This window comes from Patiriisocius sp. 208BN25-11, assembly GCF_058147145.1.
Window position 1 is genome coordinate 1 of sequence record NZ_JBYVJY010000002.1, and the last position, 230,686, is coordinate 230,686.

The following is a 230,686-nucleotide window of genomic DNA, read 5'->3' on the forward strand; positions in this document are numbered from 1 at the left end:
TAATTTTAATACAAATTTTAGCGCTTTGATGTTTTAATATTTTTTGAGTGCCTCCTTATATGTGTACTCCTTCGTTGAAGCTTCAGAGCACGAGAAAAAAATAAGTTTTATTTTGTCCATATTCTATCTTCCATGCTCCATTTAGTTAAAGTGCCTATTTTTTAGAATCAAAGTGTAAAGCAAAAGAGTCTTCTACTCCCGAAACTTCGGGAGTAGAAGGGTATATGCATGACGTATTCTAAAATCTTATAAGATAATAACTGTAAAATGGATTTATAGATCAGTAGTATGAATCTGCCAAAACCGCAATAGGGATAGCAGCGGCATCCTCTCCTTCGCCAAAGGCAAGGGGAGATATAGCGGATAGCCCGGCTATTTGCCATAAAAAAAGGGATGCACAGCATATGCATCCCAAATATTTTGATAGTATGGTTGTATTATAGTACTGTTAGGGTACCTGATCTTCCATTCCATGACCAAGTTCCAGATGTAGTTGCATTACAATCGTTTGTAACATAAGATTCGGGAATATCATCGCCTAATGGATTTGTAATCTGAGTAGTATAATTTAAGCTCCAACTCGCTTCATTACCAATGACCATAGATGTTTGACCTCCAGCACTAATAGCGTCTGCTACATCTCCTAAGGGAACAGGAGCTGTAATAATAATATCAAGTAGAACGGGTTCTGTAGTAGGTATAGTAACTCCTACTGGAGCACATGCAATAGCAGTATTTGGGTCGAAATCATCCATGCCATTCACTACAACTTGACTAGTAGCTCCTGTATGGCTTAGTACCAATGTGTTAATTTCTTGAGTGACAGCGTTACCACTAACAGGAAATGGAACCCCAGGCAATGTTGATGAAAAGGGAGAACCTTGTGTTGTTAGTGGATCTCCTATTAAATCCCAGTTACCAAAAAATGCAGGGTCTGTTGAATCTACATAGGTACCTAAACGAACAAATGCATTTGCTCCATTTTGACTTTTAACTAGGGAAATATAGGCCTCTTCATTTTCACCATTCATGTATACATTGGAGACTAATGGAGTAAAATAATTGGCAAAATTTATTTGAAAACTTCCAGATTTTCCTGTAAAAATGACAGTGTGCTTTGAGTTTTTTATTTTCTGGCCTTTAAATTTCAATTCTTGACCATTTACAAGCTGAATAAGAGCAGAGTATCTTGTATCAAGCCCTGCGTTAATGTATATTTTTCCATGAAGATCTGCATTGAGATAATGCCCAAAAACACCTGTATATTTACCTATGGGAGAATTGTCATACTGAGTATCGGCTACCAAGTTTACAAGATCTGTAATTTCTGGAATGTATTCATTTTCTTGAATTGAATCGCTATCTGTGCTACATCCTAAAGCTACAAATAGCGATGCGCCTAGTAACATTGCTTTTAATTTCATAATCATTTAATTTTTAGTTAGATTACAAAAATAATTAAAAATTAAGGCAATAGATACATTCTTTTCTTTTATAAATCAATGTTTAAAGAAAAACAAAGACACAAAAACTTTATAGTATCTCAAAAAATGAAATTTGTGCTCGATTGTTTGCTACCATGAGATGCTTTCTACCTTTTATAGTAATGAGTTGTACATCTCTAGCATCTTTATCGTTAAATAATCCCGTATTTGTTGTTGCTGAAATTTTATTTTCAGCTGTTGTTAAAACGGTGCCTGTATGCGCGTCATAGCGACCTGTTTCTACCTCTACTGGGTATAAATTTCCTACCGTAATGATTTTGTTTTCACCGTTCATTACTATCGTAATGCTACTATTGGTGGGAGCTACCTGATTTTCGTTAGGTAGTGCTTTTATTGTAAAGGATGTCTTGTTATTATAAAAAATGGCCGATTGGAAATACGTTGCTTCAAGAGAAATCGCATCCGATAAATCGTATTTACTATACACTTCATTGAAGGTTAGATTTGCAAATTCTGAGTAGGAGTGAATGCTTTGTTTTAGATCTGGATTTTGCTCTGCAGAACATTGTAAACCGCGCACTGGATACAAGTTATTATTATTGTAATATCCTAATGCAATATCGTTCGTTCCATTGTTGTCGAAATCTTTTGCTAAAATTTTAAAGGGTTGCCCTAAATTAGCTTTATGTTTTGAATTTAATCCAAGGTTTCCAACGATTAAATCTTTGCTGCCATTGTTATCAAGGTCTACTACTTCGATGCTATTCCACCATCCTTTTTTATCACTTATACCATAGCTGTTTGTTGTGTTTTTATAAGTGGTTCCATCTGTTTCAAAAATGGAAACTGGCATCCAATGGCCTACTACTATTAGATCCTTTTTGCCATCATTATTAATGTCTTCTATGGCGGCATCTTTTACCATACCTATGTATTCTAAATCTGGAGCTAGGGTTGCTATTTCGTTAGTAAAAACACCGTTATTATTAATTAACAAAAGGCTTTTTCCTGCTTTAGGATATTCTTGTGGCGTTTGATAACCACCAACAAAGAGATCTAAATCACCATCATTATCGATATCATTTGCTATTACACAAGAACCACTGGCTTTATCGTTTGGAATGCGATTTTTTGTTTTACTGAAATTTCCTGACCCATCATTTTCATAGAGTCTGTCTTGCATTTGTGGAGCGTCTAAACTATGCTCATTGCTTCCACTTACCACATATAGATCTTGATCTCCATCAGCATCATAATCAAAAAAGACAACGCCTAGGTCTTCCGAAGCTTTGTCTGCTATAAATGCTGTTTGATTTCCCTTTGTAAAACTTCCATTTTTTGTTTGTAAGTATAAGGTACCAGCATAACCAGCACCGTTTCCTTGAAAGAAATCGTCTAGACCATCACCATTAACATCGGCAACCGCTACAAAAGGACCTTCTTGGGATTGTTTTTGGGGTAGTAAAATTTCAATTTTATAATCATCAAATTCTTTTTCTTGATGCTTTGCTATGTTTTTGAAACTAGGACTCACATCTTTAAATAGGGGAGTACTCTGTTTTTTTGAATAGTCTATAAAGGTTGCGTCTTCGTAGTTGATCGTATGGTTTGTATTTGCAGCAAGACCTAGATGCATACTTTTTTTGTTATTGGGCCACGTAATCATTATGGAGTCTGCTTTGGTAGCAGTATCAAGACCAAAATGGATTCTATGGTCTGACACCGACTGAAATCCTCTTGTGTTTGTTATTTGAGATACATTTACTTTGTTGTCTTTTAAAAGGCTTGCTTTTGCTCCATATGGTATTTTACCATTTTTGGTCAAGGTAAGTGTAATTGCGTTGGTTGTTTTTTCACTATTATTTCTATAAAGTGCAGCTGGTTCTTCTATATTATTTACAACAAGATCAAGGTCTCCATCATTGTCGAAATCTGCATAAGCAGCTCCGTTGGAGTTAAAGGCTTGTGTTTTTAAACCCCAATCCATAGCGCTATCTGTGAAGGTTAAATCACCATTGTTTTTAAACATGGCATTATACGCTTTTTGGGCAGGAAGAAAACTGATGGTGCTCTCAAATAATTTTGGATTATCTGTTAATCCTTTGCCTTGTTTATTCATAAAATCTTTGTTAAAGACTTCTCGCTTGATACCATTAGTTACAAATATGTCTTTATGTCCATCGTTATCAAAATCAGCAATAAGCGGACACCAAGACCAGTCTGTTTCAGCTACGTTTGCCATCCAAGCTATTTCACTATAGGTGTTGTTACCATTATTTATCTGCAAGCTATTATGCATATCTTGGTAGTGGTATCCAGAGTTTACAAATCCCCAATAAAGTTTTGGATTCATAGAGGCCATATTTACCTTTTTGGAATAGTTGTCTTGCCCTAACATTTCAGAATTAAAAATATCCAACAAACCATCGTTGTTAATGTCTGCAATATCTACTCCCATAGAGAATTTTGACATATGCTTAAGCGAAGAATTTGTTGTATTATTAAACCCACCTTTTTTGTTGTTGATGAGCACAGCATCTGGTTTGGAGTAGTCGTTAGCAATATAAAGGTCTTGATAGCCATCGTTATTGAGATCTGCGGCAACAATTCCTAGTCCGTAATCTGCATTTACGAGCCCAGCTTTTTTGGTGATATCTTTAAATTTTCCATTGGTATTAAGATATAATTTATCACTGTCTTGGTAGGTGCTCCCAACATCAACAAGTCGAATGCTTCCATCTTTGTATTCTCTTGTTTTGGTGTGTTCTTTTGGGTTATTAATAAGGTACATATCCAAATCCCCGTCATTGTCTACATCAAAAAAGCATGCTTGGTTAGATCTAGACAAATCTGTAAAGCCATATTCGGCACTTTTTTCAGTAAATGTGAGGTCTTTATTGTTTACAAATAATAAGTTGCTTAACTTTTCTTCTTGGTCGTTTTCAAACCAACCTGATCTTGAAATAAATATATCTTGATATCCGTCATTGTTAATGTCTACCACGGTTACACCCGTGCACCAATCTTGCGTATTAGAGTTGATACCTGCTGTTTGCGTTACATCTTCAAAGGTAAGATTACCTTTATTAATGTATAATTTATTGGGAGCCATATTGGCAGTGAACACAATATCTAACAAGCCGTCGTTATTAAAATCTGCTGTGGCTACACCGCCTCCATTATAAAAGTATTCGTAAGCATAATAATTATACTCGTTATTTTCTTTGTTGTAGTTTATAAAATTGATTCCAGATTCTTGGTTCGCTACAAGTGAAAAAACTGGGGTTTTCTTTTCTTCGGAAATTTTAGTGGATTGTTTTTCTTGCTTTGTTTCTTTTTTGGTGTCGTTACATGCAAACAAAAATGTAAGAATTAAAATTGAGTTTAGTATGTTTTGTAGTTTCATCTTAGTACTAAAATTTTGGTTTAAATATGGTAATAATTTTTGAAATATCGAAACGATTGTTGTAGAGTATTTTAAGCATTCAATTTGTCGATGATTTGTGTTTTTAAACTTTAAAATATGATTTTAAACGAATAATTATAAAAAAAAAAAAATGAGCGTTTGATTTTATTATATTGCTTTTTATTAATGTCCTAATTGGAAGCTCCAAAGAACGAGTTTTAGGCATTTTAACTCACAATAACTTATTAATATTTCAACTTTATTATGAAAAAAATTACAAATTTTTTAATGATTGCTTGTCTTGCACTGTTTTCGTGGCAAGGTTTTGCGCAAAATGGGGGGGATGATTGTGCTAGTGCAGTTATAGTAACTCCTGGAACCATTACTGGTGCCCAAATTACCAATACCGCAGGCTCAGCAACTAATTCTGGTGCAACAGGAGCAACAAATGCTATTTGGTATTCCTACACTCCTGCAGGAGATGGTACCATTACTCTTTCATCAGATGATGATCCTACAAGCCCAGATACAAGATTAACTGTGCATTCTGGTACTTGTGCTGCTTTAGTTCAAGAAGGTTTCAATGATGATATCTCAGGAACTAACTTTTCATCATTAATTACAGACCTTCCAGTTGTAGGTGGAACTGAATATTTTATTGAGTGGGATGATAGATGGTCTACAGCTCCATTTGAATGGACATTAACATTTACACCTCCGCCATCATGTATTGCGCCTTCTGATTTTGCGTTTACTGTAGATTCTCCTACAGACGCTACGGTAACTTTTACAGATGGAAATGCACCAACTGCAGATAACTATGAGTATGAATTAATTGATGTTACAGCTGGTGGTGCCGCTACAGGTACAACCATTAATGTAACTACTACTTCTATTTCATTAACTCCTTTAGTTGCTGGAAATGACTACCAACTATTGGTGTTTACACAATGTGGTAATCCTTTGGTGCCTAATCCAAGTGCAACAACAACATTCGATTTTAACTTTACTCAAGTTCCAGATTGTGTTACAGATCCTGTTCCTGCTTCTGGTGCTGTAGATGTTAGTACTGGAGCTACGTTTAGTTGGACTCCTGCTGCTACTGGAGAACCAGCTACTTCTTACGACTTTTATTTAACAGCTGCTAATGATGCCGCTGGTACTTTAAATAATATTGGTAATGTTGCCGCACCTCCTGTAAATATTACAGGTTTAGATTTAGAAGCTGAATACGGATGGGCTGTTGTACCAGTAAATGCTGGTGGAGCAAACGATGCTTGTTTAGCAACAGTTTACACATTTACAGTAAAAGGGCCTCCAACACCACCAGCTGGTGTTACTTGTACTTCTGGTGACCCATCAGTTGTTGTATATTCTGACGAATTGGATGCACAGGGGTCATGGACTGGAGATTTTAATGCAGGAAATGGAACATGGCTTTTTGGAGCTACAACTCCTTCAGGAGCCGCAGGACCTACAGGTGGACCTGCTAGTGGTTCAGCATTTATGTTCTATGAAGCATCACAACCTTTAACAATCCCAACAGCATCTGCTGTTTCTCCTGCAATAGATTTAACCTTCCTTACTGTTGGTGACCCTGTAGAATTATCTTTCTTCATGCATGCATTTGGTGCTGGTATTGGAAACTTCACCGTCGGTGTTGGTACTAGTGCTGCTGGACCATTTACAAACGAATTTACATGGGATGGTGCACTACAAGGAGCTCAAGGTGATGCGTTTATACAAGTAGGAGTAGATTTGTCTGCTTATAATGGACAAACTGTATTCTTAGAATTTTCTCATACTGGAAACACTAATTTCGTTGGGGATTTAGCTATTGATTTAATTGAAATTAATGCGTGTACAGATGCATGTTTAGCTCCTACGGGATTAACAGCATCTAATTTCCAAACTGGTGTTGTTGATTTAGGTTGGAATGATGTAGCAGGAGCTGTTTCTTACGATTATGAAATACAAGATGTTGGTGTTGCGCAAGGTGATGCTGGTGCAATTGTAGCTTCTACGAATGTTGCTGTATCTGAAGCCCTAGCAGTAGCTGGAGCTTTTGTTGACGGTAATGACTATACTGTTTATGTAAGAACAAATTGTGCAGCAGATGATTCACCATATACTTCGATAGATTTTACATTCACGCCACCACAACCAGGTGATAACTGTGATGTAGCAATCGTTCTTGCTGGTCCTGGTATCACCACAAGTACTGTAGGTGACGGTAATGGTTCTGCTACAAACTCTGGTGCTACTGGTGCTACCGACGCAATTTGGTATTCTTATACACCACCTGCAGATGGTACTATAACTATAACATCTGATGATGATCCAACAAATCCAGATACAAGACTTACGGTTCACTCTGGTACTTGTGCTGCTTTAGTGCAAGAAGGATTTAATGATGATATTAGTGGAACAAACTTCTCTTCTTTGATCACAGATCTTCCTGTTTTAGGTGGAACAGAATATTTTATTGAGTGGGATGATAGATGGTCTTCTGCTACGTTTGAGTGGGAATTAACTTTTGTTGATCCATTAGCGTGTAACGCTCCTGCAAATGGTGCTGCTTCAAACTTACAAACTGGACAAGTTGATTTAGATTGGGATGATGTTGCATCTGCTACTACATATACCTATGAAATACAAGATGTAGGTGTTGCTCAAGGTGATGCTGGTGCCATAGTTGGTAGTACTACTACTTTAGGTGCAGTATCTGAGGCATTAGCTGTTACAGGTGCCTTTGTTGAAGGAAACTCTTATACGGTGTATGTCGCAAGTAATTGTGCAGGACCTGTAACGTCTGACTACACTTCATTTGATTTTGATTTTGTTTTACCACCATCAAATGATGATTTTGCAAATGCAGAAGCTTTAACAGTTGGTACTTCTTGTTCAAATACAGGTGGTACATTAATCGCGGGAACAGAATCTCCTGAAACTCCAGCACCTTCATGTGCTAGTTTTGATGGCCCAGATGTATGGTATCAATTTACCGCACCAGCAAACGGTAATATCTTTGCTGATATTTCTGTAGGTGCTAGTGGATCTCCATTTGACACAGGAATGTCTTTATATAGCTTTAATCCATTATTAGGTACTCTAACTGAAGTACAATGTAACGATGATGGTGCAAATGGTACTTTCTCTTCTATTGTTGTAACAGATGGTTCTCTAGTTCCTGGTGATACGTATTACTTACGTGTTTGGGCATTTAATGCTGCAAACCTTGGTGACTTTAACATTTGTGCATTCTCTCCAGATTGTCCAGGTGCTGTTAAAACTTGGACAGGAACAGAATGGCAAGTAGCTGGTGTAACTGACACACCTCCTACAGCCATTGACACTGCAATTATCGATGGTGGATATGATACTGCTACAGACGGTAGTATTGATGCTTGTAGTTTGGTAATAGACTTTGGTGTAACTGTAACTGTTGACGCTTCAACTTATATGAACGTAGTGAATGATATTAATGTTAATGGTACATTAAATGTAGCACACACAGGTAGTGTTGTACAGACTGATGCAGCAGCAGTTACTGCTAATGGAGGTACTATAAACGTAAATGTTACAACACCAACGATAGGTGCTCGTCAATTTATGTTATTGGGTAGCCCAATGTCTACTGCAGATCGTGGAGAATTTGCAGGATTTAGAATGTTAGCACACGACACCAATGCTTTTGATATGTTTATTGATCCAGCTTTAAGTGATGCTACAAATTTTGTAGATTCTGACAATAATGACTGGTCTAATCACACAGGGACGCTTAATCCTGCTGAAGGATACGCATATTGGCCTGGTGCTGATATCAACGATGCTGGTTCTTTCGATTTAGTATTCAACAACGGTACATTAAATAGTGGTACGTATGCATACCCAACTGTTTTTGGTACAGACAAGAATGATAGTCCAAACATGATGTCTAATCCATATGCTAGTGCTATAGATTCGGATGCATTTATGACTGCTAATGCTGCTACTATTGATGAATTGTATTTCTGGGAGCATAATACTACACCTAGTCCTACATTCCCTGGAGCTAACTCAGCAAACTTTAACATGGAAGATATTTCTGTGAGAAACTTAGGAGCTGGTGTAGCTGCATCAACTGGAGGTACTGCACCTGGAGGCTTTATGGCTTCTGGACAAGGATTTGGGATCAAAGCAACTTCGGCTGCTGCTGTAGTATTTACTAACGGCATGCGTGTTACAGGTAATAATGATGATTTAAGAAACCCAATTGTTTCGGACCGTTTATGGTTAAATGTAACTAGTGACCAATACGGTCTAGCTAGTAACATGGCTGTAGTATTTACAGATCAAGCAACTGCTGGTTATGATGGAGCTTTTGATAGTCAGAGATTAGGTACTATTGTATCTCTGTACACTCAAATGGAAGGTTCAGATAATGGATATACTATCCAAGGTAGAGAAGCTTTCACAAGTGATGCTACTGTTACAACTGGATTCTCTTCATTAGTAGATGAGAGCACTTCGTATACTATTAGTATGACAGATCGTGATGGTGCTTCTATGGAAACCGCAACTGTTTTCTTAATCGATAATGAATTAAACACCATTACAGATTTAACAGCAGGATCGTATACTTTTGAAAGCGTTAAGGGTAACTACCCAGGACGTTTTACAATTGTATTCGAGGATGAATCATTAAGCACAGTAGATAATGCTTTAGCAACTGTTGCTATGTATCCTAACCCATCTAGCGATATTGTAAATATTGCTTCTCCTAATGCTCCAATTTCATTAATCGAAATTACAGACATTAGAGGTAGAGTTGTTTTATCTCAAACTGTAAACGCTCAAAACGTTGCAACAATTAATGTTGAAACTCTTGATAGTGCAGTTTATTTAGTAACAACAACTACAGATCGTGGTTCAATTACAAATAGATTAATTAAAGAATAATTTCTTTAATATCTATAGATATAAAGAGCACCCATACGGGTGCTCTTTTTTTATGCATACCTTTGTATTTTTATCTAGCAATTACTAATGAGAGGACAAACTCCAAAAGAAGAATTCTATAATTACAGTACCCATGCCATTGGTTTTATACTTTCGGTTATAGCACTTTTACTTCTTATTTTTGTTCCAGAATATCAAAGGCCAATACATTTGTTTTCTGTAGTTGTATATGGTATTTCTCTATGTATGCTATACTTTATTTCTTCAAAGTACCATTATGTAACTACGATAAATAAAAAAATACGCTATAGAAAATTAGATCATATTAGTATTTATATATTAATAGCTGGTACCTATTCACCAGTAACGCTCATATTTCTTTCCAATAGTAAGGGCGTTTTATTATTCTCTATTGTGTGGGTTATTGCTGCTATAGGTACGGTTTTAAAAGTTTTTTTTACTGGTAAGTTTGAAGTAATCTCTTTGCTGCTGTATGTTATTATGGGCTGGTTGATTGTGCTAGACTTTACAGCATTAAAAGAAGTAGTATCTACTGCTTCAATAAACCTATTAATTGCAGGAGGAGCTGCCTATACAGGTGGGATTATTTTTTATGTTTGGGATAAACTGAAGTACAACCATGTAATTTGGCACCTGTTTGTACTTGCAGGAAGTATTTGCCATTTTTTATGCATCTACTTGGCACTTATATAAAATAGGCTATTACAATTGCTACGATAATAGTACTTAATTTGGTAAGATTAAATTTGTGGTCTTTACTGCTTTCAAATAAAATAGTAGTAGATACATGAAGAAAAATACCAATCGATACAGCATTCAGTTGTTCTTTGTAAGCCATTACTTCGGGAATATTAGATGACAACCAACTTCCCAAAGGAGTCATACTTGCAAATAGTAGTAGAAATGAAAGAATCGTAGTACCTGGATATTTCGCCTTTATAAAAAAGAAAGAAAGTATCATTGCTATCGGGATTTTATGAACCAAAACTCCAACAAACATACTAGAATGCCCTGCTACTGGAACTCCTTCAAACAACGCATGAATGGATAAACTAATAAAGAGAAGCCACGGAAATACTTGTTTATTTGCATGTATGTGAACATGCCCGTGTTCTGCACCTTTACTTAAAAATTCCAAACATATTTGAAGTAAAATTCCTAGCATGATAAAAGGCCCTGTATACTTGTTAGAAGATTGATATACTTCTGGTAATAATTCAAATAGCGTTACAGCCAATAAAAAAGCACCACTAAATGCTAAGGGTAAAGACAAATACTGTGCTTTTTTATTTTTAAGCACTAAAGCAACTCCATAGCCTACAAATACAGCGAAAAATAAAGCTTGGTATATCATAAGCCAAAAATAAGAATTAATCGTTCAGAATCATTTGCATTGAATGGGGTAAGATGATAATCTCCAAATGTTTCCTTTAATTGTAATCCTGCACGCTCAAAATAAAATTTAAAATCTTCTAGGGTCAAGGCTTTTACTTTTTCTGTATAGGAATATGATTCATTCTTGTCGCTAAAAGAAATATTTTTATAAATAACCCCGTTTTCTAATTGTCTGCTAATATGAAATGTAATACCCTCTACTACTTTAGTTTCATTATCCACTAGATTTGACACTACCTGGTGTACATTTAAAAAATCTATAACAGCAAGTCCATTAGAAGTGAAATTTTGTTTGATTGCTTTGATAGTTCTTAAGTTATCTTCTTCTTTTTCAAAGTATCCAAAACTTGTAAAAAGATTAAAAACAGCATCAAAAGTATTTTCTTTATAGGGAAGACACATATCATGCACTGCAAAAGTGAGGTTCTCTTTGGTATGTTTTTGAGCAAATTTAATGCTCTCCACAGATAAATCTACTCCAGTAATATCATAGCCTAAGGTTGCTAAATATCTAGAGTGTCGTCCTTTACCACAGGCAAGGTCTAGTATTTTAGCATCACTTGATAGGTTTAAATGTAAGGTGAGCCTACGCATAAAATTGGCTGCTTCTGTATCATCTCTGTCCTTATAGAGCACATGATAATAAGGACTATTAAACCATGAGGCATACCAAGTTGTATCTTCTTTTTGCATTGTATGATTTTACAGCGCTAAAATACTGTATTTTTGCAGGAGAACGAATAAAAAAACATGGCAAAAAATTTCAAAATGGTGGCCAAGACACTTTATGGTCTTGAAGAGCTGTTAGCACAAGAACTTAGACAGCTTGGTGCTTCAAATATCGAAATAGGAGTGCGTAATGTTTCTTTTGAAGGCGATACCGGTTTTATGTACAAGGCAAATTTGTGCTGTAGAACCGCCATTAAAATTTTAAAGCCTATTACTGCCTTTAATGTCTTTAAGGAAGATGATCTGTATCAAAAGATATATAACATTAACTGGCAACAATATATGGATGCCAATGGGACTCTTGCGGTAGATGCTACTGTATTTTCAAAATACTTTACCCATTCTCAATACATCGCATTAAAAACAAAAGATGCTATTGTAGATCGTTTTAGAGATATGGAAGGTGAGCGCCCTAACGTGGATCTAGATCATCCAACACTTCGTATTAATATCCATATCGATAGAAATATTTGTACGGTTTCTCTGGATAGCTCCGGACAATCTTTACACAAACGTGGCTATAAAGTGGCAAATACATTAGCACCTATTAACGAAGTATTAGCCGCTGGAATGATATTAAAGACGGGCTGGACGGGACAATGCGACTTCATTGATCCTATGTGCGGGGGCGGTACTTTATTAACTGAAGCCGCAATGATTGCCTGTAACATACCTGCAAACCTAAATAAAGAAGAATTTGGTTTCGAAACATGGCCAGATTTTGATGTGGATTTGTACGAACTCATAGAAAATGCTGCGCTAAAAAAGATTAAAGAGTTCCATTTTAAAATTATTGGCTACGATAATGATATTGTAACGCTTAAAAAGGCCAAGGAGAATATTATGTCAGCTAATCTTTCAGAATTTATTACCGTAGAACATGCAGATTTCTTTGAAACAGAAAAAGGAAGAGACAGACAATTGTTTCTTGTTTTTAATCCGCCCTACGATGAGCGAATCTCTATTCGTGATGTAGAACATTTTTACGGAAATATTGGTAACACCCTAAAAAGAAACTACCCAGACACCCAGGCATGGATGATTACCTCAAACCTTGAAGCCCTTAAGTTTGTTGGCTTAAGACCTTCAAAAAAGATCAAACTTTTTAACGGAAAATTAGAAAGTAGATTGGTGCAATATGAAATGTATGCTGGGAGTAAAAAGGCTAAAAAACAATAATTAGTTTTTAAAAAGTGGTAACAAATAACTTATGGTATAACCATATCCAACACCCCATTCACTAAAATCGTAGGTTCTATTAAAGCCAGGGATGTATAGATTATCGAAGTTTTCTGGTGTGTCTTCTGCAAGTTTTCGTTTGAGTTGTAAATTTACTGAAAGGAATACATTGGTTAATATTTCGGTTTTAAATCCCACAACTAGCTCTGCCCAATGCGCTGTAAGACCAGAGAATTCTTGGGGATCGACTACAATAGTGGGAGGGAAGCTTTGATCTGTAGTATAGATGCTGTAGGCTAGTAATTCTTGACTAAAATTAGAAAATCCATACCGAAGTCCCGCAAAAATTTCATTTGTCATCCCTAACCAGTTTTCGTAGGCATTATAATTTGCTCCTATTTTAAAATAACTACCACTGGTACTGGCATTTAAATTTGACTCAAAATAGTCTTTTGTTTCATTTCCAAATTCTGCAGCGAGGTAGTAACGTTCTTGAATTCTAAAATCGGCTAGCACTTCAAATCCAGTATAGCCTTCTTCCAATAAAGAGCGCAAAGGTTTTGCTATGTCTAGACCAAGTCTAAGTCCGTATTTGGTCTTAACCGCAGTGGTATCCTGTAGTTTCTCTGTCTCACCTTGTCCAGAAGCAAAATGCGCAGCACCAAGTGTACTAATGAAAAATAGTAATATGCGTAACGTCTTCATTTTCTACTGTTGCGTTGTTAATAGTTGTACTTAGCATCCAATTTGCACTTCCTTCTGGCTGTACACTCAGGTTTACATCTGTAAATGTTGTTCTAAATGCACAGGCTCTGTTAATATAGACATCTTCACCTCTTTGGTAGCTTATCGTTACTGCATCTGTATTTGGAGTAGCACTGTCAAACTCTTTTGTGAAATTATAAGAAGCACTGGTTGCGGTTGGATTTAGTGGGATACGATATAATGTGTCGGTTCTAGAGGCTAACACTTCTGTTTGTTCAGCATTTGGAAGGGTTATCCTTAAATTTGTAACAGCTTTTACTTGTGTTGGATTGCTGATATCCATAAACTTAATAATCAACTGAGGTGTTGTTTCTGTATCTTCTGGACAAATATCGTCTCGTGTACAACCTGCAATGCAGAAGGCAATAATAAGTATGAGTAGTATTTTTTGTGTCATTTCTGAAATATTATACAGCGCTATTGAGTTATTTTTTTTCAAGTAAGACAACGTTTTCTACGTGGTGCGTTTGTGGAAACATATCTACAGGCTGCACTTTTGTTACTTTATAGTGCTCATCTAGTAACGCTAAATCTCTTGCTTGTGTTGCGCTGTTGCAACTTACGTATACTATTTTTTTTGCATGTAAAGAGATTAGTTGTGCTACAACATCTTTGTGCATACCGTCTCTTGGTGGATCTGTTATTACTACATCTGCTATGCCATGCTGGTTGATAAAATCTTGGTTAAATACTTGTTTCATATCACCTACATAGAATTCACAATTTGTAATTCCATTTCGTTCTGCATTTTCTTTTGCAGCAGCTATTGCATCTGGAACAGCTTCAACTCCAATCACTTTCTTTGCTTTACTAGCCACAAATTGTGCAATAGTTCCAGTTCCAGTGTATAAATCAAATACAAGCTCATTACCCGTTAATCCAGCAAAGTCTCTTGTTATCTTATATAACTCATAGGCTTGATGACTATTGGTTTGGTAAAATGATTTGGCATTTATCTTGAATTTTAAGCCTTCCATTTCTTCAAAAATATGGTCGCGCCCTTTATAACAAATTACCTCTTGATCGTATATGGTGTCATTTCCTTTTCCATTAATTACATATTGTAAAGAAGTAATCTCTGGAAATTCTGCGAATACCGCATCTAAAAGCTGTTCTCTCTTTTCTTTGTTTTCAGCAAAAAACTGTACTAGCACCATGAGTTCTCCATTACTAGAAGTTCTCAACATAAGTGTTCTTAAAATTCCAGTTTGATTTCTAGTGTTAAAAAATGGGATCTCTAATATTTCCGCAGTGTGCTTTATAAAATCACGAATGGCATTACTTGGATCTCGTTGTAAATGACATTTATTTAAATCCAGTATTTTGTCCCACATACCTGGAATATGAAAGCCTAAAGCATTTTTATTCTCAATAATAGCATCACTCTTTATTTGGTCTAAGGTTAACCACTTACTGTCGCTAAAGGAGAATTCCATTTTGTTTCTGTAGAAATACTGCTCTTTTGAACCAAGAATTGGGGTTATGTCAGGTAATTCTATCTTCCCAAGACGTCTTAAATTATTATCTACTTCTTTTTGTTTGTAGAATAATTGGTGCTCGTAGCCCATGTGCTGCCATTTGCAACCCCCACAAGTACCAAAATGTTCGCAAACAGGAGCGACTCTTTTGTCTGATTCTTTGTGGACTTCAATAGCTGTACCTTCGAAATATGCTTTTCTTTTTTTGGTTGTTTGTACCGTAACAATATCACCAGGAACAGCATTATTGATAAAAACGACACGGCCATCTGGAGCTTTTGCAACTGCTTTACCTTTTGCGCCTGCATCAATGACCTCTAAATGCTCTAATTGTATTCTGTTTCTGGATTGTTTTCTTGCCATGCTGTAAAAATACTATAAATGCACTATTAATATTGTTGATGCACTTTAAAATAATATAATATATTAGTAATTTTACAACGGGATGATTTCTCTCCTCCGCTGAATTTTCTCCCGAGTCTTCGGGATCTCGAAAAAATAAAGGTATAGTAGGAATTTCATATATTAATTTTTTAAATTTTAAATGTTATGTCTATAGCAGAAAAAACTTTATCGCAGCAAGCGATTGATGTGGAGAACAAGTATGGAGCTCACAATTATCACCCATTACCCGTAGTCTTAAATAGAGGAGAAGGAGTCTATGTTTGGGACGTAGAGGGAAAAAAGTATTATGACTTCCTATCAGCATATAGTGCTGTAAATCAAGGTCACTGTCATCCTAAAATTGTGGGTGCAATGACAAAGCAAGCAGAAACGTTGACGCTGACTTCTAGAGCATTTTATAATGACATGCTAGGAAAGTACGAGCAATTTGCTTCTGAATATTTCAATTTCGATAAAATGTTACCAATGAACACAGGAGCCGAAGCTGTGGAAACGGCTTTAAAGCTATGTCGTCGTTGGGCTTATGAAGTAAAAGGAATTGATGAAAATAAAGCAGAGATTATTGTTTGTAATAATAATTTCCATGGAAGAACTACTACTATCATTTCTTTTTCTAATGATCCTGTAGCTAGAGCTAATTTTGGTCCGTACACAAACGGATTTATTAAAGTTGAATACGACAACCTGAATGCTTTGAAAGAAGCACTTGAATCTAGTAAAAATATCGCTGGTTTTATGGTAGAACCTATACAAGGTGAAGCAGGAGTTTATGTGCCAAGTGAAAATTACTTAAGAGATGCGAAAGCACTTTGCGAGGAGCACAATGTTCTTTTTATTGCAGATGAAGTACAGACAGGTATCGCAAGAACTGGACGTTTACTAGCTACTTGTGGAAATTGTTCTTGTGAGCAAAAAGACTGTAGCGGCACTCCAGATGTAAAACCAGATATTTTAATTTTGGGTAAAGCAATGAGTGGTGGAGCGTATCCTGTATCTGCTGTTTTGGCAAACGATTCTATTATGAAAGTGATTACTCCTGGATCTCACGGGTCTACTTTTGGTGGGAATCCAATTGCTGCAGCTGTAGCAATGGCTGCATTGGAGGTTGTGACAGATGAGTCATTAGCAGACAATGCTTTTAAGCTCGGAAACATATTTAGAGCAGAACTTAATAAATACATAGAAACAAGTGCTATTTGTAAGTTAGTAAGAGGTAGAGGCCTTTTAAATGCCATTGTTATTAATGATGATGAAGAAAGTGATACTGCATGGAATATCTGTATGAAACTACGTGATAATGGATTGTTGGCAAAGCCTACCCACGGAAATATTATACGTTTTGCACCTCCGTTAGTAATGAATGAAGCGCAATTACGCGATTGTATTTCAATTATAATTTCAACATTAAAAGAGTTTGAGATATAAATTGAAATGTATACAAATTAAAAAGAGCGACGTATCACTAAGTCGCTCTTTTTGTTTGGAATATAATGAACGTTACGCTCCGTATTGTTCCATCATTTCTCTTTGCATTTCTTGAAGACCATCTAATCCATACATTGCAATTAAAACTACGTTTAGTATGATATAGAGCGCACCCAGTGTAATACCAATATATGCAAGTACTTTTCCAGTGCTTACATTTTTAATTCCTTTATACAATTCTGGATTTTCGTTGTGTAAAGCGGTTGCTTTTTTTGCTAAGACTAAGGCTATAATTCCTAAAGCAAGTCCAACAACACCGTAACAGCAACATAAAGGTATTGATAATATCCCTAAAATGAGTACGGCTTGCGAATTGGGTAGTGTTTGTTGTTCCATATTTTTCTTGTTGGTTATTATTTTTAAATGTAGTTGAAAATATTGAATTTTTAAAATAGGAAACTCATTTTATAAAAATAACTAACTATGATAATGACGCCGCTGAGAATTCCTAAACCAATCTTAATTTTGTGCGCATGTTTTATTTTGAAAAACATAGAGAGGACAATAAAAAACCCTAATAAGAGTAGGGTATACACAGCTGGGTACATTTTAAAGGCTGCAACAAACTCACCCCTAAAAAATAAGGCTGTGGCTCTTTGAAAGCCACAGCCAAAACATTCTAAACCGAATAATTTTTTATTAAGGCAGGGTAACATGAAATCTTCCATACCTTATACTACTTATGAGTATTAGTTTTTAACTACTATTTTGTAATCAATGTTTAAGTTTTCAGAGGTCGTTAATACAACAAGATACACACCATCACTGAAAGTTCCAGTAGGGAAGGTAAGCTTTGTGCTATCCCCTAAATTTGTTTTGTACATTACCATTCTTCCTCTCATATCAAATATTGTGGCTTTATCGATAACATATCCTTCAGGATTTGCTACTTCTAATTGAGATAATGGGTTGTTCTGGAACATTGTTACTAGTTCTGATGCTTCTATTGTAGCCTCTCTAGTAGCATTTGCATGTACAGTTGTTTCATCTCTAAAAACGATAAAGAATCTATCATCATATTTACCTTCATCTAGGACAAATGATGCGCTTTCACCAGAAACAATACTACTGTATGTGTTTTCTAAAGAATCAAAGACATACACTTGGTCTACTGGTAGATCTATTTCTTCGATACCAGTGATAACAACATTCATTTTTTCTTCTATTTCTAAAGTAAAAGGAATCTTCTTGAATTCATCTTCAAAAGGAACTGCATTAATAACAAATGGGAAAGGATTGAATTTATCCCATGCATCCACTTGTATAGGGAAATACATTTCAGAAGTAGCATCCATTGGGCTAACTGCATCCCAACCAAGATCAAAATTATCAGAACTATCGTCATTAAGAATCAATAGAGTCTGGCGCATGTGAGAATCGCCTAAGTACGTATTAATTCTAATCTGTGGTGAATAAAAGAAATCTTGAGGGTCGATTGGGTCTATTTCATTCTGTCCTAATCCTGAGGTTAAAACTCCATTACTTTCTAAATCTCTAAATTCAGATCCACCAGCGACTGATGAATATTCACCTTCTTTTACAAATCGTCTTTGTGAATTATTAAATTGTATTGTGGTAGCAGATGTAGTATTAATTGATTGAATAAAGAAACCTTGTCCTATTGGAGCCATTCTTCTATCTACGATAGGTCCGTAATGAGATAAGTTGGAAGTGTCTCCATCTGTGTCATCAGGGTCAACGTTACTTATTGGATCTCCAGAACTATTAAAATTTTGAAATTGAGGTACTACATAGTTTCCAGGGTTGTATGCACCAGATGTCGGATCTGGTTGGTATGGACCTGGTGTCCATGTTCCGAAACCAGCTTTATTATCTATGTATAAATGTGAGTTTATAGTTCTATCTTCATCATAGAATTGAATCATCGAGAATTTATTTCCAGATCCATCATTTGCATTGTTTGCAGCATCATAGAAGAATACGTTAAGATCTAGCGCAGAAGGATAAGGATTTCCGACAAGCATATTACCTCCTGAGAATACTCCAGGCGATTCAACAACTGATGCAGGAATATTTAAGGTGATATCACCACTATTTGGTCTTCCTCTAAAATCATAATTTTGATTTTGAGTTTCTGGAACTCCCGCTGCTGTAACATCAGTTCCTTTCATAATAAATCCTTTTCCCGCCGGAACGATTACACTTCCGTACATTGGCTCAAAGGTCTGGCTGCCATTAATCCATCTATACAACCATCTATGTGATATCTGTAATGGACTTGAAACACCATTTGCGTTACCAGTTATAGAAGCTGGCGCAGATTCAGTAAGACCAGTTGGCTCATGAAAGTTTATTAAACCGTAATTTCTGTTACCAGCAGTAGTAAGACCACCAGAAACTCCTTTGCTTACAGGAGATGACCAGAGGTTATAATCGTAAGCATCAGAATTACTATCTTGGTATACAGAAATACTTCCAGCACCTCTGTTTTGATTGTCACTTCCTCCCTGAATGAGCTGTGCTTGATTTCTTAGGTAAATACTAGCCTCTGTGGTAGCATCATTTGTATTTGGTTTTAGTGAAATGTAATCTTCAACATACAACTGGACATCACTTGCGTATATGTAGGTGTCAGTAGATGTAGCTACATTGGGGGCAACATATAGTTGTGCTAATGCTGCAGTAGCAGATGCAACACATATGGTTGCAGTAAGTAGTAGGTTTTTCATATTACTTGGTTTGATGAAATATTCGGACTTGGGAATTCAAATATTTCTGTTACGCGTTAAAATTAGGAAATATTTAGAAAAGAAAGTTGTATTTCCGCTTATTTTCGATGAATTACACACTTGTAATACTGATATTTGCAGCTATAATTTACTTTTCAATCAAAAATTTGTATGAAAATAGGGGACAAAGTCATGGTTATTGACGACAATTTAGAAGGAATTATTTTAAAAATTGATGGTACTAAAGTCTCCATTGAAACGCTGGATGGCTTCGAAATTTCTTTTGAAAAAGATGAACTTGTATTGTTACAAAACCCTATTGCAGCGAGTGCTTTTTCGGTCACTAATATTTCAGAAATACTTAAAGAAAAAACAACAAAACCAAAAAAGAACACTATACGCAAAAAGCCTAAAGAGCGTGTACAGCCAACAATGGAGGTTGATTTGCATATACATCAATTGGTGAAAAACCAAAGGGGGCTGTCAAATTATGAAATGTTAGAAATTCAATTAGATACAGCAAAAAGACAATTGCAATTTGCCATAAGCAAAAAGATCCAACGCGTTGTTTTTATACATGGAATTGGAGCGGGTGTCCTTCGTCAAGAATTAGAATATTTGTTCAACAAATATGAAGCGGTTAGTTTTGAAGATGCAAATTTTCAAAAATATGGTCGTGGGGCTACAGAAGTTTACATCCATCAGAGTAAACTATAGGTTTAAAAATCGGGTGTTTCTGTAATTGTTTCGTTTCTTACACTATTTATGGTCCCAAAGTTAAATGCCTCAATTACTATTTCTTCTTGGTCATTAATTAAAACGAGATTATCTATAACAATAGTCCCATCACTCATTCTTGTGAAGGTGTGTGGTCTAAATTCTTGTACAATAACGGCATCAGTTTTTGAGGCGTCAAGATAATTTGGCATAGCACCAGCCTCACTAATATCATCAGCAGGATTTAAATTTTGATTGATGTCTTCGTTGATGGTCAATACGCCATCATCGTCATCATCTATATCTAAATAATCAAACATCCCATCACCATCAAAATCACGAGGGTTTTCTGGGTCATCACCAATTTCGACAGCAGTGGGTACATTGTCGCCATCATCATCAAAATCATAAAAATTTGGAATTAGATCTTGATCAAAATCTCCAAATCCCTCTTCCGTTAAAATTTCAGAATCTACAAAATCAACACCATCATTATCATCTAATGTCGTTACTGAGATAAGTCTTGCAGTACCAGAGGTTCCTAGGTACTCTATAGTAGTAAGTGGTGTCGTGGGAGGAATAGGGTTACAAAAGTAATCTTCAGTTACGGTATCATCAAAACTTCGATAATTTACGGTTGTCCCTGAATTGTTTAGTGTGAACGTTTGTGTTCCAGTTGTAAAGAATAATTCTTCATTACTTGAAAGTACTAGCGAAATACTCTCATTTATGTTTGGATTAATTTTAAAAAAAACTTGATTCCCTAAGTCACCACATTGCATGAGCTGTGCATCTTCAAAATCGAAATTTGTTACAATAATGTCACCATCATTGCAACTTACTATCGATAAGGCAATGAAAAATAAAAGGATGCTCTTTTTCATAGATTACTTCTGAAATTTTAGTTCACTACAAAGTAACGCATTTCTTTAGGATGCTGGTATGAATGATGAAAAATTTATCTGTATTTTTGTAATAATAGTACACATAATCCATATAATATTTCCTCATTGAAAAAAGTATATTTTGATAGTGCAGCAACGACACAACTTCGCTCTGAAGTGATTGATGTTATGAAACATGTATTAGAGACAGAGTATGGAAACCCTTCATCTACGCATACCTACGGAAGATCCTCAAAGTCTTTAATTGAAACTGCGAGAAAAGAAGTAGCAACAATATTAAATGTAAGCGCATCAGAAATTATATTCACTTCTGGAGGTACCGAAGCCGATAATTTGGTGTTGCATAGCAGTGTAAAAGATTTGGGTGTTACTAGGATTATCTCTAGTAAAATTGAACATCATGCTGTCTTGTATGCCATAGAACAATTACGAATATCTCATAATATAACTGTTTCTTTTGTCGAGTTGGATGCTAATGGTCATATCAATTATGAGCAATTAGAAATGCTGTTAAAGGACACTTCTCATAAAACACTAGTGAGCTTAATGCATGTTAATAATGAGATAGGTAATATACTTGATATCAAACGCACAGCGCTTTTATGTAAAGAACACAATGCTTTGTTTCATAGTGATATGGTGCAATCTGTAGGTCATTTTAATGTGGATTTACAAGATATTTCGGTAGATTTTGCCGCTGTTGCTGCACATAAATTTCACGGACCAAAAGGAGCTGGATTTGCTTTTATTAGAAAGAATTCTGGTTTAAAGCCTATGATTCATGGAGGGGAACAAGAACGTGGCATGCGTGCCGGCACAGAGGCCGTGTATGCTATTGTGGGTATGGTAGAGGCTTTAAAAATTTCTTATAAAAATTTAACTGAAGAGAAAGCATACATAACAAGTCTAAAAGATTACTTCAAAGAAAAATTACAAGTAGAAATACCAGGCATCCATTTTAATGGTTCTTGTGGTACTAATGAAAAGAGCACTTATACTTTGTTAAATGTTTGTCTTCCTGTATCTGCAGAAAAGGGAATGATGTTATTGTTTCAGCTAGATTTAAAAGGAATTGCTTGTTCTAAGGGAAGTGCTTGTCAGAGTGGCTCTACTAAAGGGTCTCACGTTTTAGCTGAAATCTTAACAGACGAAGATATGGCGAAACCTTCTATTCGTTTTTCTTTTTCTAGTTTTAATACCAAAGAAGAAATAGATTATGTCGTGGAAACACTTAAAACCTTTGTTTTAGAAGAAAATGTACTAAAACATTAGTAGGTTTAAGTCACTATGTGGCATATCAAACCAATCACTTACTTGTTTACTTGTTAAAATCCCTCTATAGAAATACAATCCGTTTTTTAATCCAGCATCAAACCGAATGGCTTGTTCAAGCCCACCAGATTCTGCAATTTGGAGTAGGTAAGGAGTAAAAATATTACTAATAGAAATGGATGCCGTTCTTGGGTATCTTGCAGGAATGTTAGGGACTCCGTAATGTATAACACCATGTTTTGTATAGGTTGGATTGTCATGTGTGGTCATTTCAGTGGTTTCAAAACAACCTCCCATATCTACACTCACGTCAATAATGACGGCACCTTCTTTCATATTCTCTACCATGGCTTCTGTGACAATAACTGGTGATCTATTATTACCTCTAACAGCACCAATTGCAACATCACAGCGACGTAAAGATTTCATTAAGTTTTTGGGCTGTATCGTAGAGGTATACAAAGTACACCCTAAATTAGACTGTAATTTACGTAAACGTGTTATAGAACTATCAAATACTTTAACATTAGCTCCCAATCCTATGGCAGATCGAATTGCAAATTGTCCTACTGTACCAGCACCAATAACTACAACCTCTACAGGTGGTACACCACTAATATTTCCGAAGAGTAAACCTTTCCCTTTTTTTGCATTTACCATGAGTTCTGAAGCAATAAGTACTGATGCAGTTCCGGCAATTTCACTTAATGCTTTTACGGCAGGGTAGGAGTGGTCTTCATCTTTGATAAACTCAAACGCTAGGGCTGTAATTTTCTTTTTTGCAAGGGCCTCAAAATAACTTTTTTGTCTTGTTTTTAGTTGTAATGCAGAAATAATCACCGTTTTTGGGTTGATCATTTTAATTTCTTCTAGCGTGGGCGGTTCTACTTTTAAGATAATAGGGCAGCCAAATACTTTTTTAGTGTCTTTTGTAATAGTTGCACCCGCTTCACTGTAGGCTTTGTCTTTAAAACCAGCTTCTAGGCCTGCATGTTCTTCTACCAATACACGATGTCCATTTGCCACCACTGCAGCAACGGCGTCAGGCGTAAGACATATACGCTTTTCTTGAAAGTAGGTTTCTTTGGGTAAGCCTATGTATAATTCACCTTTTTGTTTGGCAATTTCCAGCATTTCTTCCTGCGGAAGTAATTGTGCTTTTGTAAAAGGGGAGGTTGGTTTTGACATGGTATTGTGTTATTAGTACCAATGTACGTTTTATTTTTTAAAACATAAAAAAAGCAAATCACCTTTTCATTCTTTATGAAAATAACTCCCCAGTTATAGCATGTTAGTAATGAGATGATTTGCTGGTTCAAATATGTTGGTAATTTCCGCTGTTTGCAAGTCATAACGGTCAGTATTCTTGAAAAAGCAGTGTATATTCATGAATTGAGAGTTGTTGTTTCTTGTTTAAAATATTGTAATTCAGTGTGTTGTTTTGTGCAACTTAAAAACAAGGGATTCTTATGACTTAGAAGAAGTAGTCATTGCATTTTTTTCTACATTTAACCTAAACCATCTCTCCTTATGAAATCATTTCTTTTTTTAAGCTGTCTTTTACTTAGCATCCTACTGCACGCACAAGAATACACCGATGTTGATTTACAGACTTTGGGGGATGAGGAGTTGTTGGAATATTTCTCTAAAGTAGAATATGATTCTTTAAAAGCCGAGAGGGTTGCACGAGTTTATTTAGATCGAGGTCGAGAGCGTAAGGATACCATTATGATGGCTCGAGGCTATGATCGATTGGCGCAATCTTTTAGCCCGAGAACAAATATTAAATATGCAGATAGTCTTATTGCATTGACAAAGGATTTGGAGCATGTTACGTATCCTGGGATTGGGTATTTATGTTTGGGGGTTGAATACTCCAACTTAAATGATATAAAAAAATCAAACTTATTTTTTGAAAAAGCAATTGAAATCTCTAAAAAAAATAAAAATATTTCTCATGAGCTTTTTTCTCTATCATTTTTAGCTCTAAGCCATTCTTATTGGGGAAATGTTGATAACAGCATAGATTTACAAAAAGAGGCAGATTCAATAATTAATTCAAAGGATTACAAAAATCTTTTGTTGAAGACAACAAGAAAAAAAGCTGTTAGTAAAATTGATGAGTTTCTATTATTTGAAAGAATTGACTCTCAAATTAATTTGATTATCATTTATGTCAATTCAGGAAATATAGAAAAAGCAAAATTCCATTTAGAAAAAGCTATAAAATATGAAAAGAAATATTTTGGGGATTCAAAACTTAAACTATCTCTAACTATAAAACAATGTCTTATTGAAATTAACTATTATCAAGAAGATTTTTCAACTGCAAAAAAATATTGCGACTCTATAATTTTTCATAAAGATAAATTAAAAGATGGGGCCTACTTTGATGCTCTTTATTTTAAAGCTCTCTCTAATAAAAAAATTGGTTTATTAAGTGAATATAGAAAAGGTTTGGAAGATGCATTTAATTTTTATGTGAATAAAAAAATTGAATTTCTTCCATACAGACAAAGTTTATTTGTTGAATTATATAATAAATCAAAAAAGGAAAAAAAATATCTAGAACAAATTGAATATTTAAATATAATTATTAGTAATGATAGCATCATTAGACAAAATTCGATGCATTTTGATCATTTTTTCAGGGTGAATATAGAGAAACCAAATTTTCAAGAAGAAAAGAAATTGTTAGAGCAAAAACTCCGATATGAAGCAAATCAAGCTAGGAATAAAACATTTGTTATTGTTATAATAGCTTTTCTTTTATTATGTATTTCCGTATTTTATTTTGTTAAGCAAAAAGTATACAAACAACGCTACATAAAATTGGTTGCTAGTTTTGAAAATAACGAAGGAGTTATCAAGTTAAACTCAAATAAAGAAACGTTTAATGTTTCTCAAGAAGTAGTTGCCACAATTTTAGAGCGCTTAGAGTTATTTGAGCAAAATAAAAAGTACCTGTATCCTAAACTGTCTTTAAATACCTTAGCTAAGCAATTGCAAACCAACCCCAATTATTTGTCGCGAGTCATTAATTTAAAGCGTGAAAAGAATTTTTCGCAATATATTAACGAACTGCGAATCGATTATGCGCTAAAAGAACTGAAATTAAATACAAAGTTTCGAAAGTATTCTATCAAGGCCATTGCTGCCGAGTGTGGTTATAAAAATGCCACATCTTTTTCCAAAGCCTTCTATAAGCATACCGGTTTGTATCCTTCCTTTTATATTAAGCAGTTAGAAAAGGAGGTAAGTTAGTTTTATCGAAACAACTCTTTTATTTGTTCCCAAATAGAGCGTTTGCGACTTAAATCAGCTTCAAAGGCCACCATGTCATCACCTCGCATTTTGTTAAACAATTTTGCACGGGTGAGATATACCAAAGGTGCTATGATTAGCATAATAGGGAAGACCCACCAAATTTCAATCTCATCCAAAAATCTTATATCATCATTGAAAAAGGAGAATATTTGAAAAATATATGTAACCATTGGAACAATGAGGGCGTGGTACCACCAATGTTTACAAGTAAAAAACCATAATACTAAAAACAATAAAGGCACTACCTTACCAAATAAAATCCAAACTGAACTTTGTATAGAGCCCCAATTTTGACTGTTGTATGTACCTAAAAAAGTTTCCCATGTTTGAGTAACAGGGAAACTTTTATAAACGTATAATAAATAGGGTGATACAATTAATATCGCCGCAATAATACTACCCGTTAGTAGGTGGTTTGATGTTTTTTTGTTTGTCAATTTGCTGTTCTGTTTGGTCATTGTCTAGGTTCTCTGGGGTACAAGAAGTGGTGAATAAAAGAGTTCCAAAGATTGCTACGATACATGCATTTTTTAAAGTTTTCATACTTGAGGATTTTTGTTTATTAATTTTGTTTTGTAAGATTTACACTACAAATTAATGCTTAAATTAATCAAGTATGTTAATTAAGATTGCTGTATTTTTATAGGTTTTTTTAATATTATGGTGATTAATAGATTGTCCTATTTTTTATCTAAATAAATCTTTTAATTGATTTAAAAAGGTTCTATTTTCACTAAGCTCTTTTTCAAAGGCTTCTAGATCATTTCCACGAATCTTATTAAAAAGTTTTGCTCTAATTAAATAAACAAAGGGTACTACTATCATCATTAAAGGAATTATGTAAATTAATTCTAATGAATCAAGATTGTTACTTTCATTAATTACTCCCCATAATTGGAATGAGTACATAGCAATAGGTACTAAGAGAATCCAATGCCACCAATGCTTGCAAGTAAAAAACCATATTAACAATAAGTATAATGGAATTGCTTTACCGGTAAAGTACCAAGCAAAGGCATACCAATTTGGAAAACTGGTCTTTATATTAAAAAAAGAAGTTTCCCAAACATCACTATCTGGAAAACTTTCATAGGAATAAAATAAAAAAGGGGTAATGGAAATAAGAAAAACTAAAAGCCCCCCTACAAATAAACCTTTATTATCCGTTTTGGAGTGGTTTGAGTTTTTTATCGACTTGTTGTTCTGTTTGGTCATTGTCTAGGTTCTCAGGAGTGCAAGAAGTTGCAAATAATCCTACTGATACTACTGCTACGATACATAAATTCTTTAGGGTTTTCATACGTTTGTTTTTAGTGAGGTTTAATAAAAATTTGTGAGGTTATTACCACAAATCTATCACGAAAAAACGCATGTTGCTAAATTATGTTCGCCGTATCTTTCCAAGTTATTTTAATCTTAACATTTTGTTTGCTAAGAATTATTCAAAAAATTAAGAAATTTACTTGAAAATAGGCTGTTCTATGTATGTTTTCTTAGTTGTTCAATAAAAGGTTTAGGGTTGCTGTTCTTGTTCCATTGGCATTTGCTATTAGTTCAATTTTGTTACTATCTGTCGGTAATAAATTTTTAATTTTATCTGGCCACTCTATAAACGTATAGTGTCCGGCATCTAAATAATCTTCAATCCCAATATCAAATGCTTCCTCTTCACTGGTTAGCCTATAACAATCAAAATGGTACAATAGGGCGTCTTTAGCTTCATACTCGTTAACTATCGAGAATGTTGGACTACTCAGTGTTTCAGAAACACCAAGTTCTTTTGCCATTTGTTTGATGAGTGTTGTTTTGCCTACTCCCATATCTCCATAAAACAAAACTGTCTTATGGTCAAGCTGTTCCATAAGCTTGGAAGCGACTGCGGGAATCTCTGAGAGTGAATAGGTTATTTTCATATTTGGGATAACAAATATATCATTTTTTATGATTTTCAGTATCTTTTCCTCGATAAAAAACACATATTAGGAATATTCCTACCTTAAATCTTACTTTGGAGACAATGTTACAAAAGGTATCACCATTTCTTCTAAAGACACACCACCATGTTGGTAGGTATTTCTATAATAGCTTACATAATGGTTGTAATTATTTGGATATGCAAAGAATAAATCTCCCTTAGCAAAGATAAAAGAGCTGCTCATATTTATTTTAGGTAGGTGCACTGTAGCAGGGTTTTTTGCTGCCAAAACATCTTTGTTTTCGTAGGTAAGACTTTTACCTGTTTTGTATCTTAGATTTAAGCTAGTATTCTTGTCTCCAATTACTTTACTTGGGTTCTTCACGTTAATAGTACCATGATCGGTAGTAATCATTAATTTAAACCCTAGCTGTGCTGCTTGTTGTATAATATCCATTAAAGGAGAGTTCTTAAACCAACTCTGGGTTAAAGATCTGTAAGATTTGTCTGTAGATGCCAACTCTTTAATTACTTCCATTTCAGTTTTGGAATGGGAGAGGATATCCACAAAATTGTAAACAAGTACCGTTAAATCTTCATTTTTATGACTCTTGAAGTTCTCAGCAAGTTTTTTTCCTTGCTTCAAACTTGATATTTTGTGATAACTCCAGTCTAAGTTCAATCCAAGACGTTTTAACTGTGCCGCTAAAAATTTGTCTTCATACATGTTTTTTCCGCCTTCATCTGTGTCATTTAACCAGAGGTCTGGATGTAATTTCTCCATATCACTTGGCATTAAACCACTAAAAATAGCATTACGCGCATACTGTGTTGCCGTGGGTAAAATACCATAGTACATTTCTTCTTTGTTCTTCTTGTAACTATTGGCTACAAAAGGTTCAAAGGCTTTCCATTGATCATATCGTAAATTGTCTACGACTACTAATAGCGTTGGTGTTCCTTTTTTTAGCTCTGGTGCTACTTTATCTCTAAATAAGGTATAAGACATTGTTGGGGCGTCGATGCTTCCGTCAAAGCACTTAGGGTAGTTTTTGTCTATAAAACGACAAAATTGGTTGTTTGCTTCTGTTTTTTGGGATTCTAAAATCTCGAACATTCCCGTGTCTTCAATGCCTTCTAGTTCTAGTTCCCAATACACCAACTTTTGGTACATGTCTGCCCATTCTTCAAAACTATTGACCATGGATAAGTCCATAGCAATCTTACGAAACTCTTGTTGGTAATTTGAAGTGGTTTTTTCTGAAACCAATCTAGAATGATCTAAATTCTTTTTTAAGCTAAGGAGAATCTGATTCGGATTTACAGGCTTTATTAAATAATCTGCAATCTTAGAGCCAATGGCTTCTTCCATAATATACTCTTCTTCACTTTTGGTAATCATAACCACAGGAAGCGAGGCATTTATTTCTTTAATTTCGGCAAGGGTTTCAAGTCCTGTAAGCCCTGGCATGTTTTCATCCAAGAAAACAATATCGAATACAGTATTTCTTATCTCTTCAAGCGCTTCAGTACCGCTTTGGGCTTTTGTTACCTGATAGTTCTTTTTTTCTAAGAACATAATGTGTGGTTTCAATAAATCTATTTCGTCGTCTACCCAAAGTACTTTTATGTCGCTCATGTGCTATATGGTTTGCTACAAACGTAGCTTTAATTGTTGATACTGTATGTTTCTGAAATGTTATTTTCTTCTGAAATATGAGAAGATACTACTGCTTTAGATAATGATTGCTTAGTTTTGAATCTTAATACAAGCATAAACTTCAACACTTCAATTTGAAACCCTTGAATAAGAGTAACAAGCTTAAAATAGTTAACGATCCAATCTATGGTTTTATTACCATACCTAGTACGCTAATTTTTGATTTAATTGAGCATCCGTATTTTCAACGCCTTCGAAGAATTACACAAATGGGGATGTCTTACCTTGTGTATCCTGGAGCACATCATACACGTTTTCATCATGCGCTTGGTGCCATGTTTTTGATGCAAAAAGCGGTACAAGTGCTACGTTTTAAAGGTGTTAACATTTCCGAAGAAGAAAAAGAAGCATTGCTTATTGCTATTTTATTACATGATATTGGACATGGTCCTTTCTCCCATGCCATGGAACATAGCATTGTAGAAAACATAGCTCATGAAGAGATTTCGCTCCTTTTCATGAAGGAACTAAACACAACATTTAACGATAGATTAACACTAGCCATCACAATTTTCAACAACGAATACAATAGAAAATTTTTGCATCAGTTAATTTCTAGTCAGTTAGACATGGATCGCTTAGACTATCTAAGACGCGATAGTTTTTATACAGGCGTAAGTGAAGGTTCTGTAAATAGCGAACGTCTTATTGCGATGCTTAACGTGAAAGATGACAAACTAGTTGTAGAAGAAAAAGGTATTTACTCTGTAGAAAAATTTATTGTAGCGCGTAGATTAATGTATTGGCAAGTATACCTTCACAAAACTGGACTTGTGGCAGAACAATTGTTGATGCGTTTGTTAAAACGTGCCAAGGTGTTGACACACAATGGGGAGGCACTCCCTGCAAGTAATGCATTATACTATTTTTTAACAAATACTATTGAAACCAAAGATTTTGACACTGCTGTCTTGGCTCAATTTGCAAAGTTGGATGACTACGATATTGTTGGCGCCATGAAATCATGGCAATACCATGATGACTTTGTACTTAGAACCTTATCTAACATGCTGCTTAATAGAGATTTGTTGAAAATAAAGATGCACCAAACCCCAGTTTCGGCTCAGAAAATTTCAGAAAAAATTAAGGATGTCATGTCGCAATATAAACTCAGTCAAGAGGAAGCATCCTATTTTGTTTTTAGTGATACCATTTCAAATCAGGCCTATAGTATGGAAAAGGACACTATTAATTTACTAATGAAAAATGGGGCTATTGTAGATGTAGCAAGGGCTAGTGATCAATTAAATTTGGAAGCACTTTCAAAAAAAGTCACCAAATACTATCTCTGTTATCCTAAGACAGATTAATTGTACTTTTTTTCTATTTTTGTAATCATGAACAACGACCAATCAATCTATGAAGCAAATGCTATTCCTTCTAAGAATATGCACCTGTTAGAAACCCCTTTTATTTCATGAAATTTACAGCAAGCCAAATAGCAGGTATTCTAGAAGGTGAAGTAGATGGCGATGCTACTGTAGAAGTCTCTAAACTTGCAAAAATTGAAGAAGGGCAACCAGGAAGTTTAACCTTTTTGGCAAATCCTAAATACACTCCCTTTATATATACCACGCAAGCTTCTATTACCATTGTTGATAAAACGTTTGTAGTAGAACAGGAAATCGAAACCACATTGATACGTGTTGACAATGCCTATGAATCTTTTTCTAAATTGTTGGAATATTACAATCAGGTAAAAATGAATAAAACGGGCATAGAAGAACCCGTTTTTCTTTCCAAAAGTGCTTCGATAGGCGAGAACATCTACATTGGAGCATTTACATATGTTGGTGAAAATGTTATTATTGGAGATAATGTAAAAATTTATCCCAATGTATATATAGGAGATAATGTAACAATTGGAGATAATTGCGTCTTATTCGCAGGATCAAAATTGTATTCTGAAACTGAAGTAGGTCAAAACTGTGTCATTAACAGTGGTGTCATTTTAGGGGCAGACGGATTTGGTTTCTCACCAAACGAAAAAGGAGAATTTGTAAAAGTACCCCAAACTGGAAATGTTGTTATTGAAGATAATGTAGACATTGGTGCGGGAACAACCATAGATAGAGCAACATTAGGATCTACCATCATCCGAAAAGGAGTGAAACTAGATAACCAAATACAAATTGCTCATAATGTAGAAATTGGTGAGAATACTGTTATTGCTGCACAGACAGGAATTGCAGGTTCTACAAAAATTGGAAAATATTGTTTGATTGGCGGCCAAGTTGGTTTTGCAGGTCATTTAACGATAGGAAATAATGTACGTATACAAGCGCAAAGCGGTGTAGGTAGAAACATAAAAGACAACGAAACCATACAGGGCTCTCCATCTTTTAATTATGGAGATTTTAGTAAAAGCTATGTTCATTTTAGAAATTTACCTAAAATAATGAATCGCTTTGATGCCCTAGAAAAAAAAGTAAACAATGAGTGATTGCCTTGTGAAACAATGCACCCTTAAAGAAGAAGTAACCCTTACTGGTGTTGGTCTTCATACTGGTAAAGATGTAACCCTGACGTTTAAACCTGCTCCTGAAAACACAGGCTATGTGTTTAAGCGTGTCGATATGGAGGGAACACCTACCATCAAAGCAGATGCTAATTTTGTTACCAATACACAACGTGGTACCAATCTAGAACATAATGGGGTTACCATACAAACTTCAGAGCATGTGCTAGCTGCTTTAGTCGGACTTGAAGTTGATAACTGTATTTTAGAACTCGATGCCTCAGAACCTCCTATTATGGATGGATCATCTAAGTTTTTTGTAGAAGCCATAGAAAAAGCGGGGATTGTTGCACAGGATGCTGCTCGTGAAGAATATGTGGTGACCGAAGTAATTAATTACCTAGATGAAGAAACGGGTAGTGAAATTACCATCATCCCAGCAGATACGTATCAAGTGACTACCATGGTCGATTTTGGCACCAAAGTATTAGGAACTCAAAATGCTTCGATCAAGCATATTTCAGATTTTAAAACTGAAATATCCGACTCCAGAACCTTTAGTTTTTTACATGAAATAGAAATGTTATTAGATCACGGCCTTATTAAAGGGGGTGATTTAAACAATGCCATTGTCTATGTAGACAAAGAGCTTTCTGAAAAAACCATGGGGAAATTACGCCACGCCTTTGGGAAAGATAATATTTCAGTAAAACCAAATGGAATTTTAGACAACCTAACATTACACCATCCAAACGAAGCTGCACGTCATAAGTTATTAGACGTAATTGGCGACTTGGCTTTGATAGGAACACGTATTCGTGGTAAAGTAATTGCTAACAAACCTGGGCATTTTGTAAATACTCAGTTTGCTAAAAAGCTTTCAAAAATTATTAAAAACGAAAAACGTAATAATATTCCAAAATTTAATATCACTGCAACGCCCGTAAAAGACGTAAATGCGATTATGGAAATGTTGCCGCACAGACCACCTTTTTTGTTGGTTGATAAGATCATGGAGTTAAGTAGCACACACGTTATTGGACTTAAAAATGTCACCATGAATGAGCCTTACTTTGTGGGTCACTTTCCGGGTGCTCCCGTAATGCCTGGGGTTCTTATTGTTGAAGCAATGGCACAAACGGGTGGTATTTTGGCATTGAGCACAGTACCAGATCCAGAAAATTATTTGACATTCTTCATGAAAATAAACAATGCTAAGTTTAAGAGACAGGTAAATCCTGGTGATACCTTAGTATTTAAATTAGAGCTTATTACACCTATACGTCGTGGTATTGTTCATATGAAAGGAAATGCCTACGCCAATGATAAATTGGTGACCGAAGCCGAATTAATGGCACAGATTGTTAAAACAAAAAACATCTAGATGAACTGTATTGCTTGAATAGCATCCAAGTTAGATAATAGCACTACATTTTTGAAAGACAACTAATATAGAAAACAAATGAACCAACCACTTGCTTACGTACATCCCGGTGCTAAAATCGCCAAAAATGTAGTTATTGAGCCATTTACAACCATTCATAACAATGTTGTGATTGGAGAAGGAACCTGGATTGGTTCTAATGTCACTATCATGGAAGGGGCTCGTATTGGTAAAAATTGTAATATTTTTCCTGGTGCCGTAATTTCTGCCATTCCTCAAGATTTAAAATTTCAGGATGAAGAAACTACCGTAGAAATTGGAAATAATGTAACCATTCGTGAGTACGTAACAGTAAACAGAGGTACCGTAGATAGAGGAAAAACAGTTATTGGTAATAATTGTTTGATTATGGCCTATTGCCACATTGCACACGATTGTATCGTAGGCGATAATTGTATCTTCTCTAATAACAGTACCCTTGCGGGACATTGTACCGTAGGAGATTATGTAATATTAGCAGGTATGACTGCCGTGCATCAATTTTGTATGATTGGTAATCATGCCTTTGTAACTGGGGGATCTTTGGTTCGTAAAGATGTACCACCATACGTAAAAGCAGCAAGAGAGCCTTTATCTTATGTAGGTATCAACTCTATCGGACTAAGAAGAAGAGGTTTTGACTCAGAAAAAATTAGAGAAATTCAAGGGATTTATAGACTCTTGTATCAGAAAAACTATAACACATCTCAAGCGGCATCGATTATAGAAGCAGAAATGGAAGCCACTCCAGAGCGTGATGAGATATTGCAATTTATCAAAAACGCGAAACGAGGTATCATGAAAGGATATTTCAGCAATAATTAATCTGAAATATTAAATAATAATAGTGTGGAGAAAATAAAACTCAACACTTAAAACTCAACATTCAACACTAGCTTATGGCAACAACATCAGATATTAGAAACGGATTATGTATCAAGTATAATCATGACATTTATAAAGTAGTAGAATTTTTACACGTAAAGCCAGGTAAAGGACCTGCCTTTGTAAGAACCAAGCTTAAAAGTGTGACCAACGGTAAAGTAGTAGATAATACCTTTTCTGCAGGTCATAAATTAGAAGACGTTCGTGTAGAAACTCATAAATTTCAATTCTTGTACAATGACGGGGATTTCTACCACTTCATGAACCAAGAAGACTATTCTCAAATTCAATTAACTGAAGCAGCTCTAGATAAACCAGAGTTAATGAAAGAAGGAGAAGTGGTGACTGTGATTATCAATACAGAAGACAATGCACCATTGTCGGTAGACCTACCAGCAAGTGTGATTCTTGAAGTAACTGCTACAGAACCTGGTGTAAAAGGAAATACAGCCACCAATGCTACAAAACCAGCAACAGTAGAGACAGGAGCAACGGTAAATGTACCTCTGTTTATTAACGAAGGAGACAAAATAAAAGTAGAGACCGAAAAGGGTACGTATAAAGAACGTATTAAGGAGTAATTTTTTTACTATCATAAATTCCATCCCAACCTATGTCACAATACGTTGGGATTTTTTATATTTGGTAGCCCAAAACACAGGACATGAAATTTTCAACGCCACAAACACTTCAAAATATTGCAACTTTATTAGATTGCGATTTTGTTGGCGATGCTCATTTTCCTGTTTTGGGAATGAACGAAATTCATGTGGTACAACCTGGCGATATTGTATTTGTAGATCATCCTAAGTACTATGATAAAGCATTGGCATCTGCAGCAACCATTGTGCTCATAAACAAGAAAGTAGAGTGCCCACCTGGCAAAGCATTATTGATAAGCGATGAGCCGTTTAATGATTTTAATAAATTAACAAATCATTTCAATCCATTTCAACACGCAAGAGCAGCTATTGCTATAGATACCAAAATAGGTAAGAATACAGTCATTCAACCCAATGTGTTTATTGGAAATAATGTCATCATTGGTGATGATTGTTTGATCCATAGCAATGTGGCTATTTACGACAATACTGTCATAGGTAATGGTGTTACCATTCATGCTGGAACTGTTTTAGGTGGAGATGCTTTTTATTACAAAAACAGACCCGAGAAATTCGATAAACTCATAAGTGGCGGTAATGTTGTTATAGAAGACAATGTAGATTTAGGTGCGCTGTGTACCATAGATAAAGGAGTAACCGCATCTACCACCATTGGTGAAGGAACCAAAATAGACAATCAAGTACACGTAGGACACGACACAGTGATCGGAAAACGTTGCTTAATAGCCTCACAAGTAGGAATAGCTGGATGTGTTCTTATAGAAGACTTTGTAACTATTTGGGGGCAAGTTGGTATTACAAGTGGCGTCACAATTGGTGAAAAAGCTGTAATTTCGGCGCAAAGTGGTGTGAGTAAATCCCTAGAAGGGCACAAATCTTATTTTGGGACACCTGCAGACGAATTCAGAAAAAAATACAAAGAACTGGCAGCCATAAGGCTTATACCAGATATTATTGAAAAATTAGACAACCTATAATGAATAAAAGTGCAAAGCATATTGTTAAAAGCTTTTACAATGCAGATTTTGTAAGAGATACTGAGGCAATTAAAAAGTTTCTACATGATGAAGTAGAACTTGTCTGGAATAGTACAGATGGACTTACCATCATGGACTACAATGCTATTATAGATACCTTCAAAGAAATTAGCAGAACCTATCAAGAACTGCGAATCGAAGTAAGTCATGTTTTAGAAGATGATGATTACGTTACAATTAGGTATAAATATTATATCAGGACGATAGAAAATCCAGACGAAGAGCTCGGTATTGCACATTTTATAGCTATTTGGCAAGTGAAAGACGGTAAACTTTACCGCGGCCATCAGGTGAGTCAGCCAGTAATGAGCATGGATGATTCTAATGGTACGTACGACAAAGTAAAAGTGTAAACTTTATTGTAGTTCCCAAAACAAAAATAGTACCTTTGCAGCGTAATTATTTTATGGGTTATTCTGAAATTTTAGATGCCCAAAAATAGCTTGCAATAACACATTTTAAAAGATTAACATAGACAAAATAGATTCATGAGTGTTTTAGTAAATAAAGATTCAAAAATTATTGTTCAAGGATTTACAGGAAGTGAAGGAACATTTCACGCTGGTCAAATGATTGAATACGGTACCAATGTAGTAGGTGGTGTTACTCCAGGAAAAGGAGGACAAACGCATCTTGAAAGACCTGTTTTTAATACAGTTGCAGAAGCTGTAGAAAAGGTGGGAGCAGATACAACCATCATCTTTGTACCACCTGCATTTGCTGCAGACGCTATCATGGAAGCGGCCGATGCCGGAATAAAAGTAATCATTACAATAACTGAAGGTATTCCTGTAGGGGATATGATTAAAGCTGCAAACTATATCAATGATAGAGATTGCAGACTTATCGGACCAAACTGTCCAGGGGTTATTACGCCAGGAGAAGCAAAAGTGGGTATCATGCCAGGATTTGTATTCAAAAAAGGGAATGTAGGTATTGTCTCTAAATCTGGAACACTTACCTATGAAGCTGCAGATCAGGTTGTAAAACAAGGTCTTGGTATTACCACAGCTATTGGTATTGGTGGAGATCCAATTATTGGAACTACTACCAAAGAAGCTGTAGAATTACTAATCAACGATCCAGATACAGAAGCCGTGGTAATGATTGGTGAAATTGGAGGACAACTAGAAGCAGATGCTGCTAACTGGTACAAAGCTAGTGGAAGTAAAAAGCCAGTTGTTGGATTTATCGCTGGTGAAACGGCTCCAGCAGGAAGAACAATGGGGCACGCAGGTGCTATTGTTGGAGGTAGTGATGATACTGCACAAGCAAAAAAGAAAATCATGAGAGCTTGTGGAATTCACGTTGTAGATTCTCCAGCTGAAATTGGAAAAAAAGTTGCTGAAGTATTAGGTTAATTAATACCAAACTAAATATACTAAAGAGGTGCAATACAATTGCACCTCTTTTTTTTGCAGCATACTTTTTTTACTATGTACTTCATTTGTTAAAATTTAAATAATAGAACCAACTAGTTTACGTTAGATATGTACTTTTAAAGCAAAGAACTATAATTAATCAATCAAAAAATGAAACACGTAAAATTTTTCCTATTTATAAGCTGTATTGCTTGCTTTGTTGCATGTAAAAATAACTCAGATATCGCGAAGACTGGTTTTGCTGTAAATGAAGTAACAGATGCGAATGGCTATAGCTACGAAACGGTAGATAACGATCCTACTGGTTTGCGTTTGTATACCCTAGATAACGGACTTAAAGTATATTTGAGTCAGAATACAGACGAGCCAAAAATCCAAACCTACATCGCAGTGAGAGCGGGGTCTAACTATGATCCTAAAGAATCTACTGGACTTGCACATTATTTAGAGCACATGGTCTTTAAGGGTACTTCAAAAATTGGAACCATCGATTGGGAAAAAGAAAAAGAGTATCTAGATCAAATTGCGACGCTATATGAAGAGCATAGAGCAGAGCAAGATCCAGACAAGCGTTTGGCTTTGTATCGTAAAATTGATGAAGTGTCTCTAGAGGCTTCCAACTATTCTGTTGCCAATGAATACGACAAAATGATGACCTCATTAGGGGCGACGGGAACCAACGCACATACTTGGTTCGAAGAGACCATTTATAAAAACAAAATTCCAGCAAACGAATTAGATAAATGGTTATCCCTAGAAGAAGAACGTTTTAGTGAATTAGTATTGCGTTTATTTCATACAGAATTAGAAGCTGTTTTCGAAGAGTTCAACAGAGGACAAGACAACGATTTCAGAAAACGCTACGCTGCTATGTTGGAAGGATTATTTCCTAATCACCCGTACGGTCAACAAAAAACTATTGGAACTGCGGCGCACCTAAAGGCGCCTTCATTAATCGACATCAATAATTATTTCGACAAGTACTATGTGCCTAACAACATGGCAATGGTATTGGTAGGTGACTTTGAGTTTGACGAAACGATTCAAAAAGTGGCGAATACCTTCGGAAATTTGAAGCGCAAAGAGGTAGTGCATCCAGAATTACCTAAGGAAGCTCCGTTAACAGGAATTGTAAGCAACGAAGTATTTGGCCCAACTGCCGAAAGTATCTCCATCGCTTATAGAACCAACGCGGTTAACACAAAAGAAGAAAAGCTAGTACAGATGTGCGATATGATTCTTGCCAATGGAAATGCCGGACTTATTGATTTAAATTTAAACCAGAAACAGTTGGTACAACGTGCAGGCTGTACTACTACATTTCTAAACGATTATGGATACCATTCTTTTACAGGCACTCCAAAAGAGGGACAATCGCTTGACGAGGTAAAAACTTTGATTTTAGATCAGATAGAATTATTAAAACAAGGTGCTTTTGACGATTGGATGCTAGATGCAGTAATCAACGACATGAAAAAATCACAGTTACAGCAATACGAATACAGTACAGCTGTTGCTTCTGCATACTATGATGCCTTTATTCACAGAGTAGATTGGAAAGATAAAGTAGCATATCTAGACGGACTAAAAAAGATAACAAAAGAAGATGTTGTAGCTTTCGCAAATAGCTTTTACAAAGACAACTATGTAGTAACCTACAAAAGAAAAGGGGAGGACAAGAGTATTGTAAAAGTATCTAATCCGGGCATTACCCCTGTAAACTTAAATCGTGATAAGGCTTCAGAGTATATCACAGCCTTCAATACATTAGAATCTAAGCCTCTTGCGCCAAAATTTGTGGATTATGACGCAGAAATTAAGAAGACAGCAACAGATAGCGGGTTGGAAGTTTCCTATATAGAAAACGAAGCAAACGATTTATTTGATATGAATATCATTTTTGATATGGGTAGAGACCACAATAAAAAATTAGGTCTTGCTGTAGGATATTTAGAGTACTTAGGTACCGATACTTATTCTAATGAGGAATTGAAAAAAGAGTTCTACAAATTAGGAATCAATTATTATGTGAGTGCTGGAGGAGATCAGACTTATGTGGGTATGAGCGGACTTAAAGAAAACTTTGCCAAAGGGTTAGAATTACTTGAACATCTATGGAATAACGCAACACCAGATGCAGAAGCCTACTCGAAGTATGTAGAATCTATTGTTAAGGCTAGACAAAACAACAAAACCAGTAAAGGGAGTATTTTACGCTCTGGCTTATTGAATTATGCAAAATACGGTGAGAATTCTAGACTGCGTAATATCTATACTGTTGCAGAAATGCAAGCGATGGATCCTATGGAATTGGTTACGATTACAAAAGAAATTAAAGATTTCAAACAACGTGTTTTTTATTATGGTAAAGATATAGATGCAGCAGTTACAGCACTAAATAAGAATCACACAATTAAAGAGAACTTAAACGAATACCCACAGCCAGCCAAATATGCAGAGCTTGAAACAGGAGGAAATGTATACTTTGTGGATTACGATATGGTACAAAGTGAAATGATGTTCTTGGCAAAAGGCGCTCCTTTTTCTCCAGAAAACATGGCCGTTTCAACCTTGTTTAACACCTATTTTGGTTCTGGACTTTCTTCAATTGTATTCCAAGAAATTAGAGAATCTAAGTCCTTAGCATATTCTGCTTGGTCAAATTACAGTACGGCACGTAACAAAGAAGATTCAAATTATGTAATGGCATATATTGGGACACAAGCTAACAAAATGCCTGAGGCAGTAGAGGCAATGATGTCACTTATGAACAACATGCCTGAAGCAGAGGAGCAGTTTGAAGCAGCAAAAACTGCGGCGCTTAAAAAGCTAGCGGCACAACGTATCACGAAGTCTAATGTTTTTTGGAGTTATGAAAGACTACAAAGACTAGGGATTAACGAAGACAACAGAGAAGCTATGTACAATGCCATTAAAAACATGAAAATGGAAGACCTAAGAAATTTCTTTAATGATAATATCAAAGGACAAAAGTACAATGTGATGGTTGTTGGAAACAAAAATGATGTAGATATGGATGCGCTTGGTCAGTTAGGTGAAGTGTCTGAAATGGACATCGATTATTTGTTTAATTATGGAAAAGTAGAAGATGTAAAAATGTAAGGATCAGCCAGCTATTTTTATACAAAGCATGGACCCCATAAATTCTTATAATTTGTGGGGTTTTTTATTTCGCTTTGGGTATTGTTATTATTATATTTATCTTTTATTTAAATCAATACTATTTAAGATCAAAAACGAGTAGATATGAAGCTTTTAGAAGGAAAGACAGCTATTATTACAGGTGGAAGCCGAGGCATTGGTAAAGGAATTGTTGAAGTATTCGCGCAACATGGCGCCAATGTAGCATTCACGTATAATTCTTCTGCAGAAGCTGCAGAGGCATTAGCTGCCGAAGTATCACAAACTGGTGTGAAAGCAAAAGCCTATAAAAGCAATGCTGCTAGTTACGAAGAATCGCAAGAGCTTGCCAAGCAAGTACTAGAAGATTTTGGGAGTATTGATATACTAATCAACAACGCTGGTATTACCAAAGATAATTTGTTGATGCGTATGAGCGAAGATGACTTTGATAAAGTTGTAGAAGTAAACTTGAAGTCTGTGTTCAACATGACCAAAGCGGTACAACGCACCATGCTTAAACAACGCAAAGGCTCTATCATTAACATGAGTTCTGTGGTAGGAGTGAAGGGAAATGCTGGACAGACCAACTATGCAGCTTCAAAAGCGGGTATCATCGGTTTTTCTAAATCTGTAGCATTGGAATTAGGCTCTAGAGACATTCGTAGTAATGTCATTGCGCCTGGTTTTATAGAAACAGAAATGACTGGAAAACTAGATGCAGACACCGTACAAATGTGGCGCGATGCCATTCCACTAAAGCGCGGTGGTTCTCCAGAAGATATTGCCAATGCTTGTGTTTTCTTAGCAAGCGACTTGTCGAGTTATGTAACAGGTCAAGTCATCAACGTTGATGGCGGAATGCTTACTTAATGGTTCTGTTCGGAAATATTAGAACGTCATCCATCGTTAATTTACATTATTAATTGCCTCAAATTTGAACGCAGAAACCATTCTTTACATAGTTGTTGCAGCCGTTATCTCAATGATAGTAGCAGCATTCATGTATGGATATAAAACCAAGTATACAGGTAAATTGCGCTGGTTGTTTGGGGTATTGCGCTTCGTGACACTGTTTAGTATCTTGTTGCTTTTAATTAATCCGAAATTTGAGAGCGAGACCTATTCGTTCGAAAAACCGAAGCTTCCGGTCTTGATCGATAATTCTTCTTCCATTACGGCGCTCAATCAAAAAGAAAACGCTTTAAATATAGTTACTCAATTAAAAGACAATGAGGCGCTTAATGAAAAATTTGAAGTTTCGTATTTTACTTTTGGAACAAATTTTAAGCAATTAGATTCGTTGTCATTTGACGAAAAAAACACCAATATCTCTAAGGCATTCAGATCAACACAAGAAGTGTTTGAAACAGCAATTGCTCCAACCCTTCTTATTTCAGATGGAAATCAAACTTTAGGCACAGACTATGAATATTCAGTTGCGAAACTGAAACATCCTGTGTATCCTATTATTTTAGGGGATTCAATTAGGTATAGAGACCTTAAAATTGAACAATTAAATAGCAATCGCTATGCTTTTTTAAAGAATAAATTTCCGGTCGAAGCTGTACTGGTCTACAACGGGAAAGAAGCTATTTCTTCTCAATTTTTAATACGTCAAGGAAGTGCTGTAGTGTATCGAGAAGCGGTCTCTTTTTCTGAGACAAACAATGTACAAACAATCTCATTAACCCTTCCAGCATCTAAAGTTGGTTTACAACGTTATACTGCCAACCTAGTACCTTTAGACGATGAAAAAAATAAGATAAATAACAACAAACGTTTTGCCGTAGAGGTTATAGATCAGGCTACAAATGTGCTTATCGTGAGTAGTATACTGCATCCAGATTTAGGAATGCTCAAAAAATCGATTACTACCAATGAGCAACGCACGGTTACCTTTAAAAAACCACAAGAAGCTGCTGCTGTGATTAACGATTATCAGTTAGTAATTTTATACCAACCAGATCGCCAGTTTGCACCTGTATATCAGGAACTTAAAAAGCTCAATAAAAACAGCTTTGTTATCACGGGTACAGCAACAGATTGGAGCTATATTAACTCGGCGCAAGACTATTACGAAAAGGAAGTAACCAATCAAACAGAAGCAGCTACAGCCAACTTAAACCTCAATTACGGAACTTTTGCAATTGATCCCCTTGGCTTTTCCGACTTTCCACCATTGCAAACTAAATTTGGTGCGCTATCGGTAACCATTCCACATCAAACAGTATTAGAGCAAACTATAGATGGTATCTCTAGCAATACGCCCATGTTGGCAACCATGGAAATTAATGGCATGCGTCACGCAATTTGGGACGGGCAAGATTTATGGAAATGGCGCGCGCAATCGTATCTCAATAAAGAAAGCTTCGAAGATTTCGATAATTTTATTGGGAAAATGGTACAATACTTAGCGTCAAACAAACGCAGAAGTAGGCTAGAGGTAGACAGTAAAACTTTTTATTACAACAACAATCCCATTAAAATTTCGGCACAATACTTCGATAAAAGTTTTGTTTTCGACACCAGAGCTTCATTGTCTATCTCTGTTATAAACCAAGAGAGTAAGAAACGAGATGTCTTTCCGTTATTACTTAAAAATAATTATTACGAGGTTGATTTAAATAGTTTGGATGCAGGGTCTTATAGCTATACCATCTCTGTACGAGACGAGGAAGTGGCAAGAAGTAGCAGTTTTACCATTCTGCAATTCGATATCGAACAACAATTTTTAAATGCAAACATCGCTAAACTAGAGCGTTTGGCTACAAAAACAAAAGGAGTTGCTTTTTTTAGTAACGAAATAGACCAGTTGATCGACCAATTAGTGAATAATCAAAACTATACATCCATTCAAAAAAGCGAACAAAAAGTAGTACCTTTAATTGATTGGAGGTGGCTATTAGGCCTTATTGCTTTAAGCCTTGCGCTAGAATGGTTTATTAGAAAATTTAACGGACTCATATAAAAACAAACTCATGGAAAAATTACCAAAAATTGGCGTGCCTATTATTATTGCAGTAGTATTGGCCATTATTTTATTAGCAAAATCTGCCGTAACCATCGGTTCTGGAGAAGCAGGCGTATTATACAAAACATTCGATAAGGGTGTTGTTGTAGATGAACCACCACTAAGTGAAGGATTTCATATCATTGCACCTTGGAATAAAGTATATGTTTACGAAGTAAGACAGCAAGAATTATTTGAAAAAATGAAAGTGTTATCTTCTAATGGTCTAGAGATTCAAATTGATGCTTCTGCCTGGTACGAGCCAGTGTATAGTCAGTTAGGGAACTTACACCAATCACTAGGAGAAAACTACTTGGGTAGAGTAATTCAGCCTGCTATTCGTTCAGCAGCGCGTAGTGTTGTAGGTCGTTACACACCTGAGCAATTATACTCTAGTAAGCGTGATGCGATTCAAGATGAAATTTTTGCTGAAACTAAGAAAATCTTAGACAAGCAATACGTACAACTAAATGAAGTGTTGGTACGCGATGTAACTCTGCCAAATACTATTAAAGAAGCTATTGAGCGTAAGTTACGTCAAGAGCAAGAGTCTTTAGAGTACGAATTTAGATTAGTAACCGCATCTAAAGAGGCAGAAAAAGTACGTATTGAAGCACAAGGTAAGGCGGATGCCAACCGTATTTTAAGTGCTTCGTTAACAGATAAGATTCTACAAGACAAAGGGATTGATGCTACTTTAGAGTTAAGTCAGTCTCCAAACAGTAAAGTAATTGTAGTAGGAGGAAGCGACGGATTGCCTTTAATTTTGGGGAATAACTAAGGCTAGAATTATAAAAAATGTAAGAGCCGCTTCTTTTAAAGAAGCGGCTTTTTTAATTTTATTTTCTTCGTTTATAGAAAAAGAGAATTTTTGCCCAAAATTTATATTCCCAAATAGTAAAATATATCCATTAATTAACAGTACTTTTGCACGCTGAAAGCTAGCACTCTTTGTGGGGACTAAAATTTCAGCAAAAAAGCTATTAATTAACACATTACGTGTTTAGTACTTAGATTATGAAAGTTAAAAATATTGCAATTATTGCACACGTAGATCACGGTAAAACTACCTTGGTAGATAAAATCATGTATCACTGTCAGTTATTTCGTGAAAACGAGAATACTGGAGATTTAATCTTAGATAACAATGATTTAGAGCGTGAGCGTGGTATTACTATTACGTCAAAAAACGTTTCTGTAATTTATAAAGACACTAAAATTAATATCATTGATACCCCTGGTCACGCCGATTTTGGTGGAGAAGTAGAGCGTGTATTAAATATGGCAGATGGTGTTTGTTTATTGGTAGATGCCTTTGAAGGCCCAATGCCGCAAACACGTTTTGTATTGCAAAAAGCATTGGATCTTGGATTAAAGCCATGTGTGGTTGTAAACAAAGTAGATAAAGAAAACTGTACTCCAGAAGAGGTACATGAGAAAGTATTCGACTTAATGTTTGAGTTAGGTGCAGAAGAATGGCAGTTAGATTTCCCAACCGTTTATGGTTCGGCAAAGAACAACTGGATGAGTGATGACTGGAAAAAAGAAACCGACAACATCGAGCCATTATTAGATATGGTATTAGAGCATGTGCCTACACCAGAATTTGAAGAAGGTACACCACAGATGTTAATTACATCTTTAGATTTCTCTTCATTTACAGGACGAATTGCTATTGGACGTCTTCAAAGAGGAACGTTGAAAGAAAACATGCAAGTTGCACTAGTAAAACGTGACGGTACCATAAAGAAAACGAAAATTAAGGAGCTACATACCTTTGAAGGATTGGGGCGTAAGAAAGTTTCAGAAGTACAAACAGGTGATATTTGCGCCCTAGTAGGTCTTGAAGGTTTTGAAATTGGAGATACTGTTGCCGATTTAGAGAATCCAGAAGGATTACAAACCATTGCTATCGATGAGCCAACAATGAGTATGTTGTTTACCATTAACGATTCTCCTTTCTTCGGGAAGGATGGAAAGTTTGTTACCTCTCGTCATATTAAAGACAGATTGACTAAAGAATTAGAGAAGAATCTTGCTTTACGAGTTGAAGAAACAGGTAGTGCAGATAAATTTTTGGTGTTTGGTCGTGGTGTATTACACTTATCGGTTTTAATTGAAACGATGCGTCGTGAAGGATACGAACTTCAAATTGGACAGCCACAGGTAATTATTAAAGAAATTGATGGTGTAAAATGTGAGCCAGTTGAGGAGTTAACCATTGACCTTCCAGAAACCGTAAGTGGGACTGCTGTAAACATGGTAACCATCCGTAAAGGTGAAATGGTATCAATGGAGGCAAAAGGCGATCGAATGATTTGTCAATTCATGATTCCTTCTCGTGGTATTATTGGTTTACGCAACCAGTTACTAACGGCTACGGCTGGTGAGGCAATTATGACACACCGTTTTGTGGAGTACCAACCTTTAAAAGGAGGTATTCCTGAACGTCAAAATGGATCCTTAGTATCTATGGAGAATGGAAATGCGATTCCTTATTCTATCGATAAATTACAAGATAGAGGTCGTTTCTTTGTAAATCCAGGTGAAGATATCTATGAAGGACAAGTAATTGGTGAGAACACACGCCAAGATGATATGGAAGTAAACATTACGAAGACAAAAAAGTTAAGTAATGTACGTTCTAGTGGGGCAGATGACAAAGCTAAGATTGTTCCTGCAATTAAATTCTCTTTAGAAGAAGCATTAGAATATATCCAAAAAGATGAGTACGTAGAAGTAACCCCAAATAACTTACGTTTACGTAAAGTCTTTTTAAAGGCGGTTGACAGAAAACGTAATAAGACCGTATAGTTTTTATTCGGAAATAGTATAAAACAAAAACGCTTTAGAGAAATCTAAAGCGTTTTTTATGATTGATGATACTATCTATAAGCGCAGCGGTCTTTTTTATAATCTTATTTCCATAGCTATATCTTCACTAGCTACTTCAAATTTTAAATCAGTCCACATTGGAGGTCCAAAATTCATGACATTATTAGAAGCACCGTAATTTTCTAGAGGCATTCCGTTTAATTGAAAATCCATTTTATTGTTATCATTCTTATCATGAAAGATTACAATACCGTATGTTCCAGGCTCGATATCTTTAAATGTTACAACTGCTTTTCCATCTTTAATCTCTCCATTTAATCCTTTAATAGGAATTGATTTTATAAAACTTTCTTCGTTGTGTAAACCTATTACTATTTTTCCTTGTGTAGAGTTAGTCGGCACTGTTACGGTTATTTCAGAACCATTTGTTGAAGTTGTTGCTACTGTGTCTACTTGAGCGTTCATTATAAACGTTACGATACTTAATGCGATGGTGATAATTGTTTTCATAATATAAAGTTTTAAAGTTGATTGATTTTATTTGATGAAACAAAGATGCACACAGTTGTTAGTTTTGAAAACTAAGAATGACTGAGTTGTAGCATTTGAAGGATGAAATGTAGAATAGGTTGTTGAAATCGAAACTGAAATCGATCCCGAAAGCTTTCGGGACGAAACATTTTAAACTTTTATTTTTCGCGTTTTACATTTTGACTTTACTATGGCTAGTAGTTTTATTTGCCATAAAAGTCCATCAGCGAAGCGGTCTAACCTCTAACAGCGCAGCGGTCTAACTTCTAAAGTAACCCTCTCGCTTTAATCTCCAAATACTTATTAATAGTATTCACAGTAAGATCTTGAGGTTTCGTCAATACGGCTTGGATACCTCGTTGTTGTAATTCACGAAGCATTCTTTTTTTATCGTTCGAAAATTGTTGTGCAATGGTTTGATCCATAATTTCTGAAATATCCTTGGCTTCACGTTCGATAAGGGTGTTAAGCTCTGTGTTTTCAAAAAAGATAACAACAAGCACATGTTTTTTTGCAATGGCCTGTAAATAGGGGAGTTGTCGCTCTAAAGAACTATGATGTTCAAAATTGGTGTAGAGCAATAACAAGCTACGTTGCGTGATTTTTCGTCGCACCAAACTTTGTAAAGTGCCATAATCTGCATCTAAGAATTTTGTATGCACATTGTACAAAGACTCCAATAAAGTACTTAGATAGGTTTTCTTTGCCTGTGCTGGCAAAAAAGTCCCTACTTTGTTGGAAAAATCTATGAGCCCAATCTTGTCTTTCTTTTTAAGTGCGATGTTAGAAAATGCTAGCGAACTATTTATCGCATAATCGACCAAGGTCAATCCTTCAAAAGGCATTTTCATGACACGTCCAGTATTTATAATACTATAAATAGGCTGCATTTTCTCATCTTGGTACTGATTTACCATTAACTGACCTTGCTTTGCCGTGGCTTTCCAATTCACGGTTCTTACATCATCACCAGGTACATACTCTTTAATTTGTTCAAACTCCATGGTATGCCCAATACGACGAATTTTTTTAAGCCCCAAGGTGTTTTTTCGGTTGTCAATCGCTAAGAAGTCATATTGCTTCATTTGTATAAACGAAGGATACACTTTCACCAATTGTTTGTTATCAAAGGTGTAGCGACGTCGGGTTAGTTGTGTGAACGCCGTAGCATAGCAATTTACATTTCCGAAGTGATACTCGCCACGTGTTACTGGACGCACTTCATATTGAAAAGTAGTAGCGTCTTTCCCCTTAATTTGTAATTGTTTGAAAAAATCTCTTTTCTGAAATTGTACAGGTAATTCATCTACCAATGCCACCTTAATAGGGAAGGAATAGGTGTTTTTAAGTTGAATAGCAACTGGATTTAGATCACTGTTTGAAAATTTTTCTGGTAGTATTCTGTTTCCTTGCAATCCATTTTTCGAAAACAGCATCACCAATTCTGTAAGTAGCAACACCAAAAGCGCATATACTAGTATCCAAACCCAACCATAAAGGGCGGGATACCAATAAGAGGCTAAAAATAGTGTTGAAATCGTAGCCAGCACGTAAAAGAAACGTGGCGTGAGATAAAAAGATTTGATAAATGCAATCACAAGCGTTGGTTTATCTAGGGATTTCTACAGACTGCGCAATCATTTCTATCACTGCTTCTGGTGTCATACCCTCCATTTCACGTTCTGGAGATAGTATGATGCGATGACGTAGCACAGGAGCTAAGGCTTTTTTTACATCGTCTGGAGTAACAAAATCTCTTCCACTTATAGCGGCAAAGGCTTTTGAAGCATTCATAATTGCCAACGAGGCTCTTGGAGATGCTCCCAAATATAAGTGTGGATGATTACGTGTATTATGTACAATTTGAGCTATGTATACAAACAGCTTTTCTTCTAATAATACTTCTTGAACCTGTCCTTGAAACTTCTTTAGCTCGATTGCTGTTAGCACTCCGTCAATACTATCAAGCGCATTGTTTTGTTTACGTTGGTGGTGGCTTTGTAAAATAACAACCTCTTCTTCTAGTTTCGGGTAGCCTACTTTTATCTTAAAAAGAAATCGATCTAATTGCGCTTCGGGTAGTGCGTATGTACCTTCTTGCTCTACTGGGTTTTGTGTGGCAAGTACCATAAATGGATATTCCATAATGTATTTGGTTCCATCCATCGTGATTTGGCGTTCTTCCATTACTTCAAACAAGGCTGCTTGCGTTTTTGCAGGAGCACGGTTAATTTCGTCTATAAGTACAAGGTTTGAAAAAATTGGACCCTTTTTAAATTCGAATTCAGAGGATTTCATATTAAGAATAGAGGTTCCTAATACATCACTAGGCATTAAATCTGGTGTAAATTGAATTCTGCTAAAATCTGTTTTAAGCGTTTTTGCAAATAACTTTGCGGTGATGGTCTTAGCAATTCCGGGGACTCCTTCAATAAGTACATGGCCATTTGCTAATAAACTAACAATAAGGAGTTCTATAAAGTCTTCTTGTCCAATGATAATCTTAGAAAGCTGTTCTTTAATCGCAGCTACAGATTTTTTTAACGCCTCCATAGGAATACGATTATTGAACTCTAAATCGTTATTTGGTGTTTCTGTGGGTTCCATGTGTAAATTGTTTAAAGCTTATTATTTTTTGATATAATTCTTTTAATTCGGTTTCTGTAACAAATCCTTTTTGCTCAATTTGATTCATGTAATTAAGGATGTTGTTCGTGTCTTCTACCGTATTTCCGCTTCTTGCAGCTACTTGGTGTACAAAATTTGTATTGCTGGTGTCTGTGTTAATTCGCAAACGAGTACGGATGTATTCTTTAAATAAAACAATTTGTTTTCTAGCAATTTTCTTGAAATCCTTTTTGTCATAGTACATCCCAGCAATGGTGCGGGTATATTCAAACGTCTTGTTTTTATGCGGAATTCGTATTGGGATACTTCGTTGTTTTCGTTTTCCTTCGATCAACACAAATAAAACCACCCCAATGATAAGAAAGTAGTAAGCCCATTTAAAATTTCGGTTGGCCAACAATAAATATAGCGGAGAAATATTAATAGGTTTACCAGTTTTATAATGTGCATCCCAGTGTACGGGTTTTGTAGTATCTATATAAGCTAGTAGGTTTTCTGTGTATGAAAGTTGCTCGTCATTATCTAGTAAAAAATAGTTAGCAAACACTTCTGGTTGTGTATGTAGTAAGATTTTGCCATCTCCAATGGTTTGCTGTATAAAATTAACATTAGGCTGAGTGATTTGTAAGGTGTCATTATAAAGTTGCGAAACACCCAATATGGTTTGCTGTAATGTGTCTAATTTATTAAAGTAATAGCTAGGCAGATTCCGTTCTAGATGTACGGGTTTTTCAAGTGCTAAGCTAGTATTACTAAGATTTAGCATGGGCTCTGTTGTAATTCTATCGGTAAGCCAAGCCGATTGTGTTTCGATGCCTAAGGTGTCTTTAATAACATAGTTGATGTAATTTGCTGAAACAAATAACGTGTTTCCTTTTGCTACCCATTCGTATAGTCTATCAAATTCTGCCGTGTCGAAGGAGACTTCGTCATTTATAAAAAGGTAGGTGCCTGTAAAAGTGCTGTCGGTTACTTTTGTGAAAGGGGGCTGCGTACTTATCAATAAACCATCCTCTAATTTATCGTCAAGCAATTCATGAAAAGCATATCCCCCTAACGGAATTTTATCGGTATGCACATAACTAGGAGACCAATTTATGGGCACAGGTTTACTAGCTTCAAGGTACACCAAGCCAGCAATAGCTAGGAGCAGACCAATAAATGTTATTTTATGGAACCTACTCATTTGTTTTTAATTTGAGTTGCTAATTGCGTAAAACGCTTTTGTGCCTTTCTGAAATTTTCTTGGGTCACATTAAAATTACCATACCATATATAGTCGTATACGTTGGTTACGTTTTTAAAACCATTATGGATATTCTCCTCGGAAATTTCCTCAAAATACTCTGTGTTCGTTTTATCAAATTGATAAGCGATTAATTCCTTCTCTGTGAGCTTTTGCAATATTAAAAGATAGTAATATCTAACTGCTAGTCTATAATCTCCCTCTTGAACGGCAGTATCTATAAGGGATTGTATGTTTTTGGTTTTGATGATTTCTTCCTCTTCGGTGAAGAATAGTTCTGGATCTTCTGGGGTTTTTAATATGCGTGCCCCAGGATTTAATTTATAGAATAACCAAATAAGAAAAATAACAACTCCCGCAATGATTAAATAGGGAAGGACACTTATAAAAAATGCCAATCCACCATCGGGATCATAGTCACCAACAAGCCAATCCCAGAAGGCATACCATTTTCTACTCAACCAATTTTTAAAATCGGTCCACCAATTGGTTTTTGCTTCTAGCTCCTCATAATTAAAGGCCTCATCATTTTTTAGGTCCTCTAAAATTTCCGAAGAAAGTGAAAGTGGTATTCTTTGTATGCTATCATATTGTAGTTCTTGTGGCACTTCTTCTACAGGTGCAACCAGACTGTCTTGCCCAAAAGCAAAGCAGGTCCATACTAACAAGATGTAGCAAAGGTATTTCAAGTATTAATTATAAGTAATTAAAGTGTTGTCATCTTTAGATTCCCCGAGTTTATCAATGCTTTCTAGGGTTCCTGTCTGATTTTTCTTTTCATTAAGGTTGTAGTAAATAAAAACCGTAGCAATAGCAATTAGGGTATATCCTAAATACTGTCCTATCATACCTATGGAGCTTAAAATGGTGTATCCCCAATCAAACATGGAAGAAATATCTCCTCCCGAAATGGTATCTGCATTGGTGAATGCTTTAAAGAAGAAATAAATATACTGTGGTATTTGAAAGATAATAGCCATGATATAATATAAAATACCAATGACAAATACAGTAGCAAAGGTGATAAACCATTCGCCTTTTATTAATTGAAATGCATGACTAATAGTATCACCCACAGATTTCTTTTCCATAATGAGGATAGAATAGGTGGCAATTAATGCAATCCCTAAATAAATCCCTGGGATTACACATAGCACTGTACCACCAGCAATCATAAGTCCGACCAAAACATTTAAACCTACCAAACTCCAGAAATCTGCTCGAATTCCGTTTGTGATTTCCTCTTTTACAACGACCCCGTTATTTTTAACGTAAGACTTTATGTAGTGATTTACAACTCCATATAAAAGAGCATAATACGTTAGTCCAGAAACTAATAATATGAGTCCAGCAACCACCACAGTAAGTGTAAAAGTTTCAAGACCATCAAATACGTTTGCGTTACCAAAATTTGAGGTAATTGATTGGTTGTACAACACAAAACCAAAGATCATAATGAGTAATGCTGGACCAGCAATTCTAAAAATATAACCAAAAAGGTCTTTCCCGTTTTGTCTTAAAAACTTGAAGGTATCGTTTAAAATCTCTCCAAGATCACGTTCTTTTTTAAATTGTATGTGTTCTTTCATAAAGTATCTATGTCTAATGTGGGCACTTCGTTTGTTGCTTTTCTTTTGAGTTGTATGGGGTAAAATATATAATACCAAAGAATGATAGCTAGTGAACCTCCAATAATACAAATAGCCAAAGCATCTGGCATTTCTGTGTGTCGTGTTACAAAACCTTCTAAAAAACCAGCAATAATGAAAAAGGGAACAGTACTTAGCATTATTTTTAAACCATCTTTAACGCCTCTTATAAATGATTGCAATCGCGTGTAGGTCTTTGGAAACAGGATGCTGTTTCCTAATACGAGTCCTGCACATCCTGCAATAATTATTACAGAAATCTCTATGGTACCATGAATCCAAATGGTTCTAATTGATTCCCAGCCCACGCCATATTCGAAAAAGAAATACTGAAAAGAGCCCAACATCACTGCATTTCGCATCAAGATGAACATGGTTCCTAGTCCTAAGAAAATCCCAAATAGAAAAGCATAGAGCGCTACTCTAATGTTATTTATAGTAATACCAATAAACATTTCTACTTCCCCCATTTTTTTGTAAACTCCCATAGGGTCGCCACTTTCTATATTGTCTATAGTCATGTTTACATAGCCATCACCCAAAATAAGACGTACAAAATCCCCATCCGTTGCCGCAGAATAGGCGCCCACAATACAAAACAATAAAAATGTTAAGAAGGTAATGAGCAATTGTTTATGGTATTGAACAAAGAATAATGGAAACTCTTTGGTGAAAAAAGTAAAAAACCGCGCTCGAGACTCACGCTGTGTTTTATAAATTTTTTGATGCGCTAGCACTGAGAGTCCGTTTAAGTATTTTAAGGTATTGCTATTTGGGTAAAATGTTTGCGCATAACTTAGGTGATCTGTGACCTCAACGTACAATCCGCTAAGTTCATCTGGGTCCATAGCAACATTATTACGCAAAACGCTTTCAAATTGTAACCATTTATCTTTATTTTGTTTCGCAAAAGCGGCCTCGCGCATGTAGTAGGATGTTTTCTTTCAAAGAAACAGATTTAATGGATAATTTTCAAATAGAAACAGCTCAAAATGTCAATATTTCTCAACAAACTGCTGGGATAGGACACAGAATCATTGCATTCATCATTGATGTATTAATAATTGTTGCTTATGTGCTTGCAACATCCTTTTTGTTTTCGCAATTAGATATGTTTGACGACTTTTCGATAGTAGTAAGTGCTACTGTAGGATTACCACCGTTTTTTTATCACTTGGTGTGGGAATCTGCCTGGAATGGTCGTTCACCAGGTAAGGCAGCATTGCAATTGCGTGTTGTAAAACTAGACGGCACCAAACCAGCCTTTAGTAATTTCCTGATTCGATGGGTATTACGTATTATTGATATAACAATTTGCAGCGGAGCTGTGGCGTTATTTTCTGTATTACTAAACGGAAAAGGGCAGCGACTAGGAGATATTGCAGCGCAGACAACTTTAATTAGTGAACGTGATCCCATACAATTGTCAAAAACAATTTTAGAAACGATTCCCGATACGTATATGCCAATGTATAGCCAAGTAACATTGTTTAGTGATACAGAAATGCAGACCATTAAAAATGTGTTTCAAGATGCAAAACGTTCTGGCAAACACAATATCATTTTAAGGCTTTCTGAAAAGGTAGCTACCGTCATGCAGATTAGCTTTGAAGAAACCCCTATAGAATTTTTAGATACCGTCATTAAAGACTACAACTATTACACCCAGCAATTATGAGTCTATTATTAATTATAGACATATTAGGAACCCTATCGTTTTCAGTTTCTGGTGCCTTAACTGCGATGAAGAAACGCCTGGATCCTTTTGGTATTCTAATCATTGCTTTTGTAACCGCTGTGGGTGGAGGAACCCTTCGTGACGTTCTTATTGACGCTCCTATTACTTGGATGCGCGATCTTACGTTTGTCTATGTAATTGCTGGAGCTACTTTATTAGCAGTGATTTTTAGAAAAAAATTACAGTATGTAAGAAAATCATTATTCTTATTTGACACCATCGGAATTGCGTTGTATACCGTAATTGGAGTAGAGAAGGGACTTGCTGCAGATTTCCCACCACTCATTTGTGTTGCTTTGGGGACTATGAGTGCTTGTTTTGGAGGCGTCATACGCGATATTTTATGTACTGAAATCCCTATCATTTTTAGAAAGAACATCTACGCAACGGCTTGTATTTTAGGAGGTGCTGCTTATTTTTTATTATTAAAAACAACCCTTTCGTCTGATGTCATTGTATTACTTTCAGGTTCGGTAGTGATTATAGTGCGCTTGTTGGCGGTTACATTTAATCTTTCACTTCCGGGGATACACTATGAGGCTAAAAAAGATGTTTAGGTGTTTAAGAGCTTAAATATTGATTTTATATAACAACTTAAAATACTGCCAACTGTTTACTGCTACTGGAGACTGAGCACTTATTCAATAACTTCTGCCTGTATGGTAACATTCTGAATGGGCCACTCTTTTTCATCTCTCTTTACATTGGCTATTTTTTGCACCACATCCATTCCTTTGCTTACTTTTCCAAATACCGTGTAGTTTCCGTCTAGATGTTTGGTAGACGATTTTGGACCTAAGAAGATAAAGAATTCAAAGGGTTCTGTTTTGTTATCGTCATTATCGCGATAGTACTTGGCTCCAGAAAGGGATCCGTAGGTATGTTTGCGTTTAATTTCATTTGGAATTCTGTATTTGTGACCAATATCGTATCTATCTTCCTGTGTCTTCCTATTATCACTAGTTCCCGCCTGAATAATAAAATTAGGAACTACCCTATAAAAATAAGTGCTATTGAAATAGCCTCGTTTTACTAAATGAACATAATTAGCTCGATGCAGAGGAGTATCTTTAAAAAGCTCCATTTCAATAATCCCTTGGGGTGTTGTAAATCGAATCTTTGTCTCCGGATTGTCTTTTCCGTATTGGGTTAAAAAGTCTATTACATTTTCTTCGGTAATTTTCACTGCTTTTTTAGGAACAGCAATGGTGTCGGCTTTTAAAATTTCCGAAGTACTTGTATTCTTTCCTTTTGAAATGTTAGCACTCTCAAAAACTTCCTTTGTACTATTTGATTTGTTCTTAGTATCTTCACATTGAATGAAGAGTGTTGTTACCAAACAACAAATCAAAAGCATGTTACCCAAATATGACATTTTCTAGCTTTAAAAAACATATTGTAAAAATAGCAAAACTAGACCTACCTGGCGAAGCTTCCCATCATAAAATGGCGCCCATAGAGCGTTTACAAGAACTCACCAACATGGCACGTCTAAAAAACACGGCTAAAAAGGCTGCTGTGATGGTGTTATTTTATCCAAATGATGCTGGAGAAACCCACCTTGTCTTAATCTTAAGAAAGACCTACAAAGGCGTGCACTCTGCCCAAATTGGTTTTCCTGGTGGTAAAGCAGAACCCGAAGATGGCTCTGCACAAGAGACCGCATTGCGTGAGACCGAAGAAGAAGTTGGAGTGCCACAACAGGACATTGAAGTACTAAAAAAACTTACAGAAATCTATATTCCGCCAAGTAATTTCTTTGTGCAACCTTTTTTAGGAATTTGTCATAACACACCACATTTTGTGGAACAAGAAGAAGAAGTGGAAGCGGTGATTGAGGTAGCGCTTTCACATTTTTTAGACGATAGTATTCGTATTAACAAAACACTAAGTACTTCGTATGCAACTGATATTGAAGTGCCTGCCTACCTTTTAAATGGTCTTGTAGTTTGGGGAGCTACGGCTATGATGTTAAGTGAGGTTCGTGAACTACTTCAAGAAGTCCTCAACCATTAGATTTTTGTATCTTTGCAATTCCGCATTTTTTAAATGCAAGATTAACCTGAACATTTTTTATGGGGCTTTTTAAGAAAAATCCATTCGGACATATATTATTTTTAAAACTATGGTTGATTCGTATCCTCGGATCTATGACACATCGTCGTTTTAAAGGTTTCAACAAATTAGAAATTGAAGGAAGTGATATTCTACGTAATCTTCCAGACAACAACGTACTTTTTGTATCAAATCACCAAACCTATTTTGCAGATGTAGTAGCCATGTTTCATGTGTTTAATGCAAGCTTGAGTGGGAGAGATGATAATATCAAGAACATTGGGTATTTGTGGAATCCTAAACTCAATTTGTATTTTGTGGCTGCTAAAGAAACTATGCAGTCTGGTTTATTACCTAAGATCTTAGCCTATGCAGGTTCGGTAAGTATAGAACGTACCTGGAGAGCCGAAGGTAAAGAAGTAAATCGCCAAGTAAAAATGAGCGATGTTAACAATATTGCTGTGGCTTTGCAAGATGGATGGGTAATCACATTTCCGCAGGGAACTACGCGACCATGGAAACCTATAAGACGCGGTACGGCACACCTTATCAAACAAAACAAACCTATTGTAGTTCCTATAGTCATAGACGGTTTTAGACGTTCTTTCGACCGTAAAGGAATTCGTGTGAAAAAGCGTGGTATCTTACAATCTATGGAGATTAAACAACCTTTAGAGATTGACTATGATAACATTTCGGTTGCAGATTTAGTTGAGAAATTAGAATTCGCTATCGAGCAACATCCTTCTTTCTTGAAAGTAATTCCTGAAGAAGAAATTAAAAGCGAAGAAGAACTTAACTTAGAACGTCAATGGCGTTATTAGTGAATGGTGAGTAGTGAGAAAAAAAAGTGCGAGAACCTCAAAAGATTTTCGCACTTTTTTTATTTTTTGTCATCGGTCATCGGTCATCGGTCATCCAACTCCAAGCGAAGCGTCCTACTAACTAAAAGCTATCCTACATCTCGATCTTCGCTAATTCGTTATAATTATTCTTAAGTCGTTTGAGCAATATTCCATAGATTATTCTATAAAATAAAAGAATGAAACCAATCATTAGTAATCCAACTACAAACTGCGCTATAAAAAAGACAGAGGTAAAGCTTTCTTGCGGTATCGCACCATAGCTCTCATTGCCTTGAGTGATAAGGGTGTATAACTGTTCTTTTTTAGTAAAGAAATACAAGTTGATATATAGCATTGCAAGGGCAGTGCTTATTACATTGTAGATCACAAAATATTTTACGGTTCTTCGCGTCTTAATAATGTTATGCATTAAGGTTTTTACCGTGTCTGTTACTTTGATATTCTTATAGTTTAAATAGAATAACACTAAGAAAACAGCTATAATAGCATAATGTATAATGTAGATAATGTTTAAGGTATTCTGTAAACCTATGTCAATAAGTAGTTCTTTGTTAGATTCCGGACTTAAATAGCCTAAGGCGACCCAAAATAAAATTTCAGCAATACTTATCATAAAGATCCATTTTACAATAGATGATGACTTCTTGAGTAACATCTTGTAAATGTCTTTATACGACAAGGTAGGGAGCTCTTGTTCCCGTTCTTGCCACTTGGCTTTTAATAATTCTAATTGATCCATCGGGATTACGGATTTAATATTTTTCTTAATTTTTCTTTAATTCTGTTCATTTTTACACGAGCATTTACTTCACTAATACCTAGTGTGGCAGATATTTCTTTATAGTTTTTGTCTTCTAAATACAAAAACACGAGGGCTTTGTCTATATCATTCAAGTTCTTTACAGCAGCATACATTAGTTTGAGCTGTTCTTCAATGCTATCATCATAATCTTCGGCCTTAATTTTAAAGCTTACACCTTCAAAATCTTGAGTCTTTACACGTCTTTTATTCTTTCTATACAGCGTAATAGCTGTATTTAATGCTACTCGGTACATCCAAGTACTAAACTTAGAATCCCCTCTAAACTTCGGGAAAGCCCTCCATAATTGGATGGTGATTTCCTGAAACAAATCATTGTGCGCATCACTATCGTTGGTATATAAACGACATATTTTATGCACTATGTTCTGGTTTTGCTCTAGTTGGGTTACAAAACTATGTTCAAGTTCTTTGTTCAATGGTTGCGATTGTTAGCTATTGCATTAGTACCTTTTTTTTTGGCTTTGTTACAGGACAAGTTTATTAATCTGTAATTTTCACATTAATAGCTTGTCCGTTAGTAAGATAACGTCCGCCAATTTCATCAATATTAATGTCTAACTCGTCTGAAGTCTCAATGTTTTTAATGTTTACATCAAACTCATCATAGGTGTCCACACTTTTAATATTTACATTAAGCTCGTCATAGGTATTGATATCTACAATGCGAACATCTAGTGTTTCAAACTCATTTAGTTTTACCAATCTATAGTTTGAAATATCTTCTTCTTCGGAAATGTTAGCCACCGAATTGCTTTCTGTTTCATTTCCAGCATAGGCCTTCGGAAAGAAATCAATAGATTGTATTGTATTAATTGTTAGGCAAACGGCAATAATGGTCAGTAGTGTTTTTGTGTACGTGTCTGTTTTCATATAATTTGTGTATCGTTGTTTATACTTCTAAAGTTATACATTCTTATTGTTTAATCTATAATCAAAAATGAAGCCTAAATATAGTGGATGGTTATTGGTGAATGTTTATTAGTAGGAAGTAGTTGGTGGGACGCTTAGTTGGTAGTGGGTAGTGGTTAGTTGATGATACCGAAGCTTCGGGAGAAATCGAAACTGAAATCGAAATCGAAAAACTTTAAACTTTTACATTTATAATTTTATATTTTAAATGATTGGTTTTTGTCTTCGGTAGGAGTGAAATGTTTTTTTTAATAGTAAGCTCCACCCTTTAGGGCTGGGAAAAAGCGCGAATTGATATTCTTTAAGACGCTTCGCTTGTAGGAGGTAGGAGATGTTTTCGAAATCGAAATCGAAATGTTTATAACGTTTACATGTATACTTTTACATTTTAATTTATTGTTCTTTGGTTATTTGTAGAAGTCTTAAAATCAGTAACTTAATAACCCAATAACTCAATTCTCCAGTAACTCTGCACCTTTGAGCCTCTGTACCTTTGCCTCTCTATAGATTTTACTAAAGCAACACTCTAACAGCTAGCCTGTCTTGCTCAGCAAGCTGGCAATGCGGTCTAACAAGGAGCAACGCGATTGGTCTATCTTCTATTAGCGACTTTGTATACCGAAGCTTTTATTTTCATAATCAATACTAAAAAAGATGTAAGTTAGCGAAGGTATAAGCGGTCTTAAAAAAAACAACCAAAAACTAACATTTCCGAAGTACTTTTAAAAAAATAATGTTTCGATGTAACAAAAAATAAAGTGGTTCGTCATCCTATTGTAAGACACTAACCGGTCATTATGAAACAAAAAGAGTTTTTACATATTGTATTGCCTATTAAAGATAGGCTGTATCGCATTGCGAAGCGCTTTTTAGTTTCTAACGATGAGGCAGAAGATGCCGTTCAAGAAGTGTTTTTGAAATTATGGAAAAAGAAAGAGGCGATTAAAAATTATAAGAGTCCAGAAGCTTTTGCAATTACAATGACTAAAAATTATTGCTTAGATAGACTCAAGTCTAAACAGGCATCAAATTTAAAAATTGTACATAATAATTTTGAAAACCGAAACAATTTAGAACGTGATATCGAAGCACAAGATGGGGTTGCTATGGTTTTTAAATTAATGGAAACCCTCCCAGAACAACAAAAACTTATTTTGCATTTAAGAGATGTAGAACAATTTGAGTTTTCTGAAATCGCAAAAATGACCAATAGCAATGAAACTGCCGTTCGTGTGGCGCTTTCTAGAGCACGTAAAAAAATTAAAGAATTGTTGTTAAAACAATACAATTATGGAATACAATAAAATAAAATCACTGCTAGACGCTTATTTTGAAGGAACGACAAGTTTACAAGAGGAAGCTCAATTGAAAAGGTATTTTAAAAGTGATGCCATAGATCCATCATTTACAAGATATCAACCACTTTTTGCGGCGCTCGACACTGCGGCTTCAGAAGTTTCAACGACTACCATTAACTTGCCTCCAGAGGCAAAAACTACCAATAGATGGTGGTTAGGTATCGCAGCTTCTATGCTTGTTGTCATTGGTGTGGCAGGGTTTATGTATTCAAGCAATAGTATGACAACAGAAGAAGCAGAAGCTTTGGCGGCATTAAAACAAAGTAAAAAAGCCATGCTCTTACTTTCTGAACAACTCAATAAAGGAACACAAACATTATCATTAGTGGATCAATTCCACGAATCTAAAAGCAAATATTTAAAATAACACTTAAAATTATATATTATGAAAAAGTTAGGAATTATAATAGCCTTATTTAGCATCTCATTTACAGTATCGGCACAAGGAACTTTCGATTCTTTTGAAAATGAAAAAGATGTTACGTCAGTAATTGTAACAAAAAACATGTTTAAGCTACTAAGTAAAATGGATCTAGATTCAGACGATCCTGAAGTAAAAGACTATTTAAATATGGTAGATAACTTAAATGACATTAAGATATTTACTACAGACAATCCAGAGGTTGCTAGTCGTATGTCTAGTAAAGTTAATAGCTACGTAAAAAGCAATGGCGCTTTATCTGAATTAATGCGTATTAAAGAAGATGTTAAAAACATTAAGTTCTACTCTAAAGAGGGAAGTAACGAGAACTTTGTGAGCGAACTATTAATGCATCTTGATGGAAACGTAGATGGCGAACCAATGACAGTAGTAATGAGCATTACTGGAAATATCGATTTAAAGCAAATTGGTAAGCTTGCCGAAGAACTTAATGTTCCTGGTAGCGAGGAGCTAAAGAATGTAAAGGGAAATTAAGCAAACAGTATTAACCTAAAACCAAAAATTATGATGACAATAGTAAAGTATATTGTTGGATTTGCATTGGGTATGATGACTTTACTAAGTTGTGATAACAGCAAATCGTTACAATCGTATATCGTAGAAAAGCAGGAGGATAACAGGTTTATGAAAGTAGACTTTGCCACTAGCTTGATGAGTGAAATGGATTCGTTACCTCAAGAACAAAAAGAAATACTGCAATCTATTAAGAAAATGAATGTAGTAGCCTACAAAAAAGATGAAGGTACCGAAGCCGAATACACGGTCGAAAAACAACGATTGGCTGGCATTTTTGATCAAGAGAAATATAAAATGTTAGGTAAATTTAAAGCCAATAATCAAGATATTAAGCTAATGTACCTTGGTGAGGAAGAGGCTATAGATGAAGTGATTGTTTATGGTAGAGATGATGACAAAGGATTAGCAGTATTTAGACTATTGGGAGATGATATGAACCCAAATGATGCTGTGAAAATTCTAAATATGTTAGAAAAGGGAGATTTAGATTTATCTCAATTAACTGGTTTAGAAGAAGTTTTTAATCAATAATAAATTTTTAAGAATATTTAAAAGCTCCTGGCTATTCAGGAGCTTTTTTTATGGCATTTATTTACCTAATTTTACGAAAACAACATATTCTTTTTATGATCTTATGAGTATTAAAGGTATAAGCCAGAGATCCCTCCTCAATTTATAATGCATGGGTTAGGCTTATTGAGTCTCAAGATGTATTTCTTGAGACTTTTTTTTGTATGTTGTCGAAAACAGAAAGGCTAAAGTGAAATTTATAATCGGTTGGTATAGCAGTTGTTATATGATATTTGAGCCAGAGATCCATTCCCCAAAACGCATGCTTAGGCTTAAAAAAGAAGCCCTAGATGTTGTCTAGGGCTTTATCTTTTTAGTAACACGTAGTTATTATATACCCGTATAGTTTGCTGGAGTAATCACTCGCATTTCTGCCTTGATTGTTTCTGAAACATCAAGTGTTTCAATAAAGTCTGTAATTGATTTTTGGGTAATTGCTTCATTGGTTCTGGTGAGTCCTTTTAAAGCCTCATAAGGATTAGAGTACGCCTCACGTCTTAAAATGGTTTGCAATGCTTCTGCAACTACTGCCCAGTTATTTTCTAGGTCTTCTTCAAACTTAGCCTCATTTAATAAGAGTTTATTTAATCCCTTTAAAGTCGATTGAAAAGCAATTAGCGTATGTCCCATTGGTACACCAATATTACGCAATACAGTACTGTCGGTAAGATCACGCTGTAATCTACTTACAGGTAGTTTTGCAGAAAGGTGTTCAAAAATAGCATTGGCAATGCCTAAGTTTCCTTCACTATTTTCAAAATCTATCGGATTTACTTTATGAGGCATAGCGCTAGAACCTATTTCACCTTTTTTAATTTTTTGCTTAAAATAATCCATAGATACATAGGTCCAAATATCTCTATCAAGGTCTAAAATAATCGTATTGATACGCTTTAAGCAATCAAATAACGCCGCCATATGATCGTAATGCTCAATTTGCGTGGTTGGAAACGAATGGTGTAAGCCTAATTTTTCTTGCACAAATTTTTGTCCAAAAAACCTCCAATCGATAGTAGGATACGCAACGTGGTGTGCATTAAAATTCCCTGTTGCACCACCAAATTTGGCAGCACTTTTAATATCGTTTAATAAATCGAACTGTTCTTTTAAACGCACTACATACACTTCAATCTCTTTCCCTAAACGGGTAGGAGAAGCTGGCTGTCCATGTGTTCTTGCTAACATAGAAATGTCTTTCCATTCTATGGCAAGCTCATTTAGTTTTTCTTGCAACTCAAAAAACAAGGGCACATACACCTCATTCATAGCCTCTTTAAGCGATAAAGGGATGGCTGTATTGTTAATATCTTGAGAGGTTAAGCCAAAGTGGATAAACTCTTTGTATTTGGCTAAACCTAAGGCGTCAAATTTTTCTTTGATAAAGTATTCCACCGCTTTTACATCATGATTGGTAACTTTTTCAGTATCCTTAATATGCTGCGCATCTGCAGTTGTAAATTCGGTATAGAGTTTTCGTAAGGCATCAAAATGCGAAGAGTCAAAACCAGCCAATTGAGGTAAAGGTTGCTCTACTAACGCAATAAAGTATTCAATTTCAACCTGAACTCGGTATTTTATTAAAGCTTCTTCAGAAAAGAAAGGAATTAAAGATGCTGTTTTGGAAGCATATCGTCCATCGATAGGTGATATTGCTTGTAGTGCTTGCGTTGCCATAAGGGTCAAATTTTAAGCCCTCAAAGATACGTTTTTAGCTTGTAATAAACTGCGATTCTTATGAGATACTTATAAACACTATGGCTGTTTTTTCTTATATCTCGCAATCGCCTTTAAGGTATGTTTTCCTCTTGCTTTGTAAGCAGGTTGCGCTACTGCAATGTTTTGATGAATAAGTACTTCCAATTCTGGGTGAATCCAATCGTATTCTGTGCCTAAATACAACAATGCAGTCATGCCATATACTTTGCATGCTACTTTTTGTTCTGTAATCTGCCAATCAAAGCAAACTTCAATCATTTGTTCTTTATGTGTGCTTCGGAAATATTCTTGGATAGACACATCTTGCTCTTTGTAATATTTTAAACAAATGAGTTCACAAATTTTCGCCATGGGTCTTGCAGCTTGATCTAGCTTCACATAGGGTAAATGCGCTAGAAACCTATCAAAATATGGATATAACAAAGAAAGGTCTTCTTTGCACACAAATTCTAAGATCCAAGTAGCTTTATACGAAAGCTCTTTTTCATCACTCTGGCAAAAGCGAAGCAAATCTTCAAAAGTTTCATGATGTGCGAGGACCCAATGGGCAACTTCTAGTCGTGTTGCCCTGTAGGCTCTCGGGAAGTCTAGCTTGTCTTTTAATATTTCAGAAAGCACCTTCATTGTTAAAATTTCAGCGAAGCTATAAGTTTAGGAACCCCTGTAGTCGCCTTTTCAGAAAGCACAGTAACGCTGTTGTTTGAGGCTATTGCAGGATTTGGATCAATATAATACGTATGCGCATGAGCTGGTGCATATTGAATAAGCCTAGCGGCGGGATAGACCTGAAGCGAAGTGCCCACCACCATGACAAGGTCTGTTTTTTCAATAATAGGAATGGCAGTTTCAATAAGTGGAACCGCCTCACCAAACCAAACAATATGCGGACGCATTTGAAACCCATGTTCACACAAATCTCCTAATAAAATATCTTCTCGACAGTCTATAACACTGTCTTCTTTGTACGTACTTCGGGCTTTTAATAACTCTCCATGCAAATGGATAACATTTGTACTCCCAGCACGTTCATGAAGATCATCTACGTTTTGCGTGATAATAGTTACTTCATGCTCTTTTTCAAGGGTGGCTAATGCAGTATGCGCGGCATTGGGATGTACTTCTAGTAATTGTCGCCTACGCTGATTGTAGAAATCCAATACCAAACTTGGATTGTTAGCAAACCCTTGTGGAGACGCCACTTCCATAACATCATGACCTTCCCATAATCCGTTGCTGTCTCGAAAAGTTTTGAGTCCGCTCTCTGCAGAAATCCCTGCACCTGTTAATACTGCTATCTTCATCTTGCTAAAGTACTAAATGGATTTGAAAGAGACCACTTCGTTGTTAGATGTTAGACCGCTGCGCTGTTAGAAGTTAGAACATTCGCTAGCGATCATTGATAGAAGAGAGATCTGAATATTAAGCTTTAGAGAAGTTCAAGGGTTTTTATAGATGTTTTGTAGTATTGTAGTGTCTTTCAATTTTATTTTTCATCGTCCAAAAAGTGAGCGAAAGCGAATGCCCTACCAAGGAACGAAGTGACTGGTCTAACATCCAACAATGAGCGCAAGCAAACGGTCCATAAGTGAACAAAGTGAACGGTCTAACAGCGCAGCGGTCTAATTTTTCTATTATATTTACAAAAACAACCTAGTACTCTTTTGGATTTAGATTTATTAGCCCATTTACAGACCTATCTTACAGACAGACGAAAAGAAACCTTCGAGCGTGTAATGTCGATGCGTACTGAGCATTTTACGGTGGTAACAGAAGATGTTTTTCAGTTACACAACACCAGCGCAGTTATGCGTAGTTGCGAGGTGTTTGGTGTACAAGGCTTGAGTATCGTTGAAGAAGAAAATACTAAAAGAATAGATAAAGAAATTGCCATGGGGGCTCAGAAATGGGTAGACCTGCATCGGTATAACTCGGTGCAAAACTGTATCGATTCTTTGCGAGAAGATGGCTATCAAATTGTAGCCACATCTCCACATAATGAAAGCGTGTATTTGCATGATTTTGATGTGACCAAAAAGAGCGCTTTTTTCTTCGGAAGAGAAAAAGATGGCTTGAGTGATACGGTATTAAAAGAAGCAGATGTAAGTTTAAAAATACCTATGTATGGTTTTACTGAAAGTTTAAATATATCGGTATCTGCAGCTATTGTTTTACAACACGTTGTTACTAAATTGAAGCAAAGTGATGTCGACTGGAAGTTAACAGAAAAAAAGAAAAACGAACTCCGATTGCTTTGGGCAAAAAACACCATAAGAAGCATCGATGATATTGTACAACGTTATTACGAAGAAAACCCCAACTAATATGAAACTTGTATTTATTATATTATTTATGTTCACGACTAATGGTTGTCAGAATACTGATGTAACTGAAATAACCTACACCGCTAGTACTAGAGGGTTTTATTACAAAGCGATAATTTCTCCAACAAAGGTTCTTATTTATAATAACTACAATCAATCTGATGTTAAGGAACGAGCGATCGCTTTAAAAGATTGGTTGGCACTAATGGAACACCTCGAGGTAATAGAAGTCAATAATATATCTGAGTTAGAGAGACCTTCTACAGAAAGCTATTCAGATGGCGCTGCATCGGCTCATATAACGATTGCTAATTCTAAGAACATATATACCTCAAGTCCGTTTGACCAAGGCAATCCCCCCAACGAAATTAAATCACTCGTGAAGGCTATTCATGCATTATGTGACGCCTTAGAATAAAAATGTAAAGCAATGGAAAATAATATTGTAGGCTGGTTCGAATTGCCAGTAAAAGACATAGAACGTGCTATAGCCTTTTATGAAACTGTATTTGGATATGAAATGAAGTTGCACGACTTAGGTGGTGTGAAAATGGGATGGTTTCCCAGCAAAGGAAATACCTATGGAACTACAGGAACACTTATTGAAAACGTCAATTATGAGCCTAGAGATAATGGCACGCTAGTGTATTTTAGTTGTGAACATATAGATGAAACTCTAGAAAAAGTAAAAAACGCAGGAGGGAAGGTCCTACAAGCTAAGAAACAAATTTCTCCAGACCACGGTTCTATGGGAGTATTTTTAGACAGTGAAGGAAACAGAGTGGCCTTGCATTCTATGGAGTAGTGCTCAGTGATCAGTATTCAGTGGCAGTGTGCAGTTTTAGTTAATTTCATCCGTCACCAAGCTTTGTTTGCCCCAGCCCTAAAGGGAGCAAAGCTTTTATTTTTATTTCATTTTCAAATTAGATCTCACCCGTCATCCGTCATCAAACATCAAACATCAATCTCATGAAACTTGTTTTTGCAACGCATAATCAAAATAAATTCAAAGAAGTAAAAGCTTTTTTACCAGACAGTATAGAATTGTTAAGTCTTACAGATATTGACTGCCACGAGGATATTCCAGAAACGGCTTCGACTATCGAGGGAAATGCTGCTTTAAAAGTGGCGCATGTCAAAGAGCACTATGGTTTAGACTGTTTTGCCGATGATACAGGGCTAGAAGTAACCGCACTTAACAATGAACCTGGAGTTTTTAGCGCGCGCTATGCGGGGCCAGACGCCAATGCCGAAAACAATATGGCTAAATTATTAGCTAACTTATCTGATAAAGAAGATCGTTCGGCACGATTTAAAACGGTTATTTCACTTTCTTTTCAAGGAAAAGAAACCGCTTTTGAAGGCATTTGCGAAGGGTCGATTACAAAATCCAAGCAAGGTGACAAAGGTTTTGGCTACGATCCAATATTTTTACCTAATGGCAAAACACAGACATTTGCACAAATGACATTAGAAGAAAAAAGCGAAATAGGCCATAGAGGTAAAGCGATGCGACAATTGTTTGATTATTTTAAATAAGTAGTTGAGTTCTAAAATTTCAGAATATAAACTTCATAATTACCTCAAAATAAATAAGGTATATTTTATAGTTGTATATCTCACAATTAGCAGTACTTTTGCACTTTCTAAAATCCTCAGGGTGAGGTAGTGCAAAATGAAGTCGTAGGTATTATGTGTCGATGCTTCTCAACGCACACACATAAATATATTATTAAGTAACTATGACAGCATTTAAGGCTTTAGGCCTAGACGAGCAATTACTTCAGGCGATTACCGATATGGGTTTTGAAACCCCTTCTGAAGTTCAAGAACAAGCCATTCCAATTTTATTAGAGAAAGACACCGATTTGGTGGCTTTAGCACAAACTGGAACAGGTAAAACCGCAGCATTTGGATTTCCAATGCTACAAAAAATCGACGTAAACAGTCGCACTACGCAGGGGCTTATCCTCTCGCCAACAAGAGAACTTTGTCTGCAAATCACCAATGAAATGACCAACTACGGGAAGCACAAAAAAGGCTTAAACGTTGTGGCTATTTATGGTGGAGCAAGCATACAAGATCAGGCTAGAAACATCAAAAAAGGGGCGCAAGTAATTGTAGCTACACCTGGAAGGATGAAAGATATGATTAGCCGTAGAATGATTGATATTTCAAAAATTGAGTACTGCGTACTTGATGAAGCAGATGAAATGTTAAATATGGGCTTCTATGAGGATATTACTGAAATTTTATCGCATTCACCTATTGATAAGAGTACCTGGCTTTTTAGCGCAACCATGCCTAGAGAAGTGGCAACTATTGCTAAAGAGTTCATGCATGAGCCAGAAGAAATTACGGTTGGATCTAAAAACGTAGGATCTAGCAATGTTTCTCACGAATATTACTTAGTAGGAGCTCGTGATAGATATCAAGCCTTAAAACGTTTGGCAGATGCAAATCCGGAGATTTTCTCTGTAGTCTTCTGTAGAACCAAAAGAGATACACAAAAAGTAGCCGAGCAATTAATTGCAGATGGATACAGCGCCGGAGCCATTCATGGTGATTTGAGTCAGAATCAGCGTGATATAGTGATGAAGCAGTTTAGAAGTCGCCAAATACAAATGTTGGTGGCTACAGATGTAGCAGCACGTGGTATAGATGTGGATAATATTACACACGTAATTAACTACCAATTACCAGACGAGATTGAAACGTATACTCACCGTAGCGGTAGAACAGGTCGTGCTGGAAATCAAGGTATTTCTATGGTAATTGTTACCAAGAGTGAAGTGCGTAAGATTAAAAGTATAGAAAAGAAAATTCAGAAATCTTTCGATAAAAAAGAAGTGCCTTCTGGAATGGAGATTTGCGAAAAGCAGTTGATGCACTTGGCAAATAATATCAAAGCAACCGAAATCAACCACGATATCGATGCGTATTTGCCACAAATTAACGAAGCGCTAGAAGACTTTAGTAAAGAAGAACTTATCAAGAAGTTTTTCTCGGTAGAATTCACACGTTTTTACAATTACTACAGCAAAGCAAAAGATATCAACGGTAAAGCAAGCGAAAGAGAGTATAGAGACGACACCGATAGTGTGCGTTATTTCTTGAATGTGGGTAATAAAGACGACTTTGACTGGATGAGCTTAAAAGATTTCTTGCGAGATCTATTAGGACTAGAAAAAGATGATGTCTACAAAGTAGATGTAAAAGACAGCTTCTCATTTTTTAACACAGACCCAAAACACAAAGACTTAGTATTACAAGCCTTTGAAGATTTTAAATTAGATGGTAGGCATGTAAATGTTGAAGTTTCTGAAAAATCTGAACGACGTGGTGGTGGAAGAGACCGTGGTCGTGGAAGAAGTGTTGGAAACCGCAGTTTCGGCAGCGGAAGAGATCGTAAACGAAGTGGTGGTGGAGATAGAGATCGCGGTCGCGGAAGAAGTGGCGGTGGTGGAGGCTACAAAGGAAAACGTAGCGGAGATGGAGAAGGAAGAAGAAGCAGTGGTGGAGATGATAGAAGAAGAGAGAGCGGTGGTAGAGATAGTGGAGGCGATTTTAGTCGTGACGGTAACAAACCGAAGTTTAGTGGAAAACGTCGTGGTAAATCAAGACCAGAAAGCGGCGGTACAGGTGGTAGAAGACGTAGAGGATAATTTCTCTTTATCATAAAAAAGAAAGGTTTGTTGGTGTATTACTAACAAGCCTTTTTTTGTTTCTGAAATGTTAGAAGATGGTGGTTTTTAGTAAATTCTGAACATTTTTTATGACCTCTTGAAACTTTGGCACGGAATTAACGTCTATAATCTGTACATTTGTAAACGTACCTATGAAACAATTAATTTCCTTATTCCTACTTACCTTTTTTATTGCAATTAGTAATGCGCAAGACATCGTTTCTATTAGAGGTACGGTTGAAAATGCGGCTACCGACAAAGCCTTAGAAAACGTAAACATTGTAAACCTAAACCAAGTCTGGGGAGCTACAACAGATACCAAAGGAGAATTTCAAATTAGGGCTGCCGTAAACGATACACTCTATTTTTCATATTTAGGATTTAAATCTATTCGCGTACGCGTTACCAACGATTGGTTGTCGTATGGAGATGTAAAGATTAAAATGACAGAACTAGGAATCGCCCTAGAAGAGGTAGTGGTAAAGCCTGTTACTCTTACAGGATATGTTGAAGTAGATGCCCGCACCATTCCAATATACGATAACTATCGGTATAGAATTGACGGTATTGGAGGCAGTGGTTATGAAGGCGGAAGCAGACAACCTGGTGCTGTAAATAAAGTGTTAAGCGCTGTCTTTAATCCGGCAGATTTCCTCTATAATGTATTTGGTAAACGACCCCGGCAAATGAAGAAGTTGCGCCAAATGAAAGAAAATGATGAAATAAGGAACCTCTTAGCGAGTAAGTTTGATAGGGAAACCCTCATGGCAATACTGCAATTAGAACGCTTAGACATAGATGAAATTTTAAATAATTGTAGTTATTCAAGTGACTTTATTAATTCTGCAAATGACCTTCAGATCCTAGATGCTGTGAGCGAATGTTATGAAGAATATCGCGTTTTAAATAGAGACAAATAAATTTTAGTTTTCTGATCTATAGTAGTTTAAATAAACTTATATAGAGTAGTAGTTCATACATGCTTTTCCATTCCATGAAAGAAATTGTTGCCCAACAACGTCGTTTTTTTAATACTCAGGCTACCAAGGATATTTCTTTTAGAATAAACGAACTAAAGCGTTTAGAAAAACTTTTAAAAGAAAATTTAGAAGTATTAGATGCTGCAATTTATGCCGACTTCAAAAAAAGCAGTTTCGAGAATTATGTTACTGAAATCGGACTCGTGTTGCACGATATAAAAGAAGCAAAACAAAAATTGCATCGTTGGAGTAAAAAGAAGAAAGTCGCTACCAACTTCGCAAATTTTCCAGCAAAAAGTTATATCATACCAGAGCCACTGGGAGTTACCTTAGTGATTGGCGCCTGGAATTATCCTTATCAATTAACATTAGCTCCTTTAGTTGCTGCTATAGCTGCTGGTAATACCGTTGTTTTAAAACCGAGCGAAATACCCTCGGAAACATCTAAAGTATTAGCTACACTATTAAATAAAGCCTTCCATCCTTCTTTTTTAAAAGTAATTGAAGGAGGAATACCAGAAACCACAGCTTTATTAGACCAAAAATTTGACAAGATATTTTTTACAGGAAGTACGGCAGTAGGCAAAATAGTATACAAAGCTGCTGCGAAACAGTTAACCCCAGTTACTCTTGAGTTAGGTGGGAAGAGCCCCGCTTTTATTACCAAAGATTGCAATGTTAAAATGGCAGCAAAACGCGTAGTGTGGGGTAAATTCTTGAACGCAGGACAAACGTGCATTGCGCCAGACTATTGCTATGTTGACAAACAAATAGAATCCAAATTTTTAGCTGCTTGTACTGCGGAAATTTTAAAAGCCAACTACGCATTAGAAAATGATAACTACGTACAAATCATAAACGACCGTAATTTTGAAAGGCTTTCTAACATGATAGATACTGCAAATGTGTATCATGGAGGGAATTTAGATAAGGAAATACGATATATCGAGCCAACCCTTTTAAAAGATGTTACATTTGAAGATAAGGTAATGCAAGAGGAAATTTTTGGACCCATTTTGCCAGTTATTTCTTATGACTCGCTTGATATGGCTATTGAGAAAGTCCAATCGATGCCAAAACCTCTCTCTTGCTATGTTTTTACTAGTAGTAGCAAAACAAAACGAAGCGTACTAGAGCGCATATCTTTTGGTGGTGGCGCAGTAAATGATACGGTGATGCACATTTCAAATCCGCACCTCCCTTTTGGCGGAGTAGGTACCAGTGGAATTGGTAAATATCATGGAGAGGCAGGCTTTCGTGTTTTTAGTCACTATAAAGGTATTTTGGATAAGCCTACCTGGTTCGAAGCACCATTTAAGTATCCACCCTATACAAAATTCAAATTTTCAATCATCAAACAATTATTTAAATTACAATAATGCTACAGGGCCTGGTACATTATGGTTTGCATTTTTTAGTTCCCATTGCTATTGCTTTTATTTTCTACAAGAAACAATGGGTTAAAATTTCAGCAATACTTATAGCGACCATGCTTGTAGATCTTGATCATCTATTAGCAACTCCCGTGTTTGACGCAACTCGTTGTAGTATAGGTTTTCATGTATTACACCAACCGCTCGCTATTATTTGTTATTGTATTTTATTGTTGTTTCCAAAAACAAGAATCGTTTCACTTGGATTGTTATTGCATATGGCAACAGATAAAATAGATTGTATTTGGATGGCTAGTATCTAGGTTTTTGGAATAGCACTACAAAACTAAGTGCAATAAAGGCTAATACGCTTCCAAGGCCAACACAATGGATAACAGAAGGTGTTACCAGTTCAAAATCCCCTTTTATTCTAGATACGTAGGTCATGATCATGATAAAGCCTATGTAATAAAAATAAATGAGGTGATATTTTATGTTTTTTATTCGTTCGATAAAAAATGGATAAAGGATAATGAGTAAATATCCAAGAATTCCACCAGCTAATTTAAATGGTATAAGTTCAATGTTGTTGATGTATACATTAGCAGCCAAGAAGCCAAAATGGATCACATGCATAATAGAGAAGGCCTGCATAAAGGATTTCATTTCTGAAATGTGCGTACCTGTACATTCACGATAATAACATAAGAAGTACCCAAATATTCCGAGATAAACAAGCAACGAAGCTCTACCAGAATAACGTGCTGCATAGCGAAAAACCTCAGGAATACTATAAAAATAGAGATAGCACCCAAGAAATATAAGCAATTCAATAGCCGCAGCTAGAATAAATAGCTGCATACGGGAATACACTAGGTTCATTAGAATTTTATACCATTACAAACTTGTATGGGAGGTATTGTTGTTTAAAATTATAAAAAAAAACTAAACACTTTAATTTTAATTGCTTTTTCTATTTATGGTGATAGGGTTCATTTTTTAAAATGGTAAAACCTCGATACAATTGTTCTATAAAAAAAGGTCGTACCATTTGGTGAGAAAAGGTCATAGGTGATAAAGAAATCTTACTATTGGCTCGAGCATACATAGCTTCACTGAAACCATATGGTCCGCCAATGACAAAGACAAGGTTCTTGAGACCACTATTCATTTTCTTTTGTAGCAATACCGAAAACCCCTCAGAAGTAAAGGTTTTTCCTTTTTCATCTAATAAGATTAAAAAATCACTGGGTTGTAATTTTTTAATAATTTCATTGCCTTCAGCAACTTTTTGTTGGGCTTCGCTTAAATTCTTTACGTTTTTGATATCAGGAATAATGTCAAAACTAAACTTCACATAATGTCCCAGCCGTTTGCAGTAGGTCTCTGTAAGCGCTATGATGTTGGGGTCGTCTGTTTTTCCAACCGCGATTAAAGTGATTTTCATAGCCTTAGTTTTTTGAAAAGTTTTTTTGCCTTGCTAATCTAGTGCGTCGTTTGACTTTGTAGTGTTCTTTTGTAGCTACATAGATTACCTTACGGACTTCGCAATAGGTAATTGTTTTTGCTTTGTTTGTGAGTTCAATCACTTTTGTAATGTCTGTTTCGTTTGAAGTTGCAATACGTTTTTTTATGTCTTCAACTTCTTCTGTTGTAAATATAAAATCGGCATACAAATTTTCTTTAGCGGGCCTTTTAAAGAAAATTTCAGCAGACTTATCCCAAACAATATAGTCGTCACCTAAGATGCTCATGAGTTGTATCATGGCAATAGGATCTGTAGCAGAAAACATACTGCCGCCAAAAATTGAGTTTACGTAGTTTCTGTTTTTGTAACTCAGGGGTAACTTGATGGTGATGTTCAGCATGTCATCAGACACCGTTTGTATTCTCGCAGTGCTTCTCCTGTACATGGGTGAAAAATTAAAACCATACTTAAATGCAGTAGGTCTCCCAAACAATTTGGTAGTAATAGCAGCAATCTTTTGATATACAGACATGAATTGTGATTTGTTAGTTTTTTGTTCTGAAATATTAGTTTCAATTCAAGAATTGCAAAATTACAAAGAAATGTAAGCCTAGCTAACGATTTACAAACGCGATTGAATTTCTAGTATTTCCGGAGAAAAAAAAGAGACGAGAGGAGCTCTACTGCCTGCTATTTTTTTAACTTAGCAAAAAAATGTCCTCTAATGATCTCAAAGAAGCAATTTAACAAAGAAATAGACATCATTATTGCCAATGCCATACGTGAAGATGTAGGTGATGGTGATCATAGTTCTCTAGCATGCATACCAGAAGATGCGCAAGGCACAGCAAAATTACTCGTAAAAGATGAAGGAATAATTGCAGGTATTGATTTTGCCAAGCAAGTATTTGATTATGTAGATCCGGGGCTAGAAATTGATGTAAAAATAGAAGATGGAACCCCTGTGAAATACGGAGACATCTGTTTTTATGTATCAGGAAACTCACAATCCATTTTAAAAGCAGAGCGTTTGGTCTTAAATGCCATGCAGCGTATGAGTGCTATTGCTACCAAAACCAATGCTTTTGTAACGCTTTTAGAAGGCACTGGCACCAAAATTTTAGATACTAGAAAAACAACTCCAGGAATTAGAGCGCTTGAAAAATGGGCGGTTAAGATTGGTGGTGGCGAAAACCACAGGTTTGCATTGTACGATATGATCATGTTAAAAGACAATCATATTGATTTTTGTGGTGGTGTTGTTAAGGCTATAGAAACTACAAATGCTTATTTGGAAGAAAAGAATTTAGATTTAAAAATTATTGTGGAGGCAAGAGACTTAGGAGAAATTGAGAAAATACTTTCTACTAAAGGTGTGTATAGAATTCTTATTGATAATTTTAATTATGAAGATACTCGAAGAGCAGTAGAAATGATTGGCGATACTTGTCTAACAGAATCGAGTGGGGGAATTACCCTAGACACTATTAGGCAATATGCAGAGTGTGGAGTGAACTTTATCTCTAGTGGTGCCTTAACACATTCTGTGTATAACATGGATTTAAGTTTAAAAGCAGTTTAATGCAAGAAAAACCATCCCCCATAAATGAGCAGGTGGTTGAAGACGAAATCACTACAACGGAGTCAAGATTGAATACTATTCCGATAGTGAAGCAGTTATTATGGCTTACTAATCAAATTAAATTACCAGGATTAGAGGGCTTAACCTTTTACGATTTTCATAAACTATATTTTCAAGGTATTATTTCAGGGACATTTTCGCCTCGAGCAACCTCGATTGCATATAGTTTTTTTGTGGCTATTTTTCCATTCCTGCTTTTTATCCTAAACTTGATTCCCTATATACCTATACATGGTTTTCAGACTAGATTCTTAACCTTTATTGAAGATATCCTACCACCACAAACGGCAGATTTATTTTATCCTGTCATTGAAGATATTGCTTTAAATCCAAGAGGAGGGCTACTTTCTTTTGTCTTTTTATTATCTATATTTTTAGCTGCCAATGGTGTAAATGCAATTTTTAGTGCTTTTGAGTATTCTTATCACGTCACTATTAACAGGGGGTTCTTTAAGCAGTATGCAGTTGCTTTAGGGGTTTCTATACTTTTGGCATTGTTATTGGTTGCTACCGTTGTGGTGATCCTTTACGGAGAATATATCATAAGCGACCTTCAAGGAAGATCGTATATAAGTAAGGATATATTTTGGGTATCGGCATTGCAACTCACGATCTTTGTATTCTTGTTGTATAGTATTATTGCTACTTTATATTATTTTGGTACCAAAGAAGGGAGAATTTCAAAATTCTTCTCATTAGGGGCAATTGTTACGACATTATTATTTTTGTTAACTACCTATTTATTTGGCGTTTACATTAATAATTTTTCAACATACAACGAGTTATATGGATCTCTTGGGGCACTTTTAATAATGTTATTATATATTTGGATAAATAGTAACTTATTATTGTTAGGCTTTGAGCTTAATATTACATTACAGCGTTTACGCGATAAACAAATCGAAACTAATTAATTTTAAACAAACAAAAATGAAAAAAATTATCCTACTTGCAATTTCAGTATTCACATTAAACATGGCTACGGCTCAAACTCAGGTTGGAGAGGTAACCTTACCAAATTCTTTAGAGTTTAATGGAGAAAGTCTTGTTCTTAACGGAGCGGGTATTCGTAAAAAAGCCATGATGCTTAAGTTATATTCTGGCGGATTGTACTTACCAAGTAAGTCGAAAGATGCTAAAACAATTGTAAATGCAGATCAAACACAGGCGATTCGTCTAGTTATTACTTCAAGTTTTGTTTCTAGTGAAGCAATGAGCGAAGCTGTTGAAGAAGGTTTTGATGCTTCTACAAATGGAAATACAAGCGCTATTGCAAACGACATTAAAACTTTTAAAGGCTTCTTTAGTGATGAGATTGTAGAAGGTGACACCTTCGATATTACCTACCAAACTGGAAAAGGTGCGGTATGTTACAAAAACGGAAAAGAGCTAGGAACCATCACAGGAATGGATTTCAAAAAAGCATTGTTCGGTATCTGGTTAGGAAACGACCCAGCAGACAGCAAGCTTAAAAGAGGAATGTTAGGTAAGTAATTTTAAAAAACATAACACATTTTATAAAATACTAAAAATCCAGATTGCGTTGTTATAAACACCCTTTCTGGATTTTTTAATCTGAAATTTTAAAACTATGAAAACGATATTCTTTACACTATCCTTGTTATTCCTATCTGCCTCATCGAATGCACAAGATGTTTTTGGGAAATGGAAATCTGTAGATGATGTTACTGGCGAAATAAAATCTATTGTAGAAATCTACAAAGAAGGTGATAAGGTATACGGTAAAATCTTAAAAGTTTTGGTGCCTGGTCAAGAAAATAGTATTTGTGATAAATGCGAAGGAGAGAATAATGGAAAGCCTGTTTCGGGTATGGTTATTATGAATGATCTAGAAAAAGATGGAGACGAATACAATGGTGGTACCATACTAGATCCCGAAAGTGGAAGCATCTATAAATGTTATATCAAACTAGTAGAAGATGATAAGTTAAAACTAAGAGGCTATATTGGTTTTGCTGCCTTGGGCAGAACACAGTACTGGTTTAGAACCAACTAATAACTTGTGTATAAAACAAGTCAAAGGCTGCTTAATTTTTAAGTAGCCTTTTTCTATTTTTACTCAACACTCAACACTCAACACTCAACACTCAACACTCAACACTTGTTCTACATAGATGTCATACTTCCCATTCCTTTAAAGCAAACCTTTACCTATAGTGTAAATAAGGATGAAGCTGGCTTTTTACAGCAAGGACATCGTGTGGCTGTTCCCTTCGGAAAATCTAAGGTCTATACCGCCATCGTGTATCAGGTGCATGATCAAGCTCCTCAAGGCTACGAAACCAAGAGTATTGATCAGATTTTAGATGAAACACCCATCATCACACCAACGCAAATTAAGCATTGGGAATGGATGGCAAATTACTACATGTGTACTTTGGGTGAGATTATTAAGGCCGCATTACCCAGTGCTTTTCTGCTTGAAAGTGAAACAGTAGTGTCCTTAAATACCTCAATACAATTTGACGATACACAGCTTTCAGACGAAGCATTTCTCGTGGTGGAAGCTCTGCAGCATAGATCGCCTATGCATATCAATGATGTACGTTCTGTGCTAGACCGCACCAATGTTGTAAAAGTGCTTAAAGGTTTATTAGAAAAAGGCATTATTGAAGTACAAGAAGAAGTCTATGAGCAGTATACCCCTAAATTAAAGCGGTACATTAAAATTTCCGAAGCCTACCAAGACGAAACGCAATTGGTTGCATTACTCGATACACTTTCTAGAGCTCCAAAACAAAAAGAAATTCTATTACAATTATTTACATTGCAAGCCAAAACCACAAAGGCCGTTGGAGTAGATGCTCTGCAAAAAGCCAGTGGTGCAGGAGCAAGTTCTATTAAGTCACTAGTGACTAAAGGAATTTTAGAAGAATTTTATCTTAAAAAAGACCGTATCAATTACGAAGGTGAAGCGGGTGAAGAAATAAAAAAACTAAGTGAGGCACAGGAAACCGCTTTTCAAGAAATAAAGGATTCTTTTGAATCACAAGAGGTGGTGCTTTTACATGGAGTAACCGCCAGCGGGAAGACCGAAATCTATGTAAAATTGATAGAAGAGATGCTAGCCACCGGAAAGCAAATTCTATACATGCTACCCGAGATTGCGCTTACTACGCAGCTTATTACAAGACTTCAATATTATTTTGGTGAGAAAATATCTGTGTACCATTCCAAATACAGTGTAAACGAGCGCGTAGAGGTTTGGAACAATGTACTCGAAAACAAACCCAAGGCGCAAATCATTATTGGCGCACGATCTTCATTATTTCTTCCGTTTCAAAAGCTTGGTTTATTGATTGTAGACGAATCTCATGAACCTTCTTTTAAGCAATACAATTCGGCACCTCGCTATCACGCTAGAGATAGCGCTGTGGTGTTATCTAATTTACATGGTGCCAAAACCCTCATGGGTTCTGCGACACCTTCTTTGGAGAGTTATTATAATGCTGCTGAAGGGAAGTATGGTTTGGTAGAGCTTTCTAAGCGCTTCGGAAATGTTAAAATGCCTACAATTGAGTTAGTTGATATTAAAGACAAGCACAAAAAGCGACTCATGACAGGTCATTTCAGTGATCGTTTGTTGGAGGAAATAAAAGCGTCGTTAGCTAATAATGAACAAATCATTTTATTTCAAAATAGGAGAGGGTATTCCCCCATTGTAGAATGCAAGACCTGTGGTACAGCGCCTCAATGTCCTAATTGTGATGTAAGTCTTACATACCATCAATATAAAAATCAGTTACGTTGTCACTACTGCGGACATCATACACCTATGCAAATAAGTTGTATGGCCTGTGGACTAGAAACCCTAGACAGCAAAGGCTTTGGTACTGAGCAAATAGAGACAGAATTGCTAGCGTTGTTTCCAGATCACACCATTGCTAGAATGGATCAAGACACCACCAAAGGGAAACATGCTTATAAAAAACTCATAGATCGATTAGAAAATCTAGAGATCGATATTTTGGTAGGCACTCAAATGCTTGCAAAAGGATTAGATTTTAGAAATGTAGGTTTAGTAGGCGTTATGAATGCCGACAATCTAGTGAATTTCCCAGATTTTAGAGCCCATGAACGAAGTTTTCAATTATTGCAACAAGTAGCGGGTAGGGCAGGGCGTACTCAAAAAAGAGGCAGGGTGTTGATACAGACCTATAATCCGTTTCATACCATTTTACAACAGGTGAGTGTGAATAATTATAAAGAGATGTATGCTGTTCAAAAAGAAGAACGTTATCAGTTTAAATATCCGCCCTATTTTAGAACCATAAAAATCACTTTTAAGGACAGAAATTTACAAAAAGTTGAAAAGGGAGCCTATTGGTATGCAAAAGCATTGCAACAACAACTACAAGATAATGTGTTAGGTCCCGAAGCACCACCAGTGTCTAGAATACGGAATCTGTATATCACATCGGTGTTGGTTAAAATTTCAAAAAAACAATCCTTGCACAAAACCAAAGCCTATATTGCCAAAGTACAACGAAGTTTTAATGCGGCTAAAGAGTTTTCGACGATTAGAGTTACTATTGATGTTGATAATTACTAACTTGGTAGTGTCTTTTAAAATTTCAGAAGGTACTAAGCAACTTTAAATATGGGGCATAAAAAAATCCAGATTTTCTCTCTGTTTCAAAAATATTGAAACTAAAAAACCTGGATTAATTATAAAAAGGTAGTATTATCTATTTGAAGAAGCTAATGCTTGCACCAAATCTGCTTTTCTATTTCTACTTAACGGGAGTTCTTCCTTATCAAGTTCAATGACTTTACTGTTATAACGTTCTACCTTGTCAAGGTTTACGATATATGATTTATGGATACGTAAAAAACGTTCTTTTGGGAGCAAAGCCTCAAAAGCTTTCATGGTAGAAAGTACAACCAATGCGTCATGCTCGGTTACTAATTTCACATAATCTCCTAAAGCCTCTATGTAGCGTAATTCGTTTAAGAATACTTTACGCTTCTTTAAATTACTCTTAACAAATATGAAATCTTCATCATCAAAACCATCATCGTTTTTCAACTTAAAGTTTGTAATGGCTTTATGAACGGCATTTAAGAAACGTTCTTTTGAAATAGGCTTTCGTAAATAATCAATAGCATCATAATCAAATGCCTTGAATGCATATTTCGTTTTACCAGTTACAAAAATAATTTGTGGTTTGTGTGTTAAATCGTCTAACAGATCGAACCCAGATAGGATAGGCATTTCAATATCCAAGAAGATTAAATCAATCTCGGTGGTTGCCAATCCCATTTTTGCCTCAATAGCATTATTGTATTCAGCTACCAAATTTAACGCGGGATGATTTTCTATTAATTTAACAATAGAAAGTCTCTGTAGGGTAGAATCATCTACAATAGCACACTTTAATAATGGTTTATCCATAATAGGTTAAGTTTAACATAGCAATAATACGTGTTTTATCGATGAACTGCAACTTTTTTTTATTTTAATCGTAAAAAAAACACACTTTATCTGTTTTGCTTCGGAAATATTATTTATTCCAAATGCTGTTTGATATTTCTAAATTATATAGTATTTTTGCACACTCTTAGCACGATGCTAGGAGACTTATATTAATTTTTAATAGATTTTTAAAATGAATCATTACGAAACTGTTTTCATCTTAAATCCCGTTTTATCTGAAGATCAGATAAAGGAAACAGTAAAGAAATTCGAAGATATTCTTGTTTCTAAAGGTGCTAAGATGATATGTAAAGAGAATTGGGGGCTAAAGAAATTAGCCTATGCCATTCAACACAAAAAAAGTGGTTTTTACCACATGTTTGAGTACACTGTAGCAGGTGAAGCTATCAACGAATTAGAATTAGCTTTTAGAAGAGATGAGCGTGTAATGCGTTACCTTACTGTATCTATGGACAAGCACGCTGTTGCTTGGGCAGAGAGAAGAAGAAAGCGTGATAACATTAAAACAGTATAAGCTATGGCATCAATACAAGAACAAGCAAAAGGAAAAAAAGACGGAGAAATTAGATATTTAACTCCGCTAAACATAGAGACGTCAAAAGCTAAGAAGTATTGTCGTTTCAAGAAATCAGGTATCAAGTATATCGATTATAAAGATCCAGATTTCTTATTGAAATTTGTAAACGAGCAAGGTAAATTGTTACCAAGAAGACTTACAGGAACTTCTTTGAAGTACCAACGTAAAGTTGCAGTTGCTGTAAAAAGAGCGCGTCATTTGGCCCTTATGCCTTATGTTGCCGATTTATTAAAATAAAAACAAGATAGGATTATGGAACTTATATTAAAAAAAGACGTTGAGAATCTTGGTTTTACAGACGACGTAGTTACTGTAAAGAACGGATACGGAAGAAATTTCTTGATTCCAAATGGTCACGCTGTATTAGCAACACCATCTCAAAAGAAAATGCTTGCAGAAACGTTGAAGCAACGTGCTCACAAAGAGCAAAAACTTATCGATAACGCAAAAGCAGAAGCTGATAAACTTGCTGCATTAACAGAATTCAAAATCACAGCTAAAACTGGCGAAGGTGATAAATTATTTGGATCTGTTGGTAACGCTGACCTTGCTGAGGCTTTCGCTAAAGAAGGCATCGAGTTAGAGAAAAAGTTTATCTCTATCGCTGGAGGAACTATCAAGCGTACAGGCCAATATGAGGCTAGCGTTCGTTTCCACAGAGATGTAGTTTCTACGTTTACTTTTGACGTAGTTGCAGAAGCAAAATAAGTACACTTTTTAAGTACATAAAACCTCTCTCAGCAATGTAGAGAGGTTTTTTTATGAATATCAGTATAGTTATATTACCATGAAATACGCAAGACTTACCAAAGAACAATTAGAAAGCCTTCACCAAGAATTTATCAATTTTCTAGCCACACAGTCTATTACAGGTGATGAATGGCAAAAAATAAAAGAAATGCAGCCCGAAGTAGCCGAACAAGAAGTTGATGTGTTTAGTGATTTGGTGTGGGAAGGCGCCTTAGGACAAGCGAAGTTCTTAGAAAACTTCTCGCCAAACCTATTGTTCTTATTTAAATTGGGAGCAGAAGAAATGTCGTTAATCTCTCTAAAAGTACTCATGGAGGGCATTGATATTACAACACAAGAAGGCTATGCCTGGCTACAAAAAAACTACAGTTCAGACGATGTAGAATTTTATACGGCCACTAAAAAATACTCTGAAGACAGAAACTTGGATGTCTTTACGCTCATTCAACAAGGAGCAGTCATCACAAAAGGGGAGTTATTTCAGTTTTTTGAAGGTATCCTCGGAGAATAATATTGATTAGATGATTTGAAAATACCTCAATTTGAATGTAATGCTTCGAATATCTTTTTTCTAACAGTGAACGATGTGAACGGTCTAACTTCCAACAATGAGCGAAGCGAATGGTCTAACAGCGAAGCGGTCTAAATCACTCGTATCTCAAACTCTCAATAGGATCTAATCGCGCTGCTTTTACTGCAGGATACGCTCCAGCCATAAGCGCAACAATAAGTGTGATAATAGTAGACCAGATCATTGCAACGACGGGTAGTGTGAATTCAATGTCGAAAAACCCAGCAATGGCGAGTCCAGTGAGGATTCCTAATATGATTCCCAGAAGACTTCCAAACTGACCAATTACGATCGTCTCAATCAAAAATTGTGTAGAGATAGTTCCGTTTTTGGCACCTAAAGCTTTACGTACACCAATCTCTCTAGTTCTTTCTGTAACAGAGACTAACATGATATTCATAAGTGCAATAGAAGAACCTAATATGGTAATAATACTAATGATCCAAGCAGCAGTTTCCAGAACGCTGCTTATTTCAGATGCACGCGCTAATAAATCATCGCTTCGTAAAATCCCAAAGTTGTTTTTCTCTACAGGGGTAAGGCCTCTAATATTTCGGAAGGTAACCAAAGCTTCATCTTGAGCACCTTCCATCATGGCTTTATCTTCTACCTTTACACTAATGGTGTAATTGATATTGGGTTGTGTATAGATTCCACGTGCAGCTTGAATTGGTAACAAGACCTTTAAATCTTGGTTATTCCCAAAAGTAGCTCCCTTGGATTCTAGAACACCAATAATTTTAAACTTTACTCCACGAATGCTAATGGTTTTGTTAATAGGATTTTCATTTTCAAAAAGGCTTTTTAGAAAATCTGATCCAATAAGACATACTTTGGTGTTGTTTTCAATATCGAAAACCGTGAAATTTCTTCCTTCATCAACCTTGGTACCTGTGTTTTCCAAATAGTTCTCATTCACTCCGTATACTTGTACTTCTGGATCTGTTTTTTTGCTTTCGTAGCGAACTTCAGCACTTCGCGTTCCAGCAAAGGAGACTGATGTGTTTGCATATGGATATTCGTATTTGTCTAAAAACTGACGCACATCTTCATACCCAATTATTGGATTTATCTTTTCACGTTCTCCACGTCCGCCACGATTTACAGAAAACTCATAGCGTTGTATGTTAAACGTATTACTACCCATAGAAGCAAAATTCCCCGATATATTAGTTTCTAAGGCGTTTACCGCACTTAAAATACCAACTAAGGCCCAAATGCCAATGGCCATAATAATAACGGTAAGGATGGTTCTTAGCAATTGCGTTCTAATAGAATCGAGTGCGATACGCACATTTTCGCGGAACAATGAAAACATAGGGTGATAAGTTTGTTGTTAGACTACAAGCACTTCGTAAAGTTACAGAATTGGTGCATATAATTTTGGGTTTTAACAATCACTTCGGAAATTTGAGGTGTCGACATGCATTAGTTGTTCTTACTTTTTTATTAGGTGGTAGCTAGTAGGTTGTAGGACTCTTTGCTTGTAGATTATGAATTCGAAATCGAAATCGAATTTAAGCTTGAATATTATGTCAGGCTTTCCCTAAGCTTCAGGAGAAAACCTGCAAGGTATGAGGACGCACGACGATCCTTCTAGGTTTACATCCAAGTTAAACTCGAATTCTAAAAGATATAAAGTTTGAAATGGATAATTCTCCCCTTGAGGGGAGTTAGAGGGGTGTTTAATGACTACTGGGAGAATTCGAAAACTTTTACATTTTACATTTTAACTTTATAATGAATTTTGAGAGTTAGTTGTTGTACTAAACCCCTACACTCATCGACGCATCGACTTTATAAGTAGGTAGTTGGTAGGACGCTGCGCTTGTTGCTGGTAGAAGATTTTATTAAATTGAAACTGAAGATGAAATTCTATTGTCAGGCTGAGCCTGTCGAAGCCCGAGGTTCAGAAACGACAGGGTGAAAAAATATAACAAAAAAACTCCCCTCTCAGCGGGAGAAGGGCTAGGAGTGAAGAATTTTGCATTTGAATACAATTGACCTTGTAGTATCGCTACGGAAATTTCAGAATAGATTAAAAAAAAATACCATTTCAATACTAGTAGAAAACCTATGGTTTGATGATATTTGTAACTTTTAAAGACTCAAGCCAAATGAAACCATCGATACCCAAAGGAACCCGAGATTTTTCACCTGCCGAAGTAGCAAAGCGCAACTATATTATGGATGCAGTGAAGCGTCATTTTTCAGCTTTTGGTTTTCAGCCTATTGAAACCCCAAGCTTTGAAAAAAGTGAAACGTTAATGGGGAAATATGGAGAAGAAGGGGATCGTTTGATTTTTAAAATCTTAAATAGTGGAGATTACTTGAAAAAAGCTCCTGAGGAGTTATTGGAAGCAAAAGATAGCACAAAGCTAACCAATAAAATTAGTGAAAAGGCCCTGCGTTATGACCTTACAGTTCCTTTTGCACGCTACGTAGTACAACACCAAAACGACATAACATTCCCTTTTAAAAGATACCAAATACAACCTGTTTGGCGTGCAGACAGACCTCAAAAAGGTCGTTTTAGAGAGTTTTATCAATGTGATGCCGATGTCGTTGGAAGTTCTTCCTTGTGGCAAGAAGTAGCATTAGTACAGTTGTATGATGCTGTGTTTACAGACCTACAATTAAAAGGAACCACCATTAAAATGAACAACCGCAAAATATTAAGCGGTATTGCCGAAGTAATTGGTGCAGAAGACAAACTCATTGATTTTACGGTTGCCTTAGACAAGCTAGATAAAATAGGGGAGGAAGGTGTTAAAAAAGAAATGCGTGAAAAAGGTATTTCTGAAGATGCCATCACCAAAATACAGCCTTTATTTGAGATGCAGGGTACTGCAAATGAGCAGTTGGAAAGCTTGCGAAATATGCTTACAACTTCTGAAATAGGAATGCAAGGAATTCAAGAACTCGACTTTATAGTTTCTAACATTTCAGAATTAAAACTCAAAACCGCAACCTTAGCCATAGATGTTACACTGGCTCGCGGACTTAATTACTATACAGGCGCTATTTTTGAAGTATCAGCACCAGAAGGTGTTGCTATGGGAAGCATTGGTGGTGGTGGCCGTTATGATGACCTTACTGGTATTTTTGGTTTAAAAAATGTAAGTGGTGTTGGTATTAGTTTTGGATTGGATAGAATTTATCTCGTTCTTGACGAATTAGGTTTATTTCCCGAAACTGCAACACAAAACACAAAAGTGTTGTTTCTTAATTTTGGAGAAAAAGAAGCCTTATACGCCATGAAAGCGATACAGCAATTAAGAGCGCAAGGGATTTCGGCAGAACTATACCCAGACATTGCAAACAATCAAAAGAAAGAACGCAAACAACTCACCTATGCTGAGCGCAAAGGAATTCCGTTTGTAGCAATGGCTCGAGAAGAGGATATTTCAAACAAAATGTTTACAATTAGAACGTTAAGCTCTGGAGAAAGAGAAACTATTGCTATAGAAAAGCTTGTTAACCACCTGAAGTAATTTCAGAATTTAAAAAACAAAAGCCCATACGTAAATGTATGGGCTTTTTTGTAGCTTCAGCGCAGTACCGATAACTATCGGTATGAACTGCCGTTCGCCTAAGGCGGATATATGAATCCATTATGCATAAAAAACTCCCTAGTTGTCAAAACTGGGGAGTCTTATAGTAGCTTCTGCGCAGTACCGATAGCTATCGGTATGAACTGCCGTCCGCCTAAGGCGGATATATGAATCCATTATGCATAAAAAACTCCCTAGTTGTCAAAACTGGGGAGTCTTATAGTAGCGAAGAGCAGACTTGAACTGCCGACCTCTGGGTTATGAATCCAGTGCTCTAACCAACTGAGCTACCTCGCCATGTTTACAATATAATTGTAAGCGGCTGCAAAGATAAAAACAAAATAATCTAGCACAAACAATCTGTCCTTTTTTATTATATTTTATTTCAATTAAAATTTCCGTACGCATTCCGCATAAAGCTTTAGCGGAGAAGCAAGAAAATAAAACGTACCTTTACCGCTCATAAAGAAGGAGTAATTACTCTTTCTTCTAATATTATTTATGTCATTTCAATCTCTCGGGCTTTCCAATGCCCTGCTAAAAGCTATTAGCAAAAAAGGATATACTACCCCAAGTCCAATTCAACAAAAAGCGATTCCTAAAATTCTAGACGGTAACGATGTATTAGCTTCTGCTCAAACAGGTACCGGTAAAACGGCTGGTTTTACGTTGCCTATGCTAGAACATATGTTAGCAACACCAACACAAGGGAAACCCAGAATAAAATCATTGATACTCACGCCCACACGCGAGCTTGCAGCACAAGTTTTGGAGGATGTAAAAACGTATTCTGAGTTCACGAACTTAAAAAGCACTGTGATTTTTGGCGGCGTAAATGCTAATCCGCAAATTAGAACTTTGCGTCAAGGCGTAGATGTTTTGGTGGCTACTCCAGGAAGACTATTAGATTTGCACAGTCAGGGTGTTATTAATTTTAATAGCATTCAGTTTTTGGTCTTAGATGAAGCCGACCGTATGCTTGATATGGGTTTTCTTAGAGATATAAAGAAAATCTTAGCGCTACTTCCTAAAAGAAGACAGAATTTGTTGTTTTCTGCTACATTTTCAAAAGAAATTAAGAAACTGGCAAACAGTTTTCTTCATAACCCTGTGATGGTTGAAGCTGCACCAGAGAATACTACTGCAGAGAAAGTAGATCAAATTATCTATAGAACAAATAAAAGTCTAAAGACTAATCTCGTTATCAAACTTATTAAAGAAGGTAGCTGGCAACAGGTTTTAATTTTTACTAGAACAAAACACGGTGCCAATAGGCTTGCTCAAAAATTGGATAAGGCTGGAATTAAATCTGCTGCTATCCATGGTAATAAAAGTCAGGGAGCACGAACCAAGGCGCTTGCAGGTTTTAAAAGTGGTAAGGTAGAAGTCTTAGTAGCAACAGATATTGCAGCTCGTGGTTTGGACATTCCTTTGTTACCTTATGTAATTAATTATGAGCTTCCAAATATCCCAGAGGATTACGTACATAGAATTGGTCGTACGGGTAGAGCAGGAGCCAGCGGACAAGCAATCTCTATTGTTAGCGTAGATGAGAATGCCTATGTTCGAGGCATTGAGAAGTTGTTAAAAATAAAACTTGAAAGTACTGTTATTGAAGGATTTGAAGTAACAGAAACGGCTCAAGAAATAGAAGAAAAAAAGGCTGCTAATAAGGTAGCACATCAAAGAGGGAATAGAAGTAAAAGACATGCTAGCCCAAATAAATCCAACCAAGGAAAATTAAAAAATAAAAGAAATTTCAAACGCTAGAGATATAAGTATCTGATTATAAATGGTTATTAAGTTAATAAGAGGATTCTTACAAACAAAAAACACCTAGCTTTCTTTTTCTTTTTGTATTTAATATCTATATTGAGCCAACTAACAAATGACAATGGAAGAAAAAATTAAATACGAGATGGAAATCCCCATCCATGTATCCCCCTCATTATTATACACATACATTTCTACGCCTTCTGGGCTTTCTGAATGGTATGCTGACAATGTAAACTCAAGAGGCGAGAACTTTGCATTTATATGGGATGGAGCCGAAGAAAAGGCAGTGCTTCTTACAAAGAAAACTGGCGAACGTGTTAAATTTAGATGGGACGTTGATGCCGATACTGATTACTATTTTGAATTACGAATTCAAGTAGATGAAATCACTAAAGATGTTTCTCTTATGATTACCGACTATGCAGATGAAGATGAAGTAGAAGAAGGAAAAATGCTTTGGGAAAATATGGTTTCTGAACTGAAACAAATATTAGGATCTAAATAAAAATATTACAAGATACCTGTATCTTTGTGCCGCTCCATTACAATTTGGAGCGGCATTTTTTATATGATAAACCTTAATGGGGAATTACTAGATAAAGCAGTGGCGTCCTTATCTTATAATAATAGAGGGCTAAACTATGGAGACGCAGTTTTTGAGACACTAAGAGTAGGAGCGGGTCGTATTTACTTTTGGGAAGACCACTATTTTAGACTCATGGCCTCTATGCGTATTTTGCGTATGGAAATTCCTATGAATTTCACACAAGAATATTTAGAAGAACAAATTTTAGCTACTGTTACTGCTAACAGTGCTAGTAATTTGGCTTGTAGAGTAAAAATATTGGTGTGGCGTCAAGAAGGAGGTTTTTATAACCCAACTACAAATGACGTAGCATTTTCTATTCAATGTGCTCCATTAGAGCATCCTTTTTATGTGTTAAATGAAGGAGCCTACGAAGTAGAATTGTTTAAAGATCATTACATTACATCTGGCTTGTTGTCTACGCTAAAAACGAACAACAAAATTATCAATGTATTAGGTAGTATCTATGCAAAAGAAAACAACTACGCCAATTGTTTGCTGCTCAATGAGAATAAGCAAATTGTAGAAGCCTTAAATGGAAATTTATTTTTAGTAAAAGGAGATAGCATTAAGACACCACCGATTTTAGATGGTTGTTTAAAGGGGATGTTACGCAAACAGCTCCTTAGTATTTTAGTTGAAATGCCCGATTATACTATTGAAGAAGCTTCTATCTCACCTTTTGAGCTTCAAAAAGCAGATGAATTGTTTGTTACTAATGTCATTACCGGAATACAGCCAATTTCTAAGTATCGCAAGAAAGAATATGCAACTACGATAGCTAAAGAATTAATAGGAAAATTGAATGTGAAAGCTAGGTTAGGATAGTGATTGTGAAATTTTAAAAACAATTTTTAAATCATCAAACTATCAAATTAATTTCATCCATCACCTTCAATTATAACTAGGATTCTCTGGTGCATTAGACCACAAAACATAATCTCCTCCAAATTCTAGCATTTTCTCTTTCCAGAAATCATCATTGTTTTTACCAATAATGTTGTTTTTGTATACATTAGGAACTACAACCCAACTATTCAGATTAAGTTCTTGATCTAATTGCTCGGTTGCCCAACCAGAATAGCCTAAGAAAAAACGGATTTGATCTTCACTAAGTAAATCGTCACGTAAGAGATCAGAAATAGCTGTGAAATCACCTCCCCAGTATATCCCATTTGAGATTTCGATGCTTCCTGGGATTAATTCAGGGATTTTATGGATAAAATATAAGTTGTCTTGTTCTACTGGTCCTCCATTATAAACAGGGAGTTTAGAATTGATTTCGGGAAGAAAATCTTGAAGTGTATATGCTAGAGGTTTATTTAAAATAAAGCCTACAGAACCATTTTCATTGTTATATTCAGCTAACAACACAACAGATCTATTGAATGAAACATCCCCAATAATGGAAGGTTCTGCAACGAGTAAATGGCCCTTATTGGGTTTAAGTGTTGTCATTTATGGTAGTTTAGTTAATTAAAGCTACCATATTTTTTTTAAACAGCCAAGAGAAAAGAACCATAGGCTAAAATTCCTACAAGCAAAAAACCCTCTCTGCTATTGCAAAGAGGGCTCTTATGTTTTGATATACAGTAGATTAGTTTACACTACTCTGTAAGTCTGAACCTGCTTTGAACTTTACAACGTTTTTAGCAGCGATTTTGATAGTTTTTCCAGTTTGAGGGTTTCTTCCTTCTCTTGCAGCTCTTTTGTTAACTGACCAAGATCCAAAACCTACTAGAGAAACTCTGTTTCCTTTTTTAAGTGATCCTTCTACATTTCCAAGGAAAGACTCTAATGCTTTTTTAGCTGCTGCTTTTGTTACTCCAGCATCTTCTGCCATTGCGTCGATTAAATCTGATTTGTTCATAGTGTTTGTTTAAATTAAAAAAATGGTTAAACTTTCGATTAATTGCTCTACAAATTTAAACGGATATTCAACACAGACAAGGTTTGGCGCGCTAAAACCCCATTTTTGTTAATAACTTGGGGTGATTGTTAATAAGCATACCGATAAACGGCATTTTTTTTATGGTTGCACTAGGCATAGGGGTTTACAATCATTTTACTATCGGTACCAAAATCATAACCATTTAATAAATCTTTTGTCAGCATTTTTCGTTTTCCTGGAAGTTGAATTTCTTTAATTTGAAGCACCTCCTTTTCTAGTTGGATATATAGGTCTCTTTTTGTTGCATAGATTTCACCAATAGTACTTTCTTCGGAAATGTTAACAATCCCATCTTTTGCTATAAAATCTAGTTGTGTTGCCTCTTCTATTGAAACAGATACTACTTCGTAAATTTTAACTTTCAATCTTTCTTCACCTTGTTGCATATACGTCCAAGCGCCAGGGTACGGATTTAGGCCTCTTACAAAATGATCTATCGTATCTGCTGTAGATGTCCAATCGATATACGTATTCTCTGGTTTTAATTTGGGCGCTTCATTTAATTGTAGTGCTTCAAAATCTGAACCTTTAGGCTGGGCTTGTGTTGTTATGGTACCCTCTTGTATGAGAGTGACAGTTTGAACAACTAATTCGCTTCCTACTTCCATTAAGGTATCATGCAAGCTTCCTACTGTTTCTTTATTGCTAATAGGTACTTCTCTTGAAAGTATAATTTCTCCAGTGTCAATTTTCTCGTCAATAAAGAAGGTAGTAACTCCTGTCACTTGTTCCTTATTAATGATAGCCCAATTAATAGGAGCAGCACCACGATATTTTGGTAATAATGACGCATGAAGATTAAAAGTACCTAGTTCAGGAAGTTGCCAAACAACTTTAGGCAGCATTCTAAACGCTACCACAATTTGCAAATTGGCTTGTAACCCCTTTAATGAATCTAAAAACGCTTCATTTTTAAGGTTGGTAGGTTGCAATACAGGAATGTCTTGAGAAACAGCATATTTCTTTACTGCAGAAGCTTGCAAAGAACGACCGCGACCTTTGGGTCTATCGGGAGCAGTGATTACTCCTACAATAGTGGATCCATGGTCAACCAAAGCACGCAAAATACCCACTGCAAAATCGGGTGTTCCCATAAAAACGATTCGTATATCTTTCTTCATATGTAGTATAAAATTTAAGCACTGCAAAGGTAGTAAAATGCTTGTGTTCATTTATAAATCACGAGATATATATGTTTCCATAACCCCAACGATTTTGTATATTGTTATAAATCTTAGTTCCTATCGATATGAAAATTTCAGAAACCTTCTCAGTAAAAAAAATATCCTTGCTTACTACCTTACTTTTTTCAAGCACCGCATTATTTTCTCAACAAACTACAAACGATCGTGCTGCGCTATTGGAAGTAGAAGATGACCCATATTTGGAAACTCCTAGAGCTTCCATGGCAACACAGCCTGCTTATAAAGTTGACGCTGCAGAATTTTTTACACGACAGGTCAATGTAAACAGTAATGGTGACGATATGATTGGGGATGCTGCTAATGAACCTTCAATAGCTGTGGATCCCACCGACTTAAATAGAATCATTATTGGATGGAGGCAGTTTGATAATATTTCTAGTAATTTTAGACAAGCTGGTATTGGGTTTTCTGATGATGCAGGAGAAAGTTGGACCTTTCCTGATGTCATTAATCCAGGTGTTTTTAGATCAGATCCTGTGCTAGATGCAGATGTAAATGGGGATATCTATTACAATAGTTTGCAAGGTACTTTTGAGTGTGATGTTTTTACAATTCCTTCTGGCGGTTTTACGATTGGACCTGCTGTTCCTGCCCAGGGAGGTGATAAACAATGGGTGCATGTAGACAAAACCGAAAGTGAAGGAAATGGACATTATTATTCGTATTGGAACACATCATTTACAACCTGTTCTCCTGGCGCCTTTACGCGATCTACAGATAATGCCCAGAGTTTTGAGTCGTGTGTAACCATCGATGATGAACCTTTTTGGGGAACACTCGCCACAGCAACAGATGGAACATTATACATTACTGGAAGAGATAATGTAGGAGATATTCTTTTGTTGACCTCTACAAATGCCAAAGATGCAGATGCCACTGTAAGTTGGGACGATATTACTGAGGTAGACTTGGATGGTGAACTATCATTTTTTGAACCTATTAATCCGCAAGGGCTATCAGGACAAGCTTGGGTGTCTGTAGATATTTCTAATGGGCCAGGAAGGGATAACATTTATGTGCTTGCAACTGTAGAGCGAAATTCTATTTTTGATCCTGCAGATGTTATGTTTGCTAGAAGTACAAATGACGGAGCTTCATTTGAAGCACCCATACGTATCAATACAGATACTGGAACCGATTCATTTCAGTGGTTTGGTACCATGTCTGTAGCACCAAATGGTAGAATTGATGTGGTGTGGTTAGATACTCGAGATGCTCCAGCGGGAACAAACGATTCTGTGTTGTATTATTCTTTTTCGGATGATCAAGGAAGTACTTGGTCTGAAAACACAGCTATTTCTGAATCTTTTGATCCAAATATTGGCTATCCACAACAAGACAAAATGGGAGATTATTTTCATATGGTGAGCGATAATACCAATGCACACCTAGCATGGGCAGCTACATTTAATGTTGGTCAGGATGTGTATTATTCTCAAATTACACCAGACAGTACCTTAGATACTGCCGAAAACTTTGTGAATGATTTTAGGGTTAGCATCTATCCTAATCCAGTCGATGTTACTAGTGTAGTAGCTATTGAACTAGGAAATTTTGCATCTGCAAGTATCGTATTACATGATGTTTTGGGTAGGGAAGTGGCATTGCCTTTTGAAAAAGAAGTAACCCAATCGCAAAAAATACAAATGAATTCAATCACACAAACATTGCCTATTGGAGTCTATTTCTTAACAGTTAGTGCAGTAAATGAGAAGCAAACGCTAAAAATTGTCATAGAATAAAGAAAGAGTACTAACAATTTGCTAGGACTCTTTCTTTATAATTTTAGTATTGGGAACACTATTCTTTTATAAAGTTTTCAAACACATCTTCGTAATTTAAAATTTCAGTATTCAAAATTCCTTTTACATTAAAAATGGGGGTTACAATAGTATCTAATCTAGTAATACCTCTTGCTACTTGTTTTCTTGTAATAGAATCTTGTGCTAAGTAGGTATTTTGATATTGATAAGGACTGCGTTCTAATTTTGCTACTAACGAATCGCAAGTGGTGCAGTTTTCTGTAACGTACATGATAATAGGTCTCGCTGTAGGGATTCTAATAGGGCTAGCTTGTTTTCTAAGCGTTCTTCTAGAAATACTATCACTTACGGTTTGTTTTACTTTGTAATTTGGAGTTTCTCCTTTATTCACCATAAGGTTTAACATGTGTACTTTAGATGCAGCAGGAATAAGTACACCTCTTGGCTTTCTTTTACTTTGTCTAAAACCAGTACCCTCAACTTCAAAGGTTACTTCAAGGTCTTCTAGGGTTTCATTAAGACCATATAACATGATTCTATTTCCTCGACGTTCTTCTTCTACTTTTATTTCTGTTGTTTGGGCTTGTGTCACAAGGGGACAAGCTGCAAGGAGCAGCAGTATTAGTTTCTTTACCATAGTTTTTTTTTTACAAAGATACCTATTATACTGGATAGCTTGGGTATAATCCATCTAAGATAAATCTCATGTATGTCTTATTATCTATTAATAAATTCATAAAAATGTATTGAAATCTTATGAAAGTAGTATTTTTGAATTGTATACTATACATGAATAAAAACAACTACATACTACGTTTTTTAGGAGGATTTGCACTCACATTGGTGTTACTCGCACCCAGTTTTGTGCAGTTTTCTCATGTGTTTGAATCTCATGAACATGAAATATGTAACGAGCAAACAATACATTTACACCAAGAAGAACCTGGTTGTGATTTATGTGATTTTTACGGACAAACGTTTCAATACACGCTTACTGAAGAACAAAATGCCTTACTCAAGATAATTTCTGGATTCCAGAAAACCGAGTATACGAGTATTGTATTAGCCACGAATACCTATAGTTCTAAACAACTTCGTGCACCCCCAGTTTTTCTTTCTTAAAACCCGACATTCGTTCACATTTTAAAAAAGAAAACCATGCGTTTATATGCATTAATACTGCTGTTTTGTAGCAGTATGCTTTCTTATTCACAAGATTGCACCTATACATTATATGGTTCTTTACTAGATATACATGATGGCTCAGTATTACCTGGTGCTACTATTATAGTAGCGCAAACAGGTGTTGCTGTTCAAACCAATCTAGATGGATCCTTTATTATTTCAAATTTATGCGCTAGTACCTACCAGTTGCAGATATCACATCCTGCCTGCACTACTAGAGCCTATCAAGTTTTGATCGATGGAGATACTACAAAAACGTTCAAGTTAGAACACCATCTTGAAGAACTCAATGAAATTTTGGTGAAAGGTGATGCCTTGGCTAAAGAAAGCGAGACCCTATTTGAAAATAAAATATCTCAAGAAACTATAGCTCAATACAGCAGTGGTTCTCTAGGAGATGCTTTAAATAGTTTGTCTGGCGTTTCTTCTTTAAATACAGGAAATACAGTGGTAAAGCCTATCATAAATGGGCTGCATAGTAGTCGTATTATCCTTATTAATAATGGGGTGCGAATGCAGGATCAAGAATGGGGCGCAGAACATGCTCCTAGTATTGATATTAATACATCAGGTTCTATTAAAGTCATTAAAGGTGCTGGTGCGTTGCAGTACGGCGGAAATGCTATTGGGGGTGTTATTGTGACCGAAGCACCAAAAATAGCCCTTTTAGACTCTCTTTATGGAAGCACAATGCTCACGGGGGTGAGTAATGGGCGTGGCGGCGCTATTACAACATCCCTAACAAAGAGTTACGAAAATGGTTGGTATGGTACATTACAAGGAACGTTAAAGCGTTTTGGAGATTTTGAAGCTCCAGACTATGTGCTTAGCAATACCGGTATTTTTGAGCGAAATCTATCTGCAAGAGTTGGTTTTAATAGAATCGATTATGGCGTGGATGGGTATTACTCTTATTTTAGAAATGAGATTGGAATTCTAAGAGCTTCGCATTTAGGTGGAGCAGAAGACCAAGTGAGAGCAATTGCAAGTATTGTTCCTCTTGTTATTAGAGATATTACTTATGACATAGGGAATCCTAGACAAGATGTAACACACCATTTGGCAAGAATAAAAGGGTTTAAGAAGCTTGAAGGAATAGGGCGTTTAACTGCGCAATACGATTTTCAACATAATAACCGATTAGAATTTGATATTCGAAGAGGTGATGATGATGACAAAGCTTCGGTTGATTTAGAACTTACAACACATACATTAGCCATAGATTTGGATGCTAATATTTCCGAAGATATTGCACTAAATACAGGTGTTAGTGGACAATACCAATCCAATTTTGCAAATCCAGAAACTGGCGTAAGACGTCTTATTCCTGATTATGATTCTTATGCATTTGGAGCCTACGCTACTGCAAATTATAAGGTAAATGAAAACCTTTTAGTAGAAGCAGGTGCTAGATTTGATTATACAACTTTAGACGTATTTAAGTTTTACCGCAGATCGTTTTGGGAAGAACGAGGATATGATACACAGTTTCCAGAGATTGTCATTGAAGAAACTGGAAATCAGATTCTTACAAATCCAACGTTATCGTTTTCTAATCCGTCGTTTACAGTAGGTGCTACGTATCGTTTTTGGGAGGATTATAGTTTATTTGCAAACTATTCATCGGCTTCAAGAGCGCCTAATGCGTCTGAGTTATTTAGTGAAGGTTTGCATCATAGTGCTTCTAGAATAGAATTAGGAGATCTACGGTTTGATGCAGAGCAGTCGCATAAAGTAGCACTGACACTGACTCGAGAACATGATGTTATTGGATTTGCAATTACCCCGTATAGCAATACCATCAATAATTTTATACTTATTGAGCCTACGGGAATACAGCAAACCATTCGCGGGAATTTTCAAGTATGGGAATACAGACAAACCCAAGCGCAATTGTATGGGGTGGATATTGATGCAAATGTTAAGATTTTAGAAAATCTACGTTTTACACATCAGTTTTCTTTGGTGAAAGGGTATGACAGAACCTTGGATACACCGCTTATCAATATGCCTGCAGCGAATACACAAAATGCGCTGACATATACATTACCAAAGCTAAAAGATCTAAGCATCCAATTGCAAAGTGATTATGTATTTGAGCAGAATGAATTTCCTGATAATAATTTTGAAGTGCAATTACCAGATGGTCCTGCGCTTGTAGATGTAAGCACTCCGCCAGATGCCTATCATCTCATGCATTTAAATGCTTCGGCAAGCCTTAATGAACATATTTATCTAGGGCTAAAAATCAATAATCTATTTAATACTTCGTACCGAAATTATTTAAACCGTTTGCGCTACTATGCAGATGATTTAGGGACAAGTATATCATTACAACTAAAAATTAATTACTAAAACATAAAACTAAATTATTATGAAAACAATAAAAATCGCAAGTATAGCATTAGTATGTGCCTTATTCTCTAACTGTAGTAATGACGATGACACACCACCGGTTATCATTAATGAAGAAGAGGTAATAACAACAGTTGCATTAACCCTTACAGCAGATAGTGGAAATCAAGTAGTGCTACAAACAAAAGATCTAGATGGTGATGGACCAAATCCTCCTGTGACCACTATTGTAGGATCTTTCTCAGCAAATACGACCTATTCAGGTGGTGTTGTGTTTTTAAATGAAACTGAAACACCTGCCGAGAACATCACAGATGAAGTACTTGAAGAAGCAGATGAACACCAAGTATTTTATACTGTAAGTTCTGGGTTAAATATGACCACTACCTATGAAGATATGGATGGAAATGGAAATCCCTTAGGACTTGCCATTACGCTTACTACAGGTGAAGTTAGCACTGGTATTTTGACGATTACCCTACGTCACGAGCCTACCAAGCCAAATACTGGTTTAGACAATGCAGGCGGTGAAACTGATGTAAGTGCAAGTTTTGATGTTGAAATTGAATAGTTATAGACTATCAAATTCAATAAATTCATACTCTGGAGAGTCTTCAAAGAATTTACGGAGTACGGCAGCATGACCAGACCCCATGAGCACCATAATACGATCTTGGGGGCTGGTTGTAATGCCTTGAATATTTCTAAAAATGCGAATGTTTCTATTGTACCACCACATAGACAAGAAATCTGCTCCCTGATTATTTTCTGTTTTAAAATACCCAGTAAGGTAAGCACCATAGCCATAGGCATGACTTTCTGGAGAATTTGAGTATTTAAAGTAGTTGAGTAAACTGGTCTTTTTAATAAGCGTATCTGTATATGCATACCATTCAAATTGCATGTCGCTTACAGGGTCTTTTCGCTCCCAGTCCACCTTTCCAATCCAATGATTTAAGGCTATAGAATCCCTTTCATACATATCATTTCTTAGCGATGATGCATTTACTGAATAAAGTGTGTCTAACGATAATTCTTTAGCGATGCGCATACCTATTTGGTAACGTTCGTCTCTTTCTTCTTGATGATTTCCTGCTTTGTATTCTTTTAATTTTTTTGTGGCATTCCAATTTGGATTGGCCTCAATGGCAATTTTTGTTGGCTTAAATTTCTTGATGTAGTTTACCAACTCGGTAATTTCAGATTTTTTAGGCTCTTTTAATACATCTATTTTGTTGGTTTCGGAAGTTTTGTGGGTATCCAATCCAGGATAATCCATATGAAAACTTCCTACCACAAGCACTTTTGCCTTTTCTTTTGGGAAAAAGCTACTAGCTGTTTTAAAAGTTTCTTGTGCTCCGGAAATGTTAGAAGGCAATGCTTCGTTAGTTGTATTTTTTTGGTTGCAAGCGATACTAGTTATTAGTAAAGAAATTAAAAAGAATGTTCTCATTGGGTTGGATTTATATAAAAGATAGGTGTTTTAAGTATTTGTTACACTTCTATAATTAAAGACTCCTTTTAAATAAATACGGTTGTCTACTTTTCTTTAATTTTAATTATAGCTGTAAACTCATCGCTTTTTCAATGGCAGCATCTCCATTTTTAGTGAGGTCTAACACCACCTTTTCTAAAAATTCTTGGGTAGGTCTAGGATACTCAATTGAAATAGTAGGAGGTATGCCCACACTTTCATAGTTATTTCCATTAAGATCTTGGTACACTTCATTAGACAAACTAAACTCCCAGCCATTAGGTAATTCTTTGTCTAACATGTCTGAAAAAACACCTTCGGTTCTGGCTCCTATGGATGTTATGTTTGATAGCGACATAGCACTCAACGCCATAATCTCTGTAGCACTTGCAGATTCTGGTCCGATTAATAAATATACAGGCTTTAGATATGGTCTATCAGTAGCTGGTTGCACGACATTGTTTATGGGTGTAAATCCATCATTATACTTTCCTTTTTTAGAAAAAGTAACCTTTTCTTTAAGATTTAGCCGTTGCAGTACTGCCATTCCTACTTCATCTTTTCCACCTCCGTTAAATCGAACATCAATAATAAGTGCTTTGGTATCTTTTAAATCATTCATGATACGATCCAATGCGGTTTGTATGCCTAGTAATTCATCTTTGTTATCATGGTCGCTTTCTTCTGCCATTGCAAAATAGGTCATCCAATACTCTCTATAGGACAGCGTATCGCTAATGGTGTAGTTTGCCATTCCCATCATTTGGTTTATTTGTAAATATCCAATCTTATTATCAAGTATTCCCCAACGTAATTGTCCGTTTTTAATAGATGTACCTTCTGGAATATACTGCTCAGCTACCATTTTAGCGACCGTATGATTTCGCAATTTCTTTTTTGGTGCATCTTCAGTTGTTTCTGTTTTAGGTTGTTTTTCGAGAAATAATTGCTCTGCTGCCTCTTCAATTTCATCGGGAGCTTCTATACCTATATGCCCATCATTGAAGGTTCCTAACATTTCAGAAAAAATTAAAAAGAGTTCTGCCTGACTAGTTTCCTTGCTAATTTGCGGTCTGTAGGTGGCATACATCTCTTTTGCATCTACATTTCTTAACTTAAAATAGGCATAGTGGTTTTTAAACGTATCCCATAATGCTTCAAAATTACGCACAGGATCATCTTTGTTTTCTTGAGCCTCTGCATATTCTTTAGTGCTTGTATCACAAATAGCAGGAAGGTTTGCAAGCTTTGTAAAGTAGTATACATTTATTTCTTGTTTGATCGCTATAGTATCATTTCGATAGGTGATAGCGTCTTCAAAATCATCAAGGCTTCCTGCCATTAATGGTAAACAAGAATATTCGGTAACATCATACAACATAAATTGGTTTTGTTCTATGGTTAATACACGTCCGTATCCTAGAGATTGGTAGTTTCCATCTATCTCATTTACCTTTTTTTCATTACACCCGTAAAAAGTTACTAGAAATAAACAAAATAGGATATGCAAAATTTTTGGTTTCATAGTAAGGATGAATTGTTTGAATGTACAATCTTACCAAAATTTAGATAATAACAATTTAAAAATCAGGTAGTATTACCTATTGTGTAAATAGCTGTTAATTAAGATATTGCACCTATAAACTAACTACCTATGATACCACAGAAAATTTCAGAAACACAAAGAAAAACCTATAAGCGTATAAATTCCTTATTTGAAGAAGCCTATGCAGAAAAAGTTCATACTTCCGAAGAAAAAAGCCTTGCTGATGGTTTTTGGATCTACTTGCAAGAATGTGAAAATATCTATTTGAGTGGAAGGCTAAAGACAACAGAGCAGCATCAGGATGCAGAAAATATACTTGCATTGTATTATCTAAATAAGATGATAGACCTTGGACATCTCACATCGTTACTTAGAGATGTGTTTGATTTACCAAAATCAAACGTTACCGACGAACTCGCAAATGAATGGAACTATGCGGGTTGGGTAGGAGGCGATGGGACTATTTTTGCAGCTTCAAAATATTGTCAGTTGGATTATGAATGGACCTTAGTAATTGCTTATTATTACTATTACAAAATTAGACCTAGTAAGAAACATCCTTTTGTTCCAGCAGCTATGCGTGTGCTAAATCAAACCATCCCTGCAACTGCTACGGTAGCTATTATTGGTGATTGGGGAACAGGTGCATGGGATGATGGGGCGAAAGAAAAATGCCCCGCACAACTAGTCATTGATGGCGTCTTGGCAAAGAATCCAGATTATATAGTTCATTTAGGAGATGTGTATTATGCCGGAACCAAAGAAGAAGAACGAAACAACTTTTTGAATATGATTCCAGATTCGTATACTGGAAAGGTATACACTATGAATAGTAATCATGAAATGTACGATGGTGCTAATGGTTTAATGGGCACTACCTTGAAAGAAAGTAGATTTACAGCACAGGGTGGAAGCACCTATTTTTCTTTTGAAATAGGAAATTGGGTCTTAGTAGGCTTAGATTCTGCTTACTATGATGATAGTTATTTGTATTTCAAGGGTTCGCTCACCAAAGATGGAAAGGGACAAGAACAGTTAGACTTTTTAAGTAATGCCTATAAAACTGGTAAAAAAGTAATGCTGATGACCCATCACAATGGAATTGAAGTTGAAAAAGGAGCACCGACAATAAACAAAGCCTTGTGGGATCAAGTAACAGGTGCCATGAAAAATACTGTACCAGATGCTTGGTATTGGGGACATGTTCACAATGGTATTGTCTACAATGATTCGCTATCCATCTATAATGGAAAGACGGCTAAAATGCGCTGCTGTGGTCATGCTTCAATTCCGTTTGGGAATGCGTCAGATCTAGCGCCTTTGACTACGGGATCAAATCCAGATGTGCTGTACTATGCACATACACCCATGCCAGATCCTTCCAAAGAAGTTCAAAAAATGAGAGTACTCAATGGATTTGCCTTGGTTACTATTAATGGGAGTTCTTTTGAAGAAGCATTTTATGAAGTCTCTAACGAGAATAAAACACCTGTGAAGGTATGGTCAAGTAATTAAATTTAAAATAAACCAAATTAATGGGGCTAGTGTTAATAAATAAGGTCATCTTTGCAGCTTATAAAATAATTTTTAATTAATAGTACCATGAATAAAGGAACAGTAAAATTTTTCAACGACACTAAAGGATTTGGATTTATCACTGAAGAAGGTGTTGAAAAAGATCACTTTGTACACATCTCAGGATTAATCGACGAGGTTAGAGAAGGAGACGAAGTAGAGTTTGAACTTAAAGAAGGAAACAGAGGTTTAAACGCAATCAACGTAAAAGTTATCTAATACACTATATAACTATCTTACTAAAGAGTCCATCACCCGATAGTTATCGGGTTCGATGGGCTCTTTTTATTTGGATAAAATTCAACTACTTTTAAATATTAGGTTTTACTAGTGAACTAATATTTCAGAAAACACGAATCATATTTATGGCTATTCAAAAAAAATCGCAACAAGCGTTATTGGCAAAATTGGGTATTTCTCAACTAAATGAGATGCAAGAAGAAGTAGTGCTAGCCATTCCTTCAACCCCCAATACCGTATTGCTATCGCCTACGGGTACAGGTAAAACTGTTGCTTTTTTACTTCCTACTATTGCAGCGCTAGATACTAATTGCAGCGAAGTACAACTTTTAATCTTAGTGCCTTCAAGAGAACTTGCTATACAAATCGAGCAAGTAATTCGTGAAATGGGTTCTGGGTACAAAGCCAATGCCATTTATGGAGGAAGGCCCATGTCTAAAGATAAAGTAGATCTTGCGCATACGCCCTCAATCATTATAGGAACGCCGGGACGTGTTGCAGATCATTTGCGTCGTGAGAGTTTTGCTACCCAAGACATTAAAACACTGGTGCTTGATGAATTTGACAAGTCCTTAGAGGTAGGTTTTGAAAAAGAGATGCGTGAGATTATAGAACACCTTCCAAACTTAGCGCAACGTATTCTAACCTCGGCTACGCAAGATATTGAAATCCCTTCTTTTGTCGGATTGCAAAATGAAGTCGTGATTGACTATTTAAATAGCAACACCAATGCCTTGGCGATTAAAATTGTACAGGCAGCAGAAAAAAACAAATTACAAGCCTTGGTAGATGTTCTGTATCATATCGGAAATGAGCCAGGCATTATCTTCTGCAACTTTAAGGACACCATTAATTACGTTAGCGATTTTTTAACCGAACAACATATTCCACATGGGCACTTTCATGGAGGCATGGAACAAAAAGATAGAGAACGTGCTTTAATTAAATTTAGAAATGGCACACATCAAATTATTGTGGCAACAGATTTGGCGGCACGTGGACTAGACATACCAGAACTCAACTTCATTATTCATTACCAACTCCCTTTAAAAGCAGAAGAGTTTACACATAGAAATGGTAGAACTGCCAGAATGCATGCAACTGGAACTGCCTATGTATTGCAATGGGTAGATGAGTACTTACCCGAATTTATTCCAGTGGGTGCTTCAGATAAAGGTTCAAAGCATCAGCGTGCTGAAATTTTAAAACTCGAAGACAAAGAAACTGCCATTTACTCGCAATGGGCTACCTTATTTATTTCTGGTGGAAGAAGAGATAAAATTTCTAAAGGTGATATTGCAGGACTCTTTTTTAAGCAAGGAAATCTAGAAAGAAACGAACTAGGAGTCATCGAATTAAAACAAGACTGTGCTTTTGTAGCGGTGCCAAAAGATAAGGTTGATCGTATTATAGCCAAAACAAACAATACACGCCTAAAAAAGAAAAAAGTACGCATATCAATCTTAGAATAATATGAAAAATATCAATAGCACTTATGCCTTTACTTTTATAGCACTTTTGTTTTCAAGCCTATTGTTCGCGCAAAACGAAAGTCCAACAGACCAGTTTTGGAATAGCTTACAATCTCATTGTGGCAAGGCATATGAAGGTGCTTTAGAACTCCCTGAAGAAGATGAAGACTTTGGTGGAAAACGATTGGTGATGCATGTTAGAACCTGTAGTGAAAGTCAAATTAAGATTCCTTTTTTCGTAGGTAAAGATCGCTCGAGAACTTGGATTTTAACCAGAAAAGACGGCCGTATTTCATTGCAACACGATCATAGACATGAAGATGGATCAGAAGATGACATAAACTTTTATGGAGGTATTACCACCAATGCTGGAAAAGCAGATCTCCAAGTATTTTCTGCAGATGCACATACGCAAGAAATCTTGCCAGCGGCAGCACCTAATGTCTGGTGGATTAGCATTGATGAAACTTCTTTTACCTATAACCTAAGAAGACTAGGAACAGATCGCGTTTTTAAAGTTGTCATGGATCTAAGCAAACCCATTGCTATTCCAGAAGCGCCATGGGGCTGGAAAGAGGACTAAGATACTATTGCTAATGACTTCGGAAATTTCCTAACCCTAGTACTGTTTTCTTTTAGATTCAAAGTGTCAAAAAAATGTAAAAGAAGTGTCAAGTACACTAAAATTTAAGAAAATAATAAGTTCTTTACAAGTGCTATGAGATTAAGAAAAAGTATACTATTTGTAATTCCTGTGATAACACTTATCATCACTGGGGCATTTGTGAATCCAAAAGTCACACCTCAGGATTTTTCAGAAACTACAAAAATTGCATTGCGTGAAGTTGGCCATCAATTATTACTCACACAACAAGATAGTATCTCTTTAATTTTGCCAGTAGTTGAAGAAGATCAGCATAGATATACACTCTCATTTGAAAGTGAACTTACTTTTAATCCGAATCATTTAGTAACCATTACCGAAAAGGCGCTAAAAAAAGCATCTTTACCAGATGTTTATAGGGTGTTAGTGCATCAATGTGACGATGGAGAAGTTGCCTATAGTTATGAAATGACTACCGAAGAAGCAACCACGCTTATACCTTGCGGGGGTAGATTACTTCCAAAAAAATGCTATACCATTACAGTGTTTTTTATAGAGAAAGCTCGAAGTAGTACTACCAAGGTGTTCTACATAATATTTGGAGCTATTAGTATGCTATTGGTAGGGTTCTGGTTGTATTTCAAAAAAGATAAAACTACCAAAGTTGTTGGAAAAGAAGAAGATTTAAATTTTACGTCTATTGGAAGTTTTAAGTTCTATCCAGACGAACATACCCTCATAAAAGAAGCAGAGGCTATTCCTTTGTCTAAAAAAGAATGTGAATTACTGACTTTATTTATTGCACAACCCAATCAAGTCATCACAAGGGAGGAACTCACCAAAAAGATATGGGAAGACAATGGTGTTATTGTAGGGAGAAGCTTAGATACCTATATTTCAAAATTGAGAAAGAAATTAAAGGCAGATGAACGCATTAAAATTTCAAACGTTCATGGAGTAGGGTATAAATTAGAAATATTAGATATAAATCAAGCGTAGTTAATCCCTTGAAATGGAATTCTAGCATTCCAAAGTATGGGCTTTTTTATGAAGCATTGGTTATTTCTAAATTAAGACGCTACTTTTAAATCGTATTCAGAAATATATTCCTACAAATAGTTATGTAACTGTCGATGAATCCCTTCAAAAAGGGATAATATTCTAAAAATACTAAGAAACCTTACTAATTACACCACATACGTTTTGTTGTCTTAAAATCAAGTGTAAATACTTGATTTTAAGGCAATTATTTATGATACCTTTAAACTTGTACACTAACGAGTCGATGCGTTGAGCTTTTGAAATTTCAAAGTAAAGAGTTCATTAGGTCTATTCACTAATACTAGAAACAATATGGGAGCTAATAAAGGAAGTCACGGGAAAATAAAATGGTTTTCGGTTACTCAAATTACAATTTTGAATAGAGTCACTAACAAACGAAGATGGGAAAACGCGAACTATAAAGAAAAGTTAGGGAAAATACCTAGCCATGGCGAGGAGCCAGCAGATAAAACCCAGGCAGATGCTCAGAGAGTTGCAGAGGAATATGTTATTTTACGAAATGATGAAGAAATAATTGATATTGTATGGAGCCATTTTTCAAAAAAATAAGCTACCAGATTTTTTAATGAGGAGCCCGTCTTAATCGATGGGCTTTTTTAATTTCTAATAACCAAAGCTTATCCATTAAAAAGAGGTAATTTCGCGCAAAATTAAGCATTAGGCTATGAGGCGTATTAATGAGTACAAGAAATTATTTGGTGTAGAAAAAGAAATAGATCTTAAACTACTTAAAAAAAGCTATCGAAATTTAGTAAAAGAATGGCATCCAGATAAATTTCAAGACGGCGATGCTTTACAGCAAGAAGCAGAAGTGCAAAGCCGAAGAATTATCGATGGGTATCATTTTCTAGTAAGCATGGCTCCAGAAACCAAAGAAAAAAACTTACCAGAATATACAGAAACTATTAAAAATTCGACCATCGCAGATTACCAACACAAAGGCTTGTTGTTAGAAGTAACATTCACAGACGGTACTACCTACGAGTATTTTGGTGTAACCAAGCCTATCTACCAAAAAATGATCAATGCTGGAAATTTAAACCGTTTTGCAAAACGAAATATCTATCCGAAGCATCTATATCGCAAATCAAAACGAATTCTCCAAGAGGCATAATAGTACTGCAATTCATAAAAAAATATAACGAGTAAAATATATGGCAACATTTGCAGATTTAGGTATAAGCACTTCAATTAATAAGAGCTTAACTGCGTTGGAGATTATACAACCAACAACCATTCAAGAGCAGGTTATTCCCGTACTACTACATCAAAAAGAAGATGTCGTTGCCTTGGCAAAAACAGGAACGGGTAAAACGGCAGCTTTCGGATTGCCTATCCTACAACATATGGATACCGCTATTAATGATATTCAAGCTGTTATTTTAGCGCCCACACGTGAACTCGGACAACAAATTTTCAAGAACCTAAGTGAGTTTGCTGCAAATACACCTGCCATTTCAATAGCATCTGTATGCGGCGGAATCCCTATTAAACCTCAAATAGAACGTTTAAAAGAGCCTACTCATATAGTTGTAGCTACGCCAGGGCGATTAATCGATTTACTAGAACGTAAAGCAATTCAAATTTCAAATACGGCATACCTAGTACTCGATGAAGCAGATGAAATGGTAACGGCTTTAAAAGATGGATTAGATACCATTGTAAGGGGACTACCCAAAAAGAGAAGAACCTTCCTTTTTACAGCCACCATGCCAGGAACGGTAAAACAATTGGTGCAAAACTATATGGCTAAACATGTAGTCCATATAGAAGTAGATATGGCTACAACAGGACATCAAGGCATAGATCACCAATATGTTGTGGTGGAACCTATAGAAAAGTTAAACGTCCTCATGCATTTCTTAAACACCAAGGAAGGACAGCGTGGTATCATATTTTGTAAAACTAAAGCGGCCGTTAATAAATTAGCAAAGAACCTAGCCATAAACAAATTCTCTTCGGGTGCCTTGCATGGTAGTTTAACGCAAAGTATTCGGGATCGTGTGATGGGACAATTTCGAGAAGGACACCTCAATATTTTAGTGGCTACAGATTTGGCAGCACGAGGGATTGATATTAAAGATTTAGCCTATGTGGTACAATACCATTTGCCAGACACCTATGATGCCTATGTACATCGAAGTGGCCGTACCGCAAGAGCAGGAGCAAAGGGACTTTCTTTAAGTATCATTCAAGAAGATGAAGTAGCAGATATTCCAGATTTAGAACTAGAATTAGCCATTACTTTTTCTGAAATGTTAAAGGCCGATGCTGCTTCAATTGAAGAAAACAACACGATCTTATGGGCGCGTAAAATATTTAAAACAAAACCGAGTAAGGAAATTTCCGAAGCATGTAAAACCAATGTTAAAACCATCTTTCATCATCTCACAAAAGATGAATTAATTGAAAAAATCATGGCGGATCATTGGAATCAAAACGGTGTTTTAACTCCAAAACCACCAATAATAAAGAAAAAAAGAAAATAAATTTAAAAAAATAGTATGGTATTTTTAAAAGAATGTTATATTATCCTAAAATTATAAAATTAGTTAATGGCAAAATCACAACAAACTTTTAATAAATCAGAAAAAGAGAAAAAGCGCTTAAAGAAGCGTGAAGATAAGCGTAAAAAAATGGAAGCTCGCAAACTTGAAAAAGAAGAGAATGGGAGCAAAGGCATTGAGTTTGCGTATGTAGATTACAATGGTAATTTGGTAGATACTCCGCCAGATCCTTCACAGAAAGTTGAAGTAGATGTAGAAGACATTGTACTTGGAATCCCTAAAAAAGAAGACTCTGACGAAGATAAATTTGATCCTGTTCGTATTGGAACGGTCAACTTCTTTGATACGTCAAAGGGTTTTGGGTTTATTATTGATAATGAAAACCAAGAAAAATACTTTTGTCACGTGAGTGGTCTTATCGATGAAATTACAGAAGGTAACAAAGTATCTTTTGAACTAGAAAAAGGACAACGCGGCATGAACGCCGTTAAAGTTACCCTAGTGAAATAATAGTTTTTATACAATTATATAAAAGCGTATTAATGGTGAATATTTGATTCATTGTTAATGCGCTTTTTCTTAGCACTACTAGTTCCTTTTATTCTGTATATTTGGTTAAAACTAACAACCATGAAGTACTATATTTTCCTAACAATTTTATTTTTATCCTTTAGTTGCTGTAAAAAAAATACAGAGAAAGCAATAGCAACAAAGGCTCCAGTAGTTTTTGATGGCATACAACCGGCAATAACTCCCGGAAACAATTTTTTTCATCATGTAAACAAAACCTGGGAAGACAATGCAGTTATTGCAGACGATCAAGTAGGAGTAGGAGCCTATCGTTTTTTAAACATTCCACAGCAAAAATTACTGCAAGGCATTTTAGAAGAAGTATCAAAAAATGATGCACATCCAAAAGGTAGTGTCGAGCAAATGGTGGGAGATTTCTATGCTTCTGGAATGGATACGCTACAATTAGAAAAAAGAGGAAGTGCCCCCATCACCTCCATACTTCAAGAAATTGATGCATTAGAAGATGTTCCGCAAATGATGCAGTTTGTGGCGAAGCAACTCATGGCTGGCGATTATTCTTTGCTAGTTCCAGGTATTAGCCCAGATCAGCAAAATAGTAGCATAAATATCGCTCATTTTTATCAAGCTGGCTTAGGCTTACCAGATCGAGATTATTATTTTAATGAGGCAGCACAAGTAAAAGAAATTCAAGATGCCTACAAGACCTACCTCACCTCTTTATTTACCTTAACTAGCATACCAAATGCTTCAGAAGCAGCAGGGATTGTATATGACATAGAAAAACAATTGGCTGAGGCTCACAAAACGCGAGTGCAGCGCAGGGTTATTAAAGAAAACTACCATAAATATAAAATTCCAGACCTAGAAAAAGAACAGCCAGCAATTGGGTGGACTCGTTTACTGGAAACATTGCAAATGGATGTGACAGAAGTAGATGTAAGTCAGCCAGCATATTATAACAAATTAAATACTCTGCTCACAACAATCCCTTTAGACCAGTGGAAATTATACCTAAAAGCAAATAGTATCGGGTCTCATGACGGACTTTTAAGCAAAGATTTTAGAGATGCTAGTTTTGCTTATGAAAAAGTACTCACGGGGCAAACCACCCAACAATCTAGAGCACAGCAAATGGTGCGCCGTGTAGATGGTCAAATTGGTTTTGCGCTAGGACAATTATACGTGAAAAGACATTTTAATGAAGAGGCAAAAAAGCGTGCTTTGGATTTGGTAAATAATTTTCAAAAAGCATTAGAAAAAAGAATCGAACAGTTAGATTGGATGAGCGATAGCACCAAACTAAAGGCAAAAGATAAGTTATACGCTATCAACAAAAAAATTGGCTACCCCGATGTTTGGCGTACCTACGATGTGGCCATCGACAGAACCATGTTTTTTGAAAATGTAGTAGCCCTGCGTAAAAATGACTATCAATATCGCCTAAACCAACTTAACAAGCCACCTAATAGAGATGCCTGGGGAACCACGCCCTCTACGGTGACGGCTTATTACAATCCTTCCCTAAATGAAATTGTATTCCCAGCAGGAATTTTACAAGCTCCGTATTTCGATTTATATGCAGACGACGCTGTAAATTATGGCGGTATTGGTATGGTGATTGGCCATGAGTTCACCCATGCCTTTGATGACCAAGGGGCTCAGTACGATAAAAATGGGAATGTCACCAATTGGTGGACCGATGAAGATTACACGAAGTTTAAAGCAAAGACGCAGCAAATTATAGATCAGTATAGCGCGTTTACGGTATTAGATAGTGTGCATCTCAATGGGGCCTTAACCGTAGGGGAGAATACAGCAGACAATGGCGGTATTGCTATTGCGTTCGATGCATTTCATATGACAGCACAATCAAAGGATACCACAAAAATTGGAGGCTACACGCCACAGCAACGTTTCTTTTTGTCTATTGCTAGAATTTGGCGCGTAAAAATGCGCGATGAATTTCTTAGAAATTATGTTGCAACAGATCCACATTCGCCACCTATTTGGCGTGTTAACGGACCCCTCATGAACTTTTCTCCATTCTATGAAGCGTTTGATCTTCAAGAAGGAGAAGCTAATTATAGAACACAAGAAGAGCGTATCAAAATTTGGTAGTCTTTTTTCTTCGGAAACTTTAAAACACAAACCCATTGCTCTTATAAGAAGTAATGGGTTTGTGTTTTTCTATACAACTGCAAGTCTTGGGTGCATTTAAAGCTGTAAGATAACTTCAAAACCAATGGCATCAGAGATGGCGCTATCACGTAAATCGCTATTATAGGTAATGCCCCAACGAGCTCTGTCAATTTTAAATTTGGTTTTCATTTCCTTTTTCTCATAGTCTACCGTTGCCTGAATCTTAATACGATTGATAATGCCTTTAATGGTGAGGTCTGCATATAGTTGCATGCTAGTAGTATCGTGATACTCCACAGAAGTTATTTCTAGACTAGCCGTTGGATGATTGGCAACATCAAAGAAGTCTGGATCTTTTAAATGATTTACAAGGCCTTCTTTGCCTTCTTCATTTTCTATATCTAAGCAGATAATAGATTTCATATCGATTACAAAAGATCCTCCTGTAATCACCTCGTTTTCTTTTTTAAAATATCCTTCTTTAAAATTGATGGTGCCATTATGTCCTCCAAAATAAAAGGTATACTCGCCAAACCATTGTATTTCACTTTGGTTTACATTAATGGGTAATACTTCTTGAGCGTTGAGCAGTTGGATACTAAAACTAACCATTATACACATCATAACTAATTTCTTCATGTTTCTTTTTTTAAAATTAATACTGCCGTAAAACTAGAAGAGAGTAGTTGGTTGAAGTGTCAATTAAGTGCAAAAAGAATGTGAAAAAATAGATAATCCATATCGTATAGTCCAAAAGCTCCCTTTACATATATAAAGAGAGCTTATATTTATTATATAAAATTATTGTTACTCCTCAATATAAGGAGCACCAGCCGCTTTTAGTTTGGTGTGTACAGCGTCCAATCGTCCTTGGATTCCTTGTAAAAGACTTAGTGAGCTTGACACTTGCTTTTCAACAATCGCCAATTGCTCTTTATGTGCTGTGGTAGGGCCGTAGGTAGAACGTTCGATACCTCTATAGATAGCAAACATTCTATCTCCCACAGTTGGCGGACCTTTTTCACCTACTTCGGCTTTTGCTTGGTTTCCGTAGTATGAAGAGCGCAAAGCCTCCATATCTGTTTTAATTTTTGCTAAGTCTGCATCTATGGTGCCTGGTACACTGGCACTTCTAGTGATGGCTACTGCCATGGCTTTTGTCCTTTTGCTTGCTTTCTCCATTTTTAAATCAAAGGCAGAAGCATCACGCATTGTATTTTCAAAAGAACGCCAAAAGGCTGAAGCTACCTCAGGACTCGCTGCTGGTATAGCAGATTCATACAAAGGCTTCACCGTAAATGAAACTGGCTGTGATAGTGAAGAAACTGTTCCATTATTAGACATAAACATCTCAACGCTATAGGTCCCTGGAGGCGCTAAAAAGCCCTTAGAAGTATAGTTGTTTCCTGAACGTTGCTCTAAAGAAATAGGGTTCATGTTTGGGTAGGTTAAATCCCAAGAAATTCTATTGATACCTGCTTTGGCTGGGCTTTGTAGTCTTCTTACAATGGTACCGTCACTATTAGAAATGACAAACATAAGCTGTGCCTCTGTTTCTAGTTTCTCTTCTTCTAGCGCAGTCCAACCCGGAAAAGGAATGTCGCTATTTGCCATGTTCTTTTCTGCTTCTTTTCTGGTTTTGTTTTTTGAAACAGGTGCCTCTTTTAAATAATAGGTAAACGTGGCTCCAAAATCGGGATTGGGAGCTACAAAATGAGAGTCTCCCTGACTTCCTTTACCGCTATCAAAACTTAAATGGGGGCGTTGTACATACCACCATGCATCTCTCACAGGAAATAAGGCAGCGGGTTGTGCAAGCATCGAGGGTGAAACCTCACGCAACGCTGTATAATCATCCAGAATATAAAATCCTCTACCAAAAGATGCGGCTATCAAGTCATTTTCTCTTCGTTGGATGGCCAAATCTCTAAATGAAATAGTAGGCACACCTCCTTTAAGTTGGGTCCATTGTTGTCCGCCATTGACAGTAAAATAGACACCAAACTCAGTTCCTGCAAAAAGAAGATTCTTATTCACATGATCTTGTACCACACGCCACACAATAGTGCGCTCTGGGATTCCATTAGAAATTACGGTCCAAGATTTTCCTGCATTGGTGCTCTTTACTAAGTAAGGATTAAAATCGCCATATTTATGATTGTCCAACGCCACATAGACCGTATTGGCATCAAATAAATCGGCTTTAATATCATTCACAAAAGCAGTAGCAGGAACTCCTGGAAGTTTGCTTACGTTAATAGTCGTCCAAGAAGCACCTCCGTTTTGGGTAACATTAATGCGTCCATCGTCTGTACCTGCATAGAGCAAGCCTTTTTGTACAGGAGATTCTGCCAACGATGTGATGGTATTGTAATTAGACATGGCGTACACGTCCCATGGTGCATCCCAAGATTGCTTTTTCCCCATAATAGGAAGTGCTAAGCGTTCTTCGTTCTTGGTAAGATCTCCGGAAATGGTCGTCCAATCGTCCCCGCGGTTATCCGATTTCCAAACACGCTGCGAAGCAAAGTAAATGGTTGTAGGATTGTGCGGACTCACCAAAATAGGGGCGTCCCAGTTAAAACGTTCATAATTTTCATTTTCTGAAGGTTGCGGCTGGATATCGATAACTTCACCAGTGTTCATATCAATACGCGATAAGGTTCCTTCTTGACGCTCTCCGTATACAATATTCGGGTTGCCAGGTTCTGTGGCAGGTTGATGTCCATCCCAATTGAGAATGACTTTCCAATCACTGTTCTGGATTCCGTGTACATTATCAGTGCGAGATGGTCCTCCTTGTGTGCTGTTATCTTGGGTTCCACCATAAATATTATAAAAAGGAGCGGTATCATCTACTGCCACTTTATAATACTGCGTAAGTGGAAGGTTCTCCACATATTTCCAAGATTTTGTTAAATCAAAAGATTCATACAGACCGCCATCAGAGCCAACAATTAAATAATTAGGGTCGTCCTTTTTAAAGGCTATGGCATGGTTATCACCGTGTTTGTTTTTTTCATTCATACGATAAAAGGTTTTCCCTCCATCTTCAGAAATTTGAAGGTTATTATCCATGAGGTACAAACGATCTTTTTGATGTGGCGATGCATAGAGCTCCTGATAATAATGAGGCCCCGTTCCTCCTGTAATCGCATTAGATTGTTTGGTCCAAGAACCACCACCGTCATCAGAGCGATATAAGCCACCAGTGCGTCTATCTAATTCGATAGCAGCATAGAGTACATTCGGGTCGAAGGGAGACATGGCCAAACCTGTTTTTCCCATCCACGATTTAGGGAGCCCATTGGTGAGCTTTTTCCAGGTATCACCACCATCAGTACTTTTGTAAAGTGCCGTTCCAGGTCCTCCGCCCATATAAGCAGCAACGGTTCTGTGACGTTGCCATGTAGCAGCATACATAATGTCTGGATTTTCAGGATTGAATACTAATTCGGTAACACCTGTCCATTCGGCATCGCCTAAAGTCTTATTCCATGTTTCACCGCCGTCAATCGATTTGTACAAACCACGATCACCCCCTTTACTCCAAAGCGGACCTTGGGCAGTTACCCAAACAACATTGCTGTTTTCTGGATGTATGACGACTCTTGAGATGTGCTCAGAGTTTTTGAGTCCCATGTTTTTCCATGTGGCTCCGCCGTCTTCACTTTTGTATACGCCATCACCATAGCCTACGTGGCGTCCACCAATATCTTCTCCGGTGCCTACCCAAATGGTTTCTGTGTTGTTAGGGTCTATGGTAACAGTGCCTATAGAATAAGAGCTTTCATTATCGAAAATGGGAGTCCAAGTAGTTCCTGCATTCACTGTTTTCCAGACACCTCCAGAGCCAACGGCTATATACCAAATGTTTTCGTTTTCGGGATGGATTTCAATATCGGCAATACGACCGCTCATAAAAGCAGGGCCAATACTTCTAAAGTGTAAACCTCCAAAAGGATCTTGTTCTTTAGCGGGGTTAGATTGTGCTAATATTTCCGAAGGAATACTGCATAGCAAAAGAAATGTAAACAGGAGGGATGTAATGGTTTTCATGAGATGTTGGTATAAAGGTTAGTTAATTGAATTTCAAAAAATGTGAGACCTAAAGTTACAGATAAATTTGATTCCTAAAGGGTTAATTAGTAACAACATATATTCGTGGCATCATAGTTGACTACTCATTAGTAATTATTAAAATTAAATACACTATTATGAGTAAAGGAACAGTTAAATTTTTCAACGAAACGAAAGGTTTTGGATTTATTACAGAAGAAGGCGTTGAAAAAGACCACTTTGTGCACATTTCAGGATTGATCGACGAGATTCGCGAAGGCGACACAGTTGAATTCGAGTTGAGAGAAGGTAACAAAGGATTAAATGCAGTAAACGTAAAAGTTATCTAGTATATATCACTTTCTTAAAAAGCCCCTCTTCCCGATAGTTATCGGGATTGGTGGGCTTTTTGTTTTTAGTATTTTCTTTCTCGTTTCTGAAATATTAGTTGTCGGATGTATTTTTTAAGTAACTTTATACTTTACTAACAAACTTCACATTTCATGAAACATTTTCTACGTATTTCATTCATATTATTACTTCTTATTTGTCAACCCTTTTATGCCCAAGAACAAGCGCAAGAGGGGGAAGACATTTTTGAAAAGCTTGCAGAAATAGCAGTCGTTGACCAAAAGGTCATGATGCCCATGCGAGACGGTGTTCGTTTGGCAACTGATATCTACAGACCAAAAGGCAATGAGAAAGTACCCATCATTTTTTCGCGTACGCCCTACAATTTTAATTCTTGGGGTGATGGAAAACAAAGAACACGAACTGCAGAGCGTGCTTATGAAGTTGTAAAACGGGGCTATGCCTATGTAGTACAAAATGAACGAGGTCGTTATTATTCAGAAGGAACTTGGGACATACTTGGTGTTCCCTTAACAGATGGCTACGATGCTTTTTCATGGATGAAAGATCAAGCCTGGTCTAACGGTAAGATTGGAACCTATGGTTGTTCTTCTACTGCAGAGTGGCAAATGGCAGTTGCTGCTTTAGATCACCCGTCACATGCCGCAATGGTTCCGCAAGGATTTGGTGCTGGTGTTGGTAAGATTGGAGATATTGTAGAACAAGGAAATTGGTACCGTGGCGGTGTAGAACAATTATTATTCTTTTCTTGGTTGTATGGTGTAGAACATGACAAATTTAAACCCAGAATTCCAGCAGGTGCTACGCAAGAAGATTTAATAAGAATTTCTCGTTTTTATGACCTTGCTCCAGAGAATCCGCCGTTGGATATGAAAGAAACGTTACAACATCTTCCCATTCAAGATATCTTAAAAAATGCAAATGGGAAGCATGAAATTTTTGATAAAATGGTGCGCCGTAAACCAAACGACCCAGCATGGTATGAAGGTGGCTTGTATCACGATACTATGGAAATAGGGGTGCCTAGCTTTTGGTTTGCCTCCTGGTATGATGTATCAATTACACCCAATCTCGCCATGTTTAATCACATAAGACAGAACACCAAAGATGCACAAATAAGAGACAATCAATACCTCGTTATTGCACCTACGCTACATTGTCGTTATACCCGTGCTACCGAGAATACCATGGTAGGTCAGCGAAATATAGGGGATGCCCGTTTGAATTATGACGAACAAATTTATAAATGGTGGGATTTGTGGTTAAAAGAGGAACAAAATGATTTTAAAGAAAAAACACCAAGAGTACAATACTATACCATGGGGAGCAACAAATGGCAAGCAGCAAGTCAGTGGCCTCCAGCCGATGCAAAAATGACTACGTACTATCTAAACAGCAAAGGAAATGCAAACAGCCTTGTGGGCTCAGGAAGCTTAAGTACAAAAAAAGCACAGAAGGATAATCCAGATGGTTTCTTTTATGACCCTATGAATCCTGTGACTTCTTTGGGTGGAAATGTTTGTTGTACAGGAAATGCCGTTGAAGGCGGTGCTTTTGATCAGAAAGAGATGGAAGAGCGCGCAGATATTTTGGTCTACACTACTGATGTTTTAGAAGAAGGGGTAGAGGTAAGCGGTTTTATTGAAACACTATTATATGTATCCTCTAATGCAAAAGACACCGATTTCACGATTAAATTAATCGATGTGTACCCAGACGGAACCGCATACAACCTAGATGAAACGATACAACGTGTGCGTTATAGAGAGGGTTATGACAAAGAAGTCTTTATGGAAGAAGGTGAAGTGTATGAATTAGCCTTAACTCCTATGTCGACCAGTAATTATTTTGAAAAAGGACATCGTATTAGAATTGAAATCTCCAGTAGTAATTTTCCGCGTTTTGCGAGAAATCTAAATACAGGAGGAAATAATTACGATGAATCTGAAGGGGTAGTGGCCCATAACAAAGTACATCATTCAAAAAAATATCCTTCGCAAATACGATTGCCAATTCGAAAGTAACTTGTAAATATTGTATCCTTCAATTTTAGTGATGTGTTTTTTTGGCTACTTTAGTGGAGCATGCATAATAAAGGATACGACAAAAAGCTGTGGTAATATTGCTGGAGCAAGAAAATTATATCAAACTTTATACGTATATCGTGTGACAATTAGCGGTTATTACTTTAAAGCGTTCAAAAAAGGGTTCTTTATTTTTTTTTAAAAGAAAACAAACTACTTTAGGGTTGCAACAATGAGCTACATGTTTTGAAAAATATAATATTGAATTTTATAAGTTTTAATATGCTAGTATTAGTCTTATGGTATTCTGTAAAAGCACAAGAATATAGTAAAGTTCTAAGAACAGATACTGTTGAGAATTATTTTTTAAATGGAGAGATCACGAAACAACTACACTCTGTATTTGCGAATGCAAACTTAAAAAAACACGTATATACCAATAATACCTTGACGGGACAGGAGGATGTAATTAAGCCTGGAAATATATTAAAACCGGAGCCTAAAGGGCGCTATAGTGCTACAATTGTCTCAAAGCACAATAAATTCAATGCAATAATAGCGCATACACCTGCTAAAATCAGCATATTTAAAACGTCAGTTTGGAGTTTAACTCTTCTATTTTTCCTTTCTATTTCAGTTGGCTACATGCTGGCGAAGTCCAACGTATTTCATAGCATGTACGCATACTCCAAACAACACATATCTAGAACTAATAGAAATAAAGACGGCCATCTAATATTTAAGGAGAATGGGGTGATGGTCAAGATTAAGTCAAGCGATATATTGTACGTTAAATCTGCTGGCAATTATATTGATGTGTTCACAAAAAGTAAAGCGCATACAATTCGAATGAACATTGGCAAATTTTTAGATAACGTGCCAAATAGATTCGAATTTATGCGCGTTCACAGATCGTATATTGTAAGAATAGAAAATATTACTTCAAAGGCCGCAAGATTTGTTTTATTAAATGATTCCGTAAAAATCCCTGTAAGTAACAGTTACCGTAAGAATATGAATAACATTCAATTGTGATTTCAAATTTTTTAGTAGTATAATTTTCTATTTTTCTTGACCTATAGTTTGGCTCATAATTTCTAACATAACCAAACATTTCCGCAGCCATCGCTGAACACAGATACTTGGTTAAAACCAGTACACCAATCATAAAACTCGAAAATGTATTCATGACAAGCTTGCATTGTATTAACAGTATTGGTATACTGTCCATAACTAAGATTATTTCCAGCATCGATTATGTTCATAGTAATTGCATCTCTTAATACGTAATCATACGAGTAGTAATCGGGAGTACCTAAACGTGTCATAAAAAAGCGAAATTTTTTGTCGCAAGGTGATAATGTTACTTCTGGTGCAGGACATTTGGGCCTACTGAAATTTTCAGTTTCATTATTAGATTCTAGGTTTACAATATTTTGATCTTGCACAACTATTTCTTCTTGTTGACAAGACAGTAGTATAAAAATACTACAACATAATAAAATGATTTTTGTTTTCATAAATTGTGATTTTAGTTAGAGGTACAAATTCTTTAAAAGAAACCAGCTATCAATACCAAAATTGTTATTTGGTATGAATACTAGCAAATTAGTGATGAGTATATCCTTAAGGTATTAATGCATCTCAAAAATGGAAAAAGATTGAAATCTTCATGATCGATTGTATTTGTACCACTTTTTATTCATTCGTACCAATTCAATTTAAAACAAACCTAATTGACTGCCATATATAACATAGTCAACAAAACCTTATAAAATTGATAATGAAAGCCATAGGTTTGATGCGTGTTCATTTTTTAAATAGCACGATTAGACTGGCGTAAACCGAAAAGCCACTATTAAATAGAGTAGGTAAAAATTATCTTTATTATGAAAAAAATTAAAGTTTTGACGGGTATTTTTTTAGTTGCAGGAGTGATGATCGTAAGTATTTTGACTCCAAGTGTAGCGAATGCCGAATCTGCTGTAACTACAGCTTCTTCTAATGAATTATTTTTAGAACTACGAAAAGTGACTTGTCCATCGGGTATGGCTGGTTATAGATGCGTTTGGACAGATCCCGCAGTCGGGGATATTTGTCCAGATAAATCAAGATGGCCAATTGGCGTTTGGAAATGTGCAGGGCGATTCTAAAAGCGTAATGTGCATGAAACGTTATGTAGGTTTAATTATGATCACATTGATGTCATGCTCACATAATAGTGAGCATGATTTTCAATGTAATAACAATCATAAGGAATTATCTTTTTCGTTGGTTGAAACGTTGCAAATGGAAACGACTTATCCCATTTCCTTTAACGATTTAGCATCTGTAAAAACAAGTCCAGACATGAATATAGTCTATGTTACAAATGAAAGCCAAAAATCGATATTTGGCTATGATATTGATGACGGAAATCAAGTTTATAGCTATAATTATGATGTTCTAAAATTTCCGATAGAAGATTTTTACGTTACTAAAAATGACACATATGTACTGACTACATATCCATACACATTGCTAAAAGGAGACATAGAAAACAAAGCGGTTGACACTATATTTTCTTCGTTATTTAAAGAGCATATTTTAGTTAATACATTCATGGGCGATAAGCTCACAATAAAGAATGACACCATTATTTCAAGGTTAATTATTGAGGGAGAAAAAGATTCAGATTCAAGAAAATACAAGAAGTATACACTTGACCGTCAAGTAATAAGTGGTTTTTCATCATTGCCGGAAGTTTATAAAGAAAAAACTTTTCCACTTATGGACTGGAGTGCAAAAGTTGATCACGACTCCATTACATATCTCGCTTATGGAAATCAGCATCACATTAAAGCTTACAATAATAACACTGGAGACTTTATAAAAGAAAGCTGTTGTAAGTCAAATCAAATTCAGGGAGAAATAATAGGAATAGACGGAATAAAAGATATAGCGTTTCAGAAAGTTGCAAACCACTGTATCGTGCAACCATTTTATTTGGGCTTATATCATGATAAGGTTAATAAACGAGTCTATCGAGTAGTGAAACATGCTCAGGAGTTAAAGAATCAAAACCGAAAGTTAAATACACGTTATGATGGCCCTTGGTCTATAATAGTAATGAGCGAAGACTTAACAATTATTGGGGAAGTACAAATGCCGAAAAATAAATTTCATTATTATTCCATCTTTTTAGGAAGAAAGGGGCTGTATGTGGCATTACAAAACGACGACGAAAAACTACAATTTGGATTAATTGAAATTAATGAATATGAAACGTAAAATTAGATCATTGCTGATCATCTTAATTTTTGTTTGTGGCTGTAAAAAACAAGCATCTGACGTTGAAACTACAAATCTGGTAAATAAATATAACTATACTGAAGATTTCATGTATTATTTTAAAAATACATTTAAAGAAGAATTATTAACGATGAAACCAAAACAAATATTCATTGTACCTATTTCCTCTTGTACACCCTGTGTGGACAAAACTTTATTCGAATTACAATCTATAGATAATAAAGAAACTATTCTAATTATTGTTGGACAAACAAATGATGAGGCACGTAAGGAAGAACTCAAAGCACTCAAATCAAAATTTAGAACATTCGAGGATACGAGTGCTGAATTATATTTATATGAAACGAATATTGGGAAACCAACGTTGTTTATGCTCCATGAAGATAACATAAGCAGTATCACATTAGATACAGATGTATGGGATAAGGGTTACTTATTTTTAAATAACCTTAAAATAAAAGAAGTACCATAACTTGTACAAAATAAAAGTTATGATACGTTTAAAGCGCATAAAGAACTGAAGGGAAAACTTTATTCTTTAACTTCCGGTTTCACTCTTTTTATGTCTGTAACATAGCCATTCTGGGAAAATTTCAAGGCATTTTTATTTCCATCAATAAGGGATAAATCTACACCTCTTGTTATTTCGTGCAGTGTTGTTTCGTTTTTAGGAATTAAGATGTCTTTGGAAAATTCTGTAATGATATACATCTTACCATCTTCTGCTTTTATTTCTAGAGTAAAGCTAGCCTCTTCTAATAAATACACACCTATAAAAGAATTGTAGGCTGACATATCTCCTTTTGGTTCCTCTTTTGCTTCTTCTTGTGCTATTGTTGTTGCATTTGAAGATACTGATAATGTTTGTTCGGTTTGACTAAAACTAAATGATTGAATACATAAAGATAGTGCGATTGATAATTGAATTAAATGTTTCATGATATATTGTTTTTATGATTATACCTCAAAACTCTTTTATTTCTAAACTATTTAAAAATAAGAATGACGAACGATACTATTAAAGTGATAACAGCAAGTATTACCCATCATCAAGAAAAAAGATACGTTTGCACAAGAAAAAGTACCTTTTATCATAAAAAAAGTGATCTAAACAAGGGATGTGCTACATTTGGAATAGAAAAAATTACAAAATATGTCAAAGTTAGATGCCCTAATAGATAATAAAATTCTCCAAAACATTGTGGTTTGGCTTTTTATTTTTTTAATAGGTTTGGTCTCCATTCAGGCAGATAATGTAGTGTTATCTTCTTTATTAGGTGTCTTATTTCTTGCAGCACCTGTATACATTCATAATTTAAAAATACTGCCGCTATACTTTACAAAACGTAAATGGTATGGTGTCCTCTTTTTGTTTCTAACTATTGCCATATTTACATGCATAGGTGTCTTTTTTTTGAGCAACGCATTAGAATATTTTGAATGGCGTATGGTGTACAATATGATTGGCATATTGATCTTAGTCCTATTTGTAGGTTCTGCCTTAAAGGTTGCTGGAGATAGCTTTACCAGAAGACAACAAGAAAAGGAAGCAGAATTAAAATTATTAAAAGCGCAACTCAATCCGCATTTTTTGTTTAATACATTGAACAACCTTTATGGCTTATCGGTACTAAAATCGGATCGTTTACCTGGATTAATGCTGAAACTTTCAGATTTGCTGCGGTATAGTTTGTATGATACTAAAGATAGCTTCGTTCCCCTAGAAAAAGAAATCACCTATCTAGAGAATTACATCTCCTTAGAGCATATTCGATTAGAAGATAAAACGACCATTAAATTTTCTAAAACAGGAAATCCTGCAACTAAGATGATTGCGCCTATGTTGCTTATTGTTTTTGTAGAAAATGCCTTTAAACATTTGGCAAGCAAGGATCATGAAAAGAGTAGCGTAGTAGTGAGTGTTCATATTTCCGAAGAGACCCTTACCTTTACTTGTAGTAATTCTGCCCAACATAAAACAGATTCATTGCCCATGGAAAAAGGGAAAAGTGGCATCGGACTTCAAAATGCAAAAAAACGACTGGCATTACTATACCCCGAGAAACACAAACTTACAATGACAAAAAATGAGCATCGTTATAATGTTTCGTTAACACTTGATTTATAGTATGGAGACACTACAATGTATTATAGCAGACGATGAACCTATAGCGCGTCAAATTCTTGAGAATTATATTGCAGATACGCCACATTTGCATTTGGTTGCTTCCTGTAAAAATGCATTTGAAGTCATGGATGTTCTTCAAGACAAACATGTTGACATATTATTTCTTGATATTAATATGCCAAAACTTTCGGGTTTAAGTTTATTAAAAACCCTGCAACAAAGACCTAATGTGATCATTACAACAGCCTATCCAGAATATGCTGTAGCAGGTTTTGATCTAGCAGTAACCGATTATTTACTGAAACCTTTTTCATTAGAGCGTTTTTTACAAGCGGTTGTTAAAGTACAGAAAACTAATGTGATACCACCCAATCCTATTTCAGTAGAAAGGGAAGAAACGAATACATCTTTATTTGTTAAGAGCGACAAGAAGCTTATTAGGCTTGAGTTTGATGCAATTAGCCATGTTGAAGCCTATGGAAATTATGTGAAAATATTTACAGACTCTATGATTCTGTCACCACAAACACTATCAGATTTTCTTGAAAAGTTACCCGACTCTTTTTTACGAATTCATAAATCGTTTATCATTAATTTTAATCATTTAAAATTAATTGATGGCAACCAAATAGTATTAGACTCGAATGTAAAACTACCTATAGGGAAATCGTATAAGAAGCTTGTTTTGAATAGATTGTGAGTTATATTTAAATTATTAATATCACAAGATATTTTATTCGAAATTCGATTTCAAAAAATGATGTTAGATTCTTTTTAATCTTCGGAAATGTTAGTACTCCGCAATGGTTTTGAATACAAAAATTTCCGAAGTAAAACAAATATGTAAGTATCCATTTAAATGCTTATTTGTGGCGTTCCATAAACTGAAGGAGTTTAAAAGCAAACAAATCAGGTTCAGATAACATAGGATTATGTCCAGAACGTTCAAAAAATATCAACTCTTTCTCTACAGCCCCTATGTTATCGAAAGCTTCTTGCCCAAAGGTAGCTGGTACCACCATATCATAAGCACCCCAAAGAAATAAACTAGGTATAGTGATCTCTTGAAGTCGTGGCGTAAAATCTTCACGTTCAAATAAATTTTCTTCTAAGTTTTGTATGGTCCCAACATTCCAAAGGGCCGTAAAAAGGTTATAATCAAAGAAGATATCGGCTTCACCTCGTAGTGGATTAATAACACCATCGGCTTTGAGCCTATCTTCTGCATTCACCGTTTCTTGATTAAGCCTTCTAAAATCATCTCGATTATAACTAGTTGTATCTACATCGCGGATAAGTTCTTTTACAGACTCCCAGTATTCTGGACTATTTCCTAGTGCTATTTGTTCATTAGCAAAACGCTCATAATTTATTATATTTGAAAAGTAAACTCCCAACGGATTATTAGCCCCAGCAACTTCAATCCACCCTAAAAATACATCTTGGTCTTTTAGCAAAGTAGCCGCACCCAATGTGCCACCCCAACTATGACCCAGTAAATAGAAACGTAGTTCATTTCCATATTTTGCTTTTAATACCTTTACCAAAGCCAAAACATCTTCTGCCATAATATCAATACTGATACCCTCTTCATTGTAGCTTCCTTGCGATATCCCAGAACCACGTTGATCAAAATACACAACTGCATAATCACTTTCAATTTGATTTTTAAACATATCATTTCGCATACCTAAACCTAAACCACCAGGACCTCCGTGAAGGTTTATCAAAAATATTTTCTCAGTCCCATTTCCAAACACATAGGCGGGCATATCAGCATTTTTATGTCGTACATAAATAGTATCACTTAAATTGTCAAGGTCTGAATCTTGTGAACAAGAAAATAAGCCGCCTAAAGTGATTATTAAAATAAGTATGCTTGTGAGTTTTATTGTAGTATTTTGCATTATCTTGATTTTGTAAAATTAAAACGGAAACCGTATTGAATGGAAATGGCAGGAAGTGTCCCTGCATTATAGGGAGTTCTCAATCGTAAATTAAGGTTGAGATAGTGTCCAGAGATTTTCTTGCTTTCCCGAAAGCGACTCAAACCAATCGATAGAGAAGGGGAATAATAAAGCCTACCCGGAAGAAAAACCTTATTCACTTCGTTACCATCTACTTCGTATGTCTCTGGTAAGAAAGAACGATAGACTCCCAATGGATTCACAGCGATGCTAATTTGCTTTCCTTTTGGATTTGTTCTGCGTACCATGAGTCCGAAATTTGCAAACATTCCCGTATCGGTTCTGGAGCTAAAATTGGTAGTAAACCCAAGGTTTCCATCCAGTAATAATTCATGTTTGATGGTTTTAGGTCCTTTTTTGCGTTGTTTGGTGATCTTTTTTTCTAGCAAAAGATATTCGGCGCCAACTTGTAAACCGTTGTTCCATAAAAAATTTCCGGTGTATCCTACTTTAAATTCTGTTTGGTCTAAAAACGTATTAAAAATAGAAGCTTTTTCTTGTGAATAACTAGTTAGGCAACTAAACAGTACCAGTGTTGTGAGAATTCTAAGTTTCATGTGATGGGTTAGATTCATGACTGCATTCATAACACAGTCATGAATAGCTTATTTCATGGTAGAGACTTAGAAAATAGAATACTGTTGCAAAAAAATAGGTGTAACTATTAAAATATAGCTACTTATTTGAAAGTTACTTATGGTTACTTCGGAAATTTTAGATGCCAAGTAAATTTATTCATCACAGTTAGTGGCTAGTTCATCTATCTCGTTTAATTCCTTCCATACGGTATGGCTAAATTCTTTAGTTGAAAATCTAAATGTAATCACCGATTTTCCAGTTGTCTCGCATAATTTTTGTTCTCCTAAAATATTTAATGTAATTGTTTTTCCCGTATGAAAACCATCAAAAACGGTCATTCTACCTTTAAATGTTGACCCTTGTTCGGTTTTTGAAGGACTGGAGAGCTCAAGGCTAGGTTTTGGAAATTCTTGAGCCCAATGATTAGGGATCATCAATCCGTCAAAATAGCCTTCGAGGTTATGCTGTAAGGTGTCAAGTGACAGTGGCTTAGTAGTCTTGATTTTCCAAGCCATGACAAGCGACCAAAATTGCTCATGATCTGGTTTAGACCATGCTGGAGCAAACCGTAAGTCTTCATATCCAGTAACATTCATTTTTGGAGCCCAATCGATAGGGAATACAATAATCTCTTTTCCCCAACCTTCTTTAGATGCTAAAAGATCTAAGCTATAGCTAACTCCTAACTTTTTAAGCATAGCAATAGCATTATTGTTTTTTGGGTTTATTGCCAAGGATTTTTTATAGTTAATAATGGCTTCTTCGTTCTTGCCTAAGGTCATTAATGCTTCGGCATAGCTGTCGTAAGGGTTATCTCTTTCTGGGAAAACTTCAGTGCTTAGTTTGAATATTTTGGCGGCATGGCTAGCATTTCCAGCATGTAAGTATCTATAACCTTCTATGATAATATCTTGTTCGCTTACATGATAGGCAGCATCATTTTGATGTGCTTTATAAAATTGAATCCCAGCATCAATACCATCTTTTTCTATGGCTCTTGCCATAAAGGTGGCTAAAGGAATATAGGGAAGATCATAAGACTGATCATATAAAATTCCTGTAATAGCAGTTGTGATAGAAGTTCGAAAGGAGTGAGTTGTATTATTCAAGATAATAATAGAAGCATTGCGAGAAGGAATACTTGTATACAAACTACGAAATCCACCAATAGCACCACTATGTCCGCTCGTTGCTACCGTTTCTGAGGTGTTTCCAATAGGCTTATCTCTTAGTTCCCAACCATAACCATAATGTGCATTTTCATCCACAATGTGTTTTTCAAAAAGCAACTCCATGTACTTTTTTGGCAATAATTTTTCGGTATTCATTGCCTGATCCCACAATAGTAAATCTTCAACGGTACTGTAAATAGCTCCGGCGGAATAGGCAGCAGCTCCATCAGTACTGTCGGGGTCATAATATTCGCCAAAGTTTCTGTAATAGCCCTGCGCCATGTTTTTAATAATGGCGCTATGTTTATATACACCAGAATTTTCCATGCCAACAGGATTAAATATTCTTTCATTTAAAAGCGTTTCATATGATGTCCCTGTAACAGTTTCCATAATGTATCCTAACAATGTATACCCACTATTGCTGTAACTAAAACGTGTTCCAGGTGAAAACTTGAGTTCAGCTTCTGAAAACTGACGTACCATATCTTTTGGTGTATTGTATTTTTTTTCATCAATACCATGATCTAAACCAGAAGCGTGGGTGAGGAGGTGATGAATGGTAATTAGATCTCCCTTTTCTTTTGGAAAATCACTTAAATAGTTTGAAATTGGCTCATGAAGCGCAAGTTTGTTTTCTGCAACTAATTGCATAATTAACATCGCTGTAAACGATTTGGTCATCGAAGCAATTTGAACCTTGGTAGCTACGGTATTAGGAATATCCCATTCCATATTAGCGAGTCCAAAGGCATTTTTATAGAGTACCTCTCCTTGATCTGCAACTAATATGCTACCGTGAAACATATCATAGTCAGCATATAAGGCTAGTAGTGCATCTATTTTGTCTGCTTTTGTGGTAGGGTCTTTCTTTTCTTGAGATGGCGAACATGACGCTAAAACAAATAGGATACTTAAAACAAGAGTATTACAAAGTGATTTTTTCATACTACAATAGTATGGATTGTTATCATGTATAATACTGCTAGAAATGTAAAAAGAATGTGAAATTAGTGTGAATGTTTTTTATACCATATAATATTGGTTATCGTTAATTATTTCTTATCCTAGATTTTTATAAAGTGCTATTATTTTGCTTTTTTTGCAGATATGTCCAAGGGTAAGGGATGAAACATATATTTCATGATATGAAAGTCATGTCACAATATAATTCATTATACGTCTTTTATTTTTACAATGCTCTTGGATACGAATATTTCAGCAGCACATTTTAATAGCATAAATAGTACATACATTGGATATATCAATACTTGACTTTATAATGATTATAAGTGTAATTATTGGATACTTTGTAGGTATCTCACTAATTACAACGCCCTTTTATAAAAGTCGCGCTAACAATTATCTCGCATTATCACTTTTCCTGCTATCTACCTTAACTTTTTTAGAATGGGTGAGGGTGAGTATGGATAATTATTTTTTTCAATTTTTAAGTAATATCCGCTTAGACTTTTTATTTGCAACTACTTTTTTTACGTATTTCTTACTACAAATCAAGCATAAACGCCTCAATAAGGGGTGGTTTAAAAGGATGTATATTCCTTTTATCATATCTGTTGTTTTTGAAATCTTCATTTCTTTTTTCGATTATGGTCTAAAAATTTACAATGCGACTTTCGATGTTTTTGTATACCTAACTATCGATCTAGCATCCACTATTTTGAATGTATATTTAATTTTTTTAGGAAGAAAATATATCAAGAATTCCAATACAATTTCAGAAGAAAAACGACGATGGTTGCTACGATTAAATCTTTTTATTATCTGTATCATTATCATCTGGATTTTAAGTAAAATAGAATATTTCGGACTTAATACCATGTATACTAGATATTTGTTATTAACGCTGCTTTCGTTGTTCTCATGGTGGATATTATATTATGGGGTGTTCAAGTTGCAGCTGATAGATCAAAAAGAGGAAATACATAGGTATCTAGTTTCAAATAAGGCTACGACTATGCAGCCTAAAAAGAAGATAAAAAGTACAACATCCTCTACCATTGTCACGCAATTGTATGCATTAATGGAAGAGGAGGAGTTGTTTAAAGACCCGCTTTTAAGTAGATTAGATTTAGCCACTAAATTAAACACAAGCGAAGGGTATTTATCTCAAATAATAAATCAGGAAATCAATAAAAGTGTGATTCAATTTGTAAATGAGTACCGTATTGATTTTGCTAAAAACCTACTTCATGATCCCGTATTTGACAAATATTCTGTCGAAGCCATAGGCATGGAAGCTGGATTTAAATCTAAAAGTGCCTTTTACAGAACGTTTAAAACAAGCCTACATGTCTCTCCAGGCGTATATAGAACCTCAAAAGTGTACTGATTTGTCTACTGCTAACGTTTTAGGACTTCTTCAGCACTAAAATCACCTTTTCATTTTTGTTACTATGCTAGTTTCGCTGGCATAAATCAAAAAAAACAAAAATGAAAATAGTGAACCTGTTATTTAAAACTTCCAGTCGATTAAAATATGTTACGTATGTACTTCTTGTAGTAAGTATATCAATCTTCATCCAATCCTGTTCTAATGACGATGATGATAGTCCGCCTGTGATAGCCGATGAAATATCGCAAGAAATAAAGGACTTAATCTACTTCAATGGAGATGAAAAAGCTCCCACAGTTCTTATCAATGTACAAGGTGGTCCTGGCACCGAATTAGGCGCAGAAGAAGTTGATTTTATTGTGGAAACTTTTGACACCACAAATATCTTAACGGTTACGGTACATCAAGCGCAAACATTACATCCAGAAATAGTAGAAGGAAATGATATTACATTAGATCAAGCCGTAACCTATAATGTACAAAGTATCGAATTGTTAGCTAAAGTAATCAATTATTTCAAAGCTGAAGGCCGTACTGTGTATGTGCTAGGAATCTCTTTTGGAGCCTTTTTAACACAAGATCTTATTGCAAGAGAAGGTATCGATATTGCCAATCGTTATTTAATCATGGTGGGGAGATTGGATATAAACGAAAGTATGTGGCAGGCACTTGCCGAAGGCCGTTATGGTTATTTTGAAAATGGTGTTGACCCAATAATAAATCCATTTCCTGAAGAAGATGTTCTAGAGAGAAACCTAGCAAGAATTGCCGCAGGATTGGGGATGAAACGATACACACAACAACTACAGCGTATAGACGATTTATCTGAAATCACCTACATCTACGGTGCATTAGATGAAGCCGTAGGTAGTCTTACCGCTGAAGAAGTTCAGTTTTTGAATGCTAAAAATGCTATCGTCATAGCAGGTCCTGGCTCTCATGATGAAACGATCGATGCCTTTTTTATACAAGGCTTTAGCGAAGCATTTGGAATTGAATACTAATCAAATATTACAACATTATACATACACATTATGAAAAAACTCATTCTTATTTTTTTACTTAGTTGTGCATTCCATGTACAAGCACAAAGTCAAGAAAATAGCACCTCTTTTTTAGATAAGACTTCTTTTACGCTAGGGTACACAGGTACTATTTTTTGGAGCAATGGAATTACTACTGGAGCAGAATATCTTTGGAAAAAAATTGAAAAAACCAAAGTAAGAAGAAATGCACAACGTATCAATACACATGAATTTCTTTTCAACGGAAATCTTAGTTTCACCACAAACTTCGCAACCAAAACGGATACTGGAATTCACACAAATTTTGGAATGACTTGGAGGCGTACCAATAAAAAAGGAAAACAGTTTAGTATTCAACTTAACCCACTTGGGTATTATCGCGCTTTACTCCCCGAAACCTATGAAGTGAATGGTGACCAAGTAGACAAAAGGGTTTTACCTAGCCGAGGATATTACAGTCCTACAATCTCAGTGGGTATCGGTAGACAACGCAAAGGAAAAGTACGCTCTGGGAGCTATTTTAATGTGGTGTACAGTCCGCGCTTTAATTACAATTCGGGTACACTGCCAACATTTGCTTTACAATATGGATTCAGATTTAATTTTAAAAACAAAAAACGATGAAACAATTCAATAGATCCTTCTTTAAAAATGCATTCCTAGTAATCATACTAGTTTTAGCAACCGCTTGCTCTAACGATTATGAACTTGGCGATTTAGACGAAACCCTTATTGTTCGACATAAAGATGCAGATATGCCTGCTTACATAAAAGGCAATGGCAGTGAAAAAGTATTTTTAATCACATTGCACGGTGGGCCTGGCGATACAGGTTTAAGCTTTACCGGACAGGCATTTAACCAAATAGAACAGCAGTATGGCGTTGTATATTTTGACCAACGCGGATCGGGTAATTCACAGGGACATTACAATAAAGATGATGTAAGTATAGAACTCATGGCAGAAGATGTACTTGCCCTTGTAAATGTCATTAAAAATAAATTTGGTAATGATTCACGCTTCTTTTTGTTGGGGCATAGTTGGGGTGGGACTTTGGGAACCGCTACCTTATTAAAAGATCAAAGTGACTTTAAAGGATGGATAGGTGTAGACGGAGCATACAGTCCGGGTATTATGTATAATCAATATATAGATACCTTTACAACTACCGCAAACTCACAAATTGCCTTAGGGAATAGTGTCGATTTTTGGGAGTCTGTTTTAGCATTGGTCTCTGAGGTAGCGCCGATAAAAAACTTTGATGATAACCGAAAACTTAATATGAAGGCTTTCGAAGCAGAGAGGACTTTATACGATGATGGTTTTATAGATTTTGATGATGACGGGTCTGAAGGCGTTAATACATTTTTCATTTATAATTTTTTGACCAAACCATGGAATACCTTTCAAATAGGAGGGATATTCGATGATCAAGGGCTATTTGAAACACTGGACTATACCCATCGACTTTCAGAAATAACCATCCCATCCTTATTTATTTCTGGGCAATTTGATATGATAGTGCCCATCGATTCTGCTCGAATTGCATTTGATAACATTGGGTCAGCATCTAAAGAACTCTCGATATATGATCGATCTGGTCATGCTCCCTTGTTTAGTGAACCCGATAGGTTTTCTACAGAGGTACTCATGTTTATGCAGCAGCATAAATAAGGAGCTCTTACTAAGGTCCTAATTCGTAAAACAGTTTTGTTTTAGGACATTTCCGAAGTAAAAAACAAAGTCCAGTTTTCTGTTGGAAGCTAGCTTTGCGTTTCAACATTAAACTAAATACATCATAAAAAATGAAACGTTATTATCTAATAGGAATATTTCTAATTGCATTATCACTAACTAGTTTCAGTTATATGGCGAACTATACGCGTAATCCCATATTAACAAGACACGATATTAATGAAGCTGAATTTTTTAAACTCGCCGAGCGTTTCGAAAACTATATGTGCCATTTAAATCTTCCAGATTGTGAAGGCACTATGATAGCAGATCAATGGGCCTTGACGGCAGGGCATTGTGCAGTTGGAGTTTTAGAAAAATTAGAGGCAGGAATAAAACATTTTGTCATTGTAAATGACACTGAAATCGAAGTGGACAAGGTCATTATGTATGCCTATGAAGAAGAGACACAAACTGCAGTCCAAAACGATATTGCCCTATTGCATTTAAAAACAATATCTAAAGGTGCAAAACATGCTGCATTATATATAGATGATGACGAAATAGACAAGCTAGTTTATATGATTGGAAGAGGAGATAAAGGTAATGGACTTGATGGTGTACGTATTACAGACTGGAAACAAAGAGGCGCTACCAATAGAATTGAAACAGCAACAGACAAATGGATTACCTGGACCTTTGATCATCCTGATACCCAAACAAAATACCTCACAGCATTGGAAGGTATTAGTGGTCCAGGCGATAGCGGAGGACCTGCTTTTATTGTAAAAGACGATACGGTGTATTTGGCCGGTATTAGTTCATGGCAAGATAGCAAGGGTGGAGATGAAGGACTGTATGGCGTAGTGGAAAACTACACTAGAGTGTCACAGTTTATACCATGGATTACCAATGAAATGTTAGGCATCTATAGTGATGCTGGAGATATACTACGAGTAACTTCAAAACCTGATGCTATTGACACTAGACCTAAAGCCATATATGTAAGCCCTGCTATACTAAAACAATATACTGGGGAATATGAAATACGAGGGCAACACATAAAAATTTATTTGAGTGAAGATGGTACCAAGCTGTATGCTTATGTATCTGGACAAATGCCCTATGAATTGATTCCAACAGGAGCACACCATTTTTCTTTAAAATCACTAGATGGGTATACCATAAAATTTCAGAAAATAGAAAATGGACTTGCTAAAGAATTTCTAGGAAAACAACCCGAAGGAACCTACACAGCGGTTCGAAAATAAATAACTAAAATACTTTAATAGGCATAAAAATGAAGATAACAAAAACTATTGCGTCCATACTAATAGCTACATTTCTAGCAGTATGTGTTAGCTGTGTAGCACAGAAACAAAAAACAGAAACGGAATATGTTGCAAGCAATTTAGAACAATATGCTGGGTATTATATCATAGAAGAAGCAGGACTCATGCTTAATGTGTACACTAAAGAAAATGACACAAAGCTTTTTTTATTTCTATCAGATCAGCCAGAATTTAAATTAATTCCGACTAGCGAACACCACTTTTTTATAGTGGAAGGGTTTTCTGTAACTTTTAAGAATCCAGAGCATGGTGTTTTTAAAGAATTGATTGTACATCAAGGAGAAGAAACTTTTAAAGCCATTCGTAAAGAGCAATCTGAAATAAAAATGTTTGATTTAAATGATATCGATAAGCAACTTGTTGATAATGGTTTTACTGGGGTTGTTTTAGTTGCTCAAAATGATAGCATCCTATTTAACAAGGCCTATGGCAAAAAAAATAATCAAGAAGATGGACGGAATACCATAAACACAGTGTTTGATATTTGTTCTATTACAAAACAGTTTACTGCTGCCGGAATTCTAACCTTGTCAATGCAACATAAGATTGCTCTCGAGGACAAACTATCAAAATACTTTGAGGATGTTCCTGACGATAAAAAAGACATCACGATTCATCAGTTGCTCACGCACACCTCAGGATTGGTAGATGGAATAGGAGGGGACTATGAAACTATTACAGAAGAAAAGTTTCTAAAAAAAGTGTTTAAGACCAAGCTTGTGAATCCGGTTGGAACAGCCTTTAATTATTCTAATATAGGCTATAGCTTATTGGGTTTAATAATATAAAAAGTTAGCGGAATGGGTTATGAGTCCTATTTAAATGAAACCATTTTTAAGCCTTTACATATGCACCATACGGGGTATGTACATCCAGATTGGGAACAAAACGAAGTAGCGAATGGTTATTTGGAAGGCAAAGAAGCAAAAAAACCAAATGAAGAGAATTGGAGTGAAGATGGTCCGTATCTCAATCTCAAAGCAAACGGAGGACTTTTAACAAGAGCAAGCGACTTGTTACTTTGGAGCCAAGCCATACAGAATCAAACCATATTAGATGAAGCGACTACCACCACCTATCTCGCTCCGCATTTTCAGTTCGATGGTATGTATACGCATTATGGGTATGGCTGGGGAATTGAAAATAATGGTTCAGAGAATAAGGTAGTGTTACATGGAGGCGCAAGTGATTTGTTTGCTTCAGACCTATGGATCTATCCGAAAAAGGGTATTACGATTATAGTGCTTAGTAATACGCAAGAAGATTTTGTGTACTCAATTTCAAGAAATTTTTCTAATTATTTAATGGCAAGGTAAAACAATGTTTACTGAAATTTTAGAACCTAAGTTTTGTTAGGTAATTCTTTGCTATCGCTTACCCCGATGTTTTATCGGGTTTTTTTGTTTTATATGATTACTTTTAATACGAACCTGATATATTACATCCAAACTATTTTCGTCTAGGAAAGTAGGAATTTAGTGTTGATTTTAAGATAAATGAAAAAAAACTTACATATACATTGTATAACTATGTATTATGTAATACATTTGTGATGTGAATAATGAATTTATACATAAATGGAAATCACAAGTAAAGAAAGGAACATTAGCCTTTGTAATTCTAAATGTACTTAAGGGTAAAGAATTCTATGGCTATGAGCTCATAGAAGAGGTTAAAAAATATACAGCTATAGAAATTGCCGAGGGAACTCTTTATCCATTGATGAATAGATTAAAAAAAGAAGAATTGGTTGTGTCAAAATGGGTAGAACAAACTTCAGGAATTCCTAGAAAATATTATTCGTTAACTATTACAGGTGAAAAGACCTTGAAAGAAATGAAAGACTATTGGAGTGATTTAGAAAATTCCATACATAAAATATCTAAATGAAAAGTATTACTTTTAAAAATACAACTTCAAAAAAAATATACGACAATTATATACGTCGTATAAAACGTACAACGTCTACTTTAAATAAAGTTGATAGGGAAGAAGTATTGTTAGAATTTAATAGTCATATTTTTGAAGGAATACAATCGACAAAAGATATTTCCGAAGAAGAATTACTTCTTGATATTTTAGATAAACTTGGAGACCCAGAAGAAGTATTAAAGCCGCTAATTGCAGATAAAAAACTAGCAGAAGCAACCAAGACATTAAACCCTATTCATATATGTAAAGCATTGGCTTTAAATATTGGCAATGGAATATCTTATATGATATTTTCGATATTATATCTCTCACTTTTTCTTTTTCTATATGCAATTATGCTTAAAATATTAAATCCAGACGATGTTGGGTTATATGTCGTTAATGGATCTTTTGAAACATTAGGCACCTATAAAGGATTAGAAACCGATACTATTGTAGAACTTCTTGGTAATTGGTTTATACCAGTGATGTTAGCATGTGCTATTATGCTCTATATACTAATAACATTCTTATTACGCTTAAAACAAAAACTAAATCCATAACTTTTTTTTATTCATAAACATAGTATAACTATGTATGATGCAATACTATTATTAAGACCAATGAAATATAAACATTACGTATTGATTATTCTATTAATGATTTGCAAAACAGTGCAGTCACAATCTTTAATGAATGATAAACTATTAGACGCTATCCAGAAAATAATTCAAGAGAAAGAAATACCTGGTGGTATCATAACTGTTGTCAGTAAAGATGCTGTTTTGTTTCAATCATCGTTTGGTTATGCGGATATTGAAAATAAAATTCAAGTGAAAGAAAATGACTTGTTTAAATTAGCGTCTATAACCAAAACGTTCACAGTTATGGCAATAATGAATTTGGTTAACAAAGGTGTGTTAAGTTTAGAAGATGAGTTAAAATTAATTGCACCAGAGATACCTTTCAAAAACAAGTGGGAAAATACACATCCAGTAAAAATTAAACATCTTATTGAACATAAAGCTGGATTTAGTGATTACAGTTATGCCAATTTAGCGAGTAGATACAATAAAATGAATGATGAGGATAGTTTAGAAAAAATCATGTCATATGAAATGGCTTTGAATTCTAATTGGAAACCAGGTTTAGTAACTTCTTATAGTAATCCTGGCTATGCAATTCTTGGATATATCATTGAGAAGAAGAGTGGAAAGCCATTTAATGTATACCTCAAAGATCATGTTTTAGAGCCACTTGGGATGACGAACAGTGGTTTTTTAGATGATGTAACTGTCACTAACAATACAATAGTTAATGGCTATCAAATTATTGATGGAGAAATTTTAGATGTAGGAGAAATTCCTAGAGGATCTGCAGAAGGAGGAATGATAAGCAACATAGAAGACATGTCTAAATTTCTTCAGTATTTTTTAAATAAAGAAAAGCAACAAAACAATCCAATAATGGGATTGAATGGTGTTTCTGAAATGGAACGACTCCATAGTGAATTCGATCTAAAGAACAATATTAAAACTGGCTACAATTTAGCATTAGAAGATCGAATTTTTGGTGAAAAAGAATTCGTTTTTAAAGGGAATAGTGGTTTGATAGATGGTTTTGTGTCAAATTTTATTTACAGTAGAGAATTGGATATAGGAGTATTTGTAAGTACTAACTTATTTATGAAAAGCAACCGAGCAATTATTGATCTAATTATTAATAGTTATTGTGAATCAAAAGGAAGTGACAACAACTATGAAGTGTCAACTACAGATATTTCTAAATTTAGTGATTGGGAAGGGGAGTATAGAGAGCTTAATGACTCTCAGGAAGTTTGGAATTTTATAAACTTTATAGGTAGTGCAAGGTCTGTTAAAATTGAAGAAAATGATCTATTAATAATTGACAGAGAGAATGGTGTAGATCGATATCAAAACGTAGGTGGGAATGCTTTTCTAAATAGCGAATATGGAGAAAAATTACCTACCATATATTTAACTGAATACGAAGGCCAAAAAACACTTCGATATTACGAAAGAACATTTATTCCAACAAGCAAGACATCATTTACATTATTAATAATAGGAATACTATTTAGCCTTTCTTTAGCAGCATTAACTACGCTCTTATTTCTAATTAAACTAATCATTTTTCCTTTTAAAAGATCAATAAAACCTTCATTAGTTAGAAGTTTAAAATTTGCATTGCCATTTATAGTATTAGTGCTATCAATATATCTGGGAATGAGTAATATGAGCTTTGAGAAGATTCCAAATTTAGGCAATTTAACAATCATATCAGCAACCATTTTTACGCTTACAACAGTACTTCCATTTATCTGTATTTGGGTAATCTATTCTTTTATGAAAGATAAAAAACAAATTCAGAATAAGTACCATAAAATGTTCTGGTCATTAGTTGCCTTCGCTAACATTTTTATTTGCATTTACTGTGTTTCTATGGATTGGTTTGCGGTTAGATTATGGATATAACACCTCTAAATGAATAGAAAAAATAAAATAATAATTTAATAATCAATAAAATAAAATCACTATGAAAACAATTCTAACACTAATTCTAACACTAACAATACTTTTATTCAATAGCCTGTGTGTAACAGCAAGCACTAAAAAAACAATTCTAAAAGAGGTAGTAGTAGCACCTTTTGAGAATCTAGAAATTGATGGTCCTTTTAAGGTGCTACTTTCGCAAGGTAACAAAGAAACCTTGCGTATTGAAAGTAAAAAAGAGATGTTCAAATATATTAGGACTCACGAGAAGAATAACACTTTAAAAATTAGCTTTGAGACAGGTTTAAATGTTTCAGTAGATTTAGAAGAAATTACACTACACATCACAGTAAAAGATTTAAATGAGCTTAGCTTAGATGGTTTTATACACATAGATGCCACAGAAACGATAAACACTAACACATTAAATTTCATATGTAAAGGAGCTGCAAAAGGAAGACTAGATATAAATACAACATCATTTACATGCGCAATTTCATCATTCAGTGATATAACATTGTCAGGTACTAGTGAAAATGTAGTCATTGAAAAATTAGATGCTAGTTCGATGAATGCTTTACAATTAGAAGCTACTAATCTAAGTGTTATTAGTTCTGGAATGGGGGAACTAAAAATTTATGCAACTAATTCTCTAGAGATAGCATCTAAAGGGGCAGTGGCTATTAGTTATAAAGGAAATCCAATAAAAAAGAAAATCCGCATAATTGAACTATCAACGCTTGAGAAAATATAATTTTTCACATGGTGAGAACACACACACACACAACTCCTTGATTTTCAAACTGAAAAGCATATCAGTATTTATTTTTTTATATAATGGGTCAGCAATTACCTAACTACTGACCCATTATACTATTTACTTATACGCTTATTTATTCTTGCTGCACATAACTTGGATGATTTTCTAACGCTTTTAAATAGTTAGAAGGTTGTACCCAATTTCCGTCAGATATTTTTAAATCTGGCTGTTCATTATTAGGAAATACCATAACGGTAACATCTCCAACAGGTGTAGCATTTTCATTTACCTTAAACCAAGAATAGGTTTCGCCTCTAAACTTGTACTTATAAGGGGCTTGATTAATCATAAATTTTCGGAATTCATAACGCGTACAACCCCCAGGGACTTTTTGTGAAATTTCGGTAGTTTCTGATTTAGATTCGACCACATTATTTCTTTGTGATGTTTCTTCTGTATTTGTAGTTTCACCACCACCGCCTGCAGAAACAGAAACTTCTGCCGATGCAATAAGATAACTCACCGAAACTTTAGACGTAGTAGATAATGACCAATGCTTTTTATCTTGATTGCTCACGGTTCTATTAAAATCCATTCCTTCAGAAATGTTTTCTGTAATAATAGATTTAATAGCTGCATCATTTGGACTCACATTTCTGAAAATACTAACCTGATACATGACATCGGTGTAGGCTTCGTCTTTTTCAAGTTCACCAACTTCAGTACCAAAGACTTCTACTTCTGCCATATGCAATAATCCATTGCCGTTGGTTTCAACTCGTACAAAACGTCCCACTTTTTTTGCAGTGTACGACCTAAAAGAATTCTCCGCTGTAAAGGTTTTTTCTTCTACAGCAAAAGGAATAATCCTTCTCGTAATTTGATCTTTAGGGGTATCTGTAACCCATATGCTAAATTTACCTAACCTATCTATACAACAATCAGTTCTATTATGTATAACAACATCATTTATTAAATATTTTTTTCCTAAATCAACTTCCCAATACGCTTTATTGGCAGTGTAGGTGTGTGATACAGATCCGTTATTATAATTTCCGTCTTTATCGCCATCATTGGCTGTATTAGAAAAAGCATAGGCATTGGTACTAGATTGCCTTGTTCTTTTACCCAACGCTAAATTATCATCTTTATTCGGTGTAATTGGTTTTACTAAAGTACCATTTATGAGTACTTCTGAAAGACTTAAAATACCAACACCATTAAGATGTATGCGAACATATTGCCCTTTTTTAGTTCCATTAAACGTTTTACTACCCGTAAATGTAGTTGCATCTGTATTGTATATTTCACCGCCATTATTTCCAACAAAGGGCTCCTTTGAAACCCTAATGGTAAAATTATGAAGTCGCTCAGGGCAACAATCAGCTCTATTCACAATAGTAATAGCTGAAATATCATATTCAGCCAATAAGTTTACTTCCCACCAAGGGCTATCGGTTTTGTGTGTATGTGTCATTGTAGTAGTACTAGAGCTACCCGGGTAGAAACCATCAACAGCTCTATTAGCGTGATGTCCTTGATAGGTACTGCTTTGTTTTGCTGGTTTTAATTGGGCAATATTAGTTGGGTCGAGGTTTGTCCATTGTTGTTGCCCAAACATCACTGTTGTAATGAGTATGGTAAAAAGCAACAAGGCATATTTATTTTTAAATATTTGAAATGTAATCGTAGGTACTTTTTGTGAGTTTTTCATGGTGTTAGTTTTAGTTGCCTCAAATATAAAGCACAACTACTTGCTACAATCATGATAACTTTTTAATATACAGGTATTTATACGTGATTTTGATGTGTTTTATAGTAGAAGTTTAGCATCGACTTGGGAATAAGACAAAGTGCGTCGAAACAAATAAATGAAAGAGCATAGAAGGGAAGCCTAATTGTATGTAAGAAGGATGGTATTGCTAATTTTTACTTTTTATCACTCTCAATGGCATAATTTGCCCAATCTACTATAGCATCTAATAATGGGATTAGGGTTTCACCAAAGTCAGTTAGAGAGTATTCTACTTTAAGAGGTGGTTTTGAGGTGTATACTTTTCGTTTTATGATGCCATCATGTTCTAAGGTCTTTAACTGCAAACTCAAGGTGCGCTCGGTAATCGTAGGCATTTGTTTTCTTAGCTCATTATAACGCAGCGTCTTAGCCTTTAGATTATATAGGATAGCCGTTTTCCATTTCCCACCAATAAGGCCCATCGCTAGGGTAGAGCGACAGGGATATTCTTTTCCATTGAATTTATGCATACTACTAGTTTTAGGATACTATCATTTTTGACCGTTATTGCAAAGGTATAATAATATACTTAGTATTGTAGCTATAAAAAGTATAGTATTATTTTTAATACGAATAGCTTCGGAAATTTCAGAACAAAAACACAGCATATGAACTCCATTTTAATAGACGGTATTGGCTACGCAGGTTTGATCATCAATTTATATTCAATGTCTACCAAAGGCGAGTATAAACTACGTTTCATCTCACTCATTGCGAATGCCATTTACATTCTATACGGTGCATTAATTGGCGCAAATCCAATCATTATTGGCTGTACTATTGCGGTGATACTGCATGGTTACCACATAAGACGATTACGAATTAACAAAAAGAGCAATGATTAATATAAAAAAAGCAAGCAAAGCAGACATAGAAGTCTTAGCACTTCTAGGAAGACAGACCTGGGCAGAGTCTCATGGGCCTTATATCGAAGACAAAAATCAACTGTCAAACTACCTTGAAGAAAATTTTTCAGTGGCTACAACGACACAGCATATAAACAATCCGAACAATCATTTTTATATATTGTATGTTGATGATTTTCCAGCGGGCTATGCAAAAATCATAGCTAACGAAACACAAGAGCATGTGACTTCTCAACATAGTTGTAGGTTAGAAAGAATCTTCATCTTACATGATTTTATTCCACTAAAAATTGGAAAGCAACTACTGACCTATGTAGAAGCGCAGGCCAAAGCATTACAACAAGATAGCCTATGGCTTTCTGTGTATATAAAAAATACCAGAGCGATTAGATTCTACGAAAAGAATGCATTTAAAAACGTAGGAGCGCTAAATTTCATCGTCAATGGAAAGGCCTACGATAATATTGTGTTTTCTAAACAACTATAAGGATGTAGGTGTACTCTAAATGAAACAGATTAAAGCGTGTTAAGAGTATAGAACTTCTGTAATTATATAATCAAATTGTAGCATTTGAATAAATGCTGAAATATTATAGGAACAATTATTTATTTAAATCACGGTCTAAAAAAAACAGCTAAATACCTCATTAAAAAGGGGTTAAAGCCCTATAAGTTTAATTTTGGAAACTTTTAGTTTTATGAAAATTTAAAAAGAAGATAAACTTAAACTTTTGTTGCATCTAAAATTAGACCTTATGGAAAAGCTAGCGTATACTACTATTGATATAGTTACCGAAAAAAAAATTCTCAATTTTTTAAACCATATAAAAAGTACCGATGTATTATCAAATTTAATTCTTGACGATCCAAAAAGTGGTGCTCCTGGAAAAGGCTACACGATTGGAAAAACGGTTGCAAAAAGAATTCTTGAAAAAAGAAAAAAACTAAAAGCAAAGAAGTTTAAATCTCTTTCAGAATTAGAGAGTATTAGTGGTTTTGGTCAAGATAAACGCAACGATTTGGTGTATACCTTCTTAAACAGAAGAAGTAAGCAACCTTTTGTATCCCAAGATAAATGGGATCTAATTTTAAAAGCTATAGATACTACTATCGAGGAAGATCATTGTACGAATATTAAATGCAAAATAGAAGCCTATAGAAACTTGGCCAATAGTTTAAATAACCTAACCAGCGATGCTTTTCATTTTAATAGAGGAAATTATAAAGCGGGTGATAGCATGTTATTGCAACTTAATACGATGCTTCAAAGTATTTCTTTTGGGTATTCCAGCGCTGGTAAAGATGTACAATTATTGTCGGGTAGTTTTTCTTCTTCATTCATTCCGCACCCAAATCTTAACCTAGGACCTAATTTTTGTTTCTTTTCAATTCCTCCATTTATAGATTTATTTTTTGGTATTGAGCGATTGCGAGTATATAACCCAAAGATTGATGCATCCATAACAGAAAATTATCTAAAAGCGGTAGAGACAGTAATTGCTGCATTTGCACCTATTGAGCTTCTTTATAAAGCAGCGATTCGATTTAAAAAAAATACAACTTCAACTACGAACTATTTTCGTCGCGCGGCACTAGGTTTACCTGCACTTAATATTTCAGCAGGAAATATGTCTGTAACAAACATTTTTAATCCAAATGCCCAAGGCCAGCCATTAGACAATCCATCAACACAAACTATTGCTTTAGGATCTTATTTGCCATTGAGACCTAGGCCAAGTTTTAATATTTGTCAAGCAGAACGTTGGTCACAAACATACAGATCTAGCATCTGTTTTAGGAAACTAGAAACACTACCACGCATTCGTATCGATGATATAGTAAATCTAACTAGGCCAGGAGTGAGCAGAAGAGGTTGTGCAGGTGATCAAATTGAAATTCAAGGAGAACATCTAGGAACCTTAGGAGAGCTCTCTATTAGATCGTTAGCAATTGACACTGAAGAATGGGACGATACGCATATAGTATTTACGCTTCCCGACGATGCCATTGGAGACGCAATTGAACTATGCGTAAATCCAATGATTTCAGAATGTGTAGGTTTTCCATTTTCGTGTAAATTAGATGAAGCGGGAACAGATTATTCTTTTGAAATTGTAGCAGCTCCAGAAATTGAATTATTTACGCCAGAGGGCAGTACCATGAGAGTTATTGAAGGCGGTCGTTATGAAATGGAAGCTTGCACGCAAATTCAACTCAATTATATCGCACATGAAGTAGGACGAGCGATCATTAAAAAATCTGACGGCACTATTGTATGGGATAGTGGTGATGGTGGGCCAAGAACGATTGATCGGTCATTAATATTTACAACCTTACAAGAAGACACCGTTTTTACCTTTGAAGTGACTAATCTTTGTGGTACCATTACTCGAGATATTGACTTATTGGTGTATAAGGCTATTCATTTAGAAAGTGAATCAAGGGTGAGAGCCAATACATCGCTAGCTATTCAACTACGTATTTCTTGTCCCGCTCCAGCAGGAGGTGTTCCCATTACTTTTATGACCAATGTAGAAGGTGCTTTCGAGCTTCCCGCTTCGCCTATTATAATCCCAGAAGGCGAGACACGACTCCTGCATACCATGAATGCATTGGATCTTTGCGCAGAAACAATACTTACCGCAACTGCACCAGATCATAGAGATGATGATCTTACGCTTATAGTCTTTGATGTTCCTGTTATTACTAATCTTGGAACACTTATTTCCAATTCATGTACTAGAACACCAATGGTCGTTACAGGAAATTGTTTTGACCCACTTTTAGAGGGCAATAGAATTATTGCTAAAAATGGCAGTCTCTTGCAAACTTTTACGAATCTTGCAATCACTTTTTTAGACCCTGCCAATAGGGGACACCATGCTCAAATTGAAGCAGAAATTAGCGATCTTACACCCGGTTTGTGGGATATTTCAGTCGTGAGTAATGGACTTGAAAGCGCAGCTTTTGAAACACCACTTAGAGTACAAGTAGTACCACCCATTATATATGACTTTGGCGCGTCTATAACACAAATAGTGCCTTGTGTGGATAATACGGTTACCCTTAGTTGGGAAGTAAGCAGGTATTCTAGGATAGAATTATTTAATAATGGAAGCTTACTAGATTCGTTTCCTTCTTCGTCGTATTCTTGCTCGCGACAAACTGACTCAACCACAATAACACTAAGAGAGCAAGCTAATTTAATAGTACGAGCATACGATTTTGATGGAGCAAATCCAGTGGAGCACCCATTACTCATACCAGAAATTAATATTTTACAGGCTTCTAAAGTACATATCACAAATTGGACAAGAGGTTCTGGACTATTTTACGAACATACCCTAACAATCTGTGTGTGGAGGCAAGGTGGATTACCCCGTTATTTAGATGACACCCTCTCTCATGGTGATGACGTAGAAATAGAACTTGATGACTGTAGCTTGTACAATATATATGCAATTAGTCATGAAGACATTGAAAATTATAATCGTAGATTCAGAACACGAATTGTTCCTACAAATCCCGCTATTCTGACATATGGACTGTTTCAACAATTTATTAAGTTACAAATTATTAATATCCTTGGTCGAGATCGTACAGAGATGCTATATCAAGTAATCAACCCTGGGGGTTAAAAGATACTATTTGATGAGCTATCTATAGCGGCAATTAGAAATCAAAAAATATGACAGAAAAATTAAAAAAAGCCATCGCATTACGAAGTCAAAAAAACTATGCTGATGCTGAAATTTTATTGAAAGAACTACTTTCTGAGGACCCAAATAATGGGCAAGTCTACTATCACTATGCCTGGCTTTGCGATGCTATGGAAAGAGAAGTGGAAGCGAGTTCTAAATATGAAAAAGCACTAGAATTAGGGGTAAACAGAGAAGATATAAAAGGCTGTTATCTGGGCTTAGGCAACACATACAGATGTATTGGCGAATATGAAAAATCCATAACCCTTTTAGACAAAGCACTCAAAGAATTTCCCTCCAATAACGAATACAAGGTATTTAAAGCCATGACTTTATACCACTTGAACCAGCATGCAGAAGCCATGCAGTTATTGTTAGATGTGATAGTAAAAACAAGTGCTGATAAGGGTATTCAAGAGTATTGGAGAGCGATTGAAGATTTTGCGGGTAGTTTGGATGAGAGGGTTGGATGATGGGGTTAGTTGTTTAATCAAGGCCATTTTGTTTTGAAACAAAGTGAATATCAGTTGTGGTTATCCTCAAAAGTTTTTATTACCAAAAGGCTATTTTTAAAATGTGAATAGAACACTCTTTACAGCATTGGATGGAACAGGGTGAAGGTAATGGGTGTTGAGTAGGATTAGTTTATAGATTTTAAATGTTTTGAATTGGAAGTATTATTTGATTTAAGTTTCGTGTAGAATTTCTTATAATTAGTTCTGTTTCAAGCTCAATAATTTTAGGAGTTATGTTTTTGTTTTTACTTTTATTCTTAAGTTCTTTAAACAATCTTTTAAAAGCTTTCACACCCATTTTATAACCAGGTTGGTTTATGGTAGTCAAAGAAGGCGTTATAGCTGAAGACATAAACCAATTACTAAAACCTACAACAGCAATATCATTGGGAATATGCAACCCTAGTTCTTTGAATTCAGTAATAGCACCAATAGCAACTAAATCTGTATTGATAAAAACACCATCAACATCGGTATGATCCTTTATTAATTGTTGTGCATATTTTTTGCCTTCTTCAAAAGTCATTTCTTCACATATATACACTAAAGATGGATCATACACTAAATTGTTATCTTCTATAGCCTTTTTATACCCAAGAAATCGATCAATAGAATTTTGAGGCAATAGAGGTCCTCTAAAATGTGCAATACGTTTACACCCTGTGTCAATTAAATGTTTAGTGGCCATATAAGCTGCTTTTCTATCATTAATAATTATTTTAGAACAGGGAACCACTTTAGCAATTTTATCGAACATAACTAAAGGAGTATTTTGTTCCAGAACTGCCTTTATGTGTTTAAAAGTAGCCGTGTCATTTGCAAGTGATATTAAAATACCATCTACTCGTTTCCTTAATAACAAATCTAATTGCCTTTTTTCAAGTTCATGAGACTCATTAGATTGTAAAATAATCACTAAATATCCCTTTTTTTCTGCTTCGTGAATAATTCCTTTGATAACACTAGAAAAAAAATGGTGTACAAGTTCAGGTATAATTAGGCCTATCGTCTTTGATTGTTTTGTTCTCAAATTTACTGCAAAAGAATTAGGCCTATAATTTAAAGTAGCAGCAAGTTCTTTTACTAAAGCTTTTGTTTTTGAACTAACATCTGGATAATCTTTTAAAGCTTTTGAAGCTGTAGAAACAGATATTCCTAGTGTCTCTGCAATTTCTTGCAATGTAACTTGTTTCATAATACTGTCGTTTTTCCAAAAATACAAAAATTAACGAAATCGTTTTCGGTGTTTACGAAAACGATTTCGTTAATTAAATCTTATTTTTTAATAATTCTTGAATTTACATTTGAATTATTATTAATTCGATAATTTGTAAAACCAATTCAAATGAAAAATTCAAAGAATAATATATTTTACCTCACAATCCTTATGTTTTTGGTTGTGAATTTGATGAATGCACAATCTACTATAACAGGTACGGTAACAGACCAATCTGGAATTCCAGTAAGTGGTGTTAACGTAATTATAGAACAATCAAATAAAGGTGCAATTACCGATTTTGATGGTAATTTTACTATTTCAAATGTAGAAGACGGCAGTTATGTTGTTTCAGCTTCATACATAGGCTTTACTAATGCTAAAGAGACAGTAACTATAAGTGGAAGCGATGTTAGTCTTACATTTACACTAAACGATGATGCAGAATCGTTGGATACTGTTATAATTACTGGAGTTACCAACCCTCAATCACGTATTGAGTCAAGTGTTTCAATCACATCACTAAAACCAAATGACATTGTAGAATCAGCACCAAGAACAACTGCTGAAATTTTCAGAACAATTCCTGGTATTAGATCTGAATCTTCAGGGGGAGAAGGAGAAGGTAACGCCAATATAGCAGTACGTGGAGTTCCAGTTTCTTCTGGTGGTTCTAAATATGTTCAACTACAAGAAGATGGATTACCCGTATTATTATTTGGTGATATTGCATTTGCTACAGCCGATATTTTTACAAGATACGATGCTAATATTTCAAGAATAGAAGCCATTCGTGGTGGTTCTGCCTCTACATTATCTTCAAACTCACCTGGTGCAATTATCAATTTAATTAGCAAAACTGGAAAAAGAGAAGGAGGATCTGTAGCTACCAATTTTGGTTTAGACTACGGAAATTTTAGAACAGATTTTGAATATGGTGCACCTATTGGAGATGATTTATATTTCCATATGGGTGGTTTTTACCGTATAGGGGAAGGCATTCGTGATGCAGGTTATACTGCAAATAATGGTGGACAGTTTAAATTTAATATAACCAAAGAATTTGAAAAAGGGTACGTTAGGGTATATACCAAATATTTAAATGATAGAGCAATTGCATACCTACCTAACCCAATACAGGTAACAGGAACAAACGCAGACCCAAACTTTGAGGATATCCCTAATTTTGACGCTAATAATCAAACATTACACACGCCTTTTTTAACTCAAAACGTAGGACTAGGAGAAAATGGTGAACGTAGAAGATCTAATATAACTGATGGAATGAACCCAGAAAATATATCTCTAGGTTTAGAAGCTTCTTTTGAATTAATAGATGGATGGAGAATAAAAAATAATGGTCGGTTTTCTATGAATAGAGGGGGATTTAACTCTCCTTTTCCGGCGAGTGTTCAAACTGCTGGAGATTTCTTGGCTGGTGACTTTGCAACAGGTAATGGTTTTTCTTCTCTTGCCTACCAAGGTGGTGGGGCAGTACCAAGTAGTTCTTTAGTAGTACCTGTTGTATTATTTGACACACAATTAAATAACTTTAATAATTTTATGAATGACTTACGTATCACTAAGAAGTTTGATAACGTAAATGTTACCCTTGGATACTTTAAAGCATTTCAAAATGTGTCAATGTCATGGTTATGGAACTCATATCTTTTAGAGGCTAATGGTGATAATGCTAGATTAATTAATGCAAATGATGCAGACGGAAATAGACTAACAAATAATGGATTATTTGGATACGGAGCTGCTTTCTTTGGTAATTGTTGTCAAAGAAGCTATGATACACAATACAATACATCTGCCCCTTTTCTGGCTGTAGGTTATCAAGCAACAGAAAAATTAAATTTCGATGGAAGTATTCGAGTTGATTTTGGTACTGTAGATGGCTCTTTTGCAGGTCCAGTTACCTCACAAGTAGATGTAAATAATGATGGCGAAATTTCATTGGCTGAACAAACGGTTCAATCTATAGATCATGCAAATCCAACTATCGTAAACTATGATTACGATTATGTTTCTTACTCTCTTGGTGCTAATTATTTGCTTAAAGATAATCAGGCCGTGTTTGCACGATATAGTAGAGGTGGATCTGCTAAGGCTGATCGTATACTTTTCTCAGATGTAAACTACTTAGATGGAGATCAAATAAATGCATTAGACTTTATAAATCAAGCAGAATTAGGATATAAAGGCGGATTTAAAAATGCTTCTGTTTATGCAACAGTATTCTATGCTAAAACCATTGAAGAAGGTGGTTTCGAAGCAACTACACAACAGCTAATTGAAAATGATTATAAGTCTATTGGTGTAGAATTAGAAGGTAGTTACCGTTATAATAATCTAGATGTTCGTGGTACATTGACGTATACAAATGCAGAAATAGATTCTGGAGATAATGAAGGAAATACACCAAGAAGACAACCAGATTTTATTTATAGCCTTGTTCCTTCGTATAGCTTTGGGGCTAATAATCAGCACAGTGTTGGACTTAGTGTAATTGGTCAAAGTAAAGCATTTGCACAAGATTCTAATGAATTAGTTTTACCAGGATTTGCCATTGTAAATAGTTTTATCAATTTTGAAGTAACAAACAATCTTTCTGCTAACCTTTCTGCAAACAACTTATTTGATAGTTTAGGGATTACAGAATCTGAAGAAGGAAGTATAACCGAAGGACAAGTAAATTATTTACGTGTTCGTCCAGTTCCAGGAAGATCTATTTCAATGGGCGTTGCTTATAAATTCTAATACAAGTATTAGCCATACTATTTAGTGTTAATGTTAAAAAGCCAATGCTAATATCAAATTACATTGGCTTTTTTTATTTAAATATTTTATATGCGTTATATAATTGTTCTATTTCTTTTTGTTACTAGTGTTTCTATAGGGCAGACCCTGGATGAAAAAGAACCAAAATTAAACGCTACTAGCCTTATTATTTATGGGAGTGATACCTGTCATTATTGTCTAGAAACTAAGGCATATTTACAAGAACATGATCTCAAATTTTTATACTTTGATATAGACCAAGATGAAACAAAATTGCAGGAAATGCTTTTTAAAATGAGGCAAAATGGCCTTCCAGTTGCAAATGTTTCGTTACCTGTTGTTGACAAGGCTGGTCAAGTTTTTATGAATAACAAAGAATTTGATGTTTTCTTAAGGCTATTAATCCAAAAAAACTAAATGATGCTGAAAAAACCTAAACTTAGCTTTTGGCAAATTTTAAATATGAATGTTGGATTCTTTGGAATTCAATATAGTTTTGGTTTACAACAAAGTGCAGTAACTCCTATTTATGATTTCTTAGGGGCAAGTGCAGATCAAATACCTTTGCTACATCTTGCTGGGCCCATTACTGGTCTTTTGGTGCAACCCATCGTTGGTGCTTTAAGTGATAAAACGTGGAGCCCAAAGTGGGGGAGAAGGAAACCCTATTTTCTAATAGGTGCTATCTTATGTAGTTTGGCACTTTTTGCATTTCCATTTAGTAGCTCTATTTGGATGGCAGCTGGATTATTATGGATTTTAGATGCTGGTAATAATACAGCAATGGAACCCTATCGTGCTTTTATAGCCGATAAATTAGATGATGAGCAACAACCCATGGGCTTTCAAATGCAAAGTTTTTTTACTGGATTTGGACAAACTCTTGCAAATGTATCTTTATTCATCTTTCCTTTAATTTTTATAGGTACTACAGGATCATTACCCACATGGATTTATGCTTCCTTTTTTCTAGGAGCTGTTTGTTCTATAGGTTCCATTTTGTGGAGTATGAAGACCACGAATGAAATTCCGCCAACAGAAGAAGAACTTGCTAAACTTAGAGCTGAAAAGAAAGGAGCCTTTGAGCCTTTAATTGAAATTTTTAAAGCCATTGGTGATATGCCAAAGGCAATGTGGCAATTGGCATTAGTGTATTTGTTTCAATGGTATGCATTGTTTTGCTATTGGCAATATTCTTCAAAAAGTGTTGCACTATCTGTATATAATGTAACTCCAGCTAGCAATCCTGAAGTATATGAGCAAGCAGTGAGCTGGACAGGTCTTGTAAATGGTTGGTACAATATTGTTACATTTTTAGTAGCATTTATTTTGGTAGGTTTTGCCAAAAAATATAGTGCTAAATCTGTTCATTTTGTGTGTTTGTTAATAGCAGCAATTGGATTTTTAACATTTCCGCAGATAGAAAGCAAAGGCTTGTTGTTTTTTGCAATTTCAGGTTTTGGTATTGGTTGGGCTAGTATGATGGGCATACCTTATTTAATGGTAGTGGCAGATATTCCAAAAGAACGCTATGGAGTGTATATGGGTATCATTAATATGATGATTGTTATTCCTATGATTTTTCAGAACCTAACTTTTGGTTTTGTACTCAGAACCTTTTTAGATAACGATCCAAGAAATGCCGTTACGTTTGCAGGAGCTTTGTTAGTAATTGCTGCTTTATGTACCCTGTTAATAAAAGTGAATAAAAAACACGTAGCACCCAACTAAATGAATTCTATCATCTACAGTAAAGCAATACAATTATTGCATACGGCAAGTACCGATAACGGGTTTTTGGCAAGCGCAGAAATGGTGTCAAATTACAAACGTATTTGGGCCCGAGATGGCGTTATTTGCGGGCTAGCAGCTTTGTTAGATGGTGACGAAGAATTAATAAGCGTTTTCAAAAATACGCTTACAACACTTGCAGATCATCAACACGAATTAGGACATATACCATCTAATGTATATTTTAAAGATACTGAAGACACAGAAGTTAGTTTTGGTGGCCTTGCCGGTAGGGTAGATACCATATCTTGGTTTATAATTGGCGCCTGTAATTACACATGGAGCACCAATGATACCACATTTTTTTCAACAATGAAAAGCAAGATTGAAAAAGGATTTCAACTCTTACAAGCATGGGAATTTAACAATAATCATCTTATCTATATACCAAGATCTGGAAATTGGGCAGATGAGTATATTACAGAAGGGCATATTTTTTATGATCAAGTGCTTCGTTTATGGGCCTTACGCTGTTATCAAAAGATAGCATCATCTACTGCTATTTCAGAAAAAATTGTAGCCGTTACAACTACTATAGAACAAAATTATACCACAGGATTTAATTTACATCCGTATCACCCAAAAGCATACAAAACACTACAAAACAAACCTTACTGGATGGCATCTATTAACCCATCTGGCTATCAAACTATGTTTGATGCTTTTGGTAATGCAATAGCCTTGCTTTTACAATTGGGTGATACAGCTTTTAAAGAAGAGCAAATACTGTATGCAGAAGAGCTAAGGAAATCTTTAAAATTACAATTAGTGCCCGCATTTTGGGACCCCATTTTTCCGAACGATGAAAATTGGAAATTATTAGAACACAATTGTAAATATGAATTCAGAAATGTTCCCTACGAATTTCATAATGGAGGAACATGGCAAATGGTAAACGGGTTTTATGGTATGGCTATTTCAGAAGAAAAACCAAAAGCCCTGGAAGAAATTATTGCAAACATAGAAATGTTGAATACAACAGAAGATTATGCCTTTTATGAAAATTTCAACACTAAAAACGGAACACCTACGGGTGTAAAGTACTGTGCTTGGAGTGCAGCGGGACAGATATTAGCAACCCAAACTAGTAAAGGCAAAAAGCTATTAATATAATACGCTATGACATACGAAATTATTTGTGTAGGGGAAGCATTGGTGGATTTTATTGGCCACGAAAAAAACACCTCAATTAGTAATACACGAGACTATCATAGATACATTGGTGGATCGGTGACCAATGTTGCCATGAATTTAGCACGTTTAGGTTTACACCCAAGACTCATTGCTACTATTGGCAACGATGGTTTTGGAGATTACATTCTACATAGGGTTAACGAAATTAATATAGATAGTACCTATGTGCGCAGAGAAGCGCAAGTACCTACAAGTACCATATTTGTTTCTAGAGCTACCAACACACCAGATTTTATACCTTATAGAGCTGCAGATAGTTATATTATTGCAGCACAATTTCCTTCGGAAATATTAAAGGGTGTAAAAATCTTGCATACCACTTGTTTTGCGCTGAGTAAAAATCCTGCTAGAACTACTATTTTAGAAAAAGCAAAAGAAGCTTTTGCCATGGGTTGTACCTTAAGTATTGACATAAATTATTCATCAAAAGTTTGGAGCAATAGGGAAGAGGCTAGACAGACTATTGAGACCTATTGCAGCTTTAATCCTTTAATAAAAATTAGTGAAGATGATATGGAACGGTATTTCGATAAAAAAATATCCCACACCGAAATTTTCAACTATTTCCATACACATGGAGCTCATATTGTATGCCTAACCTTGGGCGCTAATGGTGTAAAATTGTCTCAAAAAGGAGAAAGTACTCTTGAGTTACCCGCAGAAGAAATAAATGAAGTGATGGATACTACAGGTGCAGGAGATGCATTTTGGAGCGGTTTTTTGTTTTCATATATCAATAATAAATCACTTCAGTCTTGTCTAGAAATTGCATTAAAGCTTGCCGCATTAAAACTACAACACGTAGGGAGATTGCCAAATAATATCAACGTTATAAGTGAGCTTTTAAATTCAGAAAAATAAGGTGTCGCTGTTTTAGTAACATTCTGAAATTGGTGTGAATCTCGATCCTAGCGTAGGATAAGTATTTATATAATTGATCTTTTATTTCTCAAATTCTAGAGCCTTGGCAACCTTGATATTTACTTATAAAAATAGTAACCAAATCACTTTTTTGTATTTGCATTATGCTCCATGGCATAATTTGCCCAAGCTACAATAGCATCTAACAAGGGTATTAAGCTTTTACCAAATTTAGTTAAGGAGTATGCTACTTTAAGGGGTGGTTTTGAGGTGTATACTTTTCGTTTTATAATGCCATCTTGTTCTAAGGTCTTTAACTGCAAACTTAAGGTGCGCTCGGTTATGGTTGGCATTTGTTTTCTTAGCTCATTATAACGTAGCGTCTTAGCCTTTATATTATATAGAATAGCCGTTTTCCATTTCCCACCAATAATTCCCATTGCTAAAGTTGAGCGACAGGGATATTCTTTTCCATTGAATTTATGCATATTTCTAAATTTTTGATACTATCATTTATGACCGTTATTGCAAATATATAATAATATACTTAGTATTGTAACTATAAAATGTATAGTATATATTTAATACGAATAGCTTCGGAAATTTCAGAACAAAAAAACAGCATATGAATTCATTAGTAATAGACAGTATTGGGTACGCAGGTTTGATCATTAATTTATATTCCATGTCCACAAAAGGAGAATATAAATTAAGATTCATTTCACTCATTGCAAATGCCATTTATATTGTATACGGGGCGTTAATAGGCGCAAATCCAATCATTATAGGTTGTACTATTGCTGTAGTACTGCATGGCTACCACATAAGACGTTTACGAATTAAAAAAAAGAGCAATGATTAACATAAAAAAAGCAAACAAAGAAGATATAGAGGTGTTAGCGCTTTTAGGAAGACAAACCTGGGCAGAGTCTCATGGGCCTTATATTGAAGACAAAAATCAACTGTCAAACTACCTCGAAGAAAATTTTTCAGTAGCTACAACGACACAGCATATAAACAATCCTAACAATCATTTCTATATTTTATATGTAGATGATTTTCCGGCTGGCTATACAAAAATCATTACAAACGAAACACAAGCACATGTGGCTTCTCAACATAGTTGTAGGTTAGAAAGAATCTTCATCTTACAAGATTTCATACCGCTAAAAATTGGAAAGCAACTATTAACCTATGTTGAAACGCAGGCCAAAGCATTACAACAAGACGCCCTATGGCTTTCTGTGTATATAAAAAATATGAGGGCGATTAGATTCTACGAAAAGAATGAGTTTAAAAATGTTGGAAATCTAAATTTCATTGTCAATGGAAAAGCGTATGATAACATAGTGTTTTCTAAAAAACTAGTACCTATACCTGACAATGATACAGGATATTGAAATTTCGAGAATATCTAAAAGGCAATAAAATTCATGAAATAAAAGTGTTGTATAAGGTGCTGCGTGGCGCCTGCCCCGATTTTCTTCGGGGTCACTTTGCTTAGATTAAAAGCGAAAGTTGTTACTATAGTTTCTTTAAAAAATTTATTCTCAAAAGTTTGTTCTGCAATGTTAATGAAACCGCTTGCGGTTCACGAGCTCAATTTTCACAAATAGGAATGGCGAGTAAACACTTTTTATGCGACCACGTAGAAGGGAAGCATAATGTGTGTGGAATAGATTATTTTTTTTGATTTAATTTATTTATTGCTAATTGACTATTTATGTACAAATTAGATTTTAAACCAAATATTCTACCAAATGAAATGTGATTTTTATGTTGTTCTTCATTTGAACGGCTTCTTAAATATTCTAATTCTTTGAAGGAGTTATCCTTTAAAAGCTCTAATGTTCCTATAATTAATTCATTGGTGATATTATCTAAAAAATTAGATTTTGAAACGATAGCACATATCATTCTGTCTTTATCTTTTGCCAACTCACTACTTGAAAAATTAACATTATTTTTTCCAAATAAAAATTTAAATTCTTCTTTCCCTAAAAGAATAAAACCTTCATCATTTGGTAACTCTCCAACAGGCATCTTTGAATCCTCAATAAAAATTAATTGACCAGTTTTCAAAAGACATTTTTTTAAAGAGTTCAATGTGTTTTCCCATTCATCTATTGGTATTTCATGTAGCACATTAATTAGTACAATTAAATGATATTTATTTTTTGGAAGGTCTTTTATAGATGAGTAAAAATTATGAGCTCCTTTTTCTTTTAATTTTTGTTCAGCTTTTTTATCAATATCAAAAGTATCATACAACTTTATTCTATTCCAAGTATCAGTATCTTCTTTAAGCGATGTTAACAGACGACCTTCACCACAACCAAAATCTAAAATGTTAAGGTTTTTCTTATTTGAGGTATGGTTTTTAAAAAGCTGAATTTGTGGGTCTGAATTATTAGAAAACTCAATAACTTCAGGTTTAGTAAAACATTCAATCATAAAATTAGTCATGGACCATAAAGAAGGAGATTTTAAAAATTCAAGCATTCTATGGTAATATTCATCAATTCCCATTATAGCATTTAATGCTTTAAATGGAACATTTGATTTTGGAGAAAATAATTGATTATCATCTACAAGATATATTGATGTGTAATCCAAAGATGCTATAATAGGCATTGAATGAGTAGCAATAATTAACTGACCTTTTTCTTTAACAAACTCATTTAATTTTTCAATTAATCTTATTTGAGCCTTTGGATGGAGATTAAGTTCAGGTTCATCAATAATAATAATCCATTCTGAAAACTTAATTCCTGGATTTTGATTTATACTCTGAATAAAAAATAAAAGGGAATATGTAAAAAGTACTTTTTCTCCTTCGGAAAGTAATTCATAATTAAATTTTAATCCATTTAAAGTTAAAAATGAATCAAATACTTTAACATTTTGATTTTCTTTTATGGTTGAACCAGTAACTTTACTTTCCCAAGACAGTTCTTTTTCTAAAAAAAAGGACACTAAATCCTTTAGCTGTTTGAATCTTATATAATGTCCATTACCATCTATACTAGTTTTTTTTAACTCTGCATTAGTCTTTGCATCCTCAAGTAATTTAGGCATGCTTTCTATATAAGCTAGGGAGTTTTGATTTATTATGGATAAAGCGTCTGCTTTATGGTTTCTATTTGCAAATGCACCTTGAAAAAGATGATCTTTACCTTCAATCGCATTTTGGAGACCTCTCAACTGCACATGGTCAATAACTTTTAGATAATCTTTAAATGTATTAGAAATTGAACCATCAAATTGCCTGATTTTTTGTTGTTCACCAGTATGTATTTTATAACTTTTTTTTTCTTCAGTAATTGTTATCCTTTGTTGACGAATACTCTCATTTTTTGGATCTTTCTTTTGTTCAAAATTTATATTTTTCTCCTTTTCTAAAACTTCAAGATACTCGGCATATTTCATAAAACTTTCTGCAGCTCTATCGAAACCTTGAGGCAAATATTCGAAACAAGAATTTGTTACTTTAAATGTATTAGCGTTTCTAATCCAATTCTCAATTATTTTTAGATATCTGCTTTTACCAGACCCATTTTTACCTACCAATGCTATAACGGAGCTCATTCTGTTAGATTTAAATTTATTTACACCAAGGTCATAGGTGTCTTTTAGCGGTAGATTGATTTTCTTTATTCTCATTTTGAATATTTAAAAGCTTCAATATAGAATAATTTTTATCAAATATTTATTCTATATGTTTCTTTTGCAAAGTTTTAATGGAACACTATTTATACCTATGGTGATAAAGCGCTAATACAGATACTAGCTTCAAAAATTTCGTTTTAAGTAATTCCTGAGAATCGTGTATTTGGAATATTTATGTACTATGTACAGAATATTAAAAAATTACATATGGTTTTTATAAAGTCTAAGATGTCCACAAAAGGATTTTTACATAATTACAAACGATATAATCCTAAAGGCGTTATATCTGTAATTATGTAAAATGCACGCATACATCCTTTTGCTAGATAAATGTATTATAATGTTCTGTGTTATGTCACTTTGCTTAGGGACAAAGCACACGATACTAGGAATCTTCTTCAAAAAAGTTTTTCTACCTAAATCTATTTTAAAATGTGAATGGAACACTCTTTACAGCGTTGGATGGAGGAGGGTGGAGGTAATGGGTGTGGAGTGTAATTAGTGTTCAACTTTAGTAGTTTTAGCAAGAGTATTCTAATAAGCGCTTATAAGTAAATATACCCGATAATGGGTATGTTTCAATTAATTATAATTAACTAGTTTTAAAGTTTATAACTAACCAAAAAAATACAATATGCGTCAATTTATATATTTTGTTACGATTTGTTTTATAATATCCTCTTGTTCTGTAACTCACAATATCCCAAAAAATCAAACGCCAAATGAAAATTTAAGCGCAAACTCATATAAAGTTTTTGTAGATCAAAATGGTGATTTTTATCCAGATGATTGGCAAAATAAATACGGTAAACACCCTAAGAATGCTGCAGGAAGAAAAGGAGCTTATTCATTAAATACCTTAGCTCTTAGACAAAATTTAACTGATGATTTGAATATGTTCAGAAATGAAACTCTTGGAGAAATTACAGCGAAGTTTAATAAAATCGATAGAATTTTCATTCTCATACACGGTTATAACAATAGTGAAGATGAAGCGAATTTAGGTTTTGAAACGATAAAAGATAAAATAAATTTTCAATCAAACGATGGGGTGATTGAATTTTACTGGGATGGATTAGTTGCAGGTGGTCCAATAGAGAGTTTTGATATATGGTTTAATGCAACTGGCTACAGTCAGCTGGCAGGAGAAAGAGCTCTCAGACCAATACTGAATTTATTCTCGAACAAAAGTGTAATACTAATATCTCATAGTCGAGGTGCATCAGTTTTGTTAAGCGGATTATGTGATCCACCTTACAAAAAGAAATTTGCTGATGAAACATTAGAATTTCACAATGTAAAAGTTCATAATCAACCTGAGTTAGCTGACAATAATAATAGGATAGATGTAATAATGCTAGCACCAGCATTAGGCCAAGTAGACTTTAGAACACCTGAATATTATACATCAGATTTAACATCGTTTAGATCTTTTAGCCATCAAGTAAAAAACTTACACATATCTGTAAATGAGGACGATAAAATTTTAAAGAAATATGCAAAAGCGCTATCATCGAGATTTAATCCGACAGATTTGGGGTATAATGTAGAGGTCTTTAATTTATTAAAAGAGAGTTATCCCAAAATGTCAATGACAGACTTTAAAGGGCTTAACTCTCACAGTTTTATTGATTATGCCAACAATCCTAAATTTATCGAAATACTAGAAAAATTTGAAATAGAAGCAAACTAGTATGAAACATCTAATTTTATTTTTAATATTCTTCCATTCATTATACTGTATATCACAAAACGATTTTTATAGTACTGATTCTGATTTTCAATTTGGTATAGGCACTAAAGTAAATATAGAGTTTAGCCATAAATTTAGCCCAGCGTTCAAAGTTAGTCTAACAGGTGGAGTAGGATACAATACGGATAGAATAGGAATATTTCCTTCAATCCATACAGGAATTTTATTTTTTAACAAAGGTAGTGTCGGAGCAGATCAAAGTAAAAAATGGCACAAAATTCAATCTCACTTTTATACCAGCGCTCAACTCACGGGACAATTAGATAAAAGAGATTTTGACTTTACACTAAGAAGTGTTCCTCTATATCATTTCTCTGAATTTAATGCAAACCCATTACAAAACCCATACAAGTCATCTATAAGTTATGGGGCAAACTGGATTTTTGTGCAAAATAAAGAATCTCAACGTACTGGTTTCTTTAATCTTAATATAGCAGGACGTGCCCAAATTAGTTATTATAATGATGGCGGTCCTATTTTAAAAATAGTAGGAGATAAAAGAGATAGGTATTATACTGGAGGTGTAATAATTTCTTATCACGGTAATAATGATGATCCTATTAATTTAATTGAATTAAGCTATCATAAGTATACTGGTTATCAAGAATATGCTTTTGATGTAGCAGATAAGTTACAAATAGACTTCCTTAATTATAAAGATGAAAATCAATTTTCGTACAATCAGCAAAGATGGAAACTAAATATTTCTAATTTCAAAAACGGATTTGGTGGGAGCATCTCCCTTTACAACAGGAACAGCATAGATTTACAAGACTTTTTACATTTTAACACAAATGTGCCTTATCATCCTGATTACTACAGAGGTTATAGATGGATGTTTGGAGGAAGGTATGAGTACAATCAAATAATATTACCACAATGAAAAAAATCATAATATTCATCGTTATATTAATAATTATTTCGTCTTGCGGTTCAGGACTATATAAAACCACTCAACTTAACTTAGACAAAGATGGTGTTTTAATGAAAACTTATAATTTAGATGAATTTGACATTTATACTTACAATATATGCGAAGATGCAACCAAAGAAACGAACAATAAACGTTTTTCAAATTGCCAAGAAAACTTTTATGATATAGCAGAAAATGATACTATTGTAAAAGTAGAGGAAGTATATCTTTTAAGACATAGACAATCAGATGTCATAATATACCTCACTACTTTTTCAGATAAGCATTTAGAGTATAAAAAAGGATTTCTCAATGATCGATTAATTTATGAAAATAAAATTATTCTTAATAAGGTGGAGTACGCTTATATTGGTAAGATTGACAGTATTTTAAATTGGATTCACTTCCCTAGTCAAAATGATGGTCAGGATATTATTTTACACTACACTCAAAACAGCTTCCCTGAGTCTATAGAGATTATAGAAGCTAATATCGCTGCAGCTGAAAACAATTATACTATAGATGAAAAAATAAATTTAGATAAAGTGTTTAGACAATCTGTTATATACCAAAAGAGGGATTACGAAGTTAAATTTTTTGAAAATAAAATTGGTAGCTCACCATCTTATTTACCTAAATGCATAAATATTATATCTAGTCAAGGAAAAGTAGAAGTGGTTTTTGGATGTAGTAATTCTGATGAATTATTCTTTAAAATATCCAATAGGAAAATTAGATACAATACTAATTTCTTTATTATACCATAGTTAAAACGGTATAATAAAGAAAGCTATTTTATTTATGATTACGACTACTATAAAAAACAAATATTTTGCAGGAATATTGAAAGTGTGTGGAATGATTTTAAATTAATTAATATCCTTATTATTTACGGTTTTCCTCAAAACAATTCCTACAAAATTTACTATATTTAAACTCTCCCTATAATTAATTATTAACAATACTACCTTTGGTAATACCGAAGCTAATACTCATATAATAAATTGAAATAAATGTATTTATCAAAATTGAAAATTAGCAATTTTAGATCTATTAAGGAAATAGAATTAAACTTTCATAAAGGAGTTAACATATTGATTGGTGAAAATAATTCTGGAAAAACAGCTGTAATAGACGCTTTGAGAATTGGTTTAGGCTATGGAAAAAACAATAACAATAGTGTTTATTTGAAGGAGACAGATTTGCACTTAAATAGAAATAATCCAAATGAAATTAATAGTGAGATTCAGTTTGATTTTGTTTTTGAAATAGAAGATGAAGTAAGAGAAAAACGAAGTTTTTTTGATTTTTTATCACAAGACGATGAAAATCCTGATAGACAAACAATCCAACTTCATTTAAAATATAATTATGAAACTAGAGGTAATAGAAGTTTTTTTAAACGAAGTATTTGGGGAGGAGATAAAGAAGGACAAAATATTCCTTATGAAGCATTAGAAGAATTATTCTTTATTTATTTAGACCCATTAAGAGATGCAGTGCAAAGTCTTAAGCCGTATTCATATTCAAATAAAGTGGGTAATTTATTCAATGAGTTGACAAAATATCAAAAAAATGATTTAGATGTCGAGTTGAACGAAGACAAGAAAAAGGAGTTGGCTTTAGAATTATATAGTGTTTTTGAAGGTGAAGACAGTGATTGGGAGTCTATTTTGCAAACAGGAAATGAAAAGGTAAATGATCATTTAGAAGGGACAGGAATATCCTCTAAATATCCCAATATAAAGATGAATTATGTAGGGCGTAAATATTCCGATGTTGTTAGAGGAATTGAATTAAAAAGACCAATTTATAACCTAGAATTAGAAGTAGAACAAAAATACTTTGAAATATTTCAGAATGGATTAGGAGAGAATAATTTGATTTACGCTTCTGTAGTTTTAGGTGATTTAATTAACAGATGTGAGGATAAAAATTTACAAATTTATAATGCATTACTTGTAGAAGAACCAGAGGCTCATTTACATCCACAATATCAAAATACATTCTTTAAGTATTTAAATAGTTTACAAAATACTGGTGTTCAAATATTTATAACATCACATTCTCCAACAATAACTGCTAAATCACATTTTGAAAATATAACCGTATTACAAGTTCAAAATGATAGTATTTCTCCATTTTGTTTTTCAAGTCTAACAGATGAAGACTTCTCAATTAGAAATAGAAATCACCTTAAAAAGTTCCTTGACACTAGTAAATCTCAATTGTTTTTTGCCAATGGAGTTATTCTAGTTGAAGGAATTGCAGAGTCAATATTAATACCAACAATTGCGAAAAAATTTCTAAATATAGATTTAGATAAAAATGGAATTGAAATTGTAAATATTAGTGGCGTAGCATTTGAACATTTCGCAAAGCTTTTTAACAATCATGATGAAAATAAAAGAATGTCTGCAAGATGTGCTATAATAACTGATAGTGATCCAGTTGAAGGTAAACCTATATCTGATAGAGCAATAAAAGCTCAGGCTCTTGAAAATGGAAACTTAAGGGTGTGTCTAGCACCAAATACACTGGAATATGATTTATTTAATGAATCAGAAGTTAATAAAGCAGTAATGCGTTTTGTTTATAGAGGATTGCATTTAAGTACTCCAGATTTGTTGTCTCAATTCGATGTAGATGTGTTAATGACAAAACTTAAATCTAATAAAGATAAAGGTGATTTCGCACTTGATTTACAAAGTACTTTAGATGATGATGTAATTGGTTTTCAAGTTCCAAATTATATAAGAGATGCTGTTAATTGGGTTCTAAAAATTGTGGAAAATGTTTGATAGTTTATCTATAAAGCAAAAAGAGATAGTTGATAGCCCAAATAATCGAATAGTGGTTAAGGCATGTCCTGGAAGTGGTAAAACCTATTCAGTTTCTGCAAGACTTGCCAACTTAATCCATAATATTGAATTCCAACATAATGGAGTAGCGGTTATATCATTTACTAGAGTGGCTGCGGATGAGATACAAAATAGCTTAAATGATAATTTTGATATAGACAAATTGAATTATCCTCATTTTATTGGAACTATTGATAGTTTTATTAATAAGCATATTTTTTTGCCATTTGGACACTTAATTATGAAATGTTCAACAAGACCTGAAATAATAGGAACGGAATTTAATAAATGGTATGATTATGATAGTTCATTAACCAGGAGATTTAAAGGGCGAGTAGTAGCCAGAGACTCTAATTATTATTTTGATAAAGTATCATTTCATTTAGATGGAGAGTTAAGGCAGTTAATGCCTGCAAGTAGTTATCATTTTAGTTGGAAAGAACAAAGGAAAAAAAATGATGATTATAAAAAGGTTTTTCAAGATATTAAAGATTCCAAATGGCATCATTTTGCAGAAGGTAAAGCGAGTCAGGCTGATGCAAATTATTTTTCACTTAAACTATTACAAGAATATCCGCTAATTCTTAAAAGTCTATCAGAAAAGTATAGTCATTTAATAGTAGATGAAGCACAAGATACTACTGACATTCAAATGGAAATAATAAACATGCTTGATAGTTCTGGAATTAATAATATCATTCTTGTTGGTGATCCAAACCAAGCTATTTTCGAATGGAATACTGCTGATGCAGATTTATTTGTGAATAAATTTGAAGATGAGAACTTTTTTAATATTGAAATAAAGGAAAATAGGAGGTGTTCTGAAAATATCTGTAATTTATTAAATAAAATGACTGATGAAGATTCTACTTCAGTTGCTGACGATAAAGATAATCCTAACGAACCTGAAATTCTTGGATATTCAACAAACGATGATATTAAAACCATTAAAGACAATTTTATTCAAAAATGCAACGATTTAGAAATAGCTCTTGACAAATCTTCAATTGTCTATAGAGGTAATAAATTTGGTGAAGAGCATTTTGATTTAGCCGAAGATAGTTCTTTTAATCATCCATGGCTTCCAAACCATTTTTATGTTAGAGATATAGTACAAGGTATGTTTTTAATGGAAAAAGGGCTTTTTAATGAGTCACTAAAAATATTGGAAAAAGGATATTTTAAATTTATTAATCATGATTTAAAATATGTTTCTAAAAGATTTATAAAGAGTAGAGTAGAAGAGAGAGGTTTTAGAGTTTACAGAAAGGAACTTTTTGATTTTATTAATTTGCTACCGAAACTAGCTGATAAAACTCTAGCAGTATGGATTGATGAAGCCAATGCTAATTTAGGAGCAAAAAATTATAACAATCTATATATTAATGCTGCCAAAGCAAGTCTAATAGCAAAAAACATATTTCATAAAAATGAAGTTTCTCAATTACCATATAATTTAGGAACTATTCATTCGGTCAAAGGTCAGACCTTTGAAGCTTTGCTATTATTTTTGAAAAAGGATTCTGCAACGAAACATTATGCAAATATATTAGCAGCGAACTATCAAGAACCTGATTTATCAAAAAGAAGAAAAGATAAGGAGGAATTAAGGCTAGTATATGTTGCTTGTTCTAGACCAAAAAAGCTTCTTTGGATTGCAGTCCCAGAAGATGATGTTGAAATATGGAGTAATCATTTAGGAGTTAATCAAATTGAAGATTAGTTGCAATAAACATTATGTAAAATAGAATCTTGATGCTAAACTCGGCCTCATATAATTTTGGCAAAACAATAGGAGAAACGAGCGTCCATATTTTAGGGGTTTAGTAATACAATTTCTTAAGAGTTTCAATTATGCAAGGGATTTCAAGGCTATTTTAACAAGTTACAATGTTTCCTAAAATATAGCGAATGAGCCGTTAATTGTTTCCAAAATTATATGCAGCAGCCTTGAATTTTTGTTTCTTTTGTTTCAAGACAAAAGATAATGAAACACGAAAAAGAAGATTAATTGAAGTTCTAGATATAACAAGTGCATAGAATTTTATTTTTCTTAAAATTTATGCTCTTGTGGCAAGCTTACGAGAATCGTCTAAATTTTTTTATAACATACATTTTATCGAATACGCGATTTTTAATAAGTGTAAAAAGGTTAGCTTTTATTTTGGCGTTGGCAAGCGTTGGATAATTGTGTTTAAAATAAATTGCCAGAGCAATTTGATTTTATAAAACAATCGAGCGTTTGGTAGCGGCTATTTTACATAACGGCTAATTATAGATACATAATGTTTTAAAAAACTCTGCGAAGCAAACCGCTTATTAGTTTAATGACCCAAGTTCCAATTATTCTAATGAAATAGAATGCCTCTGGGATATTTTACATAATAGTACATTATAGCTTACAAATGGATAAACCACTCTTATTAACGAAACAATACATTTGTACTATAATTTATATTATGTAAAATAGAGTTAATTGGAATCAACAGAATCCCCTTTTGTATTTAATATAGAGTAAATTGTAATCAGAAGAACCCCCTTTTGTATTTGAAATAGAATATTTAAGCAGTAGCACTACAACTTCCCTGTATAAAGAAAATTCGTACTTAAAAGGATATACTCGAATCTCAGAGAATATTATCTTTATAGCATTAAGAGATATCCTATGTGTAAAACCATTTCAAGTATTGTATTCCTTTTGTTAGTTTGTATAAGTTGTCAGCAAAACAAAACTGAAAATATCACACATACTGGCTACACTATTTCTGGAACGATTGTAAAGCCTAGTATAGATATGCTGTATTTGCTAGATCGTGATAATCAACGTATAGATTCTGCAGCCATAGTAAATAAAGCATTTACATTTCAAGGCACGATTTCACAGCCAGATGTATATCATATTGTATACGATACATTGGCTACACCACTCCCATTGGTGTTAGAAAATGAAAACTATAACGTACTCATTAGTCAGACAGAAGCCCTAGTTGCTGGTGGCACCTTACAGACACAGCTTACTAATTTCCATAAAACTAACGAAACCATTAATGATAAACGTTTGGAGGTGTTAGCCAACTATTCGGCGAAGGATATTTCAGAAAAAGAATTTAGAATGACTTTAGATTCTATTGCACATGTTGCTACACAGTCTAGCATCAATTTTATGTCAGCACACAGTGATAATCTGTTGTCAACGATTGCTTTAGAAACATTCGATGCTCCTTTAGAACGCTTACTATTACTTGCCAAAAACACAGAAAACAACTCCAACAAAGACTTTAACAATGCCCTGACTAAGAAAATCAATGCTTTAGAAAAAGCTGAAGCTGCACGCATTGCCGCTGCACAAAAAGCGGCCGAAGAAAGAATTGCTTACCGCCCACCTGCGCCGTCATTTTCGGGTACTTCCCTTTCTGGATCTCAATTGTCACTAGCGTCTGTACTCCCAGGAAAAAAAGCAGTACTCATAGACTTTTGGGCTAGTTGGTGTAAGCCTTGCCGTATAGTGACTCCAGAGGTGCGCTATCTCTATCAAAAATACAACAAACTAGGCTTCGATATTATTACCATTTCCGAAGATAGAAATCAAAGTGCTTGGCGTCAAGGTGTTCAAGAAGATCAAATGACAGCCTGGAACCACATATACGATAACCAAATGGGCATTGCTGCTAGTTTTGGCGTTCGTGCACTTCCGCATATGGTCTTATTAGATGCTAACGGAAATATTATTAAAGACAAAATATCTATCACACAGTTAAAAAGAGAATTGGCGAGGATATTTAGGTAATGTCTAGTGTTTAATGACTAATGTTTTTTTTTAAAGTTAAAATGTAACAGATTAAAGCAAATAAATTTAGTTTTTACATCCCCCTAACCCCCTTCAAAGGGGAATCATATTTTAATTTCGTTTCCAAAGTTTTCGAAGTGAGCTTAAAAACCCTACACAACTACCTTCTAAAAGTCAAAATGTAAAAGTGAAAACTTAAAAATATTACTCCTATCCGCTAAAAGCCAAAGGCGTACTACCAACTACCACCAAAACCCACGCTCTTCCCCAACCCTAAAGGGTGGCGCTTCAATTTCGTCCCGAAAGCTTTCTGAATCATCACCTACTAGCTCCAAGCAAAGCGTCCCACCAACTACCTTACTACCAATTAAAAAAGCTACCTTTGCTCCACATGCAACAACCTACCAAAACTACCTCACAATTCGAGTTTATTGCCCTTATGGCAGCCCTTATGGCGGCTGTTGCTTTGGCCATAGATGCAGTACTCCCCGCTTTGAGTGTTATTGGTACGGCGATTCATACTGCAACAATTGCAGACAATCAGTTTATCATCTTGTCTATTTTTATGGGCTTGGGTGTGGGACCGCTTATTTTTGGTCCTTTAGCAGATGCTTTGGGCAGAAGACCCCTAGTTTTTGTTGGTTTTGTCATTTTTATTGCGGCATCTTTTATTTGTGTGTTTGCACAAAGTCTTGAAATGATGGTGTTAGGTCGCGTCTTACAAGGTATTGGCTTATCGGCTCCCAGAACCATGGCCATTGCTATTATTAGAGATAAATACAGTGGCGATTATATGGCGCGCATCATGAGTTTTGTTACGGTTGTGTTTTTACTCGTTCCAATCATTGCGCCTGCTTTCGGAAAGTTTATTTTAGACGCCTACAACTGGCAAAGTATCTTTTACACGCAACTTGCACTTGCTTTAATCGTTTCTATTTGGTTTTATGTACGTCAGCCCGAAACCTTGGCAGACAAGCATCGGAAAAAGTTCTCCTTTAAAGAAATTGCCAAAGGATTTCCAGAAGTACTTCAAACCAAAAGTAGTATGGCGTATACTTTAATTTGGGGGTTTATTACAGGCTCTTTTATGGTGTATTTAAGTGCCTCACAGCAAATTTTTAAAGACCATTACAATCTGGAAGATCAGTTTCCCTACATTTTTGCTGGACTTGCCATTACCATTGGTATATCCACATTTTTAAACGGTACTTTGGTGGTAAAACTTGGCATGCGCAGACTTGTTACAATTGCCCTGTGTACCTTTTTTGGTGTTTCAACCTTGTATATTATACTATTTCCATCTGGTGAAAATCCATCTGTCGAAATTTTGGTGGGTTTCTTTGCTATTCAATTTTTTTCTATCGGTTTTCTCTTCGGAAATTTGAGATCCCTTGCCATGCAGCCCTTGGGTCATATTGCAGGTGTGGGAGCAGCGATTACTGGGTTTATTGCAACTTTTATGGCGATTCCTATGAGTGCATTTATTGGTCGTTTTTTGGCTACTTCTTCCCTCCCACTATTTATAGGTTTTGCAGTGTGTTCAGGCATTTCACTTTGCATTTTATTTGGTATGAAACAAATACTTAAAGACACCTAGTAGGGTAAGTGGTATTCTTCCCACTCATCGGCATTCTTATCGGTATGACGAATATTCTTACAAATCTACCCTTATCTACTTTCTTTTGATTAGCTTTAAGTGATTTACAATTAAAATCGCCCCTTACATCTTCCTATATCAATACCGTGCTTTGGTTTTTATAAACCTCATAAACATACGCGTATGAAAAAATTATTACATTCAATGAAGCTAAAATTTCAGCAAACAGATTTCAAATTATTACTCGAAGAATATGCACGGGCAAGCAGCTATGCAATTCATCGATAATTACGTTTGTATAAAAAAGGTTTTTAAAATTTATTTAAAAGCCTTTTTTATTTAATTATTGGGGATTATATTTTCTATTCTTTTGATACTTTCGTTTGCATAATCCCTATATCTATCTATAAAAGTTAAAAGATTCCCTATGACCAAAGTACTATGAATGGCTAATCTTCCTTTGTACTTTTTGCTTAGATAATAAGCCTGTATGTCTGGGTTATTTGTTTTGCCTTGCAACAAATCTCCTATCCAGGGTTCGTTATTTTTTAAATAATACATATTATCAGAAACATCATCACTAATTCGTTTTTGGGTATCTTCAATAATATCATTTAAGGCATTGTGGCTAGCTATAAAAGAAGTTACCAAACTATCTGCATCATTCGTTTTAGCATAATTTTCTAGAAGTTTTATTCCTTTTTGTTGTAGCTTAAAAGGAACGAGAGAAATTGCCAAACCATAACTTCCAGGGTTTTGTTTATAGTCATCTACACTAGCGGTATCACTTAAAAATAGAGAGAAAAGTCGTTTCTTTTCATCTAGTATAATTTTTATTTGTCCAGAGACCAGCGTATCTGTTTCAAGATCTTTTTTATAAATCTTTAATATATTGGTTAAGCCTTCTTTTGTTTTCTTATTTTCATTAAAATTATTGATATTCACAGCAATGAGAATACCAATCACAACTAAAATGATCTCACCTATGGCGTATAAAATATATTTTTGAACTCTATTTCCTTTCATGAGTTTTCTACGTTGTTGGTTAAAAAGTTTCAAGGGTTTTCTTTGTTAAGAGTAGTTTGCAATATTTTCTGATGCTCTTCAATACTAGAATAAAATTCGTTTAACTCCTTATTATAAGCTTTCATACTTAATAGTTCAACATAGGCAATCATATTTCTAAAACGAGGGTCGTTTTCAAAAAAATCTTTACATGGGCCATTACATGTATTTGTTGCTAAGTAAGAAGCAAACCAATCAAAATTTTGTTCAAGAAAATCCATGTTCTTTTTTAATTTTTCTACAATGGATAGCTCAAGAATTTCCAAAATGGCCAAATTATTTACATACGTAGCTTCTATTTGGCGTAATACTAAAGATAAAGAATCGTTTCCTAGTTCTGAGCGTTCTATTAATAATTTGTTTTTGGGATCTACGTTAGCAATGTTAATATTTCCAAGAATTAATAACGGACAGTCCTTACAATCTTCAATAGGCATATTTGATGGCGTTCCTCTAAGGATTTTATGAAATACTGGTTCCAGACTTTTATTATAATCTAAAACTTGTTTTAGATTATAAATATCTACACTAAGTTGCGTATTCACATTTTGTGCAAGTATTTTATTCTGTTCTTGTTTTTTGTTTTCAGAATTCCAATTATTTATAGCAAGGGCAATAAGTATCCCAATCACAACCAAAATAATTTCACCAATTGCATACAAAAGATATTTTCTAACCCTAGTACCTTTCATGAGTTGTCGTCTTTGTTGGTTAAATAATTTCATATTTTGAAGATACTTAAATTATCAAACATTGCAAATTTGTTATTTTAATCTTATTGTAACTACTATAAAAAAAAAGCAGTAACACAAATGTATTACTGCTTTTTCTGATTAGGTTAGTTAGTTGTGTTTATGAAGTAGTTTTTGATTTATCTATGGATATTTCACCATTTTCTTTAAGTTCTAATTTCTCTCTTTTAAGTACACTTCTGAAATTTGAACTCCTTCTATATGCGTCCTGAAAATCTGCATGACGTCTTACATTTCGTTTTTCCATGAGCTAACATTTTTAATATCAGTCATATAAATATACTACAAGAAGTTTAAATTTTGTAAAAATGAGCGTGTTTATTTACAAAAAAATGAAAGCCTTATTAAAAAAGATATTTTAAAAAGTATAAGGTTTGTAAAATTTAAGCAATTAAAAACTACAGCTGTAGGAAAATATGACCTAACATTAAATAAATCACAAACCCTTCTAAAAATTTGCTTTTCTTGTTCTTCTCTCCTATCTTTAAGTATAATTTTAAAACCCAGTCTATGAATATCAACTTTGAATACAAAGACGTCTCTGCAAGTAAGCGATTAGAAAACATGGTTGCTGAAAAACTCAACAAACTAGAAGATAAATACGATTTTATGGTGAATAGCGATGTTTACTTTAAAAAAGAAAATACAAGTTCTCCAGAAACTGGTATGATTTGCGAAGTCCGAATTAATGTCCCAGGATCTACCCTTTTTGCAGGTGCTAATTCTTCATCTTTTGAAGCATCTATCGCAAAAGCCACTGGAGATGTAAAAACACAACTGCAAAAGAAAAAAGACAAAATGCAAATGCATTAAAAAATTAATTGTTACCAATAAAGGACCCTGATGATTGCATCGGGGTCTTTTTTTGCCCTGTTAGAAAATGTATAAAGTAGTGATATATATATTTACTAAAGGTGAAACATCCCCCTAACCCCCTTCAAAGGGGGAATTCAAGTATACATATGTATTTTAAGAACCACTAACGTCCAAAGACCAATAACTACAAGCGAAGCTTACTAACACCTACTAACTAAAAACTATTAGCTACTAAACCGATAATAACCACACTTTAAATAGGCTCCTTCGGGAAAACCAACTGGATGATCTATGTCATGATAGGTTTTGCTTTCTAGGTGATAGGTTCTTTTTTGATTGGCTAAGGCTGATGCATTTATTTCAAAAAATATATCGGCTGTTACTCTTGAACTACAAGAAGCCAATACCAACATGCCTTTTTTGGCGGTAAGCTGTTCTCCTAGCTGCGCAAGTTGTTTGTACTTTTTCATGGCAACTTGAATCTCCTTTTTGCTTTTGGCAAAACTTGGAGGATCTATAACCACTACATCAAATCGTTTTCCTGTGTCAATGAGCGTTTGCATTTCTTTAAAGGCATCGCCTGCAATGGTCTTGTGGGTTCCTGTATGTGAGTTTAATTTTCCGTTTGCCTTAGCAAGTTCCAAAGCTTGTGCACTAATATCTAAACTCGTAACTTCTTTTGCGCCATTGGCTAGTGCATGTACCGAAAAGCCACCAGCATAACTAAAGACGTCTAAAACCGTTTTATGAGCGCTAAGTGCTCCTACTCTTCTTCGGTTTTCTCTATGGTCTAAAAAATAGCCTGTTTTATGGCCTTTGATTACATTTGCGGAAAATTTTATACCGTGTTCTTTAAACACAATGGTTTCGTTGTTCAAATTTCCGAAGAGCACCATACCATCTTTCAAAAGTAAAGAAGGATCTCCCTGTAATTTTCTACTCAAACGCAGCACCACGGTTTCTACACCACTAACATCGAGAAGACTTTCTAGAATGAATTGTAAATAGGGTAACCAAATTGCACTGTATAGTTTTAAAACTAAAACAGTATCATACACATCGGCAATACAGCCCGGAAAGCCATCATTCTCTCCAAAAAGTAATCGGTAACTGTTTGTTTTGGTTTTAAGCAAAGGAAGTCGCACTGCATAGGCTGCTGCAATTTTCTGCCTAAAGAAATCTTTATCAAGCTTAGCACCACTGCCAAAATGCAGCATTTTAATTCGTATAGGCGAATCTGGATCGCATAAACCAACGCCCATGGCCTTATTCTTGGAATGACTAAAAATAATAGCGATATCGCCCGCTGCACCTTCTTTATTGATTTTCTCAATACTATCGGTGAAAATCCAAGGATGCTTAGATCGCACACTCCGCTCTCCTACCACAGTTAATTTAACCGCTAAGACTTTAGGTGTGCCTACTGGCAATGGATGATTATACACTAAAGATGTTTTTGAAGATTTTTCTGGTACCTACTCTGCACTATATCAATTAAAATCAATACAGCAATAACAAAGTAGAACGTTGTTTTACTCATGGGTGTTACATGACTACCAAAGAGTTCTAAGTGTGCCAAATGACCTCCTTCTGAAAGCAGCATAATACCAACAATTAATAAAATGAAGAGTCCGAGTACCTCGTACATACGGTTCTTTTTAAGAAACTCAGTTACTTTTCCACTCAACCAGATCATCATCACTCCTCCAATTACAATTGCTGTTGCCATAACCCAGAATACATCTGTCAGAGCGATGGCTCCCAGAATAGAATCAAAAGAGAAGACTAAATTCATGATAATGATAGAAGTCACAATCATACCCAACGATTTTGGTTTGGCGTCAATTTTATTATGTGCATCCATCGCCATCATGTGCATAATTTCCTTTACGGCAGTCCACATAATAAAAATGCCACCAAAGAGTACAATGAGGCTATGTACGTTAAACTCCCCTTTTACAACTCCTTCCCAGTGTATCCCAAACCAAGGGTCTTGAAATAGGGCAATCACACGTAGTAATACAAACAATAAAACCAAACGAAGAATAATAGCACCCCCAATACCAATTTTACGCACCCAAGCTTGCTTTTCTGCAGGAGCGCGTTTCGATTCTAAAGAGATGTATAATAAGTTGTCTAGTCCTAAAACGGCTTGTAATAAGGTTAATAAACCAAGTGTTATAAAATTTTCTAGCGTAAAGAGTCCTTCCATAAATACGGGTTATTTAGTTGTTTAGTTTTTTTTGAATAATGGCAATGGTATCATTTACAGTACGTAATTGCTCCATATCTTCATTGGCAAATTCAACATCAAAAGCATCTTCAACATCCAGCACCACATCGACTAGATGCGCCGAATTGATATTCAATTCTTTGGTTAAATCACTGTCTAGATTAATGTTACTTGCATCTACATCTTCTGGAAGGTAGGTTTTCACAATAGGTACTAGTTGTTCGTAAATTTCTTCTGAAGTCATAGGTTGTTTATAAAGCTCTAAAGATAACACACGCATTCACATCTCCAAAACCAAAACTAGCTTTTACGGCAGTTTTTATAGGAGTTTGTATACAAATACGGGGTATGCTTTTTTCTGAAATATTAGCAGTAATAGCTGGATGAATATCATCACAATTAATGTTAGGAAACACAAAGCCATGCTGCATTTGCAATACAGTTGCCACACTTTCTATACTCCCACTAGCTGCCAAACAATGACCCGTCATGCCTTTTAGAGAATTAATATACGGGAAATCCTCACCACTTCGTCCCAATGCAGCAACCCAATTTTCAATTTCTACAGGATCTTTAATAGTTGCAGTTAGGTGACCGTTGATATAGTCAATTTCATTACCTGACACATTTGCGTTTTTAAGTGCATTTGTAATGCAACGCTGAACTGCTTCGTTATTCGGGGCTGTCATACTCCCGCCTTTGCGTTGACCACCGCTATTCACTTCGCCACCTAAAATTTCAGCATAGATGTGCGCGCCTCTTGCTTGGGCACTTTCTAAAGATTCTAAAAGCATAGCTCCTGCTCCACTTCCAGGAACAAAGCCACTGGCAGTAGCACTCATAGGTCTAGAGGCTTGTTGTGGTGCATCGTTATGCTTGTATGTAATCACTTTCATTGCATCAAAACCACCCCAAATATAGGGTCCGTCTTCCCCAGTACTACCACATAGCATTTGAGTTGCACGACCACTGGCAATACGTTCATAGCCCATTAAAATAGCTTCGGTTCCTGTGGCACAGGCAGAAGAATTGGTTGTGACTTGATTACCTGCTCCTATCATTCCACTTAGATAGGCACTCACTCCACTTGTCATGGTTTGCGCTACCGCTGTACTTCCAAGTCTACGAACCTTCCCTTCATCAAGTTTGTAAATAGATTCTCTAAACTTGTCTACTCCGCTGGTGGCAACGCCAAAGACAATACCTAAATTATAATTTGTTGTATCTTCCTGATTTAAAGAGCCTAAACCTGAATCTTCTATAGCATCCATTCCAGCTATGACTCCATACAAAATACCACTTGCATTAAAGTTTCTTAGCTGTAATTCTGTAAAATAAGTGCGTTTTTTTTCTTCGGAAATGTTAGGGATCCCTCCTACTTGACAAGAAAACTTCAAGTCTTCTAATTGAGTATGATGCGTAATTCCAGACACTCCTTGTTGGAGTGCTTTGGTAAAGTTTGATAGCCCTACACCATTTGGAGCACACACTCCCATTCCTGTTATTACGACACGTTTTTTCATTAAAATAAATGTATACTACTTATGGTTTTGTGCATATTAAAACGGCTTCTTCCTCATAAAAACCATACCTATTCATTGGCTCCTCATTAAATGAACGAATCTCAACTAAAAAGCCAGCCTTTTCAAGTCTAGACTTTAAACCAAGTTGCGAATAAATACGCACATGATCCTCTTGTCCGAAATGCTTTAGGCGATCATCAGGGCTTGTTATAGTGAGGTCTTCATAGATATCTCCATCTTTAAAAGGCGTTTGTATGATGCAGCGTCCACCCTTTTTTACAATTCTATGTAATTCCTGCATCGCCAAATAATCCTGTTCAATATGCTCGAGAATATGATAACATATAATTAAATCAAAATGATCATCTTTTACGGCAATATTTGTGATATCAAACGATTCTTCAGCATTAAAATTTCCAGACAAATCGGTACTTACATAAGAAGTTTCTCTTTTTTTAAGTACTCTGTACAAATTTCTAGAGGGTGAAAAATCCAGTATTTTTTGTCCGTCTTCTAGAAAGCCATCATTTAGCAACTTCCAGAGTCTTCGCGTACGTTCCATACTGCCGCATCTAGGGCAAATTTTAGTATCATCTACAGGAATAAAATCTGAAAGCGTTTTAGTACAGATCGTACACTGAAAATCTGTTCCCATATGCGATAGGTAATGAAAATACCTGAAAAAATACTCATATCGAAAAACCAGCTTCTTTGGAAGCATCTTAAACATAAAGCTCTTTAACTGTGTATACATAGTATGCTACTAAGTTATTGAATCCTCTTTTATTTATTAGACAAATGAATCTCTTATTGAATGACGACCATTCCATCAATAGTTCCTTTGGCAATGAGTTCTTTTTGTTGCGTAAACATAGAGACTTTACATCGCAGTTTCCCAAATCTAAAATAGACCTTCTCTGAAGCAACAATCACTGTCTCTCCTGGTAATACTGTTTTAAAAAAATCGATGGTAGTATTGCTCATGGCTACTTGCGCTTTATGAATAGGTTTTTCTGGTGATTCCGATTCTTGTTTTAATAGAAAAATCCCTAATGACACTAAACCAATTTGTGCCATACACTCGGTAAGCAACACTCCGGGAGTTACAGGCAAATCTTTAAAATGTCCTTGATAAAAATAAGATTCTTTTTTAAACGTATAGGTACCCACAGCACCATCTTCGTTTACTTCATCTAAAGTGTCAACAAACAGAAATGGCTCTGCATACGGTAATTGTGATATGATTTCTGGATGTTTCATTTGTTATGAATGTTTAGGTATACGTTTGTTAGTCTTCTTTACTATCCTGATATTTCTTGGTTAAGAAGTTGTAAATATCTTCAAACCAAAAAAAGAAGAAACAAAGTTTAAAATATCGAATGTAGCTTGGGCAGTCTATAAAATATGGGGCTAATCCTATAAGCCCTAAAAAGCCAAAAAACTTAATATATTTCATTGTTATTTCTATTAGTTTTTCAATTTAAGTAAAATCATCGTAAACTCTCACCTCCATCTACTTTTAGTATGGTTCCGTTAATCCATTGCGCTTCTGGTTTACATAGCAAGAAAACAGCGTATGCAACATCTTCTGGGGTGGTCATTCTAGAAAAAGGATTTCGCTGTACTGCCATTTTTGCCAAGGCTTCGCTTCCAGGTATCATTTCAAAAGAAGGGGTTTGTGTTGCTCCTGCTTGAATACAATTGGTTTTAACTCCCAAGGGTGCCAATTCTACAGCCATTTGTCGCATTAAAGCTTCTAAGGTTGCTTTTGCAGCAGAAACAGCTCCATAGCCTTGCCATACTGTACCATTCCCTTCGCTTGTAAAAGCAATGTTACGTACATCAGCGCTACATGTACCAGCGTCTAATAACGCTTTAGTCCACTGCCACCAACTAGTTCCCATAGCATGAATGGTAATGTCCAAATCTTCTTTTGTAAGAGTACTTTCTCCAACTAGAGGTTTCAAACTACCTTTAGCAATACTGTGTACAATAACATTAATACTTTTGGCAGGAATACTTTTTATAATTTCTGAAATATGCTCGGGTTTTAAAGCATCCTTATTATGAGAAATCACAATGCCTCCAAACGATTCCATTGTCGAAATTTCATTCTCAAAAGCAGGTATCTCACTTTTACGTGTTCTATGCACCAAAACAAGATGAAAACCTTCTGCTGCTAATTTATGAGCGGTAGCCAAACCAAGACCACTGCTACTGCCTAATATAATTGCATATGTGTTATGAGTTTTCATATAATTAACATTCGCCCGTTACAGGATCACAAGAATCTCCGTCGGATATTACTTCAATAGGTGCTAAAGTACTAAAAGCCTCCAAGAATGTACTTGCTGGCTGTGCGCCACTTACCCCATATTTATTATTAATAATAAAAAAAGGAACACCTGTGACACCCATATTTTGAGCATTTTTAATTTGGGCTCTTATCAAGTCTCCTAGTGCTTCATCTTTAAGAATACTGGCTACTTTCTCTTCAGACCAGCCAAATTCTGCTAAAATTGTATTCAAAACCTTACTATCATTTAAAGGTTCAAGTGTTACAAAATAGGCCTTTAAAAAACGTTCTTTTAAGGCATCTTTAATCCCTTCCTCTCCAGCGATGTGTAATATTTTATGAAGCTGTAAGGTATTAACAGCCAGCCAATCCGCACCAAAATCGAATGCAATACCTACTTCTGCTCCTACTTGCACAAGCCTGTCGGTCATTTGCGATACACTTTCTAGACTTCCAAATTTCTTTGTTAAATACACATCTCTAGTTTGTCCTTCTTCGGGCATGGTCGGATCTAACTGATACGGATGCCAATTTACTTCTATAGGAACTCCTTTCCATTGTGAAATGGCGACTTCTAATTTTCGTTTCCCAACATAGCACCAAGGACACGCCACATCTGATACTACGTCTACTGTTATTTTTTCTGTGTTCATATTTATGCTTTAAGCAATAGGCGCTATGCTGTATGCTTTTTTAAGTCTTTCATTATATTAATTTTCAGTACAAAAAACACTTTTGCTGAACATCCCTCTAAATTTCCCTTCAAAGGGAGACTTTTTGATTTTGAAAATAGATTCCCCCTTTGAAGAGCCTGTCCCGTTCTTGAAACGGGAGGGCTAGGGGGATGTTTCTCCTTGTGTTCATTTAACTGCTATACTTAAAATAAAATTATACTCCCAACCTCTCACTCATATACATAATCCGTAGCTTCAGCGTAGGATTAAAATTCTAACAAAACCCGTTGTGCTGAAAAACCAGGGCCAAAGCTTAGCATTAAACCTAGTTCTCCTTTAGGTACACCACGATCTAGGAAGCGTTCTAATACATATAACACAGTGGCGCTACTCATATTTCCGAAGAGACGCAACACTTCTTTAGTGTCATCAATATTCTTTCCTAGACTTCCAAAAAGGTCTTCTACGGTTTGTACAATTTTTTTACCTCCTGGATGAAACACCAAATGATCTACATCTTCTATTGTCTTTCCAGCCTTTTCTAAAAAAGGGTGTACAATGTTAGGAAAATGATCACTAATGGTTTGTGGTACTTCTTTGTCTAAAATCATCTGCAAGCCAGTATCTACCAGCTTAAAGCCCATCATACTTGTGGCATCATAAAAATGATACATTTCTTCACTCACAATTCGAACACCTTCATCCGCTTCATTTGAAGATAACAAAACACAGGCAGCACCATCTCCAAAAATGGCGGCGCTTACCACATTGGTCATCGAGTAATCATCTAATTGAAACGTAGCCGTTGGTGCTTCTATTGCGACTACTGCAGCTCGTTTCCCTGGATTTGCCTTTAAAAAATTCTGCGCATAAATAACTCCCGAAACACCTGCTGCACAGCCCATTTCAGTTACAGGAAGTCGCACAATATCCTGACGCATTTTTAAATCATTGATGAGATAGGCATCTACCGACGGAATCATAATTCCTGTACAACTTACGGTAATGATAAAATCAATATCGGTGGCCTTCCACCCTACTTTATCCAATGCTTTTTGGACGACTTGTTTGCCAAGAATTTGCACTTCACGCACATACATATCATTTCTAGCCTCAAAACTGGGATTGGTAAAGACCTCAATAGGATCCATAATACTATAGCGCTTATCGACTCCAGCTCCTTCGAATAGCTTCACAACTTTACGTTGAAAACGACTGTCTTGTCCATGCATCCATTGCTTTACAAAGGGAATAATCTCTTTGGTTTCTCTAGAATGAGGCGGTAATTGTGAGGCAACTGTTGTTATTTTTACAGGCATGTATGCATTTTATTTTTGTATTATCCATTGGTATCGAAACGCCCATTTCCAGCTTATAAAATGTTTTTTTACTGAAATTTTCTTGGCGAATCCTTCTAATTCTTTTTTCTGAAATCCTCTAGCAACCGAAACCAAACCGTCGTGCTTTGCAATTTTGGTTTGTATAAAGATAGCACTAAATGGCTTGAATAATTGAAAGGCCAAAGCACTTCTTTGTAAGTCATTGACAACAACACCAATACGCGATTGGAGTGTTAGTTTCTTTAGTATCTCCACAATGGCTTCATTCTTAAAATGATGTAAAAACAAAGTGCACAAACAAATATCAACTTTTAGTGTTTCCATTTCTTTTGAGAAAATATCAAGCACTCGGTATTCTATTTCTGGAAAACCTACCGATCGTAGTTTTCCTTCTCGTATAATATTCAGATTTGCATCAATTCCAATGAGCTTAAATTGATATCCTTTCTTTCTTCCCCACAAAGCACATTGTCTTAGGAGTTCTCCATCTCCACAACCCATATCTGCAATGCGTATCACCGAGTCTTTTGGATGATTTTCTAATAAAATCTCTATACCATTGGTCGTAATATTATTGCCACCTAACAGTCTATTGACGCGTTTAAGGTCTGTAAGTAATACTTCCATTTCTTCACCTTCTAAGGTAAAGTCATCCATGATTTCCGCTTGTGTGGAGCGAGTATGTTTCGAAAAATGAATCATAATAATACCTCCCCATGCGTTTTCTTGATAATTCTAGGAACGATTCCTGGAAACAATTTTGCCACTTTAAAGCCTATATCTGCTGCTGCAGGTTTTAATAATAATTTTTGTATTGTTTTACCTGTTTGCAAACGCTTCGAGAAGGTGGCTTGCCATTGAGATGTATATGTAAGCTCTATGGTTTCTCTATTGAAATGTTCCTGTTTTCCTTGTAGTAAAATTTCAGAAACTAGTTTCGCACTATGAATAGCCATCGCCATACCATTACCGCACAAAGGGTGAATTAAACCAGCACTATCTCCAAGCATCAAGATATGGTTTTGGACAGCACTTTTTTCACTAAATGATATCTGACTAATGGTTAAGGGTTTCACAAATAACAGTTCGGCCTTTTTAAAAAATGCATTTAAAAAAGGATTTTGAGAAAGCACTTTTTCTTGAAATACATAAATGTCTTTGTGTTTTTTAAACGAATCATAACTCGCCAGATAGCAAGCGTTTACAGCTCCGCTTTCAGTTTTTGAGAGTCCGCAATAGCCTCCTTGAAAATTATGTAAAGCCACAACGTTCTCTGGCATATCAAATGCATAGTGCGCTTTCACGCCCAACCATTGGGCTGGCAACTTAGTGAAAGGACGTTTCCATTGTAGGTCTAAATTGCTGCGTTTCCCAAAAGCTCCAAGCACATAGTCTGCCGTGTATTGATTTCCTTTATGCGTTTCGATTTCGAACATTTCCGACCGCTTACCGCCTAAAGCTTCAGCGGTGGAGTAAGTAAATGAAATAGCAGTCACTGTATCGATACTTACCTCGGCAGTTTCTAATAAATTTTTGTATAATATATTGTCTAAATGATACCGACTAATCCCGAAACCTCCCAAAGGTAAATTGGTAGAAATTTGCTGCCCATTCTGACTGCTTATTTGAAAGCTATCAATTTTTTTAGCTCCTTCTGCTAATGGATCAACCCCAAGTTGTTGCAAATACGGTAGTACTTCGTTAGAAACATACTCGCCACAGACTTTATGATGAGGGTAAGCATATTTTTCAATCAAAAGCACACTAAAACCCTGCTGGGATAAGTGAATCCCAGCTGTTAAACCTGCGAGTCCTCCTCCGACAATGAGTATTTCTGTATGTTTTGAGCGTGTCATTCTATAAAGAACGGCATAGTTTGTTACAAGAAAAAACCCATTCACAAATATTTATGAATGGGTTCTACTTATGCAAATATACTTGTTAAAAAAGTAACAATAATACTACCGTTATAGTAGTGGTAAGGAGTAATATGTTTGCAATGAGTATTTTATTGAGGAATCTAGTTTTCATATCACATTGTTTAAATTATTGAAAATGAAATTAAACAATATAATTCGCTAATGATTAGCATTTGTATAAATCTTAACAGCATGTGTTAAAGTCAATAACATGAACAATATTCGTTTAGCTCTTACCAACAGAAGATGTACAAAAAAAAATGGAGTATATAACACCCTACAGATGTTAAAAAACTCCATTCCATCATGAAAATTTTGTGGATACTTTTCCCACCTGAGTTGTTAATAGGCAACCAAGTCTAAAAGTGCTGTTTCAAAACGATTATTCGCCAAATATTCACGCTCTAAATCGGCTGCAAAAGGAATAGGTGTTTCCAAACTTGCTACACGTTTGATAGGAGCATCTAAAGATTCGAAACAATGTTCAGAAATTAAGGCCGAAATATCACTCGCCATACCACCAAACATAGAATCTTCTTGTAAAATAATTACTTTCCCAGTTTTCTGAACGGAAGCATAAATAGTCTCCGTATCTAATGGAGATAGTGTGCGCAAATCAATAAGATCTGCTTGTATATTTGGATGATCCTCTAATGTTTTTAACGCCCAATGTACTCCCATACCATAGGTAACTATTGTTACAACCTCTCCTTCTTTTAAAAGTGCTGCTTTTCCAATAGGTAACGTATAATAATTTGTAGGTACTTCTTGGCGTAAGCTTCTGTACAATGCTTTATGTTCAAAGAATAATACTGGATTTGGATCTTCAATAGCTTCAGCTAATAAGCCTTTGGCGTCAGCGGGGAATGCTGGATATACTACTTTTAAACCTGGTGTGTGCGTAAACCAAGCTTCGTTGGTCTGACTATGAAAAGGTCCGGCCCCAACACCTGCTCCACAAGGCATACGAATTACTACATCTGCTTTTTGAGCCCAGCGATAATGACATTTTGCCAAGTAATTTACGATAGGATTAAATCCAGAAGTCACAAAATCTGCAAATTGCATTTCCATGATAGCTTTAAATCCATTGATAGAAAGTCCCATAGTTGCAGAGACGATCGCCGATTCGCAAATGGGTGTATTGCGCACACGCCCTCTTCCAAATTGCTCTAAAAATCCATCGGTAATTTTAAAGACACCTCCGTATTCAGCGATATCTTGACCCATGATCACCGTATTATCGTGACGCTCCATCGATTGTTTTAATCCTTGAGAAATAGCATCAATAAGACGAATCTCTTCTGTTTCGGCATTAGGAGCTACTTCAGTATACCTGTATTCGTGATACACATCTTTTAGTTCTTCTACTTGATTGGCAACAACGGTAGGCTCATTAAAAGCCGTTTCTAATCCAGCATCAATTTCTTCTTTTATAGTGTTTCTGAAATTTTCTACATCGACATCTGTGATATGTCCCTCAGCCAACAAGAAATTCTCGAAGTTCACAAGCGGGTCTTTTGCAGCCCATGCATCCATTAATTCTTTTGGAACATACTTGGTACCACTCGCCTCTTCGTGACCACGCATTCTAAAGGTTTTAAACTCTAGCAATACCGGGCGCGGATTTTCACGCATGTCTTCTACTAATGCTGAAACTTTAGTGTAAACTTCTATAATGTTATTTCCTTCAATAATATGCGCTTCCATCCCGTAGCCTTTTCCGCGATCTGCTAGATTTTCACAGAAATATTGTTCGCTAGAAGGTGTTGAGAGTCCGTAGCCATTATTTTCTATACAAAACAGCACTGGTAATTGCCATACAGAAGCTACATTTAAAGACTCATGAATATCTCCTTCACTGGTTCCTCCTTCTCCTGTAAATACAGCACAAACCTGATTATTCTCTTTGAGTAGATTTCCTAAAGCAATACCATCGGCTACCCCAAATTGTGGTCCGAGATGACTAATCATTCCCACAATATTAAATTCTTGGGTTCCAAAGTGAAAACTACGGTCACGTCCTTTGGTAAATCCATTGAGCTTTCCTTGCCATTGTGAAAACAATCTATCCAGCGGAATTTCACGAGTAGTAAACACCCCTAGATTACGGTGCATCGGTAAAATATATTCTTCTTTATTTAAAACAGAAGTAATACCTACAGAAATAGCTTCTTGTCCAATACCACTAAACCATTTCGATATTTTACCTTGACGCAGTAAAATGAGCATCTTCTCCTCAATCATTCGAGGTTTAAGCATCGAAGTGTATAAAGAAACTAAGGTATCTTTCGATAGATTTTTAACATCGTAATCGAAATGAATTTTGGGAGCTGTTTTGGTACTCATAGCATAAATTATAATATTTCAAATGTATAAAAAAAGAATATGGACATATATGAATACTTACATTTTTTTCAAGCAGGGGAATCCCTTCTTATTTTAATATATTTGTAGTGGTAAATACTGTAATTATGAATAATATCCCAAGTGTAGATTTAGCAGACTTCTTAAGTGACGATCCAATTCGTAAACAAAAGTTTGTAGATGAAATTGGTTCTGCCTATGAAGATATAGGCTTTGTATCTCTAAAAAATCATTTTTTAGACGATTTACTAGTTTCAGATTTGTATAAAGAAATAAAGGCATTTTTTGCCATGGATGTCGAAACTAAGAAAAAATATGAAATAGAAGGTCTTGGCGGACAGCGTGGCTATGTTTCTTTTGGAAAAGAGCATGCCAAAGGAAAAAAAGAAGGCGATTTAAAAGAGTTCTGGCATTTTGGTCAAGAACCCACTGCAGATGCAAATTTGAGTGAGACTTATCCAGAAAATGTTATCGTAGAAGAGCTTCCTAGTTTTAATGCCACAGGTATGGAAGCATATCGTATGCTTGAAAAAACAGGGATTTATGTTTTAAGAGCTTTAGCATTATATATAGGTGTAGACGAGTATTACTTTGACCACTGGGCGTCTAACGGAAATAGTATTTTGCGCCCTATTCATTATCCACCAATTACAGAAGAACCTAAAGGAGCCGTTCGAGCCGGTGCTCACGGAGACATTAATTTAATCACTTTATTAATGGGAGCCTCTTCTGGCGGATTGCAAGTATTGCGTAAAGATGGAGAGTGGATTGATGCCATCCCTGAAGAAGATGAATTAGTGATTAATGTAGGCGATATGTTAGAAAGACATACCAATAACAAATTACGTTCTACCATACACCGTGTGGTAAATCCACCAAAAGAAGAATGGGGAAATCCTCGATTTTCGATACCTTTCTTTATGCACCCAAGAGGTGATATGGATTTAAGTTGTATGCCAGCTTGTGTAGATGAAGCACATCCAAAAGCTTTTGATGATATTACTGCAGGAGAGTTTTTACACCAAAGACTAGTAGAAATTGGTCTGATCAAAAAATAATATGAGCTCAAAAGAAAGCGGTTTAAAAGGAACACTATTCTGTAGTTTTGGGGCTTTATTTATTGTAGTAAGCATAACTAGTGGTTTTGCACAAATATGGAATAATATAGCAGTTTCAATCGGTGCTTTATTAATGCTCCTTGGACTCTTTCTAATAAAAAAAATATAAGGTTTCATGGACTTAAAAGACCAGTTAAAAAATTTATTCCCCGATCATGTAGAAGAGGATGTACCTACACCTCAAAAAGATACAACACTCTGGCTACAAGAAGATCCGCTTATCTGTAAATACGAGAAACGAAAAGGAAAGCCCATCACGATTATTGAAGGATATACAGGAGCCGAAAGTGATTTTAAACAGCTTGCCAAAGAAATAAAGAAACTATTGAGTGTAGGGGGCAGTTTTAAAAACGAGCAAATCATTATTCAGGGAGATTACCGAGATAAGATCATGACCTTTTTACAAGAGAAAGGCTTTAAAACCAAACGTGTTGGAGGCTAATATTTTGTGAGTAGTGATTGGTGATTGGTGAACATTGGGAAATAAGCAATAAGCAATAAGCAATAAGCAATAAGCAATAAGCAATAAGCAATAAGCAATAAGCAAAATTAAAAAATCACACTCATAAACTCAAAAACTTTGATATTTTGTCCCTTTGAAACTTTGGAACTTTGGAACTTTGGAACTTTGGAACTTTGGAACTTAACTAAATGAATCAAGAAAAAAGACTAAAAAAGAAAATGGAGCATGGAATATGGAATATGGACCAAATGGTAATGACTCTTGGAACAGTTAAGAAATATAGAACCCAACTTCTAAACTTATAAACACTTAAACTCATAAACTTTGTAGCTTTGCCCCTTTGATACTTTTTAAGTGAATCCATAAACCAAATTAAAAACTACCGTCCCAAAACTCATAAACACTTAAACTTTTAAACTCAACACCATTGAAACCCCTAGCTCCTAGCGAACTTATTTTGAATCCAGACGGTAGCATCTATCACCTAAACCTAAAACCAGGAGATATTGCTACATCCATTATAACCGTTGGCGATCCCGATCGTGTCGAAACGGTGACAAAGCACTTCGATACCATTGAAATTTCTGTACATAAGAGAGAATTCAAAACACAAACTGGGACCTACAAAGGAAAAAGGCTTACCGTTATTTCTACTGGTATTGGCACCGACAATATAGACATCGTTTTTAATGAATTAGATGCCCTTGTTAATGTAGATTTTAAGACCCGCACCATAAAGGAAAAGCACACAATCCTTGAATTTATTCGTATTGGAACCAGCGGTGCTATTCAACCCAACATACCAATAGATAGTTTCTTGATTTCTGAAAAGGCTATCGGATTTGATACTTTGATTCATTTTTATGATGCTTCGGAACTATTAGATACCGAGTTTTCAAAAGCGCTCATGAAACATACAAATTGGAGTCCAAACAAAGCGACACCTTACGTTGTAGGAGCAAGTAACAAACTACTAAAGCTATTTGATGAAGGACTATTTCAGAAAGGATGCACAGCAACCAATGTAGGTTTTTATGGACCGCAAGGAAGAATGCTACGTCTTAAAACACAAGATGAACAACTAAATAGAAAATTAGAATCTTTTAATTACAAAGGCACTAAGATTACCAATTTAGAAATGGAAACTTCTGGAATATACGGTCTTGCAAATTTACTAGGACATGAGGCTATTTCTTTAAATGCAATTTTGGCGAACAGGGCCTTAGGAACTTTTAGCACTACTCCTAGTACTACGGTGGAACAACTAATTACAAGCACCTTAGAAATTTTAGTCAAAAAGGGATAAAAAATGTATTTTTACAATGCTATCAAATGTTTACAGTACTAAGCTGTCTATTGTATGAAAAACTTTAAAATTGGTGGTGTTCCTGAACACTTCAACTTACCTTGGTATCTTACCTTAAAGAATAAAGAATACCAGGAAAAGAACATCAACTTACGTTGGCAAGATTATCATGGTGGCACAGGACAAATGTGTAAAGCCCTTCGTGAAGGTGATGTAGACATGGCGGTCATTTTAACTGAAGGCATCATACGTGATATCAATCATGGAAACCCTTCTAAAATTGTACAGGTATTTATAGATTCTCCGCTTATTTGGGGAATACATGTGGCAAAGAATAGCGATTATACAAAAATTTCAGATCTAAAAGGAAGCAAAGCAGCCATTAGTAGATACGGTTCTGGTTCTCACCTAATGGCTTATGTCAATGCCGAAAATCAAGGATGGGATACAGAAAAAGACCTCGATTTTGAAGTGATTAAAAACCTAGATGGCGCATTAAAAGGTCTTCCCGAAGGAAAAGGAGATTATTTTATGTGGGAGAAATTCACTACAAAACCCTATGTAGACAATGGCCCTTTTAATATCGTTGGTGAATGCCCTACGCCTTGGCCCTGTTTTGTGATTGCTGTGCGAGACGAAGTTCTTGAAAAAGATCCAGAGGCTGTAAAGGATATACTAGATATTATTAATACAACAACATCAGAATTTAAAGACATCCCTTCTATCGATACCATGATTTCTAATAGATACCAACAACAATTAGAAGATGTACAACAATGGTTGTCTTTAACTTCATGGAGCCAACAGCAATTATCTTCTGCTGAAGTGGGGCGTGTTCAAGATAAATTAGTACAGTTAGAGTTAATTAACACTAAAATTTCAGAAGAAAACATCCTTTTCAAACTTTAGTAAGCACTTCAATATTAACATATTACATCGTAATAAGTAATAAATTTTTATTTTTTTTATTATAATACGCAACGCTTTAGGAAATGTGCCATCTAATAGATGTAAATCTCACAACCATGACCACATTCCTTATTATTTTAGGCATTTTAATAGCAACAAATTTCTTGCTATTACAGTTTAGCTGCAATGATGCTACTGGACCTAATATACCCGACGAAGAGTAATTTTTTTAAGTTTATATAGTTTAAGTAAGTTGAGCTATTCATTGTATAGAAATATATAATGAATAGCTTTTTTTTTGAAACTACCAATCAATTTTTGCAATCCCCTTTGATTTTAAATAACTATTTGCTTGACTAAAATGTTTATTTCCAAACCAATACCCTCTGTTAGCACTTAAAGGAGATGGATGTCCGCTAGTAAGGACCAAATGTTTAGAGGTATCTATTTTGGTTCCTTTCTTTTTTGCATAACCACCCCATAACATAAAAACGACTCCCTCTTTCTTTTCTGAAATAGCAGCAATTACAGCATCTGTAAATGGTTCCCAACCCTTTTTTTGATGACTCCCCGCTTCATGTGCTTGAACTGTTAGCGTTGCATTTAACAACAATACTCCTTGCTGTGCCCAAGGTTCTAAATTTCCTGAAATGTGAGTGTCGGCTCCTACATCCTCTTCTACTTCTTTAAAAATGTTTTTTAATGAGGGCGGATGCGGAATACCATCGGCTACCGAGAAACAGAGTCCGTTGGCTTGTCCTGGTCCGTGGTATGGGTCTTGGCCGATGATCACTACTTTAATAGCATTAAATGGTGTATGATTAAAGGCAGCAAATAGATCTTCTTTTGGAGGATAGCATGTGTTTTTTGCATACGCATCATCTACAAAACGCATTAAATTTTTGAAATATTCTTTCTCAAATTCCTCTTTTAAAATAGCGCGCCATGTTGGGGAAATATTAACATCCATTATGTGTATTTTTGTTGTATAAAATTACTTCTTTTTGCATTTCTTAAAAAGTAATTGCACAAAATAAACAAGCCTGCGGATTCACTATGATTAAAATAGATACTAAAACCCTTGAAGACCTAGAATTTCCAATTGTTTTACAACAAGTCTCAGAATTTTGTATAACTGCACCTGGAAAAGATAGTATGCTTGCTACGGTACCTTATGCTGATCTAGAAGATATTGCTACATCCTTACAGCAGGTAAAAGAATTCACGGCTTCTTTTGGGAGTGACTCCCCTATTCCTAATCATGGATTTGAGCCTATTTTCAAGGTATTACAATTGCTAGATATTGAAAACAGTACGCTAGACATCTCTAGTTTTAGAAGAATTTTAACCATTACAGAAACCACTCATAGCCTTCAGCGATTTTTCAAAAAATTCGAAGAGTTTTATGTATTCCTTAATAATCATGCGTTAACCATTGAGTATCGCGCTAATATTTCCGCAGAAATTCAAGCCATATTCGATAAATATGGTGAGATCAAAGATGATGCATCCCCAGCGCTACTTCAAATACGAAGAAGACTTAATGTGGTAAAAGGACAAATTAATTCGTCGTTCAATAAAGCACTAACGCGCTATTCGGGAAGTGATTATTTAGATGAAATACGAGAATCTGTTGTAGAGAATCGTAGAGTTTTAGCAGTAAAAGCAATGCACCGTCGTAAAGTACGAGGTACTGTCTTGGGAACTTCCAAAACAGGAAGCATTGTGTATATGGAGCCGCAAGAAACCTTTGAATTTACCACAGAGCTTAGCAACCTTGTCTATGAAGAACGCGAAGAAATTAAGCGTATCCTAAAAATGCTCACTGAATACATCCGACCGTATCGTCCTTTATTAGCCGTATACCAAGAGTATTTAATACATATAGATACTGTGTATGCTAAAGCAAAATATGCAGTTGAAATTAACGGAGTACTGCCGCTCATTACCAAAGAACGCAAACTTTCCTTGTTAGATGCATACCATCCATTATTATTTGTAGCGAACAAAAAGCGAAGAGAGAAAACGTTTCCTCAGAGTATTAGCTTAGCGCATGACGGACGCATTATTGTGATCTCGGGACCCAATGCTGGAGGAAAAAGTATTACCCTAAAAACGGTAGGATTGTTACAGGTTATGTTGCAAAGCGGCTTTCTAATACCTGTAGAACCCCAAAGTGAGCTATGTATCTTTGATCGTGTTCTTACTGATATTGGAGACAATCAATCTATTGAAAATCATTTAAGTACTTATAGTTATCGTTTAAAAAAGATGAATCATTTTCTTCGGAAATGTAACAAAAACACACTTTTTTTGATCGATGAATTTGGTACAGGTTCAGATCCTGAATTAGGAGGAGCTTTGGCTGAAACATTTTTAGAAGTCTTCTACGAACGCGAAGCATTTGGAATTATTACGACGCATTATGCCAATTTAAAACTATTGGCAAACGAATTACCGCATGCCGTAAATGCCAATATGCTATTCGATAGCCAAACACTGGAACCACTTTATAAATTACACTTAGGAGAAGCAGGAAGTTCATTTACTTTCGAAGTGGCACAAAAAAATGGAATTCCCTACAGTTTAATCAATAAGTCAAAAAAGAAAGTGGAGCGTGGTAAAATACGTTTTGACAAGTCGATTGCTAATTTACAGAAAGAACGTTCAAAACTTCGTAAGACTTCTGAAAATCTAGAGTCTTCTGCGCAAAAAGCCAAACTAAAAGAAAAAGAATTATCGGCTGTAAACGCGAAAGTGCAAGAGAAATTAGAAAGCTATCAAGAATTATATGATAGTAATCAAAAACTGATAGCAATTGGAAAAAAATTCGACCAACTCTCTGAGCGCTATCACAACAATAAAAAGAAACGCATTTTATTAGACGAGCTATTTAAAATGGTGATGGTAGAAAATAGCAAACGTAAAAAAATTGCTCCCAAAAAGAAGAAGCAAGTAAAAGCCAAAGCCCGCATCACCGAACAAGAAGTAGAAAAAAAGGTAGCCGAAATAAGAGTACGCAAAAAGAAAGAAAAAGCCGAAGCAAAAAAAGCACCACCACCAAAACCTAAAGTTACCTTAAAAGTGGGTGACAGAGTACGTATGCAAGACGGCAAAGCAATTGGTACTATCGACACCATTGAAAAAAAGAAAGCCATTGTAAATTATGGGATTTTTACTACTAATGTTAGTTTGGAGGAATTAGAGAAAGTAGGGTGATGGATGACGGAAAATAAGTACACAGTGTTCAGTGGCAGTTGGCAGGAGATGATTTGAAGATTTGAAAATTCTACTTTGCTCCTTTGAAGCTTTGGAACTTTGAAACTTTGAAACTTTGAAACTGTGAAAGAACCCAGACTTAAAGGGTGCCTTTACATTTAAAAAAATATAATAACGTCTAAAGACTAATGACCAACGACTAAAAAAATAGGCATTGTTCAGTAGCAGTTGGCAAAGATGTTTGTTTAAAAATAAATAGTAACCAAAAAAATACCCTTCGACTCCCGAAGCTTCGGGACAGGGTAACAATGAACTTTAAAAAAACAGCAATAAATTGTCAGTCTAAGCCTGTCAAAGACCTTAGTAAAGAATAACGAATGGAGAATGGATTAATAGTTACACAACTTTGCTACTTTGTAACTTTGTAACTTAATAAAACAGTAACTCAACAACCTAATAACTTAATAACCTATTGAAACACATTGTCCACATCATACAAGAAAACGATAGAAATATAGTGTAGTTTTAAATTTATGAGCGCAGATAACAACCATAGTATTATTCTTTTTGATGGGGTATGCAACCTTTGCAATAGTTCCATTAATTTTGTGATTAAAAGAGATGGGCGCAATTACTTTAAATTTGCGACCTTACAAGAAGAACCGGGCACAAGCTTGTTAAAAAAATACGGCATAAACACCCTTGATACAGACTCTATTGTACTTATAGAAAATGGGAAAGCATATTCAAAATCGACTGCGGCATTGCGGGTGGCAAAAAAATTATCTGGCGGGTGGCCATTACTTTATGGCTTTATGATCATTCCAAAAGTGATTCGAAATAAGGTTTATGACTATGTGGCCAAAAATAGGTACAAATGGTATGGTAAAAAGGATAGTTGTATGATTCCTACACCAGCATTGAAAGAAAAATTCTTGTAGCTTACTTTAAATTTTTAAGAATAAAATCTAAAGTATCGTTGTTGTTATTGTTTTCTTCAAAAGCAAAATTACAGTAGACATTGGGTTGCATTAAGCCTTGTTTTTCCCAATGATCTACAATAGGTTTTTGCTCCATAGACACCTTACCTGAGAGCAATGGATTTAGATCTTCTTTACGAGTAAAGGCATCATACACTTTTTTTAATCCCGTGAGATACATATAATCTTTAGTAAAACCTCCACCTCTGTGGGCACGTAGGCTTATGTTATAGGCCTCTTCCCTATTGAGTTTGTATTGATTATGTAACAAATCGAAAGTAGCAGAAAAATCAAATCCGCGGTGTAAACTATCTGCAGCTATCACACGATATGATAATTCTTTTAAACGATGTAAGGTTAAACAACCACTCATATACTCACTAAATACAGCCAAGCCTTCTTGAGTTTCAACATTTCTTGGAAAACCATTGTAAAATATTTTTAATGGCTGACTCATTCCATTATAGGTAGTCACTAAATGCACACCTATTTCATGATTTGCTAAAACTTTAAGCTGGTTCGCGCTAAAACGATGGTTCTTTTTTAGAATCAGGGTTTGTGTATTGTTTTGCACCATGGCTGCCGCCGAAATTTTAGTAGAATATTTTACGTTAAATTTAAAACCATAAGCAGCAACAAATTCAGTAAAATACTCAGACGCCTCAGCAACACTAAACACTGGAAACATCTCATTGTCATACTCTTCATCTTTAAAATGTAAGATGAACTTGGCATTATCTACATCCTTATCTGTTGGCGTTCCAAAACTTTTAAGGGCATTGTAATAAAACTTAGATCCCTGACCAATGGTTTCAATACACTGTATTAAACCAGAATAATCATAAATAACATCTCTGTAAAAAGCCCTAGAAATAGGGTCTTGAATACTATCAAGGTCTTGCGAAAAGAGTTTTTGTTGTAGTTTATGTGCATCAAAATCAATCTTTCGATACTTAAAATTCGGATTTACATTGTACTTAGACGCAAAGAAATTTCTTTTTTCCTGCTCTATATTAATAGGATTAATATAATTAAGTAACTCAATTTTTTGAACCAATTGGTTTAATTGAATATCTATTTTTAATAGATTGGGATGTTGTGTTATTTGGGTATGCGTGCTCATTACAATAGGATGCGACGCCAAAGATACAGTTATTTAAAGGTTTCAAAAAATGAAGCCGCATGTTCCTTTACTTTATACTGTAATTGTTGCTCTATGGCATGGACGACTTCGGGAAAAAGTATTTGCTGATATTCATCACAATAGATCTTTTTAAACTCTGTGGCTAAGACCAATGTATTATTAAAATGCTGTGTGATGTATTTTAAGAAATACCCATTTCCTTGAAAGGTATCATTAATTTTTGAAGTTGCTTCTATGCCATGTGGAAGCTTTAAATCTGCTAGAGAAGCACGCCAAGACTCAGCAAATTCTCCAAATCTGTTGTTATCAATATTAGCGGTTCCCAAATTAATCACAGGCACTTCTCGATCCCATCTGCGCCAATTATAGCTATGCATATCATACACAACTACAGCGCCAAATTTTGATTCTAGTTTAGCTATTAACGAGTGTACTACTTTGTAAAATGCTTCGTGTTTGGATAGGCTTTTAGTCTGTTGCTCTTTGGGCAAAGGAGTCTTCCAAAGCTGTTTTCCCCAAGCATCTTCATAGATGGCATTTTCTGGATCGCGGTTTAGATCGTATTCAAAACGACTGTCACATCCTGCAATAACAATAGGATGCGTTTTTATAAATTCTTTAGTACACGGATCTTCTTCAAACCAACGATCGTATTCTGTATGTAAACAATTATCCCATAATTCTTTTCTAAACTGGTGTCCGTCATGAACCGCGCCACACACATAAGGCACATAAGCATCTATTTTGATAGTAAAGGAATAATCTGAAGCAACCGCTTCAAAGATATCTTCATTTTCTATTTTTTGTATAATTTTTGAAATATTAAGTCGCTCCATACATGGTTCTATAATTTTACAACTGCCCACTGTTACTGTTTAATGAATACTGAGCTTAAGCGTCAGAAACATGTTTGCGCAACTTGGTTCTTCGTTCAAATGCGGTGACACGTTCTTGCACTTTGTCTTCTACAAAATCGATGATTTTTTCTTGAAGGCGCATTTTATATACTTTATTAATATAAGTAATACCACCTGGTGACATCACATTTACCTCTACCAGCATACCGTTAATGACATCAATACCGCAAAAATAGAGTCCGTCTTTAACCAATTTTGGTCCAATGCGTCTGCAAAGTTCCTTCTCTTGTTTTGTAAGTGAATGTTTTTGAACAGAACCACCAGCACTTACATTACTTCGGTGATCTTCCTCACCTGGAACACGTTTCATAGCGCCTATGGGTTTCCCATTTAATAACAAAACACGCACATCTCCTTGATCTGCACCTTCAATATAGTCTTGTAAAATTACATAGTTAGAACTACCGTCTTTATTCGTTATATAGAAATCTAATAAAGAGTTAATACTCTTCATGGCGCGTTTTTCAATAAGAATAACGCCAGAGCCTCCAAACCCATTTAAGGGTTTTAAAATCATTTTATCGGGACCTTCTTTAATGATCTTTTTAAGATATTCTTTGTTTTTGGTAACGTGTGTTCTAGGTATTATTTCATTGTTTTCATCCTCAAAAACCGCAGTGTATAGCTTATTGTTCGCACGACGTATGCCATCCAGATCATTCATAATAAAGACATCATCTTTCACGCTATCCAAAAAGTTCAGCATGATCATATCTAGAGGTGGATTGCTTCTTAAAATAATCACATCAAAACCAGCAAGTGGTAACATTTCGTCATAAAACTCAGCTTTATTATGAAATGATTTTAGGTTACTCGATACTTTTTCGGTTCGTTTTAAACACCTGCAAAAGGCAAATGCAACACTATCACGAATCGTTAAATTAGATGGTGTTGTAATAGCCATGCCGTGACCTCGCTTGGCAAATTCATTAATCATGGCAAGGGTAGAATCATTTTCAGGATCCATTTCTTCCCAAGGGTACATGATAAAACAGACATTCATAGGATATGTATTTTTATAGTGATATGTGTTCTTTAATCGAAAAGTAAATAATAAAATTCAAATCTTCAAGAAATGAATAGTACTTTTATATCTCAAATTTAAACATATCAAAATGGATTATCAAAAAACGCTTGACAAAATAATAGAAATAGGAAGTGAATACGGATTGAAAGTAATCGGTGCCATTGCAATCTGGATTATTGGATCTTGGATTATCAAAAAAATGATGAAAGCTGTTAGCAAGCTCATGGATAAAAGTGGATATGAAGAAAGCTTAAAGAAGTTTTTGTTGAATCTAGTTGGAATAATACTAAAAGTATTGCTTGTTCTCGCTATATTAGGAAATCTAGGTATTGAAACAACTTCATTTGCTGCTGTATTAGCTGCTGCTGGTTTAGCTGTTGGTATGGCACTACAAGGGTCATTAGGTAATTTTGCTGGAGGTGTCATGCTTATGATCTTTAAACCATTTAAAATAGGAGACCTAATAGAAGCTCAAGGGGAATTAGGTGTTGTAAAAGAAATTGAAATTTTCACCACAAAAATTTTAACTCCTGAAAACAAACTTATAATTATTCCTAATGGGGCCTTATCTAATGGAAATATTACCAATTATTCTGAAGAAGGAATTTTACAGATAAGACATACTATTGGTGTATCCTATGATGCAGATATCAAACAGACCAAAGATGTATTACTAAATGTTATTACCTCTCAAGAAAAGGTCTTAAAGGATCCTGCTCCAACTATAAATGTTTCTGCTCTAGGAGAAAGTTCGGTAGACTTTGCAGTAAGACCCTGGGTAAAAGTAGAAGATTATTGGGATGTTTATTTTGACACTTTAGAAAGAGCAAAAAATGATCTTGATGCTGCTGGCATTGAAATTCCATACCCACATAGTGTTGAGATAAAAAAAGAAGGATAATATAAATTATTTATTAATAAAAGGGTTGCCAAAATGGTAACCCTTTTTTATTTAATTACTTGTAATTCTAATATTGTCAATTGCTATATCTTCATCTGCTGATGTAAAATCCATAGTAATTCTAATACTTAATGTACTTCCTAGTGCCGTTGGTATATTTCTGCTAAAATTTGTCCAGGTATCTGTAATAAAGGTTACATTATCCCCTATTCCATTAAAATCGTCATCTAACGAAGGTTCAGAATTAAATCCATTCTGTCCTTCAACCCACAATAAACTTTGATATGCACCACCATCGATGCTATAATCTATATGCATAAAATCTTCTCCATCCCAATCTTGATTCGATGCTTGATCGTCTTCGGCCAATAATATTTCAAAAAGCACATTTGTTTCTCCAAGAATGTCAATGTTTGAAATAGTTAGTGTCTGTTGAGAGCTTGCTGTATTTCCTTGTAAGCCATCTATATCTTGTCCTGCAAATAAATACATTCCATCCATAGTACCGCTTAATGTTACATTTGTATATTCACTTTCCATTCCCCTAGAAAAATATCTAGCACCATTAATTTCTTCGGGTATACTTGTTGTGTATCGTATGCCATTTCCATTTGTTTCGAAAGACTCTTGAAAAGGTAAGGTTAGCGTTACCACACTATCATCATCCAAAATAGTTACTATATTGGTGTTTTGAGTTCCAATAGTTGTTGTCCCTAAACCACCACTTAAATAAGTAACTGTAAATACAACATCTTCACTAGATTCTGCATCCATATCATCTGTAATTGTAAACAAACCAATGGCTGTGTATGAAGTGGCTCCAGCAGGTATGGTAACAGTTTGAGCAGTAGCTTCATCAAGATCTGTATAAGAATCCGCAGCAACAGAAACCATAATATTAGCAGATGGAGATGGGTTAGTAATGGTGAAATCAAAATCTATCGCAGGAACATTTTCAGCTTGCGATTGTGAAGCTGAGGCAAATTGGACTTCAGATCCTGTTACAATAGATACGCAAGGCCCTTCTTCCCAGGCAATACCGTTCCAAATATTCAAACAACCTGTTTCAAGAACAAATACTTGCAGACCGGCATCCTCAATTTCAGCATTCACCCTTACTAAATCTGAAGTTAAAGGAATTCTAGGAGGCATAAAGCCCTTATAAGTGATTCCGCTATCTAAAGTGCTATTTACATCCAACATAGATGCATCACTTGGAGTAACTGTACCAATTCCTACTTGAGAAAATCCAATGTGTACACCACAAAAAACCATTAAAAAAAAGACAATTCTAATCATGACTATATAATTTTAGTCATAACATAAATAAAAGGTTTAGCAGATTGGGACTACAAAAATAACGGGGAGATATACAAATTTAGTGATTATTTATGAACTCACTAAATTCGAAATTACTTTTTATAAGTATCATCCCAATTTTTAACATTAGGTTCTCCAAGTTTGTCCTGAGACTTAGCTACTAACATAGACACTGTTGCATCTCCAGTAACATTAATTACAGTTCTACACATATCTAAAGGTCTATCTACAGCAAAAATAAGTGCCAATCCAGCTTCAGGAATACCAGCGTACCCAAGTACACCTACCAACATCACCATACCTGCACCAGGCACTGCAGCAGAACCAATAGATGCCAGTGTTGCTGTAGCAATAATTCCTAATTGCGTTCCAAAGCTTAGATCTATACCAAAGGCTTGGGCAATAAAAACAGCAGCTACCGCTTGATACAAACTCGTCCCGTCCATATTAATAGTAGCACCAATAGGTAATACAAAACTTGACACTTCTTCTTCTACTCCTAAATGCTCTGTAACACGTTCCATCGTTACTGGCAGTGTTGCCGCACTACTACTGGTAGAAAATGCTAGTAATTGTGCTGGAGCAATACCATTCAAGAAAAATGAAGGTGACTTTTTTGTAAACACTTTCACTAACATCACATAAATAATAACCATTAGTGCCAATCCAACAACAACAGATACTGCATACATTGCTAGGGCAGCAAATAAATCGGCACTTGGGGCTTCTACTACCAAGGCTGCCATTAAAGCAAATACTCCATAAGGAGCAGCCAACATGATTAAATCGACCATTTTGAGGATGACCTCATTGAGGCCATCAAAGAAATCTTTCACCGTTTTCCCTTTTTCTTCAGGAATCAAAATAAGTGCAATCCCAAAAAATACAGCAAAGAAAATTACTTGTAACATATTTCTATTACTCGATGCTGCACTTACAATATTACTAGGTACCAAATCAATCAATGCCTGTAATGGTCCAGCATCTTTTTGTGCTGCGGCCGCTTGTCTTTTTGCTTCCGCATCACCTCCATAAGCCTCTACCAATTCGTTTCTGGTATCTTCATTTATGGTGGTTCCAGGCTGTATAATACTTACTACAGTTAGACCAATAGAAACTGCAATAATAGTAGTTAGCACATAAATAGATATGGTTCTAATTCCCATTTTAGACAAGCTAGAAATATCTTTTAAATCTGAAATACCCTTAATCAAAGCCGCTAGAATTAATGGAATAGCAATTAGCTTTAACGAACTAATGAAGATGGTTCCAAATGGTTTGATCCAATCTTTTATAAAGGAAGGTCCCCAATCAAAATTAGTAAATAAGAGTGCGAAAAGTACTCCTAATACCATTCCTAAAAGGATTTTCCAATGTAATGCTAGTTTTTTCATATGTAATATTTCCGAAGTAAATGAGATTTACAATTTAGATAATTTATTTGCCAACCAAAAATCGGCTATGGTTAACGCAGCCATGGCTTCTACAATAGGCACTGCTCTAGGTACCACACAAGGATCATGACGTCCTTTGCCCTGCATTTCAACAGCTTCTCCTTGACTATTAATGGTTTGTTGTTTTTGCATCACGGTTGCTACAGGCTTAAAAGCAACTCTAAAATAGATGTCCATTCCGTTGCTAATTCCACCTTGTATTCCACCCGATAAATTGGTTTTGGTAGTGCCATCTTCATTGAACAAATCATTGTGTTCGCTCCCCTGCATTTTAGCGCCACAAAATCCGCTACCAAATTCAAAACCTTTAACAGCATTGATAGACAACATCGCTTTTCCTAACTGTGCGTGTAATTTATCAAATACAGGTTCTCCTAACCCTACAGGCACATTTTGTATCACGCAAGTAATGGTACCACCAATGGTGTCGCCCTGCTTTTTGATTTCTTTTATTTTAGCTATCATTTTTTCTGCCGTCTCAGGATCTGGACAACGTATGTCATTACTTTCAACGTTTGAAAAATCTAACGTCTGATAGGGTTTCTCTAAAAAAATATCTCCTACAGAAGACACATAGGCCTGTATTGAAATGTTAGAGATTAATTGCTTCGCAATGGCACCACCCGCTACCCTACTTGCCGTTTCTCTGGCTGAAGAGCGACCTCCACCACGATAATCACGATGTCCATACTTTTTGTCAAATGTATAGTCGGCATGACTGGGTCTATAGGTATCTTTTATGTGGGAGTAATCTTTCGACTTCTGGTTGGTGTTTTCAATGACAAAACCAATAGGAGTTCCTGTCGTTTTCCCTTCGAAGATACCAGACAAGAATCGAACAACATCAGGCTCCTTACGTTGTGTGACAATAATTGACTGACCAGGCTTACGTCGGATCATTTCGGCTTGTACAGCTTCCAGATCGATTGCAACTCCTGCCGGACAGCCATCAATTACACCACCAATAGCCTCTCCGTGGGATTCGCCGAACGTAGTTAGCTTAAAGAAATTTCCGAAGGTATTACCCGCCATAGTTTGGTTTTAAAACAAATGTAATTTTTTAAGATTAGATACTAAAAATTAATTGCATTAAATAGACCGCTTCGCTATTGGACCCTTCGCTTGCTCCACCGCTAGCTTGTTCCACCGCTAGCTTACTTCGCCGAAGTGGCTACGTAGGCCGAAAAGCTATGGCGGCACGCGGTTGCTCGCTGTTAGAGGTTAGACCAGTCGCTTCGTTCCTTGATAAAAAATGGACTGAATGTCGAAAAACTAATATCAATTTTCCCAAACACCTTAACTTTAAACATTATAAACTCTATGAACAACTAACATTTCTGAATAAAATAGTTTGCAGTGCTCAGTAGCAGTTGGCAGATTAACTATTTTAAAAAGCCAACTTTAGGCCATTGCTCCTTTTTATCTTTGAAACTTTGTTTCTTTGTGCCTTAAAAACTAATCACCACTCACGAATCACCATTCACTATTTCGAAGGCGGTGTCGTAGGACGTACTTCTATCTTACTTGGTAAGGTTCTTGGGTTCATTTGTAATAAGTCTACCACCAATTCCCCGATGTCTTCCTGTTGTATTTTCCAGGCATCTTTCTCGCTGGGCTCGTTACCATTAAAATGAGTAGAAACGCTTCCTGGCATAATGGTGCTAACTTTTACGCCGTGCTGACGAACATCTAACATGGCAGCTTGTGTAAAGCCTGTTACCCCAAATTTACTTGCGTTATAGGCTGTTCCCCCTGCAAAGAAATTAGTGCCAGCGAGACTAGAAATTGTGATATAATATCCCTTAGTTGCTTTTAAAGAGGCTAAGGTTCCTTTTAGCGTGTAGAAAGCTCCTGTTAAATTAGTATCTATTACTTTATTCCAAGCTTCAATAGAAATGTCTTCTATATTTCCAAAAGCCCCAAGTCCGGCATTTGCTATAACAATACTTATGGTTCCCAAGGCAGCTTCAGCGCTTGTGATGGCAGCTTGTTGTGCTTCAAAACTACGTACATCAGCTTCTAAGGCTACTATCTTTGCTCCATGAACAGCATAGCTGGCTAGTTGTGAAGCTGCTGTTTCTGCATTTTCTATGGATCTACTTGTTATAGCTACGTGAATTCCTTGTTCCAGTAATTTTTGTGCAATACCAAATCCTATGCCTTTGCTTCCACCCGTAATGAAAGCTACTTTTCCTTTTAATGTTGTCATTTGAGATTTTTTCGTAAAAGTAATGGAGTAAGGCCTCACTTCCTGTCTATGAATCCTTAAATTTCTGTTATTTTTGAGTTATGAAAACTATCTTCCTGTTTTTGAGCTTGTTCTTTTTGGGGTCTAATACTTCACAAGAATCACATCTAATAGATATGGGAATCTATGGTACAGAATTCGAATATGAAATTCGGTATGCAACTGCCAATAACTTCATTGGCGAAGTATTGTATGATTGTCCGAAATGCCTACTTCAACCTGAAGTTGCCGAAGCTGTCTTTAAAGCCAATCAATATTTCTGTGAATTAGGCTATAAACTGAAATTTTATGATTGTTATAGACCCTTAGATATCCAAAAATTTATGTGGAGTAAGGTACCTAGACCTACCTATGTCGCTAACCCGTATGGCAAAGGGTCCATCCATAACAAAGGGGCTGCAGTAGATATTACCTTGGTCACACTGGATGGATGTTTTGTAGATATGGGAAGTGACTACGATTTTTTTGGTCGCGAATCTCACATTGATAATTATAATTTCTCTGCGGAAATATTAGCCAACCGAAAACTGCTAAGAGAAGGCATGATCGCCCATGGTTTTAGAACCGTGCGAACCGAATGGTGGCATTATAGTTTTAAACAATCTTGGCGTTTTAAAACGATGAATGATTCATTGCCTTGTGAGTAGTTAAAATCTTTATTTATTTCCTCAATCCTAAAGGATGAAATAAAGATTTCTATTGAATTCCCTTTGTGCCTCCGCTAAAGCTTCTGCGACACGCGGAAGGGTTAGGGAAAAATCAATAGAAATCTTTAACTAATTTATATCTTATTTCCGTAGATATCCAACTCAATCACAGGCTTACCTAACTTTTTAACTTCGCTAAATTGAGTAGCCTTATCCCCTACAACCAAATAGATCATCTTCTTTTCATCAATATAGGTGTTAATGACGTTTTTAAAATCTTCTAAGGTCATTGTAGTTAGTAACTCTTGTTCTTTATCTACATAGTTTAAAGGCTTTCCATACTTACTTATATTACTCAATAAACCTAGCTTAGCCCCAAAAGATTCGAATGCACGTGTATTTGCTTTGATGATCTTATTCTGGGTTAAGGCGACATCTTCCTCAGTAAAACCAGGTCCATAGTCTTGTACCATGTCTCTAATAATCTCTAAAGATGGTAAGGTTGCATTGGCTCTTACACTAGACGAAATAGTGAAAGCTGCTTTGTCCATTCTATTAGGTACTCTAGAATAAGCACCATAAGTATATCCTTTACTAATACGCAAGGTTTGAAAAAGTCTACCACTTGATCCACCTCCTAATATCTCGTTCGCAAAATCTAGTTTTTTAGCATCAGCATCATTCGCAGAAAGTGCAACATCACCAATGTATAATACAGATTGTTTTGCGTTAGGAACGTCAATAAAATATAAATTACCAGCAATATCAGTATCCGGAATTGTGTGTTCTGGAAGTAACACTTCTTCCCCATTCCAATTTGAATTTAACGAGGATAATACTTGAGTAACTTTAGTTTTATCTACACTACCAACCACATGAAAATTGGCGATTTTTGGAGATAGGTTTTTATAAAAGTCTTTTACATCCTCTAATGTAATGTTCTGAACCGTTTCTAATGTGCCACTAGTAGGAATCCCATAAGGATGTTCTTCTCCATACAACAACTTACTAAAATTAATAGCTGCAATGGCTGTTGGGTTTGCTTCACGTCCTTTTAAAGATGTTTGTAATTCTTGCTTTAAGCGGTTGAATTCTGTTTCATCCCAACGAGGCTCTAGTAACATTTCTTCTACAAAGGCCATTGTTTTATCAAAATTACGTGCTAAACAACTACCACCTATAAAAATCTCTTCTGTTCCAGAGCCAATATAAATACTAGAACCTAGCAAACCAATCGCTTCTTCCAATTCGGCAGCCGTTTTGGTTTTGGTTCCTTCATTCATTAGATCCGCCATTAATGAAGCAATACCTGCTTTCCCTTTTGGGTCTAACATGTGTCCGCCAGGAATTGAAATTTGAAAGTTTACAAGAGGTAACTCTCTGTTCTCAATACCGTATAGCTTCATTCCATTGTCTAGACTTCCTGTCCAAACATCTGGCATTTTTAATAATGGCGCTTCTCTAAAGTCTGGTTCAGAACGATCGAATTTTGAGGGTGTTTTTTCATATACTGCTTCAGCTCCCTGACTTACTTCTTCGTTAGCAGCCATAGCTCCTACTTCTTCGATCCAAACACTGGCTTCTTTAGCATTGCTTACGGCTAATTCTGGCGTATCTTTAGGAATAACGCTCGTCATTACATAATGCTGACCTTTAATGTACTTATTGTACACACGCATGATATCTTCACGAGTAATGTTTTTAATAATCTCTGTATCTTTAATAGATTGCTCAGGATCGCCAGCAAATTCATTGTCTTGCACCAGTTGAAACGCTTTATTTAAAACAGTAGCAACACCTTGGTATACTTGAGTTTCAAGCTCAGCTTTAATACGTGTTAATTCATTATCTGTAAACCCATTGGTTTCAAAATTAGCAAGCCCTTCATCGATTCCCGCTTTTACATCATCTAGCTTCACTCCTTCATTAGCTCTCACTCTAAGGATAAACTCTCCCGCTAGTTCATTGCTACTTTGGTACGATCCAACATTAGGCGCTAATTTCTTTTCTTCAACAATGGTTTTATACAGAGCCGATTTTTTACTACCACTCAACAATTGACCCAATACTCGTAAGGCATACGAATCTTCATTGTAATTCTCTACTGTAGGGAATACCATACGGAGCTCAGGTAATTTTGCGAAGTTATCTTTAAAAAACAAGGACTTCGTTTCTGAGAGTGTTACAGGCATTGGAGGCATTGCTTTTACTTCTGGTCCGCTTGGTATTTCCCCAAACCATTGTTGTACTAATTTCTTAGTCTCAGCAACATCAATATCACCAGCAATCACCAACGATGCGTTTGCTGCTCCATAATATTCTCTATAAAACTCTTTTACATCTTCTAGGGTTGCTGCTTGAAGATCTGGTAGGGCTCCAATGACAGTCCAACTGTACGGATGACCTTCTGGGTATAAATTTTTACGAATGATTTCATCTGTATATCCATAAGGAGCATTGTCAACTCGTTGGCGCTTTTCATTTTTTACTACCTGCTTTTCACGTTCTAAGGCTTCTTTGGTTACCGTGTTTAACATATATCCAAAGCGGTCACTGTCGATCCATAAAATTTTCTCAAAGGCATCTTTAGGAACAACTTCATAATAAATAGTACCGTCACTCCATGTACCTCCATTTCGGCTTCCACCCCATTCTGGTATCATTTTACGATTGGCGCCTACAGGAACATTTTCACTATCATTAAAAGACATGTGCTCAAAGAAATGTGCAAAACCAGTTTTACCTGGTTTCTCTCTATTAGAACCTACATGCATTACGGTAGCTACTGCAACAATAGGATCACTTTTATCGACATGTAATATTACTTCTAGACCATTTTCTAAGGTGAATTTTTCATAATCTAAGGTGAAGGATTCTTCTGCAGTATCATCTTCTGGTGTAGTATTGCAAGAAACAAAAGCTATAGATAAGGCAATAAAGGTAATAAAGGTTGTTAGTTTCATGGTTTTAAAATTTCAGAAATTAAAAAAAGAAAGATACTATTTTGAAGCGCATAAAAAATGAAAAGTTTTCTTAAAAAATCATTTTATAAACCACCGCGAAGTATCTTTGCATAAAACATTTATTTTGGAAAAACTCATCAAAACGTTTAAAGTAGTTAGCACCCTAGAAGCCATTTCTTTTTTGGTCTTATTGGGTATTGCCATGCCCTTAAAATATATCTGGGGCCTTCCTCAAATGGTACAAATTGTAGGGATGGCGCATGGAGTGTTATTTTTACTCTACATTGCAATGGCTGTCTACGTATCACAAATATTAAATTGGAGCTATAAAAAACTTTTTATTGCCGTACTTTGTTCTATACTTCCTTTTGGACCTTTTTATGTAGAACGTAACTACTTGTAATGAACACCGATTTTTTATACTACTACGCAAATTTCTTTAAAGAATATTTTATCACCGTTGGTGTTGGAAGCAGTTCCGCTGCTATTCTTAGCATTGTACTAAATGTGCTAATTGTAGGTGCCATCGTTTTTGTGCTAGATATCTTTGTTCGAAAGCTGGTGATTCAAATTTTTAAAATCTTTAACGATCCCACCGAAAGAGGATTTTATGATGTGCTCATGGAAAGTAATTTTCCAAGATTTGTAGCGCACTTTGTTCCTTTTGTGATTGTTTGGCACTTACTTCCAATCATTTTTAACAGTTTTCCCGAAACCTTTATTTGGATAGAAAAAGTACTGTTAGTCTACTTGGTTATTTTGTCTATCCTAGTATTTAGAAGTATTACGCGAACTACCAAAAACTATATTGGTACAAGAGAGAACTTTGCCGATAAGCCTTTACAAAGTTATGTGCAGGTGCTTATGATTTTTGCTTGGGCAATTGGTATTTTCTTTATGGTGAATATTCTCACCAACTTTAATTTTAAAAGTTTGGCTACTTTAGGGGCGACCTCTGCAGTTGTTGTCCTTATTTTTAAAGATACCATCTTAGGATTTGTAGCAAGTATTCAGGTCTCTGTAAATGATATTGTGCGCATTGGCGATTGGATTACCTTCAGTAAATTTGGTGCAGATGGTTATGTCACAGAAATCAATCTAGCAACGGTTCGCGTTCAAAACTTCGATAATACGTATACTACTATTCCTACCTATAGTTTGATTTCAGACAGTTTTCAGAACTGGCGTGGGATGCAAGAAAGCAAAGGACGAAGGATTAAAAGGTCTTTATTTATCAAACAAAATACGGTGCGTTTTGTCACTTCGGAAATGTTAGATGCCTACAAAAACATCCAACTCATTAAACCGTATATCGACCATCGAGAGAAAGAAAATTCGGTTCGAAATAAAATCACCAATAGCGATACCTCTTTGGCTATCAATGGTCAAAACCAAACCAATTTGGGAGTGTTTAGAAATTATGCAGAATCGTATTTGCTTGAAAATGAAAAAATCAACGACACGATGTTCTTAATGGTGCGTCAACAAGCACCCACCGATAAAGGAATTCCGTTAGAGATCTTTTGCTTTACCCATGACAAAAAATGGGAAAACTACGAGCGTATCCAGTCGGATATCTTTGACCACTTAATTGCTGCAGTACCCTACTTTGGCTTAGAGATTTTTGAGAGTCCTACGGGGAGTGATTTTAAGGAGCTTTAGAGCATTGTGGAATGCTACAACAAAACAAGGGAGTTTTATTACTCTTGCAAAAACATCCCCCTAACCCCCTTCAAAGGGGGAATCATCTTGATCAAACCACTTTAATAAGGGATAGGTCTAACTTCTAACAGTGTCCACGTGCCACCATAGCTTTAGCGCAGGAGCAAGCGGTCTTAAAACAAAAAGCTCCGAAAACCTAACATTTCCGGAGCTTTAAAAATTATATTAAAAAGAAATTACTTCGCTATATTCACAGCTCTTGTTTCTCTAATTACGGTAACTTTCACTTGTCCTGGGTAGGTCATGTCTGTTTGAATTTTTTGTGAAATCTCAAACGATAACTGCGCTGCTTTTTCGTCGCTTACTTTCTCACTTTCTACCATGACACGTAATTCTCTACCTGCTTGAATGGCATATGCCTTATTTACTCCCGAGAATCCAAAAGCAATGTCTTCTAGATCTTTTAAACGTTGGATATAACTATCTAATACCTGGCGTCTTGCGCCTGGTCTTGCACCACTAATAGCATCACACACCTGAACAATTGGAGATAATAAACTTGTCATCTCAATTTCGTCGTGGTGTGCTCCAATGGCATTGCATACTTCTGGCTTTTCACCATACTTTTCTGCCCATTGCATTCCTAAGATTGCGTGTGGTAATTCTGTTTCTGTTTCTGGTACTTTACCAATGTCATGTAACAATCCTGCGCGTTTTGCCAATTTAGGGTTTAGCCCTAACTCGCTCGCCATTACTCCACATAATTTGGCCACCTCTCTTGAGTGTTGCAATAAGTTTTGTCCGTAAGAAGAACGGTATTTCATTCGTCCGACAGCCTTTATTAATTCTGGTTGTAGTCCATGAATTCCAAGATCGATAACGGTACGTTTTCCTACTTCGATGATTTCTTCTTCGATTTGCTTGGTTGTTTTGCGAACAATCTCTTCAATACGTGCTGGGTGAATTCTACCATCGGTCACTAGTTTGTGTAATGATAAACGTGCCACCTCTCTACGCACACTATCAAAGCAAGAAAGAATAATTGCCTCAGGAGTGTCATCTACAATAATTTCAACCCCTGTAGCGGCTTCAATAGCTCTAATGTTTCTACCTTCACGGCCAATAATTCTACCTTTAACATCATCACTTTCTAAGTTAAAAACTGACACACAATTTTCAACCGCTTCTTCAGTACCTATACGCTGTATCGAACTAATAATAATCTTCTTAGCCTCTTGCTGTGCCGTCATTTTGGCTTCTTCAATAGAATTTTGAATGTACGCCATAGCATCTGTCTTAGCTTCATCCTTTAGTGTTTCCATCAATTGTGCTTTGGCATCATCTGCAGACAAACTAGAAATCACTTCTAATTGTTCTACTTGACTTTTATGCATTTTATCAATCTCTGCTTGCTTCTTCTCAATAAAGGTAAGACGCTCTAAATAGTCTTTTTTCTTTTTCTCTAAATCTGCGGTTAACTTTTTATTTTTAGCCAACTCGCTAGATACTTGTGACTCTTTATCTCTTGTACGCTTCTCGGCGTCGTTCATTTTCTTATCACGATTGTTGATCACTTTTTCGTGTTCAGACTTCAATTCGATGAACTTCTCTTTGGCTTGAAGCATTTTATCTTTCTTCAATGCTTCGCCATCTTTCTCGGCATTTTTTAGAATGGTGGCTGCTTCTTTTTTTGCAGAAGCAATGGCGGTAGAAGCATTGTTCTTCTCAAGCATTTTTGCTATCAAGAACCCTACAACTAATGCAATGACTCCTACTATTATAATGGTGACTAAATTGTCCATGTGTTTGTTTCTTTATGGTTATGGTGCTATAAATAGCATGTTAATTCATCTGTTAAAATCTAGACATAAAAAAGCCTACACTAATATTTGATTTGTGTAAACTCCAATGAAAAAAAGTTTAGGACTAATAAGCTGATCAAGAATCCGCTCAAAGACGGCGCGCTTTTACAACTTGAACTCATCCTTTTCAAAAGAAATTCTGTTGAGTTTACCAAAATGTATACTAATGTAGGCAGTAACCTAGTTTTATGTAAAGAACGTTACGCTAGCTGGTGTTGCAGTAATTCGTTGAGTGCTTGTATTTTTTGCACTACGGCTGCCCCGCCTTCTATCGTGTCAATATTTTTTTGCTCTACTTGTGCTGCAAATTGTAAGGCACACATAGCAAGAACGTCTTGCTTATCCCTTACTGCGTAGCTTTTTTCAAACTGTTTGATCATACCTTCTATCTTCTTAGCGGCTTTACGCAAGCCTTCCTCCTGGTCTGGATGTATCGTTAAAGGATATACCCTATCTGCTATAGAAAGTTTAATTTTTAGTTGGTTTGACATATGTTGTTGCTATTCAGAAAGGTGCGTAATACACTGATCAATTTCCCGAACAAGAGCATTTATTTTGAGTTTTGTATCTCGTTTATATTGGTCGCTGCCAAGCATTGAATTGGCCAACTTTAATGAATTGCAAGTATTTGTTAATTCGGAAATTTCCGAAGAAAATTGTACTTGCTGTTCTTTTAAAACTGTGATCTCTGCCTCCAATGTCGCTTTTTCTTGCTTCAGTTTTGTATACCTATGCAATAATTTGCTAATCTTATTTTCAAGAGAATCAACTTGTTCTACAATAGAACTCATATATTGGTTATTTCAATACTACCCTTACAAAGTTAAACGACCCTTCCTAATAAACAAACTCTTTTGCGTTAATTTTTGTTTTATTGAAAGACTATCGCAATATTTGTGTAACACTTCCCTTTATAGTAGAAGATTTAAGCAGATTATGAATAGATTATGCATCCTGTTGGTTCTTGTTGTTTTTCAATTACAAGGCCAAAACAGTATTCCTCAAGATTATTTTTCTTCCCCTTTAGACATTCCTATCATCCTCTCTGGAAGTTTTGGAGAACTACGTAGCAACCACTTTCATAGCGGATTGGACATCAAAACTCAACAGCGCAGAGGGTTGCCAATTTATGCTCCTGCAGATGGTTACGTGAGCCGAATTAAAGTAGGACATTACGGATATGGTAAAGCATTATACATTAAACACCCTAATGGATATAGCACTGTTTATGCTCATTTGCAAAAATATGCAGGTGCCATTCAGAAATTCGTAAAAGACAATCAGTATCAAAAAGAAAGCTATGAAGTGGAGTTGTTTCCAGAGCCAAGTTTATTAGTGGTAAAAAAAGGAGACATTATTGGCTACACAGGAAATTCTGGAAGTAGCGGAGGTCCTCACCTACATTACGAAATACGCGACAGCGCCTCAAGACCCATGAATCCGATGCTTTTTGGAGTAGACGTTCCAGACACCAAGAATCCTATTGTAAATTCGGTATTTGCTTACCCAATTGGAGAAGATGCTACTGTAAATCAATCTAAGACTCCAGTAAAACTACGTCTTATCAAACAAAAAGACGGCAATTATAAAACAGAGAATATTTCAGCATACGGAAAAATTGGATTTGGCGTTTCTACCAATGACCAACAAAATGGTGCTTCCAATAAGAATGGTGTGTATCATATTAAAACTACCTACAATGGTGAAGAAAAAATAAACATTGCTTTTCAAAAATTTTCTTTTGATGAAACGAGATACTTGAATCGCTATGTAGATTACGGATATTTCAAAAAAAATAAATCTAGAGTTCAAAAGTTATTCAGACAAACCAACAACCCTTTGAGTATTATTAAACAAGAAGTTGATAATGGTTTTATTAGGGTTGAAGATGGATTTTCATCCAATTATACCATTGCTATTACCGATTATAAAGGAAACCTTGCCCAAGTTTCTATACCCGTAACTGGAAAATTAGACACCTTAACCACAACTGCACAAAGAGATGCCACCTTAGAATATGTCCCTTCAAGCAAAGCCAGCACTATCAATAAAGGGAAGTTTACCATCTATGTTCCTAAAAATGCTTTGTACGAAGGCGATTATTTAAACATAAGCACTTCTGGTGACACCCTGCATTTCCATGAAGATGTGATACCAGTGCATAAAAACATCTCTATTAGCATGGATATCTCAAACTACAAAGGGCTTGATAAAAGCAAATTATATATTGGGAGATTAAACTATAAAGGAGAACCAAATTACACCACAACAAGGCGTAAAGAAAATGTACTCACCGCTAGAACCAGGACGATGGGTTCTTACACGCTGGCTATGGACACGATTGCTCCAAAAATTAAAGCACATAATTTTACCAACAAAAAGTGGATTAGTAAAAACAAAACCCTTCAGGTAAAAATAGAAGACGAACATAGCGGCATTAGTAAGTACAGAGCTACCCTAAACGGAAAGTTTATATTGATGGAATATAATTACAAAAAAGACGTTCTAACCTATAGTTTTGAGGACGAAATTATCTCGGATGCCGAAAATAATTTAAAATTAATCGTGACCGATAATGTTGGAAATAACAGTACATTTGAGGCCACATTTTTCAGAAAAAACGCTAAATAATTGCTTTTGAAAACACACCATACACTTCTAATACTATTTACCTTATTATGTTCAACTGCAATCTGGGCTCAAAAAGCGACCGTTAGAGGTGTGATTTTAGATACGTTTGACGAACCTATTCCAGGTGTAAATATTACTTACGGAAATCAAGGAAGTATCACAAACATAGATGGCTATTACCTAATAGAGATTCCAGCAAATGAAGACATTACACTTACTTTTAGTCATGTAGGACATAAAAACGTTCAAGCAACATTCAATCTTTCAAATAATGAAGATTATGAGCTAAACCCTGTCATGAAGACTGATGTAGAGCAAATTGCTCCAGTTACTATTTCAGGAAGAGAAAACAAACGTGTAGAAGGAATCACCACCCTTAGCCCAGAAACCATTCGTAGAATGCCTTCTGCCATTAGTGGTGTTACTAGTTTACTAACCTCTTTACCAGGAATTAATAGCAATAACGAATTAAGTACCCAATACGCAGTACGTGGTGGAAACTATGATGAAAACCTTGTATATGTTAATGAAATTGAAGTATATCGTCCGTTTTTAATTAGAAGCGGACAACAAGAAGGACTTAGTTTTGTAAATGACGACCTTACCTCAAGTGTAGACTTCTCAGCCGGTGGTTTTCAAGCAAAGTTTGGAGACAAACTATCTTCTGTGCTAGATATTACCTATAGAAGACCTACCAATTTTGAAGCAAGCCTTGACGCAAGTCTATTAGGAGCAAGTGTTTCAGCTGGAGGGATTTCTAACGACGGAAAGTTTACAGGGATCGTTGGATTGCGTTACCGAGACAATAGCTTGTTTGTAAACGCAAAAGAAACCGAGACCAACTTTAAACCTACCTTCTTAGACGCACAAGCCTATCTTACCTATAAACTCAGTAATAAATTTGAGTTAGGTATGTTAGGGAACGTTGCCATCAACAAATACAGTTACAGTCCATTGACTAGACAAACCAATTTTGGAACATTAGCAGATCCTATTGCACTTCTTGTATTTTACGAAGGACAAGAAGAAGATAAATACGACACCTATTTTGGAGCTTTAAAAGGAACCTATGTTGTTTCTGATAATTATACAGCAAAATTTATTGGTTCTATTTACCATACTAAAGAACAAGAATACTTCGATATCCTTGCACAATACAGGTTGGGAGAGGTTGACACTAGTATTGGAAGTGAAAACCTTGGAGAAGTAACCTTTAGTGAAGGAATTGGCTCACAACTCACACACGCACGTAACGACCTCGATGCTTTAATTGTAAACCTTGAACACAAAGGAAATGCAAGTATTGGTGACAACGAAATAGAATACGGAATTAAATATACCCACGAAGATATTAGAGATCGTGTGCAAGAGTATGAAATTATCGATTCTGCTGGTTTTTCTATTCGTCCGCCATTAATTGATTTTAGCAACCTCCAACCCTACGAGCCTTTCGCTTCGCCTCTTGTGCCTTTTAATGATATACGCGCACAAAACGATGTGCAAATAGATCGTATTAGTGGATATGCACAATGGAGTCGTAGAACCAATCTAGGAACCAACGATGTTTGGTTAAACGCAGGTGTTAGAGCACACAACTGGACGGTAAGTGGTCAAAATATTACAAGCAATACGCAAACCGTATTCAGCCCAAGAGCACAAGTAAGCGTAAAACCAGAATGGGACATGGACATGCTCTTTAGACTTTCTGGAGGCGTATATCATCAACCTCCCTTTTATCGAGAACTAAGAGACTCTACTGGAACAGTTCGCCCAGAAGTAAAAGCACAAAAATCGGTGCATATTGTTTTAGGAAATGATTACAGTTTCGATTTATGGGACAGACCTTTTACTTTAAATAGTGAAGTGTATTACAAACAACTTACAGATGTTAATCCATATACCTTAGAAAACGTCCGTATTCGATACAGAGCTAGAAACAACGCAGTGGCTTATGCTTATGGTGTTGATGTACGTTTGGCTGGAGAATTTGTTCCAGGTACCGAGAGCTGGATTAGTTTGGGGTATTTAAAAACAGAAGAAAACATTGACGATAGAGGCTATATCTTTAGACCTACAGATCAGCGTTTAAAAATTGGAATGCTTTTTCAGGATTACGTAAAAGTGGTACCCAATTTAAAAGGATATTTAAACCTACAGTACAATACCGGACTCCCGGGAGGCTCACCTAGCTATGCAGATCCATACGATTTCCAAGAACGCCTACCCGATTATAGAAGAGCCGATTTAGGAGTTTCGTATGTGATTGTTGACAAAGACAGATTAAGAGAAAAAGGAATTTTCAAGCCCTTTAAAGAACTTACCATTGGTGCAGAAATCTTCAATATTTTTGATGTACAAAACTCTATTTCTAACACCTTCGTACGTGATGTAAATACACAGGTACAATATTCGATTCCTAATTTCTTATCACCACGTGTATTCAATGTGCGGTTAACAGCTAAATTCTAAGTTATGAATATTGCTAAAAGATTTGCTTTTTATGGTTTTGGCTTTGTTATCGGACTCATCTTACTCTTCTTCTTTTTAGGAGGCAAAAAGACAGGTTGCGATTATGGTCCAGAAGCTCGTACGCTTAAAAACATTCGTATTAAAGAGCGCGCTTTTAGTCCAGAAGTACTACAATCACTACAAAACAAAAATCTAGACACAGCTGCTATATCCCTCTTACTTAAACAAGGAGATGTACTTTTTGGAGAGAGCAACACCAAACTAGATTCCTGTAAAATATACACTATAGAAGGCATCGTAAAAGAACAGAACCTAAAAATGACGGTTCAAAATTGTGCTAAAAAAGCTACCATTACTGCATTGAAGTAGTACTTTGAATAAGTAAATTAGCTTTTATACTTCGGAAATGTAAGTACACCAATTGCATTCGTTACCACCACATTACTTCTAAACAAAAATACCTGATCTGTAACATATTGGAATAGTATTTGACATATACAATACATAATTAAAAGAAACATATCATTGTGTCTGGTTGAGCGCAGTCGAAACCTAAATTTATAATATTCAGTTTTTGCTCACTAACACTCTTTCCTGACTTCGATTTTTCTTTCAATAGATTAACATTAAATACAAAACAAAATGGCAAACAAAAAAGGAATTTTAGCTTTATTAGGAATTGCAGGCGCTTTTGCTTGGTGGAAATACAGAAACATGACACCAGAAGAAAAAGAAGCATTAAAAGCTAAAGTAGATAAGACCGGAGAAAAAATAAAAGAAACGGTTGCCGAGGTAGAAGAAACAATTACCGAAACCTACGAACAAGTAAAAGGTAGCCTAAAAAAAGAAATGGACAATATGAATAGTTAAGTATTAGTCTTTATATCTAAAGCTGTCTAAAAAGTGCTTGAATGTCTGTTCGAGCGCAGTCGAGAACTACAATATCCCAATATTAATATAGGTTTCGACTGCGCTCAACCAAACAGAAATCAAAATTCATTTTTTAGACAGTTTTTTTGTACCATTACAAAAAACCAACACAAACCATATGCATCCAAATAATCCGCATCATGCTTCTTATAATTTTACAGCACTCATCGAAGCAAACCCAGCACTTTCTGAGTATGCCTTTTTAAATGATCACCAAACCCAAACCATAGATTTTGCAAATCCAGTAGCAGTATTTGAACTCAACAAAGCATTGCTTATCCATCATTACAAACTAGAAGATTACACCCTACCAGAAGGCTATCTCTGCCCTGCTGTCCCTGGAAGAGCAGATTATTTGTGTTATATCAATGAGTTATTAGCAATTGAAAAGAAACCTAAAAAAAACAAAACCACAAAAGGACTTGATATAGGTGTCGGAGCCAATTGCATTTATCCAATTATTGGTTCTCAACAGTACAATTGGGCAATGGTAGGTGTTGACATACAAGAAGCATCGGTTGCCGCTGCTAAACATATTGTTTCACAGACACCTCAATTAAAAGACAAGATAGAAATAAGATATCAAGAAAATAACGCCAATATCTTCAAAGAAGCGATACAACTTGGAGAATATTTCGATTTCACAATGTGCAACCCACCTTTTCATGCCAGCGAAGAAGAAGCGTTAAAAGGAACCAGACGCAAACTCGCTAATATTTCCGCAGAAAACAGAAGTGTCGCACGCAATTTTGCTGGGAAACCTAACGAACTTTGGTGCAACGGTGGTGAAGCATTATTTATCAAGAGAATGATAAAACAAAGTCTTCATTACAAAGAACAAGTTGGTCTCTTTACAACATTAGTCTCCAACAAAGCCCATCTTAACAAACTCTATAAGCAATTAGATAAAGCAAAAGCGGTGCATAAAACCATTATTATGAATATTGGAAACAAGCAAAGTAGACTGCTGACTTGGCATTTTTAATCTTTACAACTATAATTAGACGTATTACCAAATCATCCTTACATAAATGTGTGAAAAAAAATTTATTTGCTTAAATTTGAGACAAAGACGAGCATATGAAAACAAAATACATCCTATTAAGTTGTGCTATTTTAGCTGTAACGTTAACACAAGCACAAGAAAATAGAACCTATGACGGAGAGGGCAACAATACCACCAATACTTCCTGGGGTGCTGCCAAAGAAAACTTCAGAACTTTAGTTTCTGTGGCCTATACAGATGGTATTAGTGAACCTGGGGCCCAAGATAGAGCAAACCCAAGAGCCGTAAGTAATGCTATTGGTAGTCAGGAAGAATTTATTCCTAACGAAAATGGTTTGAGCGACTTTATTTGGGGCTGGGGACAATTTATAGATCACGACATCAATCTAAACGATGATAATTTTGATGAAACCTTCAATATCCAAGTTCCAGACTGCGATCCTATGTTTGATCCTGATTGTACCGGTGAGAAAGAAATCAAGATGTTTCGTTCGCTAAGTGATGAAACCACGGGGACTGACACAAATAATCCTAGACGCCATGTCAATGAAATTACTAGTTTTATTGATGGTTCTGCAGTATATGGTGTAGAACAAGAACGTGCCGACTGGTTGCGTTCTGGTGTTGATGGTAAAATGAAACTCTCTGCAGGTGGTTTACTTCCTTGGAATACTATCGATGGCGAATTTGATAGTGCCATAGATCCAGATGTACCTTTTATGGTACTAGACGGCATGCCAATTCCAGAAAAATTCTATGTAGGTGGCGATGTGCGTATAAACGAACAACCTGGGCTCATGTGCTTCCACACCCTTATGGTAAGAGAACACAATAGATTGTGTGATGAATTAAAAGACGAAAATCCAGGTTGGACAGACGAACAATTGTTTCAACGCGCTAGAAAAAAAGTAGGTGCCATTATTCAAGCCATTACCTATGAAGAGTTTCTAGCAAATGTTGGGGTTACTATTAGTCCGTATGCAGGATATGACGCTAGTGTACAGCCAGATGTCATCAACACCTTTTCTGCTGCTGGATATCGTTTTGGCCACACCATGGTAAATGGACGATTGATGCGTTTTGAAGAAAACGGAGACGATTGGCAATTTGGAGCCTTAGATTTACGTGACGGATTTTTTCAACCTGAAATATTATTAAACGAAGGTGGTATAGAACCCTTCTTTAGAGGACTAGCTGCTCAGGAGCATCAATTAGTAGACCCATTGATTATGAATGACATTCGTAATTTTCTATTCGGACCTCCTGGTTCTGGTGGGTTAGATTTACTTTCTATCAATCTAGCGCGTGCTAGAGAACGTGGTTTACCCGATTACAATACTATTAGAGCCGACTTAGGTTTGACGCCGCATGCAGGATTTACAGACATTACTTCAGATGTAGCATTACGCAGTACGCTTTCTAATACCTACGGAAATATTAACAACATTGACCCTTGGATAGGGTTCATGAGTGAAGATCACGTAAACGGAAGTATCATTGGCGAAGGCATGAACGCTATTTTAAAATTTCAGTTTGAAGCCTTACGAGATGGAGATCGCTACTATTATGAAAACGACCCCGCTTTTTCTGAAGAAGAAATAGCAGAAATTAAAAGTACTACCCTGTCACAAGTATTATTAAGAAATACAAGCATTGAAGTACTGCAAGACAATGTTTTTGAAGCAGTAGATAGAGATGAATTAGGCGTAGAGTTATTTCCATTTGCAGGCGTAATGAATATTGACGTGAAAGCATACCCTAACCCAGTACAGAAATATTTCAATATCAGTATCACAGCAAGAAGACCTTCAGATGCTACGTTACGTATCTTTAACGCATCAGGTGTAGTTGTTCAAGAAAGAGCAATTAGAATTACAAGAGGCGCATCAGAGCACTCCTTTGAGCTAGACGATCAGCTAGCCAATGGTTTGTATGTAATCTCTTTAGACAGTGACGCTGGTAAAGGACAATTAAAAATTATTAAAGGAAGGTAGTTTTTGTACTCAGTTTTCAGTGGCAGTTGGTAGTTATTCTACAAATATCTATCAGCGACTTCGTAACTCGTAGCCTTGGCGAAGTGTTAAGTGGTCTAACATCCAAAAGTGAGCAAAGCGAATGATCTATCAGCGCAGCGGTCTAATTATAGCCAATCAATAGCCTCAAGGGCATCGTTAAAATTTCGGTGCCCTTTTGCATAAATATATTCTTCGTCGATGGTCTTGGTCCATTGTATAGGTTCATTTGCAATAGCCCCATCTTTCCAAGAGCTAAAGCAGTTTTTTAAATCTTCTATTTCATGTTGTGCCGTAACATCCATATCAAGTTCGTACAATCGTTTTAATAAGGGAGATGCTTTTTCATCCACCCAAATTTGTGGTGATAAACGCACAAAACGATGGTGATTCTCACTAGCATCTATGGCATCTGCAAACAAATGAACATAGGCACTATAGGTTGCCCAAGTTTGCGGTTCAAACAAAATAGATTTGGATAAATTAGACAGAGCTCCAGTAAACAAATTAGCTCCTTTAAATAGTCTTGAGAAACCTCTTTTTTGCTTGGTTTTTTCAAAGTCAATAGCACCAGAATCTTTATAGCGTAACTTACGTCCCAATAAAGTACTATAGTAATTATCTCTAAATTCAATACCATCGTCCTTTGAAGCAACTTTACTAGCGGTTCCAATAGAAAGCACTCGAATATTCTTTCGAGGAACTCCATTGGCAAGTGCTTCGGTAATTCCTGCCATCACTGGATTGTTAAATCCGCCAAGAGCTCCATCCCACAAATAATAGCGTCTGTTTGTTTGCTTTGGTTTTAGCACCGCAGGAAAATCAAAATAATTCACAGGAGCATTGGAAGACCCATGAATGGCAGTCACTAAATTCGTTTCGTCAAAATTTGAATGTCCCGCAATGATTTCTGCTCTTGCCTTACTCGATTTATTAGATCTAAAAAATTTAGCTCGCTTGTTTTTAATGTCAAAGGTAGTAATGATAATCTCTAAAGACTTTTTACCAATAACTTCTGGAAGTTCTGATAAAGAAATATCTACTAACTTTTTTCCATTATCCAAGACCAGTAAATCTTCTAAAGCTTTTTTCTTGTTAGTAGTACTATAGCGTGTCCCTATAGACTTAATGTTAAACAGGTGCATAAAATTTACTGGAAAGTAGCGCTCCCGAAACGAAAGTTTTTTAAATATTTCACCACGCTTAGAAGCATCGTCGAAAATGGCAATAATTTCATCGAAGGTCCAATTACATGCTAAGGCAGCGATGACCATACTTCCACCCGAAGTCCCTATCACCAAATCGAAATGACGCAAAACCTCATGTCCTCGCACTTCTTTATTTGGAAACTTATTTTTAAAAAGTTCTTGAAGTGTAAGCACCTGTAGCAAAGCCCATGTACCACCACCATCTAAAGAAAGAATTTTATAAGGTACTTGCATGTATAGATGATATTTGGTTGATTAAAATTTCAGAAACAACTTGTAAACTGCCACTAAACACTGCTACTGAGCACTTTTTTATAATTTTCTTCTTGCTTTTTCCTTCTTCAACAAGGTAAGCTCTCTGCTGGTCTGTCCAGCAACCGATGTATTTTCTTCTGCCCTTCTAATTAAGTAAGGCATCACATCTTTTACCGGACCAAAAGGAATGTATTTTGCAACATTATAGCCTTCTGCTGCCAAATTATAACTTATATGATCGCTCATGCCGTACAATTGTCCGAACCATACTCTAGCATCATTTTTACCCAGTCCTTTCTTCTGAACTTCCTCTAAAGCCATGTAACTACTTTCTTCGTTATGGGTTCCTAAGAATAATGAGATGTCATCAAGATTATCTAAAATATAATGCATCACCGCATTAAATTGAGCATCGGTAGCTTGCTTGCTTTCGCAAATAGGGCTTTTGTATCCTTTTTCTTCGGCGCGTTCGTTTTCTTTTTCCATGTAGGCACCACGTACCACTTTAAATCCAAGTTTATAGCCTCCCGCTTTTGCTTTGGCGTGTTGTTCTTTTAAATAATCTAGGCGATCCCATCGGTAGCATTGCAGTGTGTTAAATACAATCGCTTTTTCCTTGTTATATTTTACCATCATGGCTTCACAAAGGTCATCTGCTGCATCTTGCATCCAAGTTTCTTCTCCATCTATGAGCAATGAAATATCACAGGCATGTGCGGTTTGACAAACTGTTTCATAACGTACTTTAATACGCTGCCACTCTCCTTCTTCTTGAGGGTCTAAGGGTTCATTTTCTGTACGTTTTTGCCATATTTTAAAGCGACCAAAACCGGTAGGCTTAAAAACCGAAAACGGCATAGCATCTTTGTGTTCTGCAAACTTTGTGAGCTCAATCACCTTTTGCATTGTTGCATCAAATTGTGCTTCTTCTGCTTTTCCTTCTACAGAATAATCCAAGACTGAAAAAACGCCTGCTTTGTACAAATTATCTACCACAGGCATGCAGTCTGTTTCATTCACACCACCACAAAAATGATCAAAAACCGTAGAACGAATGAGTCCTTCAACCGGTAGATTTAAATTTAAGGCAAACTTCGTAGCTGCAGTGCCAATACGCACTAAAGGCTCTTTAGAAATCATTTTAAACAAAAAATAAGCGCGTTCTAATTCGGAGTCGCTCTTCAGGGTAAATGCCGTTTGTGTATTGTCAAATAAACTGCGTGAAGCCATAGTAAAAAATTTGTCTTACAAATATAGAGAGAATTGATGGCTGTTGAAATACAATATTCTAATTTTGTATATCCTTTTGAAAAGGTATAATACGCTCTTCGGAAATTTTAGAAACATGAAACCATTGTTAGACACCTAACATTTCCGCAGAAAAAAAAACAAGAGAAATCCTAAGTATGGAAAGACAACTAGTAAAAGAAAGAGGAAGTGTATACTGTACTGATACTGTATGGGAAAAATTGGATGAAAATATAGCGCTTCTAAGTCCTACTAGCGTTTTTGTACTTGTAGATACACATACGCAGATACATTGCCTTCCGTATTTTTTGAATCATATAAACTTCGATCGACTTCCAGAAGTCATTGTTATTCCCGCTGGAGAAGCCCATAAAACAATTGAAACCTGCGTTCATGTTTGGAATACTTTATCTGATTTAGGAGCCGATAGAAGTAGTTTACTAATCAATTTGGGTGGCGGCGTAGTTACAGATCTAGGAGGTTTTGCTGCCTGCACTTTTAAAAGAGGAATCGAATTTATCAATATACCTACTACCCTTCTAGCCATGGTAGATGCTTCTGTAGGTGGTAAAAATGGAGTTGATTTAGGTGTTATTAAAAATCAAATAGGTGTTATTAAAAATCCGAATGCAGTATTTGTAGATACCACCTTTTTAGACACACTTCCCGAAAATGAAATAAAATCGGGTTATGCAGAAATGTTAAAGCATGGTTTAATACAAAGCAAAGCCTATTGGGAAGCGCTCAAAAATTTTGATATTAAGGATAAAGCAACTACCAAGCAACTCATCTGGGAATCAATCTGCATTAAAAATACAATAGTTACAAAAGACCCCACTGAACAAGGCATTAGAAAAATGTTGAATTTTGGTCATACTCTTGGACACGCTATAGAATCTTATTGTTTAGCTTCAGAAAAAAGAACCACATTGTTGCATGGAGAAGCTATAGCTATTGGGATGATTTTAGCATTATTTATTTCTAGCGAACAAACTGGATTTAACAAAAGCAACATGATTTCTGCATGCAAAACCTTACAAGATGTATATCAAAAAGAAGTGTTTACTAGAGAAGAAATAGATGCTATAATAGACTTGCTAAAGTTTGACAAAAAAAATAAAGGGGGCGAAATTCTTTTTGTTTTATTAGAAGGTTTTGGAGTATACAAAATCAACCAAAAAGCACCTAAAGTCTTAATCTACAAGGCGTTTGAATTTTACAAAAATTTGTAGAATTTTATTTTTACGTATTCATTTTTTTACTAATTTTATAGAAACAACTAGTACCAAATGTTATGCTACGTAAAATTGTAGACTTCAAAAAGTTAACACCAGAGATTCTTTCACTTTTAGTAGAAAAGTATCCATATGGATATGATGATGGCGCTATTATTACTTTTAAAAATGCAAAAAACGAAACCATCGAGGCCGTCGAAGTACGTACTGATGAAGTTATCTATTTGGTAAAAGTGAGTTCTAAGTTAGTAGACAGTATGGCTACTTTTGATAGTGATGACTACAAAATCGAAGAGGCGGATATTCCTATTTCCGAAATCTCAGATAAAAGTGGTGAATAATCTATTATAGATATTTTGCTTTTAGCACATTACAATGGTGTATTTCGTGACCGCCTATAATAAAGCCAGCCGCAGCTGTAGAAAGCGTTGCCCCACTTGCCACCCCTTTACGAGTTAGTTCTTCTTCAGAAAACGACCTAAACAATGCCAAGGTTGAGGCTCTAGTAGCTACATATTCTTTTATCAATGTTGTCATATCTGTTTTGTTCGCGCGGCTATTTGCCACAAAAACATCTTGATCGTAACCAGGAAGTATTTCATTTTCAGACCTAGCAAAGGTTAGTGCTCTGTATGCAAAAACACGCTCTGTATCTATTAAGTGCAGCAAAATCTCTTTTGGAGTCCACTTCCCTTCTGCGTAAGTATACATATGCTTGTCTTCGGGGAGAGCCTCAAAAAAACGCAGTGTTTGCGCTAAACCAAGATCTAAAACAGAAGGAAGAGATTTGTCTGGAGCTAAATCTATGTAATGCTTGTAATAGGCTAAGTAGTCTGTATCTTTTAATTGCGATCTTGTCATTTCGAAAATTTCAGCTAAAATAAAAAACCCACTACCAGATAAATAGTGGGTTAAGAAAAAATTATGATAAACTTATAAAGCTCTAAAAATAGAATGCATTAATCGTTTTTTGTCATTGATACTTTCTTCTAGAGAAATCATGGTCTCTGTACGTGTAACCCCTTCAATATCATCGATTAGATAGATAATATCTTTTGCATGTGAAGTGTCCTTAGCTCTTATTTTACAAAAAATATTAAACTTACCAGTAGTTACGTGAGCAACAGTTACAAATGGAATTTCATTAATACGTTCTAACACAAATTGCGTTTGTGATGTTTTTTGAAGGTAAATACCAACATAGGCAATGAATGAATACCCTAGTTTTTTATAGTCTAATCGTAGTGATGAACCTGTTATAATTCCAGCTTCTTCCATCTTTTTTACTCTTACATGCACCGTACCTGCAGAGATACCATGCTTTTTTGCGATGTCTGTAAACGGTGTTCTTGTATTTTCGATAAGCATATCAAGTATGCTTTGATCTGTGGCGTCTAATTTAAATTTCATGTAGTCAATTTTGAGCTACAAAGTTACTATGATTACCAAAAGAAATACCTAAAATGAATATTAAATTAACATTATATTTTGTTGTTCATCGAAAATTGTTGTGATTTTTTGACCAATATCAAAATTTCTTTGAGAATTCAATAATACGCTACCTCCCTGTAAATCAAAAGTTTTGTGGCCGAACACTTTGGTAGTTTCCTGAATACTATCCAGATACAACTCAAAAACTATGGTGCCATCCAACAATACCTCTTTGTATTGAAAACAAAGGGTTTGTAGCGCTTCCATGCCTGATATATTTACATGATATAAAACTATATCATGAAAGTTTTTTTGGTTTTCTGGAATGTCAAAATACGTCTGCGTATTTTCGGAAACGGTGTCAAGATCAAATAAGGCTATCAGTGCATAAAAGATAAACCCTCTTGTTTTTTCTCGTTCGTAATCATCTTTATGATGACCAGCTTCAAATAAAATAGTAGGCACTCCAAGACTTGTAAAGGTATCCCCTACACAGTTTAAGTTAAAACCATCATCGTATCTACCTATTTGATTCGGACAAAGATGCTGCAAATATCCATGCATTTTTTCAATAAGATTCATCGCCTCCATACGCGTAGGTGTTACAGTACGTTCTACATCGCCTGAGGGAGCTAAAAAGGATACCGTAGCAGGAAAACCTTCTGCTAGCCCATATATAGTACGTTGATCGTGCATGTTGAGGCACAAATCTGGCTGAATTTCATCAAATAGATTTCGTAGCACCCTACTCTCTTTTTGTGACAAATCTTGCGCATCACGATTTAAGTCGACTTTTCTAGCGTTTTCGCGGGTGTACAAGGCAGCACCATCTGGATTTAGCATTGGAAGCACGTAAAAGCTATGACTTGCTAAGAGTGCTTCGGAAATTTTCGTATTCGAGGTTATAAACTTAAAAAAATCAAATAATGCTTTGGTAGTGGTACTCTCGTTGCCATGCATTTGAGACCAAATCAGTACTTTTTTTTCTCCAACACCGAAATGCACCAAGGGAATTTCTTTTCCCATTTCTGAAGTTCCAGCTACCGAAATTTTAAAAGTTTCGGCATAGGCTGAGAATATAGGTTGGATGTCTTCTAGGGTAATATATCTGCCTTTTAAAAAAGATTCAAAGTTGCTGGAATACCAAGTAGTGATGTTCATGAAATAGTTTGTGTTTACAAAAGTAAATAAACACAAGTTTACAATTGTAAACAAAATCTATACACGAAATTGTGGACAACAGTAAACAAAACCTTATAAAAATTGCTACAATTTTAACAGATAAACAATTTTAAATATTAAAGTATTTATTATCATATGATTAAAATATATTATATAAAGTAATAGTTTACAAATTATTACGTTTTTTATTAATAAAATTGCTGTTTACATCTGTATACATTACATTTGTAACAGTCTATCCCCGCAAGCAATGTTACAATGGTAAACACCTCAGATTTCTCTAAAAGACTTCAGCAAATACTCACCTATTATGGACTTTCTGCGACTTCATTTTCGGAAGAAATTGAATTTAACAGGTCTACTATTTCGCACCTCCTATCGGGTAGAAATAAGCCAAGTTTAGAATTTGTAATGAAAGTTTTAAAGACCTATCCCGAAGTAGAATTGCATTGGTTGTTAAATGGAAAAGGCTCCTTCCCTGCTTTAAAAAATTTAGATTCAAAAAATACGACGGATGTTTCAGTATCAAACTCAAAAATTGCTACGGAAATTTCCGAAGTACAAAAAGGAGTCAAAAAACAGGGAATTTCAGAAAATAGCGTATTTCAGGAAATTTCAGAAAAAAAATCAAATACTGGCCTTATAGAGCGCATCGTGGTTTTTTATAAAAATGGGACGTTTAAAGAATATACGAACTCTTAGCAGATGTAAAGATAAATGCAGAACTTTGTAAAAAAAGAACATGCGCACCCTCACCTCTTTTGTACTCATTTTATTGCTTACGAGTTGTTATTCTGTTGAGCGCAATTGCAGCGATTTTAAAACTGGAACCTTCACTTTTGAACAAATGGTAGGAACAGAGCTTGTCACCTCAACATTTACAAGAAACGATAGTATTGCTATAGAACAATACAAAGGTATTACAGATACCTTTAATGTGCGTTGGATTAATGATTGTGAATACATTATGCGCAAGCGAAACCCAAAGAACGCGTATGACAAAGAAGCGGTTCATTTTAAGATTTTAAGCACGACTAAAAATACCTATTTGTTTGAATTTCAGATGGTAGTGAAAAAGCAAAATCAAGCAAACCCAGTAAAAAAAGGTACTGTTACTAAAATTTCAGCAGAATGAGCATTGAAAAAGAGTACTGGACGCAGCGCTATGAAGAAGAACGTACAGGTTGGGATATTGGGAGTCCGTCTACGCCATTAAAAAACTACTTTGATCAGCTAACCAATAAAGATTTACGCATTTTAATACCAGGTGCTGGAAATGCATACGAGGCAGAATACCTATGGAATCAAGGATTTACCAATGTAACGGTGTTGGATATTTCGCATATTCCATTGGATGAATTTCAGAAACGAAATCCGACTTTCCCTGGTGAGCAACTCATAGAACAAGATTTCTTCAAGCATAAAGGAACCTATGACCTCATCATAGAACAAACGTTTTTCTGCTCTTTTGTGCCTGAAAAAATGAATCGTATTAAGTACGTTACCAAAATGGCATCTTTGTTGGCTCCTAAAGGAAAATTAGTGGGGCTATGGTTTGATATCCCATTAACAGGTGACTTAGAAAAACGACCCTTTGGTGGCACCCAGGAAGAATATGAAGGGTATTTAAAAAAACAATTTGATATCCACACGTTTGCGAAAGCCCATAACTCTATTGCGCCAAGAGCCAATAGTGAATTGTTTGGTATTTTTATTAAAAAGGAATCTAAACCTAAACAAGCTAATAATCCTTTGCATGGCATTACTTTAAAAGCCATATTAGAAGAGCTTGTAGCGACGTATGGATGGAAATATCTAGACGAGAAAGTTCGCATTAATTGCTTTGCGGTTAACCCGAGTATCAACTCTAGTCTAAAGTTCTTGCGCAAAACTCCTTGGGCGCGTGAGAAAGTAGAGAACCTTTATATTCGATTAAAAAAATAAACTAGTCAGACGAATTGGTTTGTTTTAATAATGCATTTTGCTCTTGAAGCAGTTCTTCAATTTTGGCAAGCAGTTCTATATCCTTAGGTGTTGAAACCTTTTTGTTTTTAGGATCTTCCGACTTCTTTTTAAATCGATTGATTCCTTTTACAACGATAAAAATAGTGAAAGCCACCACCGTAAAATCGATGAGAGCTTCTATGAGCTCTCCATAGCCAATAGCGATCTCTTTAGTTTCTCCAACAGCTTCTTTTAAGATATGTTTGCGCTCTGCGTAATTAATACCATCGGTAAGCATAGACAAGGGAGGTATGATTACTTTTTTGACTAGGGTGTTTAATACATTGTTAAATGCCGTACCAATAATAATCCCTACGGCCATATCGATAAGGTTCCCTTTGATGGCAAAGTCCTTGAACTCGTTGATAAAACTCTTCATGTATAGGTATTTAAAGTGTAGAAATAATGTATTGAAGCTTCATAGCTTTTTCTTTTCTGTTTCATTTAAAACAGTAACGCTTGCCCATCATCATCTACAGGAGGTTCTTCTCCAGCATCTTTAGGAGCTTTTGGTGTTTCTAGAGCTTGTGATGCTTCGGCCCCACCAGCTGGTGATGCTGGAGTAGGCGCTTCATTAGCCCTAGTACCTACAACAGCTTGTTCATCAATCACTTCTAATTCTTCAGTAGGGGTTTCTACTGGAACATCGTATGGCAAGGGTTCTAGCGTATTTATTTCCAGTACCTTGTCTTTTGTTAATTGATTTCCAAGAGCACCAATTCCTTTTGGTGAAATAAAGGCTTCTAAATCTACTACAAGATTGTCCTTTCTATCCTTTCCTCTTTCTTTTGTAAAGACAACTTCAGCCTGAGGTCTATAAGCCGTAAAAACAGCCTCTAAATAAGATTTAGGGTGATCTGTTAAAACATTGTCTTCTCTTTCTGGGTTTTCGATTAAGAAACGTTTTACATAAAACAATTCTTTCTCACCTGCCCAGTGAATGGCGCTAATAGGTTTTTTAGGATCCCATTTTTCCATAACGATTAAATCCTCATCAAAATGCATGGTAATTTCTGGAATTACGGTCTTCACCAAACCACGCTGATTGATAAGTAATAATCGATCTGTAGGTCTAAACTCACCAATTAATTCACCACGCTCATCTAGATTAAGACGCTGTACAGTCTCATCAAACCATATCTTACGAGGTTTTAAGGTTGAAACTCCCTTTTCTTTGAGTTCAATACGTTTTACAGAATACTTGGTAACAATATTTCCTTTAGAACCTCTTCCTTTTACGAGCAAGTCGCTAAAGTCCAGATCCCATTTTAGTTTTTTGACGCTACCGCTTTGACGTAATAGCACGGTTACAATCTCTGCTTCTCCATTAGGGTTTGCAGTAAAGTATAAAAGTTTACTTCCTTTATTCCCTTGTGTAATTGGGTATTCTTTATCTCTTGTAATTGCCGTTACATTAAAACGCTTTACATAGGTAGCACCTTTGGCACCATCTTTATAAATAGCATTATAGGTAGTACGTTTGTCTTTCTTTTTAAAGACCGCTACATGAATAATGTTTTTACCAATAAAGGTCTTAGTACCTACCTTAGTTACCATCATGTTTCCGTCTTCGGTGAATACAATAATATCGTCTATATCACTACAATCTGTTACATATTCATCTTTACGTAAGCTGGTACCAATAAATCCTTCTTCTCTGTTTACATAGAGTTTCGTGTTACGAATCACCACCTTCGTTTTTTGAATATCATCAAACACACGAATTTCACTCTTGCGTTCTCTGCCTTCACCATAGTCTTTTTTGAGACGTTTGAAATAATCGATGGCATAGTCGATTAGATTTGCTAAGTGATGCTTTACTTGAGCAATACTATCTTCTAAAGCGTCAATTTTTTGCTGTGCTTTATCGATATCAAATTTTGAAATACGCTTGATACGAATTTCGGTAAGACGCGTAATATCTTCTACGTTAACAGCACGTTTTAAATGCTTGATATGCGGTTTCAAACCTTTATCGATGGCAGCGATGACACCTTCCCAGGTTTCTTCTTCTTCAATATCACGATAAATTCTATTTTCAATAAAAATCCGTTCTAGACTCGCATAGTGCCATTGTTCTTCAAACTCGCCTAATTGTATTTCGAGTTCGCTCTTTAGTAAGTCGACGGTTCTATCTGTAGAACGTCTTAACATTTCAGTTACACCGACAAACAAAGGCTTGTTGTCTTCAATCACACAGCCTAATGGCGAAATGCTGTTTTCACAATTTGTGAACGCATATAAGGCATCTATGGTTTTGTCTGGAGAAATTCCGGAAGGAATATGGACTAAGATTTCTACATCTGCAGCGGTATTGTCTTCTATCTTTTTAATTTTGATCTTTCCTTTATCATTCGCCTTTAAGATAGAATCAATTAAAGAACTGGTGTTGGTACCAAAGGGAATTTCAGTAATCACCAAGGTATTTTTATCATGTTGCCCGATACGTGCGCGGCTTCTGATTTTTCCACCACGTAAGCCATCATTATAATTCGTCACATCGACGATTCCTCCTGTAGGGAAATCTGGAACGATGGTAAAACGTTTACCTTGTAGATGTTTGATACTGGCATCGATTAACTCAATGAAATTATGTGGGAGTACCTTGGTTGAAAGTCCAACAGCAATCCCTTCTGCCCCTTGAGCGAGAAGCAACGGAAACATCACGGGGAAGTTAATAGGCTCTTTACGACGCCCATCATAGCTGGCCTGCCATTTAGTGATTTTTGGATTGTAAATAACATCCAAACCAAATTTAGAAATACGTGCCTCAATGTAACGAGAAGCTGCTGCTCTATCTCCCGTTAGTATATTTCCCCAGTTTCCTTGGGTGTCTATGAGTAAATCTTTTTGTCCGATTTGCACCATGGCATCGGCTATGCTTGCATCTCCATGCGGGTGATACTGCATGGTATGCCCTACGATATTGGCCACTTTATTATAGCGTCCGTCATCCAGATCTTTCATGGAGTGCATGATACGACGCTGTACCGGCTTAAAACCGTCTTCTATAGCAGGAACAGCACGTTCTAGAATTACATAACTAGCGTAGTCTAAGAACCATTCACGATACATACCCGTAACACGGGTAATGGTTTCACCATCTTCAATTCCTTCTTCTTCAGGAACCAAATCACCATCTTTTTCTGTTTCTAGGTTCTCTGATTTGATTTCTTCTGGCTCTAAGCTTTCTTCGTTATGATGCGTTTCGTCACTCATATTTGTCATTTAAGGAATATGGATTTTGGATTATAGAACATGGACTAACTTGTTAGTTTATCTATAAAACTTCCTATTCTTTTTTGTAAAGATTGAATTTCTTTAATCATTTTATCATACATGTCAATAGTCACGTATGCTTCGTTTTTAGCTATTTCAAGCTGTGTTTCCCATTCAAAAGCAGATCCTAAGCTATGTTCCAAAAATGCTTTAAAGTGTTTGTTTGTAGCCTTTGAAGATCCTTCTGCTATGTTAGACGGAATCGAAACAGCACTTCTATTCATTTGACTAGCTAGGTTAAATGTCTCTGATTTAGGGAATGTCTTAGTGATTTCGTAATTCAAACTCACAAAAGCAACTCCATCAATCCAAATGTTTAATTTTCTAAAATTATGTCTAGCCATCAATTATTATCTAAAGTCCATGCTCCATATTCTATGCTCCATGATATTTTCTTCAAAACCTGCCTACTGATACTGATTACTGTAAACTATTTAATCCTCCACCGTATCCAATTCCACCTTTAGGTTATTAATAATAAATTCTTGCCTATCGGGCGTATTTTTGCCCATATAAAATTTCAGCAATTCTTCTATACTCATTTGCTTGTCTAACATCACAGGATCTAAACGAATGTCTTCTCCAATAAAATGCACAAACTCATCAGGACTAATCTCACCAAGACCCTTAAATCTGGTGATTTCTGGTTTTGGCTTTAACTCTTCTAGGGCATTAATACGTTCTTCTTCGGTATAGCAATAAATGGTTTTCTTCTTGTTACGTACTCTAAAGAGTGGTGTTTGTAAAATATACAAATGTCCTTCTTTGATAATTTCAGGAAAGAACTGCAAGAAAAAGGTAATTAACAACAAACGAATGTGCATTCCATCTACATCGGCATCTGTTGCGATTACTACATTGTTATATCGCAAATCTTCCATGGACTCTTCAATGTTCAAAGCCGCTTGTAGGAGATTAAATTCTTCGTTCTCGTAGACTATCTTTTTTGTTAGTCCGTAGCAGTTTAAAGGCTTTCCTTTTAAACTAAATACGGCCTGAGTATTTACATCTCTACTTTTGGTAATAGACCCACTTGCCGAATCTCCCTCGGTAATAAACAAGGTCGATTCTAAATTACGTTCTTTCTTAGTATCCCCTAAATGAATACGGCAATCACGTAATTTTTTATTGTGTAGGTTGGCTTTTTTGGCGCGATCTTTCGCCAACTTTCGAATTCCAGAAAGCTCTTTACGCTCACGCTCTGCTTGCATGATTTTACGTTGCAAGCCCTCGGCTACATCGCTATTTTTGTGTAAGAAATTATCGAGTTTATTTTTTACAAAATCATTGATATAAGTACGTACTGTAGGTAAGTCACCACCCATTTCTGTAGAACCTAATTTGGTTTTGGTCTGACTCTCAAAAACGGGTTCCATCACCTTGATGGAAATGGCACTTACAATAGATTTACGAATATCACTTGCTTCGTAGTTCTTTCCATAGAATTCACGAATGGTTTTCACCAAACTCTCTCTAAAGGCAGCTTGATGTGTTCCACCCTGTGTCGTGTTTTGACCATTAACAAAACTATGGTACTCTTCACTATACTGAGTTTTGCTATGCGTAATAGCAACTTCAATATCATCTCCTTTTAAATGAATGATAGGATACAACATGTCTGTTTCTGCCATGTTATCATTTAAGAGGTCCTTTAATCCATTTTCGCTAAAGAACTTTTCGCCATTAAAATCGATGGTAAGTCCCGGATTTAGGTACACGTAATTACGTAGCATTTTTTCTACGTACTCGTTACGGTATTTGTAATTTTTGAATATTACTTCATCTGGGATGAAGGTCACTTTTGTTCCTTTACGTTTACTAGACTCTTCTACACCACTTTCTTCTTTTAATTCTCCTTGAGAGAACTCGGCAAACTTAGTTTGATTTTCACGTACAGATTCTACTCTAAAGTATGTAGATAGTGCATTTACTGCTTTGGTACCCACACCATTTAAACCTACAGACTTTTTAAAGGCACGAGAATCGTATTTTCCTCCCGTATTCATCTTACTCACTACGTCTACTACTTTCCCCAATGGAATACCACGCCCATAATCACGCACTTTAACTTGCTTGTCCTTAATGCGAATTTCTATGGTCTTTCCAGCACCCATAACAAATTCATCAATACAGTTATCGAGTACTTCTTTTAATAAAATATAGATCCCGTCATCTGGTGATGAACCATCTCCAAGTTTTCCAATATACATCCCAGGACGCATTCGAATATGCTCTTTCCAATCGAGGGATCGTATATTATCTTCGGTATATTTAGTGTCTGCCATAAAATCGTGTGAATAGTTGTTAAATATACCTGTTACAAGACAAACTTGGAAAATATCCAACACAAAGTAATTAACAATTCACACATAAAAATTGTGAACAACCTAGGTTATTTTTTAGAGATTTAAATTTGAAAGCACACATACTTTTAATAAAAAGAATTTGTATTTTTCCCTTATGCTATTACGTGTAATTAAAATACTATCTATTCTTGTTATTATCATTTCTGTAGTTAGCTCAATCGTCCTATTAGCTTTTGGAGGTTTTGCAGGACTTTTAGTAGTACCATTTGCTATTTATTTAGGGTATTACTTACTCATTCTAGCTTTCTGTAACGGTCTAAACAAAAGCAGTTTAGATTCAAAAGACACCCATTCAAAAATTCTGGCCGTTTGTTGCTTTTTGCCTATCGTAATTGTACTGATTGCACCCTATGAAGTTTCTGAGTTTTTAATGAGTGGGATTCATTTAGATATGAAATAATATGAATATACTTCCGCTCATCCAAAAACAAGTGAACGATCTCTATTACGGAGGGAATTATACAGGTGTTAATTTCTCAGCCGTATTAAAAGACGTTACCTTTGAACAAGCTATCACGAAGGTTCAAGACTTTAATACCATTCACACCCTTGTATTTCACACCCAATACTACATGGACGCACTTAACAATGTACTAGACGGAAACGCTCTAGATGCGAGCGACGCCTTAAGCTTTGTGCATCCTCCTATCCATAGCCAAAAAGAATGGGAAACGGTCCTTCATAATATGTTTGCGAGCGTAGATATCTTTATTGCACACTTAACAAAGCTTGACCCCAATAATATTTCAAAAACCTTTAAAAAGGAGGCCTATGGGACCTATTATAGAAATATTGTAGGTGTTATTGAGCATAGTCATTATCATTTAGGGCAGATCGTATTTTTGAAGAAAATGGTTTCGTAGAACAGTTGCTGTGCTCCTTGTTAGACCGTTCGCGTTGCTCACTGATAGAAGATAGATCGCCTTCGGCTGATAGACTTAAAAAAACTGCGCAATTTTTTTAAATTCATTTTCTAACAGCTTCTGTAGTGGTTTACCACACAGAAAAGTGTTCTGCACAGCGACTGGTCTAGCCTCTAACAGCGAAGCAGTCTAATAGTGAGCGCAGCGGTCTAACTTCTCCTTAAACGTTGAATCTAAAATGCATCACATCACCATCATTCACCACATACTCTTTCCCTTCAACTCCCATTTTACCAGCTTCCTTTACTTTGGCTTCACTACCATACTCCACATAATCGTTGTATTTTATTACTTCAGCACGAATAAACCCTTTTTCGAAATCTGTATGAATCACTCCTGCAGCTTGCGGTGCTGTTGCTCCAATTGGGATGGTCCAAGCACGCACTTCTTTGACACCTGCAGTGAAATACGTCTGTAGGTTTAATAATTTATAGGCACCACGAATTAATTTTGCTGAACCTGGCTCATCTAGGCCTAGATCTTCTAGGAACATTTGGCGTTCTTCAAAAGAATCTAACTCTGTAATATCTGCTTCTGTACCTACTGCCAGAATAACTACTTCTGCATTTTCAGAAGCAACGGCTTCTTTCACTTTCTCCACATATGCGTTGCCATTTACAGCTGCATCTTCATCTACATTACACACATACATCACAGGCTTGTCTGTAATAAACTGCATTTTACTCACGTAGTCTTCTCTTTCTTTTTCTGAAAAATCTAGGGTACGTACTGATTTCCCTTGTAATAAAGTCTCTTGAATTTTCACCAAAATAGCTTCTTCTTTTTGAGCTTCCTTATCACCTGTACGAGCAGAACGTTTTACACGCTCTAATCTTTTCTCTACAGATTCTAAATCTTTTAACTGTAATTCCATGTCGATAGTTTCCTTATCGCGAATAGG

217 protein-coding genes, 1 tRNA gene, 1 other RNA gene and 1 pseudogene (1 of these 220 cut by a window edge) are annotated in these 230,686 nt (G+C 35.5%); 124 read left to right on the forward strand and 96 right to left on the reverse strand.

The features are described 5' to 3' along the window. Positions 1-437 precede the first annotated feature (437 nt). Together ACY2RS_RS02835 and ACY2RS_RS02840 are read right to left on the reverse strand one after the other, a co-directional pair. Complete coding sequence (locus ACY2RS_RS02835; protein WP_490097096.1) at positions 438-1,424, reverse strand: hypothetical protein; 987 nt, start codon at positions 1,422-1,424, stop codon at positions 438-440. Positions 1,425-1,533: 109 nt separating this feature from the next. Continuing rightward, positions 1,534-4,851 carry a VCBS repeat-containing protein gene (locus tag ACY2RS_RS02840; RefSeq protein WP_490097097.1) on the reverse strand — a complete coding sequence of 1,106 codons (3,318 nt, stop codon included), beginning with the start codon at positions 4,849-4,851 and terminating at the stop codon, positions 1,534-1,536. Between the two features lie 264 nt (positions 4,852-5,115). Here ACY2RS_RS02840 and ACY2RS_RS02845 point away from each other — a divergent pair, with 264 nt between their 5' ends. Next, positions 5,116-9,792, forward strand: coding sequence for a T9SS type A sorting domain-containing protein (locus tag ACY2RS_RS02845; RefSeq protein WP_490097098.1), 4,677 nt, complete (start codon positions 5,116-5,118; stop codon positions 9,790-9,792). Between the two features lie 87 nt (positions 9,793-9,879). Then, positions 9,880-10,506 (forward strand): PAQR family membrane homeostasis protein TrhA, encoded by a 627-nt coding sequence (gene trhA / locus ACY2RS_RS02850; RefSeq protein ID WP_490097099.1) that lies wholly within the window; start codon positions 9,880-9,882, stop codon positions 10,504-10,506. On the opposite strand, the gene ACY2RS_RS02855 is transcribed toward trhA, so the two are convergent. Together ACY2RS_RS02855 and ACY2RS_RS02860 are read right to left on the reverse strand one after the other, a co-directional pair. After that, positions 10,499-11,167 (reverse strand): ZIP family metal transporter, encoded by a 669-nt coding sequence (locus tag ACY2RS_RS02855; protein ID WP_490097100.1) that lies wholly within the window; start codon positions 11,165-11,167, stop codon positions 10,499-10,501. The two genes, trhA and ACY2RS_RS02855, sit on opposite strands and share 8 nt — an antisense overlap. Continuing rightward, positions 11,164-11,901, reverse strand: a complete 738-nt coding sequence (locus ACY2RS_RS02860; protein ID WP_490097101.1) for a class I SAM-dependent methyltransferase — start codon at positions 11,899-11,901, stop codon at positions 11,164-11,166. The genes ACY2RS_RS02855 and ACY2RS_RS02860 overlap by 4 nt, the downstream gene beginning before the upstream one ends. 57 nt (positions 11,902-11,958) lie before the next feature. Between ACY2RS_RS02860 and ACY2RS_RS02865 the strand changes: the two genes are divergently transcribed. After that, complete coding sequence (locus ACY2RS_RS02865) at positions 11,959-13,116, forward strand: THUMP domain-containing class I SAM-dependent RNA methyltransferase (RefSeq protein WP_490097102.1); 1,158 nt, start codon at positions 11,959-11,961, stop codon at positions 13,114-13,116. On the opposite strand, the gene ACY2RS_RS02870 is transcribed toward ACY2RS_RS02865, so the two are convergent. The 3 genes from ACY2RS_RS02870 to rlmD are packed head-to-tail and all read right to left on the reverse strand — an operon-like array spanning position 13,117 to position 15,722. Next, positions 13,117-13,821 carry a DUF6048 family protein gene (locus tag ACY2RS_RS02870; protein WP_490097103.1) on the reverse strand — a complete coding sequence of 235 codons (705 nt, stop codon included), beginning with the start codon at positions 13,819-13,821 and terminating at the stop codon, positions 13,117-13,119. It lies immediately after the preceding gene. Beyond that, positions 13,787-14,320 carry a DUF6452 family protein gene (locus ACY2RS_RS02875; RefSeq protein WP_490097104.1) on the reverse strand — a complete coding sequence of 178 codons (534 nt, stop codon included), beginning with the start codon at positions 14,318-14,320 and terminating at the stop codon, positions 13,787-13,789. Before ACY2RS_RS02875 ends, ACY2RS_RS02870 begins: the two co-directional genes overlap by 35 nt. Further along, entirely contained in the window at positions 14,307-15,722 is a 1,416-nt protein-coding gene (gene rlmD, locus ACY2RS_RS02880; protein ID WP_490097105.1) for a 23S rRNA (uracil(1939)-C(5))-methyltransferase RlmD, read from the reverse strand. Before rlmD ends, ACY2RS_RS02875 begins: the two co-directional genes overlap by 14 nt. 186 nt (positions 15,723-15,908) lie before the next feature. Here rlmD and rocD point away from each other — a divergent pair, with 186 nt between their 5' ends. Then, complete coding sequence (rocD, locus tag ACY2RS_RS02885; RefSeq protein WP_490097106.1) at positions 15,909-17,189, forward strand: ornithine--oxo-acid transaminase; 1,281 nt, start codon at positions 15,909-15,911, stop codon at positions 17,187-17,189. 72 nt (positions 17,190-17,261) lie between these two features. Here rocD and ACY2RS_RS02890 read toward each other — a convergent pair whose 3' ends face one another. Genes ACY2RS_RS02890 through ACY2RS_RS02900 form a run of 3 tightly spaced genes read right to left on the reverse strand, consistent with a single transcriptional unit; the run spans position 17,262 to position 19,939 of the window. After that, positions 17,262-17,585 (reverse strand): CCC motif membrane protein, encoded by a 324-nt coding sequence (locus tag ACY2RS_RS02890; RefSeq protein WP_490097107.1) that lies wholly within the window; start codon positions 17,583-17,585, stop codon positions 17,262-17,264. A 50-nt stretch (positions 17,586-17,635) separates the two neighbouring features. Continuing rightward, a complete protein-coding gene (locus ACY2RS_RS02895; RefSeq protein ID WP_490097108.1) occupies positions 17,636-17,917 on the reverse strand; it encodes a DUF2752 domain-containing protein in 282 nt (93 codons plus the stop codon). A 21-nt stretch (positions 17,918-17,938) separates the two neighbouring features. Next, positions 17,939-19,939, reverse strand: a complete 2,001-nt coding sequence (locus tag ACY2RS_RS02900; RefSeq protein ID WP_490097109.1) for a DUF8693 domain-containing protein — start codon at positions 19,937-19,939, stop codon at positions 17,939-17,941. Positions 19,940-20,110: 171 nt separating this feature from the next. On the opposite strand from ACY2RS_RS02900, the gene ACY2RS_RS02905 reads away from it, so the two are divergent. Beyond that, positions 20,111-20,656: a DUF8465 domain-containing protein gene (locus ACY2RS_RS02905; protein ID WP_490097110.1), complete on the forward strand. Its 546-nt coding sequence runs from the start codon at positions 20,111-20,113 to the stop codon at positions 20,654-20,656. A gap of 2 nt (positions 20,657-20,658) precedes the next feature. Here the strand turns inward: ACY2RS_RS02905 and ACY2RS_RS02910 are convergent, their stop codons facing one another. Then, the gene (locus ACY2RS_RS02910; protein WP_490097111.1) at positions 20,659-21,540 is read right to left on the reverse strand and encodes a hypothetical protein; all 882 of its coding nucleotides are present in this window, start codon (positions 21,538-21,540) and stop codon (positions 20,659-20,661) included. Between the two features lie 126 nt (positions 21,541-21,666). Between ACY2RS_RS02910 and ACY2RS_RS02915 the strand changes: the two genes are divergently transcribed. After that, positions 21,667-22,833 (forward strand): cysteine desulfurase family protein, encoded by a 1,167-nt coding sequence (locus ACY2RS_RS02915; RefSeq protein ID WP_490097112.1) that lies wholly within the window; start codon positions 21,667-21,669, stop codon positions 22,831-22,833. Here the strand turns inward: ACY2RS_RS02915 and ACY2RS_RS02920 are convergent. Beyond that, positions 22,822-24,021 carry an alanine dehydrogenase gene (locus ACY2RS_RS02920; protein WP_490097113.1) on the reverse strand — a complete coding sequence of 400 codons (1,200 nt, stop codon included), beginning with the start codon at positions 24,019-24,021 and terminating at the stop codon, positions 22,822-22,824. The genes ACY2RS_RS02915 and ACY2RS_RS02920 overlap by 12 nt on opposite strands. A 342-nt stretch (positions 24,022-24,363) precedes the next feature. Between ACY2RS_RS02920 and ACY2RS_RS02925 the strand changes: the two genes are divergently transcribed. Beyond that, the gene (locus tag ACY2RS_RS02925; RefSeq protein ID WP_490097114.1) at positions 24,364-26,097 is read left to right on the forward strand and encodes a helix-turn-helix domain-containing protein; all 1,734 of its coding nucleotides are present in this window, start codon (positions 24,364-24,366) and stop codon (positions 26,095-26,097) included. A 2-nt stretch (positions 26,098-26,099) separates the two neighbouring features. On the opposite strand, the gene ACY2RS_RS02930 is transcribed toward ACY2RS_RS02925, so the two are convergent. The 6 genes from ACY2RS_RS02930 to porX form a co-directional block, all read right to left on the reverse strand. Then, the gene (locus ACY2RS_RS02930) at positions 26,100-26,330 is read right to left on the reverse strand and encodes a hypothetical protein (RefSeq protein ID WP_490097115.1); all 231 of its coding nucleotides are present in this window, start codon (positions 26,328-26,330) and stop codon (positions 26,100-26,102) included. 226 nt (positions 26,331-26,556) lie between these two features. Continuing rightward, positions 26,557-26,703, reverse strand: coding sequence for a hypothetical protein (locus ACY2RS_RS02935; RefSeq protein WP_490097116.1), 147 nt, complete (start codon positions 26,701-26,703; stop codon positions 26,557-26,559). A gap of 144 nt (positions 26,704-26,847) precedes the next feature. Then, positions 26,848-27,375 carry a hypothetical protein gene (locus ACY2RS_RS02940; protein WP_490097117.1) on the reverse strand — a complete coding sequence of 176 codons (528 nt, stop codon included), beginning with the start codon at positions 27,373-27,375 and terminating at the stop codon, positions 26,848-26,850. Next, positions 27,320-27,460: a hypothetical protein gene (locus tag ACY2RS_RS02945; protein ID WP_490097118.1), complete on the reverse strand. Its 141-nt coding sequence runs from the start codon at positions 27,458-27,460 to the stop codon at positions 27,320-27,322. Before ACY2RS_RS02945 ends, ACY2RS_RS02940 begins: the two co-directional genes overlap by 56 nt. Positions 27,461-27,653: 193 nt before the next feature. Next, positions 27,654-28,073 carry a tRNA (adenosine(37)-N6)-threonylcarbamoyltransferase complex ATPase subunit type 1 TsaE gene (tsaE, locus tag ACY2RS_RS02950; RefSeq protein ID WP_490097119.1) on the reverse strand — a complete coding sequence of 140 codons (420 nt, stop codon included), beginning with the start codon at positions 28,071-28,073 and terminating at the stop codon, positions 27,654-27,656. Between the two features lie 90 nt (positions 28,074-28,163). Continuing rightward, positions 28,164-29,714, reverse strand: a complete 1,551-nt coding sequence (gene porX, locus ACY2RS_RS02955) for a T9SS response regulator signal transducer PorX (RefSeq protein WP_490097120.1) — start codon at positions 29,712-29,714, stop codon at positions 28,164-28,166. Positions 29,715-29,878: 164 nt separating this feature from the next. On the opposite strand from porX, the gene ACY2RS_RS02960 reads away from it, so the two are divergent. The 12 genes from ACY2RS_RS02960 (at position 29,879) to ACY2RS_RS03015 (ending at position 44,538) form a co-directional block, all read left to right on the forward strand. Continuing rightward, positions 29,879-31,105 carry an HD domain-containing protein gene (locus ACY2RS_RS02960; RefSeq protein ID WP_490097498.1) on the forward strand — a complete coding sequence of 409 codons (1,227 nt, stop codon included), beginning with the start codon at positions 29,879-29,881 and terminating at the stop codon, positions 31,103-31,105. Positions 31,106-31,212: 107 nt separating this feature from the next. After that, positions 31,213-32,238, forward strand: coding sequence for a UDP-3-O-(3-hydroxymyristoyl)glucosamine N-acyltransferase (gene lpxD / locus ACY2RS_RS02965; RefSeq protein WP_490097121.1), 1,026 nt, complete (start codon positions 31,213-31,215; stop codon positions 32,236-32,238). Continuing rightward, positions 32,231-33,637: a bifunctional UDP-3-O-[3-hydroxymyristoyl] N-acetylglucosamine deacetylase/3-hydroxyacyl-ACP dehydratase gene (locus ACY2RS_RS02970; RefSeq protein ID WP_490097122.1), complete on the forward strand. Its 1,407-nt coding sequence runs from the start codon at positions 32,231-32,233 to the stop codon at positions 33,635-33,637. Before lpxD ends, ACY2RS_RS02970 begins: the two co-directional genes overlap by 8 nt. 78 nt (positions 33,638-33,715) lie before the next feature. Beyond that, positions 33,716-34,501: an acyl-ACP--UDP-N-acetylglucosamine O-acyltransferase gene (gene lpxA, locus ACY2RS_RS02975; RefSeq protein ID WP_490097123.1), complete on the forward strand. Its 786-nt coding sequence runs from the start codon at positions 33,716-33,718 to the stop codon at positions 34,499-34,501. 74 nt (positions 34,502-34,575) lie between these two features. Then, on the forward strand, positions 34,576-35,142 hold the full coding sequence (gene efp / locus ACY2RS_RS02980; protein WP_490097124.1) for an elongation factor P: 567 nt from the start codon (positions 34,576-34,578) through the stop codon (positions 35,140-35,142). 83 nt (positions 35,143-35,225) lie between these two features. Continuing rightward, the gene (locus ACY2RS_RS02985) at positions 35,226-36,161 is read left to right on the forward strand and encodes a UDP-3-O-(3-hydroxymyristoyl)glucosamine N-acyltransferase (RefSeq protein ID WP_490097125.1); all 936 of its coding nucleotides are present in this window, start codon (positions 35,226-35,228) and stop codon (positions 36,159-36,161) included. Beyond that, complete coding sequence (locus ACY2RS_RS02990) at positions 36,161-36,574, forward strand: nuclear transport factor 2 family protein (protein ID WP_490097126.1); 414 nt, start codon at positions 36,161-36,163, stop codon at positions 36,572-36,574. Before ACY2RS_RS02985 ends, ACY2RS_RS02990 begins: the two co-directional genes overlap by 1 nt. A gap of 135 nt (positions 36,575-36,709) precedes the next feature. Then, positions 36,710-37,582, forward strand: coding sequence for a succinate--CoA ligase subunit alpha (sucD, locus tag ACY2RS_RS02995; RefSeq protein WP_490097127.1), 873 nt, complete (start codon positions 36,710-36,712; stop codon positions 37,580-37,582). A 171-nt stretch (positions 37,583-37,753) separates the two neighbouring features. Further along, on the forward strand, positions 37,754-40,726 hold the full coding sequence (locus tag ACY2RS_RS03000; RefSeq protein WP_490097128.1) for a M16 family metallopeptidase: 2,973 nt from the start codon (positions 37,754-37,756) through the stop codon (positions 40,724-40,726). A gap of 144 nt (positions 40,727-40,870) precedes the next feature. Beyond that, positions 40,871-41,617 carry a 3-oxoacyl-[acyl-carrier-protein] reductase gene (fabG, locus tag ACY2RS_RS03005; RefSeq protein WP_490097129.1) on the forward strand — a complete coding sequence of 249 codons (747 nt, stop codon included), beginning with the start codon at positions 40,871-40,873 and terminating at the stop codon, positions 41,615-41,617. 64 nt (positions 41,618-41,681) lie between these two features. After that, positions 41,682-43,715 carry a vWA domain-containing protein gene (locus ACY2RS_RS03010; protein ID WP_490097130.1) on the forward strand — a complete coding sequence of 678 codons (2,034 nt, stop codon included), beginning with the start codon at positions 41,682-41,684 and terminating at the stop codon, positions 43,713-43,715. Positions 43,716-43,725: 10 nt separating this feature from the next. Next, complete coding sequence (locus ACY2RS_RS03015) at positions 43,726-44,538, forward strand: prohibitin family protein (protein ID WP_490097131.1); 813 nt, start codon at positions 43,726-43,728, stop codon at positions 44,536-44,538. On the opposite strand, the gene ACY2RS_RS03020 is transcribed toward ACY2RS_RS03015, so the two are convergent. Beyond that, positions 44,518-44,751 (reverse strand): hypothetical protein, encoded by a 234-nt coding sequence (locus ACY2RS_RS03020; RefSeq protein ID WP_490097132.1) that lies wholly within the window; start codon positions 44,749-44,751, stop codon positions 44,518-44,520. The two genes, ACY2RS_RS03015 and ACY2RS_RS03020, sit on opposite strands and share 21 nt — an antisense overlap. 23 nt (positions 44,752-44,774) lie before the next feature. On the opposite strand from ACY2RS_RS03020, the gene typA reads away from it, so the two are divergent. Beyond that, positions 44,775-46,571: a translational GTPase TypA gene (gene typA, locus ACY2RS_RS03025; RefSeq protein ID WP_490097133.1), complete on the forward strand. Its 1,797-nt coding sequence runs from the start codon at positions 44,775-44,777 to the stop codon at positions 46,569-46,571. Positions 46,572-46,667: 96 nt separating this feature from the next. On the opposite strand, the gene ACY2RS_RS03030 is transcribed toward typA, so the two are convergent. From ACY2RS_RS03030 to ACY2RS_RS03060, 7 genes are all read right to left on the reverse strand, one after another. Beyond that, positions 46,668-47,102: a DUF2141 domain-containing protein gene (locus ACY2RS_RS03030; RefSeq protein ID WP_490097134.1), complete on the reverse strand. Its 435-nt coding sequence runs from the start codon at positions 47,100-47,102 to the stop codon at positions 46,668-46,670. 287 nt (positions 47,103-47,389) lie between these two features. Further along, complete coding sequence (locus tag ACY2RS_RS03035) at positions 47,390-48,718, reverse strand: DUF58 domain-containing protein (protein ID WP_490097499.1); 1,329 nt, start codon at positions 48,716-48,718, stop codon at positions 47,390-47,392. Between the two features lie 13 nt (positions 48,719-48,731). Then, positions 48,732-49,730 carry an AAA family ATPase gene (locus ACY2RS_RS03040; protein ID WP_490097135.1) on the reverse strand — a complete coding sequence of 333 codons (999 nt, stop codon included), beginning with the start codon at positions 49,728-49,730 and terminating at the stop codon, positions 48,732-48,734. After that, complete coding sequence (locus ACY2RS_RS03045; RefSeq protein ID WP_490097136.1) at positions 49,705-50,937, reverse strand: DUF4350 domain-containing protein; 1,233 nt, start codon at positions 50,935-50,937, stop codon at positions 49,705-49,707. The genes ACY2RS_RS03040 and ACY2RS_RS03045 overlap by 26 nt, the downstream gene beginning before the upstream one ends. Continuing rightward, on the reverse strand, positions 50,934-51,686 hold the full coding sequence (locus tag ACY2RS_RS03050; protein ID WP_490097137.1) for a DUF4129 domain-containing protein: 753 nt from the start codon (positions 51,684-51,686) through the stop codon (positions 50,934-50,936). The genes ACY2RS_RS03045 and ACY2RS_RS03050 overlap by 4 nt, the downstream gene beginning before the upstream one ends. Positions 51,687-51,689: 3 nt before the next feature. Continuing rightward, the gene (locus tag ACY2RS_RS03055; protein WP_490097138.1) at positions 51,690-52,586 is read right to left on the reverse strand and encodes a hypothetical protein; all 897 of its coding nucleotides are present in this window, start codon (positions 52,584-52,586) and stop codon (positions 51,690-51,692) included. Beyond that, entirely contained in the window at positions 52,583-53,572 is a 990-nt protein-coding gene (locus tag ACY2RS_RS03060) for a stage II sporulation protein M (RefSeq protein ID WP_490097139.1), read from the reverse strand. The genes ACY2RS_RS03055 and ACY2RS_RS03060 overlap by 4 nt, the downstream gene beginning before the upstream one ends. Before the next feature lie 35 nt (positions 53,573-53,607). Here ACY2RS_RS03060 and ACY2RS_RS03065 point away from each other — a divergent pair, with 35 nt between their 5' ends. After that, positions 53,608-54,324, forward strand: coding sequence for an RDD family protein (locus ACY2RS_RS03065; RefSeq protein WP_490097140.1), 717 nt, complete (start codon positions 53,608-53,610; stop codon positions 54,322-54,324). Beyond that, on the forward strand, positions 54,321-54,941 hold the full coding sequence (locus ACY2RS_RS03070; RefSeq protein WP_490097141.1) for a trimeric intracellular cation channel family protein: 621 nt from the start codon (positions 54,321-54,323) through the stop codon (positions 54,939-54,941). Before ACY2RS_RS03065 ends, ACY2RS_RS03070 begins: the two co-directional genes overlap by 4 nt. Positions 54,942-55,021: 80 nt before the next feature. On the opposite strand, the gene ACY2RS_RS03075 is transcribed toward ACY2RS_RS03070, so the two are convergent. Beyond that, positions 55,022-55,741 (reverse strand): peptidylprolyl isomerase, encoded by a 720-nt coding sequence (locus ACY2RS_RS03075; protein ID WP_490097500.1) that lies wholly within the window; start codon positions 55,739-55,741, stop codon positions 55,022-55,024. Between the two features lie 11 nt (positions 55,742-55,752). On the opposite strand from ACY2RS_RS03075, the gene ACY2RS_RS03080 reads away from it, so the two are divergent. Next, positions 55,753-56,400: an NUDIX hydrolase gene (locus ACY2RS_RS03080; protein WP_490097142.1), complete on the forward strand. Its 648-nt coding sequence runs from the start codon at positions 55,753-55,755 to the stop codon at positions 56,398-56,400. 59 nt (positions 56,401-56,459) lie between these two features. Beyond that, entirely contained in the window at positions 56,460-57,263 is an 804-nt protein-coding gene (locus ACY2RS_RS03085; RefSeq protein ID WP_490097143.1) for a lysophospholipid acyltransferase family protein, read from the forward strand. Positions 57,264-57,396: 133 nt separating this feature from the next. Here ACY2RS_RS03085 and ACY2RS_RS03090 read toward each other — a convergent pair whose 3' ends face one another. The 3 genes from ACY2RS_RS03090 to ACY2RS_RS03100 form a co-directional block, all read right to left on the reverse strand. Then, positions 57,397-58,044, reverse strand: a complete 648-nt coding sequence (locus ACY2RS_RS03090) for a DUF8845 family protein (RefSeq protein ID WP_490097144.1) — start codon at positions 58,042-58,044, stop codon at positions 57,397-57,399. Positions 58,045-58,049: 5 nt separating this feature from the next. Further along, positions 58,050-58,544, reverse strand: coding sequence for an RNA polymerase sigma factor (locus ACY2RS_RS03095; protein ID WP_490097145.1), 495 nt, complete (start codon positions 58,542-58,544; stop codon positions 58,050-58,052). A gap of 64 nt (positions 58,545-58,608) precedes the next feature. Continuing rightward, positions 58,609-58,998, reverse strand: coding sequence for a hypothetical protein (locus tag ACY2RS_RS03100; RefSeq protein WP_490097146.1), 390 nt, complete (start codon positions 58,996-58,998; stop codon positions 58,609-58,611). Positions 58,999-59,834: 836 nt separating this feature from the next. Between ACY2RS_RS03100 and ACY2RS_RS03105 the strand changes: the two genes are divergently transcribed. The 4 genes from ACY2RS_RS03105 to ACY2RS_RS03120 are packed head-to-tail and all read left to right on the forward strand — an operon-like array spanning position 59,835 to position 61,884. Continuing rightward, positions 59,835-60,341: an RNA polymerase sigma factor gene (locus ACY2RS_RS03105; RefSeq protein ID WP_490097147.1), complete on the forward strand. Its 507-nt coding sequence runs from the start codon at positions 59,835-59,837 to the stop codon at positions 60,339-60,341. Continuing rightward, positions 60,328-60,762, forward strand: coding sequence for a PG0215 family putative anti-sigma factor (locus ACY2RS_RS03110; RefSeq protein ID WP_490097148.1), 435 nt, complete (start codon positions 60,328-60,330; stop codon positions 60,760-60,762). The genes ACY2RS_RS03105 and ACY2RS_RS03110 overlap by 14 nt, the downstream gene beginning before the upstream one ends. Before the next feature lie 18 nt (positions 60,763-60,780). Next, entirely contained in the window at positions 60,781-61,311 is a 531-nt protein-coding gene (locus tag ACY2RS_RS03115; protein WP_490097149.1) for a DUF4252 domain-containing protein, read from the forward strand. Between the two features lie 30 nt (positions 61,312-61,341). Further along, on the forward strand, positions 61,342-61,884 hold the full coding sequence (locus ACY2RS_RS03120; protein ID WP_490097150.1) for a DUF4252 domain-containing protein: 543 nt from the start codon (positions 61,342-61,344) through the stop codon (positions 61,882-61,884). A 369-nt stretch (positions 61,885-62,253) separates the two neighbouring features. Here the strand turns inward: ACY2RS_RS03120 and purB are convergent, their stop codons facing one another. From purB to ACY2RS_RS03135, 3 genes are all read right to left on the reverse strand, one after another. Further along, positions 62,254-63,597 (reverse strand): adenylosuccinate lyase, encoded by a 1,344-nt coding sequence (gene purB / locus ACY2RS_RS03125; protein WP_490097151.1) that lies wholly within the window; start codon positions 63,595-63,597, stop codon positions 62,254-62,256. A 78-nt stretch (positions 63,598-63,675) separates the two neighbouring features. Further along, positions 63,676-64,263 (reverse strand): adenylosuccinate lyase, encoded by a 588-nt coding sequence (locus tag ACY2RS_RS03130; RefSeq protein WP_490097152.1) that lies wholly within the window; start codon positions 64,261-64,263, stop codon positions 63,676-63,678. A gap of 2 nt (positions 64,264-64,265) precedes the next feature. After that, complete coding sequence (locus tag ACY2RS_RS03135) at positions 64,266-64,940, reverse strand: SIR2 family NAD-dependent protein deacylase (protein WP_490097153.1); 675 nt, start codon at positions 64,938-64,940, stop codon at positions 64,266-64,268. A gap of 360 nt (positions 64,941-65,300) precedes the next feature. Between ACY2RS_RS03135 and ACY2RS_RS03140 the strand changes: the two genes are divergently transcribed. From ACY2RS_RS03140 to ACY2RS_RS03175, 8 genes are all read left to right on the forward strand, one after another. Then, on the forward strand, positions 65,301-65,960 hold the full coding sequence (locus tag ACY2RS_RS03140) for a TrmH family RNA methyltransferase (RefSeq protein WP_490097154.1): 660 nt from the start codon (positions 65,301-65,303) through the stop codon (positions 65,958-65,960). A 1-nt stretch (position 65,961) separates the two neighbouring features. Beyond that, positions 65,962-66,378: a hypothetical protein gene (locus ACY2RS_RS03145; RefSeq protein ID WP_490097155.1), complete on the forward strand. Its 417-nt coding sequence runs from the start codon at positions 65,962-65,964 to the stop codon at positions 66,376-66,378. A gap of 12 nt (positions 66,379-66,390) precedes the next feature. After that, positions 66,391-66,765, forward strand: coding sequence for a VOC family protein (locus ACY2RS_RS03150; protein ID WP_490097156.1), 375 nt, complete (start codon positions 66,391-66,393; stop codon positions 66,763-66,765). A 164-nt stretch (positions 66,766-66,929) separates the two neighbouring features. Further along, positions 66,930-67,499, forward strand: coding sequence for a non-canonical purine NTP diphosphatase (locus tag ACY2RS_RS03155; protein ID WP_490097157.1), 570 nt, complete (start codon positions 66,930-66,932; stop codon positions 67,497-67,499). Between the two features lie 203 nt (positions 67,500-67,702). Beyond that, entirely contained in the window at positions 67,703-69,625 is a 1,923-nt protein-coding gene (locus ACY2RS_RS03160) for a DEAD/DEAH box helicase (RefSeq protein WP_490097158.1), read from the forward strand. Between the two features lie 173 nt (positions 69,626-69,798). Then, a complete protein-coding gene (locus ACY2RS_RS03165; protein ID WP_490097159.1) occupies positions 69,799-70,566 on the forward strand; it encodes a carboxypeptidase-like regulatory domain-containing protein in 768 nt (255 codons plus the stop codon). Positions 70,567-70,640: 74 nt separating this feature from the next. Next, positions 70,641-72,005: an aldehyde dehydrogenase gene (locus ACY2RS_RS03170; RefSeq protein ID WP_490097160.1), complete on the forward strand. Its 1,365-nt coding sequence runs from the start codon at positions 70,641-70,643 to the stop codon at positions 72,003-72,005. Then, positions 72,005-72,322: a DUF6122 family protein gene (locus tag ACY2RS_RS03175; protein WP_490097161.1), complete on the forward strand. Its 318-nt coding sequence runs from the start codon at positions 72,005-72,007 to the stop codon at positions 72,320-72,322. The genes ACY2RS_RS03170 and ACY2RS_RS03175 overlap by 1 nt, the downstream gene beginning before the upstream one ends. Here the strand turns inward: ACY2RS_RS03175 and ACY2RS_RS03180 are convergent. The 3 genes from ACY2RS_RS03180 to ACY2RS_RS03190 all read right to left on the reverse strand — a co-directional run bounded on the left by ACY2RS_RS03180 (position 72,312) and on the right by ACY2RS_RS03190 (position 73,999). Next, on the reverse strand, positions 72,312-72,860 hold the full coding sequence (locus ACY2RS_RS03180) for a hypothetical protein (RefSeq protein WP_490097162.1): 549 nt from the start codon (positions 72,858-72,860) through the stop codon (positions 72,312-72,314). The two genes, ACY2RS_RS03175 and ACY2RS_RS03180, sit on opposite strands and share 11 nt — an antisense overlap. 112 nt (positions 72,861-72,972) lie before the next feature. Continuing rightward, positions 72,973-73,446 carry a 23S rRNA (pseudouridine(1915)-N(3))-methyltransferase RlmH gene (gene rlmH / locus ACY2RS_RS03185; RefSeq protein WP_490097163.1) on the reverse strand — a complete coding sequence of 158 codons (474 nt, stop codon included), beginning with the start codon at positions 73,444-73,446 and terminating at the stop codon, positions 72,973-72,975. A gap of 4 nt (positions 73,447-73,450) precedes the next feature. After that, positions 73,451-73,999, reverse strand: coding sequence for a DUF4442 domain-containing protein (locus ACY2RS_RS03190; RefSeq protein WP_490097164.1), 549 nt, complete (start codon positions 73,997-73,999; stop codon positions 73,451-73,453). A gap of 192 nt (positions 74,000-74,191) precedes the next feature. On the opposite strand from ACY2RS_RS03190, the gene nadC reads away from it, so the two are divergent. From nadC to priA, 5 genes are all read left to right on the forward strand, one after another. Then, positions 74,192-75,049 carry a carboxylating nicotinate-nucleotide diphosphorylase gene (gene nadC, locus ACY2RS_RS03195; RefSeq protein WP_490097165.1) on the forward strand — a complete coding sequence of 286 codons (858 nt, stop codon included), beginning with the start codon at positions 74,192-74,194 and terminating at the stop codon, positions 75,047-75,049. Further along, positions 75,049-76,023: a YihY/virulence factor BrkB family protein gene (locus ACY2RS_RS03200; RefSeq protein WP_490097166.1), complete on the forward strand. Its 975-nt coding sequence runs from the start codon at positions 75,049-75,051 to the stop codon at positions 76,021-76,023. Before nadC ends, ACY2RS_RS03200 begins: the two co-directional genes overlap by 1 nt. Positions 76,024-76,039: 16 nt before the next feature. Then, entirely contained in the window at positions 76,040-76,603 is a 564-nt protein-coding gene (locus ACY2RS_RS03205; protein ID WP_490097167.1) for a chalcone isomerase family protein, read from the forward strand. A 97-nt stretch (positions 76,604-76,700) separates the two neighbouring features. After that, a complete protein-coding gene (locus ACY2RS_RS03210; RefSeq protein ID WP_490097168.1) occupies positions 76,701-77,126 on the forward strand; it encodes a DUF2147 domain-containing protein in 426 nt (141 codons plus the stop codon). 105 nt (positions 77,127-77,231) lie between these two features. Continuing rightward, on the forward strand, positions 77,232-79,682 hold the full coding sequence (gene priA, locus ACY2RS_RS03215) for a replication restart helicase PriA (RefSeq protein WP_490097169.1): 2,451 nt from the start codon (positions 77,232-77,234) through the stop codon (positions 79,680-79,682). A 132-nt stretch (positions 79,683-79,814) separates the two neighbouring features. Here the strand turns inward: priA and ACY2RS_RS03220 are convergent, their stop codons facing one another. Continuing rightward, a complete protein-coding gene (locus ACY2RS_RS03220; RefSeq protein WP_490097170.1) occupies positions 79,815-80,525 on the reverse strand; it encodes a LytR/AlgR family response regulator transcription factor in 711 nt (236 codons plus the stop codon). A 214-nt stretch (positions 80,526-80,739) separates the two neighbouring features. Between ACY2RS_RS03220 and rpsF the strand changes: the two genes are divergently transcribed. The 4 genes from rpsF (at position 80,740) to ACY2RS_RS03240 (ending at position 82,405) form a co-directional block, all read left to right on the forward strand. Continuing rightward, the gene (gene rpsF / locus ACY2RS_RS03225; protein ID WP_490097171.1) at positions 80,740-81,081 is read left to right on the forward strand and encodes a 30S ribosomal protein S6; all 342 of its coding nucleotides are present in this window, start codon (positions 80,740-80,742) and stop codon (positions 81,079-81,081) included. A gap of 3 nt (positions 81,082-81,084) precedes the next feature. Further along, entirely contained in the window at positions 81,085-81,381 is a 297-nt protein-coding gene (gene rpsR, locus ACY2RS_RS03230) for a 30S ribosomal protein S18 (RefSeq protein ID WP_490097172.1), read from the forward strand. Between the two features lie 15 nt (positions 81,382-81,396). Next, entirely contained in the window at positions 81,397-81,852 is a 456-nt protein-coding gene (rplI, locus tag ACY2RS_RS03235) for a 50S ribosomal protein L9 (RefSeq protein WP_490097173.1), read from the forward strand. A gap of 79 nt (positions 81,853-81,931) precedes the next feature. Then, positions 81,932-82,405: a DUF6495 family protein gene (locus ACY2RS_RS03240; RefSeq protein ID WP_490097174.1), complete on the forward strand. Its 474-nt coding sequence runs from the start codon at positions 81,932-81,934 to the stop codon at positions 82,403-82,405. A 136-nt stretch (positions 82,406-82,541) separates the two neighbouring features. Here ACY2RS_RS03240 and ACY2RS_RS03245 read toward each other — a convergent pair whose 3' ends face one another. Continuing rightward, positions 82,542-83,783, reverse strand: coding sequence for an ABC transporter permease (locus ACY2RS_RS03245; RefSeq protein WP_490097175.1), 1,242 nt, complete (start codon positions 83,781-83,783; stop codon positions 82,542-82,544). Between the two features lie 799 nt (positions 83,784-84,582). Between ACY2RS_RS03245 and hisS the strand changes: the two genes are divergently transcribed. Next, positions 84,583-85,959 (forward strand): histidine--tRNA ligase, encoded by a 1,377-nt coding sequence (gene hisS, locus ACY2RS_RS03250; protein WP_490097176.1) that lies wholly within the window; start codon positions 84,583-84,585, stop codon positions 85,957-85,959. A 283-nt stretch (positions 85,960-86,242) separates the two neighbouring features. Here hisS and ACY2RS_RS03255 read toward each other — a convergent pair. Then, a tRNA-Met gene (locus ACY2RS_RS03255) sits at positions 86,243-86,316 on the reverse strand. Between the two features lie 204 nt (positions 86,317-86,520). Here ACY2RS_RS03255 and ACY2RS_RS03260 point away from each other — a divergent pair. The 3 genes from ACY2RS_RS03260 (at position 86,521) to ACY2RS_RS03270 (ending at position 89,209) form a co-directional block, all read left to right on the forward strand. Next, positions 86,521-87,789, forward strand: coding sequence for a DEAD/DEAH box helicase (locus ACY2RS_RS03260; protein ID WP_490097177.1), 1,269 nt, complete (start codon positions 86,521-86,523; stop codon positions 87,787-87,789). Between the two features lie 124 nt (positions 87,790-87,913). After that, the gene (locus ACY2RS_RS03265; RefSeq protein ID WP_490097178.1) at positions 87,914-88,300 is read left to right on the forward strand and encodes an START-like domain-containing protein; all 387 of its coding nucleotides are present in this window, start codon (positions 87,914-87,916) and stop codon (positions 88,298-88,300) included. 63 nt (positions 88,301-88,363) lie between these two features. Continuing rightward, positions 88,364-89,209 carry an aminotransferase class IV gene (locus tag ACY2RS_RS03270; RefSeq protein ID WP_490097179.1) on the forward strand — a complete coding sequence of 282 codons (846 nt, stop codon included), beginning with the start codon at positions 88,364-88,366 and terminating at the stop codon, positions 89,207-89,209. 66 nt (positions 89,210-89,275) lie between these two features. Here ACY2RS_RS03270 and ACY2RS_RS03275 read toward each other — a convergent pair whose 3' ends face one another. From ACY2RS_RS03275 to fmt, 3 genes are all read right to left on the reverse strand, one after another. Further along, on the reverse strand, positions 89,276-89,839 hold the full coding sequence (locus ACY2RS_RS03275; RefSeq protein ID WP_490097180.1) for a YqgE/AlgH family protein: 564 nt from the start codon (positions 89,837-89,839) through the stop codon (positions 89,276-89,278). A 139-nt stretch (positions 89,840-89,978) separates the two neighbouring features. Then, positions 89,979-90,251, reverse strand: a complete 273-nt coding sequence (locus tag ACY2RS_RS03280) for an HU family DNA-binding protein (RefSeq protein WP_490097181.1) — start codon at positions 90,249-90,251, stop codon at positions 89,979-89,981. A gap of 170 nt (positions 90,252-90,421) precedes the next feature. Beyond that, complete coding sequence (fmt, locus tag ACY2RS_RS03285; RefSeq protein ID WP_490097182.1) at positions 90,422-91,453, reverse strand: methionyl-tRNA formyltransferase; 1,032 nt, start codon at positions 91,451-91,453, stop codon at positions 90,422-90,424. 128 nt (positions 91,454-91,581) lie between these two features. Between fmt and ACY2RS_RS03290 the strand changes: the two genes are divergently transcribed. After that, positions 91,582-93,279: a T9SS type A sorting domain-containing protein gene (locus tag ACY2RS_RS03290; protein WP_490097183.1), complete on the forward strand. Its 1,698-nt coding sequence runs from the start codon at positions 91,582-91,584 to the stop codon at positions 93,277-93,279. A 58-nt stretch (positions 93,280-93,337) separates the two neighbouring features. Here the strand turns inward: ACY2RS_RS03290 and ACY2RS_RS03295 are convergent, their stop codons facing one another. After that, on the reverse strand, positions 93,338-93,937 hold the full coding sequence (locus tag ACY2RS_RS03295; protein ID WP_490097184.1) for a thioredoxin domain-containing protein: 600 nt from the start codon (positions 93,935-93,937) through the stop codon (positions 93,338-93,340). Positions 93,938-94,056: 119 nt separating this feature from the next. Here ACY2RS_RS03295 and ACY2RS_RS03300 point away from each other — a divergent pair, with 119 nt between their 5' ends. From ACY2RS_RS03300 to ACY2RS_RS03310, 3 genes are read left to right on the forward strand one after another with little or no spacing between them, the layout of a single operon-like run. Next, positions 94,057-94,422, forward strand: coding sequence for a hypothetical protein (locus tag ACY2RS_RS03300; RefSeq protein ID WP_490097185.1), 366 nt, complete (start codon positions 94,057-94,059; stop codon positions 94,420-94,422). A 36-nt stretch (positions 94,423-94,458) separates the two neighbouring features. After that, positions 94,459-96,840 (forward strand): TonB-dependent receptor, encoded by a 2,382-nt coding sequence (locus tag ACY2RS_RS03305; protein ID WP_490097186.1) that lies wholly within the window; start codon positions 94,459-94,461, stop codon positions 96,838-96,840. 19 nt (positions 96,841-96,859) lie between these two features. Beyond that, positions 96,860-97,411 (forward strand): type 1 periplasmic binding fold superfamily protein, encoded by a 552-nt coding sequence (locus ACY2RS_RS03310; RefSeq protein ID WP_490097187.1) that lies wholly within the window; start codon positions 96,860-96,862, stop codon positions 97,409-97,411. Here the strand turns inward: ACY2RS_RS03310 and ACY2RS_RS03315 are convergent, their stop codons facing one another. Together ACY2RS_RS03315 and ACY2RS_RS03320 are read right to left on the reverse strand one after the other, a co-directional pair. Then, complete coding sequence (locus tag ACY2RS_RS03315) at positions 97,412-98,293, reverse strand: DUF5694 domain-containing protein (RefSeq protein WP_490097188.1); 882 nt, start codon at positions 98,291-98,293, stop codon at positions 97,412-97,414. A gap of 106 nt (positions 98,294-98,399) precedes the next feature. After that, the gene (locus ACY2RS_RS03320; RefSeq protein ID WP_490097189.1) at positions 98,400-99,839 is read right to left on the reverse strand and encodes a S41 family peptidase; all 1,440 of its coding nucleotides are present in this window, start codon (positions 99,837-99,839) and stop codon (positions 98,400-98,402) included. A 129-nt stretch (positions 99,840-99,968) separates the two neighbouring features. On the opposite strand from ACY2RS_RS03320, the gene ACY2RS_RS03325 reads away from it, so the two are divergent. The 10 genes from ACY2RS_RS03325 (at position 99,969) to ACY2RS_RS03370 (ending at position 109,972) form a co-directional block, all read left to right on the forward strand. Next, complete coding sequence (locus ACY2RS_RS03325) at positions 99,969-101,375, forward strand: metallophosphoesterase family protein (protein WP_490097190.1); 1,407 nt, start codon at positions 99,969-99,971, stop codon at positions 101,373-101,375. An 87-nt stretch (positions 101,376-101,462) separates the two neighbouring features. Further along, positions 101,463-101,654, forward strand: a complete 192-nt coding sequence (locus tag ACY2RS_RS03330) for a cold-shock protein (RefSeq protein ID WP_490097191.1) — start codon at positions 101,463-101,465, stop codon at positions 101,652-101,654. Between the two features lie 146 nt (positions 101,655-101,800). Further along, on the forward strand, positions 101,801-103,147 hold the full coding sequence (locus ACY2RS_RS03335) for a DEAD/DEAH box helicase (RefSeq protein ID WP_490097192.1): 1,347 nt from the start codon (positions 101,801-101,803) through the stop codon (positions 103,145-103,147). 1 nt (position 103,148) lies between these two features. After that, positions 103,149-103,730 (forward strand): hypothetical protein, encoded by a 582-nt coding sequence (locus ACY2RS_RS03340; RefSeq protein WP_490097193.1) that lies wholly within the window; start codon positions 103,149-103,151, stop codon positions 103,728-103,730. 135 nt (positions 103,731-103,865) lie between these two features. Further along, positions 103,866-104,750: a winged helix-turn-helix domain-containing protein gene (locus tag ACY2RS_RS03345; RefSeq protein ID WP_490097194.1), complete on the forward strand. Its 885-nt coding sequence runs from the start codon at positions 103,866-103,868 to the stop codon at positions 104,748-104,750. A gap of 354 nt (positions 104,751-105,104) precedes the next feature. Further along, the gene (locus tag ACY2RS_RS03350) at positions 105,105-105,362 is read left to right on the forward strand and encodes a hypothetical protein (protein WP_490097195.1); all 258 of its coding nucleotides are present in this window, start codon (positions 105,105-105,107) and stop codon (positions 105,360-105,362) included. Between the two features lie 115 nt (positions 105,363-105,477). Continuing rightward, the gene (locus ACY2RS_RS03355; RefSeq protein WP_490097196.1) at positions 105,478-105,927 is read left to right on the forward strand and encodes a KTSC domain-containing protein; all 450 of its coding nucleotides are present in this window, start codon (positions 105,478-105,480) and stop codon (positions 105,925-105,927) included. A gap of 40 nt (positions 105,928-105,967) precedes the next feature. Then, complete coding sequence (locus ACY2RS_RS03360) at positions 105,968-107,302, forward strand: DEAD/DEAH box helicase (RefSeq protein ID WP_490097197.1); 1,335 nt, start codon at positions 105,968-105,970, stop codon at positions 107,300-107,302. A 66-nt stretch (positions 107,303-107,368) separates the two neighbouring features. Next, a complete protein-coding gene (locus ACY2RS_RS03365; RefSeq protein ID WP_490097198.1) occupies positions 107,369-107,830 on the forward strand; it encodes a cold-shock protein in 462 nt (153 codons plus the stop codon). Between the two features lie 120 nt (positions 107,831-107,950). Further along, the gene (locus ACY2RS_RS03370) at positions 107,951-109,972 is read left to right on the forward strand and encodes a M13 family metallopeptidase (RefSeq protein WP_490097199.1); all 2,022 of its coding nucleotides are present in this window, start codon (positions 107,951-107,953) and stop codon (positions 109,970-109,972) included. 96 nt (positions 109,973-110,068) lie between these two features. Here ACY2RS_RS03370 and ACY2RS_RS03375 read toward each other — a convergent pair whose 3' ends face one another. Both ACY2RS_RS03375 and ACY2RS_RS03380 read right to left on the reverse strand, forming a co-directional pair. Further along, a complete protein-coding gene (locus ACY2RS_RS03375) occupies positions 110,069-110,632 on the reverse strand; it encodes a YceI family protein (RefSeq protein WP_490097200.1) in 564 nt (187 codons plus the stop codon). A 168-nt stretch (positions 110,633-110,800) separates the two neighbouring features. Beyond that, complete coding sequence (locus tag ACY2RS_RS03380; protein ID WP_490097201.1) at positions 110,801-114,052, reverse strand: VPS10 domain-containing protein; 3,252 nt, start codon at positions 114,050-114,052, stop codon at positions 110,801-110,803. Positions 114,053-114,210: 158 nt separating this feature from the next. Between ACY2RS_RS03380 and ACY2RS_RS03385 the strand changes: the two genes are divergently transcribed. The 3 genes from ACY2RS_RS03385 to ACY2RS_RS03395 all read left to right on the forward strand — a co-directional run bounded on the left by ACY2RS_RS03385 (position 114,211) and on the right by ACY2RS_RS03395 (position 117,483). Beyond that, the gene (locus ACY2RS_RS03385; RefSeq protein ID WP_490097202.1) at positions 114,211-114,402 is read left to right on the forward strand and encodes a cold-shock protein; all 192 of its coding nucleotides are present in this window, start codon (positions 114,211-114,213) and stop codon (positions 114,400-114,402) included. A gap of 153 nt (positions 114,403-114,555) precedes the next feature. Further along, positions 114,556-116,448, forward strand: coding sequence for a CocE/NonD family hydrolase (locus ACY2RS_RS03390; RefSeq protein ID WP_490097203.1), 1,893 nt, complete (start codon positions 114,556-114,558; stop codon positions 116,446-116,448). A 282-nt stretch (positions 116,449-116,730) separates the two neighbouring features. Next, positions 116,731-117,483: a LytR/AlgR family response regulator transcription factor gene (locus ACY2RS_RS03395; RefSeq protein ID WP_490097204.1), complete on the forward strand. Its 753-nt coding sequence runs from the start codon at positions 116,731-116,733 to the stop codon at positions 117,481-117,483. A 62-nt stretch (positions 117,484-117,545) separates the two neighbouring features. On the opposite strand, the gene ACY2RS_RS03400 is transcribed toward ACY2RS_RS03395, so the two are convergent. Continuing rightward, entirely contained in the window at positions 117,546-117,968 is a 423-nt protein-coding gene (locus ACY2RS_RS03400; RefSeq protein WP_490097205.1) for a hypothetical protein, read from the reverse strand. A gap of 387 nt (positions 117,969-118,355) precedes the next feature. On the opposite strand from ACY2RS_RS03400, the gene ACY2RS_RS03405 reads away from it, so the two are divergent. Genes ACY2RS_RS03405 through ACY2RS_RS03415 form a run of 3 tightly spaced genes read left to right on the forward strand, consistent with a single transcriptional unit; the run spans position 118,356 to position 120,211 of the window. After that, on the forward strand, positions 118,356-118,601 hold the full coding sequence (locus ACY2RS_RS03405) for a hypothetical protein (RefSeq protein WP_490097206.1): 246 nt from the start codon (positions 118,356-118,358) through the stop codon (positions 118,599-118,601). Between the two features lie 13 nt (positions 118,602-118,614). Next, complete coding sequence (locus ACY2RS_RS03410) at positions 118,615-119,718, forward strand: hypothetical protein (RefSeq protein ID WP_490097207.1); 1,104 nt, start codon at positions 118,615-118,617, stop codon at positions 119,716-119,718. Next, complete coding sequence (locus ACY2RS_RS03415) at positions 119,708-120,211, forward strand: hypothetical protein (protein ID WP_490097208.1); 504 nt, start codon at positions 119,708-119,710, stop codon at positions 120,209-120,211. Before ACY2RS_RS03410 ends, ACY2RS_RS03415 begins: the two co-directional genes overlap by 11 nt. 59 nt (positions 120,212-120,270) lie before the next feature. On the opposite strand, the gene ACY2RS_RS03420 is transcribed toward ACY2RS_RS03415, so the two are convergent. Next, positions 120,271-120,678: a hypothetical protein gene (locus tag ACY2RS_RS03420; RefSeq protein WP_490097209.1), complete on the reverse strand. Its 408-nt coding sequence runs from the start codon at positions 120,676-120,678 to the stop codon at positions 120,271-120,273. Between the two features lie 214 nt (positions 120,679-120,892). Here ACY2RS_RS03420 and ACY2RS_RS03425 point away from each other — a divergent pair, with 214 nt between their 5' ends. Next, the gene (locus tag ACY2RS_RS03425) at positions 120,893-121,867 is read left to right on the forward strand and encodes a sensor histidine kinase (RefSeq protein WP_490097210.1); all 975 of its coding nucleotides are present in this window, start codon (positions 120,893-120,895) and stop codon (positions 121,865-121,867) included. A gap of 1 nt (position 121,868) precedes the next feature. Beyond that, a complete protein-coding gene (locus ACY2RS_RS03430; protein WP_490097211.1) occupies positions 121,869-122,567 on the forward strand; it encodes a LytR/AlgR family response regulator transcription factor in 699 nt (232 codons plus the stop codon). 163 nt (positions 122,568-122,730) lie between these two features. Here the strand turns inward: ACY2RS_RS03430 and ACY2RS_RS03435 are convergent, their stop codons facing one another. The 3 genes from ACY2RS_RS03435 to ACY2RS_RS03445 all read right to left on the reverse strand — a co-directional run bounded on the left by ACY2RS_RS03435 (position 122,731) and on the right by ACY2RS_RS03445 (position 126,533). Next, positions 122,731-123,774, reverse strand: coding sequence for an alpha/beta fold hydrolase (locus ACY2RS_RS03435; protein ID WP_490097212.1), 1,044 nt, complete (start codon positions 123,772-123,774; stop codon positions 122,731-122,733). Beyond that, complete coding sequence (locus tag ACY2RS_RS03440; protein WP_490097213.1) at positions 123,774-124,391, reverse strand: hypothetical protein; 618 nt, start codon at positions 124,389-124,391, stop codon at positions 123,774-123,776. Before ACY2RS_RS03440 ends, ACY2RS_RS03435 begins: the two co-directional genes overlap by 1 nt. A 174-nt stretch (positions 124,392-124,565) precedes the next feature. Further along, entirely contained in the window at positions 124,566-126,533 is a 1,968-nt protein-coding gene (locus ACY2RS_RS03445) for a serine hydrolase (RefSeq protein ID WP_490097214.1), read from the reverse strand. A gap of 478 nt (positions 126,534-127,011) precedes the next feature. Here ACY2RS_RS03445 and ACY2RS_RS03450 point away from each other — a divergent pair, with 478 nt between their 5' ends. From ACY2RS_RS03450 to ACY2RS_RS03495, 10 genes and pseudogenes are all read left to right on the forward strand, one after another. After that, on the forward strand, positions 127,012-127,938 hold the full coding sequence (locus ACY2RS_RS03450) for a helix-turn-helix domain-containing protein (RefSeq protein WP_490097215.1): 927 nt from the start codon (positions 127,012-127,014) through the stop codon (positions 127,936-127,938). Positions 127,939-128,039: 101 nt separating this feature from the next. Then, positions 128,040-128,945, forward strand: a complete 906-nt coding sequence (locus ACY2RS_RS03455) for an alpha/beta hydrolase (RefSeq protein ID WP_490097216.1) — start codon at positions 128,040-128,042, stop codon at positions 128,943-128,945. A gap of 30 nt (positions 128,946-128,975) precedes the next feature. After that, positions 128,976-129,590, forward strand: a complete 615-nt coding sequence (locus ACY2RS_RS03460; protein ID WP_490097217.1) for a hypothetical protein — start codon at positions 128,976-128,978, stop codon at positions 129,588-129,590. Continuing rightward, entirely contained in the window at positions 129,587-130,639 is a 1,053-nt protein-coding gene (locus ACY2RS_RS03465) for an alpha/beta fold hydrolase (protein WP_490097218.1), read from the forward strand. The genes ACY2RS_RS03460 and ACY2RS_RS03465 overlap by 4 nt, the downstream gene beginning before the upstream one ends. A 131-nt stretch (positions 130,640-130,770) precedes the next feature. Further along, positions 130,771-131,910: a trypsin-like serine protease gene (locus tag ACY2RS_RS03470; RefSeq protein WP_490097219.1), complete on the forward strand. Its 1,140-nt coding sequence runs from the start codon at positions 130,771-130,773 to the stop codon at positions 131,908-131,910. A gap of 407 nt (positions 131,911-132,317) precedes the next feature. Beyond that, a pseudogene (locus ACY2RS_RS03475) lies at positions 132,318-133,307 on the forward strand (serine hydrolase domain-containing protein). Between the two features lie 238 nt (positions 133,308-133,545). Next, complete coding sequence (locus ACY2RS_RS03480) at positions 133,546-133,881, forward strand: PadR family transcriptional regulator (RefSeq protein ID WP_490097220.1); 336 nt, start codon at positions 133,546-133,548, stop codon at positions 133,879-133,881. Further along, positions 133,878-134,465 carry an HAAS signaling domain-containing protein gene (locus ACY2RS_RS03485; protein WP_490097221.1) on the forward strand — a complete coding sequence of 196 codons (588 nt, stop codon included), beginning with the start codon at positions 133,878-133,880 and terminating at the stop codon, positions 134,463-134,465. Before ACY2RS_RS03480 ends, ACY2RS_RS03485 begins: the two co-directional genes overlap by 4 nt. Before the next feature lie 111 nt (positions 134,466-134,576). Next, positions 134,577-136,397 (forward strand): serine hydrolase domain-containing protein, encoded by a 1,821-nt coding sequence (locus tag ACY2RS_RS03490; RefSeq protein WP_490097222.1) that lies wholly within the window; start codon positions 134,577-134,579, stop codon positions 136,395-136,397. A gap of 61 nt (positions 136,398-136,458) precedes the next feature. Next, positions 136,459-137,169: a head GIN domain-containing protein gene (locus ACY2RS_RS03495; protein ID WP_490097223.1), complete on the forward strand. Its 711-nt coding sequence runs from the start codon at positions 136,459-136,461 to the stop codon at positions 137,167-137,169. Between the two features lie 139 nt (positions 137,170-137,308). Here ACY2RS_RS03495 and ACY2RS_RS03500 read toward each other — a convergent pair whose 3' ends face one another. Beyond that, positions 137,309-138,889 (reverse strand): galactose-binding domain-containing protein, encoded by a 1,581-nt coding sequence (locus tag ACY2RS_RS03500; protein ID WP_490097224.1) that lies wholly within the window; start codon positions 138,887-138,889, stop codon positions 137,309-137,311. A 215-nt stretch (positions 138,890-139,104) separates the two neighbouring features. Next, positions 139,105-139,440, reverse strand: a complete 336-nt coding sequence (locus ACY2RS_RS03505) for a winged helix-turn-helix transcriptional regulator (protein WP_490097225.1) — start codon at positions 139,438-139,440, stop codon at positions 139,105-139,107. A gap of 138 nt (positions 139,441-139,578) precedes the next feature. Between ACY2RS_RS03505 and ACY2RS_RS03510 the strand changes: the two genes are divergently transcribed. The 4 genes from ACY2RS_RS03510 to ACY2RS_RS03525 all read left to right on the forward strand — a co-directional run bounded on the left by ACY2RS_RS03510 (position 139,579) and on the right by ACY2RS_RS03525 (position 144,010). After that, positions 139,579-139,815 (forward strand): hypothetical protein, encoded by a 237-nt coding sequence (locus ACY2RS_RS03510; RefSeq protein ID WP_490097226.1) that lies wholly within the window; start codon positions 139,579-139,581, stop codon positions 139,813-139,815. Further along, the gene (locus ACY2RS_RS03515) at positions 139,808-140,323 is read left to right on the forward strand and encodes a GNAT family N-acetyltransferase (RefSeq protein WP_490097227.1); all 516 of its coding nucleotides are present in this window, start codon (positions 139,808-139,810) and stop codon (positions 140,321-140,323) included. The genes ACY2RS_RS03510 and ACY2RS_RS03515 overlap by 8 nt, the downstream gene beginning before the upstream one ends. Before the next feature lie 268 nt (positions 140,324-140,591). Beyond that, positions 140,592-143,474 (forward strand): hypothetical protein, encoded by a 2,883-nt coding sequence (locus tag ACY2RS_RS03520; protein WP_490097228.1) that lies wholly within the window; start codon positions 140,592-140,594, stop codon positions 143,472-143,474. Positions 143,475-143,524: 50 nt separating this feature from the next. Continuing rightward, positions 143,525-144,010 carry a tetratricopeptide repeat protein gene (locus ACY2RS_RS03525; protein ID WP_490097229.1) on the forward strand — a complete coding sequence of 162 codons (486 nt, stop codon included), beginning with the start codon at positions 143,525-143,527 and terminating at the stop codon, positions 144,008-144,010. Positions 144,011-144,191: 181 nt separating this feature from the next. Here ACY2RS_RS03525 and ACY2RS_RS03530 read toward each other — a convergent pair whose 3' ends face one another. Continuing rightward, positions 144,192-145,247: a LacI family DNA-binding transcriptional regulator gene (locus ACY2RS_RS03530; protein WP_490097501.1), complete on the reverse strand. Its 1,056-nt coding sequence runs from the start codon at positions 145,245-145,247 to the stop codon at positions 144,192-144,194. 150 nt (positions 145,248-145,397) lie between these two features. On the opposite strand from ACY2RS_RS03530, the gene ACY2RS_RS03535 reads away from it, so the two are divergent. From ACY2RS_RS03535 to ACY2RS_RS03555, 5 genes are all read left to right on the forward strand, one after another. Then, positions 145,398-148,034: a TonB-dependent receptor gene (locus ACY2RS_RS03535; RefSeq protein WP_490097230.1), complete on the forward strand. Its 2,637-nt coding sequence runs from the start codon at positions 145,398-145,400 to the stop codon at positions 148,032-148,034. A 90-nt stretch (positions 148,035-148,124) separates the two neighbouring features. Next, a complete protein-coding gene (locus tag ACY2RS_RS03540) occupies positions 148,125-148,472 on the forward strand; it encodes a glutaredoxin family protein (RefSeq protein WP_490097231.1) in 348 nt (115 codons plus the stop codon). 3 nt (positions 148,473-148,475) lie between these two features. Beyond that, positions 148,476-149,786, forward strand: a complete 1,311-nt coding sequence (locus tag ACY2RS_RS03545; RefSeq protein ID WP_490097502.1) for an MFS transporter — start codon at positions 148,476-148,478, stop codon at positions 149,784-149,786. Continuing rightward, complete coding sequence (locus tag ACY2RS_RS03550; protein WP_490097232.1) at positions 149,787-150,959, forward strand: glycoside hydrolase 100 family protein; 1,173 nt, start codon at positions 149,787-149,789, stop codon at positions 150,957-150,959. A gap of 6 nt (positions 150,960-150,965) precedes the next feature. Continuing rightward, a complete protein-coding gene (locus ACY2RS_RS03555; RefSeq protein WP_490097233.1) occupies positions 150,966-151,901 on the forward strand; it encodes a carbohydrate kinase family protein in 936 nt (311 codons plus the stop codon). A gap of 143 nt (positions 151,902-152,044) precedes the next feature. Here ACY2RS_RS03555 and ACY2RS_RS03560 read toward each other — a convergent pair whose 3' ends face one another. Continuing rightward, on the reverse strand, positions 152,045-152,389 hold the full coding sequence (locus ACY2RS_RS03560; RefSeq protein WP_490097234.1) for a winged helix-turn-helix transcriptional regulator: 345 nt from the start codon (positions 152,387-152,389) through the stop codon (positions 152,045-152,047). Between the two features lie 137 nt (positions 152,390-152,526). On the opposite strand from ACY2RS_RS03560, the gene ACY2RS_RS03565 reads away from it, so the two are divergent. Both ACY2RS_RS03565 and ACY2RS_RS03570 read left to right on the forward strand, forming a co-directional pair. Then, complete coding sequence (locus tag ACY2RS_RS03565) at positions 152,527-152,763, forward strand: hypothetical protein (RefSeq protein WP_490097235.1); 237 nt, start codon at positions 152,527-152,529, stop codon at positions 152,761-152,763. Next, on the forward strand, positions 152,756-153,301 hold the full coding sequence (locus ACY2RS_RS03570; protein ID WP_490097236.1) for a GNAT family N-acetyltransferase: 546 nt from the start codon (positions 152,756-152,758) through the stop codon (positions 153,299-153,301). Before ACY2RS_RS03565 ends, ACY2RS_RS03570 begins: the two co-directional genes overlap by 8 nt. A 280-nt stretch (positions 153,302-153,581) precedes the next feature. On the opposite strand, the gene ACY2RS_RS03575 is transcribed toward ACY2RS_RS03570, so the two are convergent. Next, positions 153,582-155,564, reverse strand: coding sequence for an AAA family ATPase (locus ACY2RS_RS03575; RefSeq protein WP_490097237.1), 1,983 nt, complete (start codon positions 155,562-155,564; stop codon positions 153,582-153,584). A 640-nt stretch (positions 155,565-156,204) separates the two neighbouring features. Here ACY2RS_RS03575 and ACY2RS_RS03580 point away from each other — a divergent pair. From ACY2RS_RS03580 to ACY2RS_RS03610, 7 genes are all read left to right on the forward strand, one after another. Beyond that, complete coding sequence (locus ACY2RS_RS03580; RefSeq protein ID WP_490097238.1) at positions 156,205-157,263, forward strand: alpha/beta hydrolase; 1,059 nt, start codon at positions 156,205-156,207, stop codon at positions 157,261-157,263. Between the two features lies 1 nt (position 157,264). After that, on the forward strand, positions 157,265-158,206 hold the full coding sequence (locus ACY2RS_RS03585; RefSeq protein WP_490097239.1) for a polymorphic toxin type 23 domain-containing protein: 942 nt from the start codon (positions 157,265-157,267) through the stop codon (positions 158,204-158,206). Continuing rightward, a complete protein-coding gene (locus ACY2RS_RS03590; protein WP_490097240.1) occupies positions 158,203-159,003 on the forward strand; it encodes a hypothetical protein in 801 nt (266 codons plus the stop codon). Before ACY2RS_RS03585 ends, ACY2RS_RS03590 begins: the two co-directional genes overlap by 4 nt. Before the next feature lie 246 nt (positions 159,004-159,249). Further along, entirely contained in the window at positions 159,250-161,037 is a 1,788-nt protein-coding gene (locus tag ACY2RS_RS03595; RefSeq protein WP_490097241.1) for an ATP-dependent nuclease, read from the forward strand. Continuing rightward, the gene (locus ACY2RS_RS03600; RefSeq protein ID WP_490097242.1) at positions 161,030-162,820 is read left to right on the forward strand and encodes a UvrD-helicase domain-containing protein; all 1,791 of its coding nucleotides are present in this window, start codon (positions 161,030-161,032) and stop codon (positions 162,818-162,820) included. Before ACY2RS_RS03595 ends, ACY2RS_RS03600 begins: the two co-directional genes overlap by 8 nt. 942 nt (positions 162,821-163,762) lie before the next feature. Beyond that, positions 163,763-164,884 (forward strand): thioredoxin-like domain-containing protein, encoded by a 1,122-nt coding sequence (locus ACY2RS_RS03605; RefSeq protein WP_490097243.1) that lies wholly within the window; start codon positions 163,763-163,765, stop codon positions 164,882-164,884. A gap of 391 nt (positions 164,885-165,275) precedes the next feature. Beyond that, entirely contained in the window at positions 165,276-166,481 is a 1,206-nt protein-coding gene (locus ACY2RS_RS03610) for a multidrug effflux MFS transporter (RefSeq protein ID WP_490097244.1), read from the forward strand. Between the two features lie 339 nt (positions 166,482-166,820). On the opposite strand, the gene ACY2RS_RS03615 is transcribed toward ACY2RS_RS03610, so the two are convergent. From ACY2RS_RS03615 to ACY2RS_RS03625, 3 genes are all read right to left on the reverse strand, one after another. Further along, positions 166,821-167,540, reverse strand: a complete 720-nt coding sequence (locus ACY2RS_RS03615; protein ID WP_490097245.1) for a DUF6090 family protein — start codon at positions 167,538-167,540, stop codon at positions 166,821-166,823. Beyond that, positions 167,537-168,271: a DUF6090 family protein gene (locus ACY2RS_RS03620; RefSeq protein ID WP_490097246.1), complete on the reverse strand. Its 735-nt coding sequence runs from the start codon at positions 168,269-168,271 to the stop codon at positions 167,537-167,539. Before ACY2RS_RS03620 ends, ACY2RS_RS03615 begins: the two co-directional genes overlap by 4 nt. 127 nt (positions 168,272-168,398) lie before the next feature. Further along, a complete protein-coding gene (locus tag ACY2RS_RS03625) occupies positions 168,399-168,545 on the reverse strand; it encodes a hypothetical protein (RefSeq protein ID WP_490097247.1) in 147 nt (48 codons plus the stop codon). A gap of 263 nt (positions 168,546-168,808) precedes the next feature. Between ACY2RS_RS03625 and hpf the strand changes: the two genes are divergently transcribed. Then, positions 168,809-169,111 (forward strand): ribosome hibernation-promoting factor, HPF/YfiA family, encoded by a 303-nt coding sequence (hpf, locus tag ACY2RS_RS03630; RefSeq protein WP_490097248.1) that lies wholly within the window; start codon positions 168,809-168,811, stop codon positions 169,109-169,111. A 227-nt stretch (positions 169,112-169,338) separates the two neighbouring features. On the opposite strand, the gene ACY2RS_RS03635 is transcribed toward hpf, so the two are convergent. The 13 genes from ACY2RS_RS03635 to ACY2RS_RS03695 form a co-directional block, all read right to left on the reverse strand. Beyond that, positions 169,339-170,559, reverse strand: coding sequence for a class I SAM-dependent rRNA methyltransferase (locus tag ACY2RS_RS03635; RefSeq protein WP_490097249.1), 1,221 nt, complete (start codon positions 170,557-170,559; stop codon positions 169,339-169,341). Further along, positions 170,559-171,326, reverse strand: a complete 768-nt coding sequence (locus tag ACY2RS_RS03640) for a TerC family protein (RefSeq protein ID WP_490097250.1) — start codon at positions 171,324-171,326, stop codon at positions 170,559-170,561. Before ACY2RS_RS03640 ends, ACY2RS_RS03635 begins: the two co-directional genes overlap by 1 nt. Before the next feature lie 13 nt (positions 171,327-171,339). Next, on the reverse strand, positions 171,340-171,591 hold the full coding sequence (locus ACY2RS_RS03645; protein WP_490097251.1) for an acyl carrier protein: 252 nt from the start codon (positions 171,589-171,591) through the stop codon (positions 171,340-171,342). Positions 171,592-171,598: 7 nt separating this feature from the next. Further along, entirely contained in the window at positions 171,599-172,870 is a 1,272-nt protein-coding gene (locus ACY2RS_RS03650) for a beta-ketoacyl-[acyl-carrier-protein] synthase family protein (RefSeq protein WP_490097252.1), read from the reverse strand. Between the two features lie 19 nt (positions 172,871-172,889). Next, the gene (locus ACY2RS_RS03655) at positions 172,890-173,525 is read right to left on the reverse strand and encodes a methyltransferase domain-containing protein (RefSeq protein ID WP_490097253.1); all 636 of its coding nucleotides are present in this window, start codon (positions 173,523-173,525) and stop codon (positions 172,890-172,892) included. A 152-nt stretch (positions 173,526-173,677) separates the two neighbouring features. Next, on the reverse strand, positions 173,678-174,130 hold the full coding sequence (locus tag ACY2RS_RS03660; protein ID WP_490097254.1) for a 3-hydroxyacyl-ACP dehydratase FabZ family protein: 453 nt from the start codon (positions 174,128-174,130) through the stop codon (positions 173,678-173,680). Positions 174,131-174,158: 28 nt separating this feature from the next. After that, complete coding sequence (locus tag ACY2RS_RS03665) at positions 174,159-174,326, reverse strand: hypothetical protein (RefSeq protein WP_490097255.1); 168 nt, start codon at positions 174,324-174,326, stop codon at positions 174,159-174,161. 34 nt (positions 174,327-174,360) lie between these two features. Continuing rightward, positions 174,361-175,125, reverse strand: a complete 765-nt coding sequence (locus ACY2RS_RS03670) for an SDR family oxidoreductase (RefSeq protein WP_490097256.1) — start codon at positions 175,123-175,125, stop codon at positions 174,361-174,363. 4 nt (positions 175,126-175,129) lie between these two features. Then, complete coding sequence (locus tag ACY2RS_RS03675; RefSeq protein ID WP_490097257.1) at positions 175,130-175,819, reverse strand: DsbA family oxidoreductase; 690 nt, start codon at positions 175,817-175,819, stop codon at positions 175,130-175,132. Between the two features lie 287 nt (positions 175,820-176,106). Next, complete coding sequence (locus ACY2RS_RS03680; protein WP_490097258.1) at positions 176,107-177,159, reverse strand: type III polyketide synthase; 1,053 nt, start codon at positions 177,157-177,159, stop codon at positions 176,107-176,109. A 9-nt stretch (positions 177,160-177,168) separates the two neighbouring features. Continuing rightward, positions 177,169-177,837, reverse strand: a complete 669-nt coding sequence (locus tag ACY2RS_RS03685) for a methyltransferase domain-containing protein (protein ID WP_490097259.1) — start codon at positions 177,835-177,837, stop codon at positions 177,169-177,171. A gap of 41 nt (positions 177,838-177,878) precedes the next feature. After that, a complete protein-coding gene (locus ACY2RS_RS03690) occupies positions 177,879-179,036 on the reverse strand; it encodes an NAD(P)/FAD-dependent oxidoreductase (protein ID WP_490097260.1) in 1,158 nt (385 codons plus the stop codon). Between the two features lie 405 nt (positions 179,037-179,441). After that, a complete protein-coding gene (locus tag ACY2RS_RS03695) occupies positions 179,442-181,448 on the reverse strand; it encodes an alpha-ketoacid dehydrogenase subunit alpha/beta (RefSeq protein ID WP_490097261.1) in 2,007 nt (668 codons plus the stop codon). A 125-nt stretch (positions 181,449-181,573) separates the two neighbouring features. On the opposite strand from ACY2RS_RS03695, the gene ACY2RS_RS03700 reads away from it, so the two are divergent. The 5 genes from ACY2RS_RS03700 (at position 181,574) to ACY2RS_RS03720 (ending at position 185,262) form a co-directional block, all read left to right on the forward strand. Beyond that, positions 181,574-182,524 (forward strand): isopenicillin N synthase family dioxygenase, encoded by a 951-nt coding sequence (locus ACY2RS_RS03700; RefSeq protein WP_490097262.1) that lies wholly within the window; start codon positions 181,574-181,576, stop codon positions 182,522-182,524. 1 nt (position 182,525) lies between these two features. Continuing rightward, positions 182,526-182,693 carry a hypothetical protein gene (locus ACY2RS_RS03705; RefSeq protein ID WP_490097263.1) on the forward strand — a complete coding sequence of 56 codons (168 nt, stop codon included), beginning with the start codon at positions 182,526-182,528 and terminating at the stop codon, positions 182,691-182,693. Positions 182,694-182,699: 6 nt separating this feature from the next. After that, positions 182,700-183,026, forward strand: coding sequence for a translation initiation factor (locus ACY2RS_RS03710; protein WP_490097264.1), 327 nt, complete (start codon positions 182,700-182,702; stop codon positions 183,024-183,026). 448 nt (positions 183,027-183,474) lie between these two features. Continuing rightward, the gene (locus tag ACY2RS_RS03715; protein ID WP_490097265.1) at positions 183,475-184,353 is read left to right on the forward strand and encodes a nucleoside phosphorylase; all 879 of its coding nucleotides are present in this window, start codon (positions 183,475-183,477) and stop codon (positions 184,351-184,353) included. Positions 184,354-184,407: 54 nt separating this feature from the next. After that, complete coding sequence (locus tag ACY2RS_RS03720) at positions 184,408-185,262, forward strand: substrate-binding domain-containing protein (protein ID WP_490097266.1); 855 nt, start codon at positions 184,408-184,410, stop codon at positions 185,260-185,262. Between the two features lie 304 nt (positions 185,263-185,566). Here ACY2RS_RS03720 and ung read toward each other — a convergent pair whose 3' ends face one another. Continuing rightward, on the reverse strand, positions 185,567-186,232 hold the full coding sequence (gene ung, locus ACY2RS_RS03725; protein ID WP_490097267.1) for a uracil-DNA glycosylase: 666 nt from the start codon (positions 186,230-186,232) through the stop codon (positions 185,567-185,569). 86 nt (positions 186,233-186,318) lie between these two features. Here ung and ACY2RS_RS03730 point away from each other — a divergent pair, with 86 nt between their 5' ends. Together ACY2RS_RS03730 and ACY2RS_RS03735 are read left to right on the forward strand one after the other, a co-directional pair. After that, on the forward strand, positions 186,319-188,481 hold the full coding sequence (locus ACY2RS_RS03730) for an endonuclease MutS2 (RefSeq protein ID WP_490097268.1): 2,163 nt from the start codon (positions 186,319-186,321) through the stop codon (positions 188,479-188,481). A gap of 533 nt (positions 188,482-189,014) precedes the next feature. Continuing rightward, a complete protein-coding gene (locus ACY2RS_RS03735) occupies positions 189,015-189,422 on the forward strand; it encodes a thiol-disulfide oxidoreductase DCC family protein (RefSeq protein WP_490097269.1) in 408 nt (135 codons plus the stop codon). 1 nt (position 189,423) lies between these two features. Here the strand turns inward: ACY2RS_RS03735 and ACY2RS_RS03740 are convergent, their stop codons facing one another. Genes ACY2RS_RS03740 through gshB form a run of 3 tightly spaced genes read right to left on the reverse strand, consistent with a single transcriptional unit; the run spans position 189,424 to position 192,525 of the window. Continuing rightward, entirely contained in the window at positions 189,424-190,605 is a 1,182-nt protein-coding gene (locus ACY2RS_RS03740) for a peptidase MATCAP family protein (protein WP_490097270.1), read from the reverse strand. Positions 190,606-190,613: 8 nt separating this feature from the next. Then, positions 190,614-191,441 carry an N-formylglutamate amidohydrolase gene (locus tag ACY2RS_RS03745; RefSeq protein ID WP_490097271.1) on the reverse strand — a complete coding sequence of 276 codons (828 nt, stop codon included), beginning with the start codon at positions 191,439-191,441 and terminating at the stop codon, positions 190,614-190,616. 55 nt (positions 191,442-191,496) lie between these two features. Beyond that, positions 191,497-192,525, reverse strand: a complete 1,029-nt coding sequence (gene gshB / locus ACY2RS_RS03750) for a glutathione synthase (protein WP_490097272.1) — start codon at positions 192,523-192,525, stop codon at positions 191,497-191,499. 112 nt (positions 192,526-192,637) lie between these two features. Between gshB and ACY2RS_RS03755 the strand changes: the two genes are divergently transcribed. Beyond that, complete coding sequence (locus tag ACY2RS_RS03755) at positions 192,638-193,450, forward strand: mechanosensitive ion channel family protein (RefSeq protein WP_490097273.1); 813 nt, start codon at positions 192,638-192,640, stop codon at positions 193,448-193,450. A gap of 51 nt (positions 193,451-193,501) precedes the next feature. Here ACY2RS_RS03755 and ACY2RS_RS03760 read toward each other — a convergent pair whose 3' ends face one another. The 4 genes from ACY2RS_RS03760 to ACY2RS_RS03775 all read right to left on the reverse strand — a co-directional run bounded on the left by ACY2RS_RS03760 (position 193,502) and on the right by ACY2RS_RS03775 (position 198,433). Then, entirely contained in the window at positions 193,502-194,749 is a 1,248-nt protein-coding gene (locus tag ACY2RS_RS03760; RefSeq protein WP_490097274.1) for a phage tail-like protein, read from the reverse strand. A gap of 113 nt (positions 194,750-194,862) precedes the next feature. After that, a complete protein-coding gene (locus ACY2RS_RS03765; RefSeq protein WP_490097275.1) occupies positions 194,863-196,164 on the reverse strand; it encodes a dicarboxylate/amino acid:cation symporter in 1,302 nt (433 codons plus the stop codon). A gap of 27 nt (positions 196,165-196,191) precedes the next feature. Next, a complete protein-coding gene (gene aroC, locus ACY2RS_RS03770; protein WP_490097276.1) occupies positions 196,192-197,256 on the reverse strand; it encodes a chorismate synthase in 1,065 nt (354 codons plus the stop codon). Positions 197,257-197,707: 451 nt separating this feature from the next. Continuing rightward, entirely contained in the window at positions 197,708-198,433 is a 726-nt protein-coding gene (locus ACY2RS_RS03775; protein ID WP_490097277.1) for an SDR family oxidoreductase, read from the reverse strand. 80 nt (positions 198,434-198,513) lie between these two features. Here ACY2RS_RS03775 and ACY2RS_RS03780 point away from each other — a divergent pair, with 80 nt between their 5' ends. Beyond that, positions 198,514-199,119: a M15 family metallopeptidase gene (locus ACY2RS_RS03780; RefSeq protein ID WP_490097278.1), complete on the forward strand. Its 606-nt coding sequence runs from the start codon at positions 198,514-198,516 to the stop codon at positions 199,117-199,119. Positions 199,120-199,253: 134 nt separating this feature from the next. Here the strand turns inward: ACY2RS_RS03780 and ACY2RS_RS03785 are convergent, their stop codons facing one another. After that, positions 199,254-202,082 carry a M16 family metallopeptidase gene (locus ACY2RS_RS03785; protein WP_490097279.1) on the reverse strand — a complete coding sequence of 943 codons (2,829 nt, stop codon included), beginning with the start codon at positions 202,080-202,082 and terminating at the stop codon, positions 199,254-199,256. Positions 202,083-202,206: 124 nt separating this feature from the next. Between ACY2RS_RS03785 and ACY2RS_RS03790 the strand changes: the two genes are divergently transcribed. Both ACY2RS_RS03790 and ACY2RS_RS03795 read left to right on the forward strand, forming a co-directional pair. After that, complete coding sequence (locus ACY2RS_RS03790) at positions 202,207-202,485, forward strand: DUF3817 domain-containing protein (protein WP_490097280.1); 279 nt, start codon at positions 202,207-202,209, stop codon at positions 202,483-202,485. After that, positions 202,485-203,744: a mechanosensitive ion channel family protein gene (locus ACY2RS_RS03795; RefSeq protein ID WP_490097281.1), complete on the forward strand. Its 1,260-nt coding sequence runs from the start codon at positions 202,485-202,487 to the stop codon at positions 203,742-203,744. The genes ACY2RS_RS03790 and ACY2RS_RS03795 overlap by 1 nt, the downstream gene beginning before the upstream one ends. Positions 203,745-203,980: 236 nt before the next feature. Here ACY2RS_RS03795 and rny read toward each other — a convergent pair whose 3' ends face one another. The 4 genes from rny to ACY2RS_RS03815 form a co-directional block, all read right to left on the reverse strand. Beyond that, on the reverse strand, positions 203,981-205,546 hold the full coding sequence (gene rny, locus ACY2RS_RS03800) for a ribonuclease Y (RefSeq protein ID WP_490097282.1): 1,566 nt from the start codon (positions 205,544-205,546) through the stop codon (positions 203,981-203,983). A gap of 98 nt (positions 205,547-205,644) precedes the next feature. Beyond that, a non-coding RNA gene (gene ssrS, locus ACY2RS_RS03805) (6S RNA) lies at positions 205,645-205,754 on the reverse strand. A 52-nt stretch (positions 205,755-205,806) separates the two neighbouring features. Continuing rightward, complete coding sequence (locus ACY2RS_RS03810) at positions 205,807-206,097, reverse strand: cell division protein ZapA (RefSeq protein ID WP_490097283.1); 291 nt, start codon at positions 206,095-206,097, stop codon at positions 205,807-205,809. 9 nt (positions 206,098-206,106) lie between these two features. Next, positions 206,107-206,397 (reverse strand): hypothetical protein, encoded by a 291-nt coding sequence (locus tag ACY2RS_RS03815; protein WP_490097284.1) that lies wholly within the window; start codon positions 206,395-206,397, stop codon positions 206,107-206,109. Between the two features lie 145 nt (positions 206,398-206,542). Between ACY2RS_RS03815 and ACY2RS_RS03820 the strand changes: the two genes are divergently transcribed. The 6 genes from ACY2RS_RS03820 to ACY2RS_RS03845 all read left to right on the forward strand — a co-directional run bounded on the left by ACY2RS_RS03820 (position 206,543) and on the right by ACY2RS_RS03845 (position 214,636). Continuing rightward, entirely contained in the window at positions 206,543-208,237 is a 1,695-nt protein-coding gene (locus ACY2RS_RS03820; RefSeq protein WP_490097285.1) for a M23 family metallopeptidase, read from the forward strand. Positions 208,238-208,243: 6 nt separating this feature from the next. Further along, positions 208,244-210,706, forward strand: coding sequence for a TonB-dependent receptor (locus ACY2RS_RS03825; protein ID WP_490097286.1), 2,463 nt, complete (start codon positions 208,244-208,246; stop codon positions 210,704-210,706). A gap of 3 nt (positions 210,707-210,709) precedes the next feature. Beyond that, positions 210,710-211,075: a hypothetical protein gene (locus tag ACY2RS_RS03830; RefSeq protein ID WP_490097287.1), complete on the forward strand. Its 366-nt coding sequence runs from the start codon at positions 210,710-210,712 to the stop codon at positions 211,073-211,075. 273 nt (positions 211,076-211,348) lie between these two features. Then, positions 211,349-211,576, forward strand: a complete 228-nt coding sequence (locus ACY2RS_RS03835; protein WP_490097288.1) for a YtxH domain-containing protein — start codon at positions 211,349-211,351, stop codon at positions 211,574-211,576. Between the two features lie 178 nt (positions 211,577-211,754). Then, positions 211,755-212,621: a 23S rRNA (adenine(1618)-N(6))-methyltransferase RlmF gene (rlmF, locus tag ACY2RS_RS03840; RefSeq protein ID WP_490097289.1), complete on the forward strand. Its 867-nt coding sequence runs from the start codon at positions 211,755-211,757 to the stop codon at positions 212,619-212,621. Between the two features lie 95 nt (positions 212,622-212,716). Then, positions 212,717-214,636, forward strand: coding sequence for a peroxidase family protein (locus tag ACY2RS_RS03845; RefSeq protein ID WP_490097290.1), 1,920 nt, complete (start codon positions 212,717-212,719; stop codon positions 214,634-214,636). A 146-nt stretch (positions 214,637-214,782) separates the two neighbouring features. Here ACY2RS_RS03845 and ACY2RS_RS03850 read toward each other — a convergent pair whose 3' ends face one another. Continuing rightward, entirely contained in the window at positions 214,783-216,096 is a 1,314-nt protein-coding gene (locus tag ACY2RS_RS03850) for a patatin-like phospholipase family protein (protein ID WP_490097291.1), read from the reverse strand. 78 nt (positions 216,097-216,174) lie between these two features. Next, positions 216,175-217,347 (reverse strand): proline dehydrogenase family protein, encoded by a 1,173-nt coding sequence (locus tag ACY2RS_RS03855; RefSeq protein ID WP_490097292.1) that lies wholly within the window; start codon positions 217,345-217,347, stop codon positions 216,175-216,177. Between the two features lie 176 nt (positions 217,348-217,523). Between ACY2RS_RS03855 and aroB the strand changes: the two genes are divergently transcribed. Then, positions 217,524-218,597 carry a 3-dehydroquinate synthase gene (gene aroB, locus ACY2RS_RS03860; RefSeq protein WP_490097293.1) on the forward strand — a complete coding sequence of 358 codons (1,074 nt, stop codon included), beginning with the start codon at positions 217,524-217,526 and terminating at the stop codon, positions 218,595-218,597. Positions 218,598-218,659: 62 nt separating this feature from the next. Continuing rightward, positions 218,660-218,941 carry a hypothetical protein gene (locus ACY2RS_RS03865; RefSeq protein ID WP_490097294.1) on the forward strand — a complete coding sequence of 94 codons (282 nt, stop codon included), beginning with the start codon at positions 218,660-218,662 and terminating at the stop codon, positions 218,939-218,941. 4 nt (positions 218,942-218,945) lie between these two features. Here ACY2RS_RS03865 and ACY2RS_RS03870 read toward each other — a convergent pair whose 3' ends face one another. From ACY2RS_RS03870 to ACY2RS_RS03880, 3 genes are all read right to left on the reverse strand, one after another. Next, positions 218,946-219,461, reverse strand: a complete 516-nt coding sequence (locus ACY2RS_RS03870; protein WP_490097295.1) for a DinB family protein — start codon at positions 219,459-219,461, stop codon at positions 218,946-218,948. A 72-nt stretch (positions 219,462-219,533) separates the two neighbouring features. After that, the gene (locus ACY2RS_RS03875) at positions 219,534-220,010 is read right to left on the reverse strand and encodes an Lrp/AsnC family transcriptional regulator (RefSeq protein WP_490097296.1); all 477 of its coding nucleotides are present in this window, start codon (positions 220,008-220,010) and stop codon (positions 219,534-219,536) included. 60 nt (positions 220,011-220,070) lie between these two features. Then, on the reverse strand, positions 220,071-221,192 hold the full coding sequence (locus ACY2RS_RS03880; protein ID WP_490097297.1) for a M14 family zinc carboxypeptidase: 1,122 nt from the start codon (positions 221,190-221,192) through the stop codon (positions 220,071-220,073). Between the two features lie 279 nt (positions 221,193-221,471). On the opposite strand from ACY2RS_RS03880, the gene ACY2RS_RS03885 reads away from it, so the two are divergent. Genes ACY2RS_RS03885 through ACY2RS_RS03895 form a run of 3 tightly spaced genes read left to right on the forward strand, consistent with a single transcriptional unit; the run spans position 221,472 to position 223,157 of the window. Next, positions 221,472-221,915, forward strand: coding sequence for a helix-turn-helix domain-containing protein (locus tag ACY2RS_RS03885; RefSeq protein WP_490097298.1), 444 nt, complete (start codon positions 221,472-221,474; stop codon positions 221,913-221,915). A 40-nt stretch (positions 221,916-221,955) separates the two neighbouring features. Beyond that, positions 221,956-222,348, forward strand: a complete 393-nt coding sequence (locus ACY2RS_RS03890) for a hypothetical protein (protein ID WP_490097299.1) — start codon at positions 221,956-221,958, stop codon at positions 222,346-222,348. Beyond that, positions 222,345-223,157: a VF530 family DNA-binding protein gene (locus ACY2RS_RS03895; RefSeq protein WP_490097300.1), complete on the forward strand. Its 813-nt coding sequence runs from the start codon at positions 222,345-222,347 to the stop codon at positions 223,155-223,157. Before ACY2RS_RS03890 ends, ACY2RS_RS03895 begins: the two co-directional genes overlap by 4 nt. 1 nt (position 223,158) lies before the next feature. Here ACY2RS_RS03895 and mscL read toward each other — a convergent pair whose 3' ends face one another. From mscL to ACY2RS_RS03915, 4 genes are all read right to left on the reverse strand, one after another. Further along, positions 223,159-223,596: a large-conductance mechanosensitive channel protein MscL gene (gene mscL, locus ACY2RS_RS03900; RefSeq protein ID WP_490097301.1), complete on the reverse strand. Its 438-nt coding sequence runs from the start codon at positions 223,594-223,596 to the stop codon at positions 223,159-223,161. Positions 223,597-223,661: 65 nt separating this feature from the next. Further along, positions 223,662-226,436 carry a DNA gyrase/topoisomerase IV subunit A gene (locus ACY2RS_RS03905; RefSeq protein WP_490097302.1) on the reverse strand — a complete coding sequence of 925 codons (2,775 nt, stop codon included), beginning with the start codon at positions 226,434-226,436 and terminating at the stop codon, positions 223,662-223,664. A gap of 44 nt (positions 226,437-226,480) precedes the next feature. Continuing rightward, complete coding sequence (locus ACY2RS_RS03910; protein WP_490097303.1) at positions 226,481-226,840, reverse strand: four helix bundle protein; 360 nt, start codon at positions 226,838-226,840, stop codon at positions 226,481-226,483. Between the two features lie 90 nt (positions 226,841-226,930). Continuing rightward, entirely contained in the window at positions 226,931-228,781 is a 1,851-nt protein-coding gene (locus ACY2RS_RS03915) for a DNA topoisomerase IV subunit B (RefSeq protein WP_490097304.1), read from the reverse strand. 175 nt (positions 228,782-228,956) lie between these two features. On the opposite strand from ACY2RS_RS03915, the gene ACY2RS_RS03920 reads away from it, so the two are divergent. Beyond that, the gene (locus ACY2RS_RS03920) at positions 228,957-229,262 is read left to right on the forward strand and encodes a hypothetical protein (RefSeq protein ID WP_490097305.1); all 306 of its coding nucleotides are present in this window, start codon (positions 228,957-228,959) and stop codon (positions 229,260-229,262) included. Between the two features lies 1 nt (position 229,263). Continuing rightward, the gene (locus ACY2RS_RS03925; protein ID WP_490097306.1) at positions 229,264-229,725 is read left to right on the forward strand and encodes a DUF1572 domain-containing protein; all 462 of its coding nucleotides are present in this window, start codon (positions 229,264-229,266) and stop codon (positions 229,723-229,725) included. A gap of 220 nt (positions 229,726-229,945) precedes the next feature. Here the strand turns inward: ACY2RS_RS03925 and ychF are convergent, their stop codons facing one another. After that, on the reverse strand, positions 229,946-230,686 hold the 3' portion of the coding sequence (ychF, locus tag ACY2RS_RS03930; RefSeq protein WP_490097307.1) for a redox-regulated ATPase YchF. Its footprint extends 354 nt past the window's final position; 741 of the gene's 1,095 nt are visible here — the last part of the coding sequence; its start codon lies off the right edge, out of view — the gene reads right to left on this strand; its stop codon occupies positions 229,946-229,948.

Bases quoted from the DNA above. Each gene is read 5' to 3' on its own strand.
- ACY2RS_RS03720 (WP_490097266.1), top strand. From the start codon at position 184,408: ATGAAAAACTTTAAAATTGGTGGTGTTCCTGAACACTTCAACTTACCT.
- ACY2RS_RS03380 (WP_490097201.1), bottom strand. From the start codon at position 114,052: ATGAAAACCATTACATCCCTCCTGTTTACATTTCTTTTGCTATGCAGT.
- ACY2RS_RS03190 (WP_490097164.1), bottom strand. From the start codon at position 73,999: ATGTCTGTATATCAAAAGATTGCTGCTATTACTACCAAATTGTTTGGG.
- ACY2RS_RS03550 (WP_490097232.1), top strand. From the start codon at position 149,787: ATGAATTCTATCATCTACAGTAAAGCAATACAATTATTGCATACGGCA.
- ACY2RS_RS03450 (WP_490097215.1), top strand. From the start codon at position 127,012: ATGGATAATTATTTTTTTCAATTTTTAAGTAATATCCGCTTAGACTTT.
- ACY2RS_RS03170 (WP_490097160.1), top strand. From the start codon at position 70,641: ATGAAAGAAATTGTTGCCCAACAACGTCGTTTTTTTAATACTCAGGCT.
- ACY2RS_RS03850 (WP_490097291.1), bottom strand. From the start codon at position 216,096: ATGCAAGTACCTTATAAAATTCTTTCTTTAGATGGTGGTGGTACATGG.
- ACY2RS_RS03220 (WP_490097170.1), bottom strand. From the start codon at position 80,525: ATGGATAAACCATTATTAAAGTGTGCTATTGTAGATGATTCTACCCTA.
- ACY2RS_RS03785 (WP_490097279.1), bottom strand. From the start codon at position 202,082: ATGAAACTAACAACCTTTATTACCTTTATTGCCTTATCTATAGCTTTT.
- lpxA (WP_490097123.1), top strand. From the start codon at position 33,716: ATGAACCAACCACTTGCTTACGTACATCCCGGTGCTAAAATCGCCAAA.
- ACY2RS_RS03290 (WP_490097183.1), top strand. From the start codon at position 91,582: ATGAAAATTTCAGAAACCTTCTCAGTAAAAAAAATATCCTTGCTTACT.
- ACY2RS_RS03540 (WP_490097231.1), top strand. From the start codon at position 148,125: ATGCGTTATATAATTGTTCTATTTCTTTTTGTTACTAGTGTTTCTATA.
- ACY2RS_RS03735 (WP_490097269.1), top strand. From the start codon at position 189,015: ATGAGCGCAGATAACAACCATAGTATTATTCTTTTTGATGGGGTATGC.
- ACY2RS_RS02835 (WP_490097096.1), bottom strand. From the start codon at position 1,424: ATGAAATTAAAAGCAATGTTACTAGGCGCATCGCTATTTGTAGCTTTA.
- ACY2RS_RS03115 (WP_490097149.1), top strand. From the start codon at position 60,781: ATGAAAAAGTTAGGAATTATAATAGCCTTATTTAGCATCTCATTTACA.
- ACY2RS_RS03370 (WP_490097199.1), top strand. From the start codon at position 107,951: ATGAAGTACTATATTTTCCTAACAATTTTATTTTTATCCTTTAGTTGC.
- ACY2RS_RS03760 (WP_490097274.1), bottom strand. From the start codon at position 194,749: ATGATTAGAATTGTCTTTTTTTTAATGGTTTTTTGTGGTGTACACATT.
- fmt (WP_490097182.1), bottom strand. From the start codon at position 91,453: ATGAAGAAAGATATACGAATCGTTTTTATGGGAACACCCGATTTTGCA.
- ACY2RS_RS03875 (WP_490097296.1), bottom strand. From the start codon at position 220,010: ATGAAATTTAAATTAGACGCCACAGATCAAAGCATACTTGATATGCTT.
- ACY2RS_RS03375 (WP_490097200.1), bottom strand. From the start codon at position 110,632: ATGAAGAAATTAGTTATGATGTGTATAATGGTTAGTTTTAGTATCCAA.
- ACY2RS_RS03060 (WP_490097139.1), bottom strand. From the start codon at position 53,572: ATGCGCGAGGCCGCTTTTGCGAAACAAAATAAAGATAAATGGTTACAA.
- ACY2RS_RS03620 (WP_490097246.1), bottom strand. From the start codon at position 168,271: ATGAAATTATTTAACCAACAAAGACGACAACTCATGAAAGGTACTAGG.
- ACY2RS_RS03180 (WP_490097162.1), bottom strand. From the start codon at position 72,860: ATGCAGCTATTTATTCTAGCTGCGGCTATTGAATTGCTTATATTTCTT.
- ACY2RS_RS03315 (WP_490097188.1), bottom strand. From the start codon at position 98,293: ATGAGAACATTCTTTTTAATTTCTTTACTAATAACTAGTATCGCTTGC.
- ACY2RS_RS03530 (WP_490097501.1), bottom strand. From the start codon at position 145,247: ATGAAACAAGTTACATTGCAAGAAATTGCAGAGACACTAGGAATATCT.
- trhA (WP_490097099.1), top strand. From the start codon at position 9,880: ATGAGAGGACAAACTCCAAAAGAAGAATTCTATAATTACAGTACCCAT.
- ACY2RS_RS03610 (WP_490097244.1), top strand. From the start codon at position 165,276: ATGCAACAACCTACCAAAACTACCTCACAATTCGAGTTTATTGCCCTT.
- ACY2RS_RS03210 (WP_490097168.1), top strand. From the start codon at position 76,701: ATGAAAACGATATTCTTTACACTATCCTTGTTATTCCTATCTGCCTCA.
- ACY2RS_RS02970 (WP_490097122.1), top strand. From the start codon at position 32,231: ATGAGTGATTGCCTTGTGAAACAATGCACCCTTAAAGAAGAAGTAACC.
- ACY2RS_RS03795 (WP_490097281.1), top strand. From the start codon at position 202,485: ATGAACACCGATTTTTTATACTACTACGCAAATTTCTTTAAAGAATAT.
- ACY2RS_RS03365 (WP_490097198.1), top strand. From the start codon at position 107,369: ATGGCAAAATCACAACAAACTTTTAATAAATCAGAAAAAGAGAAAAAG.
- ACY2RS_RS03465 (WP_490097218.1), top strand. From the start codon at position 129,587: ATGAAACAATTCAATAGATCCTTCTTTAAAAATGCATTCCTAGTAATC.
- fabG (WP_490097129.1), top strand. From the start codon at position 40,871: ATGAAGCTTTTAGAAGGAAAGACAGCTATTATTACAGGTGGAAGCCGA.
- porX (WP_490097120.1), bottom strand. From the start codon at position 29,714: ATGAGCGACATAAAAGTACTTTGGGTAGACGACGAAATAGATTTATTG.
- ACY2RS_RS03155 (WP_490097157.1), top strand. From the start codon at position 66,930: ATGAAACTTGTTTTTGCAACGCATAATCAAAATAAATTCAAAGAAGTA.
- rpsF (WP_490097171.1), top strand. From the start codon at position 80,740: ATGAATCATTACGAAACTGTTTTCATCTTAAATCCCGTTTTATCTGAA.
- ACY2RS_RS03915 (WP_490097304.1), bottom strand. From the start codon at position 228,781: ATGGCAGACACTAAATATACCGAAGATAATATACGATCCCTCGATTGG.
- efp (WP_490097124.1), top strand. From the start codon at position 34,576: ATGGCAACAACATCAGATATTAGAAACGGATTATGTATCAAGTATAAT.
- ACY2RS_RS02840 (WP_490097097.1), bottom strand. From the start codon at position 4,851: ATGAAACTACAAAACATACTAAACTCAATTTTAATTCTTACATTTTTG.
- ACY2RS_RS03830 (WP_490097287.1), top strand. From the start codon at position 210,710: ATGAATATTGCTAAAAGATTTGCTTTTTATGGTTTTGGCTTTGTTATC.
- ACY2RS_RS03765 (WP_490097275.1), bottom strand. From the start codon at position 196,164: ATGAAAAAACTAGCATTACATTGGAAAATCCTTTTAGGAATGGTATTA.
- ACY2RS_RS03485 (WP_490097221.1), top strand. From the start codon at position 133,878: ATGAAAAGTATTACTTTTAAAAATACAACTTCAAAAAAAATATACGAC.
- ACY2RS_RS03640 (WP_490097250.1), bottom strand. From the start codon at position 171,326: ATGGAAGGACTCTTTACGCTAGAAAATTTTATAACACTTGGTTTATTA.
- ACY2RS_RS03260 (WP_490097177.1), top strand. From the start codon at position 86,521: ATGTCATTTCAATCTCTCGGGCTTTCCAATGCCCTGCTAAAAGCTATT.
- ACY2RS_RS03570 (WP_490097236.1), top strand. From the start codon at position 152,756: ATGATTAACATAAAAAAAGCAAACAAAGAAGATATAGAGGTGTTAGCG.
- ACY2RS_RS03070 (WP_490097141.1), top strand. From the start codon at position 54,321: ATGAGTCTATTATTAATTATAGACATATTAGGAACCCTATCGTTTTCA.
- ACY2RS_RS03660 (WP_490097254.1), bottom strand. From the start codon at position 174,130: ATGAAACATCCAGAAATCATATCACAATTACCGTATGCAGAGCCATTT.
- ACY2RS_RS03870 (WP_490097295.1), bottom strand. From the start codon at position 219,461: ATGACAAGATCGCAATTAAAAGATACAGACTACTTAGCCTATTACAAG.
- ACY2RS_RS03200 (WP_490097166.1), top strand. From the start codon at position 75,049: ATGCAAGAAAAACCATCCCCCATAAATGAGCAGGTGGTTGAAGACGAA.
- ACY2RS_RS02920 (WP_490097113.1), bottom strand. From the start codon at position 24,021: ATGTCAAAACCAACCTCCCCTTTTACAAAAGCACAATTACTTCCGCAG.
- ACY2RS_RS02870 (WP_490097103.1), bottom strand. From the start codon at position 13,821: ATGAAGACGTTACGCATATTACTATTTTTCATTAGTACACTTGGTGCT.
- ACY2RS_RS03695 (WP_490097261.1), bottom strand. From the start codon at position 181,448: ATGAGTACCAAAACAGCTCCCAAAATTCATTTCGATTACGATGTTAAA.
- ACY2RS_RS03080 (WP_490097142.1), top strand. From the start codon at position 55,753: ATGACATTTTCTAGCTTTAAAAAACATATTGTAAAAATAGCAAAACTA.
- ACY2RS_RS03135 (WP_490097153.1), bottom strand. From the start codon at position 64,940: ATGAAGATAGCAGTATTAACAGGTGCAGGGATTTCTGCAGAGAGCGGA.
- ACY2RS_RS03685 (WP_490097259.1), bottom strand. From the start codon at position 177,837: ATGGATGACTTTACCTTAGAAGGTGAAGAAATGGAAGTATTACTTACA.
- ACY2RS_RS03670 (WP_490097256.1), bottom strand. From the start codon at position 175,125: ATGAAAACTCATAACACATATGCAATTATATTAGGCAGTAGCAGTGGT.
- ACY2RS_RS03430 (WP_490097211.1), top strand. From the start codon at position 121,869: ATGGAGACACTACAATGTATTATAGCAGACGATGAACCTATAGCGCGT.
- ACY2RS_RS03165 (WP_490097159.1), top strand. From the start codon at position 69,799: ATGAAACAATTAATTTCCTTATTCCTACTTACCTTTTTTATTGCAATT.
- ung (WP_490097267.1), bottom strand. From the start codon at position 186,232: ATGGATGTTAATATTTCCCCAACATGGCGCGCTATTTTAAAAGAGGAA.
- ACY2RS_RS02945 (WP_490097118.1), bottom strand. From the start codon at position 27,460: ATGAAAACCCTAAAGAATTTATGTATCGTAGCAGTAGTATCAGTAGGA.
- ACY2RS_RS03160 (WP_490097158.1), top strand. From the start codon at position 67,703: ATGACAGCATTTAAGGCTTTAGGCCTAGACGAGCAATTACTTCAGGCG.
- ACY2RS_RS03865 (WP_490097294.1), top strand. From the start codon at position 218,660: ATGCTACGTAAAATTGTAGACTTCAAAAAGTTAACACCAGAGATTCTT.
- ACY2RS_RS03145 (WP_490097155.1), top strand. From the start codon at position 65,962: ATGAAACTTGTATTTATTATATTATTTATGTTCACGACTAATGGTTGT.
- ACY2RS_RS03510 (WP_490097226.1), top strand. From the start codon at position 139,579: ATGAACTCCATTTTAATAGACGGTATTGGCTACGCAGGTTTGATCATC.
- ACY2RS_RS03105 (WP_490097147.1), top strand. From the start codon at position 59,835: ATGAAACAAAAAGAGTTTTTACATATTGTATTGCCTATTAAAGATAGG.
- tsaE (WP_490097119.1), bottom strand. From the start codon at position 28,073: ATGAAAATAACCTATTCACTCTCAGAGATTCCCGCAGTCGCTTCCAAG.
- ACY2RS_RS03500 (WP_490097224.1), bottom strand. From the start codon at position 138,889: ATGAAAAACTCACAAAAAGTACCTACGATTACATTTCAAATATTTAAA.
- ACY2RS_RS03585 (WP_490097239.1), top strand. From the start codon at position 157,265: ATGAAACATCTAATTTTATTTTTAATATTCTTCCATTCATTATACTGT.
- ACY2RS_RS03425 (WP_490097210.1), top strand. From the start codon at position 120,893: ATGTCAAAGTTAGATGCCCTAATAGATAATAAAATTCTCCAAAACATT.
- ACY2RS_RS02845 (WP_490097098.1), top strand. From the start codon at position 5,116: ATGAAAAAAATTACAAATTTTTTAATGATTGCTTGTCTTGCACTGTTT.
- mscL (WP_490097301.1), bottom strand. From the start codon at position 223,596: ATGAAGAGTTTTATCAACGAGTTCAAGGACTTTGCCATCAAAGGGAAC.
- ACY2RS_RS03555 (WP_490097233.1), top strand. From the start codon at position 150,966: ATGACATACGAAATTATTTGTGTAGGGGAAGCATTGGTGGATTTTATT.
- ACY2RS_RS02895 (WP_490097108.1), bottom strand. From the start codon at position 17,917: ATGGAAGATTTCATGTTACCCTGCCTTAATAAAAAATTATTCGGTTTA.
- ACY2RS_RS03650 (WP_490097252.1), bottom strand. From the start codon at position 172,870: ATGAAAAAACGTGTCGTAATAACAGGAATGGGAGTGTGTGCTCCAAAT.
- ACY2RS_RS03925 (WP_490097306.1), top strand. From the start codon at position 229,264: ATGAATATACTTCCGCTCATCCAAAAACAAGTGAACGATCTCTATTAC.
- aroC (WP_490097276.1), bottom strand. From the start codon at position 197,256: ATGGCGGGTAATACCTTCGGAAATTTCTTTAAGCTAACTACGTTCGGC.
- ACY2RS_RS03590 (WP_490097240.1), top strand. From the start codon at position 158,203: ATGAAAAAAATCATAATATTCATCGTTATATTAATAATTATTTCGTCT.
- rplI (WP_490097173.1), top strand. From the start codon at position 81,397: ATGGAACTTATATTAAAAAAAGACGTTGAGAATCTTGGTTTTACAGAC.
- ACY2RS_RS03240 (WP_490097174.1), top strand. From the start codon at position 81,932: ATGAAATACGCAAGACTTACCAAAGAACAATTAGAAAGCCTTCACCAA.
- lpxD (WP_490097121.1), top strand. From the start codon at position 31,213: ATGAAATTTACAGCAAGCCAAATAGCAGGTATTCTAGAAGGTGAAGTA.
- ACY2RS_RS03245 (WP_490097175.1), bottom strand. From the start codon at position 83,783: ATGTTTTCATTGTTCCGCGAAAATGTGCGTATCGCACTCGATTCTATT.
- ACY2RS_RS03885 (WP_490097298.1), top strand. From the start codon at position 221,472: ATGGTAAACACCTCAGATTTCTCTAAAAGACTTCAGCAAATACTCACC.
- ACY2RS_RS03445 (WP_490097214.1), bottom strand. From the start codon at position 126,533: ATGAAAAAATCACTTTGTAATACTCTTGTTTTAAGTATCCTATTTGTT.
- ACY2RS_RS03730 (WP_490097268.1), top strand. From the start codon at position 186,319: ATGATTAAAATAGATACTAAAACCCTTGAAGACCTAGAATTTCCAATT.
- ACY2RS_RS03655 (WP_490097253.1), bottom strand. From the start codon at position 173,525: ATGGGAACAGATTTTCAGTGTACGATCTGTACTAAAACGCTTTCAGAT.
- ACY2RS_RS03100 (WP_490097146.1), bottom strand. From the start codon at position 58,998: ATGAAAACAGACACGTACACAAAAACACTACTGACCATTATTGCCGTT.
- ACY2RS_RS03085 (WP_490097143.1), top strand. From the start codon at position 56,460: ATGGGGCTTTTTAAGAAAAATCCATTCGGACATATATTATTTTTAAAA.
- ACY2RS_RS03295 (WP_490097184.1), bottom strand. From the start codon at position 93,937: ATGGTAAAGAAACTAATACTGCTGCTCCTTGCAGCTTGTCCCCTTGTG.
- ACY2RS_RS03745 (WP_490097271.1), bottom strand. From the start codon at position 191,441: ATGGAGCGACTTAATATTTCAAAAATTATACAAAAAATAGAAAATGAA.
- ACY2RS_RS03065 (WP_490097140.1), top strand. From the start codon at position 53,608: ATGGATAATTTTCAAATAGAAACAGCTCAAAATGTCAATATTTCTCAA.
- ACY2RS_RS03330 (WP_490097191.1), top strand. From the start codon at position 101,463: ATGAATAAAGGAACAGTAAAATTTTTCAACGACACTAAAGGATTTGGA.
- ACY2RS_RS03665 (WP_490097255.1), bottom strand. From the start codon at position 174,326: ATGAAATATATTAAGTTTTTTGGCTTTTTAGGGCTTATAGGATTAGCC.
- ACY2RS_RS03920 (WP_490097305.1), top strand. From the start codon at position 228,957: ATGCTATTACGTGTAATTAAAATACTATCTATTCTTGTTATTATCATT.
- ACY2RS_RS03815 (WP_490097284.1), bottom strand. From the start codon at position 206,397: ATGAGTTCTATTGTAGAACAAGTTGATTCTCTTGAAAATAAGATTAGC.
- ACY2RS_RS03270 (WP_490097179.1), top strand. From the start codon at position 88,364: ATGATAAACCTTAATGGGGAATTACTAGATAAAGCAGTGGCGTCCTTA.
- ACY2RS_RS03310 (WP_490097187.1), top strand. From the start codon at position 96,860: ATGAAAACAATAAAAATCGCAAGTATAGCATTAGTATGTGCCTTATTC.
- ACY2RS_RS03440 (WP_490097213.1), bottom strand. From the start codon at position 124,391: ATGAAACTTAGAATTCTCACAACACTGGTACTGTTTAGTTGCCTAACT.
- ACY2RS_RS03520 (WP_490097228.1), top strand. From the start codon at position 140,592: ATGGAAAAGCTAGCGTATACTACTATTGATATAGTTACCGAAAAAAAA.
- ACY2RS_RS03675 (WP_490097257.1), bottom strand. From the start codon at position 175,819: ATGAACACAGAAAAAATAACAGTAGACGTAGTATCAGATGTGGCGTGT.
- ACY2RS_RS03390 (WP_490097203.1), top strand. From the start codon at position 114,556: ATGAAACATTTTCTACGTATTTCATTCATATTATTACTTCTTATTTGT.
- ACY2RS_RS03470 (WP_490097219.1), top strand. From the start codon at position 130,771: ATGAAACGTTATTATCTAATAGGAATATTTCTAATTGCATTATCACTA.
- ACY2RS_RS02985 (WP_490097125.1), top strand. From the start codon at position 35,226: ATGAAATTTTCAACGCCACAAACACTTCAAAATATTGCAACTTTATTA.
- rpsR (WP_490097172.1), top strand. From the start codon at position 81,085: ATGGCATCAATACAAGAACAAGCAAAAGGAAAAAAAGACGGAGAAATT.
- sucD (WP_490097127.1), top strand. From the start codon at position 36,710: ATGAGTGTTTTAGTAAATAAAGATTCAAAAATTATTGTTCAAGGATTT.
- ACY2RS_RS03410 (WP_490097207.1), top strand. From the start codon at position 118,615: ATGAAACGTTATGTAGGTTTAATTATGATCACATTGATGTCATGCTCA.
- ACY2RS_RS03395 (WP_490097204.1), top strand. From the start codon at position 116,731: ATGCTAGTATTAGTCTTATGGTATTCTGTAAAAGCACAAGAATATAGT.
- purB (WP_490097151.1), bottom strand. From the start codon at position 63,597: ATGGCAACGCAAGCACTACAAGCAATATCACCTATCGATGGACGATAT.
- ACY2RS_RS03110 (WP_490097148.1), top strand. From the start codon at position 60,328: ATGGAATACAATAAAATAAAATCACTGCTAGACGCTTATTTTGAAGGA.
- ACY2RS_RS03905 (WP_490097302.1), bottom strand. From the start codon at position 226,436: ATGAGTGACGAAACGCATCATAACGAAGAAAGCTTAGAGCCAGAAGAA.
- ACY2RS_RS03400 (WP_490097205.1), bottom strand. From the start codon at position 117,968: ATGAAAACAAAAATCATTTTATTATGTTGTAGTATTTTTATACTACTG.
- ACY2RS_RS03575 (WP_490097237.1), bottom strand. From the start codon at position 155,564: ATGAGAATAAAGAAAATCAATCTACCGCTAAAAGACACCTATGACCTT.
- ACY2RS_RS03820 (WP_490097285.1), top strand. From the start codon at position 206,543: ATGAATAGATTATGCATCCTGTTGGTTCTTGTTGTTTTTCAATTACAA.
- ACY2RS_RS02855 (WP_490097100.1), bottom strand. From the start codon at position 11,167: ATGATATACCAAGCTTTATTTTTCGCTGTATTTGTAGGCTATGGAGTT.
- ACY2RS_RS02935 (WP_490097116.1), bottom strand. From the start codon at position 26,703: ATGAAAACTTTAAAAAATGCATGTATCGTAGCAATCTTTGGAACTCTT.
- ACY2RS_RS02905 (WP_490097110.1), top strand. From the start codon at position 20,111: ATGAAAATAGGGGACAAAGTCATGGTTATTGACGACAATTTAGAAGGA.
- hpf (WP_490097248.1), top strand. From the start codon at position 168,809: ATGAATATCAACTTTGAATACAAAGACGTCTCTGCAAGTAAGCGATTA.
- ACY2RS_RS03835 (WP_490097288.1), top strand. From the start codon at position 211,349: ATGGCAAACAAAAAAGGAATTTTAGCTTTATTAGGAATTGCAGGCGCT.
- ACY2RS_RS03075 (WP_490097500.1), bottom strand. From the start codon at position 55,741: ATGCTTTTGATTTGTTGTTTGGTAACAACACTCTTCATTCAATGTGAA.
- ACY2RS_RS03355 (WP_490097196.1), top strand. From the start codon at position 105,478: ATGAGGCGTATTAATGAGTACAAGAAATTATTTGGTGTAGAAAAAGAA.
- ACY2RS_RS03710 (WP_490097264.1), top strand. From the start codon at position 182,700: ATGGACTTAAAAGACCAGTTAAAAAATTTATTCCCCGATCATGTAGAA.
- ACY2RS_RS03320 (WP_490097189.1), bottom strand. From the start codon at position 99,839: ATGAAACCAAAAATTTTGCATATCCTATTTTGTTTATTTCTAGTAACT.
- ACY2RS_RS03600 (WP_490097242.1), top strand. From the start codon at position 161,030: ATGTTTGATAGTTTATCTATAAAGCAAAAAGAGATAGTTGATAGCCCA.
- ACY2RS_RS03265 (WP_490097178.1), top strand. From the start codon at position 87,914: ATGGAAGAAAAAATTAAATACGAGATGGAAATCCCCATCCATGTATCC.
- ACY2RS_RS03300 (WP_490097185.1), top strand. From the start codon at position 94,057: ATGAAAGTAGTATTTTTGAATTGTATACTATACATGAATAAAAACAAC.
- ACY2RS_RS03150 (WP_490097156.1), top strand. From the start codon at position 66,391: ATGGAAAATAATATTGTAGGCTGGTTCGAATTGCCAGTAAAAGACATA.
- ACY2RS_RS03525 (WP_490097229.1), top strand. From the start codon at position 143,525: ATGACAGAAAAATTAAAAAAAGCCATCGCATTACGAAGTCAAAAAAAC.
- ACY2RS_RS03645 (WP_490097251.1), bottom strand. From the start codon at position 171,591: ATGACTTCAGAAGAAATTTACGAACAACTAGTACCTATTGTGAAAACC.
- ACY2RS_RS03705 (WP_490097263.1), top strand. From the start codon at position 182,526: ATGAGCTCAAAAGAAAGCGGTTTAAAAGGAACACTATTCTGTAGTTTT.
- ACY2RS_RS03700 (WP_490097262.1), top strand. From the start codon at position 181,574: ATGAATAATATCCCAAGTGTAGATTTAGCAGACTTCTTAAGTGACGAT.
- ACY2RS_RS03305 (WP_490097186.1), top strand. From the start codon at position 94,459: ATGCGTTTATATGCATTAATACTGCTGTTTTGTAGCAGTATGCTTTCT.
- ACY2RS_RS03040 (WP_490097135.1), bottom strand. From the start codon at position 49,730: ATGGAACCCACAGAAACACCAAATAACGATTTAGAGTTCAATAATCGT.
- ACY2RS_RS03055 (WP_490097138.1), bottom strand. From the start codon at position 52,586: ATGAAAGAACACATACAATTTAAAAAAGAACGTGATCTTGGAGAGATT.
- ACY2RS_RS03505 (WP_490097225.1), bottom strand. From the start codon at position 139,440: ATGCATAAATTCAATGGAAAAGAATATCCCTGTCGCTCTACCCTAGCG.
- ACY2RS_RS03535 (WP_490097230.1), top strand. From the start codon at position 145,398: ATGAAAAATTCAAAGAATAATATATTTTACCTCACAATCCTTATGTTT.
- ACY2RS_RS03130 (WP_490097152.1), bottom strand. From the start codon at position 64,263: ATGAAGGTGCTTTCTGAAATATTAAAAGACAAGCTAGACTTCCCGAGA.
- ACY2RS_RS03545 (WP_490097502.1), top strand. From the start codon at position 148,476: ATGCTGAAAAAACCTAAACTTAGCTTTTGGCAAATTTTAAATATGAAT.
- gshB (WP_490097272.1), bottom strand. From the start codon at position 192,525: ATGAATGTCTGTTTTATCATGTACCCTTGGGAAGAAATGGATCCTGAA.
- ACY2RS_RS03680 (WP_490097258.1), bottom strand. From the start codon at position 177,159: ATGCCTGTAAAAATAACAACAGTTGCCTCACAATTACCGCCTCATTCT.
- ACY2RS_RS03910 (WP_490097303.1), bottom strand. From the start codon at position 226,840: ATGGCTAGACATAATTTTAGAAAATTAAACATTTGGATTGATGGAGTT.
- ACY2RS_RS02890 (WP_490097107.1), bottom strand. From the start codon at position 17,585: ATGGAACAACAAACACTACCCAATTCGCAAGCCGTACTCATTTTAGGG.
- ACY2RS_RS03775 (WP_490097277.1), bottom strand. From the start codon at position 198,433: ATGACAACATTAAAAGGAAAAGTAGCTTTCATTACGGGTGGAAGCAAA.
- ACY2RS_RS03350 (WP_490097195.1), top strand. From the start codon at position 105,105: ATGGGAGCTAATAAAGGAAGTCACGGGAAAATAAAATGGTTTTCGGTT.
- ACY2RS_RS03015 (WP_490097131.1), top strand. From the start codon at position 43,726: ATGGAAAAATTACCAAAAATTGGCGTGCCTATTATTATTGCAGTAGTA.
- ACY2RS_RS02865 (WP_490097102.1), top strand. From the start codon at position 11,959: ATGGCAAAAAATTTCAAAATGGTGGCCAAGACACTTTATGGTCTTGAA.
- aroB (WP_490097293.1), top strand. From the start codon at position 217,524: ATGGAAAGACAACTAGTAAAAGAAAGAGGAAGTGTATACTGTACTGAT.
- ACY2RS_RS03415 (WP_490097208.1), top strand. From the start codon at position 119,708: ATGAAACGTAAAATTAGATCATTGCTGATCATCTTAATTTTTGTTTGT.
- typA (WP_490097133.1), top strand. From the start codon at position 44,775: ATGAAAGTTAAAAATATTGCAATTATTGCACACGTAGATCACGGTAAA.
- ACY2RS_RS03515 (WP_490097227.1), top strand. From the start codon at position 139,808: ATGATTAATATAAAAAAAGCAAGCAAAGCAGACATAGAAGTCTTAGCA.
- ACY2RS_RS03880 (WP_490097297.1), bottom strand. From the start codon at position 221,192: ATGAACATCACTACTTGGTATTCCAGCAACTTTGAATCTTTTTTAAAA.
- ACY2RS_RS03565 (WP_490097235.1), top strand. From the start codon at position 152,527: ATGAATTCATTAGTAATAGACAGTATTGGGTACGCAGGTTTGATCATT.
- ACY2RS_RS03120 (WP_490097150.1), top strand. From the start codon at position 61,342: ATGATGACAATAGTAAAGTATATTGTTGGATTTGCATTGGGTATGATG.
- ACY2RS_RS03625 (WP_490097247.1), bottom strand. From the start codon at position 168,545: ATGGAAAAACGAAATGTAAGACGTCATGCAGATTTTCAGGACGCATAT.
- ACY2RS_RS03000 (WP_490097128.1), top strand. From the start codon at position 37,754: ATGAAACACGTAAAATTTTTCCTATTTATAAGCTGTATTGCTTGCTTT.
- ACY2RS_RS03810 (WP_490097283.1), bottom strand. From the start codon at position 206,097: ATGTCAAACCAACTAAAAATTAAACTTTCTATAGCAGATAGGGTATAT.
- ACY2RS_RS03360 (WP_490097197.1), top strand. From the start codon at position 105,968: ATGGCAACATTTGCAGATTTAGGTATAAGCACTTCAATTAATAAGAGC.
- ACY2RS_RS02940 (WP_490097117.1), bottom strand. From the start codon at position 27,375: ATGACCAAACAGAACAACAAGTCGATAAAAAACTCAAACCACTCCAAA.
- ACY2RS_RS02910 (WP_490097111.1), bottom strand. From the start codon at position 21,540: ATGAAAAAGAGCATCCTTTTATTTTTCATTGCCTTATCGATAGTAAGT.
- ACY2RS_RS03175 (WP_490097161.1), top strand. From the start codon at position 72,005: ATGCTACAGGGCCTGGTACATTATGGTTTGCATTTTTTAGTTCCCATT.
- ACY2RS_RS03690 (WP_490097260.1), bottom strand. From the start codon at position 179,036: ATGACACGCTCAAAACATACAGAAATACTCATTGTCGGAGGAGGACTC.
- ACY2RS_RS03335 (WP_490097192.1), top strand. From the start codon at position 101,801: ATGGCTATTCAAAAAAAATCGCAACAAGCGTTATTGGCAAAATTGGGT.
- ACY2RS_RS03560 (WP_490097234.1), bottom strand. From the start codon at position 152,389: ATGCATAAATTCAATGGAAAAGAATATCCCTGTCGCTCAACTTTAGCA.
- ACY2RS_RS03205 (WP_490097167.1), top strand. From the start codon at position 76,040: ATGAAAAAAATTATCCTACTTGCAATTTCAGTATTCACATTAAACATG.
- ACY2RS_RS02990 (WP_490097126.1), top strand. From the start codon at position 36,161: ATGAATAAAAGTGCAAAGCATATTGTTAAAAGCTTTTACAATGCAGAT.
- rocD (WP_490097106.1), top strand. From the start codon at position 15,909: ATGTCTATAGCAGAAAAAACTTTATCGCAGCAAGCGATTGATGTGGAG.
- ACY2RS_RS03460 (WP_490097217.1), top strand. From the start codon at position 128,976: ATGAAAAAACTCATTCTTATTTTTTTACTTAGTTGTGCATTCCATGTA.
- ACY2RS_RS03755 (WP_490097273.1), top strand. From the start codon at position 192,638: ATGGATTATCAAAAAACGCTTGACAAAATAATAGAAATAGGAAGTGAA.
- ACY2RS_RS03895 (WP_490097300.1), top strand. From the start codon at position 222,345: ATGAGCATTGAAAAAGAGTACTGGACGCAGCGCTATGAAGAAGAACGT.
- ACY2RS_RS03855 (WP_490097292.1), bottom strand. From the start codon at position 217,347: ATGGCTTCACGCAGTTTATTTGACAATACACAAACGGCATTTACCCTG.
- ACY2RS_RS03275 (WP_490097180.1), bottom strand. From the start codon at position 89,839: ATGACAACACTTAAACCCAATAAGGGCCATTTACTCGTTGCAGAACCT.
- ACY2RS_RS03325 (WP_490097190.1), top strand. From the start codon at position 99,969: ATGATACCACAGAAAATTTCAGAAACACAAAGAAAAACCTATAAGCGT.
- rlmF (WP_490097289.1), top strand. From the start codon at position 211,755: ATGCATCCAAATAATCCGCATCATGCTTCTTATAATTTTACAGCACTC.
- ACY2RS_RS03420 (WP_490097209.1), bottom strand. From the start codon at position 120,678: ATGAAACATTTAATTCAATTATCAATCGCACTATCTTTATGTATTCAA.
- ACY2RS_RS03580 (WP_490097238.1), top strand. From the start codon at position 156,205: ATGCGTCAATTTATATATTTTGTTACGATTTGTTTTATAATATCCTCT.
- nadC (WP_490097165.1), top strand. From the start codon at position 74,192: ATGATCTCAAAGAAGCAATTTAACAAAGAAATAGACATCATTATTGCC.
- ACY2RS_RS02860 (WP_490097101.1), bottom strand. From the start codon at position 11,901: ATGCAAAAAGAAGATACAACTTGGTATGCCTCATGGTTTAATAGTCCT.
- hisS (WP_490097176.1), top strand. From the start codon at position 84,583: ATGAAACCATCGATACCCAAAGGAACCCGAGATTTTTCACCTGCCGAA.
- ACY2RS_RS03845 (WP_490097290.1), top strand. From the start codon at position 212,717: ATGAAAACAAAATACATCCTATTAAGTTGTGCTATTTTAGCTGTAACG.
- ACY2RS_RS03385 (WP_490097202.1), top strand. From the start codon at position 114,211: ATGAGTAAAGGAACAGTTAAATTTTTCAACGAAACGAAAGGTTTTGGA.
- ACY2RS_RS03605 (WP_490097243.1), top strand. From the start codon at position 163,763: ATGTGTAAAACCATTTCAAGTATTGTATTCCTTTTGTTAGTTTGTATA.
- ACY2RS_RS03455 (WP_490097216.1), top strand. From the start codon at position 128,040: ATGAAAATAGTGAACCTGTTATTTAAAACTTCCAGTCGATTAAAATAT.
- ACY2RS_RS03340 (WP_490097193.1), top strand. From the start codon at position 103,149: ATGAAAAATATCAATAGCACTTATGCCTTTACTTTTATAGCACTTTTG.
- ACY2RS_RS03595 (WP_490097241.1), top strand. From the start codon at position 159,250: ATGTATTTATCAAAATTGAAAATTAGCAATTTTAGATCTATTAAGGAA.
- ACY2RS_RS03090 (WP_490097144.1), bottom strand. From the start codon at position 58,044: ATGGATCAATTAGAATTATTAAAAGCCAAGTGGCAAGAACGGGAACAA.
- ACY2RS_RS03780 (WP_490097278.1), top strand. From the start codon at position 198,514: ATGAAAACTATCTTCCTGTTTTTGAGCTTGTTCTTTTTGGGGTCTAAT.
- rlmH (WP_490097163.1), bottom strand. From the start codon at position 73,446: ATGAAAATCACTTTAATCGCGGTTGGAAAAACAGACGACCCCAACATC.
- rlmD (WP_490097105.1), bottom strand. From the start codon at position 15,722: ATGGCAAGAAAACAATCCAGAAACAGAATACAATTAGAGCATTTAGAG.
- ACY2RS_RS02900 (WP_490097109.1), bottom strand. From the start codon at position 19,939: ATGAAAAACCTACTACTTACTGCAACCATATGTGTTGCATCTGCTACT.
- ACY2RS_RS03495 (WP_490097223.1), top strand. From the start codon at position 136,459: ATGAAAACAATTCTAACACTAATTCTAACACTAACAATACTTTTATTC.
- ACY2RS_RS03045 (WP_490097136.1), bottom strand. From the start codon at position 50,937: ATGAGTAGGTTCCATAAAATAACATTTATTGGTCTGCTCCTAGCTATT.
- ACY2RS_RS02930 (WP_490097115.1), bottom strand. From the start codon at position 26,330: ATGGTTACATATATTTTTCAAATATTCTCCTTTTTCAATGATGATATA.
- ACY2RS_RS03280 (WP_490097181.1), bottom strand. From the start codon at position 90,251: ATGAACAAATCAGATTTAATCGACGCAATGGCAGAAGATGCTGGAGTA.
- ACY2RS_RS03890 (WP_490097299.1), top strand. From the start codon at position 221,956: ATGCGCACCCTCACCTCTTTTGTACTCATTTTATTGCTTACGAGTTGT.
- rny (WP_490097282.1), bottom strand. From the start codon at position 205,546: ATGGACAATTTAGTCACCATTATAATAGTAGGAGTCATTGCATTAGTT.
- ACY2RS_RS02925 (WP_490097114.1), top strand. From the start codon at position 24,364: ATGAAATCATTTCTTTTTTTAAGCTGTCTTTTACTTAGCATCCTACTG.
- ACY2RS_RS03435 (WP_490097212.1), bottom strand. From the start codon at position 123,774: ATGCAAAATACTACAATAAAACTCACAAGCATACTTATTTTAATAATC.
- ACY2RS_RS03030 (WP_490097134.1), bottom strand. From the start codon at position 47,102: ATGAAAACAATTATCACCATCGCATTAAGTATCGTAACGTTTATAATG.
- ACY2RS_RS03345 (WP_490097194.1), top strand. From the start codon at position 103,866: ATGAGATTAAGAAAAAGTATACTATTTGTAATTCCTGTGATAACACTT.